At 68.3% G+C, this 230,686-nt stretch carries 198 protein-coding genes, 2 tRNA genes, 3 rRNA genes and 1 riboswitch (2 of these 204 running past the window's edge); of the genes, 137 read left to right on the top strand and 66 right to left on the bottom strand.

What is annotated here, in order from left to right; translation table 11 throughout:
• The 6 genes from EDC82_RS10960 to EDC82_RS10935 form a co-directional block, all read left to right on the top strand.
• On the top strand, positions 1–144 hold the end of the coding sequence (locus EDC82_RS10960) for a TatD family hydrolase (protein WP_006946782.1). 708 nt of this gene lie to the left of the window's left edge; the window shows 144 of its 852 coding nt (coding positions 709–852); its start codon lies off the left edge, out of view; the stop codon is at positions 142–144.
• A 324-nt stretch (positions 145–468) separates the two neighbouring features.
• Positions 469–1,512, top strand: coding sequence for a resuscitation-promoting factor (locus EDC82_RS15170; RefSeq protein WP_160126238.1), 1,044 nt, complete (start codon positions 469–471; stop codon positions 1,510–1,512).
• 98 nt (positions 1,513–1,610) lie between these two features.
• On the top strand, positions 1,611–2,504 hold the full coding sequence (gene rsmA, locus EDC82_RS10950; protein WP_006946797.1) for a 16S rRNA (adenine(1518)-N(6)/adenine(1519)-N(6))-dimethyltransferase RsmA: 894 nt from the start codon (positions 1,611–1,613) through the stop codon (positions 2,502–2,504).
• A gap of 98 nt (positions 2,505–2,602) precedes the next feature.
• The gene (locus EDC82_RS10945; RefSeq protein WP_131941536.1) at positions 2,603–3,529 is read left to right on the top strand and encodes a 4-(cytidine 5'-diphospho)-2-C-methyl-D-erythritol kinase; all 927 of its coding nucleotides are present in this window, start codon (positions 2,603–2,605) and stop codon (positions 3,527–3,529) included.
• A gap of 221 nt (positions 3,530–3,750) precedes the next feature.
• Positions 3,751–5,586, top strand: coding sequence for an ABC-F family ATP-binding cassette domain-containing protein (locus EDC82_RS10940; RefSeq protein WP_074046490.1), 1,836 nt, complete (start codon positions 3,751–3,753; stop codon positions 5,584–5,586).
• Between the two features lie 141 nt (positions 5,587–5,727).
• Positions 5,728–6,456, top strand: a complete 729-nt coding sequence (locus EDC82_RS10935; RefSeq protein ID WP_131941534.1) for a TetR/AcrR family transcriptional regulator — start codon at positions 5,728–5,730, stop codon at positions 6,454–6,456.
• Positions 6,457–6,468: 12 nt separating this feature from the next.
• Here the strand turns inward: EDC82_RS10935 and EDC82_RS10930 are convergent, their stop codons facing one another.
• Together EDC82_RS10930 and EDC82_RS10925 are read right to left on the bottom strand one after the other, a co-directional pair.
• On the bottom strand, positions 6,469–7,065 hold the full coding sequence (locus tag EDC82_RS10930; RefSeq protein WP_131941532.1) for a MarR family winged helix-turn-helix transcriptional regulator: 597 nt from the start codon (positions 7,063–7,065) through the stop codon (positions 6,469–6,471).
• A gap of 72 nt (positions 7,066–7,137) precedes the next feature.
• Positions 7,138–7,857, bottom strand: coding sequence for a TetR/AcrR family transcriptional regulator (locus tag EDC82_RS10925; protein WP_131941530.1), 720 nt, complete (start codon positions 7,855–7,857; stop codon positions 7,138–7,140).
• Between the two features lie 168 nt (positions 7,858–8,025).
• Here EDC82_RS10925 and EDC82_RS10920 point away from each other — a divergent pair.
• Positions 8,026–8,104: transfer RNA gene (locus tag EDC82_RS10920), tRNA-Gln, on the top strand.
• 83 nt (positions 8,105–8,187) lie between these two features.
• Here the strand turns inward: EDC82_RS10920 and EDC82_RS10915 are convergent.
• Positions 8,188–8,793, bottom strand: a complete 606-nt coding sequence (locus EDC82_RS10915) for a hypothetical protein (RefSeq protein ID WP_160126237.1) — start codon at positions 8,791–8,793, stop codon at positions 8,188–8,190.
• A 253-nt stretch (positions 8,794–9,046) separates the two neighbouring features.
• Here EDC82_RS10915 and EDC82_RS10910 point away from each other — a divergent pair, with 253 nt between their 5' ends.
• Positions 9,047–9,415, top strand: a complete 369-nt coding sequence (locus tag EDC82_RS10910) for a trypsin-like serine protease (RefSeq protein ID WP_235006205.1) — start codon at positions 9,047–9,049, stop codon at positions 9,413–9,415.
• Positions 9,416–9,893: 478 nt separating this feature from the next.
• Here EDC82_RS10910 and EDC82_RS14580 read toward each other — a convergent pair whose 3' ends face one another.
• Positions 9,894–10,064 (bottom strand): hypothetical protein, encoded by a 171-nt coding sequence (locus EDC82_RS14580; protein ID WP_160126236.1) that lies wholly within the window; start codon positions 10,062–10,064, stop codon positions 9,894–9,896.
• Between the two features lie 109 nt (positions 10,065–10,173).
• On the opposite strand from EDC82_RS14580, the gene EDC82_RS10905 reads away from it, so the two are divergent.
• Complete coding sequence (locus EDC82_RS10905; RefSeq protein ID WP_115297348.1) at positions 10,174–11,409, top strand: helix-turn-helix transcriptional regulator; 1,236 nt, start codon at positions 10,174–10,176, stop codon at positions 11,407–11,409.
• 2 nt (positions 11,410–11,411) lie between these two features.
• On the opposite strand, the gene EDC82_RS10900 is transcribed toward EDC82_RS10905, so the two are convergent.
• Together EDC82_RS10900 and EDC82_RS10895 are read right to left on the bottom strand one after the other, a co-directional pair.
• Positions 11,412–13,142: an alpha/beta fold hydrolase gene (locus EDC82_RS10900; RefSeq protein ID WP_131941526.1), complete on the bottom strand. Its 1,731-nt coding sequence runs from the start codon at positions 13,140–13,142 to the stop codon at positions 11,412–11,414.
• Positions 13,112–13,297 carry a hypothetical protein gene (locus tag EDC82_RS10895; RefSeq protein WP_131941524.1) on the bottom strand — a complete coding sequence of 62 codons (186 nt, stop codon included), beginning with the start codon at positions 13,295–13,297 and terminating at the stop codon, positions 13,112–13,114. Before EDC82_RS10895 ends, EDC82_RS10900 begins: the two co-directional genes overlap by 31 nt.
• 160 nt (positions 13,298–13,457) lie before the next feature.
• On the opposite strand from EDC82_RS10895, the gene glmU reads away from it, so the two are divergent.
• From glmU to EDC82_RS10815, 15 genes are all read left to right on the top strand, one after another.
• Positions 13,458–14,996, top strand: coding sequence for a bifunctional UDP-N-acetylglucosamine diphosphorylase/glucosamine-1-phosphate N-acetyltransferase GlmU (glmU, locus tag EDC82_RS10890; protein ID WP_115297345.1), 1,539 nt, complete (start codon positions 13,458–13,460; stop codon positions 14,994–14,996).
• Positions 14,997–15,004: 8 nt separating this feature from the next.
• Positions 15,005–15,976 (top strand): ribose-phosphate diphosphokinase, encoded by a 972-nt coding sequence (locus EDC82_RS10885; RefSeq protein ID WP_040015011.1) that lies wholly within the window; start codon positions 15,005–15,007, stop codon positions 15,974–15,976.
• Positions 15,977–16,294: 318 nt separating this feature from the next.
• Positions 16,295–16,981, top strand: a complete 687-nt coding sequence (locus tag EDC82_RS10880) for a 50S ribosomal protein L25/general stress protein Ctc (RefSeq protein ID WP_165584710.1) — start codon at positions 16,295–16,297, stop codon at positions 16,979–16,981.
• Between the two features lie 175 nt (positions 16,982–17,156).
• Positions 17,157–17,789, top strand: coding sequence for an aminoacyl-tRNA hydrolase (gene pth, locus EDC82_RS10875; protein WP_006946776.1), 633 nt, complete (start codon positions 17,157–17,159; stop codon positions 17,787–17,789).
• On the top strand, positions 17,779–19,347 hold the full coding sequence (locus EDC82_RS10865; RefSeq protein ID WP_040015003.1) for a hypothetical protein: 1,569 nt from the start codon (positions 17,779–17,781) through the stop codon (positions 19,345–19,347). Before pth ends, EDC82_RS10865 begins: the two co-directional genes overlap by 11 nt.
• 185 nt (positions 19,348–19,532) lie before the next feature.
• Positions 19,533–23,162: a transcription-repair coupling factor gene (gene mfd, locus EDC82_RS10860; RefSeq protein ID WP_131941518.1), complete on the top strand. Its 3,630-nt coding sequence runs from the start codon at positions 19,533–19,535 to the stop codon at positions 23,160–23,162.
• A complete protein-coding gene (locus tag EDC82_RS10855) occupies positions 23,159–24,211 on the top strand; it encodes a MazG family protein (RefSeq protein WP_062258408.1) in 1,053 nt (350 codons plus the stop codon). The genes mfd and EDC82_RS10855 overlap by 4 nt, the downstream gene beginning before the upstream one ends.
• 126 nt (positions 24,212–24,337) lie before the next feature.
• On the top strand, positions 24,338–25,621 hold the full coding sequence (eno, locus tag EDC82_RS10850; RefSeq protein WP_131941515.1) for a phosphopyruvate hydratase: 1,284 nt from the start codon (positions 24,338–24,340) through the stop codon (positions 25,619–25,621).
• Between the two features lie 8 nt (positions 25,622–25,629).
• Positions 25,630–26,208 carry a septum formation initiator family protein gene (locus EDC82_RS10845; protein WP_131941513.1) on the top strand — a complete coding sequence of 193 codons (579 nt, stop codon included), beginning with the start codon at positions 25,630–25,632 and terminating at the stop codon, positions 26,206–26,208.
• Positions 26,209–26,213: 5 nt separating this feature from the next.
• Positions 26,214–26,747: a DUF501 domain-containing protein gene (locus tag EDC82_RS10840; RefSeq protein WP_051806453.1), complete on the top strand. Its 534-nt coding sequence runs from the start codon at positions 26,214–26,216 to the stop codon at positions 26,745–26,747.
• Positions 26,740–27,687 (top strand): exopolyphosphatase, encoded by a 948-nt coding sequence (locus EDC82_RS10835; RefSeq protein WP_115297338.1) that lies wholly within the window; start codon positions 26,740–26,742, stop codon positions 27,685–27,687. Before EDC82_RS10840 ends, EDC82_RS10835 begins: the two co-directional genes overlap by 8 nt.
• A 118-nt stretch (positions 27,688–27,805) precedes the next feature.
• Positions 27,806–27,881 (top strand) — tRNA-Leu (locus EDC82_RS10830).
• A gap of 25 nt (positions 27,882–27,906) precedes the next feature.
• Positions 27,907–28,752: a Bax inhibitor-1/YccA family protein gene (locus EDC82_RS10825; RefSeq protein ID WP_115297337.1), complete on the top strand. Its 846-nt coding sequence runs from the start codon at positions 27,907–27,909 to the stop codon at positions 28,750–28,752.
• Positions 28,753–28,754: 2 nt separating this feature from the next.
• Positions 28,755–29,165, top strand: coding sequence for a hypothetical protein (locus EDC82_RS10820; protein WP_131941511.1), 411 nt, complete (start codon positions 28,755–28,757; stop codon positions 29,163–29,165).
• 106 nt (positions 29,166–29,271) lie between these two features.
• Positions 29,272–29,583 (top strand): VOC family protein, encoded by a 312-nt coding sequence (locus tag EDC82_RS10815; RefSeq protein ID WP_337905401.1) that lies wholly within the window; start codon positions 29,272–29,274, stop codon positions 29,581–29,583.
• A 255-nt stretch (positions 29,584–29,838) separates the two neighbouring features.
• On the opposite strand, the gene EDC82_RS10810 is transcribed toward EDC82_RS10815, so the two are convergent.
• Entirely contained in the window at positions 29,839–31,062 is a 1,224-nt protein-coding gene (locus tag EDC82_RS10810; protein ID WP_062255783.1) for an acetyl-CoA C-acetyltransferase, read from the bottom strand.
• Positions 31,063–31,609: 547 nt separating this feature from the next.
• Here EDC82_RS10810 and EDC82_RS10805 point away from each other — a divergent pair.
• The 5 genes from EDC82_RS10805 (at position 31,610) to EDC82_RS10785 (ending at position 42,281) form a co-directional block, all read left to right on the top strand.
• Positions 31,610–33,131: ribosomal RNA gene (locus tag EDC82_RS10805) — 16S ribosomal RNA — on the top strand.
• A gap of 373 nt (positions 33,132–33,504) precedes the next feature.
• A 23S ribosomal RNA gene (locus EDC82_RS10800) occupies positions 33,505–36,605 on the top strand.
• Positions 36,606–36,694: 89 nt separating this feature from the next.
• Positions 36,695–36,812: ribosomal RNA gene (gene rrf, locus EDC82_RS10795) — 5S ribosomal RNA — on the top strand.
• The 16S, 23S and 5S rRNA genes sit together here, the layout of an rRNA operon.
• 221 nt (positions 36,813–37,033) lie before the next feature.
• Positions 37,034–40,441 (top strand): bifunctional lysylphosphatidylglycerol synthetase/lysine--tRNA ligase LysX, encoded by a 3,408-nt coding sequence (gene lysX / locus EDC82_RS10790; protein WP_235006203.1) that lies wholly within the window; start codon positions 37,034–37,036, stop codon positions 40,439–40,441.
• Positions 40,442–40,589: 148 nt separating this feature from the next.
• Positions 40,590–42,281: an alpha/beta fold hydrolase gene (locus tag EDC82_RS10785; protein WP_062256128.1), complete on the top strand. Its 1,692-nt coding sequence runs from the start codon at positions 40,590–40,592 to the stop codon at positions 42,279–42,281.
• 104 nt (positions 42,282–42,385) lie between these two features.
• Here EDC82_RS10785 and EDC82_RS10780 read toward each other — a convergent pair whose 3' ends face one another.
• From EDC82_RS10780 to EDC82_RS10770, 3 genes are read right to left on the bottom strand one after another with little or no spacing between them, the layout of a single operon-like run.
• Positions 42,386–43,054 carry a methionine ABC transporter permease gene (locus tag EDC82_RS10780; protein ID WP_006944079.1) on the bottom strand — a complete coding sequence of 223 codons (669 nt, stop codon included), beginning with the start codon at positions 43,052–43,054 and terminating at the stop codon, positions 42,386–42,388.
• Entirely contained in the window at positions 43,051–44,124 is a 1,074-nt protein-coding gene (locus EDC82_RS10775; RefSeq protein ID WP_197418821.1) for a methionine ABC transporter ATP-binding protein, read from the bottom strand. The genes EDC82_RS10780 and EDC82_RS10775 overlap by 4 nt, the downstream gene beginning before the upstream one ends.
• Entirely contained in the window at positions 44,121–45,128 is a 1,008-nt protein-coding gene (locus tag EDC82_RS10770; protein WP_197418820.1) for a MetQ/NlpA family ABC transporter substrate-binding protein, read from the bottom strand. Before EDC82_RS10770 ends, EDC82_RS10775 begins: the two co-directional genes overlap by 4 nt.
• Positions 45,129–45,305: 177 nt before the next feature.
• Positions 45,306–45,417, bottom strand: a riboswitch (SAM riboswitch).
• A 212-nt stretch (positions 45,418–45,629) separates the two neighbouring features.
• On the opposite strand from EDC82_RS10770, the gene EDC82_RS10765 reads away from it, so the two are divergent.
• Positions 45,630–46,013, top strand: a complete 384-nt coding sequence (locus EDC82_RS10765; protein WP_062256124.1) for a neutral/alkaline non-lysosomal ceramidase C-terminal domain-containing protein — start codon at positions 45,630–45,632, stop codon at positions 46,011–46,013.
• Positions 46,014–46,080: 67 nt separating this feature from the next.
• On the opposite strand, the gene msrA is transcribed toward EDC82_RS10765, so the two are convergent.
• Positions 46,081–46,728 (bottom strand): peptide-methionine (S)-S-oxide reductase MsrA, encoded by a 648-nt coding sequence (msrA, locus tag EDC82_RS10760; protein ID WP_006944083.1) that lies wholly within the window; start codon positions 46,726–46,728, stop codon positions 46,081–46,083.
• Positions 46,729–46,881: 153 nt separating this feature from the next.
• Here msrA and EDC82_RS10755 point away from each other — a divergent pair, with 153 nt between their 5' ends.
• From EDC82_RS10755 to EDC82_RS10735, 5 genes are all read left to right on the top strand, one after another.
• Positions 46,882–47,943 carry a GNAT family N-acetyltransferase gene (locus EDC82_RS10755; RefSeq protein WP_062256123.1) on the top strand — a complete coding sequence of 354 codons (1,062 nt, stop codon included), beginning with the start codon at positions 46,882–46,884 and terminating at the stop codon, positions 47,941–47,943.
• Entirely contained in the window at positions 47,940–48,734 is a 795-nt protein-coding gene (locus EDC82_RS10750) for a hypothetical protein (protein WP_062256121.1), read from the top strand. The genes EDC82_RS10755 and EDC82_RS10750 overlap by 4 nt, the downstream gene beginning before the upstream one ends.
• Positions 48,735–48,789: 55 nt before the next feature.
• Complete coding sequence (locus EDC82_RS10745) at positions 48,790–51,855, top strand: glycine--tRNA ligase (RefSeq protein WP_131941509.1); 3,066 nt, start codon at positions 48,790–48,792, stop codon at positions 51,853–51,855.
• A 141-nt stretch (positions 51,856–51,996) separates the two neighbouring features.
• Positions 51,997–53,205, top strand: a complete 1,209-nt coding sequence (locus tag EDC82_RS10740) for a cystathionine gamma-synthase (protein ID WP_038569144.1) — start codon at positions 51,997–51,999, stop codon at positions 53,203–53,205.
• Positions 53,202–53,546 (top strand): hypothetical protein, encoded by a 345-nt coding sequence (locus tag EDC82_RS10735; protein WP_038569143.1) that lies wholly within the window; start codon positions 53,202–53,204, stop codon positions 53,544–53,546. Before EDC82_RS10740 ends, EDC82_RS10735 begins: the two co-directional genes overlap by 4 nt.
• A 111-nt stretch (positions 53,547–53,657) precedes the next feature.
• Here EDC82_RS10735 and greA read toward each other — a convergent pair whose 3' ends face one another.
• Complete coding sequence (greA, locus tag EDC82_RS10730; protein WP_006944071.1) at positions 53,658–54,149, bottom strand: transcription elongation factor GreA; 492 nt, start codon at positions 54,147–54,149, stop codon at positions 53,658–53,660.
• Positions 54,150–54,357: 208 nt separating this feature from the next.
• Positions 54,358–54,747, bottom strand: coding sequence for a DUF4307 domain-containing protein (locus EDC82_RS10725; RefSeq protein ID WP_131941507.1), 390 nt, complete (start codon positions 54,745–54,747; stop codon positions 54,358–54,360).
• Between the two features lie 80 nt (positions 54,748–54,827).
• On the opposite strand from EDC82_RS10725, the gene mca reads away from it, so the two are divergent.
• From mca to EDC82_RS10700, 5 genes are all read left to right on the top strand, one after another.
• Positions 54,828–55,769 carry a mycothiol conjugate amidase Mca gene (gene mca, locus EDC82_RS10720; RefSeq protein ID WP_051806090.1) on the top strand — a complete coding sequence of 314 codons (942 nt, stop codon included), beginning with the start codon at positions 54,828–54,830 and terminating at the stop codon, positions 55,767–55,769.
• The gene (locus tag EDC82_RS10715; RefSeq protein ID WP_006944099.1) at positions 55,769–55,981 is read left to right on the top strand and encodes a hypothetical protein; all 213 of its coding nucleotides are present in this window, start codon (positions 55,769–55,771) and stop codon (positions 55,979–55,981) included. Before mca ends, EDC82_RS10715 begins: the two co-directional genes overlap by 1 nt.
• A 77-nt stretch (positions 55,982–56,058) precedes the next feature.
• Positions 56,059–56,823 (top strand): isoprenyl transferase, encoded by a 765-nt coding sequence (locus tag EDC82_RS10710; RefSeq protein ID WP_006944141.1) that lies wholly within the window; start codon positions 56,059–56,061, stop codon positions 56,821–56,823.
• A gap of 162 nt (positions 56,824–56,985) precedes the next feature.
• Positions 56,986–58,398 carry a PhoH family protein gene (locus tag EDC82_RS10705; protein WP_006944060.1) on the top strand — a complete coding sequence of 471 codons (1,413 nt, stop codon included), beginning with the start codon at positions 56,986–56,988 and terminating at the stop codon, positions 58,396–58,398.
• Positions 58,399–58,642: 244 nt separating this feature from the next.
• Positions 58,643–59,059, top strand: coding sequence for a hypothetical protein (locus EDC82_RS10700; protein WP_115297327.1), 417 nt, complete (start codon positions 58,643–58,645; stop codon positions 59,057–59,059).
• A gap of 150 nt (positions 59,060–59,209) precedes the next feature.
• On the opposite strand, the gene coaA is transcribed toward EDC82_RS10700, so the two are convergent.
• Positions 59,210–60,172 (bottom strand): type I pantothenate kinase, encoded by a 963-nt coding sequence (gene coaA, locus EDC82_RS10695; protein WP_131941505.1) that lies wholly within the window; start codon positions 60,170–60,172, stop codon positions 59,210–59,212.
• Between the two features lie 89 nt (positions 60,173–60,261).
• Here coaA and glmS point away from each other — a divergent pair, with 89 nt between their 5' ends.
• From glmS to EDC82_RS10650, 9 genes are all read left to right on the top strand, one after another.
• Entirely contained in the window at positions 60,262–62,115 is a 1,854-nt protein-coding gene (gene glmS, locus EDC82_RS10690) for a glutamine--fructose-6-phosphate transaminase (isomerizing) (RefSeq protein ID WP_038569134.1), read from the top strand.
• A gap of 158 nt (positions 62,116–62,273) precedes the next feature.
• Positions 62,274–62,624 carry a holo-ACP synthase gene (locus EDC82_RS10685; RefSeq protein WP_038569133.1) on the top strand — a complete coding sequence of 117 codons (351 nt, stop codon included), beginning with the start codon at positions 62,274–62,276 and terminating at the stop codon, positions 62,622–62,624.
• A 2-nt stretch (positions 62,625–62,626) separates the two neighbouring features.
• On the top strand, positions 62,627–64,333 hold the full coding sequence (locus tag EDC82_RS10680) for a bifunctional ADP-dependent NAD(P)H-hydrate dehydratase/NAD(P)H-hydrate epimerase (protein WP_235006202.1): 1,707 nt from the start codon (positions 62,627–62,629) through the stop codon (positions 64,331–64,333).
• A gap of 291 nt (positions 64,334–64,624) precedes the next feature.
• Positions 64,625–65,827: an alanine racemase gene (gene alr / locus EDC82_RS10675; RefSeq protein ID WP_062257879.1), complete on the top strand. Its 1,203-nt coding sequence runs from the start codon at positions 64,625–64,627 to the stop codon at positions 65,825–65,827.
• Complete coding sequence (gene tsaE, locus EDC82_RS10670; RefSeq protein ID WP_131941503.1) at positions 65,824–66,312, top strand: tRNA (adenosine(37)-N6)-threonylcarbamoyltransferase complex ATPase subunit type 1 TsaE; 489 nt, start codon at positions 65,824–65,826, stop codon at positions 66,310–66,312. The genes alr and tsaE overlap by 4 nt, the downstream gene beginning before the upstream one ends.
• 201 nt (positions 66,313–66,513) lie before the next feature.
• A complete protein-coding gene (tsaB, locus tag EDC82_RS10665; RefSeq protein ID WP_200829298.1) occupies positions 66,514–67,254 on the top strand; it encodes a tRNA (adenosine(37)-N6)-threonylcarbamoyltransferase complex dimerization subunit type 1 TsaB in 741 nt (246 codons plus the stop codon).
• Positions 67,255–67,316: 62 nt separating this feature from the next.
• Complete coding sequence (rimI, locus tag EDC82_RS10660) at positions 67,317–67,976, top strand: ribosomal protein S18-alanine N-acetyltransferase (RefSeq protein WP_235006200.1); 660 nt, start codon at positions 67,317–67,319, stop codon at positions 67,974–67,976.
• On the top strand, positions 67,973–69,031 hold the full coding sequence (gene tsaD, locus EDC82_RS10655; RefSeq protein ID WP_131941499.1) for a tRNA (adenosine(37)-N6)-threonylcarbamoyltransferase complex transferase subunit TsaD: 1,059 nt from the start codon (positions 67,973–67,975) through the stop codon (positions 69,029–69,031). Before rimI ends, tsaD begins: the two co-directional genes overlap by 4 nt.
• Positions 69,028–70,872: a glycoside hydrolase family 3 protein gene (locus EDC82_RS10650; protein WP_131941497.1), complete on the top strand. Its 1,845-nt coding sequence runs from the start codon at positions 69,028–69,030 to the stop codon at positions 70,870–70,872. Before tsaD ends, EDC82_RS10650 begins: the two co-directional genes overlap by 4 nt.
• A 72-nt stretch (positions 70,873–70,944) precedes the next feature.
• On the opposite strand, the gene EDC82_RS10645 is transcribed toward EDC82_RS10650, so the two are convergent.
• Positions 70,945–71,715 (bottom strand): hypothetical protein, encoded by a 771-nt coding sequence (locus EDC82_RS10645; protein ID WP_131941495.1) that lies wholly within the window; start codon positions 71,713–71,715, stop codon positions 70,945–70,947.
• Between the two features lie 318 nt (positions 71,716–72,033).
• Positions 72,034–73,293 (bottom strand): class I SAM-dependent methyltransferase, encoded by a 1,260-nt coding sequence (locus EDC82_RS10640; protein ID WP_131941493.1) that lies wholly within the window; start codon positions 73,291–73,293, stop codon positions 72,034–72,036.
• Positions 73,294–73,584: 291 nt separating this feature from the next.
• Here EDC82_RS10640 and groES point away from each other — a divergent pair, with 291 nt between their 5' ends.
• Positions 73,585–73,878: a co-chaperone GroES gene (groES, locus tag EDC82_RS10635; protein WP_006944132.1), complete on the top strand. Its 294-nt coding sequence runs from the start codon at positions 73,585–73,587 to the stop codon at positions 73,876–73,878.
• A 145-nt stretch (positions 73,879–74,023) separates the two neighbouring features.
• Complete coding sequence (groL, locus tag EDC82_RS10630) at positions 74,024–75,637, top strand: chaperonin GroEL (RefSeq protein ID WP_006944135.1); 1,614 nt, start codon at positions 74,024–74,026, stop codon at positions 75,635–75,637.
• Positions 75,638–75,984: 347 nt separating this feature from the next.
• Here the strand turns inward: groL and EDC82_RS10625 are convergent, their stop codons facing one another.
• The gene (locus tag EDC82_RS10625; RefSeq protein WP_006944081.1) at positions 75,985–76,203 is read right to left on the bottom strand and encodes an RNA-binding S4 domain-containing protein; all 219 of its coding nucleotides are present in this window, start codon (positions 76,201–76,203) and stop codon (positions 75,985–75,987) included.
• A gap of 228 nt (positions 76,204–76,431) precedes the next feature.
• Between EDC82_RS10625 and shbA the strand changes: the two genes are divergently transcribed.
• The 3 genes from shbA (at position 76,432) to guaB (ending at position 80,058) form a co-directional block, all read left to right on the top strand.
• Positions 76,432–77,109, top strand: coding sequence for an RNA polymerase sigma factor ShbA (shbA, locus tag EDC82_RS10620; protein WP_082740756.1), 678 nt, complete (start codon positions 76,432–76,434; stop codon positions 77,107–77,109).
• On the top strand, positions 77,106–78,392 hold the full coding sequence (locus EDC82_RS10615) for a hypothetical protein (RefSeq protein ID WP_131941491.1): 1,287 nt from the start codon (positions 77,106–77,108) through the stop codon (positions 78,390–78,392). The genes shbA and EDC82_RS10615 overlap by 4 nt, the downstream gene beginning before the upstream one ends.
• A 139-nt stretch (positions 78,393–78,531) precedes the next feature.
• Positions 78,532–80,058, top strand: coding sequence for an IMP dehydrogenase (gene guaB / locus EDC82_RS10610; protein ID WP_062257899.1), 1,527 nt, complete (start codon positions 78,532–78,534; stop codon positions 80,056–80,058).
• 324 nt (positions 80,059–80,382) lie between these two features.
• Here guaB and EDC82_RS10605 read toward each other — a convergent pair whose 3' ends face one another.
• Positions 80,383–80,955, bottom strand: coding sequence for a hypothetical protein (locus EDC82_RS10605; protein ID WP_131941489.1), 573 nt, complete (start codon positions 80,953–80,955; stop codon positions 80,383–80,385).
• 72 nt (positions 80,956–81,027) lie between these two features.
• Between EDC82_RS10605 and EDC82_RS10600 the strand changes: the two genes are divergently transcribed.
• The 11 genes from EDC82_RS10600 to EDC82_RS10550 all read left to right on the top strand — a co-directional run bounded on the left by EDC82_RS10600 (position 81,028) and on the right by EDC82_RS10550 (position 93,942).
• Complete coding sequence (locus EDC82_RS10600) at positions 81,028–82,017, top strand: bile acid:sodium symporter family protein (protein WP_131941487.1); 990 nt, start codon at positions 81,028–81,030, stop codon at positions 82,015–82,017.
• 9 nt (positions 82,018–82,026) lie between these two features.
• Positions 82,027–83,148: a GuaB3 family IMP dehydrogenase-related protein gene (locus tag EDC82_RS10595; protein ID WP_062257903.1), complete on the top strand. Its 1,122-nt coding sequence runs from the start codon at positions 82,027–82,029 to the stop codon at positions 83,146–83,148.
• A gap of 153 nt (positions 83,149–83,301) precedes the next feature.
• The gene (locus tag EDC82_RS10590; RefSeq protein WP_062257905.1) at positions 83,302–84,882 is read left to right on the top strand and encodes a succinic semialdehyde dehydrogenase; all 1,581 of its coding nucleotides are present in this window, start codon (positions 83,302–83,304) and stop codon (positions 84,880–84,882) included.
• Complete coding sequence (locus EDC82_RS10585) at positions 84,879–86,645, top strand: GMC oxidoreductase (protein ID WP_038569104.1); 1,767 nt, start codon at positions 84,879–84,881, stop codon at positions 86,643–86,645. Before EDC82_RS10590 ends, EDC82_RS10585 begins: the two co-directional genes overlap by 4 nt.
• Positions 86,646–86,708: 63 nt before the next feature.
• The gene (locus EDC82_RS10580) at positions 86,709–87,635 is read left to right on the top strand and encodes an SURF1 family protein (protein ID WP_131941485.1); all 927 of its coding nucleotides are present in this window, start codon (positions 86,709–86,711) and stop codon (positions 87,633–87,635) included.
• Positions 87,632–88,000, top strand: a complete 369-nt coding sequence (locus tag EDC82_RS10575) for a DUF3817 domain-containing protein (protein WP_006944851.1) — start codon at positions 87,632–87,634, stop codon at positions 87,998–88,000. The genes EDC82_RS10580 and EDC82_RS10575 overlap by 4 nt, the downstream gene beginning before the upstream one ends.
• A 66-nt stretch (positions 88,001–88,066) precedes the next feature.
• A complete protein-coding gene (gene guaA, locus EDC82_RS10570) occupies positions 88,067–89,644 on the top strand; it encodes a glutamine-hydrolyzing GMP synthase (RefSeq protein ID WP_006944852.1) in 1,578 nt (525 codons plus the stop codon).
• Positions 89,645–89,791: 147 nt separating this feature from the next.
• The gene (locus EDC82_RS10565) at positions 89,792–90,661 is read left to right on the top strand and encodes a phosphatase PAP2 family protein (RefSeq protein WP_062257908.1); all 870 of its coding nucleotides are present in this window, start codon (positions 89,792–89,794) and stop codon (positions 90,659–90,661) included.
• A gap of 27 nt (positions 90,662–90,688) precedes the next feature.
• The gene (locus EDC82_RS10560) at positions 90,689–91,696 is read left to right on the top strand and encodes a phosphatase PAP2 family protein (protein WP_156444965.1); all 1,008 of its coding nucleotides are present in this window, start codon (positions 90,689–90,691) and stop codon (positions 91,694–91,696) included.
• A 9-nt stretch (positions 91,697–91,705) separates the two neighbouring features.
• Positions 91,706–93,025, top strand: coding sequence for a Mur ligase family protein (locus EDC82_RS10555; protein WP_062257911.1), 1,320 nt, complete (start codon positions 91,706–91,708; stop codon positions 93,023–93,025).
• A complete protein-coding gene (locus EDC82_RS10550; RefSeq protein ID WP_082740758.1) occupies positions 93,022–93,942 on the top strand; it encodes a type 1 glutamine amidotransferase in 921 nt (306 codons plus the stop codon). Before EDC82_RS10555 ends, EDC82_RS10550 begins: the two co-directional genes overlap by 4 nt.
• A gap of 128 nt (positions 93,943–94,070) precedes the next feature.
• Here the strand turns inward: EDC82_RS10550 and EDC82_RS10545 are convergent, their stop codons facing one another.
• On the bottom strand, positions 94,071–95,117 hold the full coding sequence (locus EDC82_RS10545) for a lysylphosphatidylglycerol synthase transmembrane domain-containing protein (RefSeq protein ID WP_231729523.1): 1,047 nt from the start codon (positions 95,115–95,117) through the stop codon (positions 94,071–94,073).
• A 95-nt stretch (positions 95,118–95,212) separates the two neighbouring features.
• Positions 95,213–96,082 carry a PIG-L deacetylase family protein gene (locus EDC82_RS10540; protein WP_062257915.1) on the bottom strand — a complete coding sequence of 290 codons (870 nt, stop codon included), beginning with the start codon at positions 96,080–96,082 and terminating at the stop codon, positions 95,213–95,215.
• 24 nt (positions 96,083–96,106) lie between these two features.
• Between EDC82_RS10540 and EDC82_RS10535 the strand changes: the two genes are divergently transcribed.
• Together EDC82_RS10535 and EDC82_RS10530 are read left to right on the top strand one after the other, a co-directional pair.
• Complete coding sequence (locus EDC82_RS10535; RefSeq protein ID WP_006945566.1) at positions 96,107–97,225, top strand: glycosyltransferase family 4 protein; 1,119 nt, start codon at positions 96,107–96,109, stop codon at positions 97,223–97,225.
• Positions 97,222–97,935: an NUDIX hydrolase gene (locus tag EDC82_RS10530; protein ID WP_006945591.1), complete on the top strand. Its 714-nt coding sequence runs from the start codon at positions 97,222–97,224 to the stop codon at positions 97,933–97,935. The genes EDC82_RS10535 and EDC82_RS10530 overlap by 4 nt, the downstream gene beginning before the upstream one ends.
• A 125-nt stretch (positions 97,936–98,060) precedes the next feature.
• Here the strand turns inward: EDC82_RS10530 and EDC82_RS10525 are convergent, their stop codons facing one another.
• Both EDC82_RS10525 and EDC82_RS10520 read right to left on the bottom strand, forming a co-directional pair.
• Positions 98,061–98,408: a hypothetical protein gene (locus tag EDC82_RS10525; protein WP_006945590.1), complete on the bottom strand. Its 348-nt coding sequence runs from the start codon at positions 98,406–98,408 to the stop codon at positions 98,061–98,063.
• A 50-nt stretch (positions 98,409–98,458) separates the two neighbouring features.
• Positions 98,459–99,136, bottom strand: a complete 678-nt coding sequence (locus tag EDC82_RS10520; protein WP_006945586.1) for a DedA family protein — start codon at positions 99,134–99,136, stop codon at positions 98,459–98,461.
• 133 nt (positions 99,137–99,269) lie between these two features.
• On the opposite strand from EDC82_RS10520, the gene pcrA reads away from it, so the two are divergent.
• The 8 genes from pcrA to EDC82_RS10480 all read left to right on the top strand — a co-directional run bounded on the left by pcrA (position 99,270) and on the right by EDC82_RS10480 (position 108,371).
• Complete coding sequence (pcrA, locus tag EDC82_RS10515) at positions 99,270–101,963, top strand: DNA helicase PcrA (RefSeq protein ID WP_006945592.1); 2,694 nt, start codon at positions 99,270–99,272, stop codon at positions 101,961–101,963.
• 82 nt (positions 101,964–102,045) lie between these two features.
• Entirely contained in the window at positions 102,046–102,513 is a 468-nt protein-coding gene (locus EDC82_RS10510; protein ID WP_006945578.1) for a cobalamin B12-binding domain-containing protein, read from the top strand.
• 93 nt (positions 102,514–102,606) lie between these two features.
• The gene (sucC, locus tag EDC82_RS10505; protein WP_006945596.1) at positions 102,607–103,791 is read left to right on the top strand and encodes an ADP-forming succinate--CoA ligase subunit beta; all 1,185 of its coding nucleotides are present in this window, start codon (positions 102,607–102,609) and stop codon (positions 103,789–103,791) included.
• A gap of 16 nt (positions 103,792–103,807) precedes the next feature.
• A complete protein-coding gene (sucD, locus tag EDC82_RS10500; protein WP_131941481.1) occupies positions 103,808–104,707 on the top strand; it encodes a succinate--CoA ligase subunit alpha in 900 nt (299 codons plus the stop codon).
• Between the two features lie 218 nt (positions 104,708–104,925).
• On the top strand, positions 104,926–105,618 hold the full coding sequence (locus EDC82_RS10495; RefSeq protein WP_131941479.1) for a DUF4352 domain-containing protein: 693 nt from the start codon (positions 104,926–104,928) through the stop codon (positions 105,616–105,618).
• 58 nt (positions 105,619–105,676) lie between these two features.
• On the top strand, positions 105,677–106,363 hold the full coding sequence (locus EDC82_RS10490) for a DUF4352 domain-containing protein (protein WP_131941477.1): 687 nt from the start codon (positions 105,677–105,679) through the stop codon (positions 106,361–106,363).
• Positions 106,364–106,847: 484 nt separating this feature from the next.
• Positions 106,848–107,924 (top strand): DUF6350 family protein, encoded by a 1,077-nt coding sequence (locus EDC82_RS10485; RefSeq protein ID WP_160126235.1) that lies wholly within the window; start codon positions 106,848–106,850, stop codon positions 107,922–107,924.
• A 60-nt stretch (positions 107,925–107,984) separates the two neighbouring features.
• Positions 107,985–108,371 (top strand): hypothetical protein, encoded by a 387-nt coding sequence (locus EDC82_RS10480; protein WP_074040318.1) that lies wholly within the window; start codon positions 107,985–107,987, stop codon positions 108,369–108,371.
• A gap of 33 nt (positions 108,372–108,404) precedes the next feature.
• Here EDC82_RS10480 and EDC82_RS10475 read toward each other — a convergent pair whose 3' ends face one another.
• Positions 108,405–108,728 (bottom strand): type II toxin-antitoxin system PemK/MazF family toxin, encoded by a 324-nt coding sequence (locus tag EDC82_RS10475; RefSeq protein ID WP_131942063.1) that lies wholly within the window; start codon positions 108,726–108,728, stop codon positions 108,405–108,407.
• Positions 108,729–109,004: 276 nt separating this feature from the next.
• Here EDC82_RS10475 and purN point away from each other — a divergent pair, with 276 nt between their 5' ends.
• The 3 genes from purN to EDC82_RS10460 all read left to right on the top strand — a co-directional run bounded on the left by purN (position 109,005) and on the right by EDC82_RS10460 (position 112,364).
• On the top strand, positions 109,005–109,685 hold the full coding sequence (gene purN / locus EDC82_RS10470) for a phosphoribosylglycinamide formyltransferase (protein WP_131941473.1): 681 nt from the start codon (positions 109,005–109,007) through the stop codon (positions 109,683–109,685).
• The gene (gene purH / locus EDC82_RS10465; RefSeq protein ID WP_131941471.1) at positions 109,678–111,288 is read left to right on the top strand and encodes a bifunctional phosphoribosylaminoimidazolecarboxamide formyltransferase/IMP cyclohydrolase; all 1,611 of its coding nucleotides are present in this window, start codon (positions 109,678–109,680) and stop codon (positions 111,286–111,288) included. Before purN ends, purH begins: the two co-directional genes overlap by 8 nt.
• Positions 111,289–111,392: 104 nt before the next feature.
• The gene (locus EDC82_RS10460) at positions 111,393–112,364 is read left to right on the top strand and encodes a DMT family transporter (RefSeq protein WP_131941467.1); all 972 of its coding nucleotides are present in this window, start codon (positions 111,393–111,395) and stop codon (positions 112,362–112,364) included.
• On the opposite strand, the gene EDC82_RS10455 is transcribed toward EDC82_RS10460, so the two are convergent.
• Positions 112,342–112,878 (bottom strand): SGNH/GDSL hydrolase family protein, encoded by a 537-nt coding sequence (locus EDC82_RS10455; RefSeq protein WP_160126234.1) that lies wholly within the window; start codon positions 112,876–112,878, stop codon positions 112,342–112,344. The two genes, EDC82_RS10460 and EDC82_RS10455, sit on opposite strands and share 23 nt — an antisense overlap.
• A 257-nt stretch (positions 112,879–113,135) precedes the next feature.
• On the opposite strand from EDC82_RS10455, the gene EDC82_RS10450 reads away from it, so the two are divergent.
• The 8 genes from EDC82_RS10450 to EDC82_RS10415 all read left to right on the top strand — a co-directional run bounded on the left by EDC82_RS10450 (position 113,136) and on the right by EDC82_RS10415 (position 119,152).
• Positions 113,136–113,993 (top strand): bifunctional methylenetetrahydrofolate dehydrogenase/methenyltetrahydrofolate cyclohydrolase, encoded by an 858-nt coding sequence (locus EDC82_RS10450; RefSeq protein WP_115297304.1) that lies wholly within the window; start codon positions 113,136–113,138, stop codon positions 113,991–113,993.
• A complete protein-coding gene (locus tag EDC82_RS10445) occupies positions 113,990–114,253 on the top strand; it encodes a DUF3017 domain-containing protein (protein ID WP_062257943.1) in 264 nt (87 codons plus the stop codon). Before EDC82_RS10450 ends, EDC82_RS10445 begins: the two co-directional genes overlap by 4 nt.
• 10 nt (positions 114,254–114,263) lie before the next feature.
• A complete protein-coding gene (locus EDC82_RS10440; RefSeq protein WP_131941461.1) occupies positions 114,264–114,467 on the top strand; it encodes a hypothetical protein in 204 nt (67 codons plus the stop codon).
• A gap of 10 nt (positions 114,468–114,477) precedes the next feature.
• The gene (locus EDC82_RS10435) at positions 114,478–115,821 is read left to right on the top strand and encodes a UDP-glucose/GDP-mannose dehydrogenase family protein (protein WP_131941458.1); all 1,344 of its coding nucleotides are present in this window, start codon (positions 114,478–114,480) and stop codon (positions 115,819–115,821) included.
• 113 nt (positions 115,822–115,934) lie between these two features.
• Positions 115,935–116,744: an exodeoxyribonuclease III gene (locus EDC82_RS10430; RefSeq protein WP_131941455.1), complete on the top strand. Its 810-nt coding sequence runs from the start codon at positions 115,935–115,937 to the stop codon at positions 116,742–116,744.
• Position 116,745: 1 nt separating this feature from the next.
• On the top strand, positions 116,746–117,567 hold the full coding sequence (locus EDC82_RS10425; protein WP_160126233.1) for a hypothetical protein: 822 nt from the start codon (positions 116,746–116,748) through the stop codon (positions 117,565–117,567).
• A 30-nt stretch (positions 117,568–117,597) separates the two neighbouring features.
• The gene (locus EDC82_RS10420) at positions 117,598–118,404 is read left to right on the top strand and encodes an HAD-IIA family hydrolase (RefSeq protein WP_131941450.1); all 807 of its coding nucleotides are present in this window, start codon (positions 117,598–117,600) and stop codon (positions 118,402–118,404) included.
• A 70-nt stretch (positions 118,405–118,474) separates the two neighbouring features.
• Positions 118,475–119,152, top strand: coding sequence for a low molecular weight phosphatase family protein (locus EDC82_RS10415; protein WP_235006198.1), 678 nt, complete (start codon positions 118,475–118,477; stop codon positions 119,150–119,152).
• 64 nt (positions 119,153–119,216) lie between these two features.
• Here EDC82_RS10415 and EDC82_RS15145 read toward each other — a convergent pair whose 3' ends face one another.
• From EDC82_RS15145 to EDC82_RS10405, 3 genes are read right to left on the bottom strand one after another with little or no spacing between them, the layout of a single operon-like run.
• A complete protein-coding gene (locus EDC82_RS15145; protein ID WP_255569620.1) occupies positions 119,217–119,342 on the bottom strand; it encodes a hypothetical protein in 126 nt (41 codons plus the stop codon).
• Positions 119,339–119,881: a DUF4276 family protein gene (locus EDC82_RS10410; protein ID WP_131941444.1), complete on the bottom strand. Its 543-nt coding sequence runs from the start codon at positions 119,879–119,881 to the stop codon at positions 119,339–119,341. Before EDC82_RS10410 ends, EDC82_RS15145 begins: the two co-directional genes overlap by 4 nt.
• Positions 119,878–120,129 (bottom strand): hypothetical protein, encoded by a 252-nt coding sequence (locus tag EDC82_RS10405; RefSeq protein WP_131941442.1) that lies wholly within the window; start codon positions 120,127–120,129, stop codon positions 119,878–119,880. The genes EDC82_RS10410 and EDC82_RS10405 overlap by 4 nt, the downstream gene beginning before the upstream one ends.
• Before the next feature lie 198 nt (positions 120,130–120,327).
• On the opposite strand from EDC82_RS10405, the gene wecB (EDC82_RS10400) reads away from it, so the two are divergent.
• Positions 120,328–121,458 carry a non-hydrolyzing UDP-N-acetylglucosamine 2-epimerase gene (gene wecB, locus EDC82_RS10400; protein WP_200829326.1) on the top strand — a complete coding sequence of 377 codons (1,131 nt, stop codon included), beginning with the start codon at positions 120,328–120,330 and terminating at the stop codon, positions 121,456–121,458.
• Positions 121,459–121,466: 8 nt separating this feature from the next.
• On the opposite strand, the gene wecC is transcribed toward wecB (EDC82_RS10400), so the two are convergent.
• From wecC to EDC82_RS10340, 12 genes are all read right to left on the bottom strand, one after another.
• Complete coding sequence (gene wecC, locus EDC82_RS10395; RefSeq protein ID WP_200829296.1) at positions 121,467–122,699, bottom strand: UDP-N-acetyl-D-mannosamine dehydrogenase; 1,233 nt, start codon at positions 122,697–122,699, stop codon at positions 121,467–121,469.
• Positions 122,696–123,769 carry a glycosyltransferase gene (locus EDC82_RS10390; RefSeq protein WP_160126232.1) on the bottom strand — a complete coding sequence of 358 codons (1,074 nt, stop codon included), beginning with the start codon at positions 123,767–123,769 and terminating at the stop codon, positions 122,696–122,698. Before EDC82_RS10390 ends, wecC begins: the two co-directional genes overlap by 4 nt.
• Positions 123,744–126,611 (bottom strand): hypothetical protein, encoded by a 2,868-nt coding sequence (locus EDC82_RS14575; protein ID WP_160126231.1) that lies wholly within the window; start codon positions 126,609–126,611, stop codon positions 123,744–123,746. The genes EDC82_RS10390 and EDC82_RS14575 overlap by 26 nt, the downstream gene beginning before the upstream one ends.
• Positions 126,612–126,679: 68 nt before the next feature.
• Positions 126,680–127,234: an acyltransferase gene (locus EDC82_RS10380; protein ID WP_131941430.1), complete on the bottom strand. Its 555-nt coding sequence runs from the start codon at positions 127,232–127,234 to the stop codon at positions 126,680–126,682.
• Positions 127,231–128,376, bottom strand: coding sequence for a non-hydrolyzing UDP-N-acetylglucosamine 2-epimerase (gene wecB / locus EDC82_RS10375; protein ID WP_131941428.1), 1,146 nt, complete (start codon positions 128,374–128,376; stop codon positions 127,231–127,233). The genes EDC82_RS10380 and wecB (EDC82_RS10375) overlap by 4 nt, the downstream gene beginning before the upstream one ends.
• A 3-nt stretch (positions 128,377–128,379) precedes the next feature.
• Positions 128,380–129,492 carry an NAD-dependent epimerase/dehydratase family protein gene (locus EDC82_RS10370; RefSeq protein ID WP_131941425.1) on the bottom strand — a complete coding sequence of 371 codons (1,113 nt, stop codon included), beginning with the start codon at positions 129,490–129,492 and terminating at the stop codon, positions 128,380–128,382.
• A complete protein-coding gene (locus EDC82_RS10365; RefSeq protein WP_131941422.1) occupies positions 129,489–130,514 on the bottom strand; it encodes a polysaccharide biosynthesis protein in 1,026 nt (341 codons plus the stop codon). Before EDC82_RS10365 ends, EDC82_RS10370 begins: the two co-directional genes overlap by 4 nt.
• Entirely contained in the window at positions 130,511–131,428 is a 918-nt protein-coding gene (locus EDC82_RS15290) for an NAD(P)-dependent oxidoreductase (RefSeq protein ID WP_131941420.1), read from the bottom strand. The genes EDC82_RS10365 and EDC82_RS15290 overlap by 4 nt, the downstream gene beginning before the upstream one ends.
• Positions 131,425–132,657 carry a glycosyltransferase family 4 protein gene (locus EDC82_RS10355; protein ID WP_235006297.1) on the bottom strand — a complete coding sequence of 411 codons (1,233 nt, stop codon included), beginning with the start codon at positions 132,655–132,657 and terminating at the stop codon, positions 131,425–131,427. Before EDC82_RS10355 ends, EDC82_RS15290 begins: the two co-directional genes overlap by 4 nt.
• Before the next feature lie 8 nt (positions 132,658–132,665).
• On the bottom strand, positions 132,666–133,709 hold the full coding sequence (locus EDC82_RS10350; RefSeq protein ID WP_131941415.1) for a glycosyltransferase family 4 protein: 1,044 nt from the start codon (positions 133,707–133,709) through the stop codon (positions 132,666–132,668).
• Positions 133,709–135,625, bottom strand: a complete 1,917-nt coding sequence (locus tag EDC82_RS10345; RefSeq protein WP_131941412.1) for a nucleoside-diphosphate sugar epimerase/dehydratase — start codon at positions 135,623–135,625, stop codon at positions 133,709–133,711. Before EDC82_RS10345 ends, EDC82_RS10350 begins: the two co-directional genes overlap by 1 nt.
• Before the next feature lie 4 nt (positions 135,626–135,629).
• On the bottom strand, positions 135,630–137,045 hold the full coding sequence (locus tag EDC82_RS10340; RefSeq protein WP_131941410.1) for a polysaccharide biosynthesis tyrosine autokinase: 1,416 nt from the start codon (positions 137,043–137,045) through the stop codon (positions 135,630–135,632).
• A 423-nt stretch (positions 137,046–137,468) separates the two neighbouring features.
• On the opposite strand from EDC82_RS10340, the gene EDC82_RS10335 reads away from it, so the two are divergent.
• The 10 genes from EDC82_RS10335 (at position 137,469) to EDC82_RS10290 (ending at position 149,273) form a co-directional block, all read left to right on the top strand.
• Complete coding sequence (locus EDC82_RS10335; protein WP_131941408.1) at positions 137,469–138,689, top strand: NADP-dependent isocitrate dehydrogenase; 1,221 nt, start codon at positions 137,469–137,471, stop codon at positions 138,687–138,689.
• A gap of 131 nt (positions 138,690–138,820) precedes the next feature.
• A complete protein-coding gene (locus EDC82_RS10330; protein ID WP_038569060.1) occupies positions 138,821–139,876 on the top strand; it encodes an NAD(P)-dependent oxidoreductase in 1,056 nt (351 codons plus the stop codon).
• Between the two features lie 78 nt (positions 139,877–139,954).
• Positions 139,955–140,842, top strand: coding sequence for a nucleotidyltransferase family protein (locus EDC82_RS10325; protein ID WP_051806060.1), 888 nt, complete (start codon positions 139,955–139,957; stop codon positions 140,840–140,842).
• A complete protein-coding gene (locus tag EDC82_RS10320) occupies positions 140,839–141,150 on the top strand; it encodes a PqqD family protein (protein ID WP_038569058.1) in 312 nt (103 codons plus the stop codon). Before EDC82_RS10325 ends, EDC82_RS10320 begins: the two co-directional genes overlap by 4 nt.
• Before the next feature lie 58 nt (positions 141,151–141,208).
• On the top strand, positions 141,209–142,480 hold the full coding sequence (locus tag EDC82_RS10315) for an O-antigen ligase family protein (RefSeq protein ID WP_150112775.1): 1,272 nt from the start codon (positions 141,209–141,211) through the stop codon (positions 142,478–142,480).
• Complete coding sequence (locus EDC82_RS15285) at positions 142,477–143,025, top strand: DapH/DapD/GlmU-related protein (RefSeq protein ID WP_160126229.1); 549 nt, start codon at positions 142,477–142,479, stop codon at positions 143,023–143,025. The genes EDC82_RS10315 and EDC82_RS15285 overlap by 4 nt, the downstream gene beginning before the upstream one ends.
• A complete protein-coding gene (locus EDC82_RS10305) occupies positions 143,022–144,038 on the top strand; it encodes a glycosyltransferase (RefSeq protein ID WP_006944450.1) in 1,017 nt (338 codons plus the stop codon). Before EDC82_RS15285 ends, EDC82_RS10305 begins: the two co-directional genes overlap by 4 nt.
• Complete coding sequence (locus EDC82_RS10300; RefSeq protein WP_131941403.1) at positions 144,035–145,225, top strand: glycosyltransferase; 1,191 nt, start codon at positions 144,035–144,037, stop codon at positions 145,223–145,225. Before EDC82_RS10305 ends, EDC82_RS10300 begins: the two co-directional genes overlap by 4 nt.
• A complete protein-coding gene (locus EDC82_RS10295) occupies positions 145,222–147,081 on the top strand; it encodes an ABC transporter ATP-binding protein (RefSeq protein WP_160126228.1) in 1,860 nt (619 codons plus the stop codon). The genes EDC82_RS10300 and EDC82_RS10295 overlap by 4 nt, the downstream gene beginning before the upstream one ends.
• A 5-nt stretch (positions 147,082–147,086) precedes the next feature.
• Positions 147,087–149,273 (top strand): glycosyltransferase, encoded by a 2,187-nt coding sequence (locus EDC82_RS10290; RefSeq protein ID WP_160126227.1) that lies wholly within the window; start codon positions 147,087–147,089, stop codon positions 149,271–149,273.
• 83 nt (positions 149,274–149,356) lie between these two features.
• Here EDC82_RS10290 and EDC82_RS10285 read toward each other — a convergent pair whose 3' ends face one another.
• The 6 genes from EDC82_RS10285 to EDC82_RS10260 form a co-directional block, all read right to left on the bottom strand.
• Entirely contained in the window at positions 149,357–150,625 is a 1,269-nt protein-coding gene (locus EDC82_RS10285; RefSeq protein WP_131941395.1) for a glycosyltransferase, read from the bottom strand.
• Positions 150,618–151,547: a glycosyltransferase family 2 protein gene (locus tag EDC82_RS10280; protein ID WP_040014460.1), complete on the bottom strand. Its 930-nt coding sequence runs from the start codon at positions 151,545–151,547 to the stop codon at positions 150,618–150,620. Before EDC82_RS10280 ends, EDC82_RS10285 begins: the two co-directional genes overlap by 8 nt.
• Positions 151,544–152,587 carry a glycosyltransferase family 4 protein gene (locus EDC82_RS10275; protein WP_338137510.1) on the bottom strand — a complete coding sequence of 348 codons (1,044 nt, stop codon included), beginning with the start codon at positions 152,585–152,587 and terminating at the stop codon, positions 151,544–151,546. The genes EDC82_RS10280 and EDC82_RS10275 overlap by 4 nt, the downstream gene beginning before the upstream one ends.
• Entirely contained in the window at positions 152,575–154,602 is a 2,028-nt protein-coding gene (locus EDC82_RS14565; protein WP_160126224.1) for a glycosyltransferase, read from the bottom strand. The genes EDC82_RS10275 and EDC82_RS14565 overlap by 13 nt, the downstream gene beginning before the upstream one ends.
• The gene (locus EDC82_RS10265; protein WP_131941387.1) at positions 154,599–156,881 is read right to left on the bottom strand and encodes an N-acetylneuraminate synthase family protein; all 2,283 of its coding nucleotides are present in this window, start codon (positions 156,879–156,881) and stop codon (positions 154,599–154,601) included. Before EDC82_RS10265 ends, EDC82_RS14565 begins: the two co-directional genes overlap by 4 nt.
• 178 nt (positions 156,882–157,059) lie before the next feature.
• Positions 157,060–157,752, bottom strand: coding sequence for a cytidylyltransferase domain-containing protein (locus EDC82_RS10260; protein WP_040014461.1), 693 nt, complete (start codon positions 157,750–157,752; stop codon positions 157,060–157,062).
• 82 nt (positions 157,753–157,834) lie between these two features.
• Between EDC82_RS10260 and EDC82_RS10255 the strand changes: the two genes are divergently transcribed.
• The gene (locus EDC82_RS10255; RefSeq protein ID WP_074046107.1) at positions 157,835–158,779 is read left to right on the top strand and encodes a glycosyltransferase family 2 protein; all 945 of its coding nucleotides are present in this window, start codon (positions 157,835–157,837) and stop codon (positions 158,777–158,779) included.
• 13 nt (positions 158,780–158,792) lie between these two features.
• Here EDC82_RS10255 and EDC82_RS10250 read toward each other — a convergent pair whose 3' ends face one another.
• Entirely contained in the window at positions 158,793–159,818 is a 1,026-nt protein-coding gene (locus EDC82_RS10250; RefSeq protein WP_131941385.1) for a hypothetical protein, read from the bottom strand.
• A 90-nt stretch (positions 159,819–159,908) separates the two neighbouring features.
• On the opposite strand from EDC82_RS10250, the gene EDC82_RS10245 reads away from it, so the two are divergent.
• Both EDC82_RS10245 and EDC82_RS10240 read left to right on the top strand, forming a co-directional pair.
• Positions 159,909–160,949, top strand: a complete 1,041-nt coding sequence (locus EDC82_RS10245; RefSeq protein WP_038569042.1) for a hypothetical protein — start codon at positions 159,909–159,911, stop codon at positions 160,947–160,949.
• 2 nt (positions 160,950–160,951) lie between these two features.
• A complete protein-coding gene (locus EDC82_RS10240) occupies positions 160,952–162,139 on the top strand; it encodes a glycosyltransferase (protein ID WP_131941382.1) in 1,188 nt (395 codons plus the stop codon).
• Positions 162,140–162,145: 6 nt separating this feature from the next.
• On the opposite strand, the gene EDC82_RS10235 is transcribed toward EDC82_RS10240, so the two are convergent.
• Together EDC82_RS10235 and EDC82_RS10230 are read right to left on the bottom strand one after the other, a co-directional pair.
• On the bottom strand, positions 162,146–163,822 hold the full coding sequence (locus EDC82_RS10235; RefSeq protein WP_006944462.1) for a polysaccharide biosynthesis tyrosine autokinase: 1,677 nt from the start codon (positions 163,820–163,822) through the stop codon (positions 162,146–162,148).
• Positions 163,823–163,968: 146 nt separating this feature from the next.
• On the bottom strand, positions 163,969–164,772 hold the full coding sequence (locus tag EDC82_RS10230) for a DeoR/GlpR family DNA-binding transcription regulator (RefSeq protein WP_131941380.1): 804 nt from the start codon (positions 164,770–164,772) through the stop codon (positions 163,969–163,971).
• Positions 164,773–165,017: 245 nt separating this feature from the next.
• Between EDC82_RS10230 and trpS the strand changes: the two genes are divergently transcribed.
• From trpS to EDC82_RS15165, 7 genes are all read left to right on the top strand, one after another.
• On the top strand, positions 165,018–166,061 hold the full coding sequence (gene trpS / locus EDC82_RS10225) for a tryptophan--tRNA ligase (RefSeq protein WP_131941377.1): 1,044 nt from the start codon (positions 165,018–165,020) through the stop codon (positions 166,059–166,061).
• Between the two features lie 12 nt (positions 166,062–166,073).
• Positions 166,074–166,610: a 2'-5' RNA ligase family protein gene (locus tag EDC82_RS10220; protein ID WP_062258003.1), complete on the top strand. Its 537-nt coding sequence runs from the start codon at positions 166,074–166,076 to the stop codon at positions 166,608–166,610.
• Positions 166,611–166,734: 124 nt separating this feature from the next.
• Positions 166,735–167,448, top strand: coding sequence for a succinate dehydrogenase cytochrome b subunit (locus EDC82_RS10215; RefSeq protein WP_313956497.1), 714 nt, complete (start codon positions 166,735–166,737; stop codon positions 167,446–167,448).
• A gap of 169 nt (positions 167,449–167,617) precedes the next feature.
• Positions 167,618–169,552, top strand: coding sequence for a fumarate reductase/succinate dehydrogenase flavoprotein subunit (locus EDC82_RS10210; RefSeq protein WP_235006293.1), 1,935 nt, complete (start codon positions 167,618–167,620; stop codon positions 169,550–169,552).
• The gene (locus EDC82_RS10205; protein ID WP_038569034.1) at positions 169,549–170,289 is read left to right on the top strand and encodes a succinate dehydrogenase/fumarate reductase iron-sulfur subunit; all 741 of its coding nucleotides are present in this window, start codon (positions 169,549–169,551) and stop codon (positions 170,287–170,289) included. Before EDC82_RS10210 ends, EDC82_RS10205 begins: the two co-directional genes overlap by 4 nt.
• Before the next feature lie 475 nt (positions 170,290–170,764).
• Positions 170,765–172,621: a glycosyltransferase gene (locus EDC82_RS10200; protein WP_160126223.1), complete on the top strand. Its 1,857-nt coding sequence runs from the start codon at positions 170,765–170,767 to the stop codon at positions 172,619–172,621.
• Positions 172,622–172,880: 259 nt separating this feature from the next.
• The gene (locus EDC82_RS15165; protein ID WP_286697315.1) at positions 172,881–173,255 is read left to right on the top strand and encodes a CatB-related O-acetyltransferase; all 375 of its coding nucleotides are present in this window, start codon (positions 172,881–172,883) and stop codon (positions 173,253–173,255) included.
• A gap of 37 nt (positions 173,256–173,292) precedes the next feature.
• On the opposite strand, the gene EDC82_RS10190 is transcribed toward EDC82_RS15165, so the two are convergent.
• On the bottom strand, positions 173,293–174,435 hold the full coding sequence (locus EDC82_RS10190; protein WP_074046563.1) for a glycosyltransferase family 1 protein: 1,143 nt from the start codon (positions 174,433–174,435) through the stop codon (positions 173,293–173,295).
• A gap of 141 nt (positions 174,436–174,576) precedes the next feature.
• Between EDC82_RS10190 and EDC82_RS10185 the strand changes: the two genes are divergently transcribed.
• The 15 genes from EDC82_RS10185 to EDC82_RS10115 all read left to right on the top strand — a co-directional run bounded on the left by EDC82_RS10185 (position 174,577) and on the right by EDC82_RS10115 (position 191,271).
• Positions 174,577–175,683, top strand: a complete 1,107-nt coding sequence (locus EDC82_RS10185) for a mannose-1-phosphate guanylyltransferase (protein ID WP_131941369.1) — start codon at positions 174,577–174,579, stop codon at positions 175,681–175,683.
• A 184-nt stretch (positions 175,684–175,867) separates the two neighbouring features.
• Positions 175,868–177,079 (top strand): hypothetical protein, encoded by a 1,212-nt coding sequence (locus EDC82_RS10180; RefSeq protein WP_131941366.1) that lies wholly within the window; start codon positions 175,868–175,870, stop codon positions 177,077–177,079.
• Between the two features lie 28 nt (positions 177,080–177,107).
• A complete protein-coding gene (locus EDC82_RS10175; protein WP_131941364.1) occupies positions 177,108–178,220 on the top strand; it encodes a quinone-dependent dihydroorotate dehydrogenase in 1,113 nt (370 codons plus the stop codon).
• 100 nt (positions 178,221–178,320) lie between these two features.
• Positions 178,321–179,919 carry a methylmalonyl-CoA mutase gene (locus EDC82_RS10170; RefSeq protein ID WP_131941362.1) on the top strand — a complete coding sequence of 533 codons (1,599 nt, stop codon included), beginning with the start codon at positions 178,321–178,323 and terminating at the stop codon, positions 179,917–179,919.
• Positions 179,920–180,040: 121 nt separating this feature from the next.
• Positions 180,041–180,595: a ribonuclease domain-containing protein gene (locus EDC82_RS10165; protein WP_235006193.1), complete on the top strand. Its 555-nt coding sequence runs from the start codon at positions 180,041–180,043 to the stop codon at positions 180,593–180,595.
• Positions 180,592–181,008 carry a barstar family protein gene (locus EDC82_RS10160; RefSeq protein WP_115297269.1) on the top strand — a complete coding sequence of 139 codons (417 nt, stop codon included), beginning with the start codon at positions 180,592–180,594 and terminating at the stop codon, positions 181,006–181,008. Before EDC82_RS10165 ends, EDC82_RS10160 begins: the two co-directional genes overlap by 4 nt.
• Positions 181,009–181,293: 285 nt before the next feature.
• Positions 181,294–182,337, top strand: coding sequence for a BMP family protein (locus tag EDC82_RS10155; protein ID WP_038569024.1), 1,044 nt, complete (start codon positions 181,294–181,296; stop codon positions 182,335–182,337).
• A gap of 67 nt (positions 182,338–182,404) precedes the next feature.
• The gene (locus EDC82_RS10150; RefSeq protein ID WP_051806040.1) at positions 182,405–184,075 is read left to right on the top strand and encodes an ABC transporter ATP-binding protein; all 1,671 of its coding nucleotides are present in this window, start codon (positions 182,405–182,407) and stop codon (positions 184,073–184,075) included.
• Positions 184,072–185,166, top strand: coding sequence for an ABC transporter permease (locus EDC82_RS10145; protein ID WP_038569022.1), 1,095 nt, complete (start codon positions 184,072–184,074; stop codon positions 185,164–185,166). The genes EDC82_RS10150 and EDC82_RS10145 overlap by 4 nt, the downstream gene beginning before the upstream one ends.
• On the top strand, positions 185,163–186,407 hold the full coding sequence (locus tag EDC82_RS10140) for an ABC transporter permease (RefSeq protein ID WP_131941360.1): 1,245 nt from the start codon (positions 185,163–185,165) through the stop codon (positions 186,405–186,407). The genes EDC82_RS10145 and EDC82_RS10140 overlap by 4 nt, the downstream gene beginning before the upstream one ends.
• Positions 186,404–187,012 (top strand): cytidine deaminase, encoded by a 609-nt coding sequence (locus EDC82_RS10135; protein WP_370448826.1) that lies wholly within the window; start codon positions 186,404–186,406, stop codon positions 187,010–187,012. The genes EDC82_RS10140 and EDC82_RS10135 overlap by 4 nt, the downstream gene beginning before the upstream one ends.
• Positions 187,009–188,328, top strand: coding sequence for a thymidine phosphorylase (locus EDC82_RS10130; RefSeq protein WP_131941358.1), 1,320 nt, complete (start codon positions 187,009–187,011; stop codon positions 188,326–188,328). The genes EDC82_RS10135 and EDC82_RS10130 overlap by 4 nt, the downstream gene beginning before the upstream one ends.
• A 209-nt stretch (positions 188,329–188,537) precedes the next feature.
• Positions 188,538–188,957: a hypothetical protein gene (locus EDC82_RS10125; RefSeq protein ID WP_186318480.1), complete on the top strand. Its 420-nt coding sequence runs from the start codon at positions 188,538–188,540 to the stop codon at positions 188,955–188,957.
• 143 nt (positions 188,958–189,100) lie between these two features.
• Positions 189,101–189,970 carry a DDE-type integrase/transposase/recombinase gene (locus EDC82_RS10120; protein WP_131941356.1) on the top strand — a complete coding sequence of 290 codons (870 nt, stop codon included), beginning with the start codon at positions 189,101–189,103 and terminating at the stop codon, positions 189,968–189,970.
• A 107-nt stretch (positions 189,971–190,077) separates the two neighbouring features.
• A complete protein-coding gene (locus tag EDC82_RS10115; RefSeq protein WP_235006191.1) occupies positions 190,078–191,271 on the top strand; it encodes an adenosine deaminase in 1,194 nt (397 codons plus the stop codon).
• Positions 191,272–191,353: 82 nt separating this feature from the next.
• On the opposite strand, the gene EDC82_RS10110 is transcribed toward EDC82_RS10115, so the two are convergent.
• The 3 genes from EDC82_RS10110 to EDC82_RS10100 form a co-directional block, all read right to left on the bottom strand.
• On the bottom strand, positions 191,354–191,974 hold the full coding sequence (locus EDC82_RS10110) for a uridine kinase (protein WP_038571323.1): 621 nt from the start codon (positions 191,972–191,974) through the stop codon (positions 191,354–191,356).
• Positions 191,975–192,081: 107 nt separating this feature from the next.
• A complete protein-coding gene (locus EDC82_RS10105; protein WP_006947381.1) occupies positions 192,082–193,815 on the bottom strand; it encodes a phospho-sugar mutase in 1,734 nt (577 codons plus the stop codon).
• 46 nt (positions 193,816–193,861) lie between these two features.
• Positions 193,862–194,698 (bottom strand): purine-nucleoside phosphorylase, encoded by an 837-nt coding sequence (locus EDC82_RS10100; protein ID WP_006947398.1) that lies wholly within the window; start codon positions 194,696–194,698, stop codon positions 193,862–193,864.
• Positions 194,699–194,873: 175 nt separating this feature from the next.
• Between EDC82_RS10100 and EDC82_RS10095 the strand changes: the two genes are divergently transcribed.
• Together EDC82_RS10095 and EDC82_RS10090 are read left to right on the top strand one after the other, a co-directional pair.
• On the top strand, positions 194,874–196,280 hold the full coding sequence (locus EDC82_RS10095; RefSeq protein ID WP_006947339.1) for an NAD(P)H-quinone dehydrogenase: 1,407 nt from the start codon (positions 194,874–194,876) through the stop codon (positions 196,278–196,280).
• Positions 196,281–196,296: 16 nt separating this feature from the next.
• On the top strand, positions 196,297–196,938 hold the full coding sequence (locus EDC82_RS10090; protein ID WP_006947400.1) for a TetR/AcrR family transcriptional regulator: 642 nt from the start codon (positions 196,297–196,299) through the stop codon (positions 196,936–196,938).
• Positions 196,939–197,068: 130 nt separating this feature from the next.
• Here EDC82_RS10090 and EDC82_RS10085 read toward each other — a convergent pair whose 3' ends face one another.
• Complete coding sequence (locus EDC82_RS10085; protein WP_062257026.1) at positions 197,069–198,859, bottom strand: biotin carboxylase N-terminal domain-containing protein; 1,791 nt, start codon at positions 198,857–198,859, stop codon at positions 197,069–197,071.
• Positions 198,860–198,990: 131 nt separating this feature from the next.
• On the opposite strand from EDC82_RS10085, the gene EDC82_RS10080 reads away from it, so the two are divergent.
• Both EDC82_RS10080 and EDC82_RS10075 read left to right on the top strand, forming a co-directional pair.
• Positions 198,991–199,848, top strand: a complete 858-nt coding sequence (locus EDC82_RS10080) for an aldo/keto reductase (RefSeq protein WP_074045508.1) — start codon at positions 198,991–198,993, stop codon at positions 199,846–199,848.
• Between the two features lie 191 nt (positions 199,849–200,039).
• Positions 200,040–201,215, top strand: a complete 1,176-nt coding sequence (locus tag EDC82_RS10075; protein ID WP_074045509.1) for a serine/threonine-protein kinase — start codon at positions 200,040–200,042, stop codon at positions 201,213–201,215.
• 87 nt (positions 201,216–201,302) lie between these two features.
• On the opposite strand, the gene EDC82_RS10070 is transcribed toward EDC82_RS10075, so the two are convergent.
• From EDC82_RS10070 to EDC82_RS10045, 6 genes are all read right to left on the bottom strand, one after another.
• Positions 201,303–202,604 (bottom strand): hypothetical protein, encoded by a 1,302-nt coding sequence (locus EDC82_RS10070; protein ID WP_074045510.1) that lies wholly within the window; start codon positions 202,602–202,604, stop codon positions 201,303–201,305.
• A gap of 196 nt (positions 202,605–202,800) precedes the next feature.
• Positions 202,801–203,484, bottom strand: a complete 684-nt coding sequence (locus EDC82_RS10065) for a nucleoside triphosphate pyrophosphatase (RefSeq protein ID WP_074045511.1) — start codon at positions 203,482–203,484, stop codon at positions 202,801–202,803.
• A 42-nt stretch (positions 203,485–203,526) separates the two neighbouring features.
• Positions 203,527–205,407 (bottom strand): Na+/H+ antiporter, encoded by a 1,881-nt coding sequence (locus tag EDC82_RS10060; protein WP_006947352.1) that lies wholly within the window; start codon positions 205,405–205,407, stop codon positions 203,527–203,529.
• 77 nt (positions 205,408–205,484) lie between these two features.
• A complete protein-coding gene (locus EDC82_RS10055) occupies positions 205,485–207,149 on the bottom strand; it encodes an L-lactate permease (RefSeq protein WP_006947397.1) in 1,665 nt (554 codons plus the stop codon).
• A 231-nt stretch (positions 207,150–207,380) separates the two neighbouring features.
• Positions 207,381–209,792, bottom strand: coding sequence for a GNAT family N-acetyltransferase (locus EDC82_RS10050; protein WP_006947347.1), 2,412 nt, complete (start codon positions 209,790–209,792; stop codon positions 207,381–207,383).
• A 194-nt stretch (positions 209,793–209,986) separates the two neighbouring features.
• Positions 209,987–211,675, bottom strand: coding sequence for a DUF885 domain-containing protein (locus tag EDC82_RS10045; RefSeq protein WP_006947330.1), 1,689 nt, complete (start codon positions 211,673–211,675; stop codon positions 209,987–209,989).
• A gap of 50 nt (positions 211,676–211,725) precedes the next feature.
• Between EDC82_RS10045 and EDC82_RS14975 the strand changes: the two genes are divergently transcribed.
• The gene (locus EDC82_RS14975) at positions 211,726–212,640 is read left to right on the top strand and encodes an MOSC domain-containing protein (protein ID WP_235006190.1); all 915 of its coding nucleotides are present in this window, start codon (positions 211,726–211,728) and stop codon (positions 212,638–212,640) included.
• A gap of 69 nt (positions 212,641–212,709) precedes the next feature.
• Here EDC82_RS14975 and EDC82_RS10035 read toward each other — a convergent pair whose 3' ends face one another.
• Together EDC82_RS10035 and EDC82_RS10030 are read right to left on the bottom strand one after the other, a co-directional pair.
• Positions 212,710–212,928, bottom strand: coding sequence for an acyl-CoA carboxylase epsilon subunit (locus EDC82_RS10035; protein WP_006947331.1), 219 nt, complete (start codon positions 212,926–212,928; stop codon positions 212,710–212,712).
• Positions 212,925–214,568: an acyl-CoA carboxylase subunit beta gene (locus EDC82_RS10030; protein WP_006947382.1), complete on the bottom strand. Its 1,644-nt coding sequence runs from the start codon at positions 214,566–214,568 to the stop codon at positions 212,925–212,927. The genes EDC82_RS10035 and EDC82_RS10030 overlap by 4 nt, the downstream gene beginning before the upstream one ends.
• A gap of 23 nt (positions 214,569–214,591) precedes the next feature.
• Here EDC82_RS10030 and EDC82_RS10025 point away from each other — a divergent pair, with 23 nt between their 5' ends.
• The 6 genes from EDC82_RS10025 (at position 214,592) to EDC82_RS10000 (ending at position 220,746) form a co-directional block, all read left to right on the top strand.
• Positions 214,592–215,518 carry a biotin--[acetyl-CoA-carboxylase] ligase gene (locus EDC82_RS10025; protein WP_006947377.1) on the top strand — a complete coding sequence of 309 codons (927 nt, stop codon included), beginning with the start codon at positions 214,592–214,594 and terminating at the stop codon, positions 215,516–215,518.
• Between the two features lie 27 nt (positions 215,519–215,545).
• Positions 215,546–216,547 (top strand): adenylate/guanylate cyclase domain-containing protein, encoded by a 1,002-nt coding sequence (locus EDC82_RS10020; protein WP_006947388.1) that lies wholly within the window; start codon positions 215,546–215,548, stop codon positions 216,545–216,547.
• A 201-nt stretch (positions 216,548–216,748) separates the two neighbouring features.
• Entirely contained in the window at positions 216,749–217,576 is an 828-nt protein-coding gene (locus EDC82_RS10015) for a winged helix-turn-helix domain-containing protein (RefSeq protein ID WP_074045512.1), read from the top strand.
• Between the two features lie 45 nt (positions 217,577–217,621).
• Positions 217,622–218,857 (top strand): 5-(carboxyamino)imidazole ribonucleotide synthase, encoded by a 1,236-nt coding sequence (locus EDC82_RS10010; protein ID WP_131941354.1) that lies wholly within the window; start codon positions 217,622–217,624, stop codon positions 218,855–218,857.
• Positions 218,854–219,471, top strand: coding sequence for a 5-(carboxyamino)imidazole ribonucleotide mutase (gene purE, locus EDC82_RS10005; protein WP_006943288.1), 618 nt, complete (start codon positions 218,854–218,856; stop codon positions 219,469–219,471). Before EDC82_RS10010 ends, purE begins: the two co-directional genes overlap by 4 nt.
• 105 nt (positions 219,472–219,576) lie before the next feature.
• Positions 219,577–220,746 carry an acyl-CoA dehydrogenase family protein gene (locus tag EDC82_RS10000; protein WP_131941352.1) on the top strand — a complete coding sequence of 390 codons (1,170 nt, stop codon included), beginning with the start codon at positions 219,577–219,579 and terminating at the stop codon, positions 220,744–220,746.
• 151 nt (positions 220,747–220,897) lie between these two features.
• Here EDC82_RS10000 and EDC82_RS09995 read toward each other — a convergent pair whose 3' ends face one another.
• Both EDC82_RS09995 and EDC82_RS14970 read right to left on the bottom strand, forming a co-directional pair.
• Entirely contained in the window at positions 220,898–221,491 is a 594-nt protein-coding gene (locus EDC82_RS09995; protein ID WP_074041081.1) for an NAD(P)-dependent oxidoreductase, read from the bottom strand.
• Positions 221,492–221,653: 162 nt separating this feature from the next.
• The gene (locus EDC82_RS14970; protein ID WP_235006187.1) at positions 221,654–223,753 is read right to left on the bottom strand and encodes an LCP family protein; all 2,100 of its coding nucleotides are present in this window, start codon (positions 223,751–223,753) and stop codon (positions 221,654–221,656) included.
• Between the two features lie 178 nt (positions 223,754–223,931).
• On the opposite strand from EDC82_RS14970, the gene EDC82_RS09985 reads away from it, so the two are divergent.
• The 3 genes from EDC82_RS09985 (at position 223,932) to EDC82_RS09975 (ending at position 226,724) form a co-directional block, all read left to right on the top strand.
• On the top strand, positions 223,932–224,972 hold the full coding sequence (locus EDC82_RS09985; RefSeq protein WP_006943585.1) for a glycosyltransferase family 2 protein: 1,041 nt from the start codon (positions 223,932–223,934) through the stop codon (positions 224,970–224,972).
• Between the two features lie 110 nt (positions 224,973–225,082).
• Positions 225,083–225,946: an ABC transporter permease gene (locus tag EDC82_RS09980; protein ID WP_074040692.1), complete on the top strand. Its 864-nt coding sequence runs from the start codon at positions 225,083–225,085 to the stop codon at positions 225,944–225,946.
• Between the two features lies 1 nt (position 225,947).
• Positions 225,948–226,724, top strand: a complete 777-nt coding sequence (locus EDC82_RS09975; protein WP_006943597.1) for an ABC transporter ATP-binding protein — start codon at positions 225,948–225,950, stop codon at positions 226,722–226,724.
• Between the two features lie 124 nt (positions 226,725–226,848).
• Here EDC82_RS09975 and EDC82_RS09970 read toward each other — a convergent pair whose 3' ends face one another.
• The 3 genes from EDC82_RS09970 to EDC82_RS09960 all read right to left on the bottom strand — a co-directional run bounded on the left by EDC82_RS09970 (position 226,849) and on the right by EDC82_RS09960 (position 230,318).
• Entirely contained in the window at positions 226,849–227,592 is a 744-nt protein-coding gene (locus tag EDC82_RS09970; RefSeq protein WP_131941349.1) for a TIGR03089 family protein, read from the bottom strand.
• Positions 227,592–229,124 carry an aldo/keto reductase gene (locus tag EDC82_RS09965; protein ID WP_074040658.1) on the bottom strand — a complete coding sequence of 511 codons (1,533 nt, stop codon included), beginning with the start codon at positions 229,122–229,124 and terminating at the stop codon, positions 227,592–227,594. Before EDC82_RS09965 ends, EDC82_RS09970 begins: the two co-directional genes overlap by 1 nt.
• A 72-nt stretch (positions 229,125–229,196) precedes the next feature.
• Positions 229,197–230,318 (bottom strand): PseG/SpsG family protein, encoded by a 1,122-nt coding sequence (locus EDC82_RS09960; RefSeq protein WP_131941347.1) that lies wholly within the window; start codon positions 230,316–230,318, stop codon positions 229,197–229,199.
• Between the two features lie 150 nt (positions 230,319–230,468).
• On the opposite strand from EDC82_RS09960, the gene pseB reads away from it, so the two are divergent.
• A protein-coding gene (pseB, locus tag EDC82_RS09955; RefSeq protein ID WP_062258232.1) for a UDP-N-acetylglucosamine 4,6-dehydratase (inverting) crosses the window boundary here: on the top strand, positions 230,469–230,686 show its 5' portion. 772 nt of this gene lie beyond the right edge of the window; the window shows 218 of its 990 coding nt (coding positions 1–218); it begins with the start codon at positions 230,469–230,471; its stop codon lies beyond the right edge, outside the window.

Genomic DNA, 230,686 nt, shown 5'->3' with positions numbered 1-230,686 from the left:
CCGTCGCCGCACCGCGGGGCGACCAATGCGCCGTACCTCGTGCCGCTGACGGTGCGAGCGCTCGCCGAGGTCAAGAACGTCGACGTCCCGGCGCTGTGTGCGGCGTTGTCGGAGACGTCCGAGCGCGTCTACGGGCCGTGGTGAGCGTCACGCGCGTGATTCCATAGCGCAGCGATCGACGCAAGGGGGCTGGCACCGCGTGTGACGAATCCCACTGCAGCGGAAGATTTCCCGGGATGCCGCACCTGACGCCCCATCGCGTCGCAGTATCCGTTACGGTTCCGTTATCTGAATTTGACCCTCGCGGGTTGCCTCGGCAGTGTTGTCCGGGTTAACCCGAGTCTGGATCACACGGACGTGCCCTCGACCTCATGGTCGACGGGCTGGAGCGCAGGCCTGAGCCGAGCGCTTCGCACCGAGCCTTCGGTGCTCTGCGCGCCGCCAGTGAGGGACCTTCGACATCGGAGCATGATGACGTTCTCGACCACCCGCACCACTTCTCGTACGATCGCCGCGGCCGCTGCCGTGGCAGCCGCTTCGACGCTGGCCGCTTGCGGTTCGAGCGACTCGAAGACCGCGTCCGACGTTCCCTCGATCTCCTCGAGCTCGACGCCGACGAAGTCCGCGACCTCGACGCCGTCCACGACGAAGGCTGCGCCGAAGCCGTCCACGACGAAGGCTGCGCCGAAGCCGTCCACGACGAAGGCTGCGCCGAAGCCGTCCACGACGAAGGCTGCGCCGAAGCCGTCCACGACGAAGGCTGCGCCGAAGCCGTCCACGACGAAGGCTGCGCCGAAGCAGACGCAGGCCGAGCGCGCCTCGCGTTCGCAGGCCCGTCAGGCTCTGCCGGCCAAGCCCGCCACGCCCGCCAAGGCCGCTGCTCCCGCCGTCACGTACGTCAACTGGAGCCAGGTCCAGACGATCCCGGCGAAGACGAAGTACGTCTACAGCGCCGACATGCCCAAGGGCACGTCCAAGGTGACGCAGGAAGGCCGTTCGGGCGCCGAGACGGTGACGTACCGCAGCGCCAAGAAGGGCGAGAAGGTCGTCTCCTCCAAGGTGATCGACACGACCGTCACGCGCAACGCCGTGCGCCGCGTCGTCACGATCGGTACGAAGCAGGCCGTTCAGCAGGCGCCGCAGCAGTCGCAGCAGACCCAGGTGTCGCGTTCGACCGCCCGCAAGGCCGTGACGCAGCAGAGCGCGCCGAAGCAGCGCACCTACGCCTCGTCGGCCCAGCGCACGCAGAAGAGCGCTGCCGCTCCGGCCGCCGCCAACTCGGGCATGTGGGACCGCATCGCTCGTTGCGAGTCGACGAACAACTGGCACATCAACACGGGCAACGGCTACTACGGCGGCCTGCAGTTCGACAACCAGACGTGGCTCGGCTCCGGCGGCGGCGCCTACGCCCCGCGCGCCGACCTCGCGACCCGTGAGCAGCAGATCGCCATCGCGAACAAGGTCTACGCCCAGCGCGGCCTGCAGCCGTGGGCCTGCGGCCACGCAGCCTGATCGACACCTGACGCGCACCGCGCGCCCGGTCATGAAGACCCGGCTCGTCCCCTCGTGGGGCGGGCCGGGTCTTCGCATGTGCCGATAGGGTTGGCGTCATGCATGACGACGACGCGACGCCCGCAGGCCGTGACGACACGACGGGCCTGTTGAGTGCCGCCGACATCCGCGAGCTCGCCGAGCGTCACGGGGTGCGTCCGACGAAGACGTGGGGGCAGAACTTCGTCATCGACCCGAACACGGTGCGCAAGATCGTCCGCCTGGCAGGGGTCGGGGCCGACGACACCGTCGTCGAGGTGGGCCCGGGGCTCGGGTCGTTGACGCTCGCGCTGCTGCCGGCCGTCGCGCATCTCAGCGTCGTCGAGGTCGACCCGAACCTGGCGGCGCAGCTTCCCGCGACGGTGGAGCGGTTCGCGCCGCAGCACGCATCGAAGCTGAACGTCGTCCAAGCGGATGCGATGACGGTCGACTCGCTCGAGCCGGCACCGACCGCGCTCGTCGCGAACCTGCCGTACAACGTGTCGGTGCCCGTGGTCCTCAACTTCCTCGAGCATTTCCCGTCGCTGCAGCGCGTGCTCGTCATGGTGCAGCTCGAGGTCGCGCAGCGCCTCGCAGCTGAGCCGGGCAGCAAGGTCTACGGCGTGCCGAGCGTCAAGGCCGCCTGGTACGCCGACGTGCGTCTCGCCGACCGCGTCGGACGCAACGTCTTCTGGCCGGCCCCGAACGTCGATTCGGGTCTCGTCTCGCTCGTGCGTCGTGACCCACCGACGACGGAGGCGACGCGCGCACAGGTCTTCGCGTGCATCGACGCCGCGTTCGCACAGCGCCGCAAGACGCTGCGGGCTGCCCTCGCCGGCTGGGCGGGCGGCGCCGACCGGGCCGAGGCGGCACTCGTGGCGGCGGGCATCGACCCGCGGACGCGAGGCGAGCGCCTCGGTATCGACGAGTTCGCCGCCATCGCCTCCGCCCACGCGGCGGCGACGCAGGACTGAGTCGTCCTCCGGCCGCAATGCCCACCCAACACTGTGGCGGACGGCGCCTGTTGGCTCGGGTGGCTGCCCGGAGGGCGGTCCATGCATAGGGTGGGGGCATGACGGCTTCGAGCGCACAGATCGCCCGCGTCAGCGTGAGGGTGCCTGCGAAGGTCAACCTCGAGCTGTGCGTGGGGCCACGCCGAGCCGACGGGTTTCACGACCTCGCGACGACGTTCCATGCCGTCGACCTGTTCGACCAGGTTGATGTCACGTCGGCCGACGAGTTCTCGCTCACTGTGACGGGGCTCGGCGCGGACGTCGTGCCGTGCGACGAGTCGAACCTGGCCTGGCGAGTGGCGCAGCTCATGGCCACCTCGTACAGCGTCGACGGCCGCTGCGCCATCGCGATTCGCAAGGCCATCCCGGTGGCTGGTGGCATGGCGGGCGGATCGGCCGACGCCGCCGCGACGCTCGTCGCCTGCGACGCGCTCTGGGGGCTCGGCCTGTCGCGCGCGACGCTCGAGGAGCTCGCCGCGCAGCTCGGCTCAGACGTCCCGTTCGCCCTCACCGGAGGCACCGCGCTCGGCACCGGGCGCGGGGAGAAGATCGTGCCGGTGCTCGCGACGGGCACCTACCACTGGTTGTTCGCGCTGACGCACGAGGGGCTGTCCACGCCCGCCGTCTACGCCGAGTGCGACCGGCTGCGGGAGGGCCACCGCGTGCCTGAGCCCTCTCCGTCGGACGGCCTGCTCGCGAGCGTCCGCTCCGGTGACGTCCACGGCGTCGCCGTCGCCATGCACAACGACCTGGAGCCTGCGGCGCTGTCGCTCATGCCGAGGCTGCGCGCCCTGATGGAGTTCGGCCTGGAGATGGGTGCCCTCAACGCGATGGTCTCGGGTTCGGGCCCGACGGTGGCGTTCCTCATGGCGAGCCGCAAGGACGCCGTCGCGCTGCGCAACGTGCTCGCTGCCGGTGACCTCGCGGACGACTACGTCCTCGCCGCCTCCACTCCCCACGGCGCCCAGATCACCTCCGCCTCCTGACGCCCCGACCGAACCCCCGCCCCGCCCCGCCTTGCCACCCTGCGATTTTCGTCCACCCTCGCGATTGCCATCCACATCGGCGATCTACGTCCCCATCTGCGAACTACGTCCACATCTGACGGACGGCGTGGCGAGCGCTCGTCTCGGTCCGGCACCTGCTCTGACGGGCGCCGCATCATCAGCTTTGGGCGACGTGACACGGCGGTGAGACAATCGCGGGCATGGCCAACCTCCTGTCCGCTGAGAAGATCTCGCTCGCCCTCGGCACCCAGCAGTTGCTCGATTCGGTGTCGCTCGGCATCGGCGGCGGTGAGCGCATCGGCATCGTCGGCCGCAACGGTGGAGGCAAGTCGACGCTGCTCAAGGTGCTCGCGGGTGTGCACGAGGTCGATTCGGGGCGTCTGACGATGGCGAACGGCGTCACCGTCGGCATGCTGACGCAGGCGGACACGATTCCTGCGGAGTGGACGGTGCTGCAGGCCGTCGTCGGTGATCGCGCCGAGCACGAGTGGGCGGGGGAGGCCCGCATCCGCGAGGTCATCAACGGGTTGTTGCCGGGCATGGATCTGCACGACGTCGTCGGCCCCAAGTCCGGTGGCGAGCGCCGTCGCATCGCGCTCGCGAAGCTGCTCGTCGACGACCCTGATCTGCTGCTGCTCGACGAGCCCACCAACCATCTCGATGTCGAGGGCGTGCAATGGCTCGCCGACTTCCTCAACGCACGCCGCACACGCAGCGACTCGGCGCTCGTCACGATCACCCACGACCGGTGGTTCCTCGACGCGACGAGCACCAACACGTGGGAGGTCATCGACGGACGCGTCGAGCAGTACGAAGGCGGTTACGCCGCGTTCGTGCTCGCGAAGGCCGAACGTGCACGCATCGCGGCCGCGACGGAGGAGCGTCGCCAGAACCTGCTGCGCAAGGAGCTCGCGTGGCTGCAGCGCGGTGCCCCGGCCCGCACGAGCAAGCCGAAGTTCCGCATCGACGCGGCCAACGCGCTCATCGCGAACGAACCGGATCCGCGCAATGACGTCGAACTCGTCCGGTTCGCGACGACGCGGCTCGGCAAGGATGTCATCGACCTCGTCGACGCGTCCGTCACGCTCGGCGGGCGCGAACTGCTGACGAAGCAGACGTGGCGGCTCGCGCCGGGCGAGCGCACCGGCATCGTCGGCGTCAACGGCGCGGGCAAGTCGACGCTGCTGCGCGCCATCGCGGGAACCCAGGAGCTGTCGGCGGGCAAGCGCAAGCAGGGCAAGACCGTCAAGATCGCGTACCTGACGCAGGAGGTGCGCGAGCTCGACCACGTCGAGGGCTGGCGCGTCATCGAGGCGATCGAGGACGTGGCGAGCTACATCATGCTCGACGGCAAGGAGACGTCCGCCTCGCAGCTCGCGAAGCGGCTAGGCTTCTCCGGGGGACGTCAGCAGGCGCGGGTGTCGGAGCTGTCGGGTGGCGAACGTCGGCGACTGCAGTTCCTCCGCCTGCTCATGAGCGAACCGAACGTGCTGCTGCTCGACGAGCCGACCAATGACCTCGACATCGAGACGCTGCAGTCGATGGAGGACGTCCTCGACGGCTGGGCGGGCACACTCGTCGTCGTCAGCCACGACCGGTACCTGCTCGAGCGAATGTGCGATCGCCAGGTCGCCTTGCTCGGAGACGGCAAGATCCTCGACCTCATCGGCGGGGTCGAGCAGTACCTCGAGCTGCGTGCGCACCACCTGCAGGCGCAGGCGGCGTTCGAGCGTCAGGGCGCGGCGGCGAAGGGGGTCGATGCGACCTCGCTCGCGGCTGACGACGCAGCAGGCGCTGGCGCCGGCGGACGCGTGGTGAGCGCCGCCGAGGAGCGCGAGGCGCGCAAGACGGTGGCGCGCATCGAACGTCAGCTCGCGAAGCTGGCCGAGCGCGAGACCAAGCTGCACGACGAGCTCGCCGCTGCCGCAAGCGATTACGGCAAGGCCGCGGAGATCGACGTCAAGCTGCGTGCCGTGCTCGCCGAGAAGGACGAACTCGAGATGGAATGGCTCGAGGCCGCCGAGGTGCTCGCCTGAACTGAGCGCGTGTTCCGGTCGCGCGCGGCGCCTGGCGGCGCTGCGCCGTTTGCCATCAGGCGCCGTGAACGACTGTCTAGGAGGGCTCTACGACCCCGCGCGCGCCGTTGAACGTGTTCAACAGCGTGGTTGACTGAGCGCATGACGACGAAGTCGGAGCAGACGCGTGAAGCCCTCGTCGAGACGGCGTTGGCGATGTTCCGCGAGCACGGATACGAGAAGACGACGATGCGCGCGATCGCCGCGGAAGCCGGCGTCTCGCAAGGAAATGCGTACTACTACTTCGACGGCAAGGACGCGCTCGTCCAGCAGTTGTACCTGCGCCTCCAGGCCGAGCATCGCGACGTTGCGCTGGCCGCCATCCGCGACGGAGCGCCGCTTGCCGACAACCTATGCGCGCTGTGGCGGGCGGGCATCGACGTCATGGAGCCGTACCACGGCTTCGGTTCGACGCTGCTGACGACGGCGCTGCAGGCGTCGTCGGGCACGAGCCCGCTGTCGGGAGCGTCGGCGCAGGCGCGCGACGATGCGATCGGCCTCGTCGCCGACGTGCTCGAACGCTCGAAGGGCGTGCCGGGTGGCGCACTGCGACGCCAGTTGCCGATGTTGCTGTGGCTCGTCTATCTCGGCATCACGCTGCACTGGGTGTGCGATGACAGCGAGCAGCGGGCGCGCACGATGACGCTCATCGACGGCGTCGCCCCCATCCTCGCGCGCATGCTGATGCTCGCACGGCTACCGGTAGGACGCGGGCTCGTCGCGGACATCACCGCCCTCGTCGAGAAGCTGGCGCCGACCGGATCTCTTCCGACGGCGCTGTCGGAGCCTGCATCCAGGACGTCGAGCACCGTCCGCACCGAAGACGACTGAGGTGCCTCGCGGTCAGCTCTCGACGGCCGTGAGCAGCGTCCGCAGCGACGCGGCGAGGTGAGCGCGAGCGTCGTCGTCCATGCCGGCGAGCAGGCGGCGCTCGTGATGCAGCAGCGCGTCGAACGCGGCGTCGACGGCCCGCAGCCCCGCGGGGGTCAGCCGGACGAGGACGCCGCGGCGGTCGCTCGGCGATGGTTGACGGGAGACGAAGCCGCGTCGTTCGAGTCCGTCGACGCGATTCGTCATCGTGCCGGAGGTGACGAGTGTCTTCTGCACGAGGGCGCCGGGGGAGAGCTCGAACGGTTCGCCTGCGCGGCGCAGGGCGGACATCACGTCGAACTCCCAGCCGTCGAGTTCATGCTCGGTGAAGACGGCGTTGCGCGCCTGGTCGAGGCGCCGCGCGATACGGCTGATGCGCGAGAGCACTTCGAGCGGCGTCGTGTCGAGCCCCGGGCGGACGCTGGCCCAGGCATCGACGATGACGTCGACCTCGTCATGGTGCGGCTTGCCGTCGGGAGCGGTCGACGCCGCAGACGCGATGCCGTCGGCGCCCTTTGGGCCGAAAGCACGGTTCGAGTCGGCAGGGCGCGGCGAACCGGTGGGTGACATGCCGTCAGTCTATCGCTCGTCAAGAAACTTGATGTCGAGAGACTTGCCCTCGGCAGACGGCGTCAGCGCTCGTCACGTGATGTCGTCGTCCGTCTTGTCGTCGCCCAGGCCCGTCGGTGCCACCATGTTGTCGACGTCAGGCTCGCCGCTGGCCACCGGCGCGGCCGCGACGAGCGTGGGCGTGGCGTCGAGGCCGGTGAGTCCGTTCCAGCCGAGGTTGACCATGTGGGCGGCCATCTCGGTGGCGTCGAATTCCTGGCCGTGCTCGATCCACCAGTCGCCGGTGAGGGCGGCCATGCCGATGAGCATCTGCGCGTAGATCGGCGCGAAACGGGGGTCGATCTCGCGGCGCGACATGACGCGGGAGAGTTCGTTCTCGATCTTTGTGGCGATGTCCGACATGAGGCTCGCGAGGGAGCCCGTCGAGTGCCAGGACGGGGCGTCACGGATGAGCACACGGAAACCGTCGGGGTTGGCGCTGATGTAGCTGAGTTGGGCGGTCACGGCGCGTTCGAAGAGTTCGCGGGGTGTGCCGTCGTCGGTCAGGGCGCTCGCGATGTGGTCGAGGAAGCTGCGCGTCTCGCGGTCGACGATGACGGCGTACAAGCCTTCCTTGCCGCCGAAGTGCTCGTAGACGACGGGTTTCGTCACGCCCGCCGCCGCCGCGATCTCCTCGACGGTCGCCGCCGCGACGCCTCGTTCCGCGAACGTGCGGCGCCCCACGTCGATGAGCTGTTCGCGACGCTGGGTGCCCGACATGCGCGTGCGGCGAGGAGTCGTCATGCCCACCATTGTGCCGGGTGGGCGGGAGGTCGCAGCCGAGACCTGGGGCGCCCGGGCGGGCTGACGCGGTCCGAGGCGGGGTCCGCGCCGTAGATCGCGGGGACGCGTCGGTGCGTCGACGGAGTGCAGCGCGGCCCGGCGTGAACTACTCTTGTGCGGTCCGCGCTTCGCGGACGTTCCCCGGTTGCTCTGCTGGCAGGGGCCGCCTGACTTTGAATCAGGACTAGCGACGTTGGTTCGATTCCAACCCGGGGAGCCTGAAAGCCCGACCATCATCGCCCGAAAGCGCGTCATCGTCGACGCGTTTCCGGGCGAAGAACACGCGGGACGTGACGCCGATCAGCGACGACGAGACATCACGGCACCACCGGCGGCGATGGCCGCGAACGCGAGTCCGGCGAGGCCGAGCTCACCGGACGTCGGGGAGCTCCGCGACGCGACGAGGTCCGTCTGCACCTTCGGGTCGATCGGCTTCGGGGCGGGCTTCGTCGGAGTGGGCGTGCCCGGCATCGGCTTCGTCGGCTGGGCAGGGGGAATGACGGTGCCGTTCGGCTGAACCGTCGGCAGACCCTTGCACGTCGCCGGAATCGTGCCGGTGACGCTGAACGCCGACCCGCTCGTGTTGCCCTTGACGGTGATCGTCACCGTCTTCCCGGCCTGGTTGATCTTCGAGAAGATGACGAGCGGCTTGTCGTGCGTCACCGGGCCCATCGTGTGCGTCTCGTGCAGCTGCGGCTCGCTCACCGTCACCGTCGCCTCCGGCGTCTTCACCGTGCCCACTGCGATGACGTGGTTCGGCATCCCCTTCGAGCACCAGAACTCGATCGGCGTGTGCTGAAGGCTGCCGACGATCGTCGACTTGGCGTGGTCCCCGGTCGTGCTGGGCGTCGCAGGCGAGTCGGCCGCCATTGACGGCGCGGCCGCGGCCAGGGTCAGGGCACCCACGCCGGCAGCGGCGAGAGCAGGGAACATCTTCCTGGGGAACTTCTCAGGACGAATGCGTGACGATGGCGCTTCCCTCCGCGCGACGTCGGCCGCGAGAACCGCAGCTTGGTGCGGCAACGACCCACTTCTGCGCCGAATCCGTCAGGGTGATCCATATTTTCGCAATGCGACAAATGCATGTCGCCGATACAGTCATGTATAAAAAGCGGCCGGCCAGCAGGCCGAGGCACCTGGCACCGACGGTGACACGTCGATGAACGTCTACCTCTCCAACTCCACCTCGAACCGCGGCACGCCGATCGCCGTCGACGCCATGCAGAGCTCGTCCAACGGCGACGTCGTGCTCGCGCATCTCATCGAGCCGGCCCTCGTCAACCAGAACATGCCGCTCGCGGGCTCCTACGACGCGACGGCGGGCGACTCCGGCGTCATCGAGGGCTACAGCCTGCGCGCCTACCGCGTCCCGACGTCGGGGCTCTACAAGGCCGACGTCTCCGTCCTGGGTGAGAGCGCCGACGCCTACGGTGGTCGCGCGATCCACCTCGAGGGCGTCAACGGCTCCTCGAATCACGGCGACTCGGGTGGTCCCCTCGTCGTCAACGGTCAGATCGTCGGCGTCTGATCGACGGGCGACTCCGCCGATCCCGGCTCCGACATCCACGCCGGCCTCCAACTACGCCAACCTGATGGACAGCCGCCAGTGGATCACAGACGTCACGGGCGTGTGACGGCTCATCGACGCTGACCCTGCACTCATGCAGAGCACGCAACACGCGTGCCGACGGCTTCGTCGTACCGGGGAGTGGGGATGGTGTCTGTGCTTCCGCGTCGTCGTGCGAACGGAGGTCGCCGTCAGCGGCACACCGTCGCATCAGTCGGGGTCATGAGGGCTCCCTCTCGTGGGTCACGGTGCTCGTGCATCGCGAGCTGACGGCAATGGTGGTCCGCCTGGGGCGATGGTGCTCAGGGTGCAGCGGGCAGGGATGGACCCTGGCGGCGCCCGAGTAACGCCTTCATTGACAGCGCGTCGCTGACGAACGACGCGTGCCCCGCAGCCTTTGGGGCTACGGGGCACGCGACGTTACGCAGTTGGCGGATGATCAGGCCGGCCAGGTGTCCGACATGCGGTGCTCGCCGGTCTTCACCACGAGGTGGTGAGCGGAGCTCGCCTGCGCTGCATTAGCCGAGTTGGCGGCGACGATGGCCACCGTCGGGGCCGCGGCGGCAGCCACGAGCGCAGCGGATGCGGAAAGCTTCTTGAAGATGGCCATGGTCACTCCTGGATATGATGCGTAATGTAGAGAGTTCAACAACTTGCTCCACGCTGAGTCAAGTTGTGTGTCAAGTATGCCTCGCTATTGGGGCTGGAAGTAGTTACCGATGAGTTTTGGTGAACGCCTGAAGGCGGCGCGCAAACAGGCGGGCCTTTCGCAGACAGAACTGGCGGGCAACAGGTGCAGCGTCAGCTACGTCTCTCACCTCGAATCGGGCCGTCGGACCCCGACCCCGGACATGCTTCGCTACTTCGAGACCAAGCTGAATCTCGAGCCCGGCACGCTCGGGAGTGCCTCCGATCTGTCCGGGTTCGGGCGCCGCAAGGCGGGAGAGGCCGAGGCGGTTGCTCTTTACTCCGAGGCCGTTCTTTCGTGGCGCCAGGGTTCATTCGGTCTTGCCTTCGAACAGGCGCAGGACGCCCGCCGCCAGCTGTCGACGGTCGGACGTTCCGACATCACACTTCTCATCGGTGCCTTGCTCGTCGAGATCAACATCGACCTCGGGCACTACCGCGAGGCAGTCGCTGAGGCCACGGCTCACCTGACAGCTACGCGCGCGGTCGGCTCCAGCTTGCTCGAAGCGCGGGCCGGTATCCTCACCTCCAAGGCGGCGCGTCTCGACGGGGACGCGCGGCTCGCCGCGTCGAGCGCTGCGGACGCCGTGCGACTCTGCCAGTCCGCGCACCTCCCCATGATCGTGACGGCGCAGGCACTCATCGCCGCCATCTCAGCCGGGCATGACGATGCCGGCGCCTACGCCCACGAGCTCGAAGAGTCAGCCGCAGCGCTCGAAGAGACCCCGACTCGCGGCCTGGCCGAGTGGGTGCTCGGCAACGTGGCGTGGCACAGCGGTGACGTCGAGGCCGGCAAGGCTGCGCACGATCGAGCGAACCAACTCCTGTCGCCCACCGCAGACTTCCGTAACTGGGCTCGTTTTCCGCGCGTTGCGGCGGAAGAGCGACTCCAGGCCGGCTGCGAGGACGGGGTCGCGGAACTGTTACGCGAAGCGAAGAGCCGCCTCGACCTGCTCGAGAGCGCCGATGAATTGGCGACCCTCGCCATCGTGCGTGCGCGGTTCGCGCGGGCGCAGGGGCACGTGGATGAGGCGCTCGATGACATCCGCGCCGCCCTCGAGGATGCCGACCTGCCGCCGAGCACGCAGGGGCGCCTGTACCTCGCAGCCGCCCACGCCTACGGCGAACAGGGCGACATCACGCAGGCGACGGCCGTCGCGCTGCAGGCAGCACGCCGCTTCACCGAGGCCGGCGACGTCACCCAAGCCCGTGCTGCTTGGGAGTTCGTCGACGAGACCACGCAGGCCGCAGAGCAGGCGAACGCCTGACGTCAGGGCGTTCGCAGCCGCGTCAGCAGTGTTTCGATCGCGGCCGCGAAACCTGCCGGGTCGGCGACCATCGACAGGTGGCCGGCTTGCGGAATCGTCGCCGTCGGCGCGCCCGCGAAGTTCTGTTGCGCGACCTGGAGCGAGCCGCCGGACATCGCGTCCTCGGCGCCCCAGACGATGCCGCGCGGCACGCGGATGGTGCGCACTTGCTCGGGGCTCAGGTGCGTCATCGCGTGTGCGGCCATGACGCGCATGGCGTCCTCCGCGTCGCGCGAGCGCAGCGGCCGCATCCACGCGTCGATCAGTCGGTCGGCGTCGGGGCCTTGCAGGCCGCGACACGTCGAACCGCACTGGTCGTCGAAGATCGGGCGCGCGAACACGTTCGTCTGCGTGCCGAGTCGGTAGAGAGTCGTGACGTACGGCAGGCGCGAGACGACGCCCGTCCACGCACCAGGGTCGGCCGATCGTCCTTCGAAGGCCATGGCGTCGCCGTCGGCGAAGATCACACCGCCGATGGCGCCCGGGGCATCCAGCGCCGCGCGCCCGACGACGGCCGCGCCCAGCGAGTGCCCGACGATCACCGGCCGCTCGATGTGCAACGCCTCGATCAGACCCGTGACGGCACGCGCCTGATCCTCGATCGAGTAGTGGCCTGTGTACTGCGAGTAGCCCGCCCCGGGCAGGTCGATGGCGTAGACGACGTGGTTCTTCGCGAGCTCCGGCGCCGTGAGCGACCACGCGACCGTCGACTCGGCGAAACCGTGGACGAGCACGATCGGCGTGCCGTGCGAACCCCACACGCGGTAGTGCACGCGCGCGCCGTCGACGAGGACGTCGCGCCCGTCGGGCGCCTGCAGCGTCTGCGGCGGCCGCACGAGGGCGTTGAACGTCAACGATGCGATCGTCACGACGAGAAACAGCTTGATGACGACGGGGACGAGATACGTCGCGAGTTGCGTCAACCCGCCAAGGATCGCGTGCCAGGTGCCCTGCGGATCGTGCGGCGCCCCCGTTGCGTCGCGTGCCCGCTCTTCGCGGGCCGCAGCCGGTTCGCGACGCACCTGTTCACGCTCAGCGGCCGTCTGCGGGCGGCGTCGCGGTTTCAGCCCGAGGTTCGTCGCGAACGCCTGACGGGTCAACGACTGCGTGCCGACGTGCACGAGAATCATCCCGAGGCACAGGCACGTCAGCGATCCGGGGTGCAGGTGCGCGCTGCAGGCGGCCGTCAGCCACGTCATGGCCGTGCGCTCGGTGTCGAGGGAGTCGACGATCTGCACGACGCTCTCGCCGAGCACGATCATGACGAACAGGCTGATGCGTTCGACCAGGTGCGGGCCGCTGAGGCGCGGCGCGTCCGACTCCTTGCCGTCCGGGCGCAGCAGCAACAGGCTCATCTCGAGGAAGGCGAGGGCGGCGAGCGCCCAGCCGAGCAGGTGCTCGGGCACGAGCGGGGTGAGCAGCCACAGGGCGCTGACGCCTGGGCCCCACAGCAGCGGACGCATGGCGCCGGCGCCGCGTCGTCCGCTCCACCACAGCGGCCACACGGCCGTGCGCGCGATGACGTAGCCGACGGCGAACAGCCACGGATGGCCGTCGATGAGGGGTTCGACGCCGAGTGCGAGCACGCCGACGCCGGCCATCGAGGCGAACATGAGCGGGCGTCCGCGTGGGCCGATGCCGCCGCGCATGTTCGTCAGCGCCGTCACGTTGAACCACGCGAACCACACGAGCATCGTGAGCCCGATCGTCGCGGCAACGCGCGACCCGGGTCGCCGTGCAGCAGGTGGGTGAGGCGCTCGATGGCGACGACGAAGACGAGGTCGCAGAACAGCTCCAACGACCCGACGCGTTGGTGACGCACGGTGGTCTCGCCGATCGCCTGTGACATGCACCCAGCATGAAGGCGTACAGGGGAGCGCGACGAATGCACGCAGCGCCTCTGGCGGTGGTGGGCGGTAGAGTCACCTCTATATGCCCCGTCGCCCGCACCGGGTGGGCCGCCGGGGCGGGCCAGACCACCGATCGTCGATCCGCAGGGAGTCACTCGCGTGAGCGCACCCCGTCCCGCAGCCGTCATCGTCCTCGCCGCCGGTGAGGGCACCCGCATGAAGTCCGACATCCCGAAGGTGTTGCACACGATCGGTGGCCGCAGCCTGCTCGGCCACGCCATCGACGCGGCGCGCGGCACGCAGCCGCAGCATCTCGCGGTCGTCGTGCGTCACCAGCGCGACGTCGTCGCCGCGCACATCGAGCAGTTCGAGTCGGGCGCGACGATCGCCGATCAGGACGAGATCAAGGGCACCGGCCGCGCCGCCGAGTGCGCCCTCGACGTCCTGCCGGCCGACCTGAGCGGCACCGTCCTCGTCACCTACGGCGACGTGCCGCTGCTCGCGACGCAGACCCTCGTCGACCTGACGAGCGCGCACGAGGCGGGCGGCAACGCCGTCACCGTGCTGACCGCGGAGGTCGAGAACCCGACAGGCTACGGCCGCATCCTGCGCGACGAATCCGGTTCCGTCGCCGGCATCATCGAGCACAAGGACGCTCTCGCCGCCCGCGAGGCCGGGGACGCGAAGCTCGCGCACGCGCTCGACATCCGTGAGATCAACTCGGGCATCTACGCCTTCGACGCGATCGTGCTGCGTGAGAGCCTCGCGAAGGTGACGACGGACAACGCCCAGGGCGAGAAGTACCTCACCGACGTCCTCGCCCTGGCCCGCGCGGCCGGTGGGCGCGTCGAGGCGCACACGATCACCGACCTTTGGCAGACCGAGGGTGTCAACGACAAGGTGCAGCTCGCCGCGATGGGCCGCGAGCTGAACCGTCGCGTCGTCGCGCAGGCCATGCGTGACGGCGCCATCGTCATCGACCCGGCGACGACGTTCGTCGACGTCGACGTCTCCATCGGCCGCGACACGGTCGTCCAGCCGAACACCCAGCTGCGCGGCGCGACGACGATCGGTGCGCGCTGCGAGATCGGCCCCGACACGACGCTCGTCGACACGGAGGTGGCCGACGACGCGTCCGTCGTGCGCACGCAGGCCAACCTCGCGACGATCGGCGCCGGCGCGAGCGTCGGCCCGTTCAGCTACCTGCGCCCGGGCACCGAACTCGGCGCGAAGGGCAAGATCGGCGGGTTCGTCGAGACGAAGAACGCGCAGATCGGTGACGGCGCCAAGGTGCCGCACCTCACGTACTGCGGCGACGCCGTCATCGGTGAGGGCGCCAACATCGGCGCGGGCACGATCTTCGCCAACTACGACGGTGTCAACAAGCACACGACGCACGTCGGCGCGCACAGTTTCGTCGGATCCGACTCGGTGCTCATCGCGCCTGTCACGATCGCTCCGGGCGCCTACGTCGCCGCCGGCAGCGCCGTCGACGGTGACGTCGAGGCCGGCCAGATGGCCGTCGCACGCGGCCGTCAGCGCAACATCGACGGCTGGGTCGAGCGCCGCCGTGCCGGGACGAAGACGGCGGACGCCGCGCGTGACGTCGCGCACGCCTCGCCTCGGGCCGCCGCCGGTGAAGCGGCGTCCACTAGTGTTGACGAGGAATCCTCCGCAGACGAAGGGATCACGAAGTGAGCCTGTCCATGAAGCGCACCACCGAGAAGAACCTCATGGTCTTCTCCGGGCGGGCCAACACCGAGCTCGCGAAGGCGGTCGCCGAGGGCCTCGGCACGCAGCTCGTGCCGATGCAGGCGTACGACTTCGCGAACTCCGAGACGTACGTGCGTTACGACGAGTCCGTGCGCGGCTGCGACGCGTTCGTCATCCAGAGCCACACCGCTCCCGTGAACCAGTGGATCATGGAGCAGCTCATCATGGTCGACGCGCTCAAGCGCGCCTCCGCGAAGCGCATCACCGTCGTCGCGCCGTTCTACGGCTACGCCCGTCAGGACAAGAAGTCGCGCGGTCGCGAGCCGATCTCGGCGCGCCTGGTCGCGGACATGTTCAAGACGGCCGGCGCGAACCGCCTCATGGCCGTCGACCTGCACACCGACCAGATCCAGGGTTTCTTCGACGGCCCCGTCGACCACCTGCAGGCGCTGCCCGTCATCACCGACTACGTCGCGAAGAAGTACGGCGATGAGAACCTCGCCGTCGTCTCGCCGGACGCAGGCCGTATCAAGGTCGCCGAGGCGTGGAGCAGACGCCTCAGCGGCGCGCCGCTGGCGTTCATCCACAAGACGCGTGACGTCACGCGCCCCAACCAGTCGGTTGCGAACCGCGTCGTCGGCTCCGTCGAGGGCCGCACGTGCCTGCTCGTCGACGACATGATCGACTCCGGCGGCACGATCTGCCACGCCGCCGATGCGTTGATGAACGCGGGCGCGGCGTCCGTCGTCATCGCTTCGACGCACGCGATCTTCTCCGACCCAGCGGTCGAGCGGCTCGCGAACTCGGTGGCGCGCGAGGTCATCGTCACCGACACGCTGCCGATCACGGACGAGAAGAAGTTCGACAAGCTGACGGTGCTGTCGATCGCACCGCTGCTGTCGCAGGCGATCCGCGAGGTCTTCGAGGACGGCTCCGTGACGAGCATGTTCGACGAGATGGAGTGATCTCACCCTGACGAACGCGGCGCCGCGCATCCCACCCGGGGTGCGCGGTGCTGCGCGTTCACGCCGTTTCGTGTTCGCGCGCCGCCCCGCTAGAATGTTCCGGTTGCCTCGGCGAGGGACGAGACGGGCGCGCGCAGCGAGCCCCGAGCGTCCGTGATCGACGCGGTGGCGCTCGTCTGCGAGATCCCGCGGCCCCAGGCCGCCCGCGCCGACCTGCGTCGACGCGCCCGCATCGTGCCCGCGCGTCACGTCCCGACGAGGCCACCGACCATTCCGGCGGCACGCGTCGTCGGTCCTGACGCACCGAAGGGCACCACCATGGCTGCTGACCAGATCGTTCTCGAAGCTCAGCTTCGCACCGAGTTCGGCAAGGGCGCCGCGCGCCGCATCCGCCGCAACGACATGATCCCCGCCGTCCTCTACGGGCACGGCGAGACGCCGGTTCACCTCGAACTGCCCGGCCACGACACGATGATGGCCGTCAAGAACCCGAACGCGCTGCTCACGATCCGTTTTGACGGCAAGGAGGAGCTCGCGCTCGCCCGCGACGTCCAGCGCGAGGTCATCCGTCGTTTCATCGAGCACGTCGACCTCGTCATCGTCAAGAAGGGCGAGAAGGTCGAGGTCGACGTTCCGGTCCACGCCGAGGGTGAGGCCGCCGCCGAGACCGTCGTCACGACCGAGAACGGCATGCTGACGGTCCTCACGCCCGCCACGGACATCCCCGAGGCGTTCACCGTCTCCGTCGAGGGCGCCGAGGCCGGCACGCAGATCCTCGCCAAGGAGATCACGCTGCCGTCCGGTGTCGAGCTCGTCTCCGACGAGGAGATGCTCGTCATCAACGTCACCGAGCAGATCTCCGCCGAGGCCCTCGATGCCGAGCTCGCCGAGGCCGAGGCCGAGGCCGGCATCGAGCACGAGGAGTCCGACCAGGAGACCGAGGGCGACGACGCTGCCGAGGCTCCCGCCGAGGGCGACGCCGCGGGCTCCGAAGACTCCGAGTGATCCGCCGCCCGCCTCCACGCGGGCATCGGATCTTCACGACGACGGGCCGCCGCTCACCGATCCTGGTGAGCGGCAGCCCGTCGTTCGCGTTCCGTCGCGGCGCGGTCGTCGGCTCGATCGCTGGCCCGATCGCGGATGAGGGCGCGCGTTTCGTCAACGTGCCCAGCGTGCGCCCATGCGCGATCCGGCATACTTGGGCCTCGTGGATGAGGCGCGCACGCAACCCTGGCTGGTGGTCGGGCTCGGCAACCCCGGGCCCCGGTACGCCGGCAACCGGCACAACGTGGGCGCGATGGTCGTCGAGCGCATGGCCGCTGACGCCGGCGTCGCCCTGCGCGCGCACAAGGCGCGCGCCGCGGCAGCAGAGATTCGGTTGGGGACGCTGCCGGGCGGGCTGCCCGGCCCGAAGGTCGTCCTCGCCGTGCCGAGCACGTACATGAACGAATCGGGCGGGCCCGTCAGCGCGCTCATGAAGTTCTTCAAGATCCCCGCCGAGCGCCTCGTCGTCATCCACGACGAACTCGACATCGACTTCGGCGCGGTGCGCCTGAAGTTCGGTGGCGGCGAGGGCGGCCACAACGGGCTGCGCTCGATCAGCAAGAGCATCGGCACGAAGGACTACCTGCGCGTCCGCCTCGGCATCGGGCGCCCGCCCGGACGCATGGAGGTGAGCGACTTCGTACTCAAGGACTTCTCCGCGACCGAGCGACGCGAACTCGACTTCCTCATCCCCTCGGGCGCGGAGGCGGTCGAACTGCTCGTCCACCGCGGTCTCGACGACGCACAGAACCTCGTGCATGCCCGCTGAGGGCGTGAGCCGCCGGCTCGCGCTGCACACCTGGCTCGCGACCGCGGTGGTCGCGCTCGCCGGCGTGCTCTTCGTCGTCGTCGCGCCCGGTGTGGGCGACATGTGGGCGGCGCTCGCGCGCGCTCAGGCGGCGCGGGACGGCGTGGGCCTCGGCTACTGGTTCAGCTGGTACAGCGGCGCCCACCCTCCGGGCGGATACTCCGTCCTCGTGCCCTGGCTGTCGGCCGCCCTCGGTGCCCACGCCGTCGTCGCGCTCGCGGCCACGGCTATCCCATGGGCTGTGGCACTCACCGTCACGCAGGTGCGGCGCCCGATCGTGGCCGTGTGGGTCGCGACGCTGAGCGCCGTGATGACGCTCGGCGCCGGCCGCACGACGTTCCTCGTCGGTGCCGTCATCGCCCTCGGGGCGCTTGATGCCGCCATCCGCGACCGTCGCTGGACGGCGTCGCTGCTCGTCATCCTCAGCGGCCTCGCCTCACCCGTGGCAGTGGCGTTCGTGCTCGTCGGATTCGGGGCGGGGCTGCTCGTCCGTCGGATCTCGCTCGTTCCCATCCTGGTCGGCATCGCCTTCATGGGCGTCTCGTCGCTCGTGTGGGGTAGCAGTGGGCCAGAGGGGTATGGCTGGGGCAGAGCGCTCACCTCCCTCGTCCTTCTCGGCTTGTTCCTGCTCGCCAAGCCTGCGAAACCGGTCGTCCTCGCCATCGCCATCGCCGCCGTCGCGGTGCTCGTGTTCTCCGCCGTCCCCAACGCGCTCGGCTCCAACCTCGCGCGCCTCGTCTTCGCGGTGCTGCCCGTCGCCGTCGCCGCGACGGCCCGCCGCAGCAACCGGATGACGGCGTGCGCCGTGCTGCCGGCCCTGGTCTGGTCGGGGTACTTCACCGCCCACGATCTCGCGGACGCCCGCGCATCGGCGTCGTCGGTGACGGTGTACCGGCCCCTGTCGGACGCGCTCCAGGCGTTGCCCGGCATCGAGAACAGCCGCATCGAGGTCGTCGCCGACGGCACGCACACCTCGGCGTTCGTCCTGGCAGAGGATTTCTGGTTGGCGCGCGGGTACGAGACGCAGGCCGACCGCAGCCTCTCCGACGCGTTCGTCGACCGCGAGGCGCACATCTCCGACGCGGAACTCACCGGGTGGCTGCAGGATTCGGCGGTGCGCTACGTCGCTCTCAACCGCCATCCGGTGAAGAAGACGGGGCAGTGGCGCACCGTCGCCGCGACGCCCCCGGGCTGGCACGAGGTATGGTCGAACGACCAGTGGCGCGTGTTCGAGGTGCCGGACGCCAAGCCGCTCGTCACCGACGGCGCCACGATCACGGACAAGACCTCCTCCCACCTCATCCTGCGGGTCGAACCCTCACGCGACGTCATCGTACGAACGCGCTGGTCGTCGTTCCTGCACGCCCGGGTCATCGAGGAGCGCGGCCCCAGCGACCAGCGAGCCGGGCGGGATGACGCGCCGCGCGTCGTCCTCGAACCGACGCCCGACGGGTGGACGCGCGTGCGTCTCGACGGCTCGTCGACGGCGCGTGACGTGGAATTGTTCGGACGGCCGTGACTGCCCCCGGCGTATCCCTCCATCGTTCGTGCCCCGCAGGGTGATGAGGGGGTGAATGCCCGGAATTCCGGGGTTGTCGCCGCCCCGTTCTAGACTTCACGCGTCGCCCGCCGACGAAGCCGTCGCCCCTTCCGGGCGCGCGCGGCGCCTGCGTGCGTCGTCACCGATTCGACGAAGGAGCCCGCATGCCCGAGGCCGCACACCTGCCGCTCGCGCCCCTGCTGACGCGCGTGTGCGCCGACGAATCCGTCAAGCGGCTGCTCGCGCTGGCCGCGGACGAGTCGCTCGTCGACATCGCGGCCGCGGCCGGTCTGCGCGCTCCTCTCGTGGCGGCTCTGCTGCAGACTGGCGGCGACGTGGCGGGGCCGATGCTCGTCGTCACCGCGACGGGGCGCGAGGCCGACGACATGGCGACGGCCCTGCGCAACTTCGTCGACTACGACGACGTCGCCGAGTTTCCGTCGTGGGAGACGCTGCCGCACGAGCGCATGTCGCCGCGTTCCGACACGGTCGGGCGGCGTCTCGCCGTGCTGCGCCGCCTCAGGCACCCGGAAGCGGGCGGGACGTACGGGCCCGTCCGCGTCGTCGTCGCGTCGGTGCGCGCCCTCATGCAGCCCATGGCGAAGGGCCTCGGCGACCTCGAACCCGTGAGCCTCGCCGCCGGTGACGAGCGCCCGCTCGAGGACATCGTGGAAGCCCTCGTCGCCGCGGCCTACACGCGCGTCGACATGGTCGAGCGCCGCGGCGAGTTCGCCGTGCGCGGTGGCATCCTCGACGTGTTCCCGCCCACCGAGGATCACCCGGTGCGCCTGGAGTTCTGGGGCGACACCGTCGAGGAGATCCGCTGGTTCAAGGTGGCCGACCAGCGTTCGCTCGAGGTCAACCCGCACGGGCTGTGGGCCCCGCCGTGCCGCGAACTGCTGCTCACCCCCGAGGTCCGTGAGCGCGCGGCTGAGCTCGCGCCGAGCCTGCTGGGCGTCGCCGACATGTTGACGAAGGTCAGCGAGGGCATCGCCGTCGAGGGCATGGAGTCGCTCATGCCGGCGCTGCTGCCGGCCGGCATGGAGACGCTCATCGACGTGCTGCCGGATGCTGCGCGCGTCGTTCTCGTCGACCCCGAGCGCGTCCGCACCCGCGCGCACGACCTCGTCTCGACGTCGCAGGAGTTCCTCGAGGCGAGCTGGACCAATGCGGCCGCCGGCAACGCCGTCCCCGTCGACCTACGAGGCGTGCTCGACGGCGCGTCGTACCGCAGCCTTCTCGAACTGCGTGAGCATGCGCTCGCGACCGCTCACCCCTGGTGGTCGTTCAGCTCGTTCGCGGCCGACGACGAGTTGCACGAGTTCCTCGAGGACGACCTGCCGGGTACCCGCGTCACGATCGAGTCGCAGGACGTGCCGAACTACCGCGGCGACACCGAGCGCGCGTCCGCCGAGGTCGCGGCTCACGTCGCGGCCGGGCGCAGCGTCGCCGTCGTGACGGACGGCCCGGGCTTCGCCAAGCGCGTCACCCAGGTGTTCGCCGAGCACGACCTCGCCGCACGCCCGATGACGCAGGTCGCCCCCGGTGTCGAGGTCGCGACGGGTTCGCTCGGCCGCGGCTTCGAGATGCCCGCTGCGGGGCTCGTCGTCCTCACCGAGGCCGACCTCACCGGCTCGGCGGGAACGGCGAGCACGAAGGACATGCGACGCATGCCGTCGCGCCGCCGCAACGTCGTCGACCCGCTGCAGCTCAAGCCGGGCGATCACGTCGTCCACGAACAGCACGGTGTCGGCCGGTTCGTCGAGATGATGCAGCGTACCGTCGGCGGCGCGACGCGCGAATATCTCGTCCTCGAGTACGCGGCGAGCAAGCGCGGTCAGCCCGGCGACCGGCTGTTCGTGCCCACCGACCAGCTCGACCAGGTGACGCGCTACGTCGGCGGCGAGATGCCGACGCTGTCGAAGATGGGCGGCTCGGACTGGGCGGCGACCAAGTCGAAAGCCCGCCGTCACGTCAAGCAGATCGCCGGCGAGCTCATCCGCCTGTACTCGGCTCGACAGGCGACGCCGGGTCACGCGTTCGCGCCCGACACGCCGTGGCAGCGCGAGTTGGAGGACGCCTTCGCGTACGTCGAGACGCCCGATCAGCTCTCGAGCATCGAAGAGGTCAAGGCCGACATGGAGAAGACGGTGCCCATGGACCGTCTCGTCTGTGGTGACGTGGGCTACGGCAAGACCGAGATCGCGGTGCGCGCGGCGTTCAAGGCGGTGCAGGATTCCAAGCAGGTCGCGGTCCTCGTGCCGACGACGCTGCTCGTCAAGCAGCACTATCAGACGTTCGCCGAGCGTTACGCGGGCTTCCCCGTCAAGCTCGCGTCGCTGTCGCGTTTTCAGAGCGACAAGGAGGCGCGCGAGGTTCTCGCGGGGCTCAAGGACGGCTCGATCGACCTCGTCATCGGAACGCACCGGTTGCTGAGCAAGGAGATCGAGTTCAAGGATCTCGGGCTCGTCATCGTCGACGAGGAGCAGCGCTTCGGCGTCGAGCACAAGGAGCAGCTCAAGCAGATGCGCACGGCCGTCGACGTGCTTGCGATGTCGGCGACGCCGATCCCGCGCACGCTCGAGATGGCTGTCACCGGTATCCGCGAGATGTCGACGCTCGCGACGCCGCCGGAGGAGCGTCACCCCGTCCTGACGTTCGTCGGGGCGTACGACGAGAAGCAGCTGACGGCGGCCATCCGACGCGAGCTGATGCGTGAAGGTCAGGTGTTCTACGTCCACAACAAGGTCGGCAGCATCGAGAAGCAGGCTGCGCGAATCCGCGAACTCGTGCCCGAGGCGCGGGTCGCGACGGCGCACGGCAAGATGGGGGAGGCGCGCCTGGAGGAGGTGGTCGTCGACTTCTGGGAGCGCAAGTTCGACGTGCTCGTCTCGACGACGATCGTCGAGACGGGTCTCGACATCGCCAACGCCAACACCCTCATCGTCGAGCGCGCCGACCAGCTCGGCCTCAGCCAGCTGCACCAGCTGCGCGGACGCGTGGGGCGCGGTCGCGAGCGCGCGTACGCCTACTTCATGTTCCCGGCCGAGAAGCCGCTGACCGAGACGGCGCACGACCGGTTGCAGACGATCGCGAGCAACACCGACCTCGGCGCAGGCATGCAGATCGCGATGAAGGATCTGGAGATCCGCGGTGCCGGCAACCTGCTCGGCGGCGAGCAGTCCGGCCACATCGCGGGGGTTGGGTTCGACCTGTACGTCCGCATGGTCGGTGAGGCCGTCGCCGACTACCGCGGCGACGACACCTCGTCGATGCCGGTCGAGATCAAGATCGAGCTGCCCGTCGACGCCCACCTGCCGCACGAGTACGTGCCGGGGGAGCGGCTGCGCCTCGAGGCGTACAAGAAGCTCGCGAGCGTGGAGAACGAGGCGGCCCTCGACGAGATCATCGCCGAGCTGAAGGACCGCTACGGCGAGCCGCCCGCACCTGTGCTCAACCTGTTCGACGTGGCCCGGCTGCGTACCATCGCGCGGCAAGCGGGCATCAGCGACATCGGGGTGCAGGGCAAGTACGTCCGTTTCGGCCCGGTCACCGAGTTGCGCGAGTCGCAGCAGATGCGCCTCGAGCGCCTCTTCCCGGGCACGCTCGTCAAGACCAACCAGGAGCGGTTGCTGGTGCCCATGCCGATGACGAAGCCCGTCGCCGGCAAGCCGCTTCGCGACCAGGCGATCCTGCAGTGGGCGGCGCAGCTCGTCCAGGCCGTGCTGCTCGACGACATCGCCGCCGCCGCGGCGGCGCAGGAGATGGCGCGCGCGGGCGGAGCGCGACGATGAGCGGCAGCATCGCCCTGCTCGTCGTCAGCCCGCGGGTGCCCGCCGGGCTGATGACGCGCGACGCCTGGCGGCGGCTCGAAAGCGCTGACGCCGTCCTGGGCCGCGCGGGTGACGAACCGCTCGTCGAGGTCACGCGCGACGAGGGCTTCGACGTCGAGATCCGTGACGAGCCCCCGGCCGCCACGGCACATGCCCTCGTCGCGGCGGGGGTCGCCGGGCGTCACGTCGTCTGGCTAGGTTCGGCGGACGCCGATCCCGGTCTCACCGACGCGCTCGCCGGCGAGCTGACGCGTCTCGACGACCCGCCGCCCGTCGAGGTCGTCGTCGGGTCGTGGGACGCCCCCGGTTCGCGCCTGCTCGACGCCGTCGCCGTCATGGACACGTTGCGCTCGCCCGGCGGCTGCCCGTGGGATGCCCAGCAGACGCACGCGAGCCTCGCTCCGTACCTCGTCGAGGAGGCGTTCGAGGTCACCGAGGCCATCGCCGAGGCGAGCGGCGAGCACCTGCGGGAGGAGCTCGGCGACGTGCTGCTCCAGGTGCTCTTCCACGCCCGCGTGGCCGCGGAGCGCGAGGAGGACGGCTTCGACGTCGACGACGTCGCGGCGACGCTCGTCGAGAAGCTGGTCAGGCGTCACCCGCACGTCTTCGCCGACGGTGCCGCCTCGAACCCCGAGGAGGTCGAGGCCGAATGGGCGAGGATCAAGGCGGCCGAGAAGCCGGAGCGTGACGCGAACGATCCGCTGGCAGGCATCCCGGCCGGGCTGCCGCCGCTCGAGCGGGCCGTCAAGGTCGTCGGGCGGTTGACGAAGGCGGGGCAGGCCGAACGCGTCGAGGCCCTCGCCGCCGAGGATTCCATCGGGGCGGCGCTGCTCGACCTCGTCGTGCAGGCCCGTGGCCTCGGAGTCGACCCGAGCGTCGCGCTCTCCGCCACGCTGTCGCGCCTGCACGCCGCGCCCCTCGGTGATCACCTCGGGGGCATCGACCACGCTGAGCACGCCGAGCCCCACCCCGCCCCGCCGGACGCCGACCTGCCGCGAGGCGGCGGGTGACGCGCGTCCCGTTCTCGACAGACCCCACGTTCCTACCCGGCAGTACCCCAGCGGTTCGTTAGGCTCGACACTGACGCGGGTGATCAGACCCGCTGCCCGAATCAACCACGTGTATCGGAGAGTTCTGTGGCAACCATTGAAGGCATCGGCGCTCGCGAGATCCTTGACTCGCGCGGCAACCCCACGGTCGAGGCCGTCGTGCTCCTCGACGACGGCACCAACGAGAGCGCGGCTGTCCCGTCGGGTGCCTCGACGGGCGCCTTCGAGGCGGTCGAGCGTCGTGACGGCGACAAGAAGCGCTACGGCGGCAAGGGTGTCGAGGACGCCGTCGACGCCGTCATCGAGCAGATCGCGCCGCACCTCGTCGGTTTCGACGCGGATGAGCAGCGCCTCATCGACGCCGAGATGATCGAGCTCGACGGCACGGACAACAAGGGCAAGCTCGGCGCGAACGCCATCCTCGGCGTGTCGCTGGCCGTGGCCAAGGCGGCCGCGAAGTCTGCGGGTCTGCCGTTGTACCGCTACGTTGGTGGCCCCAACGCGCACGTGCTGCCGGTGCCGATGATGAACATCCTCAACGGTGGTTCGCACGCGGACACGAACGTCGACATCCAGGAGTTCATGATCGCGCCGATCGGTGCGGAGAGCTTCAAGGAGGCCCTGCGCATGGGCACGGAGGTCTACCACGCGCTCAAGGCCGTCCTCAAGGACAAGGGTCTCGCGACGGGCCTCGGCGACGAGGGTGGCTTCGCCCCGAACCTCGAGTCGAACCGTGCGGCGCTCGACCTCATCCTCGAGGCCGTCGAGAAGGCCGGGTACAAGCCGGGTGAGCAGATCGCGCTGGCGCTCGACGTCGCGGCGTCCGAGTTCTACGACGGCGGCACGTACACGTTCGAGGGCCAGAAGCGCGACGCGGAGTGGATGACGAACTACTACGCCGAACTCGTCGAGGCGTACCCGCTCGTCTCCATCGAGGACCCGCTCAACGAGGACGACTGGGACGGCTGGGCGCACATCACCGACGAGCTCGGTGACGCCGTGCAGCTCGTCGGTGACGACCTGTTCGTCACCAACCCCGAGCGTCTGCAGAAGGGCATCGACAACGCGGCCGGCAACGCGCTGCTCGTCAAGGTCAACCAGATCGGTTCGCTGACGGAGACGCTCGACGCCGTCACCCTCGCCCAGACGAACGGTTACCGCTGCATGATGTCGCACCGTTCCGGTGAGACGGAGGACACGACGATCGCCGACCTCGCCGTGGCGACGAACTGCGGCCAGATCAAGACGGGTGCCCCGGCGCGCTCGGAGCGCGTGGCGAAGTACAACCAGCTGCTGCGCATCGAGGAGGACCTCGACGACGCGGCGGTCTACGCCGGTCGTAAGGCCTTCCCGCGCTTCTCGAACAACTGAGCGGCGTCTTGGCGAATCGCAGTTTCCGTACCTCCCGCTCCGGTGATGACACCGGGGCGGGAGGTTCGCGCGCCCGCACCGGCTCGCGTCCCGCCGGCCGCGATCTTTCCCGCCCACGCGGCTCGAGTCCGCGTGGCTCGACACGTCCGACGCTGCGTCAGCAGCTCGACGAGGCGCCGGTGGCGCGTCGTCGAGCCGACCCGGGCACGGTTCGCCGTTTCATCACGATGAGCGCTCTGCTCGCCGTCATGCTCGTCGTCCTCACGCCCACGCTGCGTAGCTATCTGCAGCAGCGCAGCGAGATCGCGGAATTGAAGCGGGAGAAGGTCGCCGGTCAGCAGCGCGTCGACGCGCTGACCGCCGAGCGCAAACGCTGGGACGACCCGGCGTACGTGAAGCAGCAGGCGCAGGAGCGGCTCGGGTACGCGATGCCGGGCAAGTCGATCACGGTGTACGTGGACGATGCCGGCACGACGCACGCGACGACGCCGCGCAACGGCGTGGCAGATGCCACGGGTCTGTCATCGCACCCGTGGTACGGGCAGATCTGGGGTTCGATCTCGACCCCGGCGGAGGGCGAGAAGTGAGCACGATGGACATGAACGAACACTCGGGCGTCAGCCCGCAGGATGTTGCGGCGATCGAGAAGCAGCTCGGACGGGTGCCGCGCGGTGCGGTCGAGGTGTCGGCGCGTTGTGCGTGCGGGTGTCCGACGGTGGTGCGCACGCTGCCGCGCCTGCCGGACGGCACTCCGTTCCCGACGTCGTTCTACGCGACGTGCCCCCGCCTGACGGGTGCCATCTCGACGCTCGAGTCGCAGGGTGTCATGAAGGAGATGAGCGAGCGTCTCGAAGCCGACGCCGACCTTGCGGCCGCCTACCGCGCCGCCCACGAGGATTATCTGAGGCGCCGCGGCGAGCTCGGCGACGTGCCGGAGATCGACGGCATCTCCGCCGGCGGCATGCCGACGCGCGTCAAGTGCCTGCACGTGCTGGTCGCGCACTCGCTGTCGGTGGGCCCCGGCATCAACCCGCTCGGTGACGAAGCGCTGGCGTTGCTCGGCGATGCGTGGTGGAAGAACGGCTGTTGCGGTGCGGGAGACCAAGGAGACGATGACCATGAGTGAGCGTCGGGTCGCGGCGATCGACTGCGGGACCAACTCGATCAGGTTGCTCGTGGCGGCCGACGGCGGGTCGGGGCTCACCTACCTGGCGCGGCGCAGCGAGATCGTGCGCCTCGGCCAGGGCATCGACGTCTCGGGCCGCATCGCCGACGCCGCGATGCAGCGCACCCTGCTCGTCACGCGCGAGTACGCCCAGCTGTGTCGGGAGTACGACGTCGACACCGTCCGCTTCGTCGCGACGTCGGCCTCCCGCGACGCCGCCAACGCGGATGAATTCACCGACGGCGTGCGACGCGCGTTCGCCGCGTTCGGGGACGACGTCGTCCCCGAGGTCGTTTCCGGGCTGGAGGAGGCGGCGCTCAGTTTCGCCGGCGCGACGGCAGGCCTCGGTGCCGAGGCGCGCGCGCCGTATCTCGTCGTCGATCTCGGCGGCGGGTCGACGGAGCTGGTGCGCGGCTCGCAGGATGTCGAGCAGTCGATCTCCCTCGACATCGGCTCCGTGCGCCTGAGTGAGCGTCACCTGCGCAGCGATCCGCCGACGCAGGCCGAGATCGACGCTGCCCTCGTCGATATCGATGCCGCCCTCGACGAGGCGGAGGCCGCCGTCGACCTGTCACAGGTCGCGACGCTCGTCGGCCTCGCCGGTTCGATCACGACGGTGACGGCGCACGCGCTGGGGCTGTCTGCGTACGACTCGTCGCGCATCCACGGTGCGTGCCTCACGAGCGAGCAGGTGATCGGCTCGTGCGACGCCGTCCTGGGTGCGACGTGCGCCGAGCGCGGCGCGATGGGCTTCATGCATCCGGGTCGTGTCGACGTCATCGGCGCGGGCGCGCTGATCTGGCGCACGATCGTCGGACGCATGCGCGAGCGCGCGGGCGTCACCACGTGCGTGACGAGCGAGTCGGACATTCTCGACGGCATCGCGATGAGCATGCTTTGAGGCAGAGCGCATGGCACGAAGGCGCCCCGGGGAACACCGCGTTCTGCCGGGGCGTTGTCATGGTGAACGAGGTCATGTCGTCCGCAAGGGCGTCATGACCCTGTCGTTAGGATGAGGTGCCCTCGTAGCCCAACGGCAGAGGCAGGCGACTTAAAATCGCTTCAGTGCGGGTTCGAATCCCGTCGAGGGCACCACGTCACGTCCTTGAGGAGGGGCCCCATGGCCGGTAATCCGGTGTTCAGCAAGTTCGAGCGTGACATGCGTTCAGGTCAGGCCGCAGGCTTTCAGGCGGGTGGGCAGCAGCAGGGGTACGGCTTCCCACAACAGCCGGCGTCCGGGCCCATGTACAACCCGACGTTCGGTGCGCCACAGGTGCAGCCGGAGCGGATGACGCTCGATGACGTCGTCACGAAGTCACTCAACCTCTTCGGGCTGCTGCTCGTCGTGGCGGCGGGCACGTTCGTCTTCGCAGATCGGGCGATCGACTCGCAGACGAGTTCGACGGCCCTCGGCCTGTGGGCCGGCGGTGGCATCGTCGCTTTCGTGCTGTCGCTCGTCATCGCGTTCCGCAAGACGATCTCGGTTCCGCTGATCCTCGCCTACACGGTGTTCGAGGGGTTGTTCCTCGGCGCCGCCAGCGCGTTCTTCAACTCGGCCTACCCCGGGGTGGTCGGGCAGGCGATCCTCGCGACGCTGTGTGTCTTCGGCGGGATGTTGCTGGGGTACAAGACCGGCGTCATCCGCGTGACGGCGCGCTCCCGTCGCATCTTCGCGGGCATGCTCATCGGGTACCTGCTGTTCGCGCTTGTCAATTTCGTTCTCGTCCTGACGGGGCTGCAGAGCGGCTTCGGCATCGGCGGCAGTGGCGCCCTCGGCATCGGCATCTCGCTGTTCGCGGTGGCACTCGCCTCGTACTCGCTCGCGATTGACTTCGACTCGATCCAGCAGGGCGTCAACGCAGGCGTTCCGCGCCAGACGTCGTGGCTCATGGCGTACGGCCTGATGCTGAGCGTGGTGTGGCTCTACGTCGAGATGCTGCGTCTCATCGCCCGCCTCCGAGACTGACGATGACGGCGATTCTTCCTGGCGCCGGCGACCCGCTCGAGGATGAACTCGGGCGGGTCGTCCGCACGTTGCGGGCGCTGCCTCCGGGCGCGCCGGCCGACCATGCAGCCTGCGCGCTCGCACGGTTCGTCCGCATGGTTGCGGGGGAGGACGAGGAGTCGGAACGGCTGGCGGCGCGCACGGCGCAGTTCGACGGCGCGTGGGCTGCCGCGGTCATCGCGACGCTCGTCCACGACGTGGTGAACCCCGCGACAATGGCTGACGGCTCGTCCGGCGCATCCGACGGGCAGCGCCTGGCACTGGCAGATGAGCTCCGTCGGCTGAGACGCGAACTCGACGGCCGTGGGTGCTGCCCCGGGGGCCGTCGCACGGGCGTGGCGCCCCGCCGCGTTGATCTCAGGAGCTCCGTATGACCTCGCGCATGAACCCCTACATCCAGTTCCGCGACACCGCGAAGGACGCACTCGAGTTCTACGCCCGGGTCTTCGGCGCGAACTGACGATCTCGACGTTCGGTGACATGGGAGTCGAGGGCGCCGGGGCGGACAAGGTCTTGCACGGCATGCTGAAGACGCCGTCCGGTTTCACGCTCATGGCCTCGGACACGCCGGAGCAGATGGAGCACACGCCAGGTGGCAGCATCACGATCTCGCTCTCCGGCGACGACGCCGACGACCTGCGCGGATGGTTCGCGGCGCTCTCTGAAGGCGCCGACGTGACGCTGTCGCTCGCCGTCCAGATGTGGGGGGACGAGTTCGGAATGCTGACCGACAGCTTCGGCGCGAACTGGATGGTCAACGTCGCGACGTCGCAGGACCGTGCGCAGGCCTGAACCCGGGCTGGGCATGGCCGGCACACCCTACGAGATCAATCGCGGCGTTCATCCACCCCGCGGTACAGCCTGCACACGCGCATCCCATGGGAACGTGCGCATGACGACCACCCGCATGCGATGCCTCGGCCGAGCGTCACCACGGGACGAGTGCCACGGCATGACACGAACGGCGGGCCCCAAAGGGCCCGCCGTTCGTGTCATGCGGTGTCTTGATCGCCAGCGCCGCTCGGCCGCGCCGAGCAGCGGGGTCGATCAGTTGAGGCGTTCGTAGATGATGGCCATGCCCTGGCCGCCGCCGACGCACATCGTCTCGAGGCCGAACTGGCCGTCGGTGGACTGGAGTCCGTTGAGCAGCGTCGTCGTGATGCGCGCGCCGGTCGAGCCGAAGGGGTGGCCGAGAGCGATGGCGCCGCCGTGAACGTTCAGCTTGTCGAGGTCCATGCCGAGGTCGTGGGCGCTCGGCAGCACCTGCGCGGCGAAGGCCTCGTTGATCTCGTACAGGTCGATGTCGTCGATGCTCATTCCGGCGCGAGCGAGGGCCTGCTTGCTGGCCTCGACGGGGCCCATGCCCATGATCTCGGGGGAGAGGCCGCTGACGCCGGTGGAGACGACGCGGGCGAGCGGCTTGAGGCCGAGCTGCTGGGCCTTGACGTCGCTCATGACGACGAGCGCCGCGGCGCCGTCGTTGAGCGGGCAGCAGTTACCGGCGGTGACGGTGCCCTCCTCGCGGAAGACGGGCTTGAGTCCGGCGACCGAGTCGTACGTGACGCCGGCGCGGGGGCCGTCATCGGTGGAGACGACAGTGCCGTCCGCGAGCGTGACGGGGGCGATCTCGCGGGCGAAGAACCCGTCGGCGATGGCCTTCTCCGCGAAGTTCTGCGAGCGGACGGCCCACTCGTCCTGCTCCTGACGGGAGACGCCGCGGTAGGTGGCGACGTTCTCGGCGGTCTGGCCCATCGCGATGTAGACGTCGGGAAGCTCGCCCGACTCACGGGGGTCGCTCCAGCGTGCGTTCGTCTTGGCCGTCTCGAGGGTTCGGGCCATGGCGTCGGCGAAGCGGGGGTTGAGGTCAGCGTCGTCCGAAGCACCCGCACCGGCAAAGTTCGTGTATTGGGAGACGCACTCGACGCCGGCGGAGATGAAGATGTCGCCCTCGCCGGCCTTGATGGCGTGAGCGGCCATGCGCGTCGTCTGCACGGAGCTGGCGCAGAAGCGGTTGACGGTGGCGCCCGGCACGGTGTCCATCCCGAGCAGGACCGAGACGACGCGAGCCATGTTGTTGCCGTGGCGCCCGGAGGGCTCGGCGCACCCCAGGTACAGATCCTCGACGAGCGAGCGGTCGAGGTCGGGCACCTTGGCGAGGGCGGCCTCGACGACCTGGGCGGCGAGGTCGTCGGGTCGGACATCCTTGAGTGAACCCTTGAACGCGCGCCCGATGGGCGTGCGTGCTGCGGAGACGATGACGGCTTCAGGCATGGAGTGTTCCTTCCGGCTTTGGGCGCGGTCGCCCACGGTTTCCGATGCGAGTCTAGGTGCCACGCCCCCGCCGCGGAGGGGAACGGCCCAAGCGGCTCGGCCGGCCCGATTTGCACGCTCCGAAGAACCTGGGCTAATGTTTACGAAGTCAGCCCGACAGGGCGGGCACCGGAAGCGAAAACCCCGCTTCGATCCATGATCGAAGGTCCGGCAGGTACACGACGGTGCGGCCCGGCTGATGCTTCATCTGGAGCCAAGTGCGCGAGATGACGGCGAGAGCCGGAATTGACGCCCAAGAGCCGGATGGATTACGGTTAAGAAGTTGCCCCGAGCGGGTGGCGAGCGAAAGTTCGCCGCTTCGTGTGGTGTGCGATGGTGTTTTGAGAACTCAACAGCGTGCCGATGTGATCATCGCCAAACATTTTGGTGGCACTTATGGAGTGTCGCGTGTTTTGGCTGAGTGATTAATGATTGTACAGAACGACGATGACCCTTTTGGGGTTGTTGTTTGTCACCGTTTTTTTCTCGGTCAGGGTAACAAATTTTTTCTACGGAGAGTTTGATCCTGGCTCAGGACGAACGCTGGCGGCGTGCTTAACACATGCAAGTCGAACGATGAAGCACCAGCTTGCTGGTGTGGATTAGTGGCGAACGGGTGAGTAACACGTGAGTAACCTGCCCCTCACTCTGGGATAAGCCTGGGAAACTGGGTCTAATACTGGATACGACCGATCTCCGCATGGAGTGTTGGTGGAAAGTTTTTGTGGTGGGGGATGGACTCGCGGCCTATCAGCTTGTTGGTGGGGTAATGGCCTACCAAGGCGACGACGGGTAGCCGGCCTGAGAGGGCGACCGGCCACACTGGGACTGAGACACGGCCCAGACTCCTACGGGAGGCAGCAGTGGGGAATATTGCACAATGGGCGAAAGCCTGATGCAGCGACGCCGCGTGAGGGATGACGGCCTTCGGGTTGTAAACCTCTTTCACCAGGGACGAAGCTAACGTGACGGTACCTGGAGAAGAAGCACCGGCTAACTACGTGCCAGCAGCCGCGGTAATACGTAGGGTGCGAGCGTTGTCCGGAATTATTGGGCGTAAAGAGCTTGTAGGCGGTTTGTCGCGTCTGCTGTGAAAGACCGGGGCTTAACTCCGGTTCTGCAGTGGGTACGGGCAGACTAGAGTGTGGTAGGGGAGACTGGAATTCCTGGTGTAGCGGTGAAATGCGCAGATATCAGGAGGAACACCGATGGCGAAGGCAGGTCTCTGGGCCATTACTGACGCTGAGAAGCGAAAGCATGGGGAGCGAACAGGATTAGATACCCTGGTAGTCCATGCCGTAAACGTTGGGCGCTAGGTGTGGGACTCATTCCACGAGTTCCGTGCCGCAGCTAACGCATTAAGCGCCCCGCCTGGGGAGTACGGCCGCAAGGCTAAAACTCAAAGGAATTGACGGGGGCCCGCACAAGCGGCGGAGCATGCGGATTAATTCGATGCAACGCGAAGAACCTTACCAAGGCTTGACATACACCGGAATCATGCAGAGATGTGTGCGTCTTCGGACTGGTGTACAGGTGGTGCATGGTTGTCGTCAGCTCGTGTCGTGAGATGTTGGGTTAAGTCCCGCAACGAGCGCAACCCTCGTTCCATGTTGCCAGCACTTCGGGTGGGGACTCATGGGAGACTGCCGGGGTCAACTCGGAGGAAGGTGGGGATGACGTCAAATCATCATGCCCCTTATGTCTTGGGCTTCACGCATGCTACAATGGCCGGTACAGAGGGTTGCGAAACCGTGAGGTGGAGCTAATCCCAAAAAACCGGTCTCAGTTCGGATTGGGGTCTGCAACTCGACCCCATGAAGTCGGAGTCGCTAGTAATCGCAGATCAGCAACGCTGCGGTGAATACGTTCCCGGGCCTTGTACACACCGCCCGTCAAGTCACGAAAGTCGGTAACACCCGAAGCCGGTGGCCTAACCCTTGTGGGGGGAGCCGTCGAAGGTGGGACTGGCGATTGGGACTAAGTCGTAACAAGGTAGCCGTACCGGAAGGTGCGGCTGGATCACCTCCTTTCTAAGGAGCATCAAGCCCTTGCCACACCGTACGTGTGTGGGGGGTGCTCATGGGTGGAACGATGATCATGGTGCAGCCTGCATGGTTGCCGGCATCAGCGAGTACGAACCAGTCATACGCATCTTGATCCCTTGATGGGGTGAGGATGTGGGGCTGGTTGGGGAAAGCATGGTGGTGGTGAGTGTGTTGAGGTTGTGTTCGGCGCGTTGTTGGGTTCTCAGGACACGGATCGTGTTCTGGGGTTGTGGTCAACACAAGATCACACACCAAGTGAAGACTCTTCATCTTGTTGGATGGGGTTTGGGTGTGTGGGGTTGTGTGTGGCGTGTTGTTTGAGAATTACACAGTGGACGCGAGCATCTAGTATCTGTGATCTTAAGTTTTTAAGGGCACACGGTGGATGCCTTGGCACCAGGAACCGATGAAGGACGTTGTAATCTGCGATATGCCTCGGGGAGTCGATAAACAGGCTGTGATCCGGGGATTTCCGAATGGGGAAACCCGCCATGAATCATGTCATGGCACCTGCACCTGAACACATAGGGTGTTGGGAGGGAACGTGGGGAAGTGAAACATCTCAGTACCCACAGGAAGAGAAAACAAGAGTGATTCCGTGAGTAGTGGCGAGCGAAAGCGGATGAGGCTAAACCATGATCGTGTGAGACCTGTCAGGGGTTGCGGTTGTGGGGTTGTGGGACAGTGCTGATCCTCACTGACATGAGGGTGCGCAGTAAGAAACCATGTGCGTAGTTGAACAATCTTGAATGGTTGAGCGTAGAGGGTGCGACTCCCGTAGACGAAACGTGTGTGGCTGTGTTGTGCTGTTTCCCAAGTAGCACGGGGCCCGTGAAATCTCGTGTGAATCTGGCAGGACCACCTGCTAAGCCTAAATATTCCCTGGTGACCGATAGCGGACTAGTACCGTGAGGGAAAGGTGAAAAGAACCCCGGGAGGGGAGTGAAATAGATCCTGAAACCGTGTGCTTACAATCCGTCGGAGCCTCTGTGTGGGGTGACGGCGTGCCTTTTGAAGAATGAGCCTGCGAGTTAGTGCTCAGTGGCGAGGTTAACCCGTGTGGGGTAGCCGTAGCGAAAGCGAGTCCGAATAGGGCGTTTGAGTCGCTGGGTCTAGACCCGAAGCGGAGTGATCTACCCATGGCCAGGTTGAAGCGCCGGTAAGACGGCGTGGAGGACCGAACCCACTTAGGTTGAAAACTGAGGGGATGAGCTGTGGGTAGGGGTGAAAGGCCAATCAAACTCCGTGATAGCTGGTTCTCCCCGAAATGCATTTAGGTGCAGCGTCGCGTGTTTCTTGCCGGAGGTAGAGCTACTGGATGGCTGATGGGCCCCACCGGGTTACTGACGTCAACCAAACTCCGAATGCCGGTAAGTGAGAGCGTGGCAGTGAGACTGCGGGGGATAAGCTTCGTAGTCGAGAGGGAAACAGCCCAGATCATCAGCTAAGGTCCCTAAGCGTGTGCTAAGTGGGAAAGGATGTGGAGTTGCTGTGACAACCAGGAGGTTGGCTTAGAAGCAGCCACCCTTTAAAGAGTGCGTAATAGCTCACTGGTCAAGTGATTCCGCGCCGACAATGTAGCGGGGCTCAAGCACATCACCGAAGCTGTGGCAATGACACACTGACCCTTAACGGGGGTGTTGTTGGGTAGGGGAGCGTCGTGTGGCGAGTGAAGCGGCCGAGTGATCGAGTCGTGGATGCTACACGAGTGAGAATGCAGGCATGAGTAGCGAATGACGGGTGAGAAACCCGTCCGCCGAATAACCAAGGGTTCCAGGGTCAAGCTAATCTGCCCTGGGTAAGTCGGGACCTAAGGCGAGGCCGACAGGCGTAGTCGATGGACATCCGGTTGATATTCCGGAACCGGCGAAGAACCGCCCATACTGAACCATGGGATGCTAAACACCCGAACCATGCCAACCGGTCCTTCGGGATCATCTGGTGTGGGGAGCGTGTGACCCGATCGTGTAGTAGGTAAGCGATGGAGTGACGCAGGAAGGTAGCCTCCGCGGGGCGATGGTAGTCCCCGTCCAAGCATGTAGGCCCACTGGTAGGTAAATCCGTCAGTGATGTGGCTGAGATGTGATGGTGACCACGTATGTGGGAAGCAGGGTGATCCTATGCTGTCGAGAAAAACTTCTAGCGAGGTTCGAGCCGCCCGTACCCCAAACCGACTCAGGTGGTTAGGTAGAGAATACTAAGGCGATCGAGTGAATCGTGGTTAAGGAATTCGGCAAAATGCCCCCGTAACTTCGGGAGAAGGGGGGCCCAAGCCTTGAAGCCCGTACGGGCTAGGGGTGAGGGTCGCAGAGACCAGGGAGAAGCGACTGTTTACTAAAAACACAGGTCCGTGCGAAGAAGTAATTCGATGTATACGGACTGACGCCTGCCCGGTGCTGGAAGGTTAAGAGGACTGGTTAATCACTTCGGTGGTGAAGCTGAGAATTTAAGCCCCAGTAAACGGCGGTGGTAACTATAACCATCCTAAGGTAGCGAAATTCCTTGTCGGGTAAGTTCCGACCTGCACGAATGGCGTAACGACTTCTCCACTGTCTCAACCACGAACTCGGCGAAATTGCAGTACGAGTAAAGATGCTCGTTACGCGCAGCAGGACGGAAAGACCCCGGGACCTTTACTACAGTTTGGTATTGGTGTTCGGTACGGCTTGTGTAGGATAGGTGGGAGACTGTGAAGCATGCACGCCAGTGTGTGTGGAGTCATTGTTGAAATACCACTCTGGTCGTATTGGGCTCCTAACTTCGGTCCGTGATCCGGATCAGGGACAGTGCCTGATGGGTAGTTTAACTGGGGCGGTTGCCTCCTAAAGGGTAACGGAGGCGCCCAAAGGTTCCCTCAGCCTGGTTGGCAATCAGGTTTTGAGTGTAAGTGCACAAGGGAGCTTGACTGTGAGACAGACATGTCGAGCAGGCACGAAAGTGGGGACTAGTGACCCGACGGTGGCTTGTGGAAGCGCCGTCGCTCAACGGATAAAAGGTACCCCGGGGATAACAGGCTGATCTTGCCCAAGAGCTCATATCGACGGCATGGTTTGGCACCTCGATGTCGGCTCGTCGCATCCTGGGGCTGGAGTAGGTCCCAAGGGTTGGGCTGTTCGCCCATTAAAGCGGTACGCGAGCTGGGTTTAGAACGTCGTGAGACAGTTCGGTCCCTATCCGCTGTGCGCGTAGGAAACTTGAGAAGACCTGTCCCTAGTACGAGAGGACCGGGATGGACGAACCTCTGGTGTGTCAGTTGTTCCGCCAGGAGCACCGCTGATTGGCTACGTTCGGAAGTGATAACCGCTGAAAGCATCTAAGCGGGAAGCACGCTTCGAGATGAGGTTTCCATACACCTTGTGTGTGAGAGGTTCCCTAGAGACGATGGGGTTGATAGGCCGGATGTGGAAGACCAGTAATGGTTGTAGCTGACCGGTACTAATGAACCGATAACTTATTATCACACTCAGTATTGTTGTGCTAGTGCTCGCGTCCCTGTGTAATTCTGAAACAATACACTCGCCATGATGGGTTGATATGTTTCATAGTGTTACGGTGGTTATAGCGAAGTGGGAAACGCCCGGTCACATTCCGAACCCGGAAGCTAAGCCCTTCAGCGCCGATGGTACTGCACTCGGTAGGGTGTGGGAGAGTAGGACGCCGCCGGACTTCTTCTAAGACGTGATGGTCTTGAACAGCTCCCCCGAAAGACTGGGGTTGAGTAGTTCAAGACCATCACGCATTTCTACGTCCACCACAAAGCCGTGGCTACAAACCATGGCGTCCACCGTGAATCGTCGCCCGGGCGCACTCCACGGCCACATCAGGGATTCATTGGAACATCGGGGGATCTCCAGTGTTTCCTCACGTCCCGGGGCTAGTGTCGTGCCGTGGTGGAGACGGGGAACAAGAACGAGCGCCTCACGTCGTCGGTCGAGGCGTGCAATCGTTGGCGGGATCATGGGTGGCGGGACAAGGTCGCAACCTGGGCCGGCCGACTGCTCGTGCTGGCGGCGTTCGTCTCTCTCGCCGGAGTGTTCTTCCACCGCAGCGTGATCCTGCGCGTCGTCATGGACGTCCTTGGCTGGGTCAACATCCCGAGTGAGCCCTCCCTGTTCGCCGCCTGCATGGCTCTCGTCCTCGCAGGCGGTATCCGCCGTCGTTTCCGTCCGGCGCACACCGTCCTCGCCGTCGTCATGGGGCTTTCGGTGCTGGACTCGCTCGCCCGTCTCGTGTTCGCGCACCAGGTCACCCAGATGATCAACCGTCTCCACGTGCGTGGCGTCTATCGCGACTGGGCGCAGTTCCAGACGTCGCCGGGTGTGTCCGCAGCCATCCTGGCTCTGAGTGTCACGTCGTTCGTCGTCGTGCTCCTCGCGCGCCCCGCGTTCCGAGCGCGGTTCAGTTCCGGCTCGAAGGCGGCGGCACTCATCAGCCTCATCGGAGGTCTGTTCCTGTCGTTCGTCGTCGCGTTCTTGCTCACACTGTCGTTCCCGCGTGATCTCGACACCCTCGGGCAGAAGTTCGTCTGGTCGGTCCGCAGCACGTTCGGCGTCAGGACACCGCCGGCCAGCCCGGGTTTCGGAGGGCACCACGGGTACGAATGGACCTTCGTCGTCGCGAGCACGGTGTCGACCCTCGTCCTCATCTTCTCGCTGCTCGTCCTCTGGCGTTCGGGCCGCGGCTCCGGGCTCATCGACGCCGACGAGGAACTGCGCATCCGCCGTCTCCTGCTCGAGCACGGCGAGGACGACTCCCTGGGGTATTTCGCCACGCGTCGGGACAAGGCCGTCGTCTTCGCCCCCGACGGCCGCGCCGCCGTCACGTTCCGCAACGAGGGGAGCGTCAGCGTCGCGTCCGCCGACCCCATCGGGCGAGCTGAGTCCTGGGACGACGCCATCGCCGTGTGGCTCGGCCAGTGCCGCGAGCATGGGCTGTACCCCGCCGTCCTCTCCGCCAGCACGAGGGGAGCGCGCGCCTACGTCGAGGCGGGGCTCAAGGCGTGGTCGCTCGGTGACGAGGCCATCATCGACACCGACACCTTCTCCTTGCGCGGGCGCTCGATGCGTCCCGTCCGCCAGGCCGTCACCCGCGTCGAACGCTGCGGTTACACGACCCAGGTACGCCGCCACGACGAACTGGGCGACGACGAACTGGCCGAACTCTCGCGGCTCGCCGACGACTGGCGCGGCAACGAGACCGAGCGCGGATTTTCGATGGCCCTCAACAGGCTTGGTGACCGCGCGGACGGGCGCTGCGTCGTCATCACCGCCCACGACACCCGCGGCGCCGTGCGGGGGTTCCTGTCCTTCGTCCCGTGGGGCTCGCGGGGGCTGTCGCTCGACCTGATGCGCCGCGACCGTCAGGCCGAGAACGGCCTCAACGAGTTCATGGTCGCGCACCTCGCCGAAGCGGCACCCGCCCTGGGCATCCGGCGCATCTCGTTGAACTTCGCAGTCTTCCGCAACGTCTTCGCCGATGCGGACGAGGTAGGCGCTGGCCCCATCACCCGCGTCACGGACAAGGCGCTCTCGATCGCGTCGAAGTTCTGGCAACTGGAGACGCTCTACCGCTCGAACGACAAGTACCACCCCGAATGGGTGCCGCGCTTCCTCTGCTACGACGCCGAGCTCACCGTCCCTCGTGCCGGTTTCGCGATGGGTGTGGCCGAGGGTTTCGTCCCCCTCATCGGGCCGCGGTTGCTCGTCGGGCCCAAGCCGGCCGACCATCAGCCGCCGCGCCCCGAAGCCGTCTTCGTCGAGCGAGTCCAGGCCCTCGAGGCGGACGCACTCACCCCGCGGATGCCCGAGCCGCGCCGCAGCGAACAGCAGCGCGTGCGCCGCGAGAAGCTCGCCCGCATGGAGGCCGGCGGCGTCGAAGGCTACCCCGTCGCAGTGCCGCGCACCGCGCGCATCGAGGACGTCGTCACGGCGCACGGCCGGCTTCCCGCCGATCACCGCACGGGCGAGCGCGTCTCCGTCACGGGGCGGGTGCGGGCCCTGCGCGACTTCGGTGGCGTCAGCTTCGTCGTGCTCGACGAGGACGGCGCCCGCCTCCAGGCGATGGCGACGCGCGACGTCACCCCGGCCGAGCAGTACGATCACTGGCGACACTGGATCGACCTCGGGGACATCGTCTCGGTGACGGGCGAGATCGTCACGTCGAAGCACGCAGAGCTGTCCGTGCACGTCAGCGACTGGCAGATGGCGGCGAAGTGCCTGAGCCCGATCCCCGACCTGCACTCACCGTTCCGCGACCCCGACGCGCGCGTCCGCAACCGCTCGCTCGACCTCATCGTCAACCGTGATTCGATGGACATGCTGCTGCGCCGATCACGCGGTGTGCGGGCGTTCCGTGACGCGTTCGACGCACTCGGGTACACCGAGGTGGAGACGCCGATGCTGCAGGCGGTGCACGGTGGGGCGTCCGCGCGCCCGTTCAAGACTCACATCAATGCTTACGGCATGGACCTGTTCATGCGCATCGCTCCCGAGCTGTACCTGAAGCGGCTCGCCGTCGGCGGCATGCAGAAGGTGTTCGAGCTGAACCGCAACTTCCGCAACGAGGGCGCAGACGCGACCCGCAACCCCGAGTTCACCTCGCTCGAGGCCTACGACGCCTACGGCGACTACCTGACGATGCGCGACCTGACGCGCGAGGTGCTCCTCGCCGTCGCGCGGGCCGTCAACGGTGGGGAGTTCGCCGAACGCCCCCGCCCCGACGGCACCATCGAGCGTGTCGACCTGTCGGGGCAGTGGCCGACGATCCCCGTGCACGAAGCCGTCTCCAGGGCCTGCGGGGTGTTGCTGACGTCGGCGTCGTCGCGGGACGAGGTGGCTGCGGTCTGCGCGGCGCACGGCGTCGACGCGCCGCGCGAGAAGAGTGCGGGTGAACTCGTCGTCGAGCTGTACGACGAACTCGTCGAGGGCCAGACCATGTTCCCGACGTTCTACATCGACTTTCCCGTCGAGACGTCACCGCTCACCCGCGCGCATCGCGGCGACCCCAGGCTGTCGGAGCGCTGGGACCTCGTCGCGTTCGGCGCCGAGATCGGCACCGCCTACTCGGAGCTCGTCGACCCGATCGAACAGCGAAAGCGCCTGACGGAGCAGTCCCTCAAGGCCGCGGCCGGTGACGTCGAGGCGATGTCGCTCGACGAGGCGTTCCTCAGCGCTCTCGAGTACGCGATGCCGCCGACGGGTGGGCTCGGCATCGGCGTCGACCGCTCCATCATGATGATGCTCGGTGCGCCGATCCGTGCGACGCTCGCGTTTCCGTTCGTGCGCCCTCAGGGTTGATCACCCTTGTCGAGCGACATGCCCAGTGTGACGAACTTTACACAAAGGTTACACAGGGGAGACACACAGCGCATTCCAAGGGGCATGATCTAACACGGCGCCACACGCTCGTGGACGCGCGGTTCACCAGGCCATCCAGGGAGTACGCATGAAGAAGACCATCGGCGCCGTGGGCGCTGCGTTCAGCCTGCTGGGCGTCGGGCTGTCGGCCCCCGTCACGGCGGCGAGTTCCGTTCCCGCTCAGGGCGCGACGCCCACTGCGGACGCCTCCTCGTCCTACACCCCGCCGCCGGTCACCTGGGGTACCTGCGCGAACGCGCGCCTGAGCAAGGCCGGCGCCCAGTGCGGATTCGTCGAGGTGCCCCTCGACTACGCCAAGCCCAAGGGCGAGAAGATCAAGATCGCCGTCTCCCGCATCAAGCACAAGACGAGCGACGCCAAGAAGCAGGGCATCATGCTCGTCAACCCAGGTGGCCCGGGCGGCTCCGGTCTGACGCTGTCGCGCCTCGGCGGCGCCGTGCGCAACAAGGGCGGCGACCCGTACGACTGGATCGGCTTCGACCCGCGCGGCGTGGGCTCCAGCGTCCCGACCCTGGCCTGCGACGGCAACTACTTCGGCTACAACCGCCCTGACTACCGGGTGACGAAGGCCGGCACGTCGCAGGCCTGGCTGAAGAGGTCGGCCGCCTACTCCGCGTCGTGCTCCAAGGCTGCCGGTGCGAAGCTCATGCCGCACATGAAGACGATCGACAACGTGCGCGACATGGACTCGATCCGCAAGGCGCTCGGTGAGAAGCAGATCAACTTCTACGGCTTCAGCTACGGCACGTACCTCGGCCAGGTCTACGCCACGATGTTCCCGAAGCAGACGCGTCGCATGGTCATGGACGGTGTCGTCGACCCGCGCGACGTCTGGTACGACGCGAACCTCAACCAGGACATCGCGTTCGACAAGAACATGGACGTCTTCTTCGACTGGGTCGCGGGCAACGACGCGACGTACCACCTCGGCACGAGCGGCAAGGCCATCAAGAAGCAGTGGTATTCGATGCGCGACAAGCTCGCGAAGAAGCCCGCAAACGGCAAGATCGGACCTGACGAGTGGACCGACGCCTACCTCAACGCCGGTTACTACGTCTTCGGCTGGGAGGACGACGGCGCCGCCCTGGCCGCTGCGCTGCAGAAGGGTGACTTCGGCCCGACGACCGCGCTGTACGACGACGCCAACGGCTCCGGGCCGGGCTCGGACAACAGCTACGCGGTCTACCTCGGCACGCAGTGCACCGACGTCAAGTGGTCGAACGTGTGGAGCAAGTGGCTCTCGGACAACTCGAAGGTCGACAAGAAGGCGCCCTTCGAGACGTGGGCGAACGCCATGTTCAACCTCCCGTGCACGAGCTGGCCGGTCAAGTCGACGAACGCGCAGGCCATGAAGATCGACGGTTCGAAGGTCGGGCCGGTGCTCCTCATCGCCGAGACCCACGACGGTGCGACGCCGTTCCCGGGCGCGCTCGAGGTGCGCAAGCGCTTCCCGAAGAGCGCTCTCATCGAGGGCGTCGGTGGAACGACGCACTCCGGTTCGCTCAATGGCATCGCCTGCACGGACGACAAGATCTCCGCCTACCTCCTCACCGGCGCGATGCCCGCGCGGACGGGTGGACCGGGCCACGCCGACGTCGAGTGCGACCCCGTGCCCCAGCCGGAGCCCGGCCCCGCCAACGAGGTGACGGACAGCGCGTCCAGCACGAAGAAGAAGCACCACCACGTCCAGCAGCGTGAGGGCATGCAGGCCGACCTGCGCTCGAGCCTGCAGAAGGTCGCCACCGTCGGCGCTCGCTGACGCACGGCTGGTCTGACGCGTCCTGACGGCGAAGGGCCGCGATCATCCTCTCCGGATGGTCACGGCCCTTCGTCATGCTCGCGCCGAGCGGCGCGAAGGGTGTGTCAGTGACGCAGCGCCTTGCGGGCCAGAGCGTTGCCGATGAACTGGGCGATCTGAACGAAGACGATGATGACGACGACGGCGGCCCACGTCACGGCCCAGTCGTAGCGGCGGTAACCGTAGGACAGGGCGAAGTCACCGATGCCGCCGCCGCCCATGGCGCCGACGACGGCCGTCATGTCGATGACCGCGACGAGCGCGAACGTGTAGCCGAGGATCAGCGGCGCCAGCGCCTCGGGGATGAGCACGGTGCGAATGATGCGCCACGGACTCGCCCCCATCGCCTGCGCCGCCTCGATGACGCCGGGGTCGACGCTCACGAGGTTCTGCTCGACGATGCGGCTGATGCCGAAGGTCGAGGCGATCGTCAGCGGGAAGATCATCGACTTCGCACCGATCGTCGAGCCCGTGACGGCGAGCGTCAACGGCCCGAGAGCGGCGGCGAAGATGATGAACGGGATCGGTCGGATGATGTTGACGAGGACGTTGAGCACCGTGTGCAGAACTCGGTTCTCGAGGATGCCGCCGCGTCGTGTGGTGTTGAGCAGCACGCCGAGGGCGAGGCCGAGCAGGCCGCCCATGATGATCGTCGCGCCGACCATGAGCAGCGTCTCGCCCACCGCGGTGACGATCGTGGGGCGCAGCGCCTCCCAATCGGTTGCGGGCATCATGCGGCGACCTCCTCGACGTCGGCGGCGAGACGCAGTTCGTCGAGCACGGTGGTGACGGCGCCGTCGTCGCCGCGCAGGGCGAGCGTCAACGTCGTCAGGGTGTCGTCCTTGAGCGGTGTGAGGCCGCCGTGCACGATCTCCGGTTCGACGCCGTGTGCGGACATGCGGGCCAGGACACGGCCGAACTCGCGCGGGTCGTGAACCGTCAGCGTCGCGAGGTGCCCGTCGTGGGCAGCGCGCAGCCGGGCGCTCTCGCGTGCGTCGGGCACGTTCCGCAGGGTGGCGTCGACGAGGCGGCGCGTCGCGTCCGCCTTCGGCGCGCCGAGGACGTCGACGGTGCGCCCGGACTCGACGATGCGGCCGGCCTCGAGGACGACGACGTCGTCGGCGAGTTCGCGCACGACGTCCATCTCGTGGGTGATGACGACGATCGTCACGCCGAGCTCGTCGTTGACGCGGCGCAGCAGCGCGAGGACGTCCTTCGTCGTGTCGGGGTCGAGCGCGGACGTGGACTCGTCGGCGAGCAGGATCTCCGGGTTCGTCGCGAGCGCACGGGCGATGCCGACGCGCTGCTTCTGCCCGCCGGAGAGCTCGTCGGGGTAGGCCCACGCCTTCTCGGTGAGCCCGACGAAGCTGAGCAGCTCGGTGATGCGCGCCTCCTGGCGCGCCTTGTCCCAGTCGGCGACCTCGAGGGGGTAGGCGACGTTGGCGTACACCGTGCGCGAGCGGATGAGGTTGAACTGCTGGAACACCATGCCGATGCGACCGCGCAGCTCGCGCACCTGCTTCGCGGACAGCGACGCGAGGTCGACGCCGTCGATCTCGACGTGGCCGCGCGTCGGCGTCTCCAGGCCGTTGATGAGACGTACGAGGGTGCTCTTACCTGCGCCGGAGAAACCGATGACGGCGACGATGCGTCCGCGCTCCACCTGCGTCGTGATGCCGTCGAGAGCCGTCACCCGGCTCTTGCCGCGGGTGAACGTCTTGCCGACGTCGTGGAAGGCGACGGCGGGCGGGGTGGCACTCGCCGGCGCGGCGGCCTTCGTCAGTGTGGGGGAGGGGCCCGTCACTTCGATCCCTTCGCCTTGATCTGGGCCTCGAGGTTCGCGAGGATGCCCTGCACCTCGGAGGCGGAGTTGTTCACGAGGACGCTCGTGCCCTTCGTGCGCTCCTCGATGAGCTTCTCGACGCTCGGGTCGTGGTAGGCCTTGACGAACTTGGCGTAGTCGGCGTTGTCCTTGTCCGCGGCGCGCGCGACGACGACGTTGATGTACGGCTTCGACGAGGCCGCATGCGGGTCGTCCTTGAACAGGGCCTTGCTCGGGTCGAGCTTCGCGTCCGCGGCGAAGTTGTTGTTGACGATCGCGCCGTCGACGGACGGCAGCGCGGCCGCGGTCTGCTCGGCGTTGACCGCTGTGACGGTGACCTTCGAGGCGCCGGCGTCGATGTCGGCCGGGGTCGACAGCGAGGTGCCACCACCCTTGAGCTTCAGCAGTCCGGCGCTCTGCAGCAGCAGCAAGGCGCGCGCCTGGTTCGTCGGATCGTTGGGGATGGCGATCTTGCCGCCCTGGGGGAACTGGCCGACGCTCGTGTGCTTCTTCGAGTACAGCGCCAGCGGGACGATGTACGTCGCCCCGATGGGCGTGAGGTTCTGCTTCGCCTTGGTGTTGTAGTCGGCGAGGAATTGCAGGTGCTGGAACTGGTTGAGGTCGACCTGGCCCTCGGAGAGCGCGGGGTTGGCCTGGGTGTAATCAGAGAAGTTGACCGGTTCGATGTCGAGACCGTACTTGTCCTTGCCCACCTTGACGAGCTGGTTCCAGTACGGGTCCGACGCCTCCGTCGTGCCCACCTTGAGGTGGGTCAGCTTGTCGTCACTGCTCCCGCCGAGCACCTTGGCCCCGATGCCGGCGGCCAGCGCGACGACGAGGACGCCTGCGCCGATCGCAACGTACTTGCCGGTGTCGTTCTTCGGTTTCGGGGGCAGGGCGGTCGCGCCGTTCTCGGCGCTCGTGGCGTCATGCGTGGACGAGGTGGGCGTCGAGGTCTCGTCGGCGGGGGTGTGCTTGTCGGTCATGATCTCTCCTGGTGAGGCGGCAAGGATGCGAATGCGCGGGGCTGGCGCGGGTGCGCGGAGTCAGCGTGAAGGCGGGGCGCCGGGGTGGGGCGCGGTGCGCGGTGTCGTGCGGGGCATGCCTTTCGGGGCCTGGGCAGCGCAACGGAAGGCTCACGAGGATGCCGTCACGTTGGGTGCCGAGCGTGCTTGCCGCGTGGTCGACGCGGCCGGGTCATCACCTGGAGCACCCCGCCACGCGTGTGAGGGTTGCCGTCCGACCAGCCAGGGCTTTGCATCGGATCTCTTGACCAGCAGCGAGATTAGAGCCGCGCACGACAAAGCGTCAAGTTGTGGCACTGGAGATGAGACGTGGGCGAAGATTGTGACGTGCGACACGCGGCGTGGCTGATGCGGCGTCTTTCGCCGTCGAGGCTCGGGTGAGTGATTTCTTCACACAGCTTGGACGATCGTCTAGGTGGGTGATGAGTGTGACGTCGGCCACGCGCCGAGGGCCCCGGCGTCGTGTTCGACGACGCCCCACCCGGGCAGCACTTCGGTGACGTCCTGACTCAGCCGGACGCCACACGCTCGGCTGGTTCGAGCGTGCGGGCGGTCTTCCGCGGCGGCCACCCGAAGAATGACTTCCGCACGATGGGCACGTTCGTCAAGGTGCAGCGTCAGGTCGGCTCGTCGTGGGTCGACGTCCTCGACGACCACGACTGGGACACCTCGTACGTCTGGTCGCGCGAGGGCGTCTCGTACTCGCGATGCACCATGGAGCGGCGCATACGTCGCGGCACGCCCGCGAGCACGTATCGCCTCGTGCAGCAGGGCAGCTGGAAGAACGGCTGGAACGGCAAGGTCAGTGCCCATACCGGAACGAGCCGGGCCTTCCAGGTGCGCTGAGACGGCCGGTGCGCCGCGGTGGCCGGTTGATCGGCCGCCGGCTCAGCGGCCGCCGTGCATGTCGTCGTCAGCGTGGCGGGAGGACATCCGTCTGCGCGGGCAGGTCGGCGACGCCGACGGGGCACGTGACGCCCTTGAAGCCGTGGTTGCAGTAGCCGCCGGGGTGCTTGGACAGGTACTGCTGGTGGTACAGCTCCGCCGGCCAGAAGGGGCCCGCCTCGTCGGCCGGGCGCATCTCGGTCGTGATGGCGCCGCGGCCCGCGTCGTCGAGTGCCTCCTGGAAGAGCGCGGACGTCTCGCGGGCAGCGCGCTCCTGCTGCGGCGTCGTCCAGTAGATCGCCGAGCGGTATTGCGTGCCGACGTCGTTGCCCTGCCGGTTCGCGGTCGTCGGGTCGTGGTTCTCCCAGAACGCCTTGAGAAGCTCGCGTTCGGACACGCGCGACGGGTCGTAGGCCACCATGACCGTCTCGGTGTGGCCCGTGCCGCCGCCACAGACATCTTCGTACGTCGGCTCGGTGGCGTGGCCGCCCATGTACCCGACGGCCGTGGTGACGACGCCCGGAATCTTCCAGAAGATGCGTTCGGCGCCCCAGAAGCAGCCCATCGCGACGTACAGGGTCGCCGAGCCGTCGGGCAGTTCGGAGAACATCGGCACGTCGAGGACGTCGTGCAGGTCGCTCGCCTCGGGCGTTCGGGTGTGCTTTCGAGTGAACATGAGGTGCCTTTCCTCGGGTTCCGAGACAACACCGCCGGCGGTCGAGGCATTCCGGCCCGACCCTCCGCCGGCATGAACGGGTTGTCGCACGATCCAGGCGGACGCGCCGAAAAACCGGTTGCGTACGCAGCTGGTGCTGAGTGCAATGTCGCCATGCGCATTCGTCAGATCGGCCCGTCCGACCCGCTGTTCGACGCCTGGGCGCAGGTGTTCATGACGGTGGGCCACGAGCAGTGGGGCAAGCACACGATCGCCTACCCCGCCGACGAGCTGCGCGCCATGTGGGGCAAGGAATCCGAGACGCGTCATGCGTTCGTCGCCGTCGAGGGGGAAGCCTCGTGCGACGACGACGCCGTTGGGGGAGCAGCCGACATACAGGATGATGGCGTGGACACAGCAGCTGGCGTCGTCGGTGCCGCCGAGCTCGTCCTGCCGCGCCGCGACAACACCCACCTCGCGTTTCTCCACCTCGACGTGCCGGCTCCCGCGCGACGACGGGGTGTCGGCTCGGCGCTGCTCTCAGCCGCGGAGGAGATCATGCAGGACGAGGGACGTACGACGGTCCTCGTCGAGACGCAGACGCCCGTCGGCCAGCCTGACGCCGCAGGCGCCTTCCTCGCTGCCCGCGGGTTCGCCCAGGCCCAGACGTGCGTGCGCAACGCTCAGCGTCTGCCGGTCAGCGACGCCGTCGCCGCACAGATGCGTGCCGCCCTCGCGTTCGACGACGAGTATGTCGTCGAGACGGCCGTCGACGACCTCCCGTCGCAGTGGCTCGAGGAGCGGGCCCGTCTCGGAGCGATGATGTCGACCGACACCCCGCTCGGTGACGTTGCGATCGAACCGGAGACGTGGGATGCCGCGCGGGTGCGCGAGCTGTTCGACACCGCACGCGCTCAGGGCCGACGCGTCGTCGAGGCCGTGGCGTGGCACCGACCGACCGGGCAGATGGCCGCGTTCACGCACGTCAGCGTTCCCGCGGAGACGCCTTGGATCGCCTACCAGGACGACACCCTCGTCGAGGCCGCGCACCGTGGGCACCGGCTCGGCTACCGGGTCAAGGCTGCGGTGTCGCTGCTGCTGCCGCAGGTCGCGCCGGGCGTCGAGGTGCAGCGCACCTGGAACGACGAGACGAACACCCACGTGCTGCGGATCAACTCCGAGCTCGGCTACGAACGCGAGGGCACGATGATCGAATGGCAGAAGAGGCTTGCATGAGCCCGTCCGAGGCGCCCGTACGCGAGGTGCTCGGCATCGAGGTGACGCACGAGCAGCTGCTCCAGTGGCGCGCGTGGACGATGCCGGTCGAGCAGCCGTTCGTCGTGCCCCGCAGCGTCGCGCACGACCTCGGCCTGCGCGACGAGCCCGAGCGGGTGACGTTCGAGCTCAAGGACACGTTCCTGCTGTACGGCGTGGACGACCAAGCCATCTGCTGGCTCGATCGCGCGGCGGCGCGCGCCTTGCCGGCGTCTCTGAGGCGAGCGCAACCCACGCGTCACCTCTGGCGTAGCGGTGACGACGCGTCGGCCATCGCGCGCGACCTCGAGCGCGTCGTGGCATACGTCGTCGAGGGGCGGCGCGCGAGTCGTCATCGCGAGATCACCCAGCGGGCCTGGGCCGATATCGACGCCGTGCTGCCAGGCGCCCGTGAGATCGCGGGGACGTTCCCGCGCGCCAGCGGGCCCAACTGCTTCGGTGCCGTTCTCACCGCGGCCGGCGTGGACGGCGCACGTGAGGAGTGGATGCAGCGCGAGCCGATCGAGGCGTGGCTGCGAGAGCGGACGCGGTTGCTGCCGCGTCATGACACCGACGGCGGCCTTGGTGTCGTCCATGTCTGGCGCAACCCTGACGGCCTGATCGACCACGCGGCCGTCAGCCTGGGTGGTGGCTACGCGCTCCACAAGCCGTCGTGCGGATGGATGTCGCCGACCAAGGTGCTGACGACGCGGGAACTCATGGCGAGCGCCCGCGTTCCCGGGCGGCGCGTGCGCCGTCATCGTCTGCTGTGACGTCGTGATCGGGACGAATGGGCGGGGCGCGTGCGCACTCGGTAACCTGGGGCGCGTGACCGACGTGCTGACGATGCAAGATGCCCTGTTGACGCTGCAGAAGTACTGGACCGACCGCGGATGCATGGTCGTGCAGCCCTACAACACCGAGGTCGGTGCGGGGACGATGAACCCCAACACCGTCATGCGCGTGCTCGGGCCCGAGCCGTGGCACGTCGCGTACGTCGAGCCCTCCGTGCGCCCGGATGACAGCCGCTACGGCGAGAACCCGAACCGGCTGCAGACGCACACGCAGTTCCAGGTCATCCTCAAGCCCGACCCGGGCAACCCGCAGGAGCTCTACCTCGGCTCGCTCGAGGCGCTCGGCATCGACCTCGACGCGCACGACGTGCGCTTCGTCGAGGACAACTGGCAGCAGCCCGCCATCGGCGCGTGGGGCCTGGGTTGGGAGGTCTGGCTCGACGGCATGGAGGTCACGCAGTTCACATACTTCCAGCAGGTCGTCGGGCAGAACCTCGAGCCTGTCGCCGTCGAGCTGACGTACGGCATGGAGCGCATCCTCATGGCGCTTCAGGGCGTCACGCACTTCAAGGACATGGCGTACGCCGAGGGCATCAGCTACGGCGAGGTGTTCGCGCAGAACGAGTACGAGATGTCGCGCTACTACCTCGACGACGCCGACGTCGACGCGGCCCGCGCGTTCTTCAAGGAGTACACCGACGAGGCTCAGCGCCTCATCGACGCGCGCCTGCCGGTGCCGGCGTGGACGTACGTGCTCAAGAGCTCGCACGCGTTCAACATCCTCGACAGCCGCGGCGCCGTCTCCACGACGGAGCGTGCGCGCTCGTTCTCCCTCATGCGCCGCCTCGCTCGCGAGACCGGTGCACTGTGGAGCGAGCGTCGCGCCGAACTCGGTCACCCGCTGCTCAAGGGCGACGCGGCGACCTCACGCGTGCGTGAGCTGGCGGAGGCGGCCGCGTCGGCGCCCAACATCACCCAGCCCGTCGAGAAGCCCGAGCCGGCGCCCACCGCAGCCGAACTCGGCGACGCGCGGCAGACGTTCGCGTTCGAGATCGGCGTCGAGGAGATGCCGCCGCACGTGCTCGACGCGACGATTCCCGCCGTGCGCGAGGCCGTCACGTCGGCGCTCGCCAGCACCCGCCTCGAGCACGGCGACGTCGCCGTCGTCGGCACGCCGCGCCGCATCGTCGTCACCGTGCCCGGGGTCAGCGCGCACGAGCCGGACTCCGAGACCCTCGCGAAGGGCCCGAAGGTCGCGGCCGCCTACAAGGACGGCGCGCCGACGAAGGCCCTCGAGGGCTTCGCGCGCGGCAAGGGCGTCTCCGTCGACGACGTCGTCACCGCCGAGTTCGACGGTGCCCAGCACGTCGCCGTCAAGCAGACGCAGACGGGGCGCGGTGTGCTCGAGGTGCTCGGGGAGATCGTCGCCGACGTCGTCTCCGGCCTACGCAGCGACAAGAACATGAAGTGGAACGACCCGCAGCTGACGTTCAGCCGCCCGATCCGCTGGGTCGTCGCGCTGTGGGGCAAGCACGTCGTCCCCGCGACGGTGGGCTCACTCACCACGGGCCGCACGACGTACGTCGCGCGCACCGCAGCGCAGCCGCACGTCGACGTCGCCGCTGCCGACGAGCTCGTCCCGACGCTCGAAACGGCCGGTTTCGTGCTTGACCCGACCGCGCGACGCCGGCAGGTCGTCGACGGTGCCCTGGCGCTCGCGAAGAGCGTCGGCGGCACGATCGACATCGACGGCGAGGCGAGCCTCGTCGACGAGATCACGAACCTCGTCGAGGAGCCGCAGGGTGTGCTCGGCACCTTCGAGGAGCGCTACCTCGAGCTGCCCGAGCAGATCCTTACCACCGTCATGCGCAAGCACCAGCGCTACCTGCCGGTGCGCGACGCCTCCGGCACGCTCATGCCGTACTTCGTCACGATGGCCAACGGCTCGATCGACGACGACGTCGTGCGCGCCGGCAACGAGTCAGTGCTGCGGGCCCGCTATGAGGACGCGGCGTTCTTCTGGGAGGCCGACCTCAAGGTTCCGCTCGACGACTTCCGCGCGCAGATCGACAAGCTGACGTTCGAGAACCGTCTCGGTTCGTTCGCGCAGCGTGCGGACCGCATCAAGGACGTGTCGACGAAACTCGCTGCGTCCGTTGAACTCACGGGCGATGAGCAGGCAACGTTGTCGCGTGCCGGCGCGCTCGCGAAGTTCGACCTGTCGACGGCGATGGTCGTCGAACTGTCGAGCCTCGCCGGAACGATGGCGCGCGAATACGCGCTGAAGGCGGGGGAGGCCCCGGCTGTGGCCGATGCCCTGTTCGAGATGGAGAAGCCGCGCTCGGCGGGCGACTCGCTGCCCTCCTCGACGCCGGGCGCGCTGCTCGCGCTGGCCGACCGGTTCGATCTGCTCACCGCGATGTTCGCCATCGGCGCGAAGCCGACCGGCTCGTCCGACCCGTTCGCGCTGCGCCGCGCGGCGCTCGGCGTCGTGTCGATCCTGCGCGGTGTGCCGGCCGTGGCCGCCATCAGCGTGAGCGACGGTCTCGACGCTGCCGCCGCGCGACTGCGTGAGCAGGGCGTCGAGGTCTCGGGCGAGGCGCTCGCATCGGCTCTCGAGTTCGTCGAGGGCCGCTTCGGCCAGCAGCTGCGCGACGAAGGCGTCTCGGCGGCGCTCGTCACGGCCCTCAGCCCGAGCGCCGGAACGCCCGGTCGCGCGGCCGCGGTGCTCGCCGATGTCGAGGCTCTGCGCGATGACGAGGCGTTCCGCGCCCTCGTGCAGGTGACGCAGCGCATCACGCGCATCGTGCCTGCGGGCACCCAGCCGGGCTTCGATGTGTCCGTGCTCACCGACGAGGCCGAGAAGACGCTGGCTCCGCTCGTCGAGGCACTGCCCGACCACTCGGGTGACTCGCTGACGCAGTGGTTCGCGGACGCCTCGGGTCTCACCGAGCCGCTCAACAGGTTCTTCGACGACGTCCTCGTCATGGCTGACGACGAGGCGCTCAAGGCCGCTCGCCTCGGCCTGCTGCAGAGCGTCATCGCCAAGGCGCCGGCCGGCATCGACTACAAGGAACTCGACCGGGCGCTCGACGTCTGACCCGAGCGAACCCGATGGCCTCACCCCGTGTCGACGAGGTGGGGCCATCGTCGTGTCCCCATTCGCCGTGTGCAGTGCGGCCTCGGTGCCGGATTCACACGACTTTCGGGGTTGTCGGTGCGCAGCACTAGGCTTGTCGGCATGACGCACGACAACGAGAACGCAGACCTCTCCGACCTCTCGACCCTCGGTTTCACGACCCGCGCGATCCACGCGGGGCAGGAGCCCGACCCGCGCACGGGCGCGGTCGTTCCGGCCATCTACCAGACCTCGACCTACAAGCAGGACGGCGTCGGCGGTCTGCGTGAGGGCTACGAGTACAGCCGCTCGGCCAATCCGACGCGCACGGCGCTCGAGGAGTGCATCGCCGCTCTCGAGGGCGGCGCCAAGGGTTTCGCGTTCGCCTCCGGTCTCGCGGGCTCGGACACCGTCATCCGCTCGATCCTGCGCCCGGGTGAGCACATGGTCATCCCCACCGACGCCTACGGCGGCACCTACCGCCTCGTCGACAAGGTGACGAAGAGCTGGGGCGTCGAGTACTCGACGGCACCCATCGCCGACGTCGACGCCGTGCGCGCCGCCGTCACCGACAAGACCAAGCTGATCTGGGTGGAGACTCCGACCAACCCCAAGCTCGGCATCGCCGACATCACGGCGCTCGCGGCCGTCGCGCACGAGGCGGGCGCACTGCTCGTCGTCGACAACACGTTCGCCTCGAGCTACCTGCAGCAGCCGATCGCGCTCGGCGCCGACATCGTCGTGCACTCGACGACGAAGTACTCGGGCGGCCACTCCGACGTCGTCGGGGGAGCGGTCGTCGTCGCGAAGAACATCGGCGTGCCCGAGTTCGAAGACGCCGCGGAGCGCATCGGCTTCCACCAGAACGCGATCGGCGCCATCTCCGGTCCGTTCGACAGCTGGCTGACGTTGCGCGGTCTCAAGACGCTGTCGGTGCGCATGGAGCGTCACTGCGACAACGCCGAGAAGATCGTCGAGTTCCTGGCGAGCCGTGATGACGTCACGAAGATCTACTACCCGGGCCTCGCCTCGCACCCGGGCCACGACGTCGCCGTCAAGCAGATGAAACGCTTCGGCGGCATGGTGAGCTTCGAGGTGGCCGGCGGCATGGAGCGCGCGCTCGAGGTCTGCAATGCCACGAAGATCTTCACCCTCGGCGAGAGCCTCGGCGGCGTCGAGTCGCTCATCGAGCACCCGGCGAGGATGACGCACGCCTCCGTCGCCGGCACGGACCTCGAGGTACCGGCCGCCCTCATCCGTCTCTCCGTGGGCATCGAGGAGGCCGACGACCTCGTCGCCGACCTGCGAAACGCACTCGACTCCACGCGATGACGGGTGTCGTCGTGCGCCTCGTCCTCGCGGGCGTGGCGCTCGTCGCGGCGCTGTACCTGCTGCGTCGCGCCCGGGCGGCGCGCGCCGCGTGGGCGCGCGACGAGGCCGGCATCACGCGGGCGGAGCGGTGGTGGGCCGACACGCAGGGCGGCCCGTTCGACCAGGACCGCCCCGAGCCTCCGGCCGACGTCGTCGCCCACCTCGGGGCGCGGGGCCCGCGCACCGATCTGCGTCGGCCACGGCCGGCCCAGGCCGAATGGGTCTGGGGCTGGCTGCTGCTCGGCGTCAGCGCGCTGCTGGCCATCTCCGTCGCGGCGCAGGTGACGACTGGCACCGTCTGAGGCGGACCAGCCGGCCGCGCACACCGGAGCCGGCGCACGCGTCGCGTCGGATGCACGAAGAGGGCAACCCCACCACGGGGCTGCCCTCTTCGTGTCGTGCCGAACGATGCGTCAGCCGGCGTACGGCTTCGCGTCGACGATCTTGACCTCGATCGTCTTGCCGTTCGGGGCGTCGTAGGAGGTCTCCTCGCCGACCTTCTTGCCCATGATCGCCTCACCGAGCGGCGACTGCTCGGAGTAGACGTCGATGTCGGCGTCCCCGGCGATCTCACGGCTGCCGAGCAGGAACGTCTCGGTGTCACCGAACATCTCGACGGTGACGACCATGCCGGAGTCGACGATGCCGTTGTCCTTCGGTGCCTCCCCGACGACGGCGTCGCGCAGCAGCGACTCGAGCTGGCGGATGCGGGCCTCCATCTTGCCCTGCTCCTCCTTGGCGGCGTGGTAGCCACCGTTCTCCTTGAGGTCGCCCTCCTCGCGCGCGGCTTCGATGCGCTTCGCGATGTCGGAACGGCCCTCTCCCTTGAGGTGCTCGAGTTCCGCCGAGAGACGGTCGTATGCGTCCTGCGTCAGGAAGCTGGAGGAGGTGGTGGTCTCGCTCACGGTCTTCTCCTTGCTGTGCTTTCGGGTCTCGCACGGTCTCCCGCACGAAAGAACAAGGCCAAGACGCTGCGGTGTCCGCCGGCGGCGGTGCGCGTCTCAGCCCAGGTGAAACCACCATTCTAGCGCCATGGCGCGAGAACGCACGTCGTCGACGGCTCTTGCGCGCGTCGTCAGCGGGAGAGTGTGCCGCGGCATCGACGCCGCGACGTCACTCGGCCTGAGCCTTCTCGCCCGTGTAGTGACACTCCTTGACGGTGCCCGAGACGGCGCGCGACGTGGTGCGCACGACGTCGGTGTACGTCGTCGAGTCGTAGGGGCTCGGCGTGAGCGAGACCGACTTCGAACCGAGGACGTCGCGGCGGTCATTGAGCGCGATGAGCGTGCAGGTCACCGGCTTGTCCTTGTCGCTGGGGATGACGTCCCAGCTCACCTGGATGCGATCGTCGGAGAGCACCTTGAAGCCGTGTTGGTTCGCGGTGACCGTGTTCGACGTCCACTGGATGCCGAACCAGATGCAGAACGCCGTCATGAGGACCACGCCGAGCGTGCCGATGATCCACCACTTGCGTTGTTCGGCCCGTGGGCGTTCGAGGGGCACTCGCTCTCCTTTGTCACAATGGGTGCTTCGCGGGTTCGCCTGCGGAGCAGTTCAACAGGTCTCACGATACGAGGTGTCAGGTGGCAGGCGGATTCCGGCTCATGGCGGTGCACGCGCACCCCGACGACGAATCGAGCAAGGGCGCAGCGACGATGGCGCGCTACCTCGCCGAGGGGGACGACGTCACCGTCGTCACCTGCACCGGCGGCGAACGTGGTGACGTGCTCAACCCGCGCCTCGTCGACGACCCGCAGGTCAAGAGTGACCTCGTCGCGCTGCGTCGCGCGGAGATGGCGAAGGCGCGCGAGGTCGTCGGCTTCGAGCACGTCTGGCTGGGCTTCGTCGATTCGGGTCTGCCCGAGGGGGACCCGCTGCCGCCGCTGCCCGACGGTTGCTTCGCGCTGGAGCCGCTCGACATCACCGTCGAGGCGCTCGTGCGGGTCATCCGCGAGCGCCGCCCCCACGTCGTCACGACGTACGACGAGAACGGCGGTTACCCGCACCCGGACCACATCATGACGCACGTCGTGACGATCGCCGCCGTCCGCGCGGCGGGCGATCCGGACGCCTACCCGCACGCCGGTGCGCCGTGGCAGCCGCTCAAGGTCTACTACGACCGCACCTTCACCCGCGCGAAGCTGAGCGCCTACCACGAGGCCCTCGTGAAGGACGGGCGCGATTCGCCGTACCCCGAATGGCTGGAGCGCCGCAGCGACCGGCCCGAGGGGCGCGTCACGACGCGGGTGCGCTGCGACGAGTGGTTCGACGTGCGCTCGCGCGCGTTGCTCGCCCACGCGACGCAGATCGACCCCGACGGCATGTTCTTCGCGCTCGACGCGCGCGAGCAGGGCGAGGCGTGGCCGACAGAGGAATGGGACCTCGCACTGAGCGCGGTGCCGCTCACCCCGGACGAGGACGACCTGTTCGCCGGGCTCGGATCACCCGAGCAGGCGGATGCACTCGCGACGAGCGGCGCTGTCACAATGGTGATCGACGACGTCGTCGAACGGAAGGAACACTGATGGGCGGCAACGAATCCGTCGAGGTCACCGCAGGCATCTGGGGTTTTCTCGTGCTCTTCGGCCTGGCGCTCGCGTGCTGGTTCCTGTTCCGTTCGATGAACACGCACCTGCGCAAGATGACGTTCACCGAGCGCGAGCAGAGCGTCGGCGCACGCGAGGCAGACTCCGCGCCGCGCGGGGACGACGACCCGATCGGCAGCGCACAGCACTGATCGTCGCGGCGCCGGGGCAGGCCACCTGCTCCGGCGTTGCTATCGTCAACCCAGCGCCACACCACGAGGAGGCAGCCATGCGCGGACCGGGCGACGTGCTGTACACCGCCTACGAGCGCCAACTCGTCAAGGGCCTGCCTCCTGAGCGTCTCCCGCGTCACGTCGGCCTCATGCTCGACGGAAACCGTCGCTGGGCGAAGAAGAGGGGCGCGAACACCGCGCACGGTCACAAGGCGGGCGCCGACAACATCGAACCGTTGCTCACGTGGTGCGAGGAGCTCGGCATCGAGGTCGTGACGCTGTGGTTGCTGTCGACCGACAACCTCAAGCGCAGCGAGACCGAGCTCGCGCCACTGCTCGCCATCATCGAGGACGTCGTCGACGAACTCTCCGCAGCCGGCAACCGCCGGTTCAACCTCGTCGGCGCCCTCGGGCTGCTGCCGGAGGCGACGCGCACCCGGCTGGAGAACGCCGTCAGCGCGACGCAGGACGGCGACGGAATGGTCGTCAACATCGCCGTCGGGTACGGCGGGCGTCAGGAGATCGTCGACGCTTTCCGCGCCATCCTGCTCGACGCGGCCGAGCGCGGTGAGGACATGACGCAGCTCGCGCAGCGTCTGACGATCGACAGCGTTGGCGACTACCTCTACACGAAGGGCCAGCCCGACCCGGATCTCGTCATCCGCACCTCGGGGGAGCAGCGCCTCGGCGGCTTCCTGCTGTGGCAGTCGGCGCACAGCGAGTTCTACTTCTGCGAAGCGTTCTGGCCCGACTTCCGTCGCGTCGACTTCCTGCGCGCGCTGCGCGCCTACGCCGAACGCGAGCGTCGTTTCGGGTCGTGACGCGTCGCTGCGGCGGCCATTCACGTGAAGTTCATGCAGGCTTCTCAGGCTGGCCGCCGACCTGCGGTGGCGCCGCCGTTAGCGTCGAGGACGAGGGGTGCACGACGGCTCCTCGCGGGCGCCCGGCCGGCGCGTTCGCACCCGTGACCCGAGGAATCGACGATGACCCTGGCGGACACCCTCACGACGGAGGGCGCCGCGGGCGCGCTCACCTCGACCACCCAGCTCGAATCGGGCCTCAGGCCCGGAACCGATGACGGCGCGACGACGAACGCCGCCGTCGCCCAGCGCGTCAAGACGTACGTGCTCGACACGTCCGTGCTGTTGTCCGACCCGCGCGCGTTCACCCGGTTCGCCGAGCACCACGTCGTGCTCCCAGTCGTCGTCGTCACCGAGCTCGAGGCCAAACGTCATCACCCCGAGCTCGGCTACTATGCGCGTGAGTGCCTGCGCCTGCTCGACGACCTGCGCGTGCGTCACGGCCGCCTCGACCACCCCGTCCCGATCGGTGATGGCGGCACGCTGCGCGTCGAACTCAACCACACCGACCCCGCCGCCCTGCCCGCGGGTTTCCGACTCGGTGACAACGACTCGCGCATCCTCGCGGTCGCCGCCAACTTCGCGGCCGAGGGCAACGACGTGACGGTGGTGAGCAAGGACCTGCCGATGCGCATCAAGGCGTCCGCAACCGGGCTGTCGGCCGATGAGTACCGCGCCGACGGGGTGCCCGACTCGGGGTGGACGGGCATCGTCGAACGCAGCGTCGACGCGAGTGAGATCGACACCCTGTACGCGACGGGGCGCGTCACGCTCGACGGCCTCGAGGATCTGCCCGTCAACACCGGCGTCATCCTGAGCGCCGACGGCGAGGCGTCCGGTTCGGCGCTCGGGCGCGTCATGCCGGGAAACGTGGTGAAGATCGTGCGCGGCGACCGCGACCTGTTCGGGTTGTACGGCCGCTCCGCCGAGCAGCGCATCGCCATCGACCTGTTGAGCGACCTCGACGTCGGCATCGTCAGCCTCGGCGGGAAGGCCGGCACCGGCAAGAGCGCGCTCGCGCTGTGCGCGGGCCTCGAGGCGGTCATGGAGCGTCGCGCGCACCGCAAGGTGATCGTCTTCCGCCCGCTGTACGCCGTCGGCGGCCAGGAGCTCGGATACTTGCCGGGCAGTGAGAACGACAAGATGGGCCCGTGGGCTCAGGCGGTGTTCGACACGCTCGGCGCCGTCGTGAGCAAGGAGGTCGTCGACGAGATCATCGCGCGCGACCTGCTCGAGGTGCTGCCACTGACGCACATCCGTGGGCGTTCGCTGCACGACGCGTTCGTCATCGTCGACGAGGCGCAGTCGTTAGAGCGCAACGTGCTGCTGACGGTGCTGTCGCGCATGGGCCAGAACTCGCGCGTCGTGCTGACGCATGACGTCGCGCAGCGCGACAACCTGCGGGTGGGGCGCCATGACGGCATCGCCGCGGTCGTCGAGAAGCTTAAGGGGCACGCACTGTTCGGGCACGTGACGTTGACGCGGTCGGAACGCAGCCCCATCGCGGCGCTCGTGACGTCGGTGCTCGCGAACTGACGGCCGGCGCGTGGGCTGATCGTCGCGCCGGTGCACGCGGCCTGACGACGGCTCGTCCCGCTGATCGTGTCGCCGACGCGTGGGGCCTGACGGGGTCTGGCCGCGTGCACGCTGCGTCCGATGTGAGCCGGTGGCGGCGGTGTCGGTGTGGCGCGCGCGCAGTGGGCTCGTGACTGGGTAGCGTGTGCTTCGACGATCCGCCGCGGGGAGGTGGCGGGTCACCGATCGTGAGGAAGGCTCGACCGTGCGTCTCGTCCAGAACAAGCTCTTCGGGATCGCGTACTGGGTTGTCGCGTTCGTCGCGACGGTCTTCGCCGCGGTCAGTGCCGGGAAGGCGTCGTCGGGTGCGGCGCCGGAGTTCGGGGAGAGCAAGCGCACGGGCGTCGGCTCGCAGTTCCTGTTCGGCGCGGGGGGTGGCTTGCTCGCGGGTCTCGCGGTGGCGGCGCTGTTCGCCGTCGTCTGGATGGCGTTGTGGGCGGCGGATCGCCGTCGTCACCCGGATGAGGAGTCGCGCGACGACTTCGACACTCTCGACGATCTGGATGACGACTTCGACGCGGCCGAGCGCCGCCACGGGGCCTTCGACCAGGACGACGAGGTCTTCGAGCGCGACGACGTCCGCGACCGTTTCGATTCCGACGAGCGCGCCCGCACCCACTGACCCGTCAGGGGTGCAGGACCGCCTTGCTCGCAGACCATCAGCTTGACGGCCGCATCGGTACGCGCCGGTGCAGGTGCGCGAGTTGCTCTGACGTCCCGCTCGCCGACCGCTCATTGCGCAGGCAACCTTGCGTGATGGCGACGAGGGCCATCACAGCTTCCGCAGTTTGACGCTGTCGACGGCGTGGTTGCTGCTCTTGCGCAGGATGGCGGTGGCGCGGCCGCGGGTGGGTTGGACGTTGTCGATGAGGTTGGGCAGGTTGATGCTCTCCCAGATGCGGGTGGCGAGGGTGACGGCTTCGTCGTCGTCGAGTCGGGCGTAGCGGTGGAAGTAGGAGTCGGGGTCGGCGAACGCAGTTTCGCGTAGGCGCAGGAACCGGTTGATGTACCACTCGCGGATGTCGGTTTCGCGGGCGTCGACGTAGACGCTGAAGTCGAAGAAGTCGCTGACGGTGAGCGTCGAGCGGGTGGGTTGCCCGGGCGTCGAGACGGGCGGTTGCAGGACGTTGAGGCCTTCGACGATGAGGATGTCGGGTTGGCGCACGACGATCTTCTCGTCCGGCACGATGTCGTAGACGAGGTGGCTGTAGACGGGCGCTTCGACTTCCGCCTTGCCGCCCTTGACCTCGGCGACGAAGCGGACGAGGGCGCGTCGGTCGTAGCTCTCGGGGAAGCCTTTGCGGTCCATGATGCCGCGGCGTTCGAGTTCGGCGTTGGGGTAGAGGAAGCCGTCGGTGGTGATGAGTTCGACGCGGGGCGTGTTGGGCCAGCGCGCGAGCAGTTCTTGCAGGACGCGGGCGGTCGTCGACTTGCCGACGGCGACGGAGCCGGCGACGCCGATGATGAAGGGCGTCTTGGCGGGGCGTTCCTGGAGGAAGTCCGTCGTCGTGCGGTGCAGGTTCTGCGTCGCGGCGGCGTAGAAGTTGAGCAGGCGCGAAAGGGGAAGGTAGACGTCCTCGACCTCGGCGAGGTCGATGCGTTCGCCGAGCCCCGCGAGGCGGCGCACGTCGTCGCTCGTCAGGTCGATGGGGTGGGTGTCGCGCAGGCGGGCCCAGTCGGCTCGGGTGAGTTCGACGTAGGGGCTCGGCAGCGGCGGGTGGTGGGCGCGGGTCACGGTGTCATTGTGCCAAGTCCGTGCGGGGACGGGTTCGTGAACGTTCGGGGATTCGTGGGCGGCGCGCGCGTGCCGGTAGTCTGAATCGCATGTGTGGAATCGTTGGATACGTCGGCTCGAAGGTCGACGAGCGCGCTGAGGCCGTCGTGATGGAGGGCCTCGCCCGCCTCGAGTACCGCGGCTACGACTCGGCCGGCATCGCCCTGGTGACGGGCGATCACGTCTCGACGGCGAAGAAGGCCGGCAAGCTGGCCAACCTGCGCGCCGAGCTGGAGAACCACCCGCTTCCCGCGAGTGCGACCGGCATCGGTCACACGCGCTGGGCGACGCACGGTGGCCCGACGGACGCGAACGCCCACCCGCACCGTGGCGGCACGGACGGCAAGCTGGCGCTCATCCACAACGGCATCATCGAGAACTTCCACCCGCTGCGCGCGCAGCTGCTCGAGGACGGCGTCGAGTTCGCGTCCGAGACGGACACCGAGGTCGTCGCGCACCTTCTCGCGAAGGCGTACGCGGGCGATCTGAAGGCCGCGATGCTCGAGGTCGTCAACCGTCTCGAGGGCGCGTTCACGCTCCTCGCCGTGCACGCCGACAGCCCGAACCAGGTCGTCGCGGCGCGCCGCAACTCGCCGCTCGTCATCGGGCTCGGTGAGGGCGAGAACTTCCTCGGCTCCGACGTCGCCGCCTTCATCGGGTACACCAAGGAGGCAATGGAGGTCGACCAGGACCAGGTCGTCGTCATCACCCCCGAGGCCGTCGAGGTGTGCAACTTCGACGGTTCCGCGGCGCAGGGCAAGACGTTCCACGTCGACTGGGACGCGGCGTCCGCCGAGAAGGGCGGCTACGACACGTTCATGGAGAAGGAGATCTTCGACCAGCCGGACGCGGTGCGCGACACGCTGCTCGGCCGTACGGACGAGGCGGGGCGCCTGACGCTCGACGAGATCCGCATCTCCGAAGAGGACCTCAAGGCCATCGACCGCATCACGATCGTCGCGTGTGGCACGGCCGCGTACGCGGGCATGGTCGCCAAGTACGCGATCGAGCACTGGACGCGCATCCCGGTCGAGGTGTCGCTCGCGCACGAGTTCCGCTACTGCGACCCGATCGTCTCCGAGCGCACGCTGGTCGTGTCGATCTCGCAGTCGGGCGAGACGATGGACACGCTCATGGCCGTCAAGCACGCCAAGGAGCTCGGCGCCCGCACGCTGTCGATCTGCAACACGCACGGCGCGACGATTCCGCGCGAGTCCGACGCCGTGCTCTACACGCACGCCGGCCCGGAGATCGCGGTCGCCTCGACGAAGGCGTTCCTCGCGCAGATCACGGCCTGCTACATCCTCGGCCTCTACCTCGCGCAGCTGCGCGGCGGCACGTACGCCGACGACGCGGCCAAGGTCATGGGTGAGCTGCAGGAGATGCCGGCCAAGATCGAGGAGGTGCTCGGCCACCTCGAGCGCACCCGCGAGATCGCCCGCTTCATGGCCGACACCCGCTCGGTGCTGTTCCTCGGCCGCAACGTCGGCTACCCGATCGCGATGGAGGGTGCGCTCAAGCTCAAGGAGCTCGCCTACATCCACGCCGAGGGCTTCGCCGCCGGTGAGCTCAAGCACGGCCCGATCGCGCTGATCGACGCCGGGCAGCCGGTGTTCATCGTGGTGCCCGGACCCGACACGCCGCACGGTCTGCACGGCAAGGTCGTCTCCAACATCCAGGAGATCCGTGCGCGCGGCGCACGTACGCTCGTCATCGCGGAGGAGGGCGACGAAGCCGTCGTGCCGTTCGCGGACGAGGTCATCCGCATCCCGAAGTCGGCTCCGCTGCTCGCACCGCTGCTCGCCATCGTGCCGCTGCAGGTGTTCTCCCTCGAACTGTCGACGGCCAAGGGCCTCGACGTCGACCAGCCGCGCAACCTGGCCAAGAGCGTCACCGTGGAGTGACGCGCGCCGACGCCGACGGGGCGCTCCCACCACCATGTGGGGGCGCCCCGTCGTATGCCGGCGACCTGCGTCGCGAGGCCCGGTCGCCCCGTTCGTCAACGACGGCGCCGTGTTGCTCGGGGGCTCGGTCTCGAGGCGACAAGTGATTGACTGAACTCATGATCGTGGGAGTGGGCATCGACGTCGTCGAGATCGACCGGTTCGCCGAGACACTGGAAAGCTCGCCCGGAATGCGTGAGCGCTTGTTCACACCGCTGGAGCGTGATCTGCACGTGCGCTCGCTCGCGGCCCGGTTCGCGGCGAAGGAGGCGTTGAGCAAGGCGCTCGGCGCGCCGCCCGGGATGAGCTGGCAGGACGCGGAGGTCGACACCAACGCGCAGGGGCAACCGTTCCTGCGCACGGGCGGGACGGTCGCCTCCCGCATGGACGACCTCGGTGTCGACGCTCTGCACCTCTCGCTGACTCACGACGGTGGCATCGCGTCGGCCGTCGTCATCGCGGAGGCATGACGATGAGTTGCACTACGGGTTACGGCAGCTGGGGCGACGGTGGCTTCGCGTCGGCCGTCGGGCGAGGAGGCATGACGATGGAGAACGACATCGAGTACGTCGGGCGGCTCGACGGTGACGACCTGCTGCGGACGGCGTCGGTGACGTGGGTTCGTGAGGCGGAGAAGGCGAGCGGCGAGCTGCTGACGAGCGGCACGCTCATGCAGCGCGCTGCCGCTGCGGTGGCGCGCGTCGTCGCCGATGAGGTGCGCAGGCTGCGCGCTGACCGCGTCGTCGTGCTCGTCGGGCCTGGGAACAACGGCGGTGACGCGCTGTTCGCTGCCCGTGACCTCGCGCGCGACTTCGGAGTGCGTGCCGACGTCGTGCTCGTCGCCGGCAGAGCGCACGAGGAGGGTCTCGCCGCGGTGCGCGACGCGGGTCTCGACGTCATCGAGCACCCGCAGGGGCCGCACAGCGAGTGCGGTGGCGAACACTGCGACGGGCCACGCTCGCTGCAGACCATCACGGCCGCGGACCTCGTCGTCGACGGCATTCTGGGCATCGGCGCGCGCGCCTCGCGGGGCTCGAGCGGCTCGCATGGCGAGGACGACTCGGACGCGGCGCCGTGGGCATCTGCCGTACGGGCGATCGGGCGCGAGACGCACGTCGTCGCCGTCGACTGCCCGACACCTGGCATCACGGCTGACCGCACGGTGACGTTCGGAGCACTCAAGACGTCGATGCTGCTCGACCCACGCGCGGCGGGTGAGGTGGGAGTCGTCGACATCGGGCTCGCCGAGCTCGACGGTCTGAGCACCGATGCGCTGCGATGGAGCGTGCAGCAGTATGCGGGGCGCTGGCCGATTCCTGGACCGCACGACCACAAGTACACGCGCGGCGTCGTCGGCATGGCGACGGGCAGCAACGCGTTTCCCGGTGCGGCGGTACTCGGGACGGTGGCGGCCGCGACGGCCGGCGCCGGCATGGTGCGGTACGTGGGGCCGTCACGTCCGTCCGACCTCGTGCTCGCCGCCGTCCCCGAGGCCGTCCACGGCATGGGCCGGGTGCAGGCCTGGGTCGTTGGTTCCGGCATCGATGGCGTGAGCGAGCGCGAGAAGAACTCCGAACGCTACGAGAGCGCGATAGAGGTGCTCGGCGAGGCCGTTCCCGTCGTCATCGACGCCGGCGCGCTGACGTGGCTCGACGAGATCGAGCGGCCCGAGGGCAGCGTCACCGTCATCACGCCGCATGCGGGGGAACTCGCGTCAGCGCTGGCGTTGCTCGGCATCACCGACGACGGTGACGACGTGACGCGTGAGGCCGTCGAAGCCGACCCCGTGCGGTGGGCTCGTCGCATGGCCGACGGGACGGGATACGTCGTGCTGCTCAAGGGCGGCGCGACCGTCATCGCGCGTCCGGCGCAACGATCAGCCGATGGCATCGCGTACGACCGGGCTGTTTTCGTCGAGAACCGCTCGCCGAACTGGCTCGCGACGGCCGGGACGGGCGACGTCCTCGCGGGCATCGTCGGGGTGGCGCTCGCAGCGGGGATCGAGGCGTCGGCAGCATGCAGCGTCGCGACGTACATCCACGGGCGGGCGGCGCACCTGGCGAACCCCGGCGGCCCGGTGCGGGCGCTCGACGTCGCCTCGAACGTCGGACGCGCCATCGCCGAGCTCGTCGAGATCAAGACGAGATTCGACGACGACCTGCACGCCGGCCGCCTCTGACGTCCGTGCACCACCGCGTCCGCCCTGCGAACGGCGTCCGCCTCTGCAAGTTTCGTCCACATCCGCGATTCCTGTGCCCATTGGCGAACGGCGTCCCCCTTCGCGATTCCCGTCCCCATCGGCGATTCTTGTCCACATTCATGTGGTGACGGCGGCTGCAGGCGCACCTCGAACCTGGCATGGCAACGTCTGTTCAATGTGGACGAAAATCGCCGATTTGGACGGGAATCGCCGTTGGGGCGGGATCGGGGTGCTGAGTGCGGGCGGGGTGGGTGAGAAAATGGGCGCATCATGACTCACTCAGCCGCCCCAGCACTGCTCGGCAACGCGCCGGCGCGCGTCGTCGTCGATCTCGATGCCATCGCCGACAACGCCAACGAGATGACGCGTCGCGCCGAGGGCGCCTCCGTTCTCGGTGTCGTCAAGGGCGACGCGTACGGTCACGGTCTCGTGCCGAGCGCCCGCGCCGCCGTCAACGGGGGCGCGACGTGGCTCGGTGTCGCGCAGTTGGCTGAGGCGATGACGCTTCGTCGCGCGGCCGCCGAGGGCGCCGGCGACCTCGATGTTCCGGTGCTGTCGTGGCTGCACGCTCCCGGCTCACCGTTCGCCGATGCCATCGAGGCGCGCATCGATCTCGGGGCGCCGTCCGTCGGCGAACTCGACGGGATCGCTGCCGCGGCGCGCCGCGTCGGGCGTCGGGCGCGCGTGCACCTCAAGGTCGACACGGGCCTCGCCCGCAACGGCGCCTATGGGGACGACTGGCCGCGCCTCGTCGAGGCTGCGAAGGCTGCTCAGGCAACGGGTGACGTCGAGGTCGTCGGATTGATGACGCACTTCGTGCGCGCGGACGAACCCGGCCACCCCGAGAACACCGCCCAGATCGAACGGTTCACCTCCGCCGCAACCGACTGTGAAAGTGCCGGATTCGAACTCGAGGTGCGGCACATGTCGAACTCGCCGGCGACGTTCTTCCTGCCAGAGGCGCGCTTCGACCTCGTCCGCCCCGGGCTCGCGCTCTACGGGCTCTCGCCCGCACCCGACCTCGCGACGAGCGAGGAGCTGACGCTGCGCCCCGCGATGTCGATCACCGCGAACGTCACGGTGACGAAGCGCGTACCGGCCGGGCAGGGCGTGAGTTACGGCCACACGTACACGACGCCGCGTGAGACGACGCTCGCCGACATCCCCGTCGGGTACGCAGACGGCGTGCCGCGCGCCGCGTCGAACGTCGGCCCGCTCCTGGTGGCGGGCGCGCGCACCACCATTGCCGGCCGCGTCTGCATGGACCAGATCGTCACCGACGCCGGGGACGCCGCCGTCGCGGCCGGCGATGAGGTCGTGCTGTTCGGGCGCGCGTCCGACGGCACCCAGGGCCCGAGCGCCCAGGACTGGGCTGACGCCGCCGGCACGATCAGCTACGAGATCGTCACGCGCATGAGCACGCGGCTGCCGCGCGTCTATACGGGAAGCCTGGCGAAGGAGCTCGGACTGTGAATGACCTGGTGATTCGCGGCAGCAAGCACCTGCCCGACGCCCACGCGACGACCGCGTTCGGTGCGGCGCTCGCGGGTGTGCTGCGCGCGGGGGACGTCGTCGTCATGACGGGCGATCTCGGAGCAGGCAAGACGACGATGACGCGCGGCCTCGGTGCGGCACTGAACGTGCGGGGTGATGTCACGAGCCCGACGTTCGTCATCGCGCGTGAGCACCCGTCGCTGGGTGACGGGCCGGCCCTCGTTCACGTCGACGCCTACCGACTCGGCGGGTTCGGTGAACTCGACGACCTCGACCTCGACACGTCCGTCGACGACGCCGTCACCGTCGTCGAATGGGGCGCCGGGATGGCCGAGGGGCTGTCCGAGGACCGGATGCACCTCACGATGACCGGGCTCGACGACCGCACCGTCACCGTCGAGACGGCCGGGCCGCGCTGGGAGGACATCGACCTCGTCGCGGCTCTGGGGCTCGTCGCCGACTGAGCATCGCAGCCAGCACCTGCGTCGCTGCACATTTCTCGTGCAGCGGTCGTGACCGCGCCGCAGTCGCAGCCGCAGCCTCGGGCAACGTGTGCGTTCCGCGTCGGCCGGTACCTCGCCCGGAGCTGCTCGACGCGAGCCCTCCGCGCCCAGCCGGACGGCAGCTTCGTCAGGCGAGTTGCGTCCCGCCGATAAGCTGGACGGGTGCTTCTCGCGATCGATACGTCCACCTCCGCCGTCACGGCAGCCCTGCACGACGGGCGTGACGTCGTCGCGCGCACCTCGACGATCGACGCGCGTCGTCACACCGAGATCCTGGCACCCGCGATCGAGGCCATGTTCGCGGAAACCGACGTGGTGCCCGCAGACCTGTCACGCGTCGCCGTCGGCGTGGGGCCGGGGCCGTTCACCGGGTTGCGCGTCGGCATCATGACGGCGATGACGTTCGCGTACGCCCTCGACCTGCCCATCGGTGGCGTGTGCTCCCTCGACGCCCTCGCGCATCGTGCGCACACGCTCGGGATGCGCGGTCCGCTGCTCGTCGCGACGGACGCGCGCCGCAAGGAGATCTACTGGGCGCATTACGACCTCGACGGTGGGCCGATCGTCCCGGGCGACCCGGCCGTCGACAAGGCCGCCGCGGTCGCCGAACAGCTCGGTGACATTCCCGCCGTCGGTCGCGGTGCGAGGCTCTACGCCGACGTTCTCCATGACGCGACGCGGGCAGGCGCGGCCGGCGCTGTCGACACGTCCGGCGACGCGGCCCTGACGGGAGCAGGCGAGGCTGAGGTGCTGCTCGACGTCGACGCTGCCGACCTCGCGATCGTCGCGCAAGAGCGCGTCATGGCGGGGGAGCGCCTGCTCGACACCGAACCTCTCTACCTGCGCCGCCCTGACGCCGTGCCCGCTGCTGCGGCACCCATCGCGCGCGTTCTCGGTCGATGAACAGCGTTGCACCGCAGGGTTTGTCGGCCATTCCTTCGAGCGATTCGTCAGTGGTCAGCCCCGTGGACCACACCGCGTCACCAGAGCCCGCTGCGCAGCCTGCCGCGGCGACGGCGAGTGCTGACGTCGCCCTGCGCCCCGCCACCTGGCGCGACATCGAGACCCTCGCGGCCCTCGATGCGCAGCTCTTCGAGCACGACGCGTGGCGCGAACGCACGTGGTGGGACGAGTTCGCCGCACGCCCGCGCCGTCAATACGTCGTCGCAGTGGGCGCTGCTGTGCCGCAGCAGCGCGTCGTGGCTGACGGCACGGCGCACGCCCCAGAGGCCTCGCCGGACGACGCCGATGACCGCGAGCCAAGCGCACCGCCGATGCCGCGAACCGACGGCGCACCTCACGTCTCGGCGAATGGTCACCCAGAACACATCCTCGGCTACGCCGGGCTCGACGTGGCCGGCAGCACTGCCGACGTCATGACGATCGCCGTCACCCCCGAGGCGCGCGGCACAGGGCTGGGGCGTCGGCTGCTCGATCACCTCGTCACAGCCGCCACGCACGCGGGCGCCGAAGCCCTGCTGCTCGAGGTGCGCGCCGACAACGACCCTGCGCTGCGTCTCTACGAACGCGCCGGGTTCGATCGCCTCACCGTGCGCCGTCGCTACTACCAACCCGGTGACGTCGACGCCGTCATCATGCGCAAGCTCCTGAAGGAGACCCGATGAGCCTCACCGCCACCCGCGAACCCCTCGTCCTCGGCATCGAGAGTTCGTGCGACGAGACAGGCATCGGCCTCGTGCGCGGCACGACGCTGCTCGCCAACGAGGTCGCGAGTTCGATGGATCTGCACGCCCGCTTCGGTGGTGTCGTGCCCGAGATCGCGAGCCGCGCGCACCTCGAGGCGATGATCCCGTCGCTGAGTCGCGCCTGCGACACGGCGGGCGTCAAGCTCGCCGACGTCGACGCGATCGCCGTCACCGTCGGCCCAGGTCTCGCCGGTGCGCTCATGGTCGGTGTCGCGGCAGCGAAGGCCCTGTCGATCGCCCTCGACAAGCCGCTCTACGGCGTCAACCACCTCGCGGCGCACGTCGCCGTCGACATGCTCGAGCACGGCCCGCTGCCGGAACCGACGATGGGGCTGCTCGTCTCCGGCGGCCACACGAACCTGCTCTACGTGCCCGACATCGCGACGGACGTGCGCAGCCTCGGCAACACGATCGACGACGCGTGCGGCGAGGCGTTCGACAAGGTGGCGCGCGTACTCGGCCTGCCCTACCCGGGCGGCCCGGCGATCGACGAGGCGGCCAAGGACGGCGACCCGAAGGCCATCCCGTTCCCGCGTGGGTTGTCGACGAAGAAGGACCTCGAGAAGCACCGGTACGATTTCTCGTTCAGCGGCCTCAAGACGTCCGTCACCCGCTGGGTCGCGACGAAACAGGCTGCCGGGGAAGAGGTTCCGGTCGCCGATGTCGCCGCGTCCTTCCAGGAGGCCGTCGTCGACGTCATCACGAAGAAGGCCGTCATGGCTTGCCGCGACTACACGTGCGACAACCTCATGGTCGGCGGCGGCGTCTCGGCCAACTCGCGGCTGCGCACGGTGCTCGAGCAGCGTTGCACGTCGGCGGGCATCTCGATCCGCGTGCCGAAACTGAGCCTGTGCACCGACAACGGCGCGATGGTCGCGACGCTGGGCGCGCACCTCGTCGCGAAGGGCATCGCACCGTCGACGCTCGCCGTGCCCGCCGACTCCTCCATGCCGATCGGACAGGTGATGGGATGACCCCGCGCACCCCCGCAACCACCCCTGTTACCGGCACGCCTGACGTCGCCCCCGCGGGCGTCGCCTTCGCCGCCGACCAGGCCCGACTCGCGCCCCGCCGACGCCGCGTCCGCCTGACGGTCGTCGCCGCCGCAACGTTGTCGATGACGCTCGCCTCGTGCAGTTCGTCGGACGACGGCAAGCCCGTGTCATCGTCCGGATCGTCGGCATCGTCGAAGGCGTCCGGTTCGGCCGGCGCATCGGCGCCGGCTAACGGAAATCGCACCCAGGCCGACACGGGCCTGCCGACACAGGCAGAGCTCGACGCCGCGACGGATGACGTCTCGAAGCTGACGACGAAGCAGCTCGCCGGGCAGGTCATCGTCGGGTACTACCAGGGCACGAGCCCGCAGGCGGCCGCTGATGCAGTGCGTCGCAATGGCCTCGGCGGGGTCATCATCATGGGCGACAACGTGCCGAGCAACCCCACGGACGAGTCAGCGGGCTTGCCGGCCGTCACGAAAGCGGTGCAGGGCGCCGTCAAGGAGAGCGGACGGTCATGGCCGGCCGTCATCGGCATCGATCAGGAGGGCGGTCCGGTCACCCGCATCACCTCCGGCGTCACCCCGCTGCCGGGTGCGATGGCCTACGGCGCCGCCGACGATGCGGCGCTCGCGACGCAGCTCGCCAAGGACGAAGGCCAGGAGCTGCGTTCGCTCGGCGTGACGATGAACTTCGCACCTGACGCGGACGTCACCGTCGGCCCCAGTGACCCGACGATCGGCGTGCGCTCGCCGAGCAGCGACCCGCAGCGCGTCGCGCGAGCTGTCAACGCGCAGGTCGCCGGTTACCAGCAGGCCGGCATCGTGCCCGTCATCAAACACTTTCCGGGCCACGGCTCGGTGACGACGGACACGCACGTCGACTACGCCGTCCAGGCTCAGTCGGTCGAGCAGCTCATGAAGCGCGACTGGGTGCCGTTCGCCTCGGCGAGCAAGGCCGGCGTGCCCGCCATCATGACGGCGCACATCGTCGTCAAGGACGTCGACCCCAACGTGCCGAGCACGCTCTCGCCGAAGGTGCTCACGGGCCAGTTGCGCGACAAGCTCGGGTTCAAGGGGCTCATCGTCACCGACGGCATGAACATGGGCGCGATCGTCAAGAAGTTCGATCGCGGCGGCGCTGCAGCGGTGTCGGCGCTCGAGGCCGGAGCCGATGTCGTGCTCATGCCCGCCGACGCGAGCGCGTCGGTGAGCGCGATCGAGAAGGCCGTCGCCTCAGGAGCACTGACGCGCCAGCGGCTCATCGAATCCGCCGCGCGCATCGTCGCGACGACGCGGCACCAGCACGTCAGTGCGCCCGACGCGTCGGTGCGCGGTTCCCATGACGACGACGCGCGCCGTCTCGCGAAGGCGTCGATCACCCAGCTCGGCGGGCGCTGCGGGCGTGACCTCGTCGGGAGCCGTGTGCGGGTCGAAGGGGGGACGGCGGAACATCGAGCGACGCTGACGAAGGAGCTGAAGGCCCGCGGCGTCGACGTCGGACTGCGGGGCACGCGGGTGAACCTGCTCGAAGGGGGCGTGTACAACGCCGGCGAATCGTCCGCCGGCGGGGGAGCGGAGGCGACGTCGCCCGGCACGTCAGGAGCGATCAAGGCCGGAAACAGCGGCGTGCAGATCGCCCTCGACACGCCCTACCCGCTCGCTCTGCGCGGCTCCGACACCGTCGGACTCGCGGCCTACGGTTCGACGCAGCCGACGTTCGCGGCGCTCGCGGACGTCCTGACCGGCAAGGCCAAGGCCGGTGGGACGCTGCCCGTCGCCGTCGGCAAGGACGGGGTGGGCTCTTCAGCGTGTCGATGAGCGTGCCGCCTTCCGGCGGACCGTCATGCCCCGTGCGTGCGCCCCATTTCGCTCGAACTCGCTGACACGGCGTCAGCGAAACAGCCAAGCATGCACGAGCGAACCGAGCACCCAGCTGATGCCGACGAACGCCGCGAAGCCGGCGAAGCCTGAACGTCGCTGATCGGGCGCAGGGGCCGTGGAACGGCCGAACCACCCCTCGCGCATCAGGTACCACACGAGGCCGACGCCCATGGGGCAGCCGAAGATCCAGAACCAGCTCCAACGGGTGCCGAAACGGGGCTGGCGGGCGTACAGCGATCCCAGCGCGATCAGCACGCTGAGCAGCATGACGACCCCGTAGGTCTCGACGGTGCCCGAGCCGTCGGCGTAGGTGATCGTGCCCAGCGGCGTGAGCGCGCGGACCGTCGTGACGCGCGTCGACGCAGCCTGGGTCGCGAGCGATCGGTAGAGGGCGGCCGACGGGCTGGACGCGGGGTCGGGCCAGCCGTCCTCGGCGGTGCGCCAGCCGGTGACGCTGAAGTCGCGCGTCACGTGCAGCCCCGAGCTGTCGCTCCAGGCGATCTGCTGCTCCTGCGTCGACGAGAGCGTGCCCGCGCCGTCGCCACCGTTCTCGCGCGGGGTCGTGAAACGCGAATCCTGCCATTCCTGGGAGAGGGGGTCGGCGAGGCCCGGCGTGAAGTGACCGCTCGGGCCGTCGTCGGAGGGGCGCTGCACGACGAGCCAGTGCACGTCGTCGTGCCGCTGCAGGGCGCTGGCCGCGTCGGCCACACTGCCGGAACGCATCGGCGAGGCGAGGATGCTGACGGCCCACACTGCCCAGAGGATGAGAGCGATGCTCATCAGCCAGGTAGCCGTGCCGCTGCGCCCGGGCGCGGACGGTCGTCGGCCTGTGGTTTCGGCAGGAGCAGGTGGCACAGGCGTCGAGCCTTCGGAGAGGGCGCCCGCCTCGGACGTTTGCATGTTCGTCAATATCTACGGCCCGAGTGCGTCCGAGCTGGGGCGTGGATCTCGGTCAGGTCACGGTTCGCACGCCCATCCTCGAGATCGAGCGATACGGGAGAGCCCGAGCGCTGTGGTGCTCGAATTCGCCCACATCGCTCGATCTCACGGATGCGTCATGGGGCGGGGCGGGGCGTCAGGGAAGCGGGGCGGCGAGCGTCACAGCGGTTCGACGACGAGTGCCAGGCGCTCGTCGTCGAGCGTCACGAGCACGACCGTCAGGGCGTTCGAGCCCTTGAGCTTGAGCGAGCGGCGCAGCGCGTCTGCGTCGATGTCCACGTCGCGTTTCTTGATCGTGAGGCGCCCGACGGCGCGCTCGCGCAGGTAGGCGCGCAGCGTCTTCTCGTGCAGCGGCACGGAGTCGAGCACGCGGTAGGCGCGCCCCAGCAGCCCGATGTCGACGAGCGCATCGGCCGTGACGTAGCCGTGTCCAGGCGTGAACTCGTGGCCGCCCGTGGCGTCGAGCAGCGCCCCGACGAGGCCGCTGCGCGTCAACGCCTTGTCGGCCTCGTAGAAGTACGCTCCCAGTGACGCGCGGCTTGCGGGCGCGGCGTCGATGCCGTCGAAGTCGGCCTCGATGACGTGCAGGACGTCGGGCGGGACGCGATCGCCGGACGACCTCGGGCCGCCCGGCCGGGGGCGCACGATCGTCGCAGTTCTGCCGACGTCACGGACGGCGGCGCCCCACCACACGCTCGCCTCCACGACGCCGCCGGCGTAGGAGACGAACTCGACCTCGCAACCGCTCGGCACGTCGTGATGGGCCAGGCTCGGCGAGAGCTTGGCGCCTGCCGCGGGGGCGGCAGCCGCGACGTGCTGGATCAGCTCCCAGGTCGGCGTCAGCGCCGCGAGGGAGAACGTGCGCTTCGTGCGCCCGCGGATGTCGGCGACGCCGGGCGTGCGGCGTGCCGGGTCGAACCACCAGGCGGCCCCGGCTTGGTCGAGCGAAGCCGCGACATCCTCGACCCGCCCCGTGACGACGCGACTGCCGGGAAACGACGCGAGGTTCTGAGCGGCCAGGGCTGCGGTTTCCGGATCCGCTTCGACGCCGATGACGTCGAGCCCGGCTCGCGCGAATCCGACGGCGTCGGAACCGATTCCGCAGCCACCGTCGATGACGAGGCTCGCCCCGGCGTCGAGGAACCGCTGCGCGTGCAGACGGGCGATGGGTGCGCGCGTGGCCTGTTCGAGGCCGTCGGGGGTGAAGAACATCGACGCCGCCGCATCACCGAACTTGTCGACGGCCCTGGCCCGCAGCCGGGACTGGGTGAGCGCAGCGGCGACGAGTTCGGGGGAGTGCCCTGCGGCGCGCAGCCGCGTCGTCAGCATGACGACGTTCTTCTCCTCGTAGGGCGGGAGCGAGGCGAGCAGCGCGCGTCCGTCGTCGGTGAACAACTCGTGCACGACGCTCGCATCCATGGCCGCCATTGTGTCATCGGGGGCCCTCGGAGCAGCCCCCGATGCGCTGTGGGCGAACATCGGAAACGAGTTGGCACTCGGCTTGACCGAGTGCCAACGGCGTTACTAGATTCGGTTCCAGCACTCACCCCTGGGTAGTGCCAGTGAGCTCATCCCTCGACCCCCGCGACGGCGAGGCGATGTCGGCCCACATGCATGCCACACCGCCACCGGTGGGTGGTGTGGCCAGGGAACGAAAGCATCCGTCCCGCCCGAGAAGATCGGGCGGTCTGCGAAAGGGAAGGTCCTACCGTGTCGGTCAACATCAAGCCGCTCGAAGACCGCATCGTCGTCAAGGCCGTCGAGGCCGAGCAGACCACGGCCTCCGGCCTCGTCATCCCGGACACCGCCAAGGAGAAGCCGCAGGAGGGCGAGGTCATCGCCGTCGGCCCCGGTCGCATCGACGACCACGGCAACCGCGTTCCGGTCGACGTCGCCGTCGGCGACAAGGTCATCTACTCGAAGTACGGCGGCACCGAGGTCAAGTTCGCCGGTACCGAGTACCTCATCCTCTCCGCTCGCGACGTGCTCGCGGTCGTCTCCTGACGATCCGTCGAGCCAGCAGGTGACGACGAGCCCGGCTCAGGTCTGACGGCCGGGCCGGGCTCGTCCTTTCCTCTCACTCGCACCCCACACTCTTCCGCTGCGCGCGTCACGCGCCGCGCGGCGCCTTCGAACGAAAGGTTGAACCATGGCCAAGACGCTTGAATTCAACGACGACGCCCGCAAGTCCCTCGAGCGCGGTGTCGACGCGCTCGCCAACGCCGTCAAGGTGACGCTCGGCCCCAAGGGCCGCAACGTCGTCATCGACAAGGCGTGGGGCGCCCCCACGATCACGAACGACGGTGTGACGATCGCCCGCGAGGTCGAGCTCGAGGACCCGTACGAGAACCTCGGCGCGCAGCTCGCCAAGGAGGTCGCCACCAAGACGAACGACGTCGCCGGTGACGGTACGACGACCGCGACGGTTCTCGCCCAGGCGCTCGTCAAGGAGGGCCTGCGCAACGTCGCTGCGGGCGCTGCTCCGTCCGGCCTGAAGCGCGGCATCGACAAGGCCGTCACGGCCATCAACGACCAGCTGCTCGCCAACGCGCGCCCCGTCGACGGTCAGGACGACTACGCCAAGGTCGCCTCGCTGTCCGCTCAGGACGCGACGATCGGTGGCCTCATCGGTGAGGCGTTCGCGAAGGTCGGCAAGGACGGCGTCATCACCGTCGAGGAGTCCTCGACCGCCGAGACGAAGCTCGAGTACACCGAGGGCATGCAGTTCGACAAGGGCTACCTCTCGCCGTACTTCGTCACCGACCCCGAGCGCATGGAGGCCGTCCTCGAGGACGCCTACATCCTCATCAACCAGGGCAAGATCTCGGCCATCGCCGACCTGCTGCCCGTCCTCGAGAAGGTCGTGCAGTCCGGCAAGCCGCTGCTCATCATCGCCGAGGACATCGAGGGCGAGGCCCTCTCCACCCTCGTCGTCAACAAGATCCGCGGCACGTTCAACGTCGTCGCCGTCAAGGCCCCCGGCTTCGGCGACCGCCGCAAGGCGATGCTGCAGGACATCGCGATCCTCACCGGTGGCCAGGTCATCGCCGAGGAGGTCGGGCTCAAGCTCGAGAACGCCGACCTCGACTCGCTCGGCCAGGCACGCCGCATCCAGGTGACGAAGGACAACACGACGATCATCGACGGCGCCGGCGCCGCTGATGACGTCGCGGGCCGCGTCAAGGAGCTCAAGTCCGAGATCGAGCGCACCGACTCCGACTGGGACCGCGAGAAGCTCCAGGAGCGCCTCGCCAAGCTCGCCGGCGGCGTCTGCGTCATCGCCGTCGGTGCGCACACCGAGGTCGAGATGAAGGAGAAGAAGCACCGCATCGAGGACGCCATCGCGGCCACGCGTGCGGCCATCGAAGAGGGCATCGTCGCGGGTGGTGGTTCGGCCGTCATCCACGCGTCGTCTGCTCTCGACTCCCTCTCGCTCGAGGGTGACGAGGCGACGGGTGCCACGCTCGTCGGCAAGGCCATCGCGGAGCCGCTGCGCTGGATCGCCGAGAACGCTGGCCTCGAGGGCTACGTCGCCGTCTCCAAGGTGCGCGAACTGCCCGTCGGCCAGGGCCTCGACGCCGCGACCGGCGAGTACATCGACCTCGTCGACGCCGGCATCATCGACCCCGTCAAGGTGACCCGCTCCGCGCTCACCAACGCCGCCTCCATCGCCTCGATGGTGCTCACGACCGACACCCTCGTCGTCGAGAAGAAGGAAGAGGAAGAGGCCCCCGCCGCCGGCGGCCACGGCCACAGCCACTGATCCTTCCCTCGCTTCGTCTTCCGGCGGCGGTCTGAGCGGGGCGCATGCGCCCCGCTCAGACCCCGCTCGGCGCGACGATGCTTCGGGCGTGACAGACGAATCCCGCCCCGCCCCACACTTCGCAAGCTCAGTGTGGGGCGGGGCGGGATTCGTCTGTCACGGGTCCATGTCGCGCCGCGGTGCGGTGGCGAGAGCGTGCGGTGTTGTTCAGACGCCGGCGTCGCGCCGCGGTGCGATGGTGGGAGCGTGGGGCGTTGTTCGCCCGGGGGGCTCGCGTCGTCGGGTGGTGGCGGGAACGCGCGAGGTTGTTCCGGAGCCGGCTTCGCGCCGGGGGTGCGGAGCGGGCGTCAGTTCGTGACGCGCACGCACTCGTCCTCGAGGCACACGACGCTGCCGACCTTGATCTGCGCGCTACGACGCGTGTCGACCTCGCCATCCACCGTTACGAGACCCTCCGTGATGACCACGCGCGCCTCCGCACCGTCCTCCACGAGATTCGCGAGCTTGAGCAACTGACCGAGCTTGATCGACTCGTCACGGATCTGAACATCGGCGTGTGCGCTCATGACGCACTCCTTTCTGAGACTGCCCCCATTGTCCCATCGCGGGCGGCGCTGAGGTGGCGCCGCGGCCCCAGCTTCGTTAGCGTGGAGCGTCGATCTACGGCCCCACACACCGTCCGAGCGCGACAGGCAGTACCGTCGGATCGGAACACTGAAGCGCGACCGCACGCCCAGAAACGAGCAGGCAGAACCCCGTCCGACAGCACGCAGCAGCCCCTTGGAGAGGCCCGCATGACGAGCGAGACCGGATACTCCTCGCCCGAGGCCGAATGGCCCCGGGTGAGTTCCGCGCGCCGCCATGTAACGCTCACGACCCCAACAGCGATGGAGGAAGTGAACGGGGAAGCCTCGTCCATCGCCGCGCTGGTCTCAGCAGCGCGATCCGGTGATGACGCGGCACGGGAGACACTTCTCGACGACGTGCACCAACGTGCACTTCGCTATGCCTCGGCAAGGTTGGGGGCCTTCAGTGGCTCCCGCGAACTCGCAGCGGATGCGGCTCAGGAGGTGTGCGTGGCTGTGCTCAAGGCTCTGCCCCGCTACGTCGAGCGCGGTGTCCCCTTCGAAGCGTTCGTGTATTCGATCTGCTCGCGCAAGGTGGCCGACGTCCAGCGCGGCGCCTTCCGCTCCGCCGTGCCGACGGACGAGGTGCCCGACACGATTGACCCCGGCCTCACCCCCGAGGACGCGGCGCTCAACCTCGACACCGCGCGGCGGCTGTCCGTGCTCATGGAGAAATTGACGCCGCAGCAGCGCGAGATCCTGACGCTGCGCGTCGCCGTCGGCCTCAGCGCCGAGGAGACGGGCGCGAGCCTCGGCATGTCGCCGGGCGCCGTCCGTGTCGCCCAGCACCGCGCGCTCGCGCGACTGCGCACCCTGCACGAGACCTCGGGGGAGGAGCTTCGATGACACCGCCCGCCACCCGCTTCGACGTCGAGGCCAACCTGCGTGACATCGCCGAGGACGACGCCCTGCTCGACGCTCTCGGAGCCCGCTCCGTCGTCGAGTCGTCGTGCTCACGCGGCACGACGGTTCCCCCCTCGGAGGCGCGCTGCGTCTCCGCCCGGTTGCGGCCCGTTGTCGAGCCCCCGGCCCGCGAAGGTGACGACGACCTGGAGCGCAGCCCCGGCGAGCAGGCATTGAGCGACCTGTTCACCGCCTGGACACGTGAGATCGACGCGACCTGCGAGGCCGTGACGCGGCCGCTGCGTCCCGAGGTGACGCGCCGGCCCGAGGTACACGACAAGGATGTGTCGGCCCACCCCGTCATCGACACCAACATCACAGCTTCGCGCGAGAACGAGTTCGCCGGCGGTGGCCGCTACCTCGCGACCGGACGACCTACCTCGAAGCGCCGTACGCGGCGTGCTTGGAGTGGACGTGCCAGTCTCACGGCCGTCTCCGCCGGCGCCGTCGTCGCGCTGTCCAGCGTCGCCGCTGCCGTCAACGGCGGAAGCCTGTCGACCGTTCTCGCGCCGCTGCACCTCGACTGGAGCAATGCGCGCGCCGTCGCCGAACCAGACGTCCCCCGAGTGCAGGCCACGGCCGTTCCTACCCCGACGACACTGCCCGGACCGATGGCCGCCGCGCCGGGTGCACCGGCGCGATCGAGTGCGCATGGTGGACCGAGTCAGGGCCAGAGTGCCGGTCGTGAGGCAGCCCGACCCGAAACCGGCCCGCAATCAGGCGCCGAGCGTTCGGGTGAGGGTTCAGTCGCCGGTTCGATGATTCCCGAGCAGGTTCCCTCGAGCGTGGCGATGACGACCACGACGCGCGGCGACGCGCCGCAGCGCACGACGCCGGGAACGCGCGGCCAGCGCTCGTCCCAGTCGACGACGCAGCGCCCGTCGACGGGTTCGGCGTCCAGCTCACGGCCCAGCACGTCGCGTCCGACGGGCTCGTCCGGATCGACCTTGCCCGGTTCGTCCTCGAGCACGTCCAAGCAGAGCAGCTCGAGCACATCCAAGCCGAGCAGTTCGCGTCCGGCGCCGTCGCACTCGCAGCCCACGTCGCCGACCAGCCCGACGACGCCTTCGTCCGGCACTGCGACGCCGACGAGTCCGGCCACGCCGCCTACCACGCCGTCGGCGTCGAGCACGCCGACGCCCTCCGACACGGTTTCGGACCCGGGCACCGCGCAGACGAGCGCCGGCGCCACCGCGACGGGAAGCCCGTCGGCCGAATCCGACTGACGGTAGCTGCGGCGCGGTTCGTCGTGGAGCCCGGTTGCCGGCTCGCACTGACCGGAGCTGCGGCGGGCTCGTCGTGCAGCCACCTGTGCCGTCGTCACGCGCGGTGAGGGCAGGGGCCGGAGTGTCCTAGACTTGGTCAATGGCTTTCGGTTCTGACAATGTCACTGACGTTCCCCCGAAGTTCGCGACGCTGGGCCTGACCTACGACGACGTTCTGCTGCTGCCCGGCGAGACCGACGTCATCCCGTCCGAGGTCGACACGACGGCGCAGCTGACGCGCGAGATCACCCTCAACATTCCGCTCGTTTCGGCGGCGATGGACACCGTCACCGAAGCGCGCATGGCGATTGCCATGGCGCGCGAGGGTGGCATGGGTGTGCTGCACCGCAACCTGTCGATCGAGGATCAGGCCTACCAGGTCGACCTCGTCAAGCGCACGCAGACGGGGCGCATCACGAACCCCGTGACGATCGGCCCCGACAAGACGCTCGAAGAGCTCGACGCGATCTGCGGCCAGTACCGCGTCTCCGGGCTGCCCGTCGTCGTCGAGGACGACAAGCTCGTCGGCATGATCACCAACCGCGACCTGCGCTTCACGCCCGTCGCGGAGTGGGCGACGACGAAGGTGCGCGACGTCATGACGCCGCAGCCGCTCGTCACTGCTCCCGTCGACATCTCGAACGACGACGCGACAGCGATCCTGCGTCAGCACAAGCGTGAGCGCCTGCCGCTCGTCGACGACGACGGGCGTCTCGTCGCGCTCATCACCGTGAAGGACTTCGTGAAGTCCGAGCAGTTTCCGAACGCCTCGAAGGACGCCGAAGGCCGCCTGCTCGTCGGCGCCGCCGTCGGCTACTTCGGTGAGGCCTGGCAGCGCGCGACGACGCTCATCGAAGCGGGCGTCGACGTGCTCGTCGTCGACACCGCGCACGGCCACGCCAAGCTGTTGCTCGACATGATCCGCAAGCTCAAGGCCGACCCCATGACGAAGCATGTGCAGATCGTCGGCGGAAACGTCGCGACCCGCGCAGGCGCGCAGGCACTCGTCGACGCCGGCGTCGACGCCGTCAAGGTCGGCGTTGGCCCCGGCTCCATCTGCACGACGCGCATCGTCGCCGGCGTCGGCGTCCCGCAGGTCAGCGCCGTCTACGAAGCCGCGCAGGCCTGCCAGCCCGCCGGCGTGCCCGTCATCGCCGACGGCGGCCTGCAGTACTCCGGCGACATCGCGAAGGCCCTCGTCGCAGGCGCCTCCACCGTCATGGTCGGCTCTCTGCTCGCCGGCACCGAAGAATCACCCGGCGAAGTCGTCCTCATCAACGGCAAGCAGTTCAAGGCCTACCGCGGCATGGGCTCACTCGGAGCGATGAGCTCACGCGGCAAGAAGTCCTATTCCAAGGACCGCTACTTCCAGGCCGACGTCATCAGCGACGACCAACTCGTCCCCGAAGGCATCGAAGGCCGCGTCTCCTACAAGGGCCCCGTCAGCAACGCCGTCCGCCAACTCGTCGGCGGCCTGCACCAGTCGATGTTCTACGTCGGCGGCTCGACGATCCCCGAACTGCAGAAGCGCGGCCAATTCGTGCGCATCACCTCCGCCGGGCTCAAAGAAAGTCACCCCCACGACGTCCAAGGCATCGTCGAAGCGCCGAATTACTCCATTCGCTGACTTGTGCCGTCCGGATCCGGGAGCGGCAACGTCATGCGCCACGAAGGCGACCCCGGTCACTCGCAAGCTCGCGACGGGGTCGCCTTCGTGCGTCTGCGTCGTCGGGTGCTGCGGTCGTGGGAGGGTTCGGCCACCGCTTGCGGAGTTCGGGGCCTCGCTGACGTCCGTGTCGGTCGTGGTGCGGTCGTGGGAGGGAGCGGCTGGTACGGGTGGCCACGGACGTCGCCCGAAAACGCCTCATGGATGACGCCATTCCGGGCAACGATCAGTTCAGCTGGCCTCGCTGGTGCGCGTTGGATGGAGTCACCGGTGAAGCACCTCGGATCAGTCACGAAGCCTCTTCGTCGCGACGACGCCCACATCAGGACGCGCGGGCAGAACTGCCTCGAGCGCACAGAGGTATGAGTCGCCCCAGGTGACGCGGGTGATGCTGGTCGTGCGGTAGGCCAGAGGCTCCTCGCGCCAAGCGGCATCGGCATCGACCTCGTGCATCCACGTCCAACGCTTGTCGATCAGAACCGGGACGCCCACCCACATGGCGTCCTCGAGCTTCCGCTCGCGTTCGATCGCGATGAGCCGACCCCGCGTCGGCGCCGATTCCAGGAGACCCCTCGTCGAGTCCAGATCGAGATGGAGCGGCGACTCAGGCCAGTCGGTCCGCGTCTTGGCGAACGCGTCCTCGAAGCCTGCGCGTCTGCGCACCGCGATCACGTCCTTCAGACGAATAGCGGTGAACCCGTCGGGGTACCCGCCGTCGCGCGCGTTCGCGATGAGAGCCCACTTCTTGCCGACGGCGCTCACGTAGCCCCAAACGGTTTCAGAAGAGCGAGGGTTGCGATGGACGTCCACGAGGCTGCGATCGATACGGGCCTTGTCGAGCTTCTTCGCGGCATCCATGCGAAGAGCGTAGCCACGCCGAGGAAGACACTGCAGGTTTTCATCATCGAGGACCGGTGATACTCATGACCCGTGCGCTTCATCACCAAGTACCTCGACGGATACGTCCTCGCCCTGCTCGGAATGGTCGCCCTGGCGTGCCTGCTGCCGGCACGCGGCGGTGCCGTCGCGCCCGTCGAATGGGCGACGAACATCGCCATCGGGCTGCTGTTCTTCCTCTACGGCGCGCGCCTCTCGACCGAGGAGACGAAAGAGGGCTTCCGCCACTGGCGCCTCCACCTGCTCGTCCTCGCGTTCACGTTCGTCGCGTTCCCACTGCTGGGCCTCGTCATCCGGCCCATCGCTGACACGTTCCTGCCCCACACCCTCAGCCTCGGACTGCTGTACCTGACGCTGCTGCCGTCGACCGTGCAGTCGTCCGTCACGTTCACCTCACTCGCGCGCGGCAACGTCGCCGCGTCGATCTGCGCCGCCTCGTTCTCCAACATGCTCGGCGTCGTGCTCACACCTTTGCTCGTCATCGGTGTCATGGGCGGGCAGGCCGCGTTCAGCTTCGACTCGGCGGAGAAACTCATCGTCCAACTGCTGCTGCCGTTCATCCTCGGCCAGTTCTGCCACAAGCGCCTCGGCGGCTTCCTCGCCGAACACAAGCAGGGCCTGACGTACCTCGACCGCGGCGGCATCATGCTCGTCGTCTACTCCGCATTCAGCGCCGGCATGCGCGAACACATGTGGAGTCACGTCACCGTGTGGCAGGTCGTGGCGCTGCTTCTCATCTGCGCTGTGCTGCTCGCCGTCGTCATGGTCGGCTCGTACGTGACGGCGCGCCGCCTCGGCTTCTCGCGGGCCGACCAGGTCGCCATCGTGTTCTGCGGATCGAAGAAGTCGATGGCGTCCGGCTTGCCGATGGCGACGGTGCTGTTCCCCTCCGGCGTCGGACTGCTCGTGCTGCCCCTCATGATGTTCCACCAGCTGCAACTCATCGTCTGCGCGCAGGTCGCGCGCCAGTGGCCCGACGAACCCGCCCCCGGGCGGGCGCCGGAAGACGGCGCGAGGGAATAGGATCGACGCGTGACTGAGATCGAGATCGGCAAGGGCAAGCGCGGTCGCCGCGCGTATTCACTCGACGACATCGCGATCGTCCCGTCGCGCCGCACGCGCGACCCGCGGGAGGTGTCGACGTCGTGGCAGATCGACGCCTACCACTTCGAGCTGCCCGTCATGGCCGCGCCGATGGACTCGCTCATGTCGCCCGCGACGGCCATCGCGTTCGGCAAGCTCGGCGGCCTGCCGGTGCTCGACCTCGAGGGCCTGTGGACGCGCTACGAGGAGCCCGAGAAGCAGCTCGCGCAGATCGCGACGTGCAGCCCTGACGAGGCCACCGCCCGCATGCGCGAGATCTACGCCGAGCCCATCAAGCCCGAACTCATCACCGCACGCCTCAAGGAGATCCGTGACGCGGGCGTCACCGTCGCCGGCGCCCTGACACCGCAGCGCACGCAGGAGCACTGGCGCACCGTCGTCGCGGCGGGCGTCGACCTGTTCGTCATCCGCGGCACGACCGTGTCGGCCGAGCACGTCTCCGGCGCGTCCGAACCGCTCAACCTCAAGCGCTTCATCTACGAGCTCGACGTCCCCGTCATCGTCGGCGGCGCGGGCACCTACACCGCTGCGCTGCACCTCATGCGCACCGGCGCGGCCGGCGTCCTCGTCGGCTTCGGCGGCGGCGCCGCGCACACGACGCGCCGCACGCTCGGCATCCACGCGCCCATGGCGACGGCGATCTCCGACGTCGCTGCGGCGCGCCGCGACTACCTCGACGAGTCGGGCGGACGTTACGTCCACGTCATCGCGGACGGCGGCGTCGGCACATCCGGCGACATCGTCAAGGCCGTCGCGTGCGGCGCTGACGCCGTCATGCTCGGCGCAGCCCTCGCGCGTGCCGAGGAGGCGCCGGGCCGCGGGTTCCACTGGGGCCCCGAAGCGCACCACAGCCAGCTGCCGCGCGGTGAGCGCGTCGAGGTCGGCACCGTCGGTTCGCTCGAGCAGATCCTCGACGGCCCCGGCCAGAGCGCCGACGGCACGACCAACATCATGGGCGCCCTCAAGCGCGCGATGGCGACGACCGGTTACTCCGACCTCAAGGAGTTCCAGCGCGTCGAACTCGTCGTCGCGCCCTACCAGCGCAGCTGACCCCCCACCCGGCACGCCCTCGCTCTTTCGAAGAGCGGGGGCGTGCTGCGTCGAGGGAGGCATCGCGTCGGCAGAGCGCACGACGGCGCCCGCCATGTGCACGGTGTACGCGAAAGTAACCACGGTGTCGGAGGTCACATCTACAGTGGGGGGATGACGCCTTCACTGCACACCCAGCCGCGCCCTCAGCGTCCGCTTGCTCTCGACGAGGCGACCGTCCGACGCATGAGCGCCCGCGTCGTCGCGAGCGGCCCGGCGCAGGAACGCATGACGCCGCTGACGGGGGAGACGATCGGCGCGCTGCCCACGTCGACGCCCGACGACGTCGTCACCGCCTACGAACGGGCGCGCGCAGCGCAGCAGGAATGGGCACAGCGCGACGTCCGCGAACGCGTCGAGTTCCTCACGAGGCTGCACGACCTCGTGCTCGATCGCCAGGACGAGTTGCTCGACCTCATCCAGATCGAGTCGGGCAAGGCGCGCATCCAGGCGTTCGAGGAGGTGCTCGACACCGCGGGCGTGTGCCGTCACTACGCCAAGAAGGCGCCGAGCTATCTCGCCGAGCGCAAGGCCCTCGGCGCGCTTCCGGTGCTGACGCAGGCGCGCACGCACTATCTGCCGAAGGGCGTCGTCGGCATCGTCGCGCCGTGGAACTACCCGCTGTCGATGTCGATCACGGACGCGCTGCCGGCGCTCGCGGCGGGCAACGCCGTCGTCCTGCGCCCGGACGAGAAGTCGAGCTTCACGTGCCTGCGCGCCGTTGAACTGTGCGACGAGGCGGGCCTGCCCGAGGGGCTGCTCCAGGTCGTCCTCGGCGACGGGCCGAACGTCGGCGGGGCGGTGCTCGAGCACGCGGACTCGGTGATGTTCACCGGTTCGACGAAGACGGGCCGCATCGTCGCGCGCGACGCGGGGGAGCGGCTCAAGAGCGCGTCGCTCGAACTCGGTGGCAAGAACGCCATGTACATCGCCGATGACGCCGACCTGACGCGCGCCGCCGAGTGCGCGCAGCGCGCCGTCTTCGCGAGCGCGGGCCAGCTGTGCATCTCGATCGAGCGTCTCGTCGTGCACGAGAAGATCGCCGACGAGTTCCTGCGACGCTTCCTCGAACGCGTCGCAGCGATGAAGATCGGCGTGGCGCTCGACTGGGGCTACGACATGGGCAGCCTCATCTCGGCCGACCAGCTCGAACGCGTCACACAGCACGTCGACGACGCCGTCGCGAAGGGCGCGACGGTGCTGACCGGAGGCAAGGCGCGCTCCGACATCGGCCCGTACTGCTACGAACCGACCGTCCTCGACGGCGTCGCGGACGGCATGCTGTGCCGCGACGAGGAGACATTCGGGCCCGTCGTCAGCGTGTACCGCGTGAGCAGCGATGACGAGGCCGTCGCCCTCGCCAATGACACCGACTTCGGCCTCAACGCCTCCGTCTGGACGAAGGACGTCGCGCGCGGGCGCGCCATTGCCGCCCGCATCCGCACCGGAACCGTCAACGTCAACGAGGGCTACGCGGCCGCTTACGCGAGCAATGGCGCGCCGATGGGCGGCATGAAGGCCTCCGGTCTCGGGCGGCGTCACGGCGCGGAGGGCATCACGAAGTACACCGACATCCAGAACGTCAGCGTGCAGCGGTTGCAGGGCTTCGGCGTGCCGAAGGGCGTGTCGCAGCGACAGTTCGCTCGCGCCCTGAGCACGGGTCTGCGCGTCATGAAGAAGGCGGGCCTGTCATGAACACCACCTCGCGCGATCAGGCGATGGACGTCGACGTCGCCGTCATCGGCTCCGGCTTCGGCGGCTCGGTCGCGGCGCTGCGGTTGGCTGAGAAGGGCTATGACGTCGTCGTGCTCGAAGCCGGCCCGCGGCGGCGTGACGACGAGTTCGCCAAGACGAGCTGGGACGTGCGCAACTACGTCTGGGCGCCCAAGCTCAAGTGCTTCGGCGTGCAGCGCATCCACAAGCTGCCGCACGCCGTCATCCTCGCCGGCGCGGGCGTGGGCGGCGGCAGCCTCAACTACGCGAACACGCTCTACGTGCCGCCGAAGACGTTCTTCGACGACCCGCAGTGGGCGCACATCACCGACTGGCAGGAAGAACTCGCGCCGCACTACACCGTGGCGAAGAAGATGCTCGGCGTCGTCGAGGCCAACCCGTGCGAGGGCGTCGTCGAGAACGTCATGCGCGACGCAGCCCGCAGCCTCGGTGTCGAGAACACGTTCCGCAAGACGCCGGTCGGCGTGTACTTCGGACGCGCCGGCGAGCGCGTCGACGATCCTTACTTCGGGGGCGAGGGCCCGGCGCGCACCGGCTGCACCGAGTGCGGCAACTGCATGGTCGGCTGCCGCGTCGGCGCGAAGAACACGCTGCTCAAGAACTACCTGCCCCTCGCCGAACGGGCCGGCGCACGCATCGAGGCGATGCGCACCGTCGTCGATCTCGAACCGATCGGTGAGCACGGCGAAGGCGGCTGGCGCGTGACGAGTGAGCGCACCGGCGCGTGGCTGCGTCGGGATCGCCGGACGATGACGGCCCGCCACGTCGTCCTCGCCGCCGGGACGTGGGGGACGCAGTCGTTGCTGCACACGCTGCGGGCCGAAGGACGCCTGCGGCACCTGTCGCCGCGGCTGGGCAAGCTGACGCGTACCAACTCCGAAGAACTCGGTGGCGCGGCCCTCGTCGACGTACCGCGCGGCGCGGACCTGACGAAGGGCGTCGCCATCACCTCCAGCTTTCACGTCGACGCCACGACGCACGTCGAGAACTGCCGTTACGGCAAGGGCTCGAACGCGATGGGCTTCTTCTCCACCCTGCTCATCCCCGGCGACGTGCCGAGCCGCACGCGTGCCTTCGCGCGAGAGTTCATCAAGCGCCCGGGCACGCTGCTCAAGACCGTCGTGCCGCGAAGATGGAGTGAGCGCACCGTCATCGCCCTCGTCATGCAGACGCTCGACAACTCCATCGACGTCTCACCGCAGCGCACGCGCCGCGGATGGAAGCTGACGTCCGCGCAGGGCCACGGCGAACCCAATCCGTCGTGGATTGCTGGCGGGCACAAGGCGATTCACGCGATGGCGAGCGAGCTGCAGAAGGCCGTCAAGGGCACCGCGGTGCCGGGCGGCACATGGAACGAGCTGTTCGAGGTGCCGATGACGGCGCACTTCCTCGGCGGCGCACCGATCAGCGACGGGCCGGGCACGGGCGTCATCGACGCGTATCACCGCGTCCACGGCTACCCGACTCTGTCGATCGTCGACGGTTCGGCTGTCTCCGCGAACCTTGGCGTCAATCCTTCGCTGACGATCACCGCCCAGGCCGAACGTGCGATGAGTGCGTGGCCGGCCAAGGGGGAGCGGGACGAGCGCCCGGCGCCGGGTGAGGAGTACGTCAGGCTCGACATGGCGCCGGGTCGTGTGCCCGGGCAGGTCGTCGACGTCGGGATGCCGCGCATCGGTGGGCTTGCCGGCGGTGAAAGGGGCGCCGTCGAGGTGACGCCATGACGCTCCACAATGCAGAGCGACCCGTCTGAGGCAACGTTCAGTTCGACCCCGTAGGCTGAGTCGGTGCTGCGAACCGCGATGAAACCCCGCCTCCTGCGGTTGTTCGTCGTCATGCTCGTTCTGACGGCAGCCTTCGTCTGGTTGGGCAACTGGCAGTGGCAGACGGCCCACAACAGGGCCAACCAGCAGGTCCTCGAGGAGAGCAACGGGCGCGCTGTGGAACCACTCGACGACGTCCTGAAACCGCAGACGACGTTCGACAACGGGCGCTCCTTGCAGCCGATTCGTGCGACCGGCCACTATGACGCCGCGAAGACCGAACTGGTCGCCGGCCGCGTACTCGACGGCAAGAACGGCTACTGGCTCATGACACCGCTCGTCGTCGACACGACGGGCGCGCGCATCCCGGTGGTGCGCGGGTTCGTCACGCAGACGACGAAGCTGCCCGCGCCGACGTCAGGCACGGTGACGATCGAGGGCGCGCTCGCGCCCGGGGAATCGGTCTCTACGCTCGGTGAACTTCCCGAGGGGCAGATCGGCACGATCGACATGGGCCGGCTGCTCAACGAGTGGGGCGGCAAGGTCTACAACGGCTTCGTCTTCTCGACGAAGCAGGTGCCGGCCGCGGCGCCGCAGTCGGGAACCGCTGTCGTGCAGCACATTCCGCCGCCGGTGCCGAAAGCCACGAAGGTCGATCTGCGCAACGCGGCCTATGCGTGGCAGTGGTGGATCTTCGCGATCTTCGCCGTCTTCATGTGGCTGCGAATCCTGCATGAGGAATACCTCGACGACCGGGCGGCCGCCGAAGCCGCGATCTCCGACGGGCCGCAGGCAACAGATGCGCCCGACGTGCGCGCCGCACGCAGCGAGGGCGACGCCGCTGACGATCTCGACCAGCCCGACGATGGTGCCGCCCGGGCGTCGTCGGCTCCCGAAACCCTCGCCGAACAGGGCGCGATGCGCCCGGCGACACGAAAGGAAACGCCGTGACAAAGCCTGCTCCCACCCCCGGCCGCCCCGTGGTGCGCATCGACGCACTCAAGGCTCGCTCTGCCCTCAAGTTCTTCAAGGTCGCCGCGTTCATCGTCGGTATCGGCCTGCTCGTTCTCGTGCTCGAGATGGTGCTGCACTACGGTTTCGACAACCACGCCCTCGACTGGTGGCCGCAACCGCATGGTCTGCTCTTCCTCGTCTATGTCGCCGCGACGGCGAATCTGGGTTTCGCCATGCGCTGGGGGATCGGCAAGATGGTGCTCGTCATCCTGGCCGGCTGCGTCCCGTTCCTGTCCTTTTGGGTGGAGCGCCGCATCAGCGGTGAGGTCGAGCGCGATCTCGAGGCACTCCCCACCCGCTGAGCGGCTGTCAGCGTCCGATAACCGCGTGATTCCGGGGTTGTCGCCCCGGCCGATAGGATGAGTGACGTGACCGAAAATCTGCAGGATCATCCCGTTCTCGTCGTCGACTTCGGCGCGCAGTACGCGCAGCTGATCGCGCGACGCGTGCGTGAGTGCGCCCTCTACTCCGAGGTCGTGCCGCACACGATGAGTGCCGCCGAGATGCTGGCCAAGGAGCCCGCGGCCATCGTGCTCTCGGGCGGGCCGTCGTCGGTGTACGCCGAGGGGGCGCCGTCGCTCGACGTCGCGCTGCTCGAGGCCGGCGTGCCCGTGTTCGGCATCTGCTACGGCTTCCAGGCGATGGCTGACGCTCTGGGCGGCACCGTCGGCCACACGGGTGGTCGTGAGTACGGCAACACGACGGCGACGATCACGCACACCGAGTCCGTCCTGTTCGCGGGGCAGCCCGCCGAGCAGAACGTGTGGATGTCGCACGGTGACGGCGTGACCGAGGCTCCCGCGGGCATGACGGTGTGTGCCCGCACACCCGGCGCGCCCGTCGCGGCGTTCGAGGATCCGGCGCGCAAGCTGTTCGGCGTCCAGTGGCACCCCGAGGTGTTGCACTCCGCCCATGGCCAGGAGGTGCTTCGTAACTTCCTGCTCAAGGGCGCCGGCCTCGAGGCGACGTGGACGGCCGCCAACATGGCCGAGGAGCTCGTCGAGCAGGTGCGGGAGCAGATCGGTGAGGGCCGCGCGATCTGTGGCCTCTCCGGTGGTGTCGACTCCTCGGTCGCCGCGGCGATGGTGCAGAAGGCGATCGGCGACCGACTGACGTGCGTCTTCGTCGACCACGGCCTGCTGCGCGCCGGTGAGGCCGAGCAGGTCAAGGAGGACTTCGTCGCCGCCACCGGCGTCGACCTCGTCGTCGTCGATGCGTCGCAGCAGTTCCTCGACGCGCTCGCGGGTCAGAGCGACCCGGAGACGAAGCGCAAGATCATCGGTCGCGAGTTCATCCGCGTCTTCGAGCAGGCCGCGCGCGACATCGTCGGCGCTGAGTCGAGCAGCGAGCACCCCGTCGAGTTCCTCGTCCAGGGCACGCTGTACCCCGATGTCGTCGAATCCGGCGGCGGCACGGGCGCGGCCAACATCAAGAGCCACCACAACGTCGGCGGCCTGCCCGACGACCTGCAGTTCACGCTCGTCGAGCCGCTGCGTTCCCTGTTCAAGGACGAGGTGCGTCAGGTCGGTCTCGAGCTCGGTGTGCCCGAGGCGATCGTGTGGCGCCAGCCGTTCCCGGGCCCCGGCCTCGGCATCCGCATCATCGGCGAGGTGACGGCCGAGCGCCTCGAGATCCTGCGCGCTGCCGACCTCATCGCCCGCGAAGAACTGACGGCCGCCGGTCTCGACCGCGACATCTGGCAGTGCCCCGTCGTGTTGCTCGCCGACGTGCGCTCCGTCGGCGTGCAGGGCGACGGCCGTACGTACGGTCACCCCATCGTCCTGCGCCCCGTATCGAGCGAGGACGCGATGACGGCCGACTGGACGCGCCTGCCCTACGACGTGCTCGCCAAGATCTCGAACCGCATCACGAACGAGGTCGCCGACGTCAACCGCGTCGTGCTCGACGTGACGAGCAAGCCGCCGGGCACCATCGAGTGGGAGTGAGTTCGAAGGTGACGGCATGATGCCTCCTGAGCTCACGCACGACGACGGCGCAGCCCGCACGGTTGCGCCGTCGTCGCATCCCGGTGGTCCTCGACGCGGTCAGGACGATCGGCCCGTCGGGTCGGCACGCCCCGGCGGTGGTGCGCGATGAGCGCCGATGACCTCGTGGGCGCGACACGGGCTGGCGACGACGCCGAGCCGGCCGGCGACATCCCGGAGTCCGTGCGCCGTCTCGTCTGCTCGGTGACGACCATGGCGCTCGTATCGCTCACCGGGTTCCTTCTGGTGCTGTGGGTGTTCACGCGAACGGCACGCGGCCAGATGTGGGACGAACGCGCGCGCCTGAGCACCGGTTCCAGCGCGCGAGCCTGGGCGCACATCGTCGACCCCCTGACGTACATCACGATCGCGAGCACAGGCGCGTTCCTGCTCGCGTTCGTCGTGATCGCACTCGTGCGACGCCGTTTCGCTCTCGCGGCGGCGGCCGTCTGCGTCGTCTCTGTGGCGAACGTGACGACGCAGCTGTTCAAGGCCTATTGGCCCACGCAACCACACTGGTGGTCGAACTCGTTGCCAAGTGGGCACTCGACGGTAGCGATGAGCATCGCCACGGCTGCCCTCATCGTCGCGCCCGTGGGCGCCAGGCGATGGCTGCTGCCGTTCGCCGGCTTCGGGGTGACGTTCGTCGGCGCGGGCACGCTCGTCGGACACTGGCACCGGCCCGCCGACGTCATCGCGGCCTTTCTGCTGACCACGTTCCTCGCAGCGATCGCGCTGGGCGTCGTGCAGCGCGTCCAGCACGGCCGTCATCCGCGCGACACGTCGTACGCGGTGCGACCCGTGCTCAGCCTGGCGGGCAGCATCGGCGTCGGCCTCATCTTCGTCGCGCTCGGGGTGCGTCCGCTCGATCACGACGTCTCGCTCGTCCTGGCGTTCGTCTCCCTGGTGAGCATCGCCGTGACGGCGGCGCTCACGCTGGCGTGGATCAGCGCCGCCGCCGACGACGCCGTCGGCTGAGGTCTCGAGCAGACCATGGTGGCCCGTGTGACGCGCGACGCGGTGCGGTCGTGGGGTCGGCGCTTCGTGCCGGCCGCGTTCATGATGCTGCTCGCAGCCGTCGTGGTCGGCATCGTGGCGATGGCGCGTGATCTCCCGGGCGGGGTCAGCAGGGCCCGGGACGGCATGCACGCGTTGAGTGGTACGGGCCGCACGTTCGAGACGATCGCGGCCTGCGTCGGGTGGGTACCGCGCGGGGCGCTCGTGGTCGCTGTCGTGGCGGTCGTGGCGCTCCCGGTTTCGCTGCTGCGCCGCGGCGGCGCATGGGCCGTGACGCCCCCGCGCGCCGCCGCCGCTCTGCTCGTCATCGCCGGCGCCAATCTGAGCACGCAGGCGGCCAAGTTGCTGCTCGCCCGGGCGCTCACGCCTGAGGTCGCGACGCTGCCCAGTGGGCACGCCACGCTCGCGCTGACGAGCGCTGCCGCCGTCGTCCTCCTCACGCCCCCGCGATGGCGGCGTGCGGCGCTCGTCGGCGCCGGAGCCTGGGGAACGCTGGGGTGTCTCGGCGTCATTGCGGCGTACTGGCACGCGCTGGGCGACGTCGTCGCCGCGATCGCCGTCGTCGCGGCCTGGCTGGGCGTTGCGCATCTGCTGCTGGCGCCTCGAGGCGGTGGGGGTGGGCCGCACCCGTTCTTGGGCGACCTGGCGATCCCTGACGAAGGTGTCGATGCTGAGGAAGACGCCGGCGTCCGCCTTGGACAGCGCGGGGAGCGCCGCACCCCAGCGCACCCCGGTGGCGCCACCGTCAGCCGGCCGGCCTCGGGTGGCACGTTGGGTGCCTGGCCCCGCCCGGCGCCCCACGACGTGCTCGCGGCGGCTGCGGGCGCCGCGTGGGTCGTCGTCACGTTCCTCGGGTGGGGCACGGACGTCAACGCTTTCGGTGCGTGGTGGGTGGGCGCGGCTGTGCTCGAACTCGTCGCCGTCCCGCTGGGCGTCACGATGATCGTCGCCTCCGCCGCGCGTGCCGTCCGGGAGGTCGCGCGGACCACGCACTAGGCTGGCCGGGTGTTGAGAACTGCTGCTGCCGTGCTCGCGGGCAAGTCCGCGCGAATCGCGACGAGGCTGCGTGGGGGCGGAAGCGCCCTGCCCGGTCTCGTCGTCGAGAAGATCGATCCGCGTTTCCTCTCCCAGGCGCTCGCGGGACTGCCGCAGGGCATCGTCGTCGTCACCGGCACGAACGGCAAGACGACGACGACGAAGATGCTCGTCGCGCTGCTGCGCGCGCATGGTCTGCGCGTGTTCACGAACCCGACGGGCTCGAACTTCACGCGTGGCGTCATCTCGTCGGTGCTCGGAGAGATCTCCCTCAAGGGTGGTCTCGACGCCGACATCGCGGTGCTCGAGCTGGACGAGGCGCACTCGCTGCACTTCGCGAAGGTCGTCAAGCCCACGCATGCGCTGCTACTCAACGTCGCACGCGACCAGCTCGACCGATTCGCCGAGATCGACTACACGGCGAAACTGCTCGCACAGCTGGCGGAACAGACCACGCAGGGCGTCGTCCTCAACCGCGACGACTCGTTCGTCGCGCGCATCGCGGGGCGCCTGGCCGATGGCGTCGAGGTGTCGTACTTCGGTGTCGACGAGACGATCGCCGACCGCCTCGGCGAGCTCATGGAGCAGGACGTGCGCAGCGACGACGACTTCGTCGCGCCGCTCGTCGGCCCGGGTGACGGTCTGCTCAAGCCGCTCGACGAACGTCGCTTCCTCGTGACGTTCGCCGACCGTGCCGACGGCAGCGGCAACGTGGGGCCTATGCAGATGCGTCAGCACGGTCTGGCCGCGATGATCAACGCGACCGCGGCGACGTCGATGGCGCGCCGCCTGCTCGGCCACGCGTTCCGCGGTGAGACGGCGGTGACGGCACTCGAAGCCGTGCAGCCGCCGTTCGGGCGCGGAGAGGTGATCGACGCCGACGGCACCGAACTCGAGCTCGTGCTCGTCAAGAACCCGGCCGGATTCACCGTCGCGCTGTCGACGTACGGGGGCCGGCCGGTCGCGAGCATGGTCGCGATCAACGACAACTACGCCGACGGACGCGACGTCTCATGGCTCTACGACGTCAACTTCGCGTCGCTGCGCGAGCGCGGCGTCGAACTGACGAGTGGGGTGCGCGCCTATGACATGGCCCTGCGGCTCGCCTATGACGGCGTCGAGGTGCGCGCGGTCGAACCCGACCTGCACGCCGCTCTTGATCGGTTCCTCGCCGAGCACGCCGACGAACCGAAGCGCATCTTCTGCACGTACACCGCCATGATGACGCTGCGTCGCACGCTCGCCGAGCGCTACGACCTGCCCGACTTCGGAGAGGACGCCGCCGAATGAGCGAGCAGACGAACCCCCAGCCGACGGCTGCCCCTCGGATCGACGACGACCCCGCGGCGATGGGCGGGGTGCCGACGGATGCTGTGCGAGCCGACTCGTCGACGTCGGGTGAGGTACAGGCGCGGGTCAACGAGGACCCGGCGGCGATGGATGTCGTCCCGACGACACTGGGCGATCCGAGTGGCCCGAGCAAGGGCCGCGTCACGCTCGTGCACCTGTACCCGCGGGAGATGTCGATCTACGGCGACCTCGGCAACACGCGCTGCCTCGAGGCACGCCTGCGCTGGCACGGTTACGAACCGAACGTCGTGAGCCACAACCCCGGCGACGAACTGCCCGACGGCATCCACCTCGTCGTTGGCGGTGGCGGCCAGGATTCGGGGCAGGCGCGTGTCGAGGCCGATCTCGAACGCATCGGCCCGCGCCTCGTCAGCATGGCTGAGGACGGCGTCCCGATGCTCATGATCTGCGGCATGTACCAGTTGTTCGGCAAGGCGTTCCGCACCGTCGAGGGCGAAACGCTGCCCGGTCTCGGCATCCTCGACGTCACGACGCAGGGCAACGCGAAGCGCATGATCGGGCCCGTCGTGCTGTCGACCGAGTTCGGCGACGTCGTCGGGTACGAGAATCACTCGGGTTCGACGGTGCTCGGCGACGGCCAGCGTGCGTTCGGTGACGTGCGTTCCGGTTTTGGCAACAACGGCGAGGACGGCAAGGAGGGCGCGCGCACGCGCAACGTCATCGGGTCGTATCTGCACGGCCCGATCCTGCCGTCGAACCCGAAGCTCGCGGACTTCCTCATCGCCGTCGCCGCCGAGCGCGCGACGGGCCGTCCGTTCGAGCCGGGCGAGATCGACGACCACCTCGCCGACGAAGCCCGCGCCCGCCAGGTCGCACGTCTGACGAAGAAGAACTGACCCCGCCACGTCGGGTGTACCTCAGCCGTGAAGGCCGACGAGATTCGCGAATGAGGTCGAGAATCGCAGGTGGGGTGGGGCCCTGACGCAACCGCGAATCCTGTCCACATTCGCGATTCTTGGTCATATCAGGTCGGCGATGACGACCTGGGCGACGTCGCGGCATCGAGGACGGCTTGCTTCGGCATGAGCCACCACGCCAGCCAGCCCAGTGCGCCAAGAGGCACCTCGAGCAGGTGTGTGAACAAGGCGAAGACGAGGACGCCCGCAGCTGCGGCGGGTTTGTCAGCGCCCCATGCGACGAGGACGGCGAGGGTGCCGGCCTCCGTCACGCCGAGGCCGCCTGGCGTCACGCCGACGGTCGTCAGCAGGCGCCCGACGGCGTATGCCGCGAACAACTTGCTCAGGGGCATGTCGACGCCGACCGCCTCCATCGTCCGCCAGAACAGCACGAAATAGACGGCGAGGTACCCGACGACGCCCACCGTCATCGGCGCCCACCCGTGCGCCGTCACGCCCGCCAGACGGCGTCGTTGATCGACGAGCGTGGCCTCGATCTCGAAACCGGGCCGGCGACGTCGCACACGTCCACCGACGCGGCGATCGAGCCACGCGCCGAACCGCTGCGTCAGACCGGGGGAGAGCAGCACACCGACGAACGCGGCGATGATGACGAGCCCGACGATTCCGCCGGTCAGCGCGCCGCGACGCACTCCCTTCGGCAGGGCGTCCGTCGAGCTGAGCAGCGCGACGCCGAGCAGCGGCATCGCGAGGCGCGCCACGAGGTTCCACACGCCGGTGACGATGACCGACGTCGAGATCGCTGCGGCCTGAAACCCCCAGGAGCGCAGCATCAGGTAGGTCGCGGCGACGCCGGCCGCGCCACCGCCGGGCAGGAGGTTGCCGGCCGCGGACCCCGCGACGTTGACGATGAGCGCCTTGACGTGCCCCAGCCCGGGTATGGAGCCGGTCAGCGCGAAGGTGTAGAGCCACAGCCCGAACGCGACGAGCGCGAACAGTTCGAGGCTGCTCACCCACCCGAGCAGTTGCAGATGCCGCCCGATCTCGGGCCATGTCGTCTCGCCGAACCACGGCACGCCCCAGTACAGGATCGCCGCGGCCAGGCCGATGCCGATGACGGCCTGCGCGCTCTGCCACGCGTTGGGACGCGGCATCGCGGGCGACAGAGGTGAATCCTCGGAACGGGATCCATGGCCGGACGAGGCGTCAGGCGAGGTGCTCCCGGGCTGACGGGACGACGAGGGCGAACTCACTCGGCGCGGTCCTCGTGCTCGGTCAGCCCCGCGAAGATGTCGTGGCTGACGGGGCCGACGTGGGCGGGGTCGCGGAACCATTCGCGTCCGAAGACGATGTCGTACAGCGGCCGCGGGATGCGCAGGAACGCGGCGAGGGTGCGGTCGGCGTCACCGTCAGCACTCGCCTGTGACGCGTGCGCCGCCATCGACGCTCGCTTCGCGCCCGCTTGACGGAGGACGTTGACGCGATGAGTGATGTCCTTGCGGGCCGAGTAGGCGCGTTCGAAGCCGGCCATGTCGAAGTCGTCGGGGAAACGGTAGAAACGCGCCACGAGGTGCAGCGCGCGCACGAGCAGGTCGCGGGGCACCGTCGCCTCGAGTACGCGCGGCGTGCCCGCCAGCTCAGCCGCGCGCGCGCCGACCTCATGGACGCGCACGTGGTCGCGGTGTCCGTAGCCGCCGGCCGCGTCGTAGGTGAGCAGGACGTCGGCGTCCTCCTCGCGCAGGATGACGGCGAGCGCCTCGGCTGCTTCCTCGACGGGCACCGTGACGAAGCGCCGCTTGCCCGGCGGGTCGGGAAACACCTGCGGGCCCATGCCCGAATCGGCGTAGCCGAGCGTCTCGAGCCGGGCGACGCCGAGCCCGCGGGCGCTGGCCGATACTTCGTCCCAACGTCGCGCCGCGAGCTCGTCAGCCGTGCCGTATTCCGACCCGGCGAGGCCGAGCGCGCCGTCCGTCGCCACGACGAGGACGACGTGATGCCCCTGCGCCGCGGCCTTCGCCATGGTGCCGGAGGTGAGCAGCGCCTCGTCGTCGGGGTGGGCATGGAATGCGACGAGGGTGCGTCGCGGCTGGCCGTCTGGGGTGGTGATCATCGTCTTCATCCTCTCGCATGAAAGACTCGTGCCGTGAAGATCGCCCTCGTGTCCGACTGCTATCTGCCGCGTCTGGGCGGCATCGAGGTGCAGGTGCACGACCTCGCGCAGCGCCTGGTGGCGCAGGGGCACGAGGTCGTTGCGTACACCGTCACCCCGGCTCACCGTGAGCAGCACAGCGGCCTCGAGATCGTCGACGGCATCCCGGTGCATCGGTTTTCGCTCGGGTTGCCGCACGATGTCGCGCTCAATCCGATGGCCGTCTCGCAGCTTCGCCTGGCGCTGTCGAACGGCGGTTTCGACGTCGTCCACGCGCACATCGGCGTCATCAGCGTGTTCTCCTTCGACGCCGTCCGCCTCGCCCTCGATCTGGGCCTGCCGACGGCGGTGACGTGGCACTCCGTCATGGCGTGGGCCGGTCCGCTGCTCAAGCCGCTCGGTTTCGTACGCCGCTGGGCCAAGGGCGGCGCTGCGTTGTCGGCGGTCTCGCAGGTCGCGGCGCGCCCGATCCGCGACATGGCCGGCCGCGGCCACGAGGTCGTCGTGCTGCCGAACGGCATCGACGCCGACGCGTGGACGCCCGGCGAGCCGCGCACGGGCGACGAGGTGCGTGTCATCTCGGCGATGCGGCTGGCCACGCGCAAGCGTCCGCTCGAGTTCTTCTCGGTGATGAAGGCGGTGCACCGCGAGGCACCGAACGTCCGGCTCGAGATCGCGGGGGAGGGCGACCTGCGCCCGAAGCTCGTGCGCGCCGTCGACCTCGCCGACGCCCACGAGTGGGTCTCCTTGCCAGGACGCATGACGCGCGCGCAACTGCACGACCGCTACCGCGCCTCAGACCTGTACGTCGCGCCGGCGCGGCTCGAGTCGTTCGGCATCGCGGCGCTCGAGGCGCGCTCGTCAGGGCTGCCCGTCGTCGCGCCGTCGACGAGCGGCGTCTCGGAGTTTGTCACCTCGGGCGTCAACGGGCTGCTCGCGGGCGATGACGACGACCTCGCGCAGGCCATCATCCGCCTCGCTCTCGACACCGACCTGCGCCGGACGATGGCCGAGTACAACCGCACGCATCGCCCGGCGCAGACGTGGGATCAGGTCGTCCGTCTCGCCGAGGCCGAGTACGCACGGGCCGCGGCACTGCGAGCGGCGCGATGAAGGGCGACGGCGTCCCCGACATCCCGATCTTCGTGCGGGGTCTGGAGGACGGTCGCGAGGTGCTGCGTGCCCGGTTGGCGCAGGGCATCGCGCCGCGGCGTCAGGTGCGCGACGCGGGGTTCAAACCGGTCGCCCTACGCACGGCGACACTCGTGCATGACGGCGTCGAGCTGACGTTCGAGGTCGCGCGCATGCATGCGGCTCATCATCGCCTCGCGGGTGTCGCGCGCGCCGCCGGCCCGGTCGATCTGGTGCGCCAACGCCTGGCTGCGTACGCGGTCGTGACGAGCGAGAGGGGCGTGCTGCTGACGCAGCTGTCGCGCGAGACGGGGCGTCCGGGGCTGTGGATCCTGCCCGGGGGCGGGGTCGAGGCCGGCGAGGCGCCCGAGGCGGCCGCCGCGCGCGAGGTCTGGGAGGAGGCCGGGCAGCGCATCAGCGACGCGCGGTTGTGGGACGTCTCGTCCTCGCACCGCGTCGGCGATGGCAGGGAGGGGATGGTCGAGGACTTCCACGCCGTCCGCCTCATCTACTCGGCCCGCTGCGACGAGCCCAGCGAACCCACCGTCCACGACGTCGGGGGCTCGACGCAGCACGCGGCGTGGTTCGCGGCGGCCGACGTGGTCGACCCCACCTCCGACGGCTACCCGAGCGGCGGCATGGCTCCCTGGGCGCTCGAATCGGTGCGGCAGGTGCTCGGCTCCTCAGGTTGACGCCGAGCCACCCACGAGCCGAGCCCGGCGACCGGATGCGTCGACGGGGCGTGGCCACCGACGACGAAGCGGGTGCGTCGACGCCTCATGCGTCGTCGCACCCGCTCGTCATGCGGGGTGGTCGGTCAGTGCCAGAAGATCGCGACGATGACGTTGATGACGGCGAGCGCAGCGGCGGCCTGGACGAGCGGCGCGGCGCTGTCGCCCTTCTTCTCCTTCGACGAGGAGACTTCGAGCAGACCTGCGACGATGAGGGCGATGACGAGCTTCACCGCGACCCACGTGTGGTCGAGCGACCAGTGCTGCGACTCGGCGACGCCGACCATCGCGAGCCCGCTGAGCAGCTGCAGGCGCGCGCCCCACACCATCGCGGGGATGGCGCGCGGCGCCTTGAGGACAGCGAGGAAGCCACCGACGATGGCGGCCATGCCGAGCAGGTGGACGAGCAGGAGGATTTCGTTGAGCGTGGACATGCCACAAGGGTAGGCGTTCGTCGCTCCAGCCATGCTCGGGTGAGCGTCCGTCAGCTCACCGCGCGCGGATCGGCGGGGTTGATCTCTTCACCGGCGGCGCGCTTGCGTTCGGCGTACTCGGCGACGTTGGCGCTGATGCGCTTGCGGGCGACCGTCGTCAACACGATGCCGAGGACGACGGCGGCGCCGAGCCCGATGTAGGAGAAGTTCTTCATCCACTTCTCGGCGATCTTGCCGAGGAAGTGGACGCCGTAGGCGGTGCCGCCGGCCCAGCAGATGGCGCCGAGCACGTTGGCGGCCAGGAAGCGCGCATACTTCATGTGCAGCGAGCCGGCGAGCGGGCCGGCGAAGATGCGCAGCAGCGCGACGAAGCGTCCGAAGAACACCGCCCAGATGCCGTGGGTGTGGAAGGCGTGCTTGGCGTACCCGATCGTCTCGTCGTTGACGTGATGGGGGAAGCGTGTGCCGAGCCACGCGAACAGGCGCTCACCGAAGTGTCGACCGACGTAGTAGCCGATCGAGTCGCCGATGACGGCGCCGAGGATGGCGGCCAGTGCGACGAGGTGGATGCTGACGTGCGGGTGCGGCCCTGAGGCGAACAGCGACGCGGTGACGAGCATGATCTCGCCGGGCAGGGGGATGCCGACGCTCTCGAGCAGGATGATGAGACCGGTCAGAACGTAGACGGCCGGGGCCGGAATCGCATCGAGAATCGCCTGAACATCCACGCCCCAAGGGTAGGCGACGATGCCGCCCGCCCCTGCCGCCTCGAGCCCGATGCCCGCAGCCGTCCTCGGCCGCGCGGCCGCCGCGCTCGTCGACTGAGCGGTTGTCGCTTCTCACTCCTAGACTGGCCTCATCATGAGTGGCCTCTTCGACGACCTTCCGCTGACCGCTGCCGACGCCTCCCGTCCCTCCTCCAGGAGCGGTACCGGCGCGTCGCCGTCGCGTACCCCGAGCACGGAGGCTCCCGGGGCCGCCGCGGTCGATCCGGGGGCGGTCGACGCGTCCGGCATCCCGTTGTGGGCCCTGCAGGAACCGCCGCCCGACGAGGCCCCCGCCGACGCCGGCACATGGGGCGACGACGCGCCGATGCTGGGTCGCGGATCGCACTGGGGTAGCCCCGATTCGGGGCGCGGCACGCGACGTTTCGAGGCCGATCCTGCGAGCCTGCTCGAGGGCATGAACCCGCAGCAGGCGCAGGCCGTCGAGCACTTCGGGACGCCGTTGCTCATCGTCGCGGGCGCCGGTTCGGGCAAGACGCGCGTGCTGACGCATCGCATCGCCTACCTGATGGCGGCGCGTGGCGCGCAGCCCGGCCAGATCCTCGCGATCACCTTCACGAACAAGGCGGCCGCCGAGATGCGTGAGCGCGTGGAGCAGCTCGTCGGGGGTGCGGCGAACGCGATGTGGGTGAGCACGTTCCACTCCGCGTGCGTGCGCATCCTGCGCCGTGAAGCCAAGCATGTGGGGTTGCGCTCGACGTTCTCGATCTACGACGCGGCCGACAGTCAGCGCCTCATGGCGATGGTGACGCGCGATCTCGACCTCGATCCGAAGCGCTACCCGCCGAAGTCGTTCAGTTTCCAGGTGAGCAACCTGAAGAACGAGCTGATCGACGCCGAGGAGGCCGCGAAGCGCGCCGAGACGGATCAGGAGCGCAAGGTCGCCGAGGCCTACCGTCTCTACCAGCAGCGCCTGCGGCAGGCGAACGCGCTTGACTTCGACGACATCATCATGACGACCGTCACCATCCTGCAGGCGTTCCCGCAGGTGGCCGAGCACTACCGGCGCCGCTTCCGGCACATCCTCGTCGACGAATACCAGGACACGAACCACGCGCAGTACGTCCTCGTGCGCGAGCTCGCCGGCGGGGAGCACGCCTCGGGCGGCATGGCGAGCCAGGACGCCGAGGGCGATTCGCGCGCCACGAGCGCGGTACCCATGGCCGACCTGTGCGTCGTCGGTGACGCCGATCAGTCGATCTACGCCTTCCGTGGGGCGACGATCCGCAACATCGTCGAGTTCGAGGAGGACTACCCGAACGCGACGACGATCCTGCTCGAGCAGAACTACCGTTCGACGCAGAACATCCTCGGCGCGGCGAACTCCGTCATCGAGCGCAACCCGGAGCGTCGCAAGAAGAACCTGTGGTCCGATCAGGGCGACGGCGAGAAGATCGTCGGGTACGTCGCCGATTCCGAGCATGACGAGGCCGCGTTCGTCGCGCGCACGATCGACAAGCTCGGCGACGATCACGGCGTCAAGCCCAAGGACGTCGCGGTGTTCTACCGGACGAACGCGCAATCGCGCGCGCTCGAAGAGGTGTTCGTCCGCGTCGGCCTGCCGTACAAGGTCGTCGGTGGCACGCGGTTCTACGAGCGCAAGGAGATCAAGGACGCGCTCGCGTACCTGCGCGTCATCTCGAACCCGGCCGACACCGTCAACCTGCGCCGCATCCTCAACACGCCGAAGCGCGGCATCGGTGACCGCGCCGAGGCATGCCTCGGCGCGCTCGCGGAGCGGGAGCGCATCACGTTCATCGAGGCGCTCGCGCGGGCCGACGAGGCACCGGGCATCGCGACGCGGTCGGTGAGCGCCGTCAAGGGCTTCACCGAGATCCTCGAGAGCCTGCGGCAGACGCGCGAGTCCGGTAGCGGCGTCGGCCCCCTCATCGAGGCGATCCTCGAGCGCACGGGGTATCTGAAGGAGCTGCGCACGAGCAAGGATCCTCAGGACGAGACGCGCATCGAGAACCTCGCCGAGCTCGTCGCCGTCGCCAACGAGTTCGACGACAACTACCCGGGCGCGACGCTCGAGGACTTCCTCGAGCAGGTCTCCCTCGTGGCCGACGCGGACGAGATACCGAAGGACGCCGAAGATCAGGGCGTCGTCACCCTCATGACGTTGCACACCGCGAAGGGCCTCGAGTTTCCGGTCGTATTCCTCACCGGCATGGAGGACGGCACGTTCCCACACATGCGCGCTCTCGGCGACACGAAGGAGCTCGAGGAGGAGCGGCGCCTCGCCTACGTCGGCATCACCCGGGCGCGCGAGCGCCTGCACCTGTCACGCGCTGCCGTGCGCAGCGCGTGGGGTGCGCCGCAGTACAACCCGCCGTCGCGCTTCCTCGGCGAGATCCCGGAGGAGTTCGTCCACTGGGAGCGCGAGGCCACGGCGTTCGCGTCGTCCCAGCCGCGCGGGTACGCCGCGTTCGGCAGCGGGGGCGGTTCGCCCTACGGCTCGGGTGGCAGCAGGCACGACGATGACGGCCCCGTCATCGGGCGCGGCTCCGCGCCGGTGGCGCGGATGTCGTCGAGCGGTCGCAGCTCCGGGGCCGGTTCGTTCTCGACCACGAAGAACTCCGCCGTCGGCCGCGGCATGCGCGAGATCCCGAACCTCGACGCCGGCGACAAGGTGACGCACGACAGCTTCGGCCTCGGCACCGTCGTGCGCGTCGAGGGTCAGGGCGACCGAGCGATGGCTCACATCGACTTCGGCGACGGCCCACCCAAGCGCCTGCTCCTGCGCTACGCGCCCGTCACGAAGCTGTGACACGCATGAGTTGAGGATCATCAACTGAGCGGAGGGTGTGGCGGGCGTTACAGTGCGAGTAACCGCCCGAGAGGATTGAGTCATGGTCCAGCACGCGCCTGCCACGAACGCCACCCCTACGAATGCCGCCACGAACGGCTCCGATCGACTCCGCGTCGTCGTCGCGAAGCCGGGCCTCGACGGCCACGACCGTGGTGCGAAGGTCATCGCGCGGGCGTTGCGCGACGCCGGCATGGAGGTCATCTACACGGGCCTGCACCAGACGCCGGAGCAGATCGTCACGGCTGCGGTGCAGGAGGACGCCGACGCGATCGGCCTGTCGATCCTGTCCGGTTCGCACATGACGCAGTTCGAGCGCCTGATGACGTTGCTGCGCGAGCAGGGCATCGACGACGTCGTCGTCTTCGGTGGCGGAATCATCCCCGAGGGCGACATCAAGCCGCTGCTCGACATGGGTGTCGCGCGCATCTTCACGCCCGGTGCGCCGACGCACGAGGTCGTCGCGTGGGTGCGCGAGAACGTCGGGGACGCGGCGTCCGCACACGCCTGAGAGCACCGGCGCGAACCCCTGGTTACCCCCGCACGGCAAAGCGCGTTAAAGTCACAAGAGGAACACTCCTTTCAACGATGAGGATGGATTCGCGTGGATCTCTTCGAGTACCAGGCGCGCGACATGTTCGAGGCGCACGGCGTTCCGGTGCTGGCCGGCCAGACGGCCACCACCCCGGAAGAAGCCAAGGCAGCCGCCGAGCAGATCGGTGCGAAGTCGGGCGGTGTCACCGTCGTCAAGGCCCAGGTCAAGACCGGTGGTCGCGGCAAGGCCGGCGGCGTCAAGGTAGCCAAGTCGGCTGACGAGGCCGAGCAGTACGCCAAGGACATCCTGGGCATGGACATCAAGGGCCACACCGTGGGCACCGTGATGATCGCCCAGGGCGCCAAGATCGCCGAGGAGTACTACTTCTCGATCCTGCTCGACCGAGCGAACCGCAGCTACCTCGCGATGTGCTCGAAGGAGGGCGGCGTCGAGATCGAGCAGCTCGCCGTCGAGCGTCCCGAGGCACTCGCGCGCATCGAGGTCGACCCGAACGTCGGCATCGACGGCGCGAAGGCTGACGAGATCGTCAAGGCCGCCGGGTTCGACGACGAGACGGCCGCGAAGGTCGCGCCCGTTCTCGTCAAGCTGTGGGAGACCTACCGCGACGAGGACGCGACGCTGGTCGAGGTGAACCCGCTCGTCAAGACCGAGGATGGCGACATCATTGCGCTCGACGGCAAGGTGACGCTCGACGAGAACGCCGGCTTCCGTCACCCCGACCACGAGGCTCTCGAGGACAAGGCCGCGGCCGACCCGCTGGAGGCCAAGGCCAAGGCGCTCGACCTCAACTACGTGAAGCTCGACGGCAACGTCGGCATCATCGGCAACGGTGCCGGCCTCGTCATGAGCACGCTCGACGTCGTCGCCTACGCCGGTGAGGACTTCACCGGCGGCAAGGCCAAGCCCGCCAACTTCCTCGACATCGGTGGCGGCGCCTCGGCGGAGGTCATGGCCAACGGTCTCGACGTCATCCTGAACGACGAGCAGGTCAAGAGCGTCTTCGTCAACGTCTTCGGTGGCATCACGGCGTGCGACGCCGTCGCCAACGGCATCGTCGGCGCCCTGAAGAAGCTCGGCGACGCGGCGACGAAGCCGCTCGTCGTGCGCCTCGACGGCAACAACGTCGAAGAGGGCCGTGCGATCCTCTCCGACTTCAACCACCCGCTCGTGACGGTCGTGGACACCATGGACGGCGCAGCCCGCAAGGCTGCCGAGCTGGCCGCGGCCAACTGAAAGGGATCTGACTTCCATGTCGATTTTTCTCAACGCTGACTCCAAGGTCATCGTTCAGGGCATGACCGGCTCCGAGGGCATGAAGCACACGGCGCGCATGCTCGCCTCGGGCACGAACGTCGTCGGTGGCGTCAACCCGAAGAAGGCCGGCCAGACGGTTGACTTCGACGTCAACGGCGAGACCAAGCAGGTTCCGGTCTTCGGCTCCGTCAAGGACGCCATGGCCGAGACGGGCGCCAACGTCTCCGTGATCTTCGTGCCGCCGGCCTTCGCCAAGAGCGCCGCGGTCGAGGCCATCGAGGCCGAGATGCCGCTCGCCGTCGTCATCACCGAGGGCATCCCGGTGAAGGACTCGGCCGAGTTCTACAACCTGAGCAAGGGCTCGAAGACGCGCCTGCTCGGCCCGAACTGCCCGGGCATCATCAGCCCCGGTGAGTCGAACGCCGGCATCATCCCGGCGAACATCGCCGGCAAGGGCCGCATCGGCCTCGTCTCGAAGTCGGGCACGCTGACGTACCAGATGATGTACGAACTGCGTGACTTCGGTTTCTCCACGGCCATCGGCATCGGCGGCGACCCGGTCATCGGCACGACGCACATCGATGCGCTCGAGGCGTTCCAGAACGACCCCGACACCGACGCGATCGTCATGATCGGTGAGATCGGCGGCGACGCCGAGGAGCGCGCTGCGGCGTACATCAAGGAGAACGTGACGAAGCCGGTCGTCGGCTACGTCGCGGGCTTCACCGCTCCCGAGGGCAAGACGATGGGCCACGCCGGCGCCATCGTCTCCGGCTCCGCGGGCACGGCTGCCGCGAAGAAGGAGGCCCTCGAGGCCGCCGGCGTCAAGGTCGGCAAGACGCCGTCCGAGACGGCCGCTCTCATGACGGAGATCATGAACAACCTCAGCAAGTGAGGCGGATTCACCGAACGTCGCTTCGGTGATCTCGACGAACGCCCCCGCATCGGCTCGCGCTGGTGCGGGGGCGTTCGTCGTGTCGCCGAGGTGCCGACGACATGGCCGCGAGAAGTCGGCGCACGGATGGAACCAATGATCATGCAGCGGCGTCCCAGTGACGGTTAAGTTATGAATGATGACGCGGGCGAGAGTCCGTCGACCTGGGAGGGATCGTCATGGACTTGAAGCAAGGGTTCGGTCTCGTCGGAGCTGTGGGCGTGACGTTGTCGGTGGGTGCGTGCACGAGCGTCGACGGTTCGTCGCCGGCGGCGAGCGCGTCTGCGCCGCCGAGTGCCGCCGTGTCGTCGAACGCGGCCGCGCAGACTCCGAGCGCGGCGACGTCTGCTGTCGCGCCCGAGTCGTCGTCGGCGCCCGCCACGTCCGCTGGTGCCGCGTCGAGCGAGGCGGCCGCGTCGTCCGCGCCGGCATCCGATCCGCTCGGCTCCGGCCAGCAGGGGCTCGTCACCACGAAGGTCGGTGCAGAGGCGAAGACCTCGAAGTTGTCGGTGAAGGTGACCAAGGTCGTGGACCCGGTGCCGGTCGGCGATTCTGCGGTCTTCAAGCCGGGGGCCGGCAAGAAGTGGGCGGCCGTGTCGATCACGGTGACGAACGTCGGCGGCGCACCGATCAACTTCAGCCCGTCGATGTGCATCGACGCCAAGACGACGACGAACGGGTCGGCGTCGGCGTCACTGTTCGCCGATTACGGTTCGCCGATGGATTCGTCCACCCTGCACAAGGGTGACGCCGCGAGCGGGGACGTGACGTTCGAGCTGCCGAAGAACCAGAAGCTCAAGTCCGTCGACGTGCGATGCTCCCTCGACTTCGCCGGGGATCAGCGCACCATCCGCGTCGACCTCGCCCACTGACCACTTCACCCTCAGCCCGGGCCCGCCGCGGCTCGGACGCACCGAAAGGAACACCCAGATGAAGACCACCGCACGCACGATGGGCCTGGCCCTGCTGGCCGGCACGATGACGCTCGGCATGAGCGCCTGCACCCAGGTCGAGGGCGGCGCGTCCCAGGCCACGTCGGCCGCGAACAGCGCGGCGCCGTCCGTGGCCTCGGCCGCGTCGTCGGCTGCGGGCGAGGCCACCTCGGCGGCCCCGAGCGCCACGTCGCCGGCCTCCACGCCCGATCAGAGCTCGAGCGCGGCTGCACCGACGACGAGCGAGTCCCCGTCCTCCGACACCGGTACGGGCGACTCGGGAGACGCGTCGGGCCCCAAGACCGGCAAGGTCGGTGAAGAGGTCAAGACGAAGGAGATGTCGGCCAAGGTCAACAAGATCGCCGACCCGATCACCCCCGAGAACGACTTCGACAAGCCGGGCAACGGCAACCACTTCGTCGCCGTCAACATCACGATGACGAACCTCGGCGACAAGAACCTCAACGCCGGCACGACGTGTCTCAAGGTGAAGCTCGACGACAACACGTCCGCGCGCGAGGACTTCGCCTCGTACGGGCAGCGTCTCGACTACGGCACCCTCTACAAGGGCGACACGACGACGGGTGACGTCGTCTACAAGGTGCCGAACGGCAAGAAGATCAAGACGATCGACGTCAAGTGCGGTTACGGCGACGAGCAGGCCATCCGCATCCAGGCCAAGTGACGTTAGCGTTCCGTCAGGTCTGAGCGCTCTCGGCGCCACATGGCTTCGACCCGTGCGCCGCTGATCCCGCCACCTGCTGTAAGTGGCGGGATCAGTCGTTCCTGCGGCGAGCCTCGAGCATCGGCCCAGCGCGGCCTGAGAGGATGGCCGGGCCATGAGTGATCGTCGCCCCCGCAGTTCTTCGTCCGCCTCGTCTCCGGCGAACAAACGCCCTCGACCGCAGCGCCCGCAGCGTGCGGGCGGCAGTTCACCCGCGCGCGCGGGTGCCCGTGACGGCGTGGGTGGCGGCTCCCGCCCGCCGCGACAGAGCGCAGCGTCTCGTGACTCGGCGTCACGAGGTTCGACAGGACCGTCTCAACGAGATGCGGCGCGCACCGGGGCGAATGGTCGCTCGACGAACGAATCGCGACCGGCCGGGCGCCCGCACGTCCCGCTCGCCTTCGGGTACGGCATCGTCGCGGCGCTCGCGTCACTCGTCGTCCTCATGGTCCCGGTCTTCGCCGCATGGACGCTCGATGCACAGTCGACGTCGTCGTGGAACGACACACTCGGCGTCGCCATCGACCTGTGGGCGCTCGCACATCGCGGGCACGTCGTCGTCGACGGCATCACGGTCGTCTTCAGCCCGCTGCTGCTGACGCTCGGTTGCGTGCTCGCCGCTTGCTTCGGCGCGCGCGCGGCGTTCCCCGACGAACGGCTGCGCGCCGCGGACCTGCGCGCCATCATGCTCGCGTACGTCGGGGGATACGTGGTCGCGGCACAGGTGCTCGGCATCGTCGCGGGGCTCGGCCACAGCCACATCCACTGGTGGTCGCTCATCGTGGGCCCGGCGCTCGTGGCCGCGCTCGGCGTGGCGTGGACGGCCTGGCACGAACGCAAGCACTCGCCCGAACTCGCGGCGTTCGACGAGGTCGTCGTCGAGGCCACCCCGCTGCTGTTGCGCCGTTCGCTGTCTGCGGGCCTGCGCGGCGCCGGCCTGTTCGCCGCGCTGTCGCTGCTGCTGCTCGTCGTGCTCATCGCCTGGCACGCGCCGCGTGTGTGGGCGGTTCACCAAGCGCTCGCGCCCGGCGTCGTTGGCGGCTGCCTGCTCGTACTGGCGCAGGTGATGGCCCTGCCCAATCTTCTCGCCCACATGGCGGGGTGGACGACGGGCGCGCCGTTCGAGGCGGGTGCCGTCAGCATCGGCCACTCCGGGATGACGCCCGGCACCCTGCCGATGGTCCCCGTCCTCGGGGCGCTGCCCGACCACGTCGGTCCGTGGGCCTGGGCGGCGCTCGCCGTGCCCATCGGCGTCGGCGTCTTCATCGGCTGGGCCTCGGGCCGGGCACTCACCCGGTTCGCGAGTCTGCGTGCGAAGCTGACGGTCGCGGCGAGCGCCGCCGCCGTCACGACGGTGACGTTGTGGCTGCTGTGGTGGTTCTCGACGGCGTCGGTGTCGCGGGGGCTGCTCGAGTACGCCGGCCCGTCGTGGCAGGCGTGGCTCGTCGCGCCGCTACTGCTCGTGCTGCCCGCGCTCGCGACGGCGGCGGCGCGTCACTGGCGTTCAAGCCACCAGACGTGACGCGACGTACGTGGCCCGCGCGGCGGGATCAAATCGTCGTCCTCGATCGTTGGGAGTGCTGTGAGTGAGATGCCCCAGCTGCCGCCCGGTCTGCGCAACAACGTCCTGTCGCTGCGGTATCTGCTGCTCGGGTTCCTGCTGTCGTGGCTGCCGCTGCCCGCGTCGGGCCTGGCCGCCATCCCGCTGGCGTTGTCGCTGTTCTACGGCATCCGCTACCTGCGCGACGTGCGCCGCGCCGGCGTCGCGGGTGCGTTCGGGCCGAACCTCGTCGGCCTCGTGCTCACGGCTCTCCTGCTCGCCATGACGGCCGCGCCGCTCGTGCACTACGAACGCACGAAGAGCTATCAGGAGTGCCTGTGGGGCGCCAACACCAACCAGGCGCGCGAATCCTGCGAGAGCTCCTACAGCCAGAACCCCAACGAGGTCGAGAAGTTCTTCTTCAACTGAGCCCCGCGTGGCGTCCTCGGCATCATCGCCTGGTCACGTGAGGGCCAGAGCCACCGTGAGGGCAGCATCGACGCGCTGCATGATGTGCGGTGGTAACCCGCTCCCGGGGCGCACGTGGTGGTCGTCGTCGAGCACCTCGATGTCGTCGCAGAGGACGCTGCCGAGGAGTTCTTGGCCCGCGCGACTCGCGCCGCTGAGCTCGATCGGGACGATGCTCGGCAGCGGCGGCTTCGTCGAGGTCGTGACGCGCACGACGAGAGCACTGCGCAGATGGGTGTCACGGGCGTTGTTCGAGGCGACGGGCCAGGGTTTCTCCCCGTGGCCGAGGTCGCACCTGTAGATCGGGCCCCGGTGCATCGTCACCGCTGTGAGCCTGCCGCGTGTTCGTCGTTCGAGCGACGCCGTTCGCGCTGATCGCGGCGCGCCCGATTGCTCCGAACATGCTCGAGGTCGTCTCCTGTCTCGTGCGATGCGTACTCGGCATAGGCCGAGTCGAGCCGATATGAAGCATGAAATGCTGCGCCCATCACAGCAGGTCGCAGCCGTGCCTCACGAGCGGGCGCGTGCAGCTTTCCACCCCTCAGGATTACCGGGTTCGCAGTCGCTGCTTCGTCAAGCACGGTCGGTAGGGTTATGCACGTGAGTGCCACGCCGCAGCTGCGCCCCGACACCCGACCGCTCGAGGTCGTCGTCCTCGTCTCCGGCAGCGGTTCGCTGCTGCAGGCGCTCATCGACGCAGAGGCCGACGCGGTCGCTCGCGGTCAGCGCTCGCCGTTCACGATCGTCGCCGTCGGTGCCGACCGCGAGTGCGCCGGTCTCGAGCGCGCGATGCTCGCAGGCATCCCGACATTCGTCGTCGACACCGCCCATTTCGCCGACCGCGACGCCTGGGACAAGGCGCTCGCCGACGCCATCGAGCGCAGCTTCGACGACGACTCGGGCGACCCCGATGCGCCGCCGCACCTCGTCGTCTCGGCCGGCTTCATGAAGATCTTGGGTGCGACGACGCTCGCGCGCCACACCGTCATCAACACGCATCCGGCGCTGCTGCCGAGCTTCCCCGGCGCGCACGGTGTGCGGGATGCCCTCGCCCACGGCGTCAAGATCACGGGTACGACGTGTCACGTCGTCGACGCCGGCGTCGACACGGGCCCGATCATCGCGCAGCGCGCCGTCGAGGTGCGAGCCGATGACGACGAAGACTCGCTCCACGAACGCATCAAGGTCGAGGAGCGCGACATGCTTGTGGACGTCGTCCGCAGGTTCGCACGTGGTTGGTCCATCAACGGCAGGACGGTTTTGATCAATGAGTGACGGTTTGCGCCCCATCAAGCGGGCCCTCGTCTCGGTGTACGACAAGACGGGTCTGGAGGAGTTGGCACGCGCCCTGGCCGACGCCGGCATCGAGATCGTCTCGACCGGTGGTTCGAGCAAGCTCATCGCCGGTCTCGGCATCCCGGTGACGCCCGTCGAGGAGCTGACCGGTTTCCCCGAGTGCCTCGAGGGTCGCGTCAAGACGCTGCACCCCAAGGTGCACGCGGGCATCCTCGCCGACTCGCGCAAGGACGACCACCTGGCGCAGCTGCGTGAGCTCGGCGTCGCACCGTTCGACCTCGTCGTCGTCAACCTGTACCCGTTCGCCGAGACCGTCGCGTCCGGTGCGAGCATCGACGAGTGCGTCGAACAGATCGACATCGGCGGCCCGACGATGGTGCGCGCGGCCGCGAAGAACCACCCCACCGTCGCGATCGTCACCGACCCGTCGCGCTACGACGACGTCATCACCGCCGTCAACGGTGGCGGCTTCACGCTGCAGCAGCGCACCGAGCTCGCGCGTGAGGCGTTCGTCCACACCGCGTCGTACGACGTCGCCGTCGCGACGTGGATGGGGGAGAACCTCGCCGGTTCGGACGACGAGGCGACGGGCGATCAGTTCCCCGACTGGATGGGCGCGACGTTCACGAAGGCTGCGAGCCTGCGCTACGGCGAGAACCCGCACCAGGCGGCGGCCCTCTACACGTCGGCCGACGCGAGCGGCCTCGCCCAGGGCGAGCAGCTGCACGGCAAGGAGATGTCGTACAACAACTACGTCGACGCCGACGCCGCCTACCGCGCCGCGTACGACCACGGTGACGTGCCGACGGTCGCCATCATCAAGCACGCCAACCCGTGCGGCATCGCCGTCGGCGCTCCCGACGAGGACATCGCCGCCGTGCACCAGCGCGCCCACGAGTGCGACTCGACGAGCGCGTTCGGCGGCATCATCGCGACCAACCGCCCGGTGACGAAGGCCATGGCGGACACGGTGAAGGACATCTTCACCGAGGTCGTCGTCGCGCCGGCGTTTGACGACGACGCGCTCGAGGTACTCACCGCGAAGAAGAACCTGCGCCTCGTCACCGTGCCCGCGCCCACTGCGGGTGGTTTCGACATGCGCCCGATCAGCGGTGGTCTGCTCGTGCAGGAGCGCGACATGATCGACGCAGAGGGCGAGGACAAGGACGGTCGCACCACGGGTGACGACCCTGAGCGCTGGCAGCTCGTCGCCGGCGAGGCCGCGGACGAGGCCACGATGCGTGACCTCGAGTTCGCGTGGCGTGCGGTGCGCGCCGTGAAGTCGAACGCGATTCTGCTCGCCAAGGACGGTGCGTCGGTCGGTATCGGCATGGGCCAGGTCAACCGCGTCGACTCGTGCAACCTCGCCGTGACGCGTGCGGGCGCCGAGCGGGCCCGTGGTTCGGTGGCGTCGTCGGACGCGTTCTTCCCGTTCGCCGACGGCCTGCAGATCCTGCTCGACGCGGGCGTCCAGGCCGTTGTCGCGCCGGGTGGGTCCATTCGTGACGCCGAGGTCATCGACGCCGCGAACAAGGCCGGCGTCACCCTGTACTTCACCGGTACGCGTCACTTCGCGCACTGAATGACACCTCTGATCGACAACCCCCAGATGGCGGGTTTGGCTCAAGATGGCCTGAACGTCGGCCACATCTTCGGCCAAACCTGCCATCGTCGCGGTGCCCTGCGATGAAGCGTGACGCCAGAGCCTCCTCCGAGGCGCTTGCCCTCACTGCCGCGTTCTTCGGTGGGGCGTGCCTGTCGTTGCAGGCGCGCTTCAACGGGACGCTCGGTGAGCCGTTGTCCGAGCCGCTCGTCGCGGCGGTGTGGAGCTTCGGTTCGGGGCTCGCGCTGCTCGTGCTGACGCTCGTCGTGCCGAGCCTGCGCCGCGGCGCGGGTCGGCTCGTCGACGCGATTCGGGCGGGGCGTCTGCGCTGGTGGGAGTGCCTCGGCGGCGTTCTCGGCGGTGCGTTCGTGGCGGTGCAGACGAGCACGGTCGCCATCCTCGGGGTAGCGGTCTTCATCGTCGCGAGCGTCGGTGGCCGGGCACTCGGCGGGCTGCTCGCCGACCACGTCGGTGCCGGCCCCAAGGGGCGCACGCCGATCACCCCCGCTCGCGCGCTCGCCGGAGCGTTCGCCGTCGTCGGGGTCGGCATCACGGTGAGCGGCCAGCACGTCCCGGGTGGCATCGCGATCCTGCCGGCCCTCGCCGTCATCATCGCGGGCGTCATGACGCAGTTCCAGCAGGGTCTCAACGGGCGCGTCAGTGCGCGGGCAGGTAGTTCGTACGCGACGACGCTGCAGAACTTCCTCGTCGGCGTGATCGCTCTCGTGGTGTTCGCCGGTGCGCGCGTGCTCCTCGGCTTCACGCAGTGGCAGTGGCCGCACGACGCTCCCTGGTGGGCGTGGCTCGGTGCGCCGCTGGGCATCGCGTTCATCGGGTTGTCGGCGTGGGCGACGGAGCACATCAGCGTGCTCGTGCTCGGGCTCATGGGCATCATGGGGCAGCTCGTCGCGGCGCTCGTCATCGACCTGCTCGACCCGGTGGCGCGCGAAGGTGTCGATGTGCGCACCGTCGTCGGCATGGTCGTCACCGCTGCGGCGGCAGCGGTGGCGGCACGCTCCGGTGGCCGACGGGCTACTTCAGACGCGCGTTCGTGAGCTCGGCGAGGCGCTTGTAGCCCGCGTCGTTGGGGTGCAGGCCGTCAGGGCTGATCCACTCAGGGTGACCGGTGAGCGGGAAGTCGAGATCCAGCCACGTCGCACCTGAGCTGCGCACCACGGGTGCGGCGGCATCGCGCAGCCGTACGAGGTCGGGTGGGGGAGAACTCGCCGGTCCGATCGGTGCGATGATGACGACGCGCGCCTCGGGGACGTGCTTCTTCACCGCCGCGAGCGTCTCGCGCAGGCCCTCGACGATGGTCGCCGTCGGCACGCCGCGGGCGACGTCGTTCCATCCGCCGGAGATGATGACCGTGCCCGGCTTCGACGCTGCGGCTCGTGCGACCTGGGAAAGGTAGTGCTGCGTCGGACGCCCCACGTCGTAGCCCATGCCAGGCACGGCGACGTTGATCTCGTTCCACCCGCGCTCAGCGCTCAGGACGGTGGTCCATCGCTTGTCCGGTGAGCTCGCCTCCGAGCCGGCGGAGTAGCTGTCGCCGACGAAGGCCACCACGGGGCGTCCGCTCAGGCTGGTGAGGGCGCGTCGGCGACCGGGGCTGACGAACGGCGGTCGACGACGAGGAACAACGCCACGACGAGCACCCCGACGACGAGTGCCACGAGCGCGGGAACGCGCCACGCCACTCGCCGCTCGGCACGCTCGTGTCATGCGACGACCGTACGCGTGAGCCCAGGTCGATCACGAGCGTCCCGTCACACCCCGGTGTGAGCGCCGACCGCGCGCCCGGGGCGTCTGGCAGGATTGGGGCCATGACTGCGACGACGCTCGACGGAAAAGCCACCCTCGCGACGATCAAGGACGAGCTGCGCGGGCGCATCGATGCGTTGAAGGCGCGCGGCATCACGCCGGGCCTCGGCACGGTGCTCGTCGGCGATGACCCGGGCTCGCAGTGGTACGTCAATGCCAAGCACAAGGATTGCGCGGAGATCGGCATCACCTCGATCCGCAAGGATCTGCCGGCCACCGCGACACAGGCCGAGGTCGAGGCCGTCATCGACGAACTCAACGACGACGAGAACTGCACGGGCTTCCTCATCCAGCAGCCGACGGGCCTCGACGAGGTCGCGCTACTCTCACGCGTCAAGCCGGAGAAGGACGTCGACGGCCTGCACCCGGTCAACCTCGGCAAGCTCGTGCTCGGCGAGGAGGCGCCGCTGCCGTGCACGCCGATGGGTGTCATCGAACTGCTGCGCCGCTACGACGTGCCGTTGAACGGTGCAGAGGTCGTCGTCGTCGGGCGTGGGCTGACGGTGGGGCGCCCGCTCGGTCTCATCCTCACACGTCGCAGCGAGAACGCGACGGCCATCCTGTGCCACACCGGCACCAAGGACCTCGCGGCTCACACGAAGAACGCAGACGTCATCGTCGCCGCCGCCGGTGTGCCGGGGCTCATCACGAAGGACATGGTCAAGCAGGGTGCCGCAGTGCTCGACGTCGGAGTCAGCCGCGTCGACGGCAAGGTGGCCGGTGACATCGCACCGGACGTCGCTGAGGTCGCCGGATTCATGTCGCCGAACCCCGGCGGCGTCGGCCCGATGACGCGTGCGCTGCTGCTGACGAACGTCGTGGAGGCCGCCGAGCGTGAGGCCGAGGCTCGGGGTCGGTGAGTCACTTCAAGGTCGGCGTCCCGTGGCTCGTCGTCGTGCTGCCGGTCGCGTTGGGCCTCGCCGTCGTCTTCGGCGGGCATGTGCGCGTCGGCGGCATCCTCATGGCCGTGGGTCCGCTGCTGGGGGCGATCATGCGCGCCGTCTTCCCCGAGCGTGTCGTGCCCGATCTCAAGGTGCGTTCGCGGGGCACGGACGTCGCGTTGTACGCGCTCGGTGCGATCGTCACCTTCGTCGCCTTCACGGGCGTCAAGCTCGGTTAGGTCGCAGTCGATGACACGCCCCTCGGACGTCGAGGTGAGCGTCATCATCCCCGTCCGTGGGGCGAGCGCAAGCCTGGCCGTGCAGCTGAGCGTGCTCGCCGCGCAGCTCGACGCGCCGCCGTTCGTCCTCGTCCTTGGCGACAACGGGCGCAACGGCGACCTGCGTGGGGGCCGCGCGCGGCAAATGAGCGTCGCAGCAGGGGCGGCACCCTAGAATCTGCGGCATGGGTTTGAAGATCTCGGTGATCGGCACGGGCTATTTGGGTGCGGTGCATGCGGCGTGCATGGCTGAGTTGGGTCATGACGTGGTGGGTGTCGACACGGATGTGTCGAAGATCGAGGCGTTGGCGGCGGGGCGTAGTCCGATCTTCGAGCCGGGGTTGCCGGAGTTGTTGGCGAGTGCGCAGGCGTCGGGTCGGTTGCGGTGGTCGACGGACATCGCTGATGTGGCGGATGCTGATGTGCATTTCGTGTGTGTGGGGACGCCGCAGAAGCCGGGGGAGTATGCGGCGAACACGGATTATGTGTTCGGTGCGTTCGCGTCGTTGGCGCCGCACATGAAGGCGGGGTCGGTGGCGGTGGGCAAGTCGACGGTGCCGGTGGGGACGGTGCCGCGCGTGCTTGAGGTGCTGCAGGCCGGCGTGTGTGAGGGGGTGGATGCGCGTCTGATCTGGAATCCGGAGTTCTTGCGTGAGGGTTTCGCGGTGAAGGACACGTTGACGCCGGATCGGTTCGTGTATGGCGTGGAGGGGGAGTTCGCGGATGCGGATGTTGCGCGTCTGGATGAGGTGTATGCGCGGGCGTTGGCGGCGGGTACGCCGCGGTTGGTGACGAATTTCGCGACGGCTGAGTTGGTCAAGGTGAGCGCGAATGCGTTCCTCGCGACGAAGATCTCGTTCATCAATGCGATGGCTGAGGTGTGTGAGGCGAGCGGCGGTGATGTCGTCGCGCTCGCGGATGCGATCGGGCATGACGAGCGCATCGGGCGCAAGTTCTTGGGTGCGGGTGTCGGGTTCGGTGGGGGGTGCTTGCCGAAGGACATTCGTGCGTTCATGGCGCGTGGTGAGGAGCTTGGCCTGGCGGAGTCGGTGGAGTTCTTGCGGACGGTGGATGCGACGAACGTGCGTCGTCGTTCGCGGGTGGTGGAGCTCGTGCGTGACGTGTTGGGTGAGGACGTCGTGGGGGCGCCGGTGGCGGTGTTGGGGGCGGCGTTCAAGCCGAATTCGGATGATATTCGGGATAGTCCGGCGTTGGACGTGGCTGAGCGTTTGGTGGCCTTGGGTGTGGATGTGCGGGTGCATGATCCGGAGGCACTGGCTGTGGCGCGGGCGCAGCGTCCGGGGCCGGGTTATGTCGACACGGTTGATGAGGCGTTGGTGGGGGCGCGGGTGGTCGTGTTGTTGACGGAGTGGCAGGTGTACCGCGATCTCGACCCGGCCGATGTTGCTGAGCAGGTCGCGGGTCGTGTGCTCATCGATGGGCGGAATGCGTTGGATCGTCAGCGGTGGGCTGAGGCGGGTTTCACCGTCCACGCCCTCGGCCGCCCGACGATCACCCCCGCGAGCTGACCTCTTCCCTGCGTCCAGATGCACCCGGGTGCACTTGGACGCAGGGTTTCGGGCTGGGCGCGGTTGCGGTCGGTGGGTTCGACACGATCATCCGGCCTTGAAACGATGAGCCCATGCGAGTGATCACGGCGAACGTCAACGGCATCAGGGCGGCGCAGCGTCGCGGGGGTCTGGAGTGGTTGGCGCAGCAGGAGCCGGACGTCGTCGCGATGCAGGAGGTGCGCGCGTCGGCGAAGCAGTTCGCGACCGCACTCGACGGTTCGGCTCTCGCCGAGTTCGAGCTCGCGCACGCCGAGTCGGCCGCTGCGGGCCGTGAGGGCGTCGCCATCCTGACGAAGCATGCGCTCGCGTCGTCGAGCAGCGTCATCGACGGCTTCGACGAGATCGGCCGCTGGGTGGAGGCTGACGTCGTCGTCGACGGGCGCAGCGTCACGATCGCGAGCGTCTACGTGCACACCGGCGAGGCGGGCACCGACAAGCAGAATGCGAAATACGCCTTCCTCGACGCGCTCGAGTCGCGGATGGCGCAGCTCGTCGACCGTCCGGCGCTCGTCATGGGCGATTTCAACGTCGCGCACACGGCGAACGACCTCAAGAACTGGAAGGGAAACCGTGGCAAGGCCGGGTTTCTCGAGGACGAGCAGGCGTACCTGACGCGGCTCACCCAGAACGGCTGGGTCGACGTCGTGCGCGCCAATCACGGCGACGTGCCGGGCCCGTACTCGTGGTGGTCGTGGCGCGGAAAGGCGTTCGACAACGACTCCGGATGGCGCATCGACTACCAGTTCGCGAGCCCGGCGCTCGCCGCCGTCGCACGCGAACCGTGGATCGGGCGCGCCGCAGCCTACGATCAGCGGTGGAGCGACCACGCGGCGGTCGTCGTCGACTACGACCTCGTCGCGCTCGAGACGACGGGGGAGTGACGTGAGCGAACCGCGCGACGCCGCGTCGTCGGGCGAACCGGCCCAGGCTGACGAGGCCGTCGAGCCCGTGACGCCCGGGCAGTGGGGCACGTTCCGCACGCGCGCCGATCAGCGACGGCTCGCGCAGGTGCAGGCCGCGAAGCGCGCGCGTGCGGCAGCGCGAGCCCGCCCGGACGTTTCGCTCAGCCTCGATGCCGGGCCGGCGCCGGTTCGCCCTCAGCAGGCGGGCCCTGAGGTCGACAGCCTGGCCACCGGGGATGATCGCGAGACCTTCACCATCCTCGTCGTGTGCACGGGAAACGTCTGTCGCTCACCGTATTTCGAGCGTGTGCTGGCCGCCGACCTGGCGGGTCTGCCGGTGCGCGTCGAGGGCGCCGGGACGGGCGCGTTGCTCATCGACAGGATGTCGTCGGGATCGCAGGCACTCCTGCGCGAGCGCGGCCTCGACGGCGCGCGCTACCGTCCGCGTCAGGTGACGCCAGCGCTCGTGCGCGAGGCAGACCTCGTGCTGACGGCGTCGCGCGAGCATCGGCGCGTCCTCGTCGAAGAGGCGCCGACGGCGGCGTCGTGCGTCTTCGCGTTGCTCGACTTCGCCGACGTCTGCGCCGCCCCTGTGCCTGGAACCCGAGGCGTCGACGGGCTGCGGGAGTTCGTCGCCAAGTCGCCGGCGGGCAGCGTCGAGCGTCACAGCGCTCGTTCGGATGCCAAGGCGGAGATTCTCGACCCGTTCCGTCAGGGCCCGGAGCTCTTTGCGAGGATGGCGGCGCAGGCCGATCCGGCGCTTGCGACGGTGGCGGCGGCCGTTCGTCGCATCATGGGTTGAACGATTCGGCACGACAGTGAGGATGAGCGGATGAGTAACCACCACGCAGTGGAGTGCTGGCTGACGGACATGGATGGCGTTCTCGTGCATGAGGAGCGCGCCATTCCGGGGGCGGCGGAGTTCCTCCAGGCACTGCAGGAGACCGGCCGACGCTTCCTCGTCCTGACGAACAACTCGATCTACACCCCGCGTGACCTCCGCGCCCGCCTGCAGGGCAGCGGCATCGACATCCCCGAAGAGGCCATCTGGACGTCGGCGCTCGCGACAGCGCAGTTCCTCCACGATCAGCGAGAGGGCGGTTCGGCGTACGTCGTCGGTGAGGCAGGGCTGACGACGGCGCTCTACAACATCGGCTACACGATGACGGAGCGCGACCCCGACTACGTCGTGCTGGGGGAGACGCGCACGTATTCGTTCACGGCGATCACGCGTGCGATCCGTCTCATCGAGGGTGGCGCGCGGTTCATCGCGACGAACCCGGACGTCACAGGCCCGAGCACGGAGGGGCCGTTGCCGGCGACGGGGTCGATCGCTGCGCTCATCACGGCGGCGACGGGCGTCAAGCCGTACTACGTCGGCAAGCCGAATCCGCTCATGATGCGCAGCGCCCTCAACCGCATCGACGCGCACTCGGAGTCGACGGTGATGATCGGTGACCGCCTCGACACGGACGTGCGCAGTGGCCTCGAGGCGGGGTTGCGCAGCATCCTCGTGCTGACTGGCTCGACGAAGCCCGACCAGGTCGACCGCTACCCCTTCGTGCCGACGCGCATCTGCGACTCGATCGCCGACGTCGTGCCGCTCGTCCACGAGCTGGCGCCGCACGAGCATGAGTGACTTCGACCCCTGGGCTGACGAACGCGACACGCCGCCGGCCCCGAGCAGTGCGTCCCAACGGTCTGGAACCGTGCCGGCCACGCAGCCCGATTCATGGTGGGGTGACGAGGACGCCAACGCCGCCGGCGCGACGCTGCGGCCCGCGCGCCGCGCGCAGCCGGCACCGGGGGCGCAGCAGGCGCCGCGTGAGCCGAGCATCCTGACTGTGTGCACCGGCAACATCTGTCGCTCTCCGTACATGGAGCGTGTGTTGGCGCACGAATTGGCGCCGCTCGGGGTGCGCGTCAGCAGTGCGGGCACGGGTGCGCTCGTCGGGCAGCCGATCGAGCCAGGCAGTGCGCGGCTGCTGGAGGCGCGGGGTGTCGACACGTCGAACTATGCGGCGCGTCAGCTCACCGAGGAGATGGTGGCCGGAGCCGAACTCGTGCTGACGGCGACGCGCGAGCATCGTCGTCTCGTCGTGCAGGTGGCGCCGTTCGCGTTGCGCCGGGTGTTCGCCGTCCTCGACTTCGCGGATCTGTGCGACGGGCTCGCCTCCGCTGACGTGGCCCGCGCGACGGGCGACAACGTCGTCGCGCAGCTCGTCGCCGCAGCGGGTGCTCGGCGTGCTCAGGTGCCGGCACGTCAGGACGACGCGGCGGACGTCGTCGACCCGTACATGCGTGGTGACGCAGTGTTTCGCCAGATGCAGGCGCAGCTCGACGGGCCGTTGGCGACGATCTCCAGGGTGCCTAGCCCGTCGGTGTGACGCATCACGAGTCATGGGGATGCCTCGTTCACGCACATGCTCCATCGTTTAGGTGCCCAAGCACTCAGGTCGCGTGGTTGTGTGCTGCGGTTACGATTTCTGACAGCCATTGGGCGAAGGTCGGGCAGCGCTCCAGGATGTCGTCGAACGGCGCCTGCTCGAGCAAGCTGATGCCGATCGCCGTCTTCACGTAGGTCGGGACGCCGCGGCGAGACGGTGCGATGGGCTCGTTTCCCTGCTTCCGTTGATGGCTTCGATGCTCCCACCAAAATTGCGGATGACGTCTCGTAGCGCGCCGAGATCGGCATCGGTCAGGCTGGACCGCGTGCCCGCGTCGATGGCGGCGAAGACCAGCGTCTCGAACTCGGGCATGATGACGTGCGGCTGAACGCGGTAGGAGTTCAGATTTTCGCGCATGCGGCCCAGGAAAGCCTCGCGGTATTCCGCGCCGGAGCGTTTGGCGTCGAAGCCGGGTGTGTCACGGGGAACCCCGTAGAAGTCCATGAGGATGCCCACCGCAGCCTTATCGGGCTGGGCGGCTAGTGCGCAGGCCAGGGGCACATACTTGTGCCAGGGCGCGCCGCCCTTGTGGCTGCCCGTCGGCGTCGATTTGGTCTTGGCGATCGCGGGGATCGCGAACATGTCGGGCCGCGAGAGATATGGATTGAGGATCTGCGTGACGAAGGCTTCCTCCGTCTGCCCTTCCACCACCAGCGCGATGTATTTCATGACGCGCTGACGTCGTCGGCCGTCGGGCGGCCGCCGAGGAGGTTCATCTCCCACATCTCGGCTACGGAGTGGGTGTGGAGGGAGTCGTCGAGTTGCCCGCGGTCGGGTCTGGAGACGTGGGTCGACCCGTCGCGGCGTTCAACGACTGCGATCTCCTCGAGGTCGAACTCACCGAGCAGATCCGTGGACTGGGTTGCGAGGATGACGCGGTGGCTGTCGCGTGCTGCGACCCGCAGAAGTTCGCTCAAGAGGTGAATGGCGAACGGTGCAACCCTAGTTCGGGCTCGTCGAGGACGATCGTGGCGGGACGGTTCGGCAGGCGCCCTCGGTGTGCTGAGGCCCAAATCTGTCCCGGGTGAGGGCGTTCTGGGCTGCGCAGGTACGCTTTTCACAAAGTACGACGTGGCGGGCCCCACACGGAGGAGAAATACGTGACTCACAAGATCATGACCGTCTATGGCACAAGACCCGAAGCGATCAAGATGGCCCCATTGGTTCTGGCCCTTCGCGAGGATCAGCGGTTTGATCCGATTGTCGCGGTAACTGGGCAACATCGCGAAATGCTGGACCAGGTCAACAGTCTCTTCGGGATCAGGCCAAACGTGGACATGAACCTCATGGCTCACGGCGCGAGTCTCGAACAAATCACCTCACGTACCCTCGAGGCGGTCGCCAAGTGCATCGCCGAGGAGAATCCGGACGCCGTGGTTGTGCAAGGCGACACGACAAGTGCGCTCGCGGGGGCCCTCGCGGCGTTTTATCATCGTGCTCCCGTGGTACACCTGGAAGCCGGGTTGCGTACCGGAAACATGAGTTCTCCATTCCCCGAAGAAGCGAATCGTCGGCTGGTCGCTCCACTCGCGGCGCTGCACTTGGCTCCGACATCTACTTCTCGCGCCAACCTCCAGCGTGAGGGTATCGCTGCAGAGGACATCGTGGTGACGGGTAACACGGTCATCGACGCGCTCAAGACCACGACCGGCATCGACACAGACTTCACCGATCCGCAGGTGGCGGACGCGTTGAACAGCGGGCGACGGATCTTGCTCGTGACCGCGCATCGCCGCGAGTCATGGGGGAACCGGATGACTGCCGCAATGTCTGCCGTCGCGGACCTGGCAACCGGGAACCCAGACCTGCTAGTGCTTCTCCCTATGCACAAGAATCCAGTCGTGCGAACGGCGATCGAACCCATCCTCTCGGCGGCCAAGAACGTGGTTCTCACCGAGCCGCTGAGCTACCACGAGTTCGCGCACGTGCTCGCGGCAGCCGACATCGTGCTCACCGATTCCGGCGGGGTGCAGGAGGAAGCTCCGTCTCTGGGCAAGCCCGTTCTCGTCATGCGTGACACGACGGAACGCCCCGAGGCTGTGGAGGCCGGGACTGTGCGTTTGGTGGGCACGGACCGTGCACGGATCCATACCGAGGTCCAGCTTCTCCTTGACAACACCGCGGCCTACGATTCGATGGCTACGGCCGTGAACCCCTACGGCGACGGCCACGCAGCGGAACGCTGCGTGGCCGCCATGGCGGAGCTTCTCGGGGTGGGTCGGAGGGTGGCCGAGTTCACTCCCTGATTACCTGATTACTCTCGCCAGATTCCCCGTGTGTCGACATGGGGGATCTGGCGGATCTCGTTGTTGCTGATGGCCTTGAACCGGTCGTGATCGACAAGCAGCACAACGGCGTCTGCTGATGCTAGGGCAACATCGAGGCTCTCGAGTCGGACGTTTTCCAACGTCTCGAGGGCCGCAGGCAGGTGCTCGACGTGGGGCTCCACGGCAAGAAGCTGCCACGTCGGGTCTGCCTTGCTCAGCCGCGAGACCACGGTGACAGCCGGGCTTTCGCGTAGGTCGTCTATGTTGGCCTTGAATGCGAGCCCGAGGCAGGCGATGGTCGCACCGGGCGGCGCGATGCGCGCAACATCGGCGACAACGGTGTCGGGGCGGGCGTCGTTGGTCTCTCGGGCCGTGCGAATGAGGTTCGCCTGGTCGGGCGCAGCATGCACGATGAACCACGGGTCGACCGCGATGCAGTGACCGCCCACTCCGGGGCCGGGGTTGAGGATGCTCACGCGAGGGTGGCGGTTCGCGAGGCGGATGACCTCCCACACGTCGACCTCGATGTGGCGGCAGATCTCTGCCAACTCGTTTGCAAAGGCAATGTTCACGTCGCGGAATGCGTTCTCGGTGAGCTTGGCCATCTCCGCGGAGGTCGCGTCTGTCAAGAGGATCTCGCCCTCGCAGAAGATTCGGTAGATCTCGGCGGCCTTCTGGGCGCAACGAGGTGAAATACCACCGACGACGCGGTCATTGCTGACCATCTCGATCATGATGCGACCGGGCAGGACTCGCTCGGGGCAGTGCGCGACGAAAACGTCCGGCGACTCGTGGTCGTGGGGGAACGTGAGGTCCGGGCGCGCCTGGGCCAGCCACTCGGAAATCTTGCGAGTCGTGCCGGCGGGGCTCGTGGACTCCAGGATCACGATGTTTCCAGGCTGGAGCACAGGTGCAATGGAGGACACCGCCGACTCGATATACGACAGGTCAGGCTCGTGGTCGCCCTTGAAAGGGGTGGGCACAGCGATGAGAAATGCGTCGGCCCTTTCCACCTGGGTGGAAGCAGTGAGCATGCCGTCTGCCACGGCCTTCTCGACGGCAGAGTCGAGGTCCGGCTCTACGATCGGCACACGGCCGGCGTTGATCTCGTCGACGAAGTGGGTATTGAGGTCGACGCCGAGCACGCGAGCGCCCCGAGAGGCCAAGGCGGCACTTGTGGGCAACCCGATGTAGCCAAGGCCGATAACACTGATCTTCACTTCGTTTCCATTTCGTCGTCGGTGAGGTGAGAAGAACCCAGGACCCACGCCACGACGGGCGCGGATTCCGTTTCCCACGAGAAAGCGCGGGATGTTTCGTGAACCGCCACAGCAAGCCCCGGCAACTGGGCGCGGCGCGCATAGATGTCGAGCAGTGCATTGGTCAAGCCCTCCGAAGTCACGTCGGTCACCCACCCGAGACGGTGTTCACGAACGAACCGGCGGTTCTCAGAAAGGTTCCCGGCGAGGACCGGTCGGCCACTCACGACCGACTCGAAAATCTTGTTCGACAGGGAGTCGTTGGCCGCATCGACGGCCTCGTACAGCGCGGTGCCCACGTGAACGCGGTGATACGCCGCAGGAACCTCCTCCGGAGCGCAAGGCCCGTGGAAGACGATGGCATCGGAATGGCGGCACGAAGCTGCGAGATTTTTCAGTGCGGTCACGTACTCGGCGCCTCCACGGCCCGTTACTTCAAGAACCACCTGAGCGCCGGCCGCCTGAGCTGCATCGGTCGCCTTGATGAGCAGCTCGATTCCGCGGCCCTCGTAGAGGCTGCCCACGCACGCGACGCGCACAACGTCCTCGTCCGGGGTCGGCACAAAGTCACTCCGAAAGGCGGCCGCGGGCGCGTTGCGCGCCACCAACGTCTCAAGCCCGAGTGCGCGGAAGTCGTCGGCGTGACCGTCGCACACTGCCACGACTGCGAGATCCCTGATCCCAGACAACCGCCTCAGCACGGCCGGTTCAACGCGAGAGAACGCCGTGCCCAACGAGCCCTTGGTGTTGATCCCTCCCGGGCGCTCGCGCCCGTTGAGGAGGACCTTGGAACCATGGCGTTTGTGGTGGGCGAGACCAATCCAAAAGAGGGACATGTGGCCAACGACGATGGCGTCGGCTGGCGTGCGGATGGCCCGCCAGGCGAGCGTGGCTATAGCCTTGGGATACGTCCTGACAAGGTTAATGATCGCGGTTCGCGTCGAGGCGCCCTGTGCGGGCGTGGGGGTCGCGATTTTGCGCACCGCGACTCCGTCGACGACCGCGTCATTTTGACTCCCGGCGATGCCCACGCGTCCGACCTGAGACAGTGTGATCGCCTCGCAGATGGCGCCGGCGGCCGCCAGACGCTCTCCGAGCTTTCGCGTCCTTGTCGAGTGCTCGTAAGGCAACAGATCGATTAACAGGGTCTTCATCGTGGTTCTCCATGGGTTTCGTGGTGCCGATGAATCCGGCGATGCGCGCAAGGAGGGCGAAGAACGCGCAGGCGAGGGCGTGAAGCGTGAGCATTCGTAGGAACGAGTCACTTCCGGATTTGACGAGCACGATGGTGTCGGTAGTGAGCATGATTCCGGCGAGTCGCGTGAATGCCGAGGAGGATTGCCACACGCGCTTGCCTGCCCACGCGAGAACGAATGCGGCGGCGGCCAAGTAGGGGATGGCTCCGAGCTTTCCGAACAGATATGGCCCTTCAGCGAGAAGGGAAGGCGGGACACCTGTACCGTCGGCCCAGCGGTCGGGGAAGTACTCCTGAGAGAACGCGATGGAGAGACCATCCGGTTTTCCGGGCCAAATAAACCGGGGCACGAGAGTGAACGGGCCACCCAAGAACTGCAAGATCCCGTTCGCGAATAACGGTTCTCCATGCGCGATGACCGCCCCGAGGGTGCGTAACACGTCGAGCCCACCGAAGACGAAGGGGTCAATGACGGACTTCAAGACGTCGCGTAGGCCCTCGCCTCCGAAGACGGAGCTGCCTGTCGCGCCCTTGCTCGTCTGCCGGACGGCCACTGCGTACCACACGCTAAATGGGACAGCCAGGGCCCCGAGCAGACCGAAAGACGCCAGTGAGATCGGGCGGTGGTGAGCTCGTGCGACGAGCAACGCCAGCAGGAACGCGATGAGCGGGAAGCGGGACCCGCTGACAAAGAGGTAGAGGATGAATTCGAGGGCACACCCCAGCGCCAAGAGCTTTTGAAAGGGCGTGACCCGCTCGCACATCATCGCAAAGAGGGCAGCGGCGCCCGGCACTGCGGCTACACCGTTGAGGAGGCCGAGGCCGGCCAGCGCGTCCCGGCGCGTCCCCAACGAGGACAGGAGAGCGCCAAAGCCTCCGACGGCCAGGTATAGGACCGCCATGGCCACGAGTCCAGCGGCGAACGCAATAAGGAGCGGCACGGTCAGCGCCGAGGGTGAAGGGGCTCGGAAAGTGATCCGTGCTGGCTTGCGGCCAGCCATTGCTGCAGCGCTGACCGCGGTCATGACAGCAAGGAGACCGATAGCGATCCAGATGACGTCGTCGGGCTGGGCGTTGAAGTCGTCCCATGGCGTTGCCAGTCCCACGCGCCACAACACGGGGACGACGAGCACGGAGACCCACAGGTACACCATTGCCATTCCCGACGGGCTGAGCCAGAAGCTCTCGGGCCAGCGTCCGGCAAGGGAACGCAGCGCGAGGAACACCCAGGGGATGGTTAGGACGCACAAGATCCACGCTGTGGAATCGGGTGTGCTGCTCGCCTCACGCGGCGTTGTGAGAACGAGGACAGTTGTCCCGACGACAGTCAAGACCGACGCAAAGATCGTTCGGATGACGGCCGGGTCAGGCGTTGTCCCGGTTGCCCCGTGACGACGCCGTCTTGGTGTGGACGCACGGGACGGGCAAGAAGTCGTGGGCGTGGGGCGGCGTCTGATAGGCGCGGAGTATGGCGCGACGATATGGGCGACAGGCGTCTCGTGAGGCGGGAAGACGCTCGACGGCCTCGTTGCGCCCCCAGCGACGGCGGCCTGGCCGATCGACTGTGCCGCGAACCAGGTCGCGACGGCAAAGCGGAAGGCTGTGGCGCTGAGAATGGCAACCGAACCGAGCAGAACCGGGTCATCTATCGGCAAGACCAAGAGCAGGACGGCCAGGAGTGGGATGGCCAGAAGGCCAAGGAACGCCGACCGCAAGATCGTTCGGCTCGTTCCTGTGGAGCCCAGCACGGCACTAGGGACGACATACGCGAGGCGGAGGGCGCCGGTCAGCGCCAGGAGGTAAACAGCCAGGGGGTTCGGCTGGGTTCGCACGAACATCGTGCCCGACCAGTGGAGGAGCGATCCAAGTATGACGGCCAGGACGATCGAGACGACGCCGGCCGCCGCGAGCATGCGGAGGAAGCGAGCCCTCGTCATAGAGGACGCTCGGCGGACGAGCTCGGGCAGCGCGACGAACCCGAGCACCGAGGCCAAGGTGATGGCCGGGTACACGGTCACGAGCTTGTTCGCCGCATAGGCACCGCCTGCCGCCAGGGTGTAAAACCTGTGTGACAGGAGCGCCTGATCGGCCCAGTCCAGAGCAGCGAAGGTGAGCATCGAGACACCGAAGCCGACACCGACGCGATGAAGCTCCCGGTCGCGGCGCGCCCCGGTGTTGGCCGTGCGCGCGAGCACCGGTAGCGCGACGATGCCACAGGTCACCGAAGAGGCCAGAAGCGCTCCGTTGGCGACGGACGTGGACACTGAACCCATGAGCACGACAACGACGAGGGAGAACGCCGTGAGAAGGCGGTATCCCTGTTGCAGCATCGCAGCGGCTACATACGACCCGTGGGCGCGCAGCACAGCAGCTGCCAGCTCGGTCGATACGACGAAGAGAGGCGCCAGTGCAGCGGCGACGATCGTAATGGCCGAGACGTGGTAGACCGTCGCGACCACGGCGGCGCCGACGGCGCCGATGGCGGCTGCAGCGGCGAACGACCGGCGCACGTAAGGACGGAACAACCCGTCGTCGCCGGTCTCGATTGTTCGCCGCATAAGGGCCTGGTCAATTCCCATGAGGGCGAGGGCAACGACCAGAGGCACGAGTTGCCTGACGATCTGGTACTCACCAAACGTCGTCTCATTCTGAGATCGGCTCAGAAGCAGCTCGGCCAAGAACAGGCCACCTACGGCAACTGCGTAGGCGAGCCCAGCACGGACGGCAGATGATCGCGCGCTCAGGGTCACTGCTGCTCTCGTGCACTCGTGCGGTGACGTCGAACTCTCGCCGGGGCACCCATAGCGAGCGCCATTCGCTCGATCGGCTTCGTCACGAGCGAACAGGCGCCCACGACCGCGCCTTCGCCGATTGTTTGCGTCGCACCGAGCACAGTGCTTCGAGCACCGATCCATGCGCCGCGTCCGATGACGAGTGGACGGGCGACCTTGCCCTGGTCGCGCCAATGGGTGTCGGCATCCTGGAAGTTGTGGTCGTGGCTGAGAAGCAGAGAATCCTCGGAGACGGTGACTCCGTCCTCAATTGTGATGCCTCCCGAGATGTCGAGGATGCAACGCGGCCCAATCTCTACGTCTCGCCCGAGGACTAGTCGTCCACCAAGCTCCGGGTGAGAGCGGTCGAGTCGCACGTTGCTCGACATGCGAAGCCCCGGTGCTTCGAGCAGCCTTTCCAGGCCTTTGCGGCGCATTGTGCGCCATACAGGAATGTCGTTGGTCGACGCGGCGAGGAGGCGTGCCACCCGCAGGCGCGTGAGGAAGGAGTTCAAATCTTTGTCGGTCATCGCGATCCTCCTGGTCGGATTCCCGCCCACTGGTGGTGGCGGTGTGCGGTGGAGAGGATGAAGTTCACCGCTCGTTGGCTGCAGTTGTCGATGAGGTAGTCCTCCGGGGTGATGTTGCTGACGCCGTCGCGCTCGTAGCCTGATTCCATGGCGATGCGCACGGCCGTCACCATGTCGTCGGCGTGCAGGCCGGTCATGATGATGGCGCCCGTGTCAAGCGCTTCGGGGCGTTCGATCGAGTCGCGCAGCGTGACGGCGGGGAAACCCATGAGGGAACTCTCCTCGGCGATCGTGCCCGAATCCGACAACACGCACGCGGCGGAGAGCTGCAGCTTGTTGTAGTCGTGGAAGCCCAGCGGCTCGCTGAACGTGATGCCCTCCGGCTCCGTCCACCCCGGCAACGCTTCGAGACGCTTGCGCGTGCGCGGGTGCGTCGAGACGAACACCGGCATGTCGAAGGCGTCGTGGACGGCGATCAGTCCGTCGAGCAGGGCGCGCAGTCGCTCGGGATTGTCGACGTTCTCCTCGCGGTGCGCGCTGACGAGGAAGTACTTACCCTCCTCGAGCCCGCGCAGAGCGAGAATGTCGGAGGTCTTGATCTGCTCGGTGTACGCCTCGACGACCTCACGGATGGGCGAGCCCGTCTTGATGATGCGGCGCGGGTGCAGGCCTTCGGCGAGAAGGTTGCGGCGGGCGTGCTCGGTGTAGACAAGATTGAAGTCGGCGACGTGATCGACGAGGCGTCGGTTCGTCTCTTCCGGCACGTTCTCGTCGAAGCAACGGTTGCCAGCCTCCATGTGGTACGTCGGGATGCGCAGGCGCTTGGCCATGACGGCGGCGATGCACGAGTTCGTGTCACCGAGCACGAGGACGGCGTCGGGCTGCTCGGCGCGCATCACCTCCTCGCTCTTGATGAGCGTGCCACCGAGCACGGCACCGAGGCTCGAGGTATGGACGGCGAGGAAGTGATCGGGCTTGCGCACGCCGAGGTCGTCGAAGAAGACCCCGTTCAGCTCGTAGTCGTAGTTCTGTCCTGTGTGCACGATGACGTGCTCGACGCCCGGCGTGTTGTCCAGCCGGTTCATCACGCGCGCGAGCCGGATGATCTCCGGGCGCGTGCCGACGATGGTCATGACCTTCATCGTTCAGGCCTCCTTGCTCTCGGCGCGTCGCACCGGTTCCCAGTACGTGTCGGGAGCAGCCGGGTTGAACAGCTGGTCGGCCCAGAACATCGTGATGACGTCCTCATCCCCGGTGTTCGTGATGTTGTGCACCCACAGCGTCGGCATGTCGATGACGGCCGGCTTCGTGCCGTCGACGTCGAAGTCGACGACCTCGTCGGTCAGCACCCTACGCAGCGAGATGCGCGCCTTGCCGCTGATGACGACGAAACGCTCGATCTTGCTCAGGTGGTAGTGCTCGCCGCGTGTCTTGCCCGGCTTCGTGTACGACACGAACGACTGGCCGCCGCTGCCATGAGCGCGCACCGTCTCGATCAGTTCACCGCGCTGGTCGGCGTTGACCATGAGTGAGAACGGGTACTTGTTCGGGAACGTCGCGGCCCGGTAGGTGTTGAACAGGTTCGTGTGGAAACGCGTCGGCAGCTTCGGGATCTCGCCGCGGCCGTAGACGTCGTGGAACTGCTCGAGCAACGACAGCACCTCGGGCACACGCGTGTCGTGGCCATGCGGACGGATGAGGCGGTCGCGCGAAGACAGGGCCTCGATGAGCGAGGCCGCGGCATCCTGCACATGCAGCAGCTCGACGGGGTTGTCGTTGACCGTCGGGGTCTCGCCCTCGACCAGCTTGTCGATGAACGTCGCGACGAACGTGTTGTAGTACGGGCGAGCGTGCTCACCGAAGATGTTGGGCAGGCGTACCTCGACGTAGGCGGCGCCGCTCGCGGTAGCGGCGTCGGCGAGGATCTCGCCCGCGCGCTCCTTGCCGCGGCCGTAGGGAGAGCCGTTGCCGACCTGCGTGGAACTCGAGTAGACGATGCGCACAGGCTTGTCGGCTGCGCGCACGGCGTCGGCGACGTCCTGTGCGAGGTCGACGTTGCCTTGCTCGACGGCAGCGTCCGTCTCCGCACGGTTGATGCCGGCCAGATGCATGACGGCGTCGGCGTCCGCGACGTGCGCCTGAAGTTCGTCCCAGTTCTCGCGGCCGATGGCGACGACGTCATGGTCGGTCAGCGTGTGCAGTCGTGCGCGCGTGTGCCAGCCGAGAAAGCCGTGCGCTCCGGTGATGACGATCTTCATGCGCGGGCCTCAACTATCTGTTGGATCTCGGGCAGGGTCATGAGCAGGTCGACGGCGCCGTCGACGTCGAGCTGCTCGGTGTTGGCGGAGGTGTAGTCCGTCGCGTCCTTGAGTTCGGCCTCGCCCTCGGACGTAAACAGTTCGTACTCGAGGGAGCGAGCGTCGAGTGGCACACGGTAGTAGTCACCCTGGTCGGTGGCCTTCACCATCTCCTCGCTCGACAGGAGCGTCTCGTGCATCTTCTCACCGTGGCGCGCACCGATGACCTTGATCTGCGGGTCGTCGACGCCGAGCACCTTGGCCGTCGCCCGCGCGAGCGTCTCTACGGTGCATCCGGGGGCCTTGCGGACGAACAGGTCGCCGCGCTCGGCGTTCTCAAACGCGTGGAGCACGAGCGAGACCGAGTCGTCGAGTGACATGAGGAAGCGGGTCATGCTTGGCTCGGTGAGGGTGAGCGGCTTGCCGTCCATGATCTGCTTGACGAACAGGGGGATCACCGAGCCGCGGCTGTACATGACGTTGCCGTAGCGCGTCGTCGACACGACACTGGGGGAGCCGGGGTTGTTGCGAGCGAACGCCTGCGCGCTCTTCTCCATGAGGGCCTTCGTCATGCCCATCGCGTTGACGGGGTAGACCGCCTTGTCGGTCGACAGGCACACGACGGAACGAACCCCGGCGCGGCTGGCTGCGCGCAGCACGTTGTTGCTGCCGTCGATGTTGGTGCGCACCGCCTGGTCGGGGAAGAACTCGCAGCTCGGCACCTGCTTGAGGGCTGCCGCGTGGAAGACGTAGTCGGCGCCGACGAAAGCGTCCTCGACAGAGTGTGCGTCACGCACGTCGCCGAGGAACAGCTTGAGCCGCGCATCGTTGAAGCGCTTGCGCATCTCATCCTGCTTCGCCTCGTCGCGAGACAGGACGTGCACCTGCGCGACATCCTGCGTGAGGAGGTGGCGCACCATCGTCGAACCGAACGACCCGGTGCCGCCAGTGATGGCGATGGTCTTGCCGGTGAGGTCAGTCATGCGTGTTCTCCTTCGCGGACGGCACGTCCGAGGGTCATCCAATGATCGAGGGGGGCGACAGGTCTCCAGCCCGCTGCGGTGAGCCACGAGGGTGCTTGTGCCTGCCCGAACCAGAGCATCTCGAGGCGCCTAGCCTGACCGGCCAGTCCCGGCCGCACCCGATTAGCGCGCTTGCCTGCCGAGACCAGGCCCCGCGCGAGCGGGGTCGGCAGGCGACGGGGTGGTCGCCCGCCGAGAGCTTCGAGAAGACCCGAAGTGGTCAGGCCTTCCGAGGGGTGGTGGACGATGGCCGGGGGCAACGTCTCACACGTCGCGAGAAACGCGATGGCATCGGCGACGTTCTCGAGTAGAGCCTGCGCCGTGGGGCGATTCCCGGCCCCCGCGACACTTGAAGCGGGTGAGGCCGCGAGCGAGACGAGTCGCCCGGTCACGCGGCGAGAGGGGTGGTGAACGCCCGGCGGGCGGTACACGACCGCCTCGAGCCCCTCGCGGCGGGCGGTGAGCACTCGCCGCTCACCGTCGGCCTTGCTGCGGGAGTACGGCGAGAACGGGTGCGTTGCCTCTGACGAATCGAGCAGGTCGGCGTTCCCCTGAACTGCCGCACTGCTCACGTGGACGAACCTCGCGGCATGGCGTCGCGACGCCCGCGCGACTGCCGCAGGCAACACACCGTTCGCCGTAGCCATGGCGGCGTCATCCCCCGTCGCCTCCGCGATTCCAGCAGCGTTCACGACGGCGTCGACTCCAGCGAATGACGGGGCTAGCTCGTCGGCGGCCCGTTGCTCCTCGGCATCAGAGGCGGCTGTGAGGCGCGGTGCACGCACCGGCACGACCTCATGGCCCCGCCGCGTCAAGGCCTCGACAACAGCCGATCCGACGAAGCCGCTCGCACCGACGACGGCCACCCGGCTCATCGTGCCCCCTCCGCGACGGAGAGGAGCAGTTCGCTCAGCCGATCACCGATGACCTGCTCGCTGTAGTTGGCCAGGTAGTAGTCACGCGCGAGGCGGCCGAGCGCCGAGCGCTCCTCAGTAGAGCTGGAGGCCATGGCGCCCACAGCGTCCGCGAGTTCATCGGGGCTTTCGGGCGTGACCGCGATGCCGCCGGCGGCTTCGATGAGAGCTCCGCCATCGCCGGCAACCGCGGCGATCGTCGGACGACCGCAGGCGAGATTGGCCTGCAGCTTGCTCGGCAGGGTCGCACGGTACAGCGGCACGTCCTTGAGCGTGACCAGCTGGACGTCTCCCAGTGCGAGTACTTGCGCCATCCGCGAGAACGGCTGAGCACCCGAGAAGACGACATTGGTGAGGCCCTCGTCCTGGACGAGGCGGCGGAGGCGCCCCTCCGCCACGCCGGCGCCGACGAACGCGAAGGTGATGTCGGAGTGATTGCGCAGCAGTGCGGCCGCCCCGATCACGGTTTCGAGTGACTGCTGTTCACCGAGATTTCCCGCGTACATGGCGACGAAACCGCTCGAAGGCAGGCCGAGCTCATCCCGCAGACTGGCGTCTACCGGGACAGGGTGAAAACTTCGTTCCTCGGCCCAGTTGGGCACGAAGTGGATCTTGCCGCGCGGCACACCACGCTCGACGAGAAGGTCGGCCATCCCGGGCGATGTGACGGCGACCCGGGAAGCGAAGCGGTAGACCGTGTTGCAGGCTCGGTGCAGGACCTTTTCCATCGTCCCGACCCGCTCGGCGTCGTTCACGAATCCCGACGAGGTGACGGTGTCGGGCCACAGATCCTGGATCTGGACGAGGTAGGGCTTCCGTTCCACGAGCCGTAGCAGCACACCGGCGGCGCCGACCGTCGCCGGTGTCGAATAGACGAAGACGACGTCGACATCGCGCAGGACCGCCAACGCACCGATCGACCCTGTCGTGGCGAACGAGAGATAGTTCGCCATGCGATGGGCAGCACGATCGTCGTGGCTGGGATAGGCAGGGAAACGATGGACGGTGACGCCGTCCATGCATTCACGCTGGTACGGGCGGATGCGGTACCCGTCGAACACCTTCCCGGCGGGGTAGATGGGGTACCCCGTGACGACGTGAACGTCGTGCCCACGATCACGCAGGGCTCGCGCGATCGTGCCCGGCCCGGCAGCTGCACCGCCCTCCGGGTCATACCAGTGGCTGATCATTCCGATCTTCATGCGGTCTCCTTCGATCCACGGCCCGCGTCGGGACGCGGTCGAGCACTGCGCAGGGCGAAGGGAGCCACGACGTATGCGCCCGCAGCGCCCGCCATGCCGGCCATTCCCGCTGGGTTCCCCACACGCGCCGACGCTGCCGCCGTGATCGCAGCGAAGGCGTGCGCGGCGCTGGCACGTGCGTGGGTCAATCCGACGTGGTCGACGAGGTGCTGGTAGGCGTGTTCCCGATGGGCCTCCGTCAGCGGTTCTCCTGCGCGCGCCCGACGAATGATGGCTTGAGCAGTATCGGTCACGTAGGGCAACAGCGGAGCAGCCGTGGCCATGGCGGCACGCCAACGGGTTGCGGAGGCGCGGCCCTCGCCCCCGCGCGCAGCCGCGACGATCCCGACCGTGAACAGTCCGCCGAACAGGTACGAGCCGGCGTCGCCGAGAAAAACCTTGGCGGTTGGCGCGTTCCACGGGAGGAAACCCAGCCCGGAGCCTGCGGTGACCGCACCGAGTACCGCGAGGGTCACGTCTTGCTCGGCCTGCGCCACGAGGTAGGCGTTCACGCCCCAGACAGCAGCCGTCGAACCGGTGATGCCGTTGATGCCGTCCATGAAGTTGACGACATTGACGAGCCCGGGCATGGCCACGATGGCCGCAGCAGCAACCAGCGGAGGGAGGTCGGCCGTGGCTGTGACGGCCCCGGCCAGTGCCTGAGCCGCAAGCCGGGGGAGAGGCGGCAGCCCACCGGTGTGGTCGTCGGCGTACCCGACCGCTGCCATCGCCAGCGGCGCTGCCACGAGGGCGGCGGGCAAACGGCGGCGCGCCGTCGGTTCCGTCAGCTCGACGGCTGCCACCCCGACCGCTGCGCCGCACACGCAGGCGATGCCGCCACCACGTGGGATCGGCGTGGTGTGGCTCGAACGGTGGTTCGGAATGTCGAGCGTTCCTGCTCGCAGCATCACGCGGCGGACCAGAGGGGCTGCGGTGAAAGTCGTGAAAGCGGCGGCTGTTCCGGCCTTCAGCGCGACGCGCGCGACGGGGGAGGCGTGCATCAGATGTTCTCCCCACCATGGTGATCGGCGACGGAATCGGGGGAGAGGATCGGCCCCTCCGCGGTGATGTCGATGTCCTTGCTCGGGTCGTGGTCGCGATGGCCGCCGGAGTGCTCGACCATCCAGGCGAGTGCGTCGGCGTCCGTTTCGAAGTACTGCGCGCGCACGAGCTGCGGGTCGATCGCCGGCACGCCGACGTGCGAGACGAGCGGGTGCTCGGAGGTCTTGATCTCCTCGCCGGGCGTGAACAACTGCTCCGAGAGCTTCTCACCCGGGCGCAGCCCCGTGTACTGGATCTCGATGTCGTGCTTGCCCGCCATTTCGATGAGCGTGCGCGCCACGTCGACGATCTTCACCGGCTTGCCCATGGCGAGCACCATGACCTCGCCGTCCGTGCCGATCGCCGACGCCTGCAGCACGAGCTGACACGCCTCGGGGATGAGCATGAAGAACCGCTCGACGTCCGGGTGCGTCACCGTCACCGGGCCACCGCGCTCGATCTGCGCCGTGAACGCCGTGATGACCGAGCCGCGCGAGCCGAGCACGTTGCCGAAACGCACACTGACGTACGTGGCGTCACCGGCGCTCGCAAACGACGCCGTGAGGCGCTCCGCGAGACGCTTCGAGTACCCGAGCACCGACGACGGCCAGGCCGCCTTGTCGGTCGAGACGTTGACGAACGTCTCGACGCCGACGGCCTGCGCCGCCTCGAGCACGTTGAGGGTGCCGAGGACGTTCGTCTTCCACGCCTCGATCGGAAACTGCTCGAGCAACGTCAGGTGCTTGAGCGCCGCGGCGTGGAACACGACCTGCGGCTGCTCCCGCTCGAACACCGTCGCGAGCGATTGAGAGTCACGGATGTCGCACAGCGCGAGCGTGCCGTCGTCGAGCAGCGCCCGACCCGTCATCGACATCTGTGCGGCGTGCATCGCAGACTCGTCCCGATCGAGCAGGACGAGCTTGGCCGGGCCGTACTTGTCGAGCTGACGGCACAGCTCCGAACCGATCGAACCGCCCGCACCCGTCACGAGCACACGCTTGCCCGCGATCGACTGACGAATCGCCGTCTGATCCAACTCGATCCGCTGACGCCCGAGCAGGTCCTCGAGGTTGAGCTGACGCAGATCCGCACCCCGTGGGGAGTGGAACATCTCGTTGAGCGGCGGCATGATCAGCACGTCGAGACCGGCCTGGCGGGCGCGCTCGGTGACGTCACGCACGTCCTCGCCCTGCATCGTGGACGCCGCGATGATGAGCGCGCTCGCGTTGGTGCGCTCCGCCTCGCGCGCGATGGCCTCACGCGTGCCGGTGACGCGCAGACCGTCGACGTTCAAGCGGCGCTTGCCCGGGTCGTCGTCGAGGAGCGCGGCGGGTACGTACCGCGTGCCCTCCGAGGTGTCCCGGTGCAAACCGCGCACGAGCTGGCGCCCGCTGTGGCCGGCGCCGAAGACGATGGCCTGCACGTCCTGCTCACGCGAGACGCGCCGCCCCCAGCGCCACGAGCGCACGAGGAAGCGCAGCGTGAACATGCCGAGCAGCGCGAACATCTGCGCCGTGAACGGCATGCTCCGCGGCACGTGTGGCACCCCGAACGCCAGACGCAGCACGGCGAGCACCAGCCCCGTCGCCACCGCCGCTTTGGCGATGTCGGCGGTCTCCTCGAACGAACCGCGCACGTGCCCGATGCGATAGGGGCCGAGGACGAAACCGATGACGGCGTACAACCCGACCGCGAGCAACGCGAACATGGCGATCTCGACGGACGCCGAATCGGAGATGTCGAGGTCGAAGCGCACCCATGCCGCGGCGTAGGCGGCGCACAGGACGAGCACGAGGTCGGTCGCGAACCAGCCGTAACGAACGGCGCGATCACGTTCCCTCAGAGGCAGTCGGGTTGATCCCCCCGGCGCAGACATCGCCTCAGTTGCCCTTTCTCGAGCGGCGGCTCGTCAGGGTGCGGCCCTTGTCGTCGTCGGCGGCGGTGGAGGGGGAGTAGTCGTAGCGGTAGTCGTAGTAGTTGCCGCGCGGGCCCCGCTCGACACGGTTGAGCACGACACCGAGCACCTTCGCGTCGACGGCGTCGAGGTGGTCGAGCGCGTCGAGGAATTGGTCGCGCTTGACGATTCCGGCGCCCGCGATGACCAGCGTGCCGTCCGTGACGCGCGAGAGGACGGCGGCGTCGGTGACGGGCAGCAACGGCGGCGCGTCGATGATGACGTAGTCGAAACGCCCACGCAGATCCTCGAGCATCGCGCGCATCGGCTCACTGCCGAGCAGCTCGCTCGGGTTCGGCGGTGTCGCACCCGAGCCGAGCACCATGAGACGGCGCTCGCCGAAGCGCTGCACCACATCACGCACGGCGACACGGCCGATGAGTACGTCGGTGAGGCCGACGCCACCCTCGAGACCCATGTAGCTGAGCAGCCGCGGACGACGCAGGTCACCCTCGATGAGGCAGATGCTCGCACCCGACTCGGCGAGCGCGAGAGCGAGGTTCGCCGCCGTCGTCGTCTTGCCCTCTCCGGGCAGCGACGAGGTGACGGTGATGACGCGCGGGTGCTCCGTCGCGTCGACGAATTGCAGGTTGGTGCGCAGCGAGCGGAACGCCTCCGCGCGCGTCGAGTGCGGGTCGTCGGCGACGATGAGCGGGTGGGCACTCGCGTCCTTGTCGAAGGGCACGGCGCCGAGGACGGTGACGTCGTCAGCGGCCTGGAGGACGTCGTCCTTCGTGCGCAGCTTGGTGTCGAGACGCTCACGCAGCAGCGCGAGCGCGGTGCCGGCGAGCAGGCCGAGCAGGCCCGCGAGGACGAGGTTCGTCGGCCAGCTCGGGCCGACCTTCGTGCTCGTGGTCGCCTGCTGCACGAGCGTCACCTTGACGGGGCTCGGCTTGTCCTTCGAGACGCTCTCGAGCTCGTCGACGGCCTTGGGGAACTGCTCGCCGAGCGCATGCGCGATGGCGTGCGCGCGCTTCGGGCTCGTGTCGACGACGCTCGTGTTGATGATGACGGTGTCCGGCGCGGCCTGCGCCGTCACCTTCGGCTCGATCGCCGTCGCGCCGCCGGGCATCTTGACCTCGTCTGCGACGGGCTGGAGCACCTTCGGCGTCTTCATGAGCTGGGTGTAGCTCTTGACGCGATCCTGCGTGAACGTGTTGCCCTGCGCGAGCTGCGAGTTGTTCGACGCATCCGCGGTCGAGACGAAGAAGCGCACCGACGAGCTGTACGTCTTGTGCGTGAAGAGAGTGAGGAGCACGGCGAGGGAGAGTGCGATGAGCACGCAGCCGGCAATGATGCGCCAGCGCTTCATGATGGCGCGCATGTACGACTGAAGATCCACCCAGTGCCTCCTGATGTGTTCGCGCATGGCGCGCGAGTGTCATTGAGACCTTACGGACTGTCCTCGAACCGCACCAAAGTCTGTATCTAGGACAACTGACCTGATTCAACGGCAGCGGCGCGGCGCTAATTCGACCTCACCCTTGAGTGTGCCTCGCTGCCGGTCATGAGGATTTCCAAGGGTTTTCGCAGTGTGCGCCCAGCATTTGTCGCCGGCGCGGAGGGGGGTGCGGGGGCGGGTGTCGTCGCCTACCCGCAGGTATGGTGACGAACGTCACATCGTGTCGCTGTTGTGCGATGCCCCGTCGCGGCTCGCAGGCGCTGCGCGCGCCGTGACGACGTTGCGGGGAGCCGGTGGGATGGCGATAGCCTGAGCGCAGCGAACATTCGTCGCACCAACTGATCGAAGGAGCCAGCACAGGCCATGGAGAAGATCAAGGTCAAGAACCCCATCGTCGAACTCGACGGTGACGAGATGACGCGCATCATCTGGCAGTTCATCAAGGACCGCCTGATCCACCCCTACCTCGACGTCGACCTCAAGTACTACGACCTCGGCATCGAGAACCGTGACGCGACGGACGACCAGGTCACCGTCGACGCGGCGAACGCGATCAAGGAGTACGGCGTCGGCGTCAAGTGCGCGACGATCACGCCGGACGAGGCGCGCGTCGAGGAGTTCGGCCTCAAGGAGATGTGGAAGAGCCCCAACGGCACCATCCGCAACATCCTCGGTGGCGTGATCTTCCGCGAGCCGATCATCATCAGCAACGTGCCGCGTCTCGTGCCGGGCTGGACGAAGCCGATCATCGTCGGCCGTCACGCGCACGGCGACCAGTACAAGGCGCAGAACTTCAAGGTGCCCGGTGCGGGCACCGTCGAGATCTCCTACACCCCGGCCGACGGTGGCGAGAAGCAGGTCTACGAGGTCGCCGAGTTCCCCGAGTCCGGCGGCGTCGCGATGGGCATGTACAACTACAACAAGTCGATCGAGGACTTCGCTCGCGCGTCGTTCAACTACGGCCTCGAGCGCAACATGCCCGTCTACCTGTCCACGAAGAACACCATCCTCAAGGCGTACGACGGCGCGTTCAAGGACATCTTCCAGGACGTCTTCGACCGCGAGTTCAAGGCCGAGTTCGACAAGCGCGGCCTCACGTACGAGCACCGCCTCATCGACGACATGGTCGCCTCTGCGCTCAAGTGGGAGGGCGGCTACGTCTGGGCGTGCAAGAACTACGACGGTGATGTGCAGTCCGACATCGTCGCGCAGGGCTTCGGCTCGCTCGGCCTCATGACGTCCGTGCTCATGACGCCCGACGGCAAGACGGTCGAGGCGGAGGCCGCGCACGGCACCGTCACGCGTCACTACCGTCAGCACCAGCAGGGCAAGGAGACGTCGACGAACCCGATCGCGTCGATCTTCGCCTGGACGCGCGGCATCGCCAAGCGTGGCGAGCTCGACGGCACACCCGAGGTGACGAAGTTCGCCGAGACCCTCGAGCGCGTCTGCGTGCAGACGGTCGAGGAGGGCAAGATGACGAAGGACCTCGCGCTGCTCATCAGCAAGGACCAGCCGTACCTCAACACGCAGGACTTCCTCGCCGCCATCGACGAGAACCTCAGCAAGGCCATGGCTGCCTGATCACAGCGGTCTCGCCGGTGACGCCCTCCGTCGCGTGTTCAAGGACACGTGACGGGGGGCGTCATGTTCTGACGCCCGTCATGCCGGGGCGTTAGAGTGGCACGGAGCAACGGGTCACGACGAAGGGCGCCATGCGCATTCTCATCACCGGCGGGGCCGGATTCATCGGTCAACATGTCGCCGTCATGCTGGCCTCGGAGCATGAACTGGTCGCCGTCGACAGTTTGAATGCCCAGGTGCACCAGCATGCAGAAGCTGCCGTGCAGCGCTTTCCGGGGCAAGTCGTCATCGCAGACGTCAGTCAGGCAAGCACGTGGGACGCATTGCCGGGGTTCGATGTCGTCGTTCATCTGGCTGCTGAAACCGGTACGGCACAATCCATGTACGAGGCCGGGCGCTATAGGGCTGTCAACGTGGAGGGGACGCGGCTCGCGGCTGCTGCGGCGGCTTCTTGGGGTGCCGCTCTCGTCGCACTGTCGTCCCGAGCCGTCTACGGCGAGGGACGGTACGAGTGCCGGCGCCACGGCACTCGGTTCGGGGCGCGTTGCTGTCCCCAGGCAGAGGCCGCGCCGTCCCGGGAGGAGGACCCGCACCGCCCTGTTTCCGTCTACGGAGAAACCAAGTCCGAGGCGGAGGCCATCCTCGCGGAGTACGCTGCCGCGATCCCGGTCACTGTTCTACGGCCGCAGAACGTGGTGGGCTTCGGACAGGCACTCCACAATCCCTATACGGGGGTTCTGGCAGCTTTTCTCGCGCGCCTCCGCGAGGGTCGACCGTTGTCGGTCTATGGCGATGGCTCTGCGACGAGGGATTTCGTGCACGTCGACGATGTTGCGCGTCTGATCACCTGGTGCATCGATCACCCGGGTCGACTCGGGAGCCTGCGGGTTCTCAACTGTGGCACCGGTGAGCGTACGTCGTTGACCGACCTGGCGCGGTTTGCTGCTGCTGCGGCCCCGGTCGCGAGTGCGCCGGTGGAGTATGTGGATGTCGGCCGGGCCGGGGACATCGAGCACGCCGTTGCCTCTCTGGAGGGTCTCCGTTCCGCAGGCGCGCCATTGCCCCTGATGAGCAGTGAGCAGGCCGTGGCCGACTTCATTGGTCGATCGTGGGGCTTGCCCGGCGCCGATTCGGAGGCATGGGACGTCGCCCTGCGCGAATTACGGCAGAGAGGTCTGACGAGCTGAGTTCGCCGCGAGGGCAAGGCAAGTTGGCGCTACGCGCCTGTGTGTTGGAACGTGCAAGGCCAGGATAGGGGATGACGAATGGACACGATGACGGCAAACTGCGTCGAGGTCCCTCAGACAGTCCGTGTCCGGCTGCTGCATGCTTATGTACAGCTCATCGCTGACGAGGTCGGTTGCGACCTTCTCCACGTCAAAGGCCCAGCAGTGGATCTCCGCCTGCAGCGGGCGGCGCGGCACAGCGTTGACGTGGACGTCCTCGTTCGCCCCCAGCACGTGCTTGCCTTTGTCGAGGCGCTCCGGGCGCGAGGTTGGCGCGAGATCACAGGTTTCGACGAAGGCTCCGCTTTCGGTCACGCGATGAACCTCCGCCACGAGCTCGGCCTTCTGGATGTACATCGCTGGTGGCCCGGGTTCGATGTCGAGCCCGCGACGGCCTTCGAAGCCATGTGGGGACAGCGCACAACCCGGACCCTCGCCGGGGTGGCCTGTGATGTGCCGTCGCTGAACGATCAGCGACTGGTGCTGCTTCTTCACTTCGCGCGTAGCGGCGGCCACCGGATCGAGGACCTCGAGGCTGCCTGGGGCGGGGCTGAGGAGGGGAGCCGCGCCGCAGTGGTACGGCGCGCCGACGAGATGGAGGCTCGGCTGGCGCTGGCTGCCGCCGTCGGTGGTCTCGAGGAATTCCGTGGGCTGCCTGCCTACGCGTTGTGGAAGTACTTCTCCAGCGGGCAAGGATCACGTCTGGACGAGTGGGGCGGGCGTTTCCGGGCGGCACGCGGGCCACTGGCGAAGGGGCGGGTCTTCCGTGCATTCTTCATGGTCAACAAGGGCCTCTTGAGCGACGAGCTGGGCCACCCTCCCACGCGCCGTGAATATGTGCACGCTTTCCGGCAGCGATTCGTCACGGCCCTCGGTGATGTGCTTCACCGGCTTGAAACGCGGCTGCGTACGAGGGCCGAGCGATGACTCGCCGTGAAGAAACCCAGGGCCGATGGGCCATCCCTGAGGACATCGCTGTGGAGACGGACCCCGATGATCGATCTGCGGTGTGGGTGCTCAGGGCGTCTCGAGGAGTCATCGTGCGGTTGCCGCAGGTAGGGTTGCTGGTCTGGCGGGCGTCCCCGCGGGTCTCCGACACGGAGGGGCTCGTGGCGCTCTTGGCTGCTGAGCACGGATGGCCGTCCGACGAGATCGCGCAGCCCGTGCAGAACTTCGTGATGTCCTTGGTCGATCACGGCCTGCTGGAGGAGAGGTCGGGCCATGAATCGAACTGAGGGGATGGCTCCCGAGTGGCAGCACCTGCTCGGCGCTGAGACCCGCCGAAGTGCGTCTGTGCCTGAATCCCGTAACGTCAAGGCCGCAACGGAAGGACCGCACGCCTCGACGCGCGTGGAAAAGGTCGGGCAGGCCGTCGCCGGCTTCTGGGGGCCGGTGGTTCTCCTGGACCTCGTCATGGGTTTCTCGCTGATGTTCGTCACCACCGCCCTGCCTGGGGGTCTTGTGGGCGGTCTTGCAACGGGTGTCGTGATGGTGGCCGTCAGTGCCTGCCGGCGAGCGAAGCTGACCGTACCGGGCGGTGGTCTCCTGGTCATCGCCTTCCTGGCACTCATGGCCTTCCTCGTCCTGGTTTCCGTCTTCCACGGCATGCCGTGGCAGCAGCGCCTCCTGAAGTTCTTCATTCTCTTCGCCGTGTGCGTTGTCATCGCAACCGGGCGGATCGACATTCGGTCGTTCATCATCGGAGCATGCATGAGCGCATGTGCCAACGTCCTTCTGTTCTATGCCGGGCTGACGGAGAATAATTACCCGCCATATCTGACCGGTTTCTATGGGGACAAGAACGTTGCAGGGATGTACTACGCGATATGGGGGATCCTCGGGCTTGCGGTTCTGTCCCCGCGTTGGCGCATACCGTGGTTCTTCCTCTCGACGTGGTTCGTCTTTCTCACCGGATCGCGAACCGCGCTCGGAGGTATCGTGCTGGCCGCCCTGTGGGTCCTGCTCCGCAACCGGATCGGTGTGGCCTATCGAATCGCCCTCGCGGCGATCGGGTATGCGGTTCTCGTCTTCTCGATCAACAACTATGCCTCCAGTTCCGCGTTCGGTGACCGAACAGGCACCGATTGGTACAGGGCGCAGATCGATCAGGCGATGGAAATCAAAGCATCCCTGACGCCGTGGACGGGCCTCGGTCTCAATCAGGGGTTCGTGGTGATCGGTGATCGACGGCAATGGTTCCATGATTCGTATCTGCAGGCTTTCGTCGAGGGCGGTCATGTTTTTCTCTGGTCAACCGTTCTGGCCTTCGTCCTCCTCGGCCTGGGATTGCTCGATCGACGACTGCATGTCTCATGGGAGATGCTCACAGCAGAGGCGACGGTCATCGTCGTGCTCGTCTGCGCGTGGAAACTGGGAGAGGTGTTCATGACGGTGGGTGCCTTCATCGTGCTCGGAATCTGCATCGCTTACCGTCTCGGCAAACCCGCCGCCGCGTCGAATCTTGCGTGGCGGGCCGCAGAGATCGCCCCGCCACGCGCATCCAACGCGGCGCCGCTGCATCGCGGCGCTCCAGTCGGCGCCTCGCGATCGGAGGTCCAGGCGTGAAGATGACACGAACATTGATCGAGAAGACCCCAGGTGTTCGCTATCGGCGGGCCCAACTCCTGATCCCTTTGTATCGACGGGCCTTCGCGCACTTCGGGTCGAGCAGCGTGCTGGTTTCGCCTCTCATGATCCAGGGGACCGACAGGATCAGCGTCGCGGATCGGGTCATCATTCGAGACGGCGCTTGGCTGGCGGCGGAAGGCCCCGCGGGGCACCTTGCCATCGGTGCGGACACCTACATCGGCCATCGCGTACACCTGCACTCGATCGACCCGGTGAGCATCGGTCGCGGTTGTGTCTTCGCGGACAACGTCATGGTGACGTCGACCGACCATGCCCGAGGAGGCTCACGGCATGAGGTCCGCGGCACCGGGCCCGTCCTCATCGAGGACGACGTCTTCATCGGCCAGAACGCCGTGGTGCTCGGAGGAGTAGCCATCGGCAGAGGGGCGACTGTTGCAGCCGGCGCCGTCGTCGTCAAGGATGTGGCGCCGGGCGCCGTCGTGGGCGGCGTTCCTGCGCGCGTGATGGGAGGTGAAGCGTGACGCGCTCGCGGTCACTGCTCATCATCTCTCCTTCATTCCACGGCTATTACGCAGCCATCGGGCGGGCGTTCGGTGAGTTGGGGTACGAGGTGCTCACCCATTGCTACGACGTCGCCGCGTCGCCCGCTGAGAAGCTCTGGAACAAGACCGCACACGAACTAGCCGGCAAACTTCGAGGTGACGGAGGGCATCTGTCCGGCGCCACGGTCTCGCGCCGCGCCATGGCCCGGGTTCGCGAAGTGTCTCCAGACTTCGTCCTCGTCATTCGCGGGGATGTTCTGACAGAAGAGTTCTGGGCCCTCGCCGCCGAGAACGACCGGCTCGTCGGAGTGTGGATGTATGACGAGATCCGCCGTACCAATTTTGACGCGGACCTCGTCGGGCGGTATGCCCAGTTGGCGACGTACAGCGCCCAGGACGCTGCAACGCTCCGGGCGGCTGGTCATCGTATCGCGCAGGTGCCTTTGGGTTTCGATGCATCGAGCGTCATCGACAACACAACTGCGGGCGCCGGGCTCGTGAGTTTCGTCGGTGCGCCCTTGCCCAAGAGAGAGCATGCGCTCGCGGCGCTTGTCTCTGCAGGTGTCCCCGTTCAGGCCTGGGGGCGGGGCTGGTCGGATCACGTGTTCGACCGCGCGCGCACGTGGCGTGTGCGCTCACTCGGCATCCCGGCCAGACGCGACGTGGCCGGCCCGTCCGCGCACGCCATCATGCGGAACGGCAGGGCCACCTTGAACATCCACGGGGATCAGGACGGCTTCACGATGAGAACGTTCGAGGCCGCCGGGGTGGGTGCGGTGCAGATCATTGATCGTGCCGACGTGGCGGATTTCTACGATCCAGGCGAAGAGATCCTCGTGTACGACGGCCACGAGGAGCTCGTGGACCTGTGCCGACACGCGGTGGCGCGTCCGCAGGACTTCATGATGCTGCGCGAGAGGGCACGTCGACGTACTCTCGCCCAACACACCTTCACGCACCGCGCGGACGCTCTATTGGAGGCGTGGTCGTGAGTGACAGGGGCCGAGCGGTCGTCCTCGCCCCGATGCTTGCCGCGCGCGGCGGCGCCGAGCGCGTAGCGCTCGTCGCAGCTGAAACGCTCAAGGCAGCCGGTTACGACACGGTGATCGTGGCTCCCGGCCAGGTTGATGACCTCGGGGCTTACGCCGATTACTTCGGGATCGACCTCGACGGCGTTGCGTACGAGGAACTTCCCAGCGTCGGGAGGATGGGACGCTTCGAGGCGCTGCGAACGGTGATCGAAGAGTTAGTCTGGGCCCGCATCGTGCGCTCGATGCAGCCGGACGTCTTTCTCACGTGCATGTACGGCGCGACTCTGCCGGGACTCGCCGAGCGCAGTCTGTATTACATCCACTTCCCGCACCAGTTGACGACGCCCGGACTCACGGGTCTTCGTGCACGTTACGTCTCCTGGACGCAGTACGCGCGCCGCCTGCAGAATCGGGGGAGCGACTTTCGAGCCACCTACACGTCATTCCTTGCCAACTCACGGTTCACCGCCTCTCACGCGCGACAGCGTTGGGGTGTCGACCCCTACGTCCTCTACCCGCCCTGTTGCGGCGTCGGGGCAGGACGGGTTTGGCGGCAGCCTTCGATCCTCGCAGTCGGAAGATTTCAGGACCGGCAGCCGGGTCACCCGTACAAGAACCAGGAAGCCCTCATCGTGGCCTTCCGCGCAATGGCGGACCTGCACGCAGAAGGCTGGCAATTGCATCTGGCTGGGAGTGTTGGTTCAGAGGCAGAGCTGGCCAGGCTGCGTGAGATGTCCGTTGGCCTGCCCGTCGCGTTTCATCCCAATGCCTCTCTTGAAGAACTGCACACGCTTTATCGCGAGTCGTCGGTGTACTGGCACGCACAGGGTTTCGGAGAGTCACACCTCATGGCACCGCAGTCACAGGAGCACTTCGGCATCACGACCGTGGAAGCCATGTCCGCGGGAGCTATCGCCATGGTGTATGACACCGCGGGCCCGGCAGAAGTCGTCGCAGACGCGCCAGGAACGGTGCGATGGACGAGCTTGGAGGAGTTGCGGCTGGCTACACGCAATATTGCCCGCGCCGATCCGACAGACTTGGCCAGCTTGCGTCGAGCCGCGCAGCGGCGAGCAGCAGAATTCTCCGAGGCCGCGTTCGCGACACGCCTCCTGACCCTCGTCGAAACCGGGAGTCCTCGTTCATGACTACTTCTGTTGAACCGGAGACCTCCTGGGTGCGCGAGTTGCGCTACCTAGTCTCCAGCTTTCCACGCGGCACCCGCGCACAGCTCGGCTTGTACGCTGCACTGCAGTTCGTGGTCTCATTGCTCGATCTCGCCGGCTTGGCAGTCGTCCTGCCCGTCATGCAGGTGCTTTCCGGGGCGAGCCTCGAGGCCGGTTACCTCGGGGTCATCCATCGCCTTGCGGGCACGCCTGAGCGTGGCCCTTTCGCCGTGATGCTTTGCGTCGCCATGGTGCTGGCTTTCTTGACAAAGAGCATCTTTGCCCTCGCGGTCGCGCGCTGGTCCTTCGACTTCGTGGCCCGTCTCCAAGTCCTGACAGCGACCAGGCTGCTGCACAGCTACTTGAGCGACAGCTATCTCGTGCAACGACGACGGGATGTCGGCGCGGTCGTCCGTACGGTGGGTGCCGCGGTGCAGGCCGCCCACGCCAACGTTCTGGGAGGCGTGCTCGGGGTGTTCGGGCAGCTCCTGTCAATCAGTCTCATTGCCGGTTTCCTCTTCGCCGTGGCCCCTGGCGCGACCCTGGGCGTCATCGTGTACTCCCTCGTGGCGGTCGCGCTGGTCCAGCGATTCTTGGCGCCGAGGAATCGAAGGGCGGGTATCGCTGCGCAAGAGGCCGCGGGGCAGATGAGCCATGCGTTGCTCGAAGCGATCTATGGGGCCCGCGAAGTGCGAATGCACAAGGCTGAGCAGCACTTTCTCGTGACGTACAGTGATGCGGCCACACGTAATGCCGCCGCGTCTCGGGACGCCAACTTCTATGCCCAGGCTCCCAAGTATGTCCTCGAATTCGTCACGATTCTCGGGATCGCGGTTCTGCTGTGTTCGAGCGCGCTGAGCGGCGGGGCGGACAACACAATGCCCACCATCACCCTCTTCGTCGCGGCCGCCGTGAAGTTGCTGCCGTCGTTGACAGCGCTCACCGCCACGCTGGGAAACATCCGATTCGGCATCGAGGGCCTCCATGTCACGACGAAAGCTTTGCGGGGACTGAGCGAAGCCCCCCGCAAGGGGGCCGCCCGAGCTGGACGAGCCCAGAAGGACCCGCACCTGGGCCACGCGGCGACTGCGATGGGATCCGGCGACCTCGTCGTCGACGACGTGCGGTTCCGTTACCCGGATGGGGTCGACGACGTGTTGCAGGGCGTGTCATTCGTGGTTCCCGAGGGATCGTCACTTGCTGTTTGCGGCTTGTCCGGCTCCGGCAAGACAACCCTCATCGACATTGTCCTCGGGCTAATCCAACCTACCTATGGCCAGGTGTCGTTCGATGGGCTCGACATCGTCGCCGATCATGCACAATGGCTTGACAAGGTCGCTTACGTTCCGCAGGACGTCTACCTGCTGGCCGCGACGTTGTGGGAGAACGTGGCGTTCGGAGCCGACGAAGAGTCTGCCGACCGTAGGGCTGTTGAAGCGGCCCTTCGCCTGGCACAACTCGGTGAGCTTGTTGATTCCCTGCCGGGGGGTATCGACGCGATCGTCGGCTTTCAAGGAACCCAATTGTCGGGTGGGCAGAAGCAACGCGTCGGTATCGCGCGGGCACTGTATCGTCGCCCGCAGGTCCTCGTTCTCGACGAGGCCACGTCAGCTCTGGACAACGAGACAGAGGACAAGATCAGCGCAGTCATTCGTGGCCTACACGGAAGCATCACGGTGATTCTCGTGGCCCACCGGCTTTCGACCGTCAAGCATGCCGATTGTGTGATCTACCTGGAGGATGGCCGCGTAGTCGGGTCCGGCACCTTTGCGAAACTACAAACCCAGAGCCCCGCGTTCGCACGCTTGGTGCGTCTCGGTCGACTCGAGGAGGGATGAAGCGAATGGCTGACAACCTCGGAGTCACGGTCGTCGTCGTGTGCTATAATCACGAGCGGTTCGTAGAAGAATTGCTCGATTCGATCCTCGTCCAGACGCGTGCGCCGGAGCGCGTGCTCATCATCGACGATGCATCCGGCGACAGTTCTGTGGCGCGGATTGTATCCTGGCTCTCCCGCCATCCAGAGGCCGGATATGAGCTTGTCGTGCACCCTCAGAACATCGGGTTGTGCCGTGGTCTGAATGAAGCGCTGGAGACGATCACCACACCGTTCTACACGTACGTCTCGGCAGATGATCGGATGATTCCTGAACGGTTGGAGTCGCTCATAGATCGCTGGGTGGGGGATGGGCACCGTGCCGTTGCTGTCTATTCGAACGCCCGGCGGATCGACGAGGAAGGCCAGGTGCTGCAGCCGGACTACCGCACGCTGCACGAGTGGCCCTCAGGCCCAGGGGCACTCGAAGGCAACATCCACACGCGTCTGCTGCATCAGTGCTGGTTACCCGCAGCCTCGGTCCTGGTAGCGACCGAGGCCGTTCGGGCCGTAGGGGGATACGACGAGCGATGGTTCTTCGAGGACTATGACCTGTGGCTACGTCTTGCGGCTCATGGGCGCATCATCTGTGTCGATGAACCGCTCGTGGATTTCCGTGAGGTATCGACGTCGCTCGGGACCACTCGTTTCCGAGACGATGACGCGGGGTTTCTCGCCGCTCGCGTCGGGATACTGCTCAAACAGGTGGGGGTCTCGGATGAGGGGGATGCCTATATTCGGACCGCCATGCCGCCCCTGGCCATCCGGCTGTGGCGAACAGGGGAATACCGTGACCTGGTTGTCGAGGCGCTGCGCGCTGCCACGCAAGAGCGTCCTGCGCTTGGCCTAGGCGTTCGTCTCGCTCTCGCCCGCGTAGGAGTAACGCGTGAGCCAGGGGCAGTTCGCGCCTTGGCCTGTTTGGTCCGTGAGACCCGAGACAGGTGCCGGCGACTCGTCCAGACCCCGCTCTCTGCCGTGATCTCACGAGGTCATGCACCCGCTATGCAGCGCCGTGTCGCGGCCGCTCACGGCGTGCGACGGGTGGCTGTGCTGGCGATCGGAGATCCTCGTGACCCAGGATTGTGGTCGGGCACGCCCAGCAACCTCGTGCAGGGGCTTGAAGAGGCCGGCGTCGATGTGATCACCGTGGACTGCTCCCCGGTCGGCTGGCGCTTCGTCAGACGGGCGGTACAGCTGGCCTGGGGGGTTCCTGGACTCGCGAAGCGGGGGAGGCGAACAGCCATGCGGCGTGCCCTGGCCGGATCCACGCAGTCGATGACGCATCTGCGGCTCGTCAGCTGGACGGCGGCGCGGCGTCTACGGACCGTAGGCCCAGTCGACGGCGTCCTGCAGATGGGCACCGGTTACAGCGTCCGACACCCCCGCACGGCCTCCTACGAAGACATGACCATTCCACAGGCGCTCCAGTGGCCGTCCCGTTTCTGGGGGACCGTTCCCCAGCGCACGACAGTCGCGCGCAGCCGTCATCAGGTTGAATCGTACGCGGCGAATCATGCCGCACTGTTCTCGACGGGGTGGGCGGCCGATTCTGCAGTGAACGACTGTCATTGCCCTTCCGAGAAGGCTCGCGCGGTGGGTATCAGCGCCAATTTCGAGGTCGAGCCGTCGCACCACAAACAATGGTCTCCCCCGAGATTCCTCTTTCCGGCCAGGGAGTGGATCGGAAAGGGAGGTCCTCAGGTGGCGAAGGCTTTCTCGGACGTCCGTCGAGAGTTTCCCGAGGCAGAGTTGCACCTGGTAGGTCAGCATCCGCAGGTCGAGTTTCCGGGGGTGATCTGCCACGGCTGGAAGGACCTTCGGGATCCAGGCGACCGCGCCGACATGGAGGACTTGTGGCGCCGCGCCACCTGTTGTATCGCACTGGCTGACTGTGAACCAGCAGGCATCATCTTCGTCGAAGCCATGCAGGCAGGGGTTCCCAGCATCGGCCCTGCCGTGGGAGGGCCCGGATGGCTTCTGGGAGACACGGGCATCACGGTTGACCGTGACGACCATGCGGCGCTGGTGGCCGCGATGAAGACAGCAGCAGACCCCGAATCGGCTCGTGAGCGGAGTGGTGCGGCCAGGCATAGGGCGAGTGAATTCACACGCGCGGCTGTTGCTCGTCGGATCATGGCAGCGATCGATGAATGACCTCCCGGGGTGGGAAATTTGCTTGTCGACGACGCTGTGAGGCTGACGCCCATCAAGGACCGGAAACTGTGACACCGCCCCGCTCAGGCTTCGCGGCGGGGCGAGGGAACACCGGGGGACGCGCACGGGTGCGTTGATTCGGGACGGGCCTGCGCCGTGGAGGACTCTTCAGAGGGGGCTGGTGGGTCCATGGGAAATAGGGTGTCGAATAGTGCGAGCCAGCGTGCTGCGATGGTCGACGCATCGTACGACCGGGAGCGAGTCAGCGCGCGGTCAGCCCGGCGAGCCCGTTCTTCATCGTTGGTCATGGCGGCTCTGAGCGCCTCGACGTAGGCAGTTTCGTCGCTGGCAGGGACGAGGTACCCAGCCCCGTCCTCCAGCTGCGACCGCACACCCTCAGAGCAATCGAACGCGATCGAAGGGATCCCTGAGCACGCCGCCTCCAAGATCGTCATGCCGAAGCCTTCGAGGCTTGACGTCAGGAGATTCAACGACGCGTCTGACAGCGCGGTGGCTGAATCGTCGACGACACCGGCCAACTCGATCCGCGTATGCATGCCAGAGTGCTCGATCTCGTCGGCAACCTGGGGGCGCTCGACCCCGTCGCCGTAGATGGCCAACGACCACCCATCCGCCTCGGGCACGGTGATCGCCGCGGCGAAGAGACGCACCATGAGAGGGGTCTGCTTTTCGTGCGACAAGCGTGCCAATGCCACCGCTCTCTTCGTCGATTGCGTGGAGAGAGTGCGGCCCTCTGGTGCCGGGTTGGGGATTGCGACGCACGGCACGTCGAGCAGCGAGCCGAAGGAGGCTGCGTCCTCATCGGAGAGCGCGACGAAGGCATCACAGTCAGCGAAGTGTTTCGGAAGAGCCTCCCGGAGCCATGGCTCGTCGTCGAGACTTGCGAACGACGAATGGTGCTGCCCGACGAACAGTGGGCCGGTCGGGGATCGCTCAAAACCGGACTCGTCGACCATCATCTTGCCGAGGACGTGGGTGTAGATGACGACGCTGTTGGCGGGCAACGTGGCCATGGTGCGTCGCAGAGCAGAGAGTCGGCGCCACCGGTCCCATCGCTTGAACAGGGCAAGAGGGGCAGCGCGCAAGGGGCCGTATGAGATGGAGACGGGGTATCGATGCAAGTCCTCACGCTCCAGAACGGTGACGACGTCGTCTGCACCCGTCGGCGATGCGCCCTCCTGGTTCTTGGAACCCGGGTAGATCGATACGACGTCGACCGTGATCCCGCGCTGTCGGAATGCAGTCATGAGGTTCTCCACGACAGTGGCTCCGCCACTGGTGTCGGGAAACCGCGGGACGACGAAACGGATGTGTGAGACCGATTCAGACATGGTGGCTTGTCTCTTCCCCGGAGACGAACCCGGCCCGGGCCGCACTCTCGACGATGAGCGCGATCGCCTTGCGAGCGGCCGGTCGCGGCAGCAGGGGGAGCATTCGATCGATGGTCGAGGCCAGATGTTCGGTGCGGTCGTACGTGAGCATGCGTCCTAGGCCCGACACGGCCGTGTTCCACACGGTCGCGGGGGACGAGTGGGGCGAGGATGAGGAGCCTCGACCGTGGATGTGTTCGAATCGTCGGCGGCCCTGCCCCGACCGAAAAGCTCGGCGCGCCCGTGCCGTCGTCGTCACGGCAGCCATGTGGTGTCGCACTTCCGCTCCGGGTACGAGGAGCAGCGGTATCCCGTGGCGGCGGAGGCGATATCCGAGGTCGAGGTCCTCCCAGCCGTACCCCACATAGCGTGGATCGAATCCGCCCACTTCTTCGAAGATCTCCCGCCGGACGGATGTATTTCCTCCCCAGAGCCGCCAACGATCCTCTGGTGCGGTCCCGTATGCATCCTGTCGGCCCCGCTCGTCAGCGACAGTACCGTAGGCGCGCATGTAGGCATTGTTCGGTGCGATGTTCAGTGGTAAGCCGATCACCCCGCACACACCCCGCCGATGAGGTTCGACATGAGCCGCGATATGGGTTGGGGAGGGTTCGAAATCATCATCCGCCCGGATCAGGACGTCGCCGTCAGCGGCGGCAAAACCCGCGTTCAGTGCTGCTACACGGCCCCTGTTCTCTGGAAAGACGAGGACCTGCACCGGGAGATGCGAGTAGCGCTCGACCACCGATGCTGAGCCGTCGATGTCACCATCGAGCACGATGACGGCCTCCCACGACTCGTAAGTCTGTCGGCTCAGTGCATCGAGGAGCCGAGGTAGGCGCTCTGCTCCTCCGCGGGACGGAACGATGACAGATGCTTTCATGATTTGCCGTCGCCTTTCCTGAGGATGTCAATCAGCAATTGGTGCAGACGCTCCCGGCCCCCTTCCGGTGAATACTTCACGTGCCACCTCTGTTGAGCGCGGTCCACGACGTCCTCAGTGGGTTCACTCAGAGCGTCTTCGATGACGGCGGCGAGAGAGCCGGCATCGTCGCGTGCTGCGACAAACGGATAGCCCGGTCCCGCAACCTCCGGCAGCGCCCCGGCATCGCTCACGACGAACGGGCAGCGCGCGGCCATGGCTTCGGCCACGACAAGTCCGAAGGGCTCGTCCCACACCGAGGGGAAGACGGCCAGATCAACAGACTCGAAGAACTCGGCGCGCTCCATCCACCCCTTTCGGACCGCAGTCGCGCCCAGCGCAGCGATAGCCGCGTCAACGCGCGTGGCGTCGGCCTCGCTCACGAACCGTGATTCGCCGGCGAGCAGGAGCGTCGGGTTGCGATGACCCTCGCGAAGCGTCGCGACTGCCCTGCAAAGGATCGGTACGCCTTTGTCGCTCGAGAGGCGCCCGAGGTATCCAATGACCGGGGACTTCAGATCTCGGCGGACCGAACTGTCCCTGGTGCTGGGCGGCTCATCCACCCAGTTCTCCAACACCCGGGTGCGGGGAATTCTGCGGCCCATGAACTCGGAGGGGACCAGGGTCACCATGGAGCCGACTCGTGCGATCGTCATCAGGACACGTTGGACTCCGTGGGGCTCCTGGTGAAGATGAACGATGCGGCGTCTGTGACCGGCCGTGGCCACGGCGGGCCGCAGCCCGTTGCACCACAGGATGCCCGTGCGCTCACGGGCATCCCACCGTCGGAGACCGCGCATGTACCCGGCTGTCGAGTCCCCGGGGAGGGCGACGGTGCTGAACCCCAGAGCAGCGGCTTCACGGGCGACCTCACAAGGCTGCTCCGGCGCGATGATTGTGACCTCATGACCCAGGCTCCGGGCCGCCTGCGCGATCGCCAAGAGCATGACCTCCCCGCCGCCGACCGCACCTTGGTTGGCGCAGAGATTCAGATGGAGCACGGTTCCTCCGGCGGCCGATACCAGGGAGCGCGCACGGCGATCTGCCCGGCCAGATTGCCGGTGATCCAGCCTGTTCGGCCTGCGAGGGCAAAACGCTCTTCCGCGCTGAGCCCAGGCGCCTTGGCCCAGGCCAGCGGCAGCTTCGCCGTCTCCGTGACCGCCCACCGGAACGACATGCCGCGCACCGGGCGGCCCAGCAGCTGACTGCGGCGCCACAGACCCAGTTGGGCGCGGCTGTAGCGATACCCCTGCGTCATCGCGTCATAGGTGCCGGCGCGAAGTCGGTAGTGAACCGTGGCGTCGGGGTCCACGACGATCGTGCGGCCCGATTCCAACAACCGCCAGGAGAAGTCGACGTCTTCGCTGCCGCCCAGCATGGCTTCGTTCATGCCGCCGAGCTCGAGGTAGGTGCTCCGGCGGATCCCGATGTTGGAGCCGAAGACGAACACCTCGTAGCCCAGATAGGAGAACGGGCCCTGCTCGTACGGATGCGGCACCTGGTCGAGCCCATCAGCGACCGCCTTGGCACGGCACACGAACTCCGAATTGATGACGTCGAGACGCATCATGCCGGTGGCGAGGACGTCGGTCTGAGACACCACCCGATGCAGCGTCGCCACCCACCGCTCGCCCACGACGTCGTCCGCATCGGACATCGCGATGACGTCACCGCGCGCGGCCTTCACCCCCACGTTGCGAGCGTGGCACTGGCCCTGAACGTCATTGGCCGACACCACGCGGATGTCGAGCGCGCCGCGGTAGCGTTCCACGATCCGCGCCAGCTTCGCAGAGCCTTCGTTGTCGGCGACGACGACCTCGAAGGGCGGCGCGTCCACCTGCGCGACGAGGGCGTCGAGCTGCTCGCCGAGCGTGGCGTGATTCTTGTAGTACGCGGTGACGACGCTCACCGCCGGCTTGGCAGCGCGCACCGGCGTGGCCAGCTCACGGCCGAGATCAGCGGGGGCGAGTCCTAGTTCTGCATACACGTCGAGGACGGCGTCGACCATCTCGCTCACGGTCGGGATGTCATCGGGTAGGTGCGGGCGCTTCGACACGTCGAGACCCTGCTCGATCACAGCATCCGCCATGGCCGACTCGTCGCTCAAGGGTGCGAGGCATCGAGGTGGCAGGATCTCTGGGTTGCCCCCGATGTCGCTGGCCACCACACCGAGACCGGAGTTCACCGCGTCAAGCAGGGTGTACGAGAGATTGTCGGCCCTCGACGGCTGGACGAGAACGTCGTGCGACGCGAGCGCTTCGCGAGCATCGACGAACCCAGCGAAATTGGCGGCGTCGTCGACTCCGAGCTCACGCGCCACGGCACGTAGCCGATCGGCCTCAGAGCCCGTGCCCGCGATCGTCAGCGTGGCCCCTGGCTGCTGGGCGCGCACCTGACGGAAGATGCGCAGCGTTGCATCGATGTTCTTCTCAGCATCGAGTCGGGCCAGGGAGAGCAACCGCAACCCGGGGGAGCGAGGAGGCGCCGTCGTCCGATCCACACCGTTCTTGATGACGGTGATCGGCGCGCCCGGACGCCAGTACCTCTCCATGTCGCGCTTCGTGGACTCACTGACGGCGATGAGCCGCGCGACGCGACGCGTCCGGGCGTGGTGCGCGGACTGCCGCGACCACGCCTTCGCCTTGCTCGAGTGGAAGACTCTCGGGTCCTCGGGGATGTGATGTTCGGTGGAGACGAGGGTGACAGGAAGACCGACAGCCGCCATCGTGGCGAGGAAGTCCGCTTTCGCGAGGTGCGAGTGCACGATGTGCGGGTCCAACCGCTTGATGATTCCGCGCAGATCCGCCACAGCCCTGTGGACGGGTTGGTCGACATCGAGGGTGTGAACGGGGATGTCGAGGCCACGGAGCTCATCCAGCAGGGGGCCTTCGGGTGCCGCGACGACGAGTCGCCATCCGGGCAGACCGTGGCGCGCGACATCCAGGATGTGTCGCGCCACGCCTGCAAGATTGGAGACGGGGGAGACCCACAGGGCGACGGGGGCAGGGGTGTTCACAGCCAGGCCTCCAACCGATCCAGGGCGGTCCAGAAGCCCTCGCCATTGTTGACGTGGCCCTGCCAGATCTCCGGGATGAACGGGACGCCGGGGGCGAGACGGTCCAACTGCGCTGCCGTGGCGGGCCAGTCGATCTCGCCGTCGCCGATCTGCGGGCCCTCGCCGTCGACACCCTCGGCGTCGACGACGTGCAGGTGATCGCTGAGCGGCGCGAGCTTCTCGACGTACTCGCTGAACGGCTTCTTCGTGAAGTTCGCCGCGAGCTTCGAGTGCGACAGGTCGAACGTCAGGCGGCGGCCGAACTGCTCGCAGAACCACACCGTGTCGTCGACGTCCATGAACAGGTTGTGGTGCTGCTGGCCGCCCATGAGCCACGGGTACGGCGGCAGGGTCTGCGCGGTCAGGCGCACGTCGGTGTCGTCGACGCGTTCGAGAGCCTTTGCGATGCGCTCGTACTTGACGGTGCGCTGTGCGGGCGTGTCGAAGGCGTCCATCGTGAAGCCGCCCATCGTGCAGATGACGATCGGGGGTTCGCCGTTGCCGTCGAACCAGCGACCGAGATCGCGCGTGATCTCGACGACCTTCTGCACCTCGTGGATCGAACGCTCCCACGTCGCCTCGTCGTCGCTCGCGAGGTTGATGATGAAGTCGCCTGCATACAGGTCGGGGCAGTGGACGGTGTGGAACATGCCGTCGAACTTCGCGTTGCCGAACGCGTCCGCGATCTGCTCGGGGCTCATCTCCACGTCCTTGTAGGACAGGTGGAACTCGAGGAAATCGGGGTTCGTCAGCGTCTCGCCGACGCCGAGCAGCTTGCGCGCGTCGTGGTAGCGCACCGGCAGCCCCCAGGGACGCTCGAACTCGTACGCGCGCCCGTGCGCGACGGCGTCCGTCAGGTCGGTGGCGTAGAAGAAATCGCCCGACTCGATGGTGCGACGCATCGTGCGCCCGACGAGCGCCCCGAGCCGGTTCGGCTGCAGCCCCCGGCCCGGCGACTTGACCGCCACGTCCGCGCGCGTCAGCTTCTCGCCGACCGCGATGTCACGCGTCGCGACGAGCGATTTCGCGAGGTTGGCGCGGTTCATCAACTCGCCGGTGGAAACGGCGCGCGACTCGCCGTTGCCGAGCGCCGACTCGACCTCGCGGATCTTCGTCACCATCTCCGCGAACTCCTCGGGCAGCAACGACACCTGATGGTCGTTGCCCTCGAGCGTCTTGTCGATGGTGAAGTGCTTCTCGACGACGTGCGCGCCGCGCGCCACCGCGGCGATCGGCACGTGATAGCCACGCTCGTGGCCCGAGTAGCCGACCGGGCACTCGCCGAGCTCGGCGAGTCGATCCATGTACTTGAGGTTGATGTCCTTGAACGGCGCCGGGTACGTCGACTGCACCTGCAGCAGGACGAACTCACCGCCCGCCTGACGCATGACGTCGACGCTCGCGACGATCTCGTCCTCCGTCGACATGCCCGTCGAGACGAGCATCGGCAGGTGCTCGGCCGCGCAGGCGCGCAGGAGGTCGTGGTTCGTCATGTCGGCGCTCGCGATCTTGAGCGCGGGCACCCCGTAGTCGGCGAGGACCCTGAGCGACGCTTCGTCCCACGGCGTGCAGAACGCGTCGATGTCGACGCTCTTGCAGTAGTCGAGGATCTCGATCATCTGCTCGTTCGTGAAGGAGTACTTGGCGAGCAGGTTCATCGTGTACTGCGCGCCGAGATCCTCGCCGGCGCTGGAGGCGAAGTCGCCCTGACGGTACAGGCCCGTCAGATCGCGCAGCTGGAACTTGACGGCGTCCGCACCGGACTTCTTGGCGAGGTCGACGAGCTGCTTCGCGAGCTCCATGTCCCCCTGGTGGTTGTTGCCGATCTCGGCGATGACGAGGCAGCGGTTGCCCTCACCGATCGCGTGGCGCCCAATGCGGATCTCGCTGCCGAGCGCGTTGCGCGCAACCGCACGCACGTGGCCGTGCTCGTCGACGAGTGGGATGACGCGCACGCCGTCGCGGAACGCCTGCGAGATCGTCTGCGTCTCGGTGCCGTGCGCGAGTTTCACCGGCGACGTGTGAGCCGCAGCCATGACGGTGGCGTTCAGGTCGGCGCTCGGGTGCGCCGTCACCCACCGGCGGAAATCGCCGTCGGACAGTGCGCCCTGCAGGATGCCGTGTGCGTCGACGCAGAAGACGATGCCGGTCTTGTTGTCACTGATCTTGTTGAGCGCTGCGAGGATCGTGTCGTCGCTGAACACCACGTAGGGAGCGATCTCCCGGGCGATGGTGGTCATGAATCTCCTGAACTCGTTCGGCGCATGCGCCGCGGTGTCGCGGCCGTCGTGCTGCGGTCTGCACACCCCCGTGCGGACCGGGACAGGCCATGGCAACCAACCCGATGCGCCTAATCATAACCGTCTCGACGCCGCCTCGCCGGGGTCCGGACCGCCGATCATTACCGCGCGGTATCGCTCACGCGTCGCGTTCGCTCATCCGGCGCCACAGGCTCTCGGCGAGGGTGAAGTCGTGCTCGGCGTCGATGTCGATGCCCTCGAGCGGATCCATGACGAACAACTCGATCGAGCCGCCGAGACGATTGTGGTGGCGCTCGTAGATCTCGGTGCGGGTGAGGTACAGCGACCCCGTCTCGCGATAGCGCAGCTGCTCGGGAAGCAGATCCTGACGGCGGGGGCGCGCCTCGTACGGGTAGAGGGCCTCGACGTGCGGCACGCGTCGCCACATGAAGATCTCGGCCGGCACGACGCCCACCATCGAGTCGGCGCCCGTGACGGCGAACTCGTCGAGGCAGCGCGCGAGGGTGCCGGGCAGCCGCAGGGGAGAGGTGGCCTGCAGGAACATCACCTGATCCGGCCGGCCGACCTCGGCGGTGATGACCTCGATGGCGTGCTCGATGACGGGCTCCGACGCCGTCGTGTCACCCGCCAACTCGTCGGGACGCTCGATGACCTGCGCGCCGGCGCCACGGGCGACGTCGGCGATCTCGGCGTCCTCGGTCGAGACGTAGGGGGTCAGCCCGCGCGTCGCGAGGACCTGCTCGATCGTCCAGACGATGAGGGGCTTGCCCTCGAGCAGCTTGAGGTTTTTGCGGGGGATGCCCTTCGACCCGCCGCGTGCGGGGATGATGGCGGGCGTCGCGTTCGACATGACGTCCAGCCTAGGTGAGTCGATATGATCGCCCAAAGGGGTGCCGCGGCCGCAGGTCGACGGGGGAGGACGGGGGAGTTCCATGATCGACATCAGTGTGATCATTCCGTGCTACGACGCTAACGCCACGCTCGGGCTGCAGCTCGAGGCGCTGTCGCGTCAGCTCGATCCGCCGATCTTCGAGGTACTCGTCGTCGACAACCGTTCGTCGACGCCACCGGACGAGGTCGTCGAGCAGTTCACCGACCGCATCGCGAATCTGCGCGTCGTGCGGGCGACGGAGGCCCAGGGCATCTCGGTGGCCAGGAACGTCGGGGTGCGCGAGGCCGCCGCCGAACTGGCCGTCCTGTGCGACGCCGACGACGCCGCCGGTCCGACGTTCGTGCGCGCGGCGTACGAGGGGCTGACGCAGGCCGACTTCGTCACGGGCGCCGTGACGATGATCGACGCGGCCGAGTTCACCGAGGGCCTCGATCATGTCTGGGAGGTGCTCGGACCGGGCGCCGATCCATACGGGGCACTCGACTTCTCCGCGGTGGACCTCAACCCCGGCTACCCGATCATGATGGGCGGGGCCTGCGCCTTCAGCAAGGACGCCGTGCGGGCCCTCGACGGCTGGGATCAAGCCTTTTTCCCGGGTGTGGAGGACAACGACTTCGCGCTACGTCTCGTCGCGGCCGGCTACACCCTCGGCAAGAGCTGGGGGATGACCCTGGCCGAGCGGCGACGTGCCACGACCAGCGCCGCGTTCCGGCGGGCCTACGACGCCGGTCTCATGCACATGAAACTCTGCTCCGCGCACGACCTGTGGGCGACCTCGCCGCATCTGCATGCGCCGCGCTGGTACGTGGACATGGCGAAGCTCCCCGGCGCGGCCGCCCGCATGGCGCTGCGTCCCGCCGAGCAACGCGACCTGATCGGACTCGCGGCACGCGCCGGACTCCGAGCCGGCCAGGCGCGGGGATTCGTGCGCTACAAGGTGCGCCGCGAACCCATCGAGCGCCGCACGGGCATCGGGCTGACCTGACCGCCTGCCTTCATCAGTTCGCGTCCGGGAGGGTCGACACCAGCCAGAACACCTCGTGATCCGGCAGGTTCGCCGCCTCGAGCAGACGCCCGCGCTGATCGAGAACCGGCAGCTGCGAGGCGTAGTGACGCAGGTGGGCGTGCTTGCGCTCGACGTCGACGGGCACGGTGACGCGGGTCGCGCCCACGCCACTCGAACGCTCGAGCCGCGCCACCTCGTCGTCGCCGCGCGCGTGCCACAGGTAGGGCAGATCCTCGAACAGCACGAGCTGCACACCCGGGTGGCGGGCCGCGACACGCAACGTCAGATCGCGCAGCGCCAGGTGATCAGGGTTCGCTGCGAGACCGTCCTCACCCATCGTGCGGCGCCGCCGACGCAGATGCTCCTCGTGCAGGAGCCGCTGCGCCGCAGACCGCACACCGCCCTTGACGCTCGCCAGGAGGCCGGCAGAGCCGGGTACGGCAGAGGGGGCTTCAGCCGGCTCGCCCGCGGGCGCCTCGCGCTCGCGGAGCGGTTCGTCGTTCGACGGCGTCGCCGACAAGGCCGCGCCGCGCCGCGCCGCGACGGCGTTCTTGACGCGCTTCGCCGCGTCGAGGGCGGGCTGCCACACGGGCGGCGGCATGTGCAGCCCCGCACAGGCGGGGGTGATGACGACGCCGTCGGGATGCGCCGTCATCCACGCGTCGATCTCGGCCTCGATGCCGGGCAGTGCGGCGCGGTGCTGCTCACGCGTCGCATAGGCGCCTTCGAGAGCGTCGAGGTGACGGGTCCGGGCCGGCGTCCCGGCGAAGGCGCGTGCGTCCTCGTCCTTGCGAGCGGCGATCGTCGCGTCCGAATCCGCGAACCCGCAGCCGAGGTCCCAGGACGTCGTCTGTGGCGGGCGCGGCGCACCCGTGAAGACCGTCCACACCTCGCACGGGTGATCGAGCACCACCGACGAGGCGCTGAGCATGGCATCGTCCATGTGCGGCGACAGGACCAGCACGTCGCGTTCCGCGATCAGGGCGGCCAGGGAGTCAGGTGCGGACGAATCGTTCACGTGGCCATCCTCTCGCATCGCCCACGCACGCCATGGGGGTGAGGTACGCCAGAATGGCCCTGATCCGTTCGGACGACGAGGGGGAGCAGGATGACGAAGACCGTGCCGGGTCTGATGCCCGACCTGGCCGCATGGCAGCAGTGGGCTGATCGCCGGCGGCGGGGTGTCGAGGCGGTCCGTCGCGCCAAGGGCCGGTTCCGGCCGGTGGCGGAGCCTCGTGCCTGGCTGTGGCTGCCGCGCAACGCCGCCACCACCCTCGTCGTCATCGACAAGGGGACGCCGAGCTGCCGGGTGGCGATCGTCGAGCCGCTGCGCCACCTGGATCTCGCTCGAACGGCGGTGCTCGCCCCACGCGACCTCGACATCGATCCGCTCGAGGGTCTCGGCGGCGCGTGGGAAGCGCGGCCCTATGACGGACCGGCCGACCTGCCGGCCACGATCGGCTCCGTGCTCACACTTGGGGCCTACCTCCACTGGAGCGAGGGTGCCGTGCGCTGGGCGCAAGCACGCGACGTCACCGTGCATCTCGTCCAGCACGGTCTGCTCACCCCTTGGTCGCCGCCCGCCCCGGCCGGAGCGCATGTGCTCGCCTGGTGCGACAGTGACGCCGAATACTGGACGCGCGGACGACCCGACGTCACGGCCCAGGTCGTCGGATCTCAGATGTTGTGGGCAGCATCCCACGAAGGCCGGCCACGGATCACGACAGATCGACCCGTCATGCTCGGGCAGCTGCACGGAACGGAGCTGACGCGGCGTGAGACGCTGACGACCTATCTCCATGCGTGCGCCCAGGGCGAGATGCTCTATCGACCGCACCCGAACGAGAAGGACGCCGTCTCGCGAACCCTTCACGCAGTCATGCGGCGGCGAGGCGTCGAGTTCGCGTCGACCAGCACCGCCTTGACCGAGCTCACGCAGCCCGTCGTCTCCATCTTCTCGACAGGCACACTCGAAGCCGCGATGCGGGGCTTGCCCGCCTGGGTCACGGCCACCGATCCACCCCCATGGGTGCGCGACTTCTGGCGCCGCTACGGCCTCGCCGAGTGGGGCGGCGAACCGACCCCGCCTTGGCGCACGCCCGACGAAGAACCCGCCGCCACGCTTGCGCGCGCGATCCGAGGAGCCTGACGATGACCGACGCGCCACCGAACGATGTCGTGCCGCAGGAGTCCGCGGCAGGCCCGGGTCCCGCCCAGCTGTATCAGTTGGCGACCGAGGCGAGCCGCCCCCGCGTCGCCATCGCACATGACTACCTCACGCAACGCGGAGGGGCCGAACGCGTGGTCCTGGCCATTAGCCGCGCGTTCCCCGACGCGCCGATCCACACGACGCTCTACAACCCGTCGACCACGTTCCCGGAGTTCGCCGACAAGAACATCGTCGTCTCCCCCCTCAACCGAATCGGGGTGCTGCGCCGATACCACCGGCTCGCCCTGCCCCTGCTCCCATGGGCCTCGAACCGCATGACGATCGACGCCGACGTGGTCCTGGCATCGTCGAGCGGGTGGGCTCACGGATTTCCCACGACGGGCCACAAGATCGTCTACTGTCACTCGCCCGCCCGATGGCTCTACGCCGCAGACGAGTATCTCGGCGCGGGCGGCCGCCGCAGCGTCAAGGGCGCGGCTCTCGAGGTGCTCAAGCGACCGTTGCTGGCGTGGGACGTGAAGGCTGCCGCCACGGCGGACGCCTACGTCGCCAACGCCAACGTCATCGCCACACGGATCAAGCGAGCGTACGGCTACGACGTCGCCGTCCTCCCGCCGCCGTTCGGCGTGGACGAGACAGGTCGTCGAGCCCCCATCGCCGCCGTTGCGTACTGGGGTCAGACACCGTACTTCCTCGTGGTGTCACGCCTCATGCCGTACAAGAACGTCGACGCCGTCATCGAAGCGATGCGTGGGCGCTCCGAGCGCTTGCTCGTGGTAGGCGCAGGGCCGATGGCTGAGCCTCTGCGGGCGAGCCGCCCCGACAACGTCGAGATCGTCTCCGACATCAGCGACGACGAGCTGCGCTGGGCCTACGCCCATGCTGCAGCCCTCGTCGCGGCGTCCTACGAGGACTTCGGCCTCACACCTCTCGAGGGCAATGCCTTCGGCAAACCCGTCGTCGCGTTGCGCGCCGGGGGGTACCTCGACACCGTCGTAGAGGGAGTCAACGGCGTGTTCATCGAACGGCCCGCTCCCGCCGACATCAACCGAGGAATGGACGCCGTGCGCTCCCAGCCGTGGGACCCGGACGCCATTCGTGCCCATGCCGAAGCGTTCGGCGAGCACAACTTCATCCGGAGGTTGACGGAGCTGGTCGAAGAGCGCTGAGCCGGCTCAGGCGTCGTCGTTCGCGCGGAACCGACGAGCACGGCGGCTCGGAGGCGCACCGTCGGAGTCTGACGTCGCAGGTGTGGCCTGGCGGGGGGCGCGCTCAACGTTCGCAGAGGCGCTCGGCGCCTGCGACGACTCTCCCCGCATCGGGTCGTGCCTCGTCGTGTCGAGAGGGACCCCGGCGTTGCCTCGGTCCACCTGGGGGCCCGCTGCGGGCGTCGATTCGGGTGCGTGAAGAGTGATGTCGGCGAGCTCGTGCGCCGGGGTCAGTGCGGACGCCTCGTCCGACTCGTCCGTGTGTCCGTATCCGTACCCGTAGCCGTATCCATAACCGGCTGTGGCGTAGTTGCCGGCGCCGTAGCCGTAGACCGTGGAACCCATGGATCGCGGCGGGGTCATGTTCAGGATCGAGCCGAAGTAGTGGGCTCCCACCTGATCCAGGATCTTGGTGCACAGAGCGATCTGCTCCTTGTGCGTGGTGCCGTGGTGGTAGACGACGGCCGCACCGCTGGCCGCCACCGACAGCAGACCGGCGTCCGTGACCGGGAGCAGTGGTGGCGCGTCGAGCACCACGAAGTACTCCTCCTCCAGGGCATCAATGACGGCACTCATCCGGCGCGAGCCCAGAAGTTCTGAGGGGTTCGGCGGGATGCGTCCGGACGTGATGATCGACAAGTTCTTGTGGTCGCCGGGCTGGATCGCCTGACGTAGCGAGGCCTGGCCCGTCAACACCTCCGTGAGACCCACGGCGTTGTCCACGTCGAATGTCTCGTGGATCACGGGGCGGCGGAGGTCGGTGTCCACGAGGACGACGTGCTGGCCGGCGGCAGCCAGCACGCGCGCCAGGTTGGACGCGACCGTGGACTTTCCCTCGCTCTGGACGGCCGAGGTGATCACGAGGGATCGGGGTGGCTGCTCAGCCGAGACATACCGCAGATTCGTCCGCAGCATTCGGAAGGCCTCAGACGTGCTGCCGAGCGCCCCCAGGCCTCCCCGACTCTTGGTCTGCAGGTTCTTGGCCTTCGGAATGACTCCCAGGGTGCCCACGCCGGTGACCTTCTCCAGGTCGCTGGTGTGACGAATGCGCGAGTCGAGCTGCTTGCGCAGCACGACCAGGACCGTCCCCGCGACCAGGCCCAGAAAGGCGCCGATGAGAAGGTTGACGGGCCACTTGGGTGACGTCTGCGACGCCGGCAGGCCCGCTCGTGAGAGGGGATAGGCGTCGTACACCGTCGACTTGGCGCCATTGAGGGTCTCGATGTGCTTGATCTCCTGCGAGAGAGCCGCGGGTGCCAGGTTGGCTGCTTGCTGCGCCTTGGCGGCTGAACTCGAGGATGCGGTCAGCGACAGATTCGAGGTGCCCTCAGATCCAGCGCCTGCGAGCACGAAGTCACCAGGCGAGAGGGCCCCCTTGGACAGTGCGACGACGCGGTCGGCGACACCCGATCCTGAGGCCAGCTGGGCGTACGCACCGGAACGCTGGTTGGCCAGTTGCTGGTTGACCATGGCGGCACTCGCATCATTGGAGGCGCCGGCCATGATCTGGGCCGTCGAGGTGGCCTGATACTCGACTGGCCTGGTCAGGGTGTAGCCAGCGGCTACGACGATGCCGAGCAACATGCTGAGCAGCAGCAGTTTGAGGTTCGTCCGAATGATACGAACCAGGTCCAGAATGGTCACGGGTGCTCCTGTCGTCGCCCACGTTGTGCCCCCGTGGCGACGTATCACTGGTGAGAAGGGTCGGGGTCAGTCTAGGACGGCCGTCTGAATGCGGGTGCTTCAAGGCCCGGTTGCGTGTCTCACGTTTGCGCTCGAGGGGGTGGGGGTCACCCGTCGGCCTGATCGCCTGGGGTGTCATCACGCTTGGCCACGATGAGCTGGCCGACCTTGTCGCTCACGAGGCGTCGTGCCTCGACGTCGAGCTGAGCGTCGGTGACGAGCACGTCGACGCGTTCGAGGGGAGCGATGGTCGACAGCCCGACGACGCCCCACTTCGTGTGGTCGGCGACGACGATGACCTTGCGAGCGGCAGCGATGAGAAGACGGTTCGTCTCGGCCTCGAGCAGGTTCGGCGTCGTGAGGCCCGCGTCGAGGTCGATGCCGTGGATCCCGAGGATGAGCGTGTCGACGTGGACGTCGGCCAGCATGCGGTTCGCGACCGGTCCGGCGAGGGCATCGGACGGCGTGCGGACGCCGCCGGTCAGCACGATGTTCTGATCCTCACGCACCGGGTCGTAGAGCAGCTCCGCGACGCGGGGGGAGTTCGTCACGACCGTCAGCCGCTTGACGGGCCGCAGTTCGACGGCGACGGCGTAGGCCGTCGTCCCCGCGCTGACCGCGATCGTCTGGCCGTTGCCGATGAGGCTCGCGGCAGTACGGGCGATCTCCGACTTCTGCACGGGGTTCATCGCCGACTTCACCCAGAAGCCAGGCTCGTCGATGGGGTGATCCCCGACGGCCGTCGCGCCGCCGTGCACCTTGAGTACGAGACCCTTGCCGGCGAGGAACTCGATGTCACGACGGATCGTCATGTCGGAGACACCGAGCCGTTCGACGAGGTCGCTGACGCGCACCCCACCGTCGTCCTCGATGCCGCGCAGGATCGCTTCCTGACGCTGACGTGCGAGCATCCACCCTCCCGATGGTCCGGGGCGCAGCGCGCCCCGCTCGTGCTCGACCGCGGCTCGGAGCGATCGGTCGATTCAACAGAAACCAACATAGACGCAAGTGCGAACCTGTGCGTCGATGCCCGCCCCTCAGGCGGGCGTGAGCCCGCGCCTCAGCCGGCCGGCGTCACCCTTCGAGCCGCCGCGGTGGAGGGCTGGTCGATGATCCGAACGCGCGCGGACGCGTCGGCGGTGTCAGAATGGGGCGCATGTCCGACAACACCTCACCCCTCGTCGCGGGCCAGACCCGCCCGCACATCCTGTCCGGAATGCAGCCGACGTCCGACTCGCTGCATCTCGGCAACTACCTCGGTGCGCAGATCAACTGGGTGAGGATGCAGGAGGGGTTCACGCCGTACTTCTGCGTCGTCGACCTGCACGCGCTCACCGTCAGCCCCGACCCGGCGCTGCTGCGTGAACGCTCCTACGCGACGGCTGCGCAATACCTCGCGGGCGGCGTCGACCCGGCGCGCTCCGCCGTCTTCGTCCAGAGCCACGTGCGCGAGCACACCGAACTGGCGTGGGTGCTCAACTGCATCACCGGCTTCGGTGAGGCGGGGCGCATGACGCAGTTCAAGGACAAGGCCGGCAAACGCGGCAACGACAACACGAGCGTCGGGCTGTTCACCTACCCGATCCTCATGGCCGCGGACATCCTGCTCTATGACGCGCAGTACGTGCCGGTGGGGGAGGACCAGCGTCAGCACCTCGAGCTGACCCGCAACCTCGCGCAGCGCTTCAACTCCCGTTTCGGCGAGACGTTCGTCGTGCCCGAGCCGTACATCCCGGAGGGCACGGCGAGGGTGATGTCGCTGCAGGATCCGACGAAGAAGATGAGCAAGTCGGACGAGAACGCGAACGCCTCGATCAACATGCTCGACGAGACGAAGAAGAACACGAAGAAGATCAAGTCGGCCGTCACCGACCTCGACAACTTCGTGGCGTTCGACGTCGAGAACAAGCCGGGCATCGCGAACCTGCTGCGCATCCACTCGGCCATCTCGGGCGAGTCGATCGAAACCCTCGTCGAACGTTTCGCCGGGGAGAACCGGTACGGCGCGCTCAAGACCGAGGTGGCCGAGGTGGTCGCCTCCGTCCAGGGCCCCTTCCGTGAGCGCTACCTCGAATTCATGGCTGACCGCGGCGAGCTCGACCGCATCCTCGCCGACGGTGCGGCCCGCGCGCGCGAGATCGCCGCGCCGACGCTCGCCCGCGCCTACGACGCCGTCGGCCTGGTGCCGGTGACGCGCTGAGCGGGACGGATCGTGCGCACCGTCGGCGTCAGCATCGCCGTCCCCGAGCCGTACTTCTCGCAGCTGCGCGAGATGCGTCGCGCCGCGGGCGACCCCCAGGCTGACGCGGTGCCGCCGCACGTCACGCTCATGCCGCCGACGGAGGTGGCGGACGGGCTGATCCCCGCGTTCACCACTCACCTGCACGACGTGGCGCGCGACTTCGCGCCCTTCGACATGATCCTGCGCGGCACCGGCACGTTCCGGCCCACCTCTCCGGTCGTCTTCGTCCAGCTCGCGCAGGGCGTCGACTCGTGTGAGCAGCTGGAATCGGCGGTGCGCAGCGGACCCATCGGCCGCGACCTCGAGTTCCGCTACCACCCTCACGTGACGATCGCCCACCACGTCGACGACGGCGCCTTGACGCATGCCTTCGAGGTGAACAAGCACTACGAGGCGGCGTTCACGGTGAGCGAGTTCCACCTCTACTTCCAGGAGGATGACGGCGTGTGGTCGCCCGTCGAGTCGTTCACGCTGCAGGGCCGCGGCTCGGGCGCCGGAGTGTCCTGAACGCGCCTCGAGCGTGAGGCATCTCGCAGCCGGTGGTTAGGTCCTCCTAAGGTCTGTGTGATATGTCACGATTTGCGCACGTTGGGAACACCCGGCCTCCGAGGCGTCGCCCGGACGGCGTAAAGTGCCCTGCGTGGCAACGAATACTCTCCCCGCGAAGCGGACTGGCAAGGCTGGGAGCACCCTCTTCCTGAAGACGCTGATGGCGGGCTCAGGACTCTTCTTTGTGCTCTTCGTTCTTGGGCATATGTACGGAAACCTCAAGCTCCTGTGGGGCGAAGAGACGTTCAACACGTACGCCCATCACCTGCGCACGATCGGCGAGCCCATGCTCCCGCATCGTGGGCTTCTCGACATCATCGAGGTTCTCCTCGTCCTCGCGCTGATCGCGCACGTCTACTCGGCGGTCAAGCTCTGGCAGCGCGCAGGCACGGCGCGCACGCAGCGCTATGCCGTGAAGAAGACGCAGCTCGGCTTCGGTGGGCACGCCGACAAGGCGATGCGTTGGGGCGGGCTGTTCCTGCTCCTGTTCGTCATCTTCCACCTCATCCAGTTCACCCTGCCCAAGGTGAACTTCAACGGTGACGACACGAACAACCCGTACTGGCTCGTCCACGACAGCTTCCGCCTGTGGTGGGTCGCCCTCATCTACATCGCGGCGATGATCGCCCTCGGCATGCACCTCATGCACGGCATCTGGAGCGCGGCGCAGACCCTCGGGTGGACCGGTTCGCCGGCGGCACGCAAGAAGGCCAAGCTCGTGGCGCACCTGACGGCCGCCGTCATCGCCGTCGGCTTCCTCATCCCGCCGCTCGCCGTCCTCTTCCACCTCATCTGACAGGAGACAAGACACCATGAGTACTCCCATGGGTGAAACGGCGCAGAGCGGCTCCGGCGACACGCCGACCGCGACCCAGGAGAAGGGCGGGCGCAACGACGCCCACGCCTTCTTCACCGAGGGCGCGCCGATCAAGGACACCAAGGCTCCCGACGTCGACATCGCGCAGATGTGGACGCAGCACAAGTTCGACGACAAGCTCGTCAACCCCTCGAACCGTCGCAAGCTCGAGGTCATCATCGTCGGCACCGGTCTCGCCGGCGCCTCGGCCGCCGCGACGATGGGTGAGGCCGGGTACAACGTCAAGACGTTCTTCTACCAGGACTCGGCCCGTCGCGCGCACTCGATCGCCGCGCAGGGCGGTATCAACGCCGCGAAGAACTACAACGACGACGGTGACTCCACGTACCGCCTCTTCTACGACACGGTCAAGGGCGGCGACTACCGCAGCCGCGAGACCAACGTCTACCGCCTCGCCGAGGTCAGCACGAACATCATCGACCAGTGCGTCGCCCAGGGTGTTCCGTTCGCGCGTGAGTACGGCGGCTACCTCGACAACCGTTCGTTCGGTGGTGTGCAGGTCGCGCGTACGTTCTACGCCGCGGGTCAGACGGGCCAGCAGCTGCTCATCGGCGCCTACCAGGCCATGGAGCGCCAGGTCGCGAAGGGCACCGTCAAGGAGTACAAGCGCCACGAGATGCTCGAGGTGATCATCAAGGACGGTCGTGCGCGCGGCATCATCACGCGTGACATGGTCACCGGCGCGATCGACACTCACCTCGCCGACGTCGTCGTCCTCGCGACGGGTGGCTACGGCAACGTGTTCTTCCTGTCGACGAACGCGATGGGCTGCAACGTCACCGCGACGTGGCGTGCGCACAAGAAGGGTGCCTACTTCGGCAACCCGTGCTACACGCAGATCCACCCGACCTGCATCCCCGTCTCCGGGGACCACCAGTCGAAGCTGACGCTGATGTCGGAGTCGCTGCGCAACGACGGCCGCATCTGGGTGCCGAAGAACGCAGCCGACTGCGACAAGGACCCGCGCGACATCCCCGAGGAGGCGCGCGACTACTACCTCGAGCGCATCTACCCGGCGTTCGGAAACCTCGTGCCGCGTGACATCGCGTCGCGTCAGGCGAAGAACATGTGTGACGAGGGCCGCGGCGTCGGCCCGCTCGTCGACGAGGTCGACGAGCACGGCAACAAGCGCCAGATGCGTCGCGGTGTCTACCTCGACTTCACCGCCGCCATGGAGCGCATGGGTGAGGCGGCCGTCAAGGAGAAGTACGGCAACCTGTTCGACATGTACGCCCGCATCACCGGTGAGGACCCGTACAAGACGCCGATGCGCATCTATCCGGCCGTGCACTACACGATGGGTGGCCTCTGGGTCGACTACGACCTCGAGACCTCGATCACGGGCCTGTACTGCACGGGTGAGGCGAACTTCTCCGACCACGGTGCCAACCGTCTCGGCGCCAGCTCGCTGATGCAGTGCCTCGCGGACGGCTATTTCGTCCTGCCGAACACGATTCGCAACTACCTCGCCGAGGGGCCGTTCGAGAAGGTCGACGAGAACGACCCGGCCGTCGTCGAGGCGCGCCGCTCGGTCGAGGAGCGCATCGAGAAGTTCTTGTCCATCAACGGAACTCGCACCGTCGACAGCTTCCACAAGGAGCTGGGACGCATCATGTGGGAGTACTGCGGCATGGAGCGTTCGGAGGCCGGCCTCACGAAGGCGATCGGTCTCATCCGCGAGCTCAAGAAGGAGTTCTGGAGCAACGTCCGGGTGCTCGGCGCGGCCGACACTCTCAACCAGTCGCTCGAGAAGGCCGGTCGTGTGGCCGACTTCATCGAGCTGGGCGAGCTCATGTGCATCGACGCGCTGCACCGCCGCGAATCCTGTGGTGGTCACTTCCGCGCGGAGAGCCAGACCGAGGACGGTGAGGCGCTGCGTCACGACGACGAGTTCGCGTACGTCGCTGCCTGGGAGTACGGCGAGGACGGGCTCGCGTCCGAGGATGCCGCCAACACGCCGGTCCTGCACAAGGAGGACCTCGTCTACAAGTTCATCGAACTGAAGCAGCGGAGTTACAAGTGAATCTCACACTCAAGATCTGGCGTCAGGACAACGCGGCCGCCGCTGGGCGTTTCGAGACCTACCCGGTCAAGGACATCAGTGAGGACATGTCGTTCCTCGAGATGCTCGACGTGCTCAACGAGCAGCTCCAGGCTGACGGTATCGAGCCGATCGCGTTCGACTCCGACTGCCGCGAGGGCATCTGTGGCATGTGCGGGCTCATGATCTCGGGCATGGCACATGGCCCCGAGGTCACGACGACGTGCCAGTTGCACATGCGCTCGTTCACGGACGGGGACGAGATCACCGTCGAGCCGTGGCGCGCCGACGCGTTCCCGGTCGTGCGTGACCTCGTCGTCGACCGCAGCGCGTTCGACCGCATCATCCAGTCCGGCGGTTACATCTCCGTCAACACGGGTGCTGCACCGGAGGCTCACAGCCAGCTCGTGCCGAAGCCTCAGGCAGACCGCGCGTTCGAGACGGCGAAGTGCATCGGCTGCGGCGCGTGCGTGGCCGCGTGCCCGAACGCCTCCGGCATGCTCTTCCTGGGCGCGAAGATCACGCACCTCGGTGAGCTGCCGCAGGGCCAGCCGGAGCGCGACGCCCGCGTCGTGTCCATGGTCAACACGCATGACCACGAAGGTTTCGGCGGTTGCACCAACATCGGTGAATGCGCCGCGGCCTGCCCGAAGGAGATCCCGCTCGACGTCATCAGCCAGCTGAACGCCGACTTCCGGACAGCCAGGTCGCGTCACTGACGATCGCCATCTAGATGCCCGAGGAGGGCCCCACTTCGTGCTGGGCGCGGAGCGGGGCCCTCCTGCGTGAAACGAGTGCCTCAGCCTGAGGAATCTGCCGCAATCGCCTGAGGCGTCCACGGGATTCGTGCACCAGTCCATGTGCGCCTGGGGGCATCATGGGCATCGGCTGAGTCAACGTGACGATCATGCCCGGCGAGATCGAGCTCGTCCCTCCTCAATCTGGACCAGAACCACAATCGACCCCACGCCAATCCCCGGCGCCCGCCTCCCGGCGTCGATCGGCTTACTGCAGCCCGTCGGCGGACCCGTATTGCGTGAGGCAATCTCCGATTTCTCCAGCCCCTCGGGGAAGGTGCAGACTTTCGTGGGGCTGGCTTCCCGGCGGCTGGCGAGCGTCATGGGACACACGCCGACCGAGCCGAGCTTCACCCGTTGCCGAACGGCCCGTGAGCTGCACGGTTATGCTCTGCGGGTGACGTCTTCTCCAGCGGCGCGACCCTCCATCAGTGTTCTCACCATCACTTACAACGGAGCCCGCTACCTGCCCACGCTGATGGCCTCCCTCGCGCGACAGGATGCCGATTTCCCTTGGGAGTACGTGGTGGTGGACAACGGTTCGACTGATGGCACCTGGGACGTCGTGAGCGAGCTGGCGCGAACCCTCCCTGCGCCGGTGCGCATGATCGACGGTGGTGCGAAGCCAGGCAACATTCCGTACGTGCGCAACCTTGCGGCTGCATCGGCGCGAGCTGACCACCTCGTGTACTGCGATCAGGACGACATCGTCGAACCGGGCTGGTTGGCGGCGGCGGAGGACGGCTTGCGTCAGCACGAAGCTCTCATGGGCCTCATCCACGACATGACGCCTGTTGATGCTCCCCCCCGCGTCATGAATCCGAGCGTGTACACGGACATGCCCATCGTCGAGTCCTGCAACTTCGCTGTGCGCCGCGCGACGCTCGAGGCTGCAGGCGGATTCGACGAAGATCTAGCAGGGTACGGAATGGATGACTCCGAACTCGCGCTGCGTCTCAGAAAAAAAGGTCATGCAATTGTCGGGTGGCCGTCGATGAGAATTCAAGCCAGACAGACTGTCGGCACGATGAACCGTATACGCAAGGTGTTCAGTTCGGCCCGGACTGAGATGGTCGTCTGGCAGAAGCACGCGGACGTCTACGGTGATCGCAGGAACCGACGCTATCTTTGCAAAGAGACGCGCACGAATCTTCGTACCGGGTGGTTAGCTGTTCGCGGTGGTAGTGGTGTCTCCAAGGACCGGGGTGCTCGGGCGGTCGTCACTTCGGCAGGTCACTTGTATGAGCGCGTTCGGCCCCGAGCGGCTCGCTCGTCCGTCGTCGAGCCTCCCTGCCAGCCCAAAACCAGCGAAAGTTTCGACCACATCGTCATCACGCAATTCTCTGCGGTGTTCGCCCCTGACGCCGAACCCGCATCACAGGAGTGGTGCTGGTACCGGTTGGCGATCTTCCGCAAGCTCCTGTGCCCCAGCATGCGCAGCCAAAGCGGGGCCGCGCCCTTCACGTGGCTCGTGTATTTCGATGAGCGGTGTTCATCGGGGTTCCGTGCCGCCGTGGATGAACTTGCCGCTGGGCTCTTCGTTCCCATCTGGACACATGACGTCTACTGGGACCGCGTCGTGCGCGATGTGGAGAAGCTGAGTACTCGTGAATACCTCATCACGACGCGGGTGGATAGTGACGACGCACTCTCTCGCGGCTTCATCCGAAGCGTGCAGGAAGAGTTTGCCCGCCAGGACCTGCTGTTCGTCACCTTCCCGCGCGGTTTACAACTCGATGACAAGGGCCGGGTGTACTCCTACGACGAACCGTCGGGCCCATTCATGAGCCTCATCGAACGGCGCGGGTCCGAACCGCCGCGCGTCGTGCTCAGCCACGCACACTTCAATCATGGCCTGGTGCGCCGGCATGGCCCGATACGGGAAGTCATCACCGGTGGCCGCCCGATGTGGCTCCAATACATCCACGGGACGAACGTTGCAAATGCCGTCCGGGGGGTAAGGGTGCCAGCCGCGACGCTGTCTCGTTGGTTCGACGTGGAGATGCATGCGAGACCGGACGCCTCATGGCTCATCTTCGCAACGGATCTCGTACGGTCGCACGCGGCGCGCGTGCGGTTCTGGGGCGGGACGCCGTACAACGCTGTGGAGTACGTCGACGCGTTGTTCGATCGTATCCGCGGGACCCATGTCAAGAAGCCTGCGGGGGCGTCCGTCCACGGTCCGCCGTTGCTGAGCGCGCTCGTCAGAAGCCGTAAAGGCGTGAGCATGCTTGTACGACGAGGGGGTAGCTGAAGATGGTCTCGTCCATCAGGCGTCTTGCTCTGCAGACAGGTCCCGGAACCAAACTGCGCCAGCGTTATCGCAGTCTGCGTGCTGTGCAGGTCTTGGGGAATACCGCCCGGGAGCATCCTGAGTACGCGATAGGGCCCATGCCTACGGCAAGATTCGGGTTTTCCATGACGCGGAGCAGCACACGCTCACGATCGGCGACTAATGTTCGCTGGGAGAAGGTTCTGTCTATTGGGTAGGTGGTGGTCACCGCCCGGACTGGGTGATCACATACCCGTTCAACACCCTTGACGCGAGATTCTCAGGAATCCATGGCCATCCGTTGAGCCGTGGGAACGTCGAGGTCGGCAGTGATGTCTGGGTGGGTTTCGAGGCGTTGATCATGTCGGGTGTGACCATCGGCCACGGTGCGGTCGTTGGTGCTCGATCCGTCGTGACGAGGGACATCGAGCCCTATACCATCGTGGCTGGTTCGCGAGCGCGGGTGGTACGTAAGCGCTTCGACGATCGGACGTTAGCGCGTCTACGCGACATCGCTTGGTGGGAGTGGGATGAGGCGGAGGTGTTCGCCGCAGCACCTTTCCTGCAGAATGCTGACATATCGGCCCGTATCGAAGGTGTCGATTCGGGCTCGTAGGGTCCTTCTTCTGCAAGACGGCTGTCTGGTTCGGCTGTTACGCCGCGCGGGAGACCGAGCGGGCCCGGGACCCGGCGATGACGCTCGCGTAGTAGTCGAGCAGACGCTGCGTCATGCCGTTCCAGGAGCGGCCGGCCATCTTGCGCGCGCCCGAGGCGCCCATGCGCTCGCGCATCGCCTCGTCGCTCACGAGCGTCCCGATGCTCTGCCGCAGCGAGCCGGACGCGTCCGGGTTGAACAGCAGACCGGTGACGCCCGGCTTGACGATGTCGAGCGGGCCCCCGGCTGCGGGCGCGACGACGGGCAACCGCGACGCCATCGCCTCTTGCAGCGTCTGTCCGAAGGTCTCCTTCGTGCCCGTGTGGCAGAAGATGTCGAAGCTCGCGTAGCTGTGGGCGAGTGTCGCGCCCTCCTGACGGCCGAGGAAGTGCGCGCGCGGCAGCAGTGCGGCGATCTCATCCCGAGAAGGGCCCTCACCGACCAGCGCGATGCTGATGCCCGGCAGGTCGGCGATCTCGGCGAGGCGGTGCAATTCCTTCTCCGGCGCGAGACGCCCGACGTACCCGACGATCACCTCGCCGTTCGGCGCGAGGCGTGAGCGCAGCTGCGCGACCTGCGGCGAGCGGCGCAGCTCGGGCGAGTAGGTGGCCGTGTCGACGCCGCGCCCCCACAGCGCAACACGCGGCACGCCGTGCGCGGCGAGCTCGGTGATCGCCGCGCTGCTCGGAGCGAGCGTCAGGTCGGCGAGGGAATGCAGGTGACGCACCCAGGTCCACGACGCGCGATGTGCAAGGGGGCCGACGGGCCCACCGTGCTGTGCGACGTAACTGGGCATGTCGGTCTGGTAGATGGCAACCGTGGGGATACCGAGGTTGCGCGCCGCAGCCAACCCTCGCGCGCCGAGGCCGAAGGGTGAGGCGGCATGAACGACGTCCGGAGCGAAATCGCGCAGGATCTGTTCGAGTCTCCGGGTCGGCAGCCCGACACGGAACGCGCGAAGAGTGACGGTCGGCACCGTCGTCACACGAAAGCCGAGGTAATGTGTCGGGGCGGGGGAGGGGCAGATGACGAGAACGTCGTGCCCTCCGGCAGCCGCGAGACAGTCGAGCACCCGGCACACGCTCGTGGTGACGCCGTTGAGCGTCGGCAGGAACGATTCGGTGACGATCGCAATTCGCACGTGCTCAGCACACCCCGCGACGGTGACGCGTGCGCACCCGCGCGATGGCGCCACGCTGAGCGTCAGGTGAACAGCGCGTGGCCCCACGCGAATGCACGCCTCGACCCGCCACGCCCGCCCGGGTGAACTACGGTAAGGGTCATGTCAGACGTGCAGTCGAGCCCGATCGAGGGCTTCTGGGGTGTGATTCCCGCGGGTGGATCGGGAACACGGTTGTGGCCGCTGTCGCGCGCGAACTCGCCGAAGTTCCTGCACGATCTCACCGGGTCGGGGCGCTCGCTGCTGCAGGGGACGGTCGACCGGCTGCAGCCGCTGTGCGGCTCCAACCTCCTCATCGTCACGGGCGCCTCGCACGCCGAGGCCGTGCGTGAGCAGCTGCCCGAGCTCGGCCCGAACGACCTGCTCGTCGAACCCAGCCCGCGCGAGTCGATGCCCGCCATCGGCCTCGCCGCGGCCATGCTCGAACGGCGTGACCCGGACGCCGTGCTCGGCTCGTTCGCCGCCGACCAGGTCGTCGGGGACACGTCCGTGTTCGAGGACACCGTGCGTCAGGCCGTCGAGGTGGCCCGGCAGGGCTACCTCGTCACCGTCGCCATCCGTCCGACATACCCGTCGACCGGCTTCGGGTATATCCGCGCCGGCAGCAACCTCGGCATCGCGGGCGCCCCCGACGCGACCATCGTCAAGGCCTTCGTCGAGAAACCGGACGGCCCGACGGCCCAGGCGTACGTCGCCACCGGCGAATACGCGTGGAACGCCGGCATGTTCGTGGTTCGCGCCGCGACCCTCATGGAGATGATCGAGCACTACCAGCCGCGCCTCGCCGAGTACCTGCGCATCATCGCCGACAACCCGTTCCGCCTGTCGGAGCTGTGGCCGCGCCTGACGAAGATCGCCATCGACAACGCGATCGCCGAGCCCGCCGCCGTCGACGGCCGCGTCGCGACGGTGCCCGGCTCCTTCACGTGGGACGACGTCGGCGACTTCGCCTCACTCGCGTCGCTGCTCGTGGAGTCCGCGGACGCACCCGGCGTCAAGGTGCTCGGCGAGAGCGAACTCGTCGTCATGCAGGACGCGACAGGCGTCGTCGCGCCGCGCTCCGGCCGCACCGTCGTCGCCATGGGCATCGAGGACGTCGTCGTCGTCGACACCGTCGACGCGGTACTCGTCACGACGCGCGAACGAGCGCAGGACGTCAAGAAGATCGTCGAACAACTCAAGCTGAGTGGCCGCGAAGACCTCACCTGAGGTTGACCAAGCTGGAGCACTGAGCTGGGCCAGTCATGTGGTCACCACACCTCATCGAAGCTGGCAGATACCTAGCGGGGGTTATCGAATGGGAATGCGTGTAGCAGTCATGACTTGGAGGGCAAGGGCTGACGCGTTGTTGGGACGCGAATTCACGATCGGAGCTCGGGCCGCAACTGTGCTCGTGAGTGCATCGTTCGTCTTCTTGTGCCTCCCTCGGATCTCGGGATGGACCCTGTCCCATGTCCACAAGGAAGACGGAGTCATATTCCTGCATGACTGGGTGGAGCATGGATGGGGTTCTGTATTCGAGCTGTACACGGGCTACCTTCACGTCGTACCGCGGCTGACCACGGCTTTTGCGGCTTCGTTGCCACCTGAGGCGTTCGCTCCGGTGATTGGTGTTTTGGCCGCGGGGTGGCGCATCTGGCTCGCCACGGTCAGCTACTGGGCGTTCAGATCACTGGACTGGTCACCGAAGAGCAGCGCTGTCGCCGCCTCGATGTTCGTCCTTGTACCGGCAGGGCAGCACGAAGTGCTCGGCAACCTGACCAACGAGCGGTGGTTCTGTGACGCGGGCCTCGTGGTCATCGCGCTCTCACGTCTGACCGGATTGCGCGCAGCATTGGCGAGTGTGACAGGGCTGCTGTGCGCGCTGTCGGATCCGCTGGCCATTGCGTTGATCCCGGTTCTGGCCATGGGCGTGTGGCTGAATCGGGGGCGGGGTTGGCTGGCGCCTCTGACGGCGATCACAGGTGCCCTCATTCACGCGGCAATGCTTGACTCGGGGGCGCGACAAGCTGGTGTATCTGCTTGGCTCCATCTGCCAGGAGAACTCTTGGGTCAGTTCGTGGTGAGAGGGCTTGAGATCCCGCAGTTCGGCGTCACCGGTACGATGGTGGCAAACAAGCTGGCCCCCTGGCCGGTCGTGGCGCTTGGCGTGCTTCTGCCTATTGCCATCCTGCTGAAGTGCCGCGACCGTCGGCTCCTTCTGATGCTTGCCACAGCCTGGTATCTTTTGGCTTGTTCGATCGTCTTCGCGTCACCTCAAGATCTCACCGTCTCAAACTGGTTCGCGGCGGGTCAACCGTCACGGTATTCACTGGTGCCGTCAATTCTTCTCGCCATGGTGGCGGTCGGAGTGGGGAGGCTGCTGTGGGGTCGAGGTCAAAAGACGCTGCCCATCCTCGTGGCGTGCGCGTTCCTCGTTGGCATGATCCTTGATTTTCGCGGGGATCCGCAGAACGCCGAGGGTCCGACATGGGCAAACACCGTTGAGCGAGCACAGACACAGTGTCGTGCTACGCCCCTCGTCGTCACGCCGGTAGAGTTCAACCCGACAAGGCATCCGCAGAAGTGGGAGGCGCCTATCCGCTGCGCGTGGTTGATGCGGTGAGGCTGGTTCCATCGGCGACAATGACGGCATGAACCTCGATCTCGACGCCCTCCGCCGCGCCGCGCTCACCCACGGGTACGAGAAGGCGCTGAGGCCCGCTCTCTTCCGCATCGGCGGGGGAGACGCCGAAGCAGCGCACCACGCGACGATCAAGGCAATGGCGCAACTCGGTGCGCTGCCGGGCAACGGCCTGGCCGTCGACGCCCTCGGCGCCGCGCTCGGTGCGCCGTCGGACCCCGTCACCCTGGCCGGCATCGACTTCCCCGGCCGTGTCGGCCTCGCCGCGGGCGTCGACAAGGACGGCGTCGCCGTCACGTCCTGGCAGGCACTCGGCTTCGGCCATGTCGAGGTCGGCACCGTGACGGCGCACGCGCAGCCCGGCAACCCGACACCGCGCCTGTTCCGCCTCAAGGCGAGCGAGGGCATCATCAACCGGATGGGCTTCAACAACGCCGGCTCCGAAGCGCTCGCCGCCACCCTGCGCGCCGCACGCGCCACGGGGACCGTCAAGATTCCCATCGGTGTGAGCCTCGGCAAGACGAAGACCACACCCGTCGAAGACGCCGTGGGCGACTACCTCACGTCGCTCGGACGCCTGTCGGGCCTCGCCGACTACTTCGCCGTCAACGTCTCGAGCCCCAACACCCCCGGACTGCGCTCGCTGCAGGACAAGGCGCCGCTGCTCGAACTGCTGCAGGCGATCACGACACGCGAGGCGCACCTCGCCGCGCAGCGCGGCACACGCGCGACGCCGGTGTTCGTCAAGATCGCCCCCGATCTCACCGAGGACGCCCTCGAGGACGTGCTCGACGTCGCACACGGCGCTGGAGTCGCCGGCCTCATCGCGACGAACACGACCCTGACGCGCGACGGCGTGGCCCCCTCCGAGCAGCGCCTCGCACACGAGGCCGGCGGCCTGTCCGGCGCGCCCCTGACCCGCCGGGCCCGCGCCGTCGTCGGGTTCCTCGCCGCACGCACCCAACTACCGATCATCGGGGTCGGGGGCGTCATGAACGCCGACGACGGGCTCGCGCTCGTCGACGCCGGAGCCGACCTGGTGCAGGTGTACTCCGGGTTCATCTACCGCGGGCCCGCCCTCGTGCGCGACCTCAACGAAGCACTGCGGATCCGCCGGCGCTGAGCGGGGCGGCCCGCGTCGACGGGCACGCCGCATGGGCCATAGACCGCGGCGGGGACGCCCCACCCCCACGGGCGGACGTGACGCGCGTTACAGTGCCCTCATGAGTGGCGTAGACGATCGCAAGCAGACGACCGAATCGGGTCTCGGCCTCAAACCGGTGTACTCGGCCAACGATCTCGCCGGGTTCGACCCCACGACTCGCCTGGGCGAGCCGGGCTCCTACCCCTTCACGCGCGGCGTCTACCCGTCGATGTACACGGGGCGCCCCTGGACGATGCGTCAGTACGCCGGTTTCGGCACGGCGCGGGAGAGCAACCAGCGTTACCACGAGCTCGTCGCCAACGGCACGGGCGGCTTGTCGGTCGCGTTCGACCTGCCGACGCAGATGGGCTACGACTCCGACGCGGCTCTCGCGCACGGTGAGGTCGGCAAGGTCGGCGTCGCCATCGACTCCCTCGACGACATGCTCGTCCTGTTCGACGGGCTGCCGCTCGACGAGGTCTCGACGTCGATGACGATCAACGCGCCCGCCTCGAGCCTGCTGCTCATGTACCAGCTCGCTGCCGAGCGCCAGGGCATCCCGGGTTCGAAGCTGACGGGCACGATCCAGAACGACGTCCTCAAGGAGTACATCGCCCGCGGCACGTACATCTACCCGCCCGCCGAGTCGCTGCGCCTCATCTCGAACATCTTCGAGTACTGCCACACCGAGATACCCCGCTGGAACACGATCTCCATCTCCGGCTACCACATGGCCGAGGCCGGGGCGACGCCCGCGCAGGAGATCGCCTTCACCCTCGCCAACGCCAAGGAATACGTCCGCGCGGCGCTCGCGGCCGGCCTCGACGTCGACGACTTCGCGCCCCGCCTGTCGTTCTTCTTCGTCGCCCGCACGACGCTGCTCGAAGAGGTCGCCAAGTTCCGTGCGGCGCGCCGCCTCTGGGCGCGCATCATGCGTGAGGAGTTCGGTGCGAAGAACCCCAAGTCGCAGATGCTGCGCTTCCACACCCAGACCGCTGGCGTGCAGCTGACGGCGCAGCAGCCCGAGGTCAACCTCGTGCGCGTCGCGCTGCAGGGCCTCGGCGCCGTCCTCGGCGGCACGCAGAGCCTGCACACCAACAGCTACGACGAAGCCATCGCGCTGCCGACGGCCAAGGCCGCTCGCCTCGCGCTGCGCACCCAGCAGATCCTCGCGTTCGAGACCGACGTGACGAAGACCGTCGACCCGTTCGCCGGCTCCTACGTCGTCGAGTCCATGACGGACGACCTCGAGGAAGAGGCGATGACGCTCATCCAGGCCGTCGAGGACAAGGGCGGGGCGGTGCGCGCCATCGAAGAGGGCTTCCAGAAGAACGAGATCGAGAAGAGCGCCTACGACGTCGCGCTGCAGATCGACTCGGGGGAGCGGGTCGTCGTCGCCGTCAACAAGTACACCCTCGACGAGGAGGAGCCGTACGAGCCGCTGCGCGTCGACCCGGCGATCGAGGCCGAGCAGTGCGAGCGTCTCGCCACGCTGCGGGCAATCCGCGATCAGGGTGCCGTCGACGCGGCGCTGGAGAAGCTGCAGACCGCGGCCTCCGGCGCCGACAACGTCCTGTGGCCGATGCGTGAGGCCCACGCCGTCGGCGCCACCGGCGGCGAGGTGAGCGACGCCCTGCGCGCGGTGTGGGGCAAGTACACGCCGCGCGACGCGTTCTGAGGCATCGCTCGGGCCGGCCGAGGTGAACGAGCGGCGTCGGTGCGCGGCCGCGCGACAATGAGCACGCTCGAGAAATCGTCGATACCTCCGGCCCGGGCTCGGGCCCCCGAACGAGAAGGACGTGGTGGCCCTGAGCTCCCGCAAGTCACCCCTGGCCGGCATGGGGATCGGCCAGAAGATCGCGACGATCGCGCTCGCCGTCCTCGCCGTCATCGCGCTACTCGCTGTCCTCACCGGGCGCGGGGGAGGAGGCGGCTCGAGCAGCTCTCCGTCGTCGAAGTTCTCGCCCGCGACCTACTCGGACGGCCCGTCGTCGTCCGGTGAGAAGTCGGGCGGGGCGAAGTCGGGCGGGGCGGGCCGGGCACCGTCGAGTGCCCCCACATCGGGTGACGGCGATGCCGCCGACGTGGTGCCCGTCGCGCAGCTGCCCGCGCAGGCGCGGGCGACGCTGAAGCTCATCGACGCAGGGGGACCGTTCCCGTACTCGCGTGACGGCATCGTCTTCGCCAACCGTGAGGGCCGCCTGCCCAAGCATCCGCGCGGCTGGTACCACGAGTACACCGTCGAGACGCCGGGGGAATCCGACCGCGGCGCTCGCAGGTTGATCCAAGGCAAGGACGGCACCATCTATTACACGGGCGACCACTACGAGAGCTTCCGGAGGGTGCAGAGATGACGGCTGCGACGGTGCGTGGGCTGATCGAGGCGGGCCAGGGCGGCTGGGTGCCGCGGGGGCTGACAGGCCCGACGTCCGACGAGTTGCGCTCGCTGTGCAAGGACGCGGGGTGGGGCTTCGTCGAGGTGCGCCTCGCCGGGGTGGCGGACAAGCCCGACCTCATGCGCACTCTCGCGCGCCAGCTCGAGCTGCCCGCTTATTTCGGCGGAAACTGGGACGCCCTCGAGGAATGCCTCGGCGACGTCGTCGCGCGCGAGGACGGCATGGTCCTGCGGCTCAAGGGCCTCGGCGCGCTACCCGCGGGCCTGAGCGACCCGCTCGTCGACATCGTCGACGACCTCGTCGAAGATCATGACGGCGCGGGCCGCACGAGCCCGCTCGTCGTCGTCGCCGACCCGCCGTTGCCGCGCTGAGCGGCGCGGCGGGCCCCGGTGAGAACCCACCGCCGGAGGCGGAGCGTGTGCTGTATCTCATCGAGTCGCGGCGGCGCCCAATAACGGTTCGGTCACCTCGGATCGTTGTCGCTTCAACCCGGTGCGCGACCCCGGTAGGCTGAACCGGTCCGGTGGCGTGACGTGCGCCACCTCTGCCAAGACGAAGCCTGTCGTGAGCACGCATCGCGTGCCTGGACGTCGCTCGCCCGCCCCGGGTGCTGACGCACGATGCGGCCTTCGTTCCGATAGACCCAAGGAGTCCCCGTGAAGCGGGTTGTTTCCATCGCTGCCGCCGTCGCCATGACGGCCGGTCTCGCCGCCTGTGGTTCGAACGACAAGTCCTCCGGTTCGTCCTCCGGGGGCACCGACCAGTTCAAGGCCGCCATCGCCTTCGACGTGGGTGGCCGTGGTGACCACTCCTTCAACGACGCCTCCTACCAGGGCCTCGAGGACGCGAAGAAGAAGATCTCGAACCTGTCGATCACGACGGCCGAGGCCTCCGAGTCGGACAACGACCAGGCGCGTGTCAACCGCCTCACGCAGCTCGCCTCCTCGGGCAACAAGGCGATCGTCGCCGTCGGCTTCGTCTACGCGAACGCCGTCGGCCAGGTCGCCAAGAAGTTCCCGAACGTCAAGTTCGCGATCATCGACGACGCGACGCCCGCGTCGGCCGGCTCGAACGTCGAGCAGATCACCTTCAAGGAGAACGAGTCCTCCTACCTCGCCGGTGCCGCGGCCGCCAAGACGAGCAAGACGGGCCACATCGGCTTCGTCGGCGCGCTCAAGGTGCCGCTCATCCAGAAGTTCGAGGCCGGCTACATCGCGGGCGCGAAGAAGGTCAACCCGAACATCAAGGTCGACTCGAAGTACCTCGCCTCCGACGGCAAGGGCTTCAACGACACCCCCGGCGGCAAGGCCGCTGCCGACGCCATGTTCCAGTCCGGCGCCGACATCGTCTTCGCCGCGGCCGGCAAGTCGGGCGACGGCGTCATCTCCTCGGCGCACTCCAAGGGCAAGTGGGCCATCGGCGTCGACTCCGACCAGGCCCTGACGGCTGACAAGTCCGTCGCCGGCTCCGTCCTGACGTCCGCGACGAAGCGCTGCGCGGGCACGGTCGAGGACTTCGTCAACTCGGTCAAGGACGACTCGTTCAAGGGCGGCAACAAGGTCTACGGCCTCAAGGAGGACGGCGTCTCGCTCTCCACGACGGGCAACCACCTGTCCGCCGACACGCTCAAGACCGTCGATGACCTGAAGAAGCAGGTCGTCGACGGCAAGATCACGGTTCCCACGACTCCGTCCAACTGAGTCGCCACCCGGTGAAGGTCCGGCAAGCGGGTGTTCTGCTTGCCGGGCCTTCACGGTTCGAGCAGGAGTGTGCGTCATCGACACCACCGATCCCACGACGACGTCGGCCGCGGCGCCCGACGTCAGCGCGCCCCCGCAGGGGCCCCTCGCCGTCGACCTGCAAGGCATCACGAAGCGATTCCCCGGCGTCGTCGCGAACTCCGACCTGTACCTGCAGGTCGAGCGCGGCACGATCCACGCCATCGTGGGGGAGAACGGTGCCGGCAAGTCGACGCTCATGAAGATCCTCTACGGCGTGCAGAAGCCCGACGAGGGCACGATCCGCATCAACGGCGACGAGGTCTCGTTCTCGTCGCCGAAGGACGCGATCAAGGCCGGCGTCGGCATGGTGTTCCAGCACTTCATGCTCGCGGACAACCTCACCGTCCTCGAAAACGTCGTCCTCGGCGCCGAGAAGCTGCACGGTATCGGGGCGAAGGCGCGCGCGGAGATCACGCGCATCTCGCAGGCCTACGGGCTCGGCGTCCACCCCGACGTGCTCGTCGCCGACCTCGGCGTCGGCGCCCGTCAGCGCGTCGAGATCCTCAAGGTGCTCTACCGCGGGGCGAAGATCCTCATCCTCGACGAGCCGACGGCCGTGCTCGTGCCGCAGGAGGTCGACGAACTGTTCGCGAACCTCGCCGAGATGAAGGCCGAAGGCCTCACGGTGCTGTTCATCTCGCACAAGCTCGACGAGGTGCGCGGCGTCGCCGACGACATCACCGTCATCCGCCGCGGCACGACGATCGACCGCGTCAAGAGCGCGTCGGTGACGAGCAAGCAGCTCGCCGAACTCATGGTCGGCTCGCAGCTGCCCACCCCCGAGACGCAGGAATCGACCGTCACCGACCGCGTCGTCATGCGCCTCGACGGGCTGACGCTCGCCGACCGCGCCGGCGGCCCGGCGCTGCTGTCGAACATCGACCTCGTCATCCGCGCCGGCGAGGTCGTCGGCATCGCCGGTGTCGAGGGCAACGGCCAGGCCGAACTCGTCGAGACGATCCTCGGCATGCGCCGCGCCGACAGCGGCCACGTCGTCATCGGCGACGACGACGTCACGACCTGGCCGACGAAGCAGATCCGCGACAGCGGCGTCGGCTACATCCCCGAGGACCGTCACCGTCACGCGCTGCTGCTCGGTTCGCCGCTGTGGGAGAACCGCATGCTCGGCCACCAGCGACAGGCCCCCGCGAGCAAGGGCTGGCGCCTCACGCCCGGCGCGGCAAAGGAGGACACGCAGCGCATCGTCAGCGAGTACGACGTGCGCACGCCGAGCATCGACGTGACCGCCGGGTCGCTGTCGGGCGGCAACCAGCAGAAGCTCATCTTCGGGCGCGAGATGTCGCACGCACCGCGCGTCCTCGTCGCCGCGCACCCGACGCGCGGTGTCGACGTCGGCGCGCAGGCCGCGATCTGGGATCACATCAAGGACGCACGCCGCGAAGGTCTTGCCGTGCTGCTCATCTCCGCCGACCTCGACGAACTGATCGGCCTGTCCGACACGATCCGAGTCATCCTGCGAGGGCGGCTGTCGGGCGAGTTCGACCCCCATCACGTGACCGCCGAACAGCTCGGCGCCGCGATGACGGGTGCCGGTTCGGACGCGAGCGACTCGAGCGCACCCATTCCCACGACCTCGAAGACCGAGAACACGACCGGCGCCACCGCCGCCGGCACGAGCGAGGACACCGTCCGATGAACTCCACCCTCCGCCGCGTCGGCGTCGCGCTCGCCGCGCCGCTGCTCGCCATTGCCATCGCCGTGGTGCTGACGTCGATCGTCCTGCTCGCGCTCGGAAACTCCGTCGGGCCGGTGTGGCAGGTGTTCCTGTCCTCGCCGATGCCGGGCGTCACCGAGGCGATCATCAACGACACCGCCGTGCTGTACCTGTCGGGCGTCGCCGTCGCCATCGGCTTCCGGATGAACCTGTTCAACATCGGCGTCGACGGCCAGTACCGCGTCGCCGCGTTCGCCGCCGCGCTCTTCGCGGCGCAGGGCTGGCTCCCGGGCTTCCTCAACGTCATCTTCGCGCTGCTGCTCGCGATGCTCGTCGGCGCGGTCTGGGCCGGGATCATCGCCGTGCTCAAGGTGACGCGCGGCGTGTCCGAGGTCATCAGCTCGATCATGCTCAACTCGATCGCGACGGGTGTTGTCGCGTGGCTGCTCAACAAGGTCGCCGATCGCACGCCCGGATCGAACGCCACGGTGACGAAGAGCATCCCCGACAGCTCGCACGTGCCGGCGCTCGCGAACCTGTCCGGTGGGCCGATCTACGGCCTCGGCATCCTCGCCGTCATCGTCGGCCTGGTCTACTGGTTCGTCATCAACCGCACGCGCTTCGGCTTCGACCTGCGCGCGACGGGCACGTCGGAATCCGCGGCCGTCGCGAGCGGTGTCAACGTCAAGCGCATGACGATCTCCGCGATGCTGATGTCGGGCGCCGTCGCCGGTCTCGTCGGCATGCCGCAGCTGTTCGGCCAGGACTACAACTACGGCTCCAACAGCCAGAGCGGTCTCGGCTTCGCGGGCATCGCCGTCGCACTCATCGGACGCAACAACCCGATCGGCATCGCGTTCGGTGCGCTGCTGTGGGCCTACCTCAACGGCCAGTCCGACGCGCTGCAGATCAACGCCGGCGTCAACGCCTCCCTCGTCAACATCATCCAGGGCGTCATGGTGCTCGCCGTCGTCATCGCGTACGAACTCGTGCGCCGCTGGGACAAGAGCATCGAACAGCGCCACGTCGCCGCGGAACTGGCCGCCGGAAACACCGCAGGAGCGAGCGCATGAGCACCGTCGCAACCCGACCCGCGGCAGGGATCACCCACCGTCTCGGTCGCAAGGCCCTGCTGCCGCTCGGCCTGCTCGGCATCCTCGTCGCGCTGTCCGTACTGCGTGTCGCGACGGGCGTCAACGACATCGACTCGGCCAACGCGATCTCCGCGGCCGTCGTCGCCGCCGTCCCGCTGGCGCTGGCGGGCCTCGGTGGTCTGTGGTCAGAGCGCGCGGGCGTCGTCAACATCGGGCTCGAGGGCATGATGATCATGGGCTCCTGGTCGGCGGCATACGCGGCCTACCACTGGGGCGCGTGGGCGGGCGTCATCGCAGCGATCGCCGGCGGCATGCTGTTCGGCGTGCTGCACGCCATCGCGACGGTGTTCTTCGGCGTCGACCAGATCGTCTCCGGTGTCGCGATCAACCTGCTCGGCGCGGGCCTGACGAAGTTCCTCGCCGAACGCTTCTTCTCGAGCCTGCCCGGCGGCGGTGCGACGCAGAGCCCCAGCCTGCCGGACATCGGCACGTTCACCGTGCCCGGTTCGTCAGCGCTGTCGGATCTCGAGGGCAAGCACTGGTTCCTCGTCTCCGACCTCGCCGGCATCCTCGGCGGCCTGTTGACGAACGTGTCGTGGCTGACGCTCATCACCGTCCTGCTCATCGCGGCGACAGCGTACGTGCTGTGGCGCACGCCGTTCGGTCTGCGTCTGCGCAGCTGCGGTGAGGCGCCGCAGGCCGCCGAGACGCTCGGCGTCAACGTCTACCTCTACAAGACGATCGCGGTGCTCGTCTCCGGCGCCCTCGCCGGCCTCGGCGGCGGCTTCCTCGCGATGGTCGCCTCCGACGGCTTCCAGCAGGGCCAGACCGGCGGGCGCGGGTACATCGGTCTCGCCGCGATGATCTTCGGCAACTGGATGCCGCTCGGCACCGCCGTCGGCGCGCTGCTGTTCGGCTACACGCAGGCGCTGCAGCTGCGCGGCGGCGACCAGGTGCATGCGCTGCTGCTGCTCGTCGGCGCGGGCGTCATCGTCGGCGCGATCTGGATGGCGGTGCGTCGTCGCGTGCTGCCGGCGGTGATCCTGGCGGTGACGGCGGTGCTCGTGCTGAGCTGGTACTTCGGTTCGAACACGATCGACCCGAACCTCACGAGCACGGCGCCATACGTCGTGACCCTGCTCGTCATGGCGTTCGCCAGCCAGCACCTTCGCATGCCGGCGGCCGACGGTGACGTCTACCGCAAGGGTGAAGCCGGGTGAGCGAGCACTCACGCGTGACGGCCTCGGCTGCGCAGACACCCGACTGGGCGCACCTGCGCTCCGAGGCCATCGCCGCGTCGCGGCGCGCCTACGTGCCCTACAGCCGGTTCCCGGTCGGCGTCGCCGCGCTCACGACCTCGGGTCGCGTGCTCACCGGCTGCAACGTCGAGAACGCCGCCTATGGCGTCGCGCTGTGCGCCGAGTGCGGGCTCGTGTCGTCACTGTTGAACACGTCTGACCGAGACGGTCTCGGCGGGGGTGTGAACGCTGATGTGGCTGACAACGCGATGGCCGGCGCAGACTGTTCCGACGCCGGCCTGTCTGACGGCGGGGCGGGCCCGGTCGTCGATGCGACTGCGGCGCGCGAGCGGCTCGTCGCGCTGTCGTGCGTCGACGGCAACGGCACCCCGATCACGCCGTGTGGACGCTGCCGTCAGTTGCTGGCCGAGCACGCCGTGGCGCCGTCCGTCGATTCACCTGGCCTGCTCATCGACATGGACGGGCGCGACCCGCTGCCGTTCGTCGAGCTCCTTCCGCACGCGTTCGGTGTCACCAACCTCGACGCCGTCGCCACCTCCGCCACCCAGCTGAAAGGCCAATCATGACCTCCGCTGCCTCCACCCACGAGGCGTTCGACGCCGTCGACCTCATCCGCACGAAGCGCGACCGCGGCACGTTGAGCCGCGACGAGATCGACTGGATCATCGACGCCTACACACGCGGCGCCGTCGCGGACGAGCAGATGTCGGCGATGGCGATGGCGATCCTGCTCAACGGCATGACGCGGGACGAGATCGCACGCTGGACCGCAGCGATGATCGCGAGCGGTGAGCGGATGGACTTCTCGTCCCTGCGCGTGCCCACGGCCGACAAGCACTCGACCGGGGGAGTGGGCGACAAGATCACGCTGCCGCTCGCGCCGCTCGTCGCGGTGTTCGACGTCGCCGTGCCGCAGCTGTCGGGCCGCGGGCTCGGTCACACCGGCGGCACGCTCGACAAGATGGAGGCCATCGCCGGGTGGCGTGCAGGGCTGACGAACGCCGAGATGATGCGTCAGCTCGACGAGGTCGGCGCCGTCATCTGCGCCGCCGGTGACGGGCTGGCACCCGCCGACAAGAAGCTGTACGCGCTGCGTGACGTGACGGGCACCGTCGAGGCCATCCCGCTCATCGCCAGCTCGATCATGAGCAAGAAGATCGCCGAGGGCACCGGCGCGCTCGTGCTCGACGTCAAGGTCGGCTCGGGTGCGTTCATGAAGACGCAGGACGACGCCCGCGAACTGGCGCGCACGATGGTCGACCTCGGCAACGACGCCGGCGTCAACACGGTCGCGCTACTGACCGACATGTCGACGCCGCTCGGGCTGACAGCCGGCAACGCTCTCGAGGTGCGCGAATCGGTCGAGGTGCTCGCCGGAGGCGGCCCGAAGGACGTCGTCGACCTCACGGTGGCACTCGCCGTCGAGATGCTCGCCGGCGCCGGTCGGCCCCAGGACGAAGCGGCCGTACGCGCAGCGCTGAGCGACGGGCGTGCGATGGACGCGTGGCGCCGCATGGTCGCCGCGCAGGGCGGCGACCCCGACGCCGAACTGCCCGTGGCGAAGGAGTCGCACGTCATCACCGCGCCGAGCGACGGCGTGCTGACGCGCCTCGACGCACTCGCCGTCGGCGTCTCGGCGTGGCGACTCGGCGCGGGCCGTGCGCGCAAGGAGGACCCGGTGCAGGCCGGCGCGGGCATCGAACTGCACGCCAAGCCCGGCGAGACCGTCAGCGCCGGCACGCCGCTCATGACGCTGCACACCGACACGCCGGAGCGTTTCGAGCGCGCCGTGGCCGCCCTCGACCGCAGCTACGACATCAGCGCCGACGCCGACGCAGGCTCATCCACGCCGCGCGACATCGTCATCGACCGCATCGCCTGACCCTGCCCCACCTGCGATTTTCGTCCACATCCGCGATTCCTGCCCACCCTTGCGAATCTCGTCCCCATCTCCGATTTTCAGTCACTCTTGCGAGAGTGACCGAAAACCGAAGATGGGGACGAGATGTGCGAATGGGGACGGAAATCGCGAAGGTGGACGCCGCCCTAAGTGCCAGCCTGGTCGTGAGTCACTTGTGTTGAGGAGGCGTGGTGTTCACGGTCGAGGAAAAGCGGGATGCGGTAGTGACGTATCTGGGGTTGGCGTTCGGGCAGAAAACGGCGTGGTTGGCGCAGCAGCCGTTCACGGCGAGTCAGTTACGTCGCTGGCGTAGTGAGTATGTCCGTGGTGATCTTGACCGTGGCCTCACGCCGCGTCAGGGTGGCTCGATGGACCATATTCGCTCTGATCAGATGCGCCGGCTGGAAGAACAACTCGCCGCGCAAGAACGCCGCCACGCCACGGAAGTCGCGCGGCTACGGACCGAGGCTGACGGGCTACGTCAGGCGAACGAGTCGCTGGGAAAAGCTATCGGGCTCTTGCAACACTGGCACGCGCACGAGCCCGATACGCCCCCGACGACGCCACCCGAGCGTTCATCGCAGCCGAGAACGACCTCATCCGAGACCTGAGCGCGCTGGCGGGGTTCAGTCAGCGCCGTGCGCTGCAGGTCGCTGGTGTCTCGCGTGGCACGTGGCACGCCCGCCACCACCATGGCCGTGACGTTGCTGCGGTATCGCCTGTGCCGCAGCGTGAGCGGGAGCAGCCAGCGAGGTTGAGCGCGTCGGTGTGCGCGCGGGTCGCGGGTTTCATCAGTGCGGGGCGCACGGGCGGTTTGGGTGTCGCGGGCGCGTTCGCGAAGGCGTGGGACGAGGGCTTCATGGAAGCGAGTCTGCGTTCGTGGTGGCGTATCGCCGCGCGCGTGCGCCGCGAGCAGGCCACAGTCGAGCAGGCTACAGTCGAGCAGTCGGGCGCGGCGGGTGAGCGGGCGGTGGCGCGGGTGAAACCGCAGGTGTTGGCGACTGGCGCGAACCAGGTGTGGGCGTGGGACATCACCGACCTGCCCACCGCGTTTCGGGGTGTGGCGTTCAAGGCGTACGCGATCATCGACATCTTCAGCCGCAAGGTGATCGTCGCGAGTGTGCACCAGCGTGAGAGCACTGCTGATGCGATGGCGTTGTTCATGGCCGCGATCGCGGCGGAGGGTGGGTGCGTGCCGCAGGTCGTGCACGCCGACAACGGCGCGGTGATGCGTTCGAACCTGCTGAACGAGTTCCTCACGGCACATGGCATCGAGGTGTCGCACTCGCGTCCGCGGGTGTCGAACGACAACCCGTACATCGAGTCCGAGTTCCGCACCCTGAAGAATCGGGCGTCGTATCCGGGCGTGTTCGCGTCGCTGGTGGAGGCGAGCACGTACGTCGCGCAGCACGTGCACTGGTACAACCATGCCCACCACCACAGTGGGATCGCGCTGTACACGCCCGCGCAGGTGCACGACGGGTCGTGGAAGATGCTGCACGCTCGCCGCCAAGTCAGCCTCGCCTACTACCAGGCGCGTCACCCCGAACGTTTCCGCGGCCACCGCGCGCCAGTGCCCGCCCCGAAAGCGTGGGCCGGAATCAACCATCCCGGCCCTGAGTGACTCACCACAGGTTGACATCCACCGCCGTTCGCAGAGGTGGACGAAAATCGCGAATGTGGACAAGAATCGCAGATGGGGACGGGGCAGGTGAGCCCTACACTTGGGCCATGACTGACACCTCTGCGACGACACACAGCTTGGACGAAACGGCGGCGCGGGCACTCACACAGGACGTCGTCGCGGCGCTGCCGAAGGTCGTGCTGCACGATCACCTCGACGGTGGGGTTCGTCCGGCGACCGTCCTCGGACTCGCGCGCAAGACCGGCTACGACGCGCTGCCGGCCGACGACGCCGAGACACTCGCGCGCTGGTTCCGTGACAGCGCCGACTCGGGTTCGCTCGTGCGTTACCTCGAGACGTTCGAGCACACCGTCGGCGTCATGCAGACCCGCGACGCCATCGTCCGCGTCGCCGCCGAGTGCGCCGAGGATCACGCGGCGGACGGCGTCGTCTACGCCGAGGTCCGCTTCGCGCCGGAGCTGCACATCGAGAAGGGTCTGGCCCTCACCGAGGTCGTCGACGCTGTGCTCGAAGGCTTCCGACGCGGTGCCGAACGCGCCGCCGAGCAGGGCAGGCCCATCGTCATGCGCGCCCTGCTGACGGCGATGCGCCACGCGGCGAAGAGCGTCGAGATCGCCGAACTCGCTGTCGCCTACCGCGACCAGGGCGTCGCCGGTTTCGACATCGCCGGCGCCGAGGCCGGTTTCCCTCCCACACGCCACCTCGACGCGTTCGAGTACCTGCGCCGCGAGAACGCGCACTTCACGATCCACGCCGGTGAGGCATTCGGGCTGCCGAGCATCTGGGAGGCCATCCAGTACTGCGGCGCCGAACGGCTCGGGCACGGCGTGCGCATCACCGACGACATCACGATCGACGGCGTCGCCTACCCCGAACTCGACGAGCCGGCTCGCGCCGCGCTGCCTGCGCGTGTTCGGGCGGGGGAGGCCGACGTCCGCCTCGGGCGCCTCGCCGCCTTCGTCCGCGATCGGCGCATCGCGCTCGAGGTGTGCCCGCTCTCGAACCTGCAGACGGGTGCGGCGTTGTCGCTGCGCAGCCACCCCATCTCGTTCCTGCTGGCACTCGGTTTCCGCGTCGCGCTCAGCACCGACAACCGCCTCATGAGCGACACGTCGATGACGAAGGAGATGACCGGGCTCGTCAGCGAGGCAGGCTGGGGTCTCGACGACCTCGAGAAGGTCACCGTCAACGCGATGAAGTCGGCGTTCATCCCGTTCGACGAGCGCCTCGCGATCATCATGGACGTCATCAAACCCGGGTTCGCCGCGGCCCGCGCCTGACGTGCCTGACCTGGTCGGTGACCCACGCTGCTGCGTTCGGTGGCCGAGCACGTGCACCCTGAGCGCCGCCCAGGTGCGCCCGTCAGATCGCTGACGACTGCAGCGCCGCAGCGCGGCGCACGGCCTCGGAGAACGTGACGGGTTGGGCGCCGCGCGCCAGGTGCGCTCTGACGAGTTCGGGTTCGTCCCGCCACAGCCGCGCCCCACGCCGCACGAGGACGAGCGGGGGCTTGCGGCGCTCGGCCACGTCGCGGATGAACCGCCGGGCCGCAGTCACCGTCCGGTTGCGACGCAGGCACCACGCCTCGCCGAGCACACCGCGCTCGGCGAGCGGGGCGATGACGTCGGGCGCGAAGATGCCCTCGGCGACGACGAACCGGGCTCCGTCGAGCGTGACGGAGTGCGTGCCCGTCGCACGACTCTGCGAGATCGAGTACTGCGGCACGTCGGTGGCACCGGTGCGGCACAACCGCTCCAGCGACTGCGCAGCGGCCTCGACGTTCCACGTGCCGGCGTTGTCCCAGTCGATCTCGCCCGAGGCGAACCGCGGCAGATCGGGCGCGTCGTGATCGCGGTAGAAGTCGTCGAGATTGACGAACGGCCACCCGTGGCTCGCGCACAACTGGCGAGCCAGCCGCGACTTGCCGCTGCCCGACGGCCCCGACACGACGATGACGCGGGCGAGCGCTCCCCGCGCGCCCACGACAGGCCCGTCTGCGTCAGCCGGAGCCGGCGGGTGAGTCGTCGAAACCTTCTCGGGGGCAACGTCGCTCGTCGGAAGGGCCCCTTCGGCGGCGCTCTCGTGAGACGTCACAGTGCGGTGAGCTCCTCCATCGCACGCCGCGTCGCGGCGAGACGGCGGGCCGCCTCCGCACGCGCCGCGGCCAGGGCGTCGTCCACGCCGGGCGCCAGGTCGTCCACGGGCACGATCGCCTCGAGGTAGACCTTGACCTTCGGCTCGGTTCCGCTCGGGCGCACGATGACGCGGGTGCCGTCGGCGAGCAGGTAGCGCAGGCCGTCGGTCGGCGGCAGGCCGCCGTCACCGAGGGCGAGGTCGTGGAACTGCGCGACGACGACGTCTCCGATCTGCGTCGCAGGTCGTTCGCGCAGGGCCGCCATGATGGCGGGGATCTGCGCCAGCTCGGCGACGCGGATGCTGAACGAGTCGCTCGCGTACACGCCGTGGCGGCGGGCGAGGTCGTCGAGCAGGTCGACGAGGGTGCGGCCCTCGGCCTTCAACCCGGCCGCCAGTTCCGCGACGGCGAGGCCCGCGGAGATGCCGTCCTTGTCGCGCGCGACGGACGGCGCGGTGCAGTACCCGAGCGCCTCCTCGTAGCCGTAGGCAATGTCGGGCACCCGGGCGATCCACTTGAACCCGGTCAGCGTCTCGACGTGCGCGACGCCCGCATCGGCCGCCATCGCGCCGAGCTGGCGCGAGCTGACGATGCTGTTGGCGAGCACGGGCGCGCCCCCGTCGACGCCGTGCAGCGCGCCGGTCGCAGCGAGGTCGAGTGCACGCTGCCCGAGCAGCACCCCCACCTCGTCACCGCGCAGCATGCGCCACCCCTGGGGGTCCTCAGCCGACGCGCACCTCGGGTCGGGCGCGGCGACGGCGCAGCGGTCGGCGTCCGGGTCGGAGGCGATGACGATGTCGGGCCGCACCTCGCGCGCGAGGTCGAGCGCCGCGTCGATCGCGCCGGGCTCTTCTGGATTCGGGAAGCTGACGGTGGGGAAGCGCGGGTCGGGCTGTTCCTGCGACGCGACGGGCGTCGGGCGCGCGAAACCGGCCTGCTCGAACGCCGCGAGCAGCGTCGTCGACCCGACGCCATGCAGCGCCGTGTGGACGACGGCGACGTCGCGCGGTCCGCCCGGGGTGATCGAGGCGACACAGGCGTCGCGGTAATCGGCCTCGAGGTCGTCGCCGAGGGTCTCCCAGCCGTCCTCGGCGCGCTCGATCGACGCCGCGGACGGGAACGTGTCGATCGCCGCGGCTATTTCGGCGTCGGCGGGCGGGACGATCTGGCTGCCGTCGCCGAGGTAGACCTTGTAGCCGTTGTCCTGCGGCGGGTTGTGGCTCGCCGTCACCATGACGCCCGCATCAGCCCCGACGTACCGGATCGCGAACGCGAGCACCGGCGTCGCCAGCGGACGCGGCAGGACGAGCGCCCGCCCACCCGCAGCGGTGACGACGGCCGCGGTGTCGGCGGCGAACACGTCACTGTTCGTGCGCGCGTCGTACCCGATGACGACCGTGACGTCCCGCTTGCCGAGCGAGGTCTGCAGGTAGCGCGTGAGCCCTGCCGCAGCACGAAGGACGACGACGCGGTTCATGCGGTTGGGCCCTGCTCCGAGCGCGCCGCGCAGGCCCGCGGTACCGAAGGCGAGCAGTCCGCGGAATCGATCGGCCAGATCATCGAGCGCCGCAGCGTCGCCGGATTCGGCTGCCGCCACGACGGATTCGAGTTCTGCGCGTGTCACCTCGTCGGGGTCGTCGGCGATCCAGGCACGTGCCTGGTCGAGCAGGTGGGCCGTGTCGGTCGTCATCGTCGTTCCTCGCTCGCGTCGGTGATCGATTCGGTGGTCGGCGCCGTCACAGCGCCCGGACGATGCCCGACAGCAACTGCCCACACCGCTCGGCCGCTGCCCGCCCGGCTTCGATGACCTCGGCGTGGTCGAGCGGAGTGGGGCTGATACCCGCCGCCGGGTTCGTGACGAGGGAGATGCCGAGCACCTCGAGGCCCGCGTGACGCGCCGCGATGGCCTCGAGGGCCGTCGACATGCCGACGAGGTCGGCGCCGAGCGTCTTCGCCATGCGCACCTCGGCGGGCGTCTCGTAGTGCGGCCCGGTGAACTGCGCGTAGACGCCCTCGTCGAGCGAGGAGTCGATCGAACGCGCCACGTCGCGCAGGCGCGGTGAGTACAGGTCGGTGAGGTCGACGAACGTCGCGCCCTCGAGCGGCGAGGTGGCCGTCAGGTTGATGTGATCGCTCATGAGCACGGGCGTGCCCGGGCCCCACTCCGGGCGCAGGCCGCCGCACCCGTTCGTCAGCACCACGGTGTCGCACCCGGCCGCCGCGGCGGTACGCACGCCGTGGACGACGGCGCGCACCCCCTTGCCCTCGTAGAAGTGCGTGCGCGTGCCGTAGACGAGGGCGCGCTTGCCACTGCCCTCGATCTCGATCGAGCGCATCTGCCCGCTGTGACCAGCGACGGCCGCCGCGCCGAACCCGGGCACGTCGGTGTTGTCGATCGTCGCCTTGACCTCGCCGATGAGGTCGGCGGTCTGGCCCCAGCCGGAGCCGAGGACGAGCGCCACGTCGTGCTTCTCGACGCCCGTGCGTTCGGCGATGACGCGCGCGGCGTCACGCGCGATCTCGAAGGGATCGACGCTCGGATCGGACAGGGGCGAAGTGGTCTGCTGAGTCACCCCTTCAGGGTACGTGGCGAGGCCGACAACCGGTGCCGACCGCGCGAACGTCCCTGTTGCCGATGCGCCCGCCGACGCACCTGCAGGCGCACCTACCGCCGTGCCCTGCTCGCGCCACATGCATCGACGTGCCCGCGATTCGAAGTCTCTTGACGTCAAGTGATTGGATAGGGGGGTGAGCTCACGGAAGAAGTCTGTCGTCGTCATCGGTGGTGGCCCGGGCGGTTATGAATCCGCGCTCGTCGCCGCCCAGCTCGGTGCGCAGGTCACGGTCATCGACCGTGACGGCCTCGGTGGTGCCGCGGTGCTCACCGACTGCGTCCCCTCCAAGACCCTGATCGCCACCTCCGACTTCCTCTCGCGCTTCGAGGCGGCCGGCCGCCTCGGCGTCGGCTTCGAGGGCAACGAGGAGAACCAGCACGCGCACGCCAACCTGGGCCAGGTCAACGAGCGCATCCTGCGCCTGGCGAAGGCGCAGTCCGTCGACATCCAGGCTCAGCTCGAGAGTGTCGGCGTGCGCATCCGGCGCGGCACCGGCCGCGTCAAGGGCCACGGGTGGGTCGAGGCCGAGCTCACGAACGGCGAGACCGAGGACATCCGCGCCGACGTCATCCTCCTCGCGATGGGCACGACCCCGCGCGTCATGGACACCGCGAAGCCCGACGGCGAGCGCATCCTGACGTGGAAGGACATCTACAACCTCACCGAGGTCCCCGAGAAGCTCATCGTCGTCGGTTCTGGTGTCACCGGTGCCGAACTCGCGCACGCCTACCTCGGCCTCGGCGCCGACGTCACGCTCGTCAGCTCGCGTGACCGCGTGCTGCCCGGCCAGGACGCCGACGCGGCCACGGTCATCGAGAACGTCTTCCGCCGCCGCGGCATGACGGTCCTCAACCGCAGCCGCGCCATGGCCGCAACGCGTGAAGGCGACACCGTCGTCGTGACGCTCGAGGACGGACGCAAGGTCGAAGGCACGCACGCGATCCTCGCCGTGGGTTCGATCCCGCAGACGAAGGGCATCGGCCTCGAGGCCGCGGGCGTCGACCTCACCGACTCGGGCCACATCGTCACCGACCGCGTCTCGCGCACGAGCGCGCAGGGCATCTATGCCGCCGGCGACTGCACGGGCGTATACCCGCTCGCGTCCGTCGCAGCGATGCAGGGGCGCGTCGCCATGCACCATGCCCTCGGCGACGCGGTGCAGCCGCTCAACCTGCGCGGCGTCACGGCCAACATCTTCACCGACCCCGAGATCGCGACGGTCGGCTACAGCCAGGCCGACGTCGAGGAGGGCAAGATCGAGGCGCGCGTCGTCACGCTGCCGCTTTCGACGAACCCGCGCGCCAAGATGCGCAACATCACCGACGGCTTCGTCAAGCTGTTCGCCCGCCCGGGATCGAACACGATCATCGGCGGCGTCGTCGTCGCGCCGCAGGCCTCGGAGCTGATCTACCCGATCGGCATGGCCGTCGCGAACCGCCTGACGGTCGACCAGGTCGCCAACACGTTCTCGGTGTACCCGTCGATGACGGGTTCGATCGCCGAGGCCGCACGTCGTCTGCACAGCAGCGACGTCTTCTGATCCCTCGCCGCACGCGATGACGAGGACGAGCGCGCCCAGCGATGCCGCCTGCGAGAACCCACGCCCGGCGGCGCTGCTCGACGCAGCGACGAGCGTCCTCGCGACGAGTGGGCTGCGTGGGCTGACGCACCGGGCGGTCGATCGTCAGGCGGGTTTTCCCGAGGGCACGTGCTCGGTCAGCTTCCGCACGCGCGCCGCGCTGCTCGCCGGCCTGACGACGCACGTCGGCTCCCGCGTGGCCGTGCAGGTCCGCGCGCTGGGCGAGCAGATCCCGTCCGGCACCGACGACCCGCTCGCCACCGCACCGTTCGCGACGGCCCTGCTCGAACGCTGGGTGACGCAGGACGACGGCGCGTTGATGGTCGCGATCCTCGAACTGTCCCTCGAGTCGCTGCGCACGCCCGAGCTCGCGCCGGCCGTGGGGGAGTGGCGCAGCGAGCTCGTCAGCATCGTCGAGACGATCGTGTGCCGCACCTCGGAGACCGGCGCGCGCTCCGATTCGCGTCTGCGCGCCGAGACGGCCGTCGCGAGCATCGAGGGCATCGTCCTGTCGGCGCTCGCGCAGCCTGCGGAGCGTCGCGGCCCGTACATCGACAAGACGCTGCGCATGGTGCTGCTCGGCACCGCGTCGCCAGAGGACGCGCGCCCCACGCACTGAGCTACGGGCGCACTGAGCTACGGGGCATCGAGCCAACCAGCGTTTCGCGTCCATCGTGAGACGTAGGAACCCGTGAGACGCAGGCGCCCCGGCACGCTCGGCGTGCCGGGGCGTTCGAACGTCGGAGCCGTCAGGCGTCGACGTCCTTGATCTGCGCGAGGACCGTGCCGGCCGTCACCGTCTCGCCGACGGTCGCGGCGAGGCCGCTGACGACGCCCGCCTTGTGCGCGGTGATCGGCTGCTCCATCTTCATCGCCTCGATGACGACGATCGTGTCGCCGGCTTCGACCGTGGTGCCGTCCTCTATGGCCACCTTGACGACGGTGCCCTGCATCGGCGCGGTGAGCGAGTCACCGCTCGCCGCGGCGCCGCCACCGCCCTTGCGTGCGGCGCGACGCGGGCCGGCCGAGGAGCCCTTGCCCGCTCCGGAACTCACGGCGAGGGCGCCCGGTAGCGACACCTCGAGGCGCTTGCCGCCGACCTCGACGACGACGCTCTGACGGGCAGCCTGCTCGGCCGCGGCCTCGGGCGTGCCATCGTACGGCGAGATCTGGTTGTCGAACTCCGTCTCGATCCAGCGCGTGTGCACGCTGAACGGCGCGTCGGGGGCGTCGGTGAACTCGGGCGCGAACGCCGGATCCTCGACGACGACGCGGTGGAACGGCAGCACCGTCGGCATGCCCTCGATGACGGTCTCGTCCAGCGCGCGGCGCGAGCGCTCGAGCGCTTCCTTGCGGGTGCGGCCCGTCACGATGATCTTCGCGAGCATCGAGTCGAACGCGCCACCGATGACGTCGCCGGAGACGACACCCGAATCGACGCGCACACCCGGCCCGCTCGGCGCCTCGAACTTCTCGACGGTGCCCGGCGCCGGCAGGAAGTTCCGGCCTGCGTCCTCGCCGTTGAGGCGGAACTCGATCGAGTGTGCGTGCGGCGTCGGGTCGTCATAGCCGAGCTCCTCGCCGCGGGCGATGCGGAACTGCTCGCGCACGAGGTCGATACCCGTCACCTCCTCGGAGACGGGGTGCTCGACCTGCAGGCGCGTGTTGACCTCGAGGAAGCTGATGACGCCGTCGGTGCCGATGAGGTACTCGCAGGTGCCCGCACCCGAGTAACCCGCCTCGCGCAGGATCGCCTTCGACGCCCGCAGCAGCTCGGCGTGCTGCTCGTCACTGACGAACGGCGCCGGCGCCTCCTCCACGAGCTTTTGGTTGCGGCGCTGCAGCGAGCAGTCACGCGTCGAGACGACGACGACGTTGCCGTGGTTGTCGGCGAGGCACTGCGTCTCGACGTGGCGCGGGCTGTCGAGGAAGCGCTCGACGAAGCACTCGCCGCGCCCGAACGCCGTGACGGCCTCGCGCACAGCCGACTCGTACAGCGACGGGATCTCCTCGATCGTTCGCGCGACCTTGAGGCCGCGTCCGCCACCGCCGTAGGCGGCCTTGATGGCAACGGGCAGGCCGTGCTCCTTCGCGAACGCGACGACCTCGTCCGCGTCGTCGACCGGATCCTTCGTACCGGGCACGAGGGGAGCGCCGGCCTTCGTCGCGATGTGACGCGCCTTGACCTTGTCGCCGAGCGAGTCGATGGCGGCGGGCGACGGCCCGATCCACGTCAGGCCCGCATCGAGGACGGACTGCGCGAACTCGGCGTTCTCCGCGAGGAAACCGTACCCGGGGTGGACGGCGTCAGCGCCGGAACGCTTCGCGACGTCGAGGATCTTGTCGACGACGAGATAGGAATCGCCGGGCGTCGAGCCGCCGAGGGAGTAGGCCTCATCGGCGACGCGCACGTGCAGAGCGTCACGGTCGGGTTCGGCGTAGACGGCCACGGAGGCGATGCCGTCGTCCTTCGCCGCGCGCGCAATACGGACTGCGATCTCGCCACGGTTGGCGATCAGGACCTTGGTGACAGAACTCATGTCCGTGACCTTATCGCCGCGGGGGGTGACCGGCGAGAATACCCGGCGGTAGGTTCCTCAGGCGCCGGGATCGACGTCATCCGAGCGCTCAACGCCGGAATACGAGAGCGCGCGGCGTGGTTGCCGCTGACATGGCTGAGAACACGAACGTCCCCACCGTGACCCTCCAGGCCGGCTCGGCGAGCATCGAGATGCCGCAGTTGGGCTTCGGTGTCTGGCAGGTCGAGAACGACGGCGCATCCGCCGCCGTGCAGGAAGCCCTGAAGGTCGGCTACCGCAGCATCGACACCGCCCGCATCTACGACAACGAAGAAGGCGTCGGGCAGGGCATCGCCGCCTCCGACGTGCCGCGCAGCGACATCTTCCTCACGACGAAGGTCTGGAACGACGACCAGGGGGCCGAGGCGACGAAGAAGGCCTTTGACGCGTCCATCGAACGCCTCGGCGGCGAATCGATCCTGCCGCTCGACCTCTACCTCATCCACTGGCCCACGCCCGAGAAGGACACCTACGTCGACACCTTCAAGGCGATGCTCGAACTGCGCGACGCCGGCAAGATCCGCGCCGTCGGCGTCTGCAACTTCGAACCCGAGCACCTGCAGCGCCTCAAGGACGAGACCGGCGAGTTCCCCGCCATCAACCAGGTCGAACTGCACCCCAAGTTCCAGCAGAAGGCCGTCCGCGACTTCTGCGCCGACAACGGCATCGTCGTCGAAGCCTGGAGTCCCCTCGGCCAGGGCGGCGACATCCTCACCAACCCCGTGCTCGAAGGAATAGCCGAACGCGTCGGCAAGACCGTCGCGCAGGTCATCATCCGCTGGCACCTGCAGATCGGCAACGTCGTCATCCCCAAGTCCGTGACGCCCGCCCGCATCGCCGAGAACTTCGACGTCCTCGACTTCGAACTCACCGAAGACGACCTCCACGCCATCAGCGACCTCGACGACAAGGACGGCCGCATCGGCTCTCACCCGAACGACCTGAATTGATCGATGATGTGACGAAGCCCCGCGCGAGCAAGCTCGCGTGGGGCTTCGTCACATCATCGATCAAATGTTTTCTGCCGCATCTTCCGGCCAGGCCCTGGGGGCCTGTCTCGGTGCGACACGGGTTCGTTCCTGGTTGTGGTCACGTAAGCTGAGACCATATTCGAGCAGGCTGCGGGGAGGCAGACGAACCCATGGGTGAGATGTTCGCTGGACGCTACGAACTCATCGACCAGATCGGCGAAGGCGGCATGGGGTCCGTCTGGCGCGTCCACGACCACAAGTCGCGCCGCCTCGTCGCAGCGAAACTGTTGCGCCAGTCCGACGCCGGATCGCTGCTGCGCTTCATGCGCGAACAAGGCATGCGCATCGAGCACAATCACGTCGTCACCCCTCTCGGCTGGGCCGGCGAGGACGGCCGCGTCATCTTCACGATGCCCCTCATCGACGGTGGCTCGCTCAGCGAACTCGTCAAGGAGAACGGCGCCCTGCCCTACCCGCTGGTCGCCGAACTCATGCGCCAGATCCTCGACGGACTCGACGCCTGCCACAGCGCCGGCATCGTGCACCGCGACATCAAGCCCGCCAACATCCTGCTCGAAGCCACCGGAATGGGTGTGCCCTCGGCGTGGATCACCGACTTCGGCATCGCCGTCAGCGTCGACGCGCCCCGCCTGACGAGCAACGAGATGGTTCTCGGCACACCGGGCTACATGTCGCCTGAGCAGGCCAAGGGCGACGATCCCGACCCCCGTCAGGATCTGTACTCCGCCGGAATGATGGGCCTGCACATGCTGACCGGCATCAAACCCGGAGCGAGCATCCGTGTCCGCAAGGACGACGTGCCCCCGCGCCCCGAGGGTATCCCCGACTCGCTGTGGAACCTGCTCGTCGCCCTCGCCGATCCCGTCGCCGACCGGCGGCCCGCCAACGCGCGCGACGCCCTCAGCTGGCTCATGCTCCCGGAGAACGCCTGGCAGGAATGGGCGGCCCGCCCGATCCCCGACCGCCTGCCCGAGATGACGACGTCAGGGGAGTTCGTCCGCCTCGAGGCAGGTGCGGCCGCCCGCGCCCTCGACGGCTTCACGGACTCCTCCGCGGCGCCCGCCACGGTCATCGACGGCGCAGCGGTGCGCCGTCGCCCCACCGTCAAGGCGTGGATCGCGGCTCCGGCCGCTCTGGCGGCGGCCATCGCGGCAGCGTTCGCGCTCTGGCAGCCGTGGGGCGCGGGCGACGGCGCGTACGACCCGCAGCTCGCCAACACCGGCGGCGTCTGCGCCTACGCCGACGCCGGCACGACCGCCCAGACGACGAGCGGCAAGACCCTCACCTGCACCGAGAAGGACGGCTCGTACTCCTGGCAGGGCTGACGCCGGCCGGCAGGACGCGGGCAGCCAAGACGTCGGCCTGCAGCGACAGGCGACGGCTCGAGTGCGTCTGACGGCGTCCGACGAGCGTCAGTGCTTCTCGCGGCGTCGCAGCACGTACCCGAGCCCGACGACCGCGCCGATGCCGAGGACGAGTGCGCCGCCCCACAGCAGCGGGTTAGCCGACGACTTGCCGACGCCGCTGACGTTTCCCGGCTCGGGCTGCTGCACCGCCATCGACGGGCCCGCGTTCGGCGTCCCCGTGACGCGCACGGACAGGACGCTGTCGAACTCCGAGGAATCCTGCAGCTTCGGCTTCGGCGTCGACGACGACGGCGTCACGTCGAGCACCACGTAATACCAGCCCGGGTCGCTGTGCCACTGCAGTGCGTCCGAGCCGCTCGAGTCGACGTTCGCGTTGCCGTAGTCGATCGGAGCGGTGTAGACGCCAAGATCCTTCGAGCCCGAATCCGACGACGACTCGAACAGGTAACCCGACGACGTCCCGGCGCCCGACAGCGTCGCGGAGACGAGGGAGGGGTTGAACATCTGCATCGACAGGTTGAGATCCTGCGACGGGTTGTACGTCGTGCCGTTCTTCGGCGCCTGCCAGCCGAACGACATGCGCTGACCCCACGACAGATGCACGCGGAAGAACATGCGCCGGCCGATGGGCGTCTTCACCGTGTACCCGCCGGGACGCAGGATCGTGGCGCTGGCGAAACCGTCACCGGCCGTCGCCGTCGTGGACGCCTCGAGCGCCTGCGTCGTCATGTCGGGCACCTCGCCCGCAGGCACCTTGACGGTGCCGTTGACGCGGGGCGTGCGCTTCACGGCGATCTGCACGGGCATGGGCGTGGCGTTGTCGCCGTCGATGGTGCGCTTGATCTCGAGCCGATACGACGTCGCGGCCAGGCAGGCGTCAGCGCCCGAACCGAGCGATGACGACGTGCGCGCCGTCTTGGCCTCGTCGACGTCGACGTGCGTCGCGAGCAACCCGGGCGTGCCGCTGCTCGTCAGCGAATCCGAGTCGGAACCGCATGTCGTGGCGCCGTCCGCCGTCGTCAGCGTGAGCTGCAGGCCCTGCGAGCCGGAGTCGACGGACCACGCGTTGCCCTTCCAGCTCGCCGAGCCGTTGATGCTGACGCTGAGGCGCTCGCCCTCGCCGCGCTTGACCTCGACGTACCGTGACGTCGCGTCGACGGGCAGCGTCGAGGAGTACAGCCCCGGCGCCAGCGGCGTGCCCTGGCCGGAGGCGAGGGACAACTCGACCGCGTGGTCGCCGGGAACGAATGTGTTCGTCGCGGCGTCCTCGCCGTACGCCGGTGCTGCCGCGAAGGCGGCCGCGCACGTCAGTGCCGTCAGCGATGCCGCGACGCGCGAGTTGCCCATCGTGTTCCTCCCCATGAGTTCGTGCGCTGACAGTGTCTCAGGTGATCAGGCGCACGGGGGCCGTAAGTGGCCTTTCGATGCGTCGCCCTGTGCCGGACGCGGTGCGGCCAGCTCTCGCCGTCAGGGGTTGACGACAGGGCGACGGATCAGAGTTTCCCCACGCGCCCGTGCGGTGGCCCCTGCTGACCGAGCCAGGTCAGGCTGCCATGTTCCACAGCTCGTGCCAGGCGACGCCGATCTCGGCGAGCATCTCGCGCAGCAGCGGCAGACCGAGGCCGACGACGGTGTGCGGGTCGCCCTCGATGCGTTCGACGTAGGCGCCCGCGAGGCCGTCGATCGTGAACGCGCCCGCCACCCACAGCGGTTCGCCGGTGGCGACGTAGGCGTCGATCTCCGCGTCGTCGAGGTCGGCGAAGTGGACGATCGTCGACGAGACGGCACCGAACGTCGCGCCGGTGCCCTCGACGCGGTCGTCGACGATCCAGTGACCGGTGTGCAGGGTGCCGCTGCGCCCCCGCATCGCCTGCCAGCGCGCGCAGGCGTCGGCGGTGTCCGCGGGCTTGCCGAGGATCGCACCGTCGAACTCGAGCACCGAGTCGCACCCCAGGATGATGCCGCCGTCCTCGATGAACGCGTCGGGCGTCTCGGCCGGAACCTCGTCCTGCGCGAGGACCGACGCGACGGCCTCACACTTCGCGTTCGCGAGCAGGAGCGCCACGTCCTCGGCGGCGAGTTCGCCCGGCCCGTCGTGCTGCGCGCGGGCGGCGACGACGACAGCGTCCTCGTCGACGTCGGAGACGAGGACGAACGGTTCGATGCCGGCGCTGCGCAGGGTCGCGAGGCGGGCGGGGGACTTCGAGGCGAGCACGAGGACGGTCATGGGCTCAAGAATATCGGCGCGCCGAGGCGGGCCGGACGCCCGTCAGCCCGGCAGGTTGTCGACGAAGCACCAGCGCCATTCCTCACCCGCCTCGAACGAGCGCATGACGGGGTGACCGGTCGCGCGGAAGTGCTTCGTCGCGTGTTGACCGGCGGAGGAGTCGCAGCAGCCGACGTACCCGCACTCGGTGCACATGCGCAGGTGCAGCCACGTCCGACCCTCTTCCAGGCAGCCCTGGCAGCCGTCGTGCGACTGGGGTGAGGCGTAGTCGTGCGCGGCCTTCTCCAGGTGTTCGCAGCCGCCCTGACGAACCTCCGGCGTGAGCAGCGGGCCTGCATCGCGCAGCCCGGCGTTGCGCTCCTCGGCGGTGACGATCATCGACTCCTCGATGTCGAGCTGCATCATGATGCTGTCGATGACCTCGTGGTCGACGCGGCCCTCGTTACGCATCTCGAGTGCCTTGTCGCGTTCGGCGTTGATCATCTTCTGACGCAGGATGCGGTACTGCTGCGTCGGGCCCATCGTGTCGTTGTTGCCGAGCAGTTCCCACTGCAGGTTCGCGCGGCGCATGTCCTGCTTCTGCAGCGACTTGATGATTGCCTCGGGGGTGTCCGCCAGTTCCGGGTCGTCGGCGAGGGCCTTGCGCATCGCCGCCTCACCGGCATCGACGGAGGCCTGCATGACCTGGGCGCGCGCGAGGGCGTCCTCACGCGGGTCGGGCGCGCGTAGCTTCATGAGGTTGGCGACGCGGCCGAGGGTGAAGCCCTGGATGACGAGCGTGCCGATCGTCACGACGAGCGCGATGAAGACGAGCGACTCGCGGTGCGGCGTCTCGGGCGGCAGCAGGAACGCGGCGGCGAGCGTCACCACTCCGCGCATGCCCGCCCAGCCTGCGACGGCGCCCTCGCGCAGGCTGAGGGGGCGCGAATCCCAGCGCGAGACCTTGCCGAGCCAAGCCGCCGCGATGATGAACATCGGCCGCACGAGCATGACGGTGACGAGGACGGCGACCGCGTACAGGCTGGTGCGTTGGAGGCCGAGGTCCGATGTTTGGACCTGGTCGATGATCATCGACACCTGCAGGCCGATGAGCAGGAACACCATGTTCTCGAGCAGGAACTGGATCGAGTTCCAGTTCATCCGCGATGCGACCCGCGCCTGCGCCGTGTTGTAGTACGGCGCCTTGAAGCCGAGCAGCACGCCGGTGACGACGACGGCGATGACACCAGATGCCTTGATCGCCTCCGCCGGGAGGTAGGCGACCCACGGCGTGATGATGCTGATCGCGACGCTCGTCACGGCGTCGCGGATGTGCTTCTGCACGAACTCCACGACGTAGAACGCGATGACACCGATGACGATGCCGCCGAGCGCCGCGATGACGAAGGCGAGGCCGGCCCTGCTCGCCGAGAACGACCCCGTCAGCGCGCTCACGGCGGTGCCGACGGTGACGAGGGCCGTCGCGTCGTTGAAGAGCGACTCGCCCTCGAGGACGGCGACGAGACGTCGCGGCAACCCGATGCGGCGGGCGACGGCGGTCGCGGCGACGGCGTCCGGGGGAGCGACGACACCGCCGAGCGCCATCGCGGCGGCGAACCCGACGGGCATGAGCCACCACGAGACGAGCCCGACGGCGAACGCCGTCACGAGGACGAGCAGGATCGACAGCTGGACGATCTGGAACACGTCGCGCTTGAGATCGATGATCGAGGTGCGGATCGCCGTCGCGTACAGCAGTGGCGGCAGGAACCCGAGCAGGATCACTTCGGAGTCGACGTGGACCTCGGGGACCTGCGGCAGGTACGACGCCACCGCGCCGATGGCGACGAGCAGCAGCGGCGCCGACAGGCCGACGCGGCGCGCGAGGACGGAGACACTGATCGTCGTCGCGACGAGCAGGAAGATGGGAAGAGCGATGTGCACGTCGACATTGTCGCGGATGGCGAGCGGATCCGCAGAATACGTCCGGCCGTCATGCGGGGCTCAGAGGATGAGGTGACTCAGGGCAGCATCCACGACAGGGCGTGCGCCTGCAGGTAGACGAGCGTGCACAGCACGAGCAGCATGCCGAGCGACCACAGCACGACGGCGCGGAAGATCTTCGACTCCTTGCCCTGCAGGCCGACGGCTGTCGCCGCGATGGCCAGCGACTGTGGCGAGATCATCTTGCCGACGACTCCACCGGAGGTGTTGGCCGCCGTCATGAGGTGCGGGTCGAGCCCGGCCTTCTCCGCGGCCGTCTGCTGCAGCGTCGAGAACAGGGCGTTCGCCGAGGTGTCCGAGCCGGTGACGGCGGTGCCGACCCAGCCGAGCACGGGCGACAGGAACGCGAACCACGCGCCCAGCCCGGCGACGAACGTGCCGATCGCGATGGTCTGGCCGGAGAAGTTCATGACGTAGGCGAGCGCGAGCACCGACGCGATCGTCAGCGCCGAGAAGCGCATCGTGTAGAAGCAACGCCCGATCTCCTTGAACGCCTCACCCAGCGTGAGCGGGAAGCGGCCGCCGCCGTCACGCAGGGAGTAGACGATCGCGACCATGAGCCCGGTGAGGAACAGCAGCGTGCCCGGGCTCGACAGCCACTGCAGCGTGTAGACGGTCGAGGAGATCGACTTGCCCTTGGCGTTGACGAGCTCGCCGTTGAGGCCCGGCCAGGGAATCTTGACGTCGGTGGCGCTGAGCTTCGCAGGGATGTCGACGCCCAGCTTCCACAGCTTCGCGATGCCGAACACGACGACGACGAGCAGATAGGGCAGCACGGCCATCCAGATGCGGGAGGCGCTGAGCGCCTCGGCGGGAACGGGCGCTTCGATGTCGAGGCTGCGACGCACGTCGTCGGCGCCCTTGGGCTTCCAGAAGCGCAGCAGGACGATGGCGGCCGCGAGCCCGACGAGCGAGGCGACGACGTCCGTCAACTCGTACGAGAAGTACGTCGAACACCACCACTGCGCGATCGCGAACGCGCCACCGGTGACGAGCGCAGCGGGCCACGCCTGGACGAGCCCGCGCTTGCCGTCGATGATCATCATGAGGAAGAAGGGAACGGCTATCGCGAAGAACGGTGCCTGGTGGCCGACGACGGCACCGATGTGCGCGGGGTCGAGGCCCGTCAGGTTCCCGGCGGTCGTGATCGGGATGGCGACGGCGCCGAACGCCACCGGCGCCGTGTTCGCGATGAGGCACACGACGGCCGTCTTGAGCGGCTTGAGCCCGAGGGCGAGCACCATCGTCGCCGTGATGGCGACCGGCGCGCCGAACCCGGCGAGGGCCTCGAGAAGGCCGCCGAAGCAGAACGCGATGAGCATGGCCTGGATGCGAATGTCGCCGCCGCCGATCGCGTCGAAGATCGAGCGCAGGTCGTTGAAGCGGCCCGAGATGACGGTGACCCGGTAGAACCACAGCGCCATGACGACGATCCACACGATCGGCACGAGACCGTAGACGGCGCCCTGTGTCGCCGACAGCAGGGCGAGGTGTGTCGGCATGCCGAACGCGACGACGGCGATGACGAGCGAGACGACGAGGCTCGCGAGGCCTGCGACGTAGGCGCTGGCCTTGGCGATCAACAGCATCGCGAAGAACGTGAGGAGGGGCAACGAGCCCACGAGAGCGGACAGCGCCAGGCTGTCGCCGACGGCGTCGGGGGTCGCGGTGTAGGTGATCACGCGGACTCCTTGCGGGGGTGGGGAGGCTGGCTCAGCTTTGGTCGGACCATTATTGGTCAGACCAAACTGTACATGATGCAGGTCACATCGACGTGATGCAGCTCTCGTTGCGTCTCGGACGGGGAGGGTTGTGGCGCGGCCGGCGCGAGCATGACGAAGCCCGGCATCAGTGAGGACCGATGCCGGGCTCGACCGGGCGGCGAGTGGGTGAGCGACAGACTGCGTGCGGCGTCAGCCCCCGATGATGCGCGGCGCGCCGCGGTAGGCGCGCACGTGGTTCCACGCCGCGATCTGCGCGTACGCCTTGTGCTTCGGGTTGCGCTCCCCGTCGTACTTGAGCGGGTCGGCCCAGCGTCCGCGCTTGACGAGCGCCGCGGCGGCGTCGCGCTCTGCGCCCTTCGGCAGCAGACGCGCGATGGTCTGCGGCGGCAGGACGGTGTAGACGAGGTCGTCGGACGGCGCCGGCGCGGTGACGGGGGAGTTCTCGACGAGGTCGCTGACGAGCTGCTCGGCGACGTTCGCCCCCGAACCGGTGGCGTAGTAGCAGTTGCGTCCGTAGCGCGGGTTGACCTCGAAGAACTTGACGGAACCGTCACGCGGGTCGCGGATGGCGTCGAGGTTGGCGAAGCCGTGATAGTCGGCCGTCTCGAGGATGCGGCGCGAGGCTTCGACGACGTCGGGCATGTCCTGCACGACCTGGACGTCGGGGATGCCGAGGTAGGCCGGGCGCGGATCCTGCAGGAGCACCCGCGACGTGCGCGCCAGCGTGATCTCGCCGTTCTTCGCGCGGTACATCGTGACCGACAGGATCTCGTCGCCGGGGATGAGATCCTGCGCGAGCATCTCGCCGGTGAAACCCGCGTCGACGAGGCGGGTGATGAGCGCGTCGAGCTCGTCGCGCGAGTCGACCTCGTACAGCTTCTTCTTGCCCGGCATCGACAAGGCGTTGTGCAGTGCCGAATCGGCGGGCTTGACGATGATCGGGTAGGGGAACGTGACGTCGTCGGCGCTCGGGCGCCCGGTGGCGAAGTCGAGGACGACGGTGCCCGGCGTCGCGACGCCCGCCTCGGCGCAGACGGCGTTGAAGTGGTTCTTGTCGGAGATGCGCTCGAGCATCGCGGGGCTCTCGTGTGGCACGACGACGTTGGTGCCGAGCGTGTCGCGCTTCGCCGACAACGACTGCACGTAGCCGTCGTTGTTCGTCAGCGGAATGATCGTCAGATCGAGGTTCTCAGCGGCAATACGGCGGATCTCGGTGAGGACGAGGTCGTGGTCGTTGATCGCGGCGAACCCGAGTTCTCGCGTGTCGTGGAACAGCGTTGAGTCGGCCGTCGCGCCCGTCGTGAACGGGACGACGAGGACGCTCGTCAGGCCGTAACGCTCGTGGAACGCGCGCGCCAGGGCGTAGCCCGAGAGGGTGAAGTCGAGCACGACCGGCAGCACCGCGGGAGTGCCGCCCTGACCCGGCGTCGCACCGCGTGCGGGGCCGGCGACCTTCGCGGCGAGGGCGGTGGCGGCGGACGAGGCGGTGCGCATCGTCCGCGACGGCAGGCTGCGAACGGTGCTCGGACCCTTGCTGCGGGCGTCACGCACGAGGGCCTTGGCCTTCGTCGACGCACGGTACGCGGAGAGCACCTGCGGGCGCACGACGAGATCCCACGGGCCCGGGACGTCACGCGCGCCGTCCTTGCCGAACTTGAGCTTGAAACCGTCGAGCGAGCTGAGCGCGGGCGCGCGGTCGCTGCCGAGACCCATGAAGTCGAACGTCGACGCGCCGCGGCTCTTCGCCGCGAGCATGCACTCCCAGACCATGCGGTTGGCAGCGAAGCTCTTGCGGGCGGCCGCGCTCGTCGCGGCGTAGAAGTAACGCGCCTCGCCGTCATAGATGGTGACGAGCGCCCACGCGACGACGGCGCCGCCCGCAGAGGTGTCTCGCACCGTGTAGAGGCGGCAGATGTCGGGGCCGAGCTGGGAGAGCATGTTGAAGTAGAACTGCGCGGGACGCAGGTCGAAGTGGCCGCGTTCGGCGGTCTCGGTGAAGACGGGGAAGACCTGCTCGGCGAAGTCCTGTTCGCTGATGCCCGTCTCGTCGGTGAAGACCAGGGCGTCGTTCTTGAGCCCGTACCGCAGGTCACGGCGGCCGTTCTTCGACATCGACGCCATCAGCTCGTCCTCGCTGAGCGAGAGGTCGAGCACGAGCGTACGGTCGTAGAAGACCTCGGTGAGCGGCTCGGTGAGGTCGGGCGCCGCGTGCGTGGCGTGCAGGCGGACGAGTGCCGCCCTGGGGTGCTCGGCCTTGACGTACGCTGCCAGGGCGTCGCGCAGGGCGCGCTCCTCAGCGGCGCTGGGCGCCGCGTGCGTCAGCCAGATCGGGGCGAACTTGCCCCACAGCTGCACCAGCGTGCGGCCGGCGAACTCCGTCAGGCTCAGTGCGGCGACGTGGGCGCCCGCGGCGTCGTGGACGAGCAGGTAGCGCCAGTGACGGCGGCCCGGCAGCGAATCGTCGTAGCGCGCCCACTCGGGCGACTGCTCGACGGGCACGCGCGCGCCCGCGTCGTGGATCGTCCGGACGAACTCGTCAGCGTCGACGGCGACGATCGAGTAGGGCGAGGTCGTGGCGAGGCTCGACTGGGTGGGCGACATGGTGGCGTAGCGCTCCGAAGGTTGGGGACATCGGCTTGCGCCAGCCTACCGGCGCCCCCGCTCCCACCCCGTCAGGCACGCATGGGGCCCGCCCCATCTGCGTTTTTCGTTCACATTCGCTCAGAGGCGCGAAGGTGGACGCGGTTCGCCGATGGGGACGCGAATCGCGAAGGTGGATAGGAATCGCAGGTGGGTCAGGGGGCGAGGATGGCGTCGCGCAGGACGTCGAGGCCGACGCCGCCGATGTCGAGGGCGCGACGGTGGAAGGCCTTGAGGTCGAAGGCTGCGCCCTCGCGACGACGCGTCTCCTCGCGCAGCGACAGCCACAGGCGCTCGCCGATCGAGTACGACGGCGCCTGCCCCGGCCAGCCGAGGTAGCGGTCGAGCTCGAAGCGCAGGAAGCCCTCGGCCATGTCGGCGTGCGCCGACAGGAATGCCCACGCCTTGTCGTACGTCCAGGCGCCCCCACCAACCTCGGCGGGAGCCTCGAAACCGCAGTGCACGCCGATGTCGACGATGACGCGCGCGGCGCGCAGCGACTGCCCGTCGAGCATGCCGAGGCGGGTGGCGTCGTCCGTGTGGAAGCCGAGCTCGTCCATGAGGCGCTCGGCGTACAGGGCCCAGCCCTCCGCGTGCCCGGATGTCCACGACCCCATGCGGCGCCACCGGTTGAGCAGGCCCGAGCGGTACATCGTCTGCCCGATCTGCAGGTGATGGCCGGGGACGCCCTCGTGGTAGACGGTCGTCAGTTCGCGCCACGTGCCGAACCGTTCGACGCCCTTCGGCACCGCCCACCACATGCGTCCGGGGCGGGAGAAATCCTCGCTCGGGCCGGTGTAGTAGATGCCGCCCGACGACGTGGGCGCGATCATGCACTCGATGCGACGCACCGGGTCGGGGATGTCGAAGTGCGTGTCCGCCAGAGCGCTGACGGCGGCGTCGGCGCTCGCCTGCATCCAGGCGCGCAGCGCGTCGGTGCCGTGCAGGGCGTACGCGTCGTCGGCGTCGAGGGCGGCCATCGCGCCCTTGACGCCGGCGCCGGGCGCGATGCGTTCGGCGAGGCGCGACATCTCGTCGGTGATGCGCGCGAGTTCGTCCTGACCCCAGCGGTAGGTCTCCTCGAGGTCGACTCGCGCGCCGAGGAACTCGCGGCTGTGCAGCGCGTACCGCTCACGCCCCACCCCGTCGTGCTCGGGCGCGCGCGGCAGCAGTTCGTCGCGCAGCCGCGCCCCTGCGTCGGCGTAGGCCCGCGCGGCGAGCGCGGCAGCCTCGCGCACCTCGTCCTGCACCGCGCTGGCATCGCCACCACCCTCGACGGCGGCGCGCTCGGCGAGCGAGAGGAAGTACCCGTCGCGTCCGCCGTGCTCGGCGCATTGCTCGCTGCAGCGTTCGATCTGGCGCTGCGCCGCGACGATGCCCTGCGACGCGGCGTGATCGAGCGACGCGAACCAGCCGTCGAGCGCCTCGGGGACGGCGCGCAGCCGGTGCGCGATCGTCTCCCAGTCCTCGTCGCTGTCGGTCGGCATGAGGTCGAAGGTGTCGCGCATCATCTGCAGCGGCGACGCGATGACGTTGAGGTCGGCGAGGTCGTAGCCGGCGTCATGGATCTCCTCGGCGAGCTCAAGGCGCTCCTGCAGCGCGGCGAGCGTCACGGCGTCCACGTCGTCCTGCGCCGACGCGGTGCGCAGCGCCGACAACGTCGAGCGACGCAGATCGGACGCGGCCGCGTAACCGTCGGGGGAGAAGTCGTCGAGCAGATGATCCTGGCCCGGGATGCCGAGCGCCGTTGCCTCGATCGGCGACAGCGCGACGGACGCGTCGAGGTAGCCGTCCGCGATCTCGTCGAGACGGGTCGTGGCGCGGGGCTCGCTCGAGGTGCTCATGTACCGATCCAACGCGACGCACGTCACAGCGCGCAAGTACATTGACGCCCATGACGACGCCGCCGATGAGTCCAGCTCACCCCGATCCTGACGCCCGGCCCGCTGCGGCGGGTGCGGTGAAGGCAGCGGCAGCGGGGCAGAGGGCGTCGGCCGAGGCCTCGGCATCGGGCTCGGAGGAGCAGGCGAAATCCACCGCGACGACGGCCGCGTCACCGACATCCGGCTCGGCGGAGTCCGCGAGCTCCACCGCGGCGTCCACGGACTTGGCTTCCACCTCAGCGGCGCGGGCCGACGCCACGTCACCCACCGCAGGTGGAGAGCTCGTCGTCGTCGGTGTCCAGATCGGCCGACCAGAGGTGTGGGATGCGAAGAAGCACCGCACGGGGATGCGCAAGCGACCCGTCGCGAGCATCGGCGTCGCCGACCCCGGCCCGCGCGAGGCGGGTGGGCGCAGCGGCGTCAGCGGTGACCACGTCGGTGATCTCGAGCATCACGGGGGCAGCGAGCAGGCGGTGTACGTGGTCGCGCGTGAGGAGCTCGACCACTGGGGCGCCGAGCTAGGGCGTTCGATTCCCGACGGGGCCTTCGGCGAGAACGTCACGACGCGGGGCGTCCGCGTCGACGACGCCGTCATCGGCACCCGCTGGCGCATGGGCACCGCGCTGCTCGAGGTGACCGGCCCCCGCGTTCCCTGCCGAACCTTCGCCTGGGCGATCGACGAGCCGCGCTGGGTCAAGCGCTTCACCGACCACGGACGGCCCGGCGCGTACACCCGCGTCGTCGAGCCCGGGACGATCACGGCGGGCGACATGGTCGACGTCGTCGACGTGCCCGAGCACGGCGTCACCGTCGTCGACGTGTTCCGCGCCTACACCGGCGGTGCCCGCGCGATCATCGAACGCGTCGTCGCGGCCGGCGTGATGGCGCCGCGCTACCAGGCCAAGCTCGAAGCCAAGCTGCGCTGAGCATCATTGCCCGCAATCGCGTCACCTCTGACGCGATTCCGGGCAACGATCATCCGCCGAAGGCGAGCCTCAGCGCGGCAGGCGCGATTCGGCCCAACTGCGCGGACGGGCGTGGCGGACGTGCGCGGGGCGTCCCCACATGGAACGCACCGGGGCGGATGATTCAGTGCCCGACGCCGCAGCCGCTCGCGCCAGGACGACAGCAGTGACGGCGGCGATCTCCTCGTCGGTCGGCGCGCCGCTGACGAACCGGATCGTCGGGCGCGGGCTCTCGGTTGCCTCGCTCACAGCGGGATGTTTCCGTGCTTCTTGGGCGGCAGGTCCTCGCGCTTGTGACGCAGCGCCCGCAGCGCCTTGACGACCTGGACGCGCGTCTCGTGCGGCGGGATGACCGCGTCGACGTAGCCGCGGTCGGCTGAGATGTACGGGTTGGCGAGCGTGTCCTCGTACTCGGCGATGAGCTGCGCGCGACGCTTCTCGACGTCCTCGGCGCTGCCGTTCTCGGCGACCGCCGTCAGCTCCTTGCGGTACACGATGTTGGCCGCGCCCTGCGCACCCATGACGGCGATCTGCGCCGTCGGCCACGCGAGGTTGACGTCGGCGCCGAGGTGCTTGGACCCCATGACGTCGTACGCACCGCCGTACGCCTTGCGCGTGATGACGGTGACGAGCGGCACCGTCGCCTCCGCGTAGGCGTAGAGCAGCTTCGCGCCACGGCGGATGATGCCGCCCCACTCCTGGTCGGTACCGGGCAGGAAGCCGGGCACGTCGACGAGCGTGAGGATCGGGATGTTGAACGAGTCACAGAAGCGGATGAAACGCGCCGCCTTCTCGCTCGCGTTGATGTCGAGCGTGCCGGCGAGCTGAGCCGGCTGGTTTGCGACGATGCCGACGCTGTGCCCCTCGACGCGCGCGAGCCCGCAGATGATGTTGGGTGCGAACAGCGGCTGCACCTCGAGGAAGTCGGGGCCGGAGCCCGCATCGTCAGGATCCGCGGGGTCGACGACGGCGGCGATGACGTCGTTCATGTCGTAGGCGAGGTTCGCCGAATCGGGCACGAGCGTGTCGAGCGCGCGGTCGGCGTCGGTGATCTCGAGGTCGGCGGTGACCTCGAACGAGGGCCCCGGGTCCATGTTGTTGCTCGGCAGGTAGCCGAGCATCGCCTTGACGTACTCGATCGCGTCGTCCTCGTCGCTCGCCATGTAGTGCGAGACGCCGGAGCGCGAGTTGTGCGTGTGCGCGCCGCCGAGCTCCTCGAAGCCGACGTCCTCACCCGTCACCGTCTTGATGACGTCAGGGCCGGTGATGAACATGTGCGACGTCTGATCGACCATGACGGTGAAGTCGGTGATCGCGGGGGAGTAGACGGCGCCACCGGCGCAGGGGCCCATGACGAGCGAGATCTGCGGGATGACACCGCTCGCGTGCACGTTGCGACGGAAGATCTCGGCGTAGAGACCGAGCGCGACGACGCCCTCCTGGATGCGCGCGCCGCCCGAGTCGTTGATGCCGATGACGGGTGCGCCGAGCTTCATCGCGAGATCCATGACCTTGCAGATCTTCTCGCCGAAGACCTCACCGAGGGAGCCGCCGAAGACCGTGAAGTCCTGACTGAACACGCAGACCGTGCGCCCGTCGACCGTGCCGTAGCCGGTGACGACGCCGTCACCGTAGGGGCGGTTCTTGTCCTGCCCGAACTGCGTCGAGCGGTGACGCGCCAGGGCGTCGAGTTCGACGAACGAGCCCTCGTCGAGCAGCCGTTCGACGCGCTCACGAGCCGTCAGCTTGCCCTTGGCGTGCTGCTTCTCCACCGCGCGGGCCGAACCGGCGTGCACCGCCTCCTCCGTGCGGTTCGCCAGATCCTTCAACCTTCCGGCCGTGGTGTGCAGATCGAGGGAGGTGTCCGGGGGCACGTCGTCGAGCGTCATGGGCGACAGCCTAACCTTGTCACGTGACCTCGAACACGAACTCGTCAGTAGCCTTTTCGCCAGGGATGGCGCGGGATCTGCGTGCCGACGGGTGGGCTCGCGTCGACCTGTTCGACGAGGTCGATTCGACGAATGTGGTCGCCCTCGACACCGCCGAGCGCTGGCACCTCGTGGCCGCCCATCGCCAGCGCGCCGGGCGCGGACGCCTCGATCGGGCCTGGGTGACGCCCACGGGCGCCGCCGTCACCGTCTCGATGACGCTGCCGCTGCCACGGGACGCGGCGACGTGGGGTTGGGTGCCGTTGTTCGTCGGTGACGCCGTGCGCGCCGCCCTCGCGCAGCTGGCCGACGAGCGCGGGGCGGACGTCGAGTTCGTCACGAAGTGGCCCAACGACGTCCTGGTGTGGGATGACGACGGCGTCGAGAGCGGCGCCGACGCCGACGCCGGCCCGGGCACCGGCGGGGCGAGCGGCGACTGGCGCAAGGTCGCCGGCGTCCTGTGTCAGGTGGCGTCGGGCAACCTCGTCGTCGCGGGCGTCGGGGTGAACGTGGCTCAGCAGCGCGGCGAGTTGCCCGTCGACACGGCGACGTCGACGTCACTCGTCGGGTTGGACGCCGCGCGTGACGAGGTGCTCGCGGCCGTCGCTGCGCACGTCGCCCGTGCCGCGCGTGCCTGGTGCGAACCCGTGGCGCTCGCGGCCGCCCGCGAGAGCGTGCGTCGACACTGTCGCACGATCGGCAGCCTCGTCGACGTGCACACCCCCGACGGCAAGGTGGCGCGGCGGCGAGGCGTCGGCATCGACGACGGCGGGCGGCTCGTGACGACCGTTCCCGGTGCGCGTCCAGGCTCAGCGCCTACGATGGCGTACTCGGTGGCGGACGTCGTGCATGCCCGCCTGGGCGGCCGCGCGGAGGCCGGCGAGCCACACGGGCGGAACGCCGACGAGTGATCGGTACGAGGCAGAAGGCGAGACGTGATGGCTGACCCGGTGTCCCACCTCGATTCCGACGATTCGATGTTCATCGACGCGGTCGAGCGACGCCTCATGGGCGCGCCGCGCCGCTACAAGCGCCGTGACCTGTCGACGCACGCCGGGGTCGACGCCGACGACACCCGTCGCGTGTGGCGCGCTCTCGGTTTCGCCAACTCGCGTGAGGCGGACGTCGCGTTCTCCGACACCGACCTCGACGCCCTGCGCGCGGTGTCCGCGATGACGGCCGCGCACGATCTCGACGTCGACACCCTCCTCGGGCTGGCGCGTGCGCTGGGGCGCACGACCGATCGACTCGCGATGTGGCAGGTGCAACTCGTCGTCGACATGCTCGCGCAGCGTGACGGCGGCCCGCGCGGCGGCAAGCCCCTCGCCCGCGCCGCAGCGGAGGAGATGGCGAGCCTCGTCGACGACCTCGAGCCGTTGCTCCTCTACGTGTGGCGCCGCAACGTCGGCGTCGCCCTCGCGCGCCTGCTGGCAGACGCGCAGCCCGAGACGCACCTCGGTGTCGTGCGCACCGTCGGTTTCGCCGACCTCGTCTCCTTCACGCGCCTCGCGCGTCAGCTCAGTGAGAGTGATCTCGCGGCGCTCGTCACGCGGTTCGAGGCGGTCGCCTCGGACATCGTCAGCGAGCACGGGGGCGCCGTCGTCAAGACGGTCGGTGACGAGATCCTCTTCTCGCACCAGGACCCGGAGGGCGCCTCGCGCATCGCGCGTGCGCTCAAGGAGATGTCGGAGGTCGACGACCTGCTGCCGCAGATGCGCGTGGGCCTGTCGACGGGTCGCGTGCTCGCGCGTCTCGGCGACATCTACGGCACGACGGTCAACCGCGCCGCACGCCTGACGAACGCCGCCGCGGCGAGTCAGATCCTCGTCGACGAGGCAACGGCCGACGCGCTGCGTCACGACCCGGAGTCGACGCTGCGCGCGCACGAACCGTTGGAACTCGCGGGTATCGGCCTCAGCGCGGCCTGGATCCTGCTCTGACGGACCTTTCTGAAGCACTCTGCTCAGGACGAATCCTGCTGGACGGATCGGGCGTCGGACGCCTGCGGGTGAACGCCAGGTGACGATTCGGCGACAAAGCCCTGCTGTATACATTTCTGTCAAGTCGGCTGGATGGGCAACTGACAATTCGTCGGTCCGCAAGGCACCGCAGGGTATGCCGGGCTGCCTATAGTCGTGCTCATGAACGACGTCCTGGTCGCCCGCGGGGGTTTCGGCGACGACACGGCTCTCATGCGCATGAGCCACGCAGCACACCTCTCGGTCCGCACCGTGGAGGGCACGCTCGAAACCGTGACGCCCGAATCCGTCGGAACGGCGACCGCGTGCATCGTCTTCGCGGCGAACTGCCGCCGCGTCGACGGCGACGCCGACCTGGGCGGCGGCGCCACGGCCGCGCCCGACGGGGTGCGCGAGAGCGCCGCCGCCGTGCGCACCTCTTCCCGCCGGCATCCGGGTGTGGCGTTCGTCGCTGTGCTCGACGACGCGGCGCTCGTCGGGGACGTCGAACGCGCGGCCGCGACCGTCGCGCTGCTCGACGCGGGGGCCGACGACGTCATCTCGTGCGCGATCACGCCGGCGGAGCTCGAAGCGCGGGTCAGCGCCGCGGTGCGCCGGGTCAACCGGGCGCAGGGCGGACCGCGGCTGGTGGCGAACGCCGCCGAGGGGAGCCCACCCCACGTGGACGCGGCGCGGCGCGAGCTTGTCGGCGCCGGCGGGCGGGCGGTGATGACCGCGAAGGAAGCCATCGTCATGGGGGTGCTCGTCGGGCGGGATGACGTCGTCAGTCGCGCAGAGTTCGAGGCTGCACTGTGGACGGGCCAGTGGCGTGGCACACCCAAGGCGGTCGACATGCACATCGCCAAGCTGCGCCCCAAGCTGCGGGTCGCGACGGGCGGGCAGTGGCAGATCGAGACGGTGCGCGGCGCGGGCTTCGTCCTGACGCGGCGCGAGGGCGAGACCCTCGAGTCGGTGGGGGTGGGCCTCGCCCACCCGGCGACGCCCGCCTGACGACCGCGCCACGCGCGTGACGAATCCGCCGGATAATCTTGGCGCGTGAACCAACCCCAGCCCCATGCGCGCAACGCCGCCGAGCCGGACGCTGCGACGCCCGACACCCAGCCCGCCCGCGAGGCGCGCCGCGCGCCGGGCGGATTTCCCGTCGTCGGCATCATCGGCGGCGGCCAGCTCGCCCGCATGTGTGCCGGCCCCGCGGCCGAGCTCGCGCTGACGTTGTCCGTCTTCGCCGAATCCGACGACGCCGCAGCGGCACTCGTCGTCCCGCATGCGCCTGTCGGTGACTACCGCGACGCCGAGCAGGTGCGCGAGTGGGCACACGGGTGCGACGTCGTGACGTTCGATCACGAGCACGTGCCCGCCGACGTCCTCGCCGCCCTCGAGGCCGACGGCGTCGCGCTGCACCCGCGCCCGAGTGCGCTGCGCTTCGCCCAGGACAAGCTCGCGATGCGTCAGCGCCTCAGCGACCTCGACGTGCCGTGCCCCGCCTGGGCTCCCGTTTCCACGAGCGACGAGTTGAGCGCGTTCGGCGAACAGCACGGCTGGCCGCTCGTGCTCAAGACGCCGACGGGCGGGTACGACGGCAAGGGCGTCATGCTCGTGCGCACCCCCGACGACGCGGACGCGTGGTTCGCGCAGGCCGACGGTGCGCCGCTGCTCGCGGAGGAGGCCGTCGCGTTCGAGCGGGAGATCGCCGTCATGATCGCGCGCAGCCCGAGCGGCCAGGTCGCCGTGTGGCCCGTCGTCGAGACCGTTCAGGTCGACGGCATCTGCACCGAGGTCCTCGCCCCCGCACCCGAGCTGAGCGACGACGCCGCCGAACGCATCACCTCCGCCGCCATCAGGATCGCGGGCGAACTCGACGTCACGGGCGTCATGGCCGTCGAGCTGTTCGACCTCGGCGGTGACGAGTTCGTCGTCAACGAGCTCGCGATGCGCCCGCACAACTCGGGACACTGGTCGATGGACGGCTCGATCACCGGTCAGTTCGAGCAGCACCTACGCGCCGTCCTCGATCTGCCCCTCGGCGACACGCGCGCGCGGGCACCGTGGACGGTCATGGGCAACGTGCTCGGCGGCGAGTACGAGGAGTTGTACCCCACCTACAAGCACCTCATGGCGCGTGATCCCGGCCTCAAGATCCACCTCTACGGCAAGGGTGTGCGCCCCGGCCGCAAGATCGGGCACGTCAACGTCTTCGGCGACGACCTCGTCGGCCTGCGCGCACGAGCCCGCCACGCCTGTGACTACCTCCAAGGAACGGTGACCAAATGAGCGACGCGACCACCCCCGACGTGACGACGAACGCTGCGGGTTCGGCGACCCCGGCCACGAGCTCGACGAACCCCACGAGCGCGACGCAGCCGGCGAAGGCGCCCGTCGTCGGGCTCGTCATGGGCAGCAACTCGGACTGGCCGACGATGTCCGCGGCCGCCGACGTCCTCGACGAGTTCGGCATCGGGTACGAGGCCGACGTCGTCTCGGCGCACCGCATGGCGCACGAGATGGTCGAGTACGGCACCCGCGCCGCGGAGCGCGGCCTGCGCGTCATCATCGCCGGCGCCGGGGGAGCGGCGCACCTGCCGGGCATGCTCGCGTCGGTCACGACGCTGCCCGTCATCGGGGTGCCCGTGCCGCTGAAACACCTCGACGGCATGGACTCGCTGCTGTCGATCGTCCAGATGCCCGCCGGCGTGCCCGTCGCGACGGTCTCGGTCGGTGGTGCGCGCAACGCGGGCCTGCTCGCGGCGCGCATCCTCGGCGTCGGTGACTCGGACGAGGCGTGTCGCATCGCCGCCCAGATGATGCAGTTCCAGGCGAGCCTGCGCGACGAGGCCCACGCCAAGGGCGAGGCGCTGCGCCGCGAGGTCGCCGAACGTCAGGCCTGAGTACCCCGATGTTGCCCGGGCCTGGCGGCGCCGACGCCCCGAAACCCGGGCAACATCGACGGAGAGGGGCTGCCGCCGCGACGTACTGGCGGGTAGCATGCCGGTATGGCTGCTAACCCTGACTTCGACCTCTACAAGATCTCCGAGGAGCACGAGGCGCTCCGCGAGGCCATCCGCCCCGTCTGCGAGAACAAGATCGCGCCGCACGCGGCCGACGTCGACGACAAGTCGCGCTTCCCGCAGGAGGCCCTCGACGCCCTGATTGAGGCCGGCATGCAGGCGCCGCACGTCGACGAGCAGTACGGCGGCATGGGCATCGACGCCCTCGGCACGTGCATCGTCATCGAGGAGGTGGCCCGCGTCTGCGCGAGCTCCTCGCTCATCCCGGCCGTCAACAAGCTCGGCTCCATGCCCGTCATCCTCGGCGGCGGCGAGGAGATCAAGGCGAAGTACCTACCGAAGCTCGCCTCCGGTGAGGCGATGTTCTCCTACGGTCTGTCCGAGCGCGAGGCCGGTTCCGACACCGCGTCGATGAAGACGAAGGCCAAGCGCGACGGCGACCACTACGTCCTCAACGGCCAGAAGTCGTGGATCACGAACGCCGGCGAATCCGAGTTCTACACCGTCCTCGCCGTCACCGACCCCAACGGTGAGCGCGGGCGCAACATCTCCGCGTTCGTCGTCGAGAAGAGCGATGAGGGCTTCAGCTTCGGTGAGCCCGAGCGCAAGCTCGGCATCAAGGGTTCGCCGACGCGTGAGCTGCACTTCGACAACTGCCGCATCCCCGCCGACCGCATCGTCGGCGCCGAGGGCGAGGGCCTCAAGATCGCGCTGCGCACCCTTGACCACACGCGTGTGACGATCGGTGCGCAGGCCGTCGGCATCGCGCAGGGCGCGCTCGACTACGCCGTCGGCTACGTCAAGGAGCGTCAGCAGTTCGGCAAGGCCATCGCCGAGTTCCAGGCCATCCAGTTCATGCTCGCCGACATGGCGATGAAGGTCGAGACGGCCCGTCAGATGGTCTACGTCGCGGCCGCGAAGTCGGAGCGTCAGGACGCCGACCTGTCGTTCTTCGGCGCCGCCGCGAAGTGCTTCGCCTCCGACGTCGCGATGGAGGTGACGACCGACGCCGTCCAGCTGCTCGGCGGCGCCGGCTACGTCAAGGACTTCCCCGTCGAGCGCATGATGCGCGACGCGAAGATCACGCAGATCTACGAAGGCACCAACCAGATCCAGCGTCTCGTCATGGGCCGCGCGGTGCTCAAGGGCTACTGAACCCAGCCCTGACGACGAGTGCGGGCCGCAGCTGACCTCAGCTGCGGCCCGCACTCGTCCTCCGTGCCTCGCGCGCTACGACGACGCACCGATATTCGTCCTCACGGGGCGACCCGGTGTCCTGCCGGCCGCGTCACGGAGACGAGTGGCGTCAGTTGGAGACGACGAACCGCTTGTTCGAATGCCGGGGGTTCTCGAGCTCGTCGATGATCGCGACGGCCAGATCCTGGCTTGAGACACTCACGCCGATCATGTGGTCGTCGGACGTCTCATAGTGGCCTGTGCGCTCGCCGGGGGCGAGGACGGGAGCGGGGGAGACAATCGTCCAGGTCGGTTCGGGCGAACCGTCCCGGAACATCGCGAGGGCCGTGCTCGCGGCCTCCGCCTCGGGACGGAAGTCGGCGGGGAAATCCTCGCCCTCCAGCAGCGGACGGCCGTTCGCGTCGAGCGAGCTACCGGCGCCGCCGACCATGAACAGGCGGGCCTCGAGCGGGGTCGCCGCAAGACGCTCGTGCGCCGCGAGCCACGCCTCGGCGCTCGTCGAGCGTGCGGGCGGCACCGAGACGACGACGGCGTCGACGTCCTTCGCGAGGCGGACGACGGCGTCCGTGTCCTCGATCGAGGCGACGACGTCACCCGCACCGGGCCGCGTCGACACGCTGACGATCTCGTGGCCCCGCGAGCGACCCTCACTGACGATGGCCGAGCCGAGCATGCCCGTGGCGCCGAACACTGCGATCTTCATGGTGATCTCCTTCGTGGGGATGAATGACAGCACCAACCACCAGTCGGGATGGATTGTTCCCCGCCGGCCGACGACGCGCCTCGTCGTCCCACCGCTCTCAGGGCGACACCGACAGACGAGGGTGGCCCCACCCCGAGCGGGGTGAGGCCACCGTCACGAGGTTCAGTTCGCCGTCGTCTTCTTGACGAAGGAGGAGGTGTCGCCGTTCTCCTTGATGGCCTTGAACAGCTCGGCCGAACGCGTCGCGTCCCATTCGACGGCCTCGCCGGCGGGGGTGGGCAGCGCCGCGTTGCCGATGGGCACGACGACAGAGTTGCCGCCGTCTCCGGAGAACTTCTTGAGGTTCCACATCGTCCGCAGGCCCTGCATCATCGACATGCCCTTGTCGACCGTGAGCCCCTGCGCGCCCGATTCGCCGAGGCCCTTGAGCCTCCACGGCACGAGCAGGTTGGAGGGCGAGCTGATCTCCTTCATGAGCGCCGCGAGGAACTGACGCTGACGCTTGGCGCGCCCGAGGTCGCCCTCCGGGTCGGAATAACGGGCTCGCACGTACCCCAGGGCCGTCGGCCCGTCCATCTGCTGGCACCCCTTCTTGAGGTTGATGTGGGCCTTGGGGTCGTCCATGTCGCGGGCGACACAGATGTTGACACCGCCGACGGCGTCGACGACGGAGGCGAACCCGCCGAAACCGATCTCCATGTAGTTGTCGATGTGGATGCCGGTGTTCGTCTCGATCGTCTTGACGAGCAGCTGCGGGCCGCCGATCGAGAACGACGCGTTGATCTTGTTCTTCGCGTGCCCCGGAATGGAGACGTAGCTGTCGCGCGGGATCGACATGAGGGTCGGCTTGTCGCCGCCCGTGTGCAGGATCATGATCGAGTCGGTGCGCTGGCCCTCCGCGTCACCCGTGCCGAGCTTCTTCTTCTGCTCGGTCGTGAGGCCACTGCGCCCGTCTGATCCGACGATGAGCGTATTGTGGCCCGCGCCCGAATCGGCGAGGTGCTCCGAGGGGATCGCGTCGACCTTCTGCACCTTGCCCCACGCGGACATGCCGGCCCAGACGAGGCCGCCGACCCACAGCAGGAGCAGCACGAGCACCCCTGCGACGATCTTCTTGCCGCGCCCGAACCGGCCGCGTGGACGAGGCGGTTCCTCGCCCGAGTCGCCCGGCCCGCCGGGGCCACCCTGTGCGCCGGGGCCGCCCTGTCCGACGGGGCCGCTGGCTTCGGCGGGTCCGTGAGGGCCGCCAGGACGGAGGTCGCGGTGGGGGCCGCGCTGGGCGTCGATGTCACGGACATTGGGCCCCACGCCGGCGGCGCGAGCGTGCCCGGACGCGGCGGCGCCCGCGGCCCCGGCCGCCGCAGCACCTCCGATGACGCGACGTCGTCCGCCCTGGCGGGGGGCACCCTCCTGCGGCATGGCGCGCGTGGAGTCGCGGCCCGGGGCATCTTCCTGCGGCATGGCACGGGTCGAGTCGCGGTCCGGGGCGTCGGGTGAGGTGCGGCGGCGCTCGTCGGCGGAGGCCGCCGAACCTGCGGCTGCAGCACCTGCGCCCGCCGAACCCGCGGCTGCAGCACCTGCGCCCGCCGAACCTGCGGCTGCAGCACCTGCGCCCGCCGAACCCGCGGCTGCAGCACCTGCGCCCGCCGAACCTGCGGCTGCAGCACCTGCGCCCGCCGAACCCGCGGCTGCAGCACCTGCGCCCGCCGCGGCAGCGCCACCGGGACGCCTCGGAAGACGCCCCGCCGGGCGGCCGTCACCGGTGCGGGCGTCGCCGTCACGGCGCTCGCCGATGCGAGCCTCGGTCGGGCGGGCGTTCGAGGCGCGGGGATCGCTCCAACGTCCTGCGGGGCCCGCGTTGTCGCGCCGCGCGCCGCGCACGGGGATCGCCTGGGCTCCTGCGACGTCCTGGTTTCGGGGCGTGCCGCCGGGCGTCGGGCGTTCCTGCGGCGGAAGCTGCTCCTGTGGGTGGGGACGTCGGGCGACGGCGTCACGGGGTGCGGCTGGCCCACGGTCGGCATCGGGCGCGCGACGGGGTGCGTCGGGCCGCCGCTGAGGTTGTTCGGCCCCGCGGCGGGGACCTTCGGCGTCGCGCGGTGCGTCACCCGCGCACGGTGTGTCGGCGCGCTGCGGCATCGCGCGTCGATTGCCCTTCGAACGGCGCGTGTCGACGACGAACGCGTCGTGCTCGCGAGGGCCGCCATGCCCGTCGGGGCGGGGGCGGGGCTGACGAGGGTCACGGGGATCATTCGGCTGCGGCACCCCTCGAGGTTAGACAACTGCGCTGTGATTTTCGGGGCAGCGCCACGCGGGGCGAGCAGGTCGGGGCCCCGCCGCCCGCGCCCTGGCCCCCGGTAGGCTGACGAACGCATCCGCGCCGCGGCGGGCCCAGGACGGGGCCGCCGACGGCGCACCGAGCTCGATCAGGAGACGTCGTTCCGTGTCAGATGAGCATTCGCCCGCCGCACAACCGGCCGGAGCCGACGACGGGGAACGTCGCGGCATCTCCGTCTTCATGCCGATCCTCGACGAGGAGAAGCACCTCGCCGAGTCGGTGCGCGCCATCCTCGCGCAGGAATACGACGGCCCGCTCGAGGTCGTCCTCGCCATCGGGCCGTGCCACGACCGAACGTGGGACGTCGCGCGCGAGCTCGCAGACGCCGACGATCGCATCACCCTCGTCGAGAACCCCACGGGCCGCACGCCGGACGGCCTCAACGCCGCGCTCGCTGCGACGCGCCACGACATCCTCGTACGCGTCGACGGCCACGGCATCCTCTCGCCGGGCTACCTGCGCACGGTCGAGCGGCTGCTCGCCGAGACGGGCGCCGCGAACGTCGGCGGCATCATGGACGCTGAGGGAACGACCGACTTCGAGCAGGCCGTCGAGTGCGCGATGAAGTCGAAGATCGGCGTCGGGGGCGTGAAGTTCAAGCAAGGCGGTGACGCCGGCGCGGTCGAGACGGTCTACCTCGGCAACTTCGCGCGCGAGTGGATCGAGCGCGTCGGGATGTACGACCCGCGCTACACGCGGGCACAGGACTGGGAGATGAACTACCGCATCCGCCGCGCGGGCGGCACCGTCTGGTTCACCCCCGAACTGCGCGTCACCTATCGTCCGCGGGCGAGCTTCAAGGCGCTCGCCAAGCAGTACTTCGAGTACGGCATGTGGCGTCGCGTCGTCGCGCGTCAGCACAAGGGGTCGATCAACCTGCGCTATCTCGCGCCGCCCGTCGCGGTCGTCGGTGTCGTCGGGGGTGCTGCGCTCGGCGCGTTCTGGCGCCCGGCGCTCGCAGCGCCGCTCGGGTACGCGGCCCTCGTCACCGCCGGAGGCGTGCACGCGGCGCGCGGGCGCGACGCGGCCGTCGTCGTCCGCATGCCGGCCGTGCTCGCGACGATGCACCTGGCCTGGGGCCTGGGCTTCCTCACCTCCCGCGTCGAGCTCGAACCCGCCGAACCGGGGCAGGCCCCGCGAGCCTGAGCGAACTCCCAGCGCGTGCTCGGTAGGCTGAGATGCCTGCGTCGTGGCACCGCCAGGTGCCGCTGCCCTCGAGCCGGTGGGCGAAGCAGCTGGTCAGCATGAAGGAAGACATGAACTCATCGAACCGCTTGGCGCGGATCTGGGACCATCGAGCGACGCTCGACACCCTCGTCCGACGTGACCTTCGCGTGCGTTATTCGCGCTCGGCGTTGGGTTACCTCTGGACCCTGATCGACCCCCTCGCCATGGCGCTGGTCTACTCGTTCGTCTTCGGCGTCATCTGGGCGAGCGACCCCTCACCGGGTGAGCCGATGGCTCAGCGGTTCAAGAACACCGACGGTGTGCCGATCGTGCTCTTCATCGTCGCCGGCATGCTCGCCTGGAACTGGTTCAACAACGTCATCAACGAGAGCGCGCGAGCGCTCTACGCGGAGCGGTTGCTCGTCCGCTCGACGAACCTTCCGCGCGAGTTGTGGGTGGCGCGCGTGGTCATCTCCAAGGGCATCGAGCACCTGCTGTCACTGCCGATCCTCATCGGATTCATGCTCTACTACTGGGCCAACGGGGAGGTGCAGCTCAGCTGGGAGCTGGTGTACTGGATCCCGGCGCTGCTCATCCAGTTCATCCTGCTCATGGGCATGGGCCTCGTCATCGCCCCGGTGGCAGCGCTCGTCGACGACTTCATCCGGATCGTCCGCATCATCCTGCGCGTGCTGTTCTACCTGACACCCATCATCTACTCGATCCATCTGCTCGCCGAGAAGGCCTCGCAGCACGGGTTCGGCTGGGCGACGACGCTCATGCAGATCAACCCGCTCACCGGCATCATCGACATGTACCGGGCGGGCTTCGTCAGCGAGCACGGCCCCGACTGGCACAGCTGGATCTTCGCCTTCGTCCTCTCGCTCGGGTGGCTCGCCTTCGGCTCCTGGGTGTTCCGCAAGCTCGAGCCCGCGATCCTCAAGGAGATCTGAGATGCCCGTCGAATGGCAGACCCCCGAGGGCAAGCCGGTCATCGAGGTCGACGACCTGGGCGTCGAGTTCCTCAAGGGCCGCAAGCGCAACCTGTCGCTGCGCGAGATCATCTACAAGCGCAAGACCTCCTACGACAAGGAGACGTTCTGGGCGCTGCGCAACGTCTCGTTCGACGTCGGCCGTGGGGAGGCCGTCGGTCTCGTCGGGGCCAACGGTGGCGGCAAGTCGACGCTGCTCAAGATGATCGCCGGCACCTTGCTTCCCGACGAGGGCTCAGCGCGCATCCACGAGGGCGTCGCCCCGATGATCGAACTCACCGGTGGCTTCATCGGCGAGTTGTCGGCTCGCGAGAACATCTACCTCATGGCCGGCCTGCACGGCATGAAGAAGGAGACGGTCGACGAGCGATTCGACGACATCGTCAAGTTCGCCGGGCCGCAGGTGCAGCGGGGGCTCGACCTGCCGTTCCGCCACTTCAGCTCCGGCATGCAGGTGCGGCTAGGCTTCTCCGTCATCACGCAGCTCGACGAGCCCATCCTCCTCGTCGACGAGGTGCTCGCCGTCGGCGACCGTGCCTTCCGCGAGCAGTGCTACGAGCGGATGGAAGGGCTTCTCGCCGAGGGACGCACGCTGTTCCTCGTCAGCCACTCCGAAGGTGACCTCACGCGCTTCTGCACGCGCGGCATCTACCTGCAGGGCGGCACCCTCGTCGGCGACGGGCCGATGAAGGAGATCATCGACCGTTACAACAAGGATCTCGACGCCGGCGTCAGCTGACCTACCTGCGATTCCCGTCCCCATCGGCGATCTTCGTCCACATTCGCGAATCGCGTCCACCTTCGCGATTTCCGTGCACCTCGGCGAATTTCGTCCACCTTCGTGCACGCCTGGCGACGACGCCTCATCGAGGCTGCGCGGACTCCTGCTCCAGTAGGCGCGCCAGGTCAGCGGCCTCCATGTCGCCTCGCACGAGCACGACGCTGCCGCCGCCCGCCAGGACGCCGGCGAGAAGCTCCGGCGACGGCGAGGCCAGGAAGTGCCGGCCGGCGTCGGTGAGTGGCGTCGTGAGGTCGGCGTACGACGTCTGATGCTCGTCGCCCGGGCCCGTCACCACGGTCAGCGCGGCGGCCGTCGGCGCCGGGACATCGAACGGGGTGAACACGTCGCCGAAGGTGCTGAGCTCCTGCGCCTCATCGATCGCATCGGTCGGCAGGGGAGCGGACGATCGACGCGCCAGCATCGCGAGCGTGACGACGACGATGTCGCTGTCGACCTCGTCCGCAGGGTTCGAGGTGACGAGCACGTCGGCCTCCCGCACGATGGGGGCAGACGGCAGGGCGCCATCGTCGTCGGCATCGACGAAGACGACCTGCGCTCCGAGCGACCACACGGCGAGGCACCAGTAGGCCGTGCGCCAGTGAGCAGCAGGCAGGTGCACGACGACGCTCGAGGACGCGTCGACGTCGAGCTCCTCGTTCAAGAGGTTGGCGGCCTTGCTCACCCAGTTCGTCAGCACCTTGGCGGACAGCTCGATGCGTTCACCCTGCGTCGGGCCGGGCGTGCGCTCGTAGAACGTCACCCGTGGTGCCGTCTGATCCGTCGCGACGAGGTGTTCGAGCACCTGCCACGGGGTGCGGGTCGTCATCAGGACACCACCGCGTCGAGGCGTTCCTCGACGGCGTCGCGCTCGTCGGCCGTCAGCGGGGCGTTGAGGCAGTAGGCGAGGTCGTCGATCATCTGCTGGTTGCTGCGGGTGCCGATCGCGAGGGAGTCGACGAACTGGTGCGACAAGCTGTAGGCGACGCACAGGTCGGCGACGTTGGCGCGTCCCAGTTCGTGTGCAAGAAGCACGAGCTGACGGTTGAGTTCGCTCGGGTCGAACACGGTGCCGCCGGCGAACGTCGCGTGCGTCGTGACGACGACGTCGCGCCCTCCGAGCAGCTCTCCCGCCGCGCGCAGTTGCCGGTCGGCGACACCGAGCGGGAACTGCACGTAGCCGAGCCCGGTGAGGTCGAGGGCGCGTTCGAGTTCTTCGAGCGATTCGACGTTGACGCCGATGCGGCCGACCTCGCCGCTGTCCTGGTAGTCGCGCAGGCGGTGCCAGCCGGCGCCGTCGGCGTCGTGCGCCTCGTCGACGTTCGCCATGAGCACGGCGGACGCCCGACGCCGGCCGAGTTCGGCGAAGGAACGTTCGAGCTGGGCCTCGATGACGGCGGCCGCGAGTCGCGGGTCGTTGGTGCGCATCTCGCGCAGGCGGGAGATGAAGTGCAGCCGCTGTGTCAGCTGCGGCTCGCCGCACTTGTGGAGGATCTCCTCGGCGTTGTGGTCGCCTCGACCAACCTCGACGTGGTTGACGCCGCGGTTTACGGCCGTCGCGAGCATCGCGCGGATCTCCGCGGCCGACGGCGCGTTGGGGCCGGCGAACGCCTGGCCGCCGAGGATCATGACGGACTGATCGAGTTCGCTGTCGTCGCGGCGCGGCACGCTGGGACCGGCGGTGAAGGCGGGCCCGCCGATCTCCGCGATGAGGTCCGTCCATGGGACGGCGACGGGGTCGGCCTTGTCGGCGAACAGGCGGCACACCCGGTCGTAGTCGGAGAGGACATCGACGGTGCAGCGGAAGCGCTCGGGGTCGCCGGGGTTCGCTGCGGGGACGAAGTCGAGGGTCTTGACGTTGCGGCGCAACCACGGGGTCACGTGCTCGCGGTCGTACGGGTCGCTCGTCGATGCGGCGGCGCGCCGCAGATCGCGTACGCGGAAGACCTCGCATCCGAGCCCCTCGGGCATGTGTGAGACGTCGTTGCGGCCGTATTCGTAACCGCCCGCATCCATGGCCTCGACGAGTTCGTCGATGAGGCTCGAGTCGCCGACGGGGTTGTCGCCGGTCAGGCGGACGACGCGGTCGTCGTCGTCCATGTCCTTCGTCGCCTCGACGAAGCGGCCGAGCACGTCGTCGAGTGAGCCACGCATCGCCGGGATGTCGACGCGGGCGAGGTGGTCGAAGATGCGGGTGTCGTACTGCTCCTCACTCGTGGCGACGACGACCTCGTGGCCATCACGCGAGGCTCGGCGCGCGACGAGCTCGATCAGCGGCATCCCGCCTATCGTCATGAGCGCCTTGCCGGGCAGCCGGCTCGAGTTCAGGCGGGATTGGATGACGACGCGGGTGCGGGTCACGGTGAGCCTCCGGAGCTGCTGGGACGGTGCTGTTCGAAACAGTGCCGATTCGACGAGGGTGCGTTCGCCAGCCTAGCGAGCCAGGCTGACAAGAGCCTCCGCCACGCGGGCGCGACCCCGACCGTCGAGCAACTCCTGAGCCCGTGCGGCCCGCTCGACGCGCACGTCGCGGTCGGTGAACGCCTCGCGCAGCGCGCTCACGGCCGCGGCGCGCGCGTCATCGTCGCGTCGCAGCATCTCGAGGTCGCCGAGCCCGAGCGCCAGATCTGCATCGGCCACCATGTCGTAACCCGGGCGCTGGTTGTCGATGACGCAGACGACGCCGAGCGGGACACCGAGGCACATGAGTTCCCACACGGACGACCCGCTCGCGGTCACGACGAGGTCGCTGGCCGCGGCGCGCGCGGCGAGGTCGCTCACCGGTCCGCTCGCTCGCAGTTCGACACCGGGGGGTGCATCCGCGGCGAGGGGGGCGACCCACGTCCGGTCAGGCGTGACGACGGTGATGTCGGCGGCCAGGCCGCTGCATGCCTGCAGTACGAGAGGTGTGACGACGGGCGCCGCGCCGCACGGGTCGGTGCCGCCGAACACCTCGAGCACGCGCAGCGGGCGCTGCTCCTCGTCGGCGACGTCATCGACGGCGACGTCACCGACGGGGCGGCGCAGCGCGAGCACGTCGTCACGAAAGAGGGTGTAGTCCGCCCCTGCGAGGGCGAGCTGTCCCGCGCCGACGGCACGAGGCGTCGCACCGGGATTCTGGTCGACGTAGAGGTCGGCGTCTTGATCAGCCGAGAACGGCCCGTCCACCATCGCCATGACGACGACGCCGGCTCGCCGCAGCCACACGCCCCAGCGCGGACCCAGGTCGTAGCGATCCAGTACGCACCACCGCGCGTCGAGATCGAGCACGAGCGTGACGAGGTCGTCGGGGTCGGTGGGGCAGGGGTGCACGAGAACGCCGGCCTCGGCGTAGGCCGACGCCACCCATGCCACATCGAGATCGCCCGCGAGGTGCACCTCGATGCCTCGTCCGCGCAACTCCTGGGCGAGCGCAAGCAATCGCATCGCGTGCCCGACGCCGATGGTCGGTGTGGCATCGGCGCGCAGCACGACGCGACGGGTGGGGGAGGAAGGCGTCGTCGCGGCGGGCTCCCCGGGCCACGCAGCGGGAGACGGGGAACGAGAAGCGTCCATGCGTCGATGCTCTCACCCCGCCTGCACGGTCGGGGGGCGCCTACGGGCCGGGTGCTAGCCTTGACCTGATATCGAGCAGAACGGTGAGGCGCCACGTCGCGTGGCGTTTGCTCCGGCGTCACCGACGTACGACATGATTTGGGAGCCCGCGTGAGCATTCTTGACGGTTCGTCCATCCTGGTCACCGGTGGTACCGGTTCCTTCGGCAAGGCCTTCATCACGAAGCTGCTCGCCGAGCACAACCCCAAGCGCGTCGTCATCTACTCGCGCGACGAACTGAAGCAGTGGGAGTGCCGCGCGCTGTTCAAGGACGACCCGCGCCTGCGCTGGTTCATCGGTGACATCCGTGACCTCGACCGTCTCAAGCG

This window comes from Dermacoccus sp. SAI-028 (genome assembly GCF_004346775.1).
Taxonomy (GTDB): Bacteria; Actinomycetota; Actinomycetes; order Actinomycetales; family Dermatophilaceae; genus Dermacoccus; species Dermacoccus nishinomiyaensis.
This window is presented reverse-complemented; position numbering and strand designations above follow the sequence as displayed.

Excerpts from the sequence above, each read along its gene's own strand:
- EDC82_RS15170 (WP_160126238.1), top strand. The coding sequence starts at position 469 with ATGATGACGTTCTCGACCACCCGCACCACTTCTCGTACGATCGCCGCG.
- rsmA (WP_006946797.1), top strand. The coding sequence starts at position 1,611 with ATGCATGACGACGACGCGACGCCCGCAGGCCGTGACGACACGACGGGC.
- EDC82_RS10945 (WP_131941536.1), top strand. The coding sequence starts at position 2,603 with ATGACGGCTTCGAGCGCACAGATCGCCCGCGTCAGCGTGAGGGTGCCT.
- EDC82_RS10940 (WP_074046490.1), top strand. The coding sequence starts at position 3,751 with ATGGCCAACCTCCTGTCCGCTGAGAAGATCTCGCTCGCCCTCGGCACC.
- EDC82_RS10935 (WP_131941534.1), top strand. The coding sequence starts at position 5,728 with ATGACGACGAAGTCGGAGCAGACGCGTGAAGCCCTCGTCGAGACGGCG.
- EDC82_RS10930 (WP_131941532.1), bottom strand. The coding sequence starts at position 7,065 with ATGTCACCCACCGGTTCGCCGCGCCCTGCCGACTCGAACCGTGCTTTC.
- EDC82_RS10925 (WP_131941530.1), bottom strand. The coding sequence starts at position 7,857 with ATGGTGGGCATGACGACTCCTCGCCGCACGCGCATGTCGGGCACCCAG.
- EDC82_RS10910 (WP_235006205.1), top strand. The coding sequence starts at position 9,047 with ATGAACGTCTACCTCTCCAACTCCACCTCGAACCGCGGCACGCCGATC.
- EDC82_RS14580 (WP_160126236.1), bottom strand. The coding sequence starts at position 10,064 with ATGGCCATCTTCAAGAAGCTTTCCGCATCCGCTGCGCTCGTGGCTGCC.
- EDC82_RS10905 (WP_115297348.1), top strand. The coding sequence starts at position 10,174 with ATGAGTTTTGGTGAACGCCTGAAGGCGGCGCGCAAACAGGCGGGCCTT.
- EDC82_RS10900 (WP_131941526.1), bottom strand. The coding sequence starts at position 13,142 with ATGCTCGTGTGGTTCGCGTGGTTCAACGTGACGGCGCTGACGAACATG.
- EDC82_RS10895 (WP_131941524.1), bottom strand. The coding sequence starts at position 13,297 with ATGTCACAGGCGATCGGCGAGACCACCGTGCGTCACCAACGCGTCGGG.
- EDC82_RS10885 (WP_040015011.1), top strand. The coding sequence starts at position 15,005 with ATGAAGCGCACCACCGAGAAGAACCTCATGGTCTTCTCCGGGCGGGCC.
- EDC82_RS10880 (WP_165584710.1), top strand. The coding sequence starts at position 16,295 with ATGGCTGCTGACCAGATCGTTCTCGAAGCTCAGCTTCGCACCGAGTTC.
- pth (WP_006946776.1), top strand. The coding sequence starts at position 17,157 with ATGCGCGATCCGGCATACTTGGGCCTCGTGGATGAGGCGCGCACGCAA.
- EDC82_RS10865 (WP_040015003.1), top strand. The coding sequence starts at position 17,779 with ATGCCCGCTGAGGGCGTGAGCCGCCGGCTCGCGCTGCACACCTGGCTC.
- mfd (WP_131941518.1), top strand. The coding sequence starts at position 19,533 with ATGCCCGAGGCCGCACACCTGCCGCTCGCGCCCCTGCTGACGCGCGTG.
- EDC82_RS10855 (WP_062258408.1), top strand. The coding sequence starts at position 23,159 with ATGAGCGGCAGCATCGCCCTGCTCGTCGTCAGCCCGCGGGTGCCCGCC.
- EDC82_RS10840 (WP_051806453.1), top strand. The coding sequence starts at position 26,214 with ATGGACATGAACGAACACTCGGGCGTCAGCCCGCAGGATGTTGCGGCG.
- EDC82_RS10835 (WP_115297338.1), top strand. The coding sequence starts at position 26,740 with ATGAGTGAGCGTCGGGTCGCGGCGATCGACTGCGGGACCAACTCGATC.
- EDC82_RS10825 (WP_115297337.1), top strand. The coding sequence starts at position 27,907 with ATGGCCGGTAATCCGGTGTTCAGCAAGTTCGAGCGTGACATGCGTTCA.
- EDC82_RS10820 (WP_131941511.1), top strand. The coding sequence starts at position 28,755 with ATGACGGCGATTCTTCCTGGCGCCGGCGACCCGCTCGAGGATGAACTC.
- EDC82_RS10815 (WP_337905401.1), top strand. The coding sequence starts at position 29,272 with ATGGGAGTCGAGGGCGCCGGGGCGGACAAGGTCTTGCACGGCATGCTG.
- EDC82_RS10810 (WP_062255783.1), bottom strand. The coding sequence starts at position 31,062 with ATGCCTGAAGCCGTCATCGTCTCCGCAGCACGCACGCCCATCGGGCGC.
- EDC82_RS10785 (WP_062256128.1), top strand. The coding sequence starts at position 40,590 with ATGAAGAAGACCATCGGCGCCGTGGGCGCTGCGTTCAGCCTGCTGGGC.
- EDC82_RS10780 (WP_006944079.1), bottom strand. The coding sequence starts at position 43,054 with ATGATGCCCGCAACCGATTGGGAGGCGCTGCGCCCCACGATCGTCACC.
- EDC82_RS10770 (WP_197418820.1), bottom strand. The coding sequence starts at position 45,128 with ATGACCGACAAGCACACCCCCGCCGACGAGACCTCGACGCCCACCTCG.
- msrA (WP_006944083.1), bottom strand. The coding sequence starts at position 46,728 with ATGTTCACTCGAAAGCACACCCGAACGCCCGAGGCGAGCGACCTGCAC.
- EDC82_RS10755 (WP_062256123.1), top strand. The coding sequence starts at position 46,882 with ATGCGCATTCGTCAGATCGGCCCGTCCGACCCGCTGTTCGACGCCTGG.
- EDC82_RS10750 (WP_062256121.1), top strand. The coding sequence starts at position 47,940 with ATGAGCCCGTCCGAGGCGCCCGTACGCGAGGTGCTCGGCATCGAGGTG.
- EDC82_RS10740 (WP_038569144.1), top strand. The coding sequence starts at position 51,997 with ATGACGCACGACAACGAGAACGCAGACCTCTCCGACCTCTCGACCCTC.
- EDC82_RS10735 (WP_038569143.1), top strand. The coding sequence starts at position 53,202 with ATGACGGGTGTCGTCGTGCGCCTCGTCCTCGCGGGCGTGGCGCTCGTC.
- EDC82_RS10715 (WP_006944099.1), top strand. The coding sequence starts at position 55,769 with ATGGGCGGCAACGAATCCGTCGAGGTCACCGCAGGCATCTGGGGTTTT.
- EDC82_RS10710 (WP_006944141.1), top strand. The coding sequence starts at position 56,059 with ATGCGCGGACCGGGCGACGTGCTGTACACCGCCTACGAGCGCCAACTC.
- EDC82_RS10705 (WP_006944060.1), top strand. The coding sequence starts at position 56,986 with ATGACCCTGGCGGACACCCTCACGACGGAGGGCGCCGCGGGCGCGCTC.
- glmS (WP_038569134.1), top strand. The coding sequence starts at position 60,262 with ATGTGTGGAATCGTTGGATACGTCGGCTCGAAGGTCGACGAGCGCGCT.
- EDC82_RS10685 (WP_038569133.1), top strand. The coding sequence starts at position 62,274 with ATGATCGTGGGAGTGGGCATCGACGTCGTCGAGATCGACCGGTTCGCC.
- EDC82_RS10680 (WP_235006202.1), top strand. The coding sequence starts at position 62,627 with ATGAGTTGCACTACGGGTTACGGCAGCTGGGGCGACGGTGGCTTCGCG.
- alr (WP_062257879.1), top strand. The coding sequence starts at position 64,625 with ATGACTCACTCAGCCGCCCCAGCACTGCTCGGCAACGCGCCGGCGCGC.
- tsaD (WP_131941499.1), top strand. The coding sequence starts at position 67,973 with ATGAGCCTCACCGCCACCCGCGAACCCCTCGTCCTCGGCATCGAGAGT.
- EDC82_RS10650 (WP_131941497.1), top strand. The coding sequence starts at position 69,028 with ATGACCCCGCGCACCCCCGCAACCACCCCTGTTACCGGCACGCCTGAC.
- EDC82_RS10645 (WP_131941495.1), bottom strand. The coding sequence starts at position 71,715 with ATGAGCATCGCTCTCATCCTCTGGGCAGTGTGGGCCGTCAGCATCCTC.
- EDC82_RS10640 (WP_131941493.1), bottom strand. The coding sequence starts at position 73,293 with ATGGATGCGAGCGTCGTGCACGAGTTGTTCACCGACGACGGACGCGCG.
- groL (WP_006944135.1), top strand. The coding sequence starts at position 74,024 with ATGGCCAAGACGCTTGAATTCAACGACGACGCCCGCAAGTCCCTCGAG.
- EDC82_RS10625 (WP_006944081.1), bottom strand. The coding sequence starts at position 76,203 with ATGAGCGCACACGCCGATGTTCAGATCCGTGACGAGTCGATCAAGCTC.
- shbA (WP_082740756.1), top strand. The coding sequence starts at position 76,432 with ATGACGAGCGAGACCGGATACTCCTCGCCCGAGGCCGAATGGCCCCGG.
- EDC82_RS10615 (WP_131941491.1), top strand. The coding sequence starts at position 77,106 with ATGACACCGCCCGCCACCCGCTTCGACGTCGAGGCCAACCTGCGTGAC.
- guaB (WP_062257899.1), top strand. The coding sequence starts at position 78,532 with ATGGCTTTCGGTTCTGACAATGTCACTGACGTTCCCCCGAAGTTCGCG.
- EDC82_RS10605 (WP_131941489.1), bottom strand. The coding sequence starts at position 80,955 with ATGGATGCCGCGAAGAAGCTCGACAAGGCCCGTATCGATCGCAGCCTC.
- EDC82_RS10590 (WP_062257905.1), top strand. The coding sequence starts at position 83,302 with ATGACGCCTTCACTGCACACCCAGCCGCGCCCTCAGCGTCCGCTTGCT.
- EDC82_RS10585 (WP_038569104.1), top strand. The coding sequence starts at position 84,879 with ATGAACACCACCTCGCGCGATCAGGCGATGGACGTCGACGTCGCCGTC.
- EDC82_RS10565 (WP_062257908.1), top strand. The coding sequence starts at position 89,792 with ATGAGCGCCGATGACCTCGTGGGCGCGACACGGGCTGGCGACGACGCC.
- EDC82_RS10550 (WP_082740758.1), top strand. The coding sequence starts at position 93,022 with ATGAGCGAGCAGACGAACCCCCAGCCGACGGCTGCCCCTCGGATCGAC.
- EDC82_RS10545 (WP_231729523.1), bottom strand. The coding sequence starts at position 95,117 with ATGCCGCGTCCCAACGCGTGGCAGAGCGCGCAGGCCGTCATCGGCATC.
- EDC82_RS10540 (WP_062257915.1), bottom strand. The coding sequence starts at position 96,082 with ATGAAGACGATGATCACCACCCCAGACGGCCAGCCGCGACGCACCCTC.
- EDC82_RS10530 (WP_006945591.1), top strand. The coding sequence starts at position 97,222 with ATGAAGGGCGACGGCGTCCCCGACATCCCGATCTTCGTGCGGGGTCTG.
- EDC82_RS10525 (WP_006945590.1), bottom strand. The coding sequence starts at position 98,408 with ATGTCCACGCTCAACGAAATCCTCCTGCTCGTCCACCTGCTCGGCATG.
- pcrA (WP_006945592.1), top strand. The coding sequence starts at position 99,270 with ATGAGTGGCCTCTTCGACGACCTTCCGCTGACCGCTGCCGACGCCTCC.
- EDC82_RS10510 (WP_006945578.1), top strand. The coding sequence starts at position 102,046 with ATGGTCCAGCACGCGCCTGCCACGAACGCCACCCCTACGAATGCCGCC.
- sucD (WP_131941481.1), top strand. The coding sequence starts at position 103,808 with ATGTCGATTTTTCTCAACGCTGACTCCAAGGTCATCGTTCAGGGCATG.
- EDC82_RS10495 (WP_131941479.1), top strand. The coding sequence starts at position 104,926 with ATGGACTTGAAGCAAGGGTTCGGTCTCGTCGGAGCTGTGGGCGTGACG.
- EDC82_RS10490 (WP_131941477.1), top strand. The coding sequence starts at position 105,677 with ATGAAGACCACCGCACGCACGATGGGCCTGGCCCTGCTGGCCGGCACG.
- EDC82_RS10485 (WP_160126235.1), top strand. The coding sequence starts at position 106,848 with ATGGTCCCGGTCTTCGCCGCATGGACGCTCGATGCACAGTCGACGTCG.
- EDC82_RS10475 (WP_131942063.1), bottom strand. The coding sequence starts at position 108,728 with ATGCACCGGGGCCCGATCTACAGGTGCGACCTCGGCCACGGGGAGAAA.
- purN (WP_131941473.1), top strand. The coding sequence starts at position 109,005 with ATGCACGTGAGTGCCACGCCGCAGCTGCGCCCCGACACCCGACCGCTC.
- purH (WP_131941471.1), top strand. The coding sequence starts at position 109,678 with ATGAGTGACGGTTTGCGCCCCATCAAGCGGGCCCTCGTCTCGGTGTAC.
- EDC82_RS10460 (WP_131941467.1), top strand. The coding sequence starts at position 111,393 with ATGAAGCGTGACGCCAGAGCCTCCTCCGAGGCGCTTGCCCTCACTGCC.
- EDC82_RS10450 (WP_115297304.1), top strand. The coding sequence starts at position 113,136 with ATGACTGCGACGACGCTCGACGGAAAAGCCACCCTCGCGACGATCAAG.
- EDC82_RS10440 (WP_131941461.1), top strand. The coding sequence starts at position 114,264 with ATGACACGCCCCTCGGACGTCGAGGTGAGCGTCATCATCCCCGTCCGT.
- EDC82_RS10435 (WP_131941458.1), top strand. The coding sequence starts at position 114,478 with ATGGGTTTGAAGATCTCGGTGATCGGCACGGGCTATTTGGGTGCGGTG.
- EDC82_RS10430 (WP_131941455.1), top strand. The coding sequence starts at position 115,935 with ATGCGAGTGATCACGGCGAACGTCAACGGCATCAGGGCGGCGCAGCGT.
- EDC82_RS10420 (WP_131941450.1), top strand. The coding sequence starts at position 117,598 with ATGAGTAACCACCACGCAGTGGAGTGCTGGCTGACGGACATGGATGGC.
- EDC82_RS10410 (WP_131941444.1), bottom strand. The coding sequence starts at position 119,881 with ATGAAATACATCGCGCTGGTGGTGGAAGGGCAGACGGAGGAAGCCTTC.
- wecB (WP_200829326.1), top strand. The coding sequence starts at position 120,328 with ATGACCGTCTATGGCACAAGACCCGAAGCGATCAAGATGGCCCCATTG.
- EDC82_RS10380 (WP_131941430.1), bottom strand. The coding sequence starts at position 127,234 with ATGACCGACAAAGATTTGAACTCCTTCCTCACGCGCCTGCGGGTGGCA.
- wecB (WP_131941428.1), bottom strand. The coding sequence starts at position 128,376 with ATGAAGGTCATGACCATCGTCGGCACGCGCCCGGAGATCATCCGGCTC.
- EDC82_RS10370 (WP_131941425.1), bottom strand. The coding sequence starts at position 129,492 with ATGAAGATCGTCATCACCGGAGCGCACGGCTTTCTCGGCTGGCACACG.
- EDC82_RS10365 (WP_131941422.1), bottom strand. The coding sequence starts at position 130,514 with ATGACTGACCTCACCGGCAAGACCATCGCCATCACTGGCGGCACCGGG.
- EDC82_RS15290 (WP_131941420.1), bottom strand. The coding sequence starts at position 131,428 with ATGAGCCGGGTGGCCGTCGTCGGTGCGAGCGGCTTCGTCGGATCGGCT.
- EDC82_RS10355 (WP_235006297.1), bottom strand. The coding sequence starts at position 132,657 with ATGATCAGCCACTGGTATGACCCGGAGGGCGGTGCAGCTGCCGGGCCG.
- EDC82_RS10350 (WP_131941415.1), bottom strand. The coding sequence starts at position 133,709 with ATGCACGCCTCCCCCGTCGCGCGCGTCGCGCTGAAGGCCGGAACAGCC.
- EDC82_RS10345 (WP_131941412.1), bottom strand. The coding sequence starts at position 135,625 with ATGTCTGCGCCGGGGGGATCAACCCGACTGCCTCTGAGGGAACGTGAT.
- EDC82_RS10335 (WP_131941408.1), top strand. The coding sequence starts at position 137,469 with ATGGAGAAGATCAAGGTCAAGAACCCCATCGTCGAACTCGACGGTGAC.
- EDC82_RS10330 (WP_038569060.1), top strand. The coding sequence starts at position 138,821 with ATGCGCATTCTCATCACCGGCGGGGCCGGATTCATCGGTCAACATGTC.
- EDC82_RS10325 (WP_051806060.1), top strand. The coding sequence starts at position 139,955 with ATGGACACGATGACGGCAAACTGCGTCGAGGTCCCTCAGACAGTCCGT.
- EDC82_RS10320 (WP_038569058.1), top strand. The coding sequence starts at position 140,839 with ATGACTCGCCGTGAAGAAACCCAGGGCCGATGGGCCATCCCTGAGGAC.
- EDC82_RS10295 (WP_160126228.1), top strand. The coding sequence starts at position 145,222 with ATGACTACTTCTGTTGAACCGGAGACCTCCTGGGTGCGCGAGTTGCGC.
- EDC82_RS10290 (WP_160126227.1), top strand. The coding sequence starts at position 147,087 with ATGGCTGACAACCTCGGAGTCACGGTCGTCGTCGTGTGCTATAATCAC.
- EDC82_RS10285 (WP_131941395.1), bottom strand. The coding sequence starts at position 150,625 with ATGTCTGAATCGGTCTCACACATCCGTTTCGTCGTCCCGCGGTTTCCC.
- EDC82_RS10280 (WP_040014460.1), bottom strand. The coding sequence starts at position 151,547 with ATGAAAGCATCTGTCATCGTTCCGTCCCGCGGAGGAGCAGAGCGCCTA.
- EDC82_RS10265 (WP_131941387.1), bottom strand. The coding sequence starts at position 156,881 with ATGACCACCATCGCCCGGGAGATCGCTCCCTACGTGGTGTTCAGCGAC.
- EDC82_RS10260 (WP_040014461.1), bottom strand. The coding sequence starts at position 157,752 with ATGTCGAACGCGACGCCCGCCATCATCCCCGCACGCGGCGGGTCGAAG.
- EDC82_RS10255 (WP_074046107.1), top strand. The coding sequence starts at position 157,835 with ATGATCGACATCAGTGTGATCATTCCGTGCTACGACGCTAACGCCACG.
- EDC82_RS10245 (WP_038569042.1), top strand. The coding sequence starts at position 159,909 with ATGACGAAGACCGTGCCGGGTCTGATGCCCGACCTGGCCGCATGGCAG.
- EDC82_RS10240 (WP_131941382.1), top strand. The coding sequence starts at position 160,952 with ATGACCGACGCGCCACCGAACGATGTCGTGCCGCAGGAGTCCGCGGCA.
- EDC82_RS10230 (WP_131941380.1), bottom strand. The coding sequence starts at position 164,772 with ATGCTCGCACGTCAGCGTCAGGAAGCGATCCTGCGCGGCATCGAGGAC.
- trpS (WP_131941377.1), top strand. The coding sequence starts at position 165,018 with ATGTCCGACAACACCTCACCCCTCGTCGCGGGCCAGACCCGCCCGCAC.
- EDC82_RS10210 (WP_235006293.1), top strand. The coding sequence starts at position 167,618 with ATGTGGACGCAGCACAAGTTCGACGACAAGCTCGTCAACCCCTCGAAC.
- EDC82_RS10185 (WP_131941369.1), top strand. The coding sequence starts at position 174,577 with ATGTCAGACGTGCAGTCGAGCCCGATCGAGGGCTTCTGGGGTGTGATT.
- EDC82_RS10175 (WP_131941364.1), top strand. The coding sequence starts at position 177,108 with ATGAACCTCGATCTCGACGCCCTCCGCCGCGCCGCGCTCACCCACGGG.
- EDC82_RS10170 (WP_131941362.1), top strand. The coding sequence starts at position 178,321 with ATGAGTGGCGTAGACGATCGCAAGCAGACGACCGAATCGGGTCTCGGC.
- EDC82_RS10160 (WP_115297269.1), top strand. The coding sequence starts at position 180,592 with ATGACGGCTGCGACGGTGCGTGGGCTGATCGAGGCGGGCCAGGGCGGC.
- EDC82_RS10145 (WP_038569022.1), top strand. The coding sequence starts at position 184,072 with ATGAACTCCACCCTCCGCCGCGTCGGCGTCGCGCTCGCCGCGCCGCTG.
- EDC82_RS10140 (WP_131941360.1), top strand. The coding sequence starts at position 185,163 with ATGAGCACCGTCGCAACCCGACCCGCGGCAGGGATCACCCACCGTCTC.
- EDC82_RS10130 (WP_131941358.1), top strand. The coding sequence starts at position 187,009 with ATGACCTCCGCTGCCTCCACCCACGAGGCGTTCGACGCCGTCGACCTC.
- EDC82_RS10115 (WP_235006191.1), top strand. The coding sequence starts at position 190,078 with ATGACTGACACCTCTGCGACGACACACAGCTTGGACGAAACGGCGGCG.
- EDC82_RS10105 (WP_006947381.1), bottom strand. The coding sequence starts at position 193,815 with ATGACGACCGACACGGCCCACCTGCTCGACCAGGCACGTGCCTGGATC.
- EDC82_RS10090 (WP_006947400.1), top strand. The coding sequence starts at position 196,297 with ATGACGAGGACGAGCGCGCCCAGCGATGCCGCCTGCGAGAACCCACGC.
- EDC82_RS10085 (WP_062257026.1), bottom strand. The coding sequence starts at position 198,859 with ATGAGTTCTGTCACCAAGGTCCTGATCGCCAACCGTGGCGAGATCGCA.
- EDC82_RS10080 (WP_074045508.1), top strand. The coding sequence starts at position 198,991 with ATGGCTGAGAACACGAACGTCCCCACCGTGACCCTCCAGGCCGGCTCG.
- EDC82_RS10075 (WP_074045509.1), top strand. The coding sequence starts at position 200,040 with ATGGGTGAGATGTTCGCTGGACGCTACGAACTCATCGACCAGATCGGC.
- EDC82_RS10070 (WP_074045510.1), bottom strand. The coding sequence starts at position 202,604 with ATGGGCAACTCGCGCGTCGCGGCATCGCTGACGGCACTGACGTGCGCG.
- EDC82_RS10065 (WP_074045511.1), bottom strand. The coding sequence starts at position 203,484 with ATGACCGTCCTCGTGCTCGCCTCGAAGTCCCCCGCCCGCCTCGCGACC.
- EDC82_RS10050 (WP_006947347.1), bottom strand. The coding sequence starts at position 209,792 with ATGTCGCCCACCCAGTCGAGCCTCGCCACGACCTCGCCCTACTCGATC.
- EDC82_RS10045 (WP_006947330.1), bottom strand. The coding sequence starts at position 211,675 with ATGAGCACCTCGAGCGAGCCCCGCGCCACGACCCGTCTCGACGAGATC.
- EDC82_RS14975 (WP_235006190.1), top strand. The coding sequence starts at position 211,726 with ATGACGACGCCGCCGATGAGTCCAGCTCACCCCGATCCTGACGCCCGG.
- EDC82_RS10030 (WP_006947382.1), bottom strand. The coding sequence starts at position 214,568 with ATGACGCTCGACGACGTGCCCCCGGACACCTCCCTCGATCTGCACACC.
- EDC82_RS10020 (WP_006947388.1), top strand. The coding sequence starts at position 215,546 with ATGGCTGACCCGGTGTCCCACCTCGATTCCGACGATTCGATGTTCATC.
- EDC82_RS10015 (WP_074045512.1), top strand. The coding sequence starts at position 216,749 with ATGAACGACGTCCTGGTCGCCCGCGGGGGTTTCGGCGACGACACGGCT.
- purE (WP_006943288.1), top strand. The coding sequence starts at position 218,854 with ATGAGCGACGCGACCACCCCCGACGTGACGACGAACGCTGCGGGTTCG.
- EDC82_RS10000 (WP_131941352.1), top strand. The coding sequence starts at position 219,577 with ATGGCTGCTAACCCTGACTTCGACCTCTACAAGATCTCCGAGGAGCAC.
- EDC82_RS09995 (WP_074041081.1), bottom strand. The coding sequence starts at position 221,491 with ATGAAGATCGCAGTGTTCGGCGCCACGGGCATGCTCGGCTCGGCCATC.
- EDC82_RS09980 (WP_074040692.1), top strand. The coding sequence starts at position 225,083 with ATGAACTCATCGAACCGCTTGGCGCGGATCTGGGACCATCGAGCGACG.
- EDC82_RS09975 (WP_006943597.1), top strand. The coding sequence starts at position 225,948 with ATGCCCGTCGAATGGCAGACCCCCGAGGGCAAGCCGGTCATCGAGGTC.
- EDC82_RS09970 (WP_131941349.1), bottom strand. The coding sequence starts at position 227,592 with ATGACGACCCGCACCCCGTGGCAGGTGCTCGAACACCTCGTCGCGACG.
- EDC82_RS09960 (WP_131941347.1), bottom strand. The coding sequence starts at position 230,318 with ATGGACGCTTCTCGTTCCCCGTCTCCCGCTGCGTGGCCCGGGGAGCCC.